Annotated in this window: 205 protein-coding genes and 3 tRNA genes (2 of these 208 only partly in view); 113 read left to right on the top strand and 95 right to left on the bottom strand. The window is 72.1% G+C overall.

The window, feature by feature from the left end; all coding sequences use genetic code 11:
* Positions 1-2,651: the 3' portion of a molecular chaperone Hsp90 gene (locus AB0E91_RS15685; protein ID WP_361780941.1), read on the top strand. The gene continues 490 nt to the left of window position 1, outside the view; the window shows 2,651 of its 3,141 coding nt (coding positions 491-3,141); the start codon falls outside the window, past its left edge; its stop codon occupies positions 2,649-2,651.
* Between the two features lie 77 nt (positions 2,652-2,728).
* Here the strand turns inward: AB0E91_RS15685 and AB0E91_RS15680 are convergent, their stop codons facing one another.
* On the bottom strand, positions 2,729-3,052 hold the full coding sequence (locus AB0E91_RS15680) for a hypothetical protein (protein ID WP_361780938.1): 324 nt from the start codon (positions 3,050-3,052) through the stop codon (positions 2,729-2,731).
* Positions 3,053-3,059: 7 nt separating this feature from the next.
* Entirely contained in the window at positions 3,060-6,635 is a 3,576-nt protein-coding gene (locus AB0E91_RS15675) for an ALF repeat-containing protein (protein ID WP_361780935.1), read from the bottom strand.
* Positions 6,636-7,167: 532 nt separating this feature from the next.
* Here AB0E91_RS15675 and AB0E91_RS15670 point away from each other — a divergent pair.
* Together AB0E91_RS15670 and AB0E91_RS15665 are read left to right on the top strand one after the other, a co-directional pair.
* Complete coding sequence (locus AB0E91_RS15670) at positions 7,168-7,602, top strand: hypothetical protein (RefSeq protein ID WP_361780932.1); 435 nt, start codon at positions 7,168-7,170, stop codon at positions 7,600-7,602.
* A 204-nt stretch (positions 7,603-7,806) separates the two neighbouring features.
* Positions 7,807-8,643: a hypothetical protein gene (locus AB0E91_RS15665; RefSeq protein WP_361780929.1), complete on the top strand. Its 837-nt coding sequence runs from the start codon at positions 7,807-7,809 to the stop codon at positions 8,641-8,643.
* A gap of 3 nt (positions 8,644-8,646) precedes the next feature.
* Here the strand turns inward: AB0E91_RS15665 and AB0E91_RS15660 are convergent, their stop codons facing one another.
* From AB0E91_RS15660 to AB0E91_RS15650, 3 genes are all read right to left on the bottom strand, one after another.
* On the bottom strand, positions 8,647-11,043 hold the full coding sequence (locus AB0E91_RS15660) for an HAD-IC family P-type ATPase (protein ID WP_361780926.1): 2,397 nt from the start codon (positions 11,041-11,043) through the stop codon (positions 8,647-8,649).
* A gap of 235 nt (positions 11,044-11,278) precedes the next feature.
* Positions 11,279-13,600 carry a GH92 family glycosyl hydrolase gene (locus AB0E91_RS15655; protein WP_361780923.1) on the bottom strand — a complete coding sequence of 774 codons (2,322 nt, stop codon included), beginning with the start codon at positions 13,598-13,600 and terminating at the stop codon, positions 11,279-11,281.
* Between the two features lie 212 nt (positions 13,601-13,812).
* Positions 13,813-14,082, bottom strand: a complete 270-nt coding sequence (locus AB0E91_RS15650) for a DUF2530 domain-containing protein (RefSeq protein WP_361780920.1) — start codon at positions 14,080-14,082, stop codon at positions 13,813-13,815.
* A 193-nt stretch (positions 14,083-14,275) separates the two neighbouring features.
* Here AB0E91_RS15650 and AB0E91_RS15645 point away from each other — a divergent pair, with 193 nt between their 5' ends.
* Positions 14,276-15,730 (top strand): NCS2 family permease, encoded by a 1,455-nt coding sequence (locus AB0E91_RS15645; protein WP_361780917.1) that lies wholly within the window; start codon positions 14,276-14,278, stop codon positions 15,728-15,730.
* Between the two features lie 66 nt (positions 15,731-15,796).
* Here AB0E91_RS15645 and AB0E91_RS15640 read toward each other — a convergent pair whose 3' ends face one another.
* Positions 15,797-16,018 (bottom strand): ribbon-helix-helix protein, CopG family, encoded by a 222-nt coding sequence (locus tag AB0E91_RS15640; protein ID WP_361780914.1) that lies wholly within the window; start codon positions 16,016-16,018, stop codon positions 15,797-15,799.
* A gap of 154 nt (positions 16,019-16,172) precedes the next feature.
* Between AB0E91_RS15640 and AB0E91_RS15635 the strand changes: the two genes are divergently transcribed.
* Positions 16,173-16,610, top strand: a complete 438-nt coding sequence (locus tag AB0E91_RS15635; RefSeq protein ID WP_361780911.1) for a MarR family transcriptional regulator — start codon at positions 16,173-16,175, stop codon at positions 16,608-16,610.
* 102 nt (positions 16,611-16,712) lie between these two features.
* Positions 16,713-17,984, top strand: a complete 1,272-nt coding sequence (locus AB0E91_RS15630; protein ID WP_361781339.1) for an MFS transporter — start codon at positions 16,713-16,715, stop codon at positions 17,982-17,984.
* A 27-nt stretch (positions 17,985-18,011) separates the two neighbouring features.
* Here AB0E91_RS15630 and AB0E91_RS15625 read toward each other — a convergent pair whose 3' ends face one another.
* Positions 18,012-18,134: a hypothetical protein gene (locus tag AB0E91_RS15625; RefSeq protein ID WP_361780908.1), complete on the bottom strand. Its 123-nt coding sequence runs from the start codon at positions 18,132-18,134 to the stop codon at positions 18,012-18,014.
* A 9-nt stretch (positions 18,135-18,143) separates the two neighbouring features.
* Here AB0E91_RS15625 and thpR point away from each other — a divergent pair, with 9 nt between their 5' ends.
* A complete protein-coding gene (thpR, locus tag AB0E91_RS15620; protein WP_361780905.1) occupies positions 18,144-18,716 on the top strand; it encodes an RNA 2',3'-cyclic phosphodiesterase in 573 nt (190 codons plus the stop codon).
* A gap of 161 nt (positions 18,717-18,877) precedes the next feature.
* Here the strand turns inward: thpR and AB0E91_RS15615 are convergent, their stop codons facing one another.
* From AB0E91_RS15615 to AB0E91_RS15605, 3 genes are all read right to left on the bottom strand, one after another.
* Positions 18,878-19,870 (bottom strand): aldo/keto reductase, encoded by a 993-nt coding sequence (locus AB0E91_RS15615; protein WP_361780902.1) that lies wholly within the window; start codon positions 19,868-19,870, stop codon positions 18,878-18,880.
* 48 nt (positions 19,871-19,918) lie between these two features.
* Positions 19,919-20,479: a Uma2 family endonuclease gene (locus AB0E91_RS15610; protein WP_361780899.1), complete on the bottom strand. Its 561-nt coding sequence runs from the start codon at positions 20,477-20,479 to the stop codon at positions 19,919-19,921.
* An 83-nt stretch (positions 20,480-20,562) separates the two neighbouring features.
* Positions 20,563-21,237 carry a GDSL-type esterase/lipase family protein gene (locus AB0E91_RS15605; protein ID WP_361780896.1) on the bottom strand — a complete coding sequence of 225 codons (675 nt, stop codon included), beginning with the start codon at positions 21,235-21,237 and terminating at the stop codon, positions 20,563-20,565.
* A 118-nt stretch (positions 21,238-21,355) separates the two neighbouring features.
* Between AB0E91_RS15605 and AB0E91_RS15600 the strand changes: the two genes are divergently transcribed.
* A complete protein-coding gene (locus AB0E91_RS15600; protein WP_361780893.1) occupies positions 21,356-22,348 on the top strand; it encodes a WD40 repeat domain-containing protein in 993 nt (330 codons plus the stop codon).
* Positions 22,349-22,426: 78 nt separating this feature from the next.
* Here the strand turns inward: AB0E91_RS15600 and serC are convergent, their stop codons facing one another.
* Positions 22,427-23,545 (bottom strand): phosphoserine transaminase, encoded by a 1,119-nt coding sequence (serC, locus tag AB0E91_RS15595; protein ID WP_361111471.1) that lies wholly within the window; start codon positions 23,543-23,545, stop codon positions 22,427-22,429.
* A 233-nt stretch (positions 23,546-23,778) separates the two neighbouring features.
* On the opposite strand from serC, the gene AB0E91_RS15590 reads away from it, so the two are divergent.
* The 3 genes from AB0E91_RS15590 to AB0E91_RS15580 all read left to right on the top strand — a co-directional run bounded on the left by AB0E91_RS15590 (position 23,779) and on the right by AB0E91_RS15580 (position 29,124).
* Complete coding sequence (locus AB0E91_RS15590) at positions 23,779-26,748, top strand: FAD-binding and (Fe-S)-binding domain-containing protein (RefSeq protein ID WP_361780889.1); 2,970 nt, start codon at positions 23,779-23,781, stop codon at positions 26,746-26,748.
* 157 nt (positions 26,749-26,905) lie between these two features.
* Positions 26,906-28,027 carry a peptidoglycan bridge formation glycyltransferase FemA/FemB family protein gene (locus AB0E91_RS15585; RefSeq protein WP_361780886.1) on the top strand — a complete coding sequence of 374 codons (1,122 nt, stop codon included), beginning with the start codon at positions 26,906-26,908 and terminating at the stop codon, positions 28,025-28,027.
* 155 nt (positions 28,028-28,182) lie between these two features.
* On the top strand, positions 28,183-29,124 hold the full coding sequence (locus AB0E91_RS15580; RefSeq protein WP_361780883.1) for an EamA family transporter: 942 nt from the start codon (positions 28,183-28,185) through the stop codon (positions 29,122-29,124).
* A 32-nt stretch (positions 29,125-29,156) separates the two neighbouring features.
* Here AB0E91_RS15580 and AB0E91_RS15575 read toward each other — a convergent pair whose 3' ends face one another.
* Positions 29,157-30,158 (bottom strand): phosphotransferase, encoded by a 1,002-nt coding sequence (locus AB0E91_RS15575; protein WP_361780880.1) that lies wholly within the window; start codon positions 30,156-30,158, stop codon positions 29,157-29,159.
* A gap of 97 nt (positions 30,159-30,255) precedes the next feature.
* Here AB0E91_RS15575 and AB0E91_RS15570 point away from each other — a divergent pair, with 97 nt between their 5' ends.
* From AB0E91_RS15570 to AB0E91_RS15525, 10 genes are all read left to right on the top strand, one after another.
* Entirely contained in the window at positions 30,256-31,050 is a 795-nt protein-coding gene (locus AB0E91_RS15570; RefSeq protein ID WP_361780871.1) for a TIGR03084 family metal-binding protein, read from the top strand.
* Positions 31,047-32,783, top strand: coding sequence for an acyclic terpene utilization AtuA family protein (locus tag AB0E91_RS15565; protein WP_361780868.1), 1,737 nt, complete (start codon positions 31,047-31,049; stop codon positions 32,781-32,783). Before AB0E91_RS15570 ends, AB0E91_RS15565 begins: the two co-directional genes overlap by 4 nt.
* 223 nt (positions 32,784-33,006) lie before the next feature.
* A complete protein-coding gene (locus AB0E91_RS15560) occupies positions 33,007-34,605 on the top strand; it encodes a carboxyl transferase domain-containing protein (protein ID WP_361780865.1) in 1,599 nt (532 codons plus the stop codon).
* A 5-nt stretch (positions 34,606-34,610) separates the two neighbouring features.
* Complete coding sequence (locus tag AB0E91_RS15555; RefSeq protein WP_361780861.1) at positions 34,611-36,461, top strand: biotin carboxylase N-terminal domain-containing protein; 1,851 nt, start codon at positions 34,611-34,613, stop codon at positions 36,459-36,461.
* Between the two features lie 55 nt (positions 36,462-36,516).
* Entirely contained in the window at positions 36,517-37,677 is a 1,161-nt protein-coding gene (locus tag AB0E91_RS15550) for an acyl-CoA dehydrogenase family protein (protein WP_361780858.1), read from the top strand.
* Between the two features lie 23 nt (positions 37,678-37,700).
* On the top strand, positions 37,701-39,269 hold the full coding sequence (locus AB0E91_RS15545; protein ID WP_361780855.1) for a 4-coumarate--CoA ligase family protein: 1,569 nt from the start codon (positions 37,701-37,703) through the stop codon (positions 39,267-39,269).
* Positions 39,266-40,000, top strand: a complete 735-nt coding sequence (locus AB0E91_RS15540; protein ID WP_361780852.1) for an enoyl-CoA hydratase family protein — start codon at positions 39,266-39,268, stop codon at positions 39,998-40,000. The genes AB0E91_RS15545 and AB0E91_RS15540 overlap by 4 nt, the downstream gene beginning before the upstream one ends.
* Positions 39,988-40,596 carry a TetR/AcrR family transcriptional regulator gene (locus AB0E91_RS15535; RefSeq protein ID WP_361780850.1) on the top strand — a complete coding sequence of 203 codons (609 nt, stop codon included), beginning with the start codon at positions 39,988-39,990 and terminating at the stop codon, positions 40,594-40,596. Before AB0E91_RS15540 ends, AB0E91_RS15535 begins: the two co-directional genes overlap by 13 nt.
* A 55-nt stretch (positions 40,597-40,651) precedes the next feature.
* A complete protein-coding gene (locus AB0E91_RS15530) occupies positions 40,652-41,236 on the top strand; it encodes a hypothetical protein (RefSeq protein ID WP_361780847.1) in 585 nt (194 codons plus the stop codon).
* A gap of 243 nt (positions 41,237-41,479) precedes the next feature.
* Entirely contained in the window at positions 41,480-42,508 is a 1,029-nt protein-coding gene (locus AB0E91_RS15525) for a 2-oxoglutarate and iron-dependent oxygenase domain-containing protein (RefSeq protein ID WP_361780844.1), read from the top strand.
* Between the two features lie 108 nt (positions 42,509-42,616).
* On the opposite strand, the gene AB0E91_RS15520 is transcribed toward AB0E91_RS15525, so the two are convergent.
* Positions 42,617-43,717 carry a citrate synthase 2 gene (locus AB0E91_RS15520; RefSeq protein WP_361780841.1) on the bottom strand — a complete coding sequence of 367 codons (1,101 nt, stop codon included), beginning with the start codon at positions 43,715-43,717 and terminating at the stop codon, positions 42,617-42,619.
* A gap of 253 nt (positions 43,718-43,970) precedes the next feature.
* On the opposite strand from AB0E91_RS15520, the gene pdxH reads away from it, so the two are divergent.
* Together pdxH and AB0E91_RS15510 are read left to right on the top strand one after the other, a co-directional pair.
* Positions 43,971-44,657, top strand: coding sequence for a pyridoxamine 5'-phosphate oxidase (pdxH, locus tag AB0E91_RS15515; RefSeq protein WP_161183697.1), 687 nt, complete (start codon positions 43,971-43,973; stop codon positions 44,655-44,657).
* 413 nt (positions 44,658-45,070) lie between these two features.
* On the top strand, positions 45,071-46,450 hold the full coding sequence (locus AB0E91_RS15510; protein ID WP_361780838.1) for a PAS domain-containing protein: 1,380 nt from the start codon (positions 45,071-45,073) through the stop codon (positions 46,448-46,450).
* A gap of 9 nt (positions 46,451-46,459) precedes the next feature.
* On the opposite strand, the gene AB0E91_RS15505 is transcribed toward AB0E91_RS15510, so the two are convergent.
* A complete protein-coding gene (locus AB0E91_RS15505; protein ID WP_361780835.1) occupies positions 46,460-47,215 on the bottom strand; it encodes an SIS domain-containing protein in 756 nt (251 codons plus the stop codon).
* Positions 47,216-47,732: 517 nt separating this feature from the next.
* Between AB0E91_RS15505 and AB0E91_RS15500 the strand changes: the two genes are divergently transcribed.
* The gene (locus tag AB0E91_RS15500; RefSeq protein WP_161179097.1) at positions 47,733-48,425 is read left to right on the top strand and encodes a metal-dependent transcriptional regulator; all 693 of its coding nucleotides are present in this window, start codon (positions 47,733-47,735) and stop codon (positions 48,423-48,425) included.
* A 328-nt stretch (positions 48,426-48,753) separates the two neighbouring features.
* Complete coding sequence (locus AB0E91_RS15495; RefSeq protein WP_361780832.1) at positions 48,754-49,608, top strand: alpha/beta hydrolase; 855 nt, start codon at positions 48,754-48,756, stop codon at positions 49,606-49,608.
* 200 nt (positions 49,609-49,808) lie between these two features.
* Here AB0E91_RS15495 and AB0E91_RS15490 read toward each other — a convergent pair whose 3' ends face one another.
* The 3 genes from AB0E91_RS15490 to AB0E91_RS15480 form a co-directional block, all read right to left on the bottom strand.
* A complete protein-coding gene (locus AB0E91_RS15490) occupies positions 49,809-51,401 on the bottom strand; it encodes a transporter (protein WP_361780829.1) in 1,593 nt (530 codons plus the stop codon).
* The gene (locus AB0E91_RS15485) at positions 51,398-52,174 is read right to left on the bottom strand and encodes an ABC transporter ATP-binding protein (protein ID WP_361780826.1); all 777 of its coding nucleotides are present in this window, start codon (positions 52,172-52,174) and stop codon (positions 51,398-51,400) included. Before AB0E91_RS15485 ends, AB0E91_RS15490 begins: the two co-directional genes overlap by 4 nt.
* 69 nt (positions 52,175-52,243) lie before the next feature.
* Positions 52,244-52,897 carry a bifunctional DNA primase/polymerase gene (locus AB0E91_RS15480; protein ID WP_361780823.1) on the bottom strand — a complete coding sequence of 218 codons (654 nt, stop codon included), beginning with the start codon at positions 52,895-52,897 and terminating at the stop codon, positions 52,244-52,246.
* A gap of 322 nt (positions 52,898-53,219) precedes the next feature.
* Here AB0E91_RS15480 and AB0E91_RS15475 point away from each other — a divergent pair, with 322 nt between their 5' ends.
* Together AB0E91_RS15475 and AB0E91_RS15470 are read left to right on the top strand one after the other, a co-directional pair.
* Positions 53,220-54,605: a transcriptional regulator gene (locus tag AB0E91_RS15475; protein WP_361780820.1), complete on the top strand. Its 1,386-nt coding sequence runs from the start codon at positions 53,220-53,222 to the stop codon at positions 54,603-54,605.
* Between the two features lie 200 nt (positions 54,606-54,805).
* The gene (locus AB0E91_RS15470) at positions 54,806-56,275 is read left to right on the top strand and encodes a hypothetical protein (RefSeq protein WP_361780817.1); all 1,470 of its coding nucleotides are present in this window, start codon (positions 54,806-54,808) and stop codon (positions 56,273-56,275) included.
* Between the two features lie 70 nt (positions 56,276-56,345).
* On the opposite strand, the gene AB0E91_RS15465 is transcribed toward AB0E91_RS15470, so the two are convergent.
* The gene (locus AB0E91_RS15465) at positions 56,346-57,671 is read right to left on the bottom strand and encodes an ABC transporter substrate-binding protein (protein WP_361780814.1); all 1,326 of its coding nucleotides are present in this window, start codon (positions 57,669-57,671) and stop codon (positions 56,346-56,348) included.
* 117 nt (positions 57,672-57,788) lie between these two features.
* Between AB0E91_RS15465 and AB0E91_RS15460 the strand changes: the two genes are divergently transcribed.
* Positions 57,789-58,289: a hypothetical protein gene (locus AB0E91_RS15460; protein WP_361780812.1), complete on the top strand. Its 501-nt coding sequence runs from the start codon at positions 57,789-57,791 to the stop codon at positions 58,287-58,289.
* Positions 58,290-58,384: 95 nt separating this feature from the next.
* Entirely contained in the window at positions 58,385-59,269 is an 885-nt protein-coding gene (gene purU / locus AB0E91_RS15455) for a formyltetrahydrofolate deformylase (protein ID WP_199587489.1), read from the top strand.
* 107 nt (positions 59,270-59,376) lie between these two features.
* Here purU and AB0E91_RS15450 read toward each other — a convergent pair whose 3' ends face one another.
* Both AB0E91_RS15450 and AB0E91_RS15445 read right to left on the bottom strand, forming a co-directional pair.
* On the bottom strand, positions 59,377-60,744 hold the full coding sequence (locus AB0E91_RS15450; RefSeq protein ID WP_361780808.1) for a zf-HC2 domain-containing protein: 1,368 nt from the start codon (positions 60,742-60,744) through the stop codon (positions 59,377-59,379).
* Positions 60,741-61,304 carry a sigma-70 family RNA polymerase sigma factor gene (locus tag AB0E91_RS15445; protein WP_361780805.1) on the bottom strand — a complete coding sequence of 188 codons (564 nt, stop codon included), beginning with the start codon at positions 61,302-61,304 and terminating at the stop codon, positions 60,741-60,743. The genes AB0E91_RS15450 and AB0E91_RS15445 overlap by 4 nt, the downstream gene beginning before the upstream one ends.
* 337 nt (positions 61,305-61,641) lie before the next feature.
* Between AB0E91_RS15445 and AB0E91_RS15440 the strand changes: the two genes are divergently transcribed.
* Positions 61,642-62,022: an STAS domain-containing protein gene (locus AB0E91_RS15440; RefSeq protein WP_361780802.1), complete on the top strand. Its 381-nt coding sequence runs from the start codon at positions 61,642-61,644 to the stop codon at positions 62,020-62,022.
* A 578-nt stretch (positions 62,023-62,600) separates the two neighbouring features.
* The gene (locus AB0E91_RS15435; protein WP_361781336.1) at positions 62,601-63,245 is read left to right on the top strand and encodes an ATP-binding protein; all 645 of its coding nucleotides are present in this window, start codon (positions 62,601-62,603) and stop codon (positions 63,243-63,245) included.
* A gap of 348 nt (positions 63,246-63,593) precedes the next feature.
* Here AB0E91_RS15435 and AB0E91_RS15430 read toward each other — a convergent pair whose 3' ends face one another.
* Positions 63,594-64,589: a helix-turn-helix domain-containing protein gene (locus AB0E91_RS15430; RefSeq protein WP_361780799.1), complete on the bottom strand. Its 996-nt coding sequence runs from the start codon at positions 64,587-64,589 to the stop codon at positions 63,594-63,596.
* Positions 64,590-64,659: 70 nt separating this feature from the next.
* Here AB0E91_RS15430 and AB0E91_RS15425 point away from each other — a divergent pair, with 70 nt between their 5' ends.
* Positions 64,660-65,964 (top strand): MFS transporter, encoded by a 1,305-nt coding sequence (locus AB0E91_RS15425; RefSeq protein WP_361780796.1) that lies wholly within the window; start codon positions 64,660-64,662, stop codon positions 65,962-65,964.
* Here the strand turns inward: AB0E91_RS15425 and AB0E91_RS15420 are convergent.
* The 3 genes from AB0E91_RS15420 to AB0E91_RS15410 form a co-directional block, all read right to left on the bottom strand.
* Entirely contained in the window at positions 65,948-67,147 is a 1,200-nt protein-coding gene (locus tag AB0E91_RS15420; RefSeq protein WP_361780793.1) for an NAD(P)/FAD-dependent oxidoreductase, read from the bottom strand. The genes AB0E91_RS15425 and AB0E91_RS15420 overlap by 17 nt on opposite strands.
* Before the next feature lie 108 nt (positions 67,148-67,255).
* On the bottom strand, positions 67,256-67,942 hold the full coding sequence (locus AB0E91_RS15415; protein ID WP_361780790.1) for a pyridoxal 5'-phosphate synthase: 687 nt from the start codon (positions 67,940-67,942) through the stop codon (positions 67,256-67,258).
* A gap of 102 nt (positions 67,943-68,044) precedes the next feature.
* Positions 68,045-68,680, bottom strand: a complete 636-nt coding sequence (locus tag AB0E91_RS15410) for a TetR family transcriptional regulator (protein WP_361781333.1) — start codon at positions 68,678-68,680, stop codon at positions 68,045-68,047.
* A gap of 133 nt (positions 68,681-68,813) precedes the next feature.
* On the opposite strand from AB0E91_RS15410, the gene AB0E91_RS15405 reads away from it, so the two are divergent.
* Together AB0E91_RS15405 and AB0E91_RS15400 are read left to right on the top strand one after the other, a co-directional pair.
* A complete protein-coding gene (locus AB0E91_RS15405) occupies positions 68,814-69,554 on the top strand; it encodes a VOC family protein (protein ID WP_361780787.1) in 741 nt (246 codons plus the stop codon).
* A gap of 191 nt (positions 69,555-69,745) precedes the next feature.
* On the top strand, positions 69,746-72,091 hold the full coding sequence (locus tag AB0E91_RS15400) for a serine/threonine-protein kinase (protein ID WP_361780784.1): 2,346 nt from the start codon (positions 69,746-69,748) through the stop codon (positions 72,089-72,091).
* A gap of 159 nt (positions 72,092-72,250) precedes the next feature.
* Here the strand turns inward: AB0E91_RS15400 and AB0E91_RS15395 are convergent, their stop codons facing one another.
* Positions 72,251-72,472, bottom strand: a complete 222-nt coding sequence (locus AB0E91_RS15395) for a hypothetical protein (RefSeq protein ID WP_361780781.1) — start codon at positions 72,470-72,472, stop codon at positions 72,251-72,253.
* Position 72,473: 1 nt separating this feature from the next.
* On the opposite strand from AB0E91_RS15395, the gene AB0E91_RS15390 reads away from it, so the two are divergent.
* A complete protein-coding gene (locus AB0E91_RS15390) occupies positions 72,474-72,731 on the top strand; it encodes a hypothetical protein (protein ID WP_361780778.1) in 258 nt (85 codons plus the stop codon).
* An 11-nt stretch (positions 72,732-72,742) separates the two neighbouring features.
* On the opposite strand, the gene AB0E91_RS15385 is transcribed toward AB0E91_RS15390, so the two are convergent.
* A complete protein-coding gene (locus tag AB0E91_RS15385; RefSeq protein WP_361780775.1) occupies positions 72,743-73,843 on the bottom strand; it encodes a HAMP domain-containing sensor histidine kinase in 1,101 nt (366 codons plus the stop codon).
* A complete protein-coding gene (locus AB0E91_RS15380) occupies positions 73,836-74,513 on the bottom strand; it encodes a response regulator transcription factor (RefSeq protein ID WP_361780772.1) in 678 nt (225 codons plus the stop codon). Before AB0E91_RS15380 ends, AB0E91_RS15385 begins: the two co-directional genes overlap by 8 nt.
* 87 nt (positions 74,514-74,600) lie before the next feature.
* Here AB0E91_RS15380 and AB0E91_RS15375 point away from each other — a divergent pair, with 87 nt between their 5' ends.
* Positions 74,601-75,644, top strand: coding sequence for an endonuclease/exonuclease/phosphatase family protein (locus tag AB0E91_RS15375; RefSeq protein ID WP_361780769.1), 1,044 nt, complete (start codon positions 74,601-74,603; stop codon positions 75,642-75,644).
* 82 nt (positions 75,645-75,726) lie between these two features.
* Here the strand turns inward: AB0E91_RS15375 and AB0E91_RS15370 are convergent, their stop codons facing one another.
* Both AB0E91_RS15370 and AB0E91_RS15365 read right to left on the bottom strand, forming a co-directional pair.
* Complete coding sequence (locus tag AB0E91_RS15370; protein WP_361780766.1) at positions 75,727-75,909, bottom strand: hypothetical protein; 183 nt, start codon at positions 75,907-75,909, stop codon at positions 75,727-75,729.
* Positions 75,910-76,095: 186 nt separating this feature from the next.
* Positions 76,096-79,044: a BTAD domain-containing putative transcriptional regulator gene (locus AB0E91_RS15365; RefSeq protein WP_361780763.1), complete on the bottom strand. Its 2,949-nt coding sequence runs from the start codon at positions 79,042-79,044 to the stop codon at positions 76,096-76,098.
* Positions 79,045-79,251: 207 nt separating this feature from the next.
* Between AB0E91_RS15365 and AB0E91_RS15360 the strand changes: the two genes are divergently transcribed.
* The 6 genes from AB0E91_RS15360 to AB0E91_RS15335 all read left to right on the top strand — a co-directional run bounded on the left by AB0E91_RS15360 (position 79,252) and on the right by AB0E91_RS15335 (position 85,612).
* Positions 79,252-79,734 carry a hypothetical protein gene (locus AB0E91_RS15360; protein ID WP_361780760.1) on the top strand — a complete coding sequence of 161 codons (483 nt, stop codon included), beginning with the start codon at positions 79,252-79,254 and terminating at the stop codon, positions 79,732-79,734.
* An 11-nt stretch (positions 79,735-79,745) separates the two neighbouring features.
* A complete protein-coding gene (locus AB0E91_RS15355; RefSeq protein WP_361780757.1) occupies positions 79,746-81,326 on the top strand; it encodes a peptidoglycan-binding protein in 1,581 nt (526 codons plus the stop codon).
* Between the two features lie 5 nt (positions 81,327-81,331).
* Positions 81,332-81,844 carry a protease inhibitor I42 family protein gene (locus AB0E91_RS15350; protein ID WP_361780754.1) on the top strand — a complete coding sequence of 171 codons (513 nt, stop codon included), beginning with the start codon at positions 81,332-81,334 and terminating at the stop codon, positions 81,842-81,844.
* 26 nt (positions 81,845-81,870) lie between these two features.
* Complete coding sequence (locus tag AB0E91_RS15345; RefSeq protein WP_361780751.1) at positions 81,871-82,281, top strand: hypothetical protein; 411 nt, start codon at positions 81,871-81,873, stop codon at positions 82,279-82,281.
* 113 nt (positions 82,282-82,394) lie between these two features.
* The gene (locus AB0E91_RS15340) at positions 82,395-84,980 is read left to right on the top strand and encodes a bifunctional FO biosynthesis protein CofGH (RefSeq protein ID WP_361780749.1); all 2,586 of its coding nucleotides are present in this window, start codon (positions 82,395-82,397) and stop codon (positions 84,978-84,980) included.
* Between the two features lie 59 nt (positions 84,981-85,039).
* A complete protein-coding gene (locus tag AB0E91_RS15335; protein WP_361780746.1) occupies positions 85,040-85,612 on the top strand; it encodes a hypothetical protein in 573 nt (190 codons plus the stop codon).
* Here AB0E91_RS15335 and AB0E91_RS15330 read toward each other — a convergent pair.
* Complete coding sequence (locus tag AB0E91_RS15330; protein ID WP_361781330.1) at positions 85,605-86,021, bottom strand: ATP-binding protein; 417 nt, start codon at positions 86,019-86,021, stop codon at positions 85,605-85,607. The genes AB0E91_RS15335 and AB0E91_RS15330 overlap by 8 nt on opposite strands.
* A gap of 105 nt (positions 86,022-86,126) precedes the next feature.
* On the opposite strand from AB0E91_RS15330, the gene AB0E91_RS15325 reads away from it, so the two are divergent.
* The 6 genes from AB0E91_RS15325 (at position 86,127) to AB0E91_RS15300 (ending at position 89,408) form a co-directional block, all read left to right on the top strand.
* Complete coding sequence (locus AB0E91_RS15325; RefSeq protein WP_361780743.1) at positions 86,127-86,951, top strand: helix-turn-helix transcriptional regulator; 825 nt, start codon at positions 86,127-86,129, stop codon at positions 86,949-86,951.
* Positions 86,936-87,121 carry a DUF397 domain-containing protein gene (locus AB0E91_RS15320; RefSeq protein WP_361780740.1) on the top strand — a complete coding sequence of 62 codons (186 nt, stop codon included), beginning with the start codon at positions 86,936-86,938 and terminating at the stop codon, positions 87,119-87,121. Before AB0E91_RS15325 ends, AB0E91_RS15320 begins: the two co-directional genes overlap by 16 nt.
* A gap of 11 nt (positions 87,122-87,132) precedes the next feature.
* Positions 87,133-87,555, top strand: a complete 423-nt coding sequence (locus AB0E91_RS15315) for a nuclear transport factor 2 family protein (RefSeq protein WP_361780737.1) — start codon at positions 87,133-87,135, stop codon at positions 87,553-87,555.
* A 1-nt stretch (position 87,556) separates the two neighbouring features.
* Positions 87,557-87,751 carry a DUF397 domain-containing protein gene (locus tag AB0E91_RS15310; RefSeq protein ID WP_361780734.1) on the top strand — a complete coding sequence of 65 codons (195 nt, stop codon included), beginning with the start codon at positions 87,557-87,559 and terminating at the stop codon, positions 87,749-87,751.
* Positions 87,752-87,767: 16 nt separating this feature from the next.
* The gene (locus tag AB0E91_RS15305; RefSeq protein ID WP_361781327.1) at positions 87,768-88,412 is read left to right on the top strand and encodes a LysE family translocator; all 645 of its coding nucleotides are present in this window, start codon (positions 87,768-87,770) and stop codon (positions 88,410-88,412) included.
* A gap of 276 nt (positions 88,413-88,688) precedes the next feature.
* Positions 88,689-89,408, top strand: a complete 720-nt coding sequence (locus tag AB0E91_RS15300; protein ID WP_361780731.1) for a coenzyme F420-0:L-glutamate ligase — start codon at positions 88,689-88,691, stop codon at positions 89,406-89,408.
* Positions 89,409-89,431: 23 nt separating this feature from the next.
* On the opposite strand, the gene AB0E91_RS15295 is transcribed toward AB0E91_RS15300, so the two are convergent.
* Positions 89,432-89,785: a hypothetical protein gene (locus AB0E91_RS15295; protein WP_361780728.1), complete on the bottom strand. Its 354-nt coding sequence runs from the start codon at positions 89,783-89,785 to the stop codon at positions 89,432-89,434.
* Positions 89,786-89,921: 136 nt separating this feature from the next.
* Positions 89,922-90,146 (bottom strand): hypothetical protein, encoded by a 225-nt coding sequence (locus AB0E91_RS15290; RefSeq protein ID WP_361781324.1) that lies wholly within the window; start codon positions 90,144-90,146, stop codon positions 89,922-89,924.
* A gap of 155 nt (positions 90,147-90,301) precedes the next feature.
* On the opposite strand from AB0E91_RS15290, the gene AB0E91_RS15285 reads away from it, so the two are divergent.
* Positions 90,302-90,574, top strand: a complete 273-nt coding sequence (locus AB0E91_RS15285; protein ID WP_361780725.1) for a MerR family transcriptional regulator — start codon at positions 90,302-90,304, stop codon at positions 90,572-90,574.
* Positions 90,559-91,092, top strand: coding sequence for a hypothetical protein (locus tag AB0E91_RS15280; protein ID WP_361780722.1), 534 nt, complete (start codon positions 90,559-90,561; stop codon positions 91,090-91,092). The genes AB0E91_RS15285 and AB0E91_RS15280 overlap by 16 nt, the downstream gene beginning before the upstream one ends.
* A 69-nt stretch (positions 91,093-91,161) precedes the next feature.
* Here the strand turns inward: AB0E91_RS15280 and AB0E91_RS15275 are convergent, their stop codons facing one another.
* The gene (locus AB0E91_RS15275) at positions 91,162-91,860 is read right to left on the bottom strand and encodes a tectonin domain-containing protein (protein ID WP_361780719.1); all 699 of its coding nucleotides are present in this window, start codon (positions 91,858-91,860) and stop codon (positions 91,162-91,164) included.
* A 356-nt stretch (positions 91,861-92,216) separates the two neighbouring features.
* Between AB0E91_RS15275 and AB0E91_RS15270 the strand changes: the two genes are divergently transcribed.
* On the top strand, positions 92,217-92,750 hold the full coding sequence (locus AB0E91_RS15270; protein WP_361780716.1) for a DUF2165 domain-containing protein: 534 nt from the start codon (positions 92,217-92,219) through the stop codon (positions 92,748-92,750).
* Between the two features lie 31 nt (positions 92,751-92,781).
* Here AB0E91_RS15270 and AB0E91_RS15265 read toward each other — a convergent pair whose 3' ends face one another.
* The 4 genes from AB0E91_RS15265 to AB0E91_RS15250 form a co-directional block, all read right to left on the bottom strand.
* Positions 92,782-93,372, bottom strand: a complete 591-nt coding sequence (locus AB0E91_RS15265; protein WP_361780713.1) for a hypothetical protein — start codon at positions 93,370-93,372, stop codon at positions 92,782-92,784.
* Between the two features lie 4 nt (positions 93,373-93,376).
* Positions 93,377-94,693 (bottom strand): hypothetical protein, encoded by a 1,317-nt coding sequence (locus AB0E91_RS15260; protein ID WP_361780710.1) that lies wholly within the window; start codon positions 94,691-94,693, stop codon positions 93,377-93,379.
* Entirely contained in the window at positions 94,684-95,433 is a 750-nt protein-coding gene (locus AB0E91_RS15255) for an ATP-binding cassette domain-containing protein (RefSeq protein ID WP_361780707.1), read from the bottom strand. Before AB0E91_RS15255 ends, AB0E91_RS15260 begins: the two co-directional genes overlap by 10 nt.
* Positions 95,434-95,673: 240 nt before the next feature.
* Positions 95,674-96,915 carry an MFS transporter gene (locus AB0E91_RS15250; protein ID WP_361780704.1) on the bottom strand — a complete coding sequence of 414 codons (1,242 nt, stop codon included), beginning with the start codon at positions 96,913-96,915 and terminating at the stop codon, positions 95,674-95,676.
* A gap of 124 nt (positions 96,916-97,039) precedes the next feature.
* Here AB0E91_RS15250 and AB0E91_RS15245 point away from each other — a divergent pair, with 124 nt between their 5' ends.
* Positions 97,040-97,975, top strand: a complete 936-nt coding sequence (locus AB0E91_RS15245) for a LysR family transcriptional regulator (RefSeq protein ID WP_361780701.1) — start codon at positions 97,040-97,042, stop codon at positions 97,973-97,975.
* A 156-nt stretch (positions 97,976-98,131) separates the two neighbouring features.
* Complete coding sequence (locus AB0E91_RS15240) at positions 98,132-99,673, top strand: sodium:solute symporter family protein (RefSeq protein WP_361780699.1); 1,542 nt, start codon at positions 98,132-98,134, stop codon at positions 99,671-99,673.
* Here the strand turns inward: AB0E91_RS15240 and AB0E91_RS15235 are convergent.
* The 3 genes from AB0E91_RS15235 to AB0E91_RS15225 all read right to left on the bottom strand — a co-directional run bounded on the left by AB0E91_RS15235 (position 99,658) and on the right by AB0E91_RS15225 (position 106,732).
* Positions 99,658-100,773 carry an ADP-ribosylglycohydrolase family protein gene (locus AB0E91_RS15235; RefSeq protein WP_361780696.1) on the bottom strand — a complete coding sequence of 372 codons (1,116 nt, stop codon included), beginning with the start codon at positions 100,771-100,773 and terminating at the stop codon, positions 99,658-99,660. The two genes, AB0E91_RS15240 and AB0E91_RS15235, sit on opposite strands and share 16 nt — an antisense overlap.
* A gap of 175 nt (positions 100,774-100,948) precedes the next feature.
* Positions 100,949-102,988, bottom strand: coding sequence for an MFS transporter (locus AB0E91_RS15230; RefSeq protein ID WP_361780693.1), 2,040 nt, complete (start codon positions 102,986-102,988; stop codon positions 100,949-100,951).
* Positions 102,989-103,237: 249 nt separating this feature from the next.
* Positions 103,238-106,732, bottom strand: a complete 3,495-nt coding sequence (locus AB0E91_RS15225; protein ID WP_361780690.1) for a D-alanyl-D-alanine carboxypeptidase — start codon at positions 106,730-106,732, stop codon at positions 103,238-103,240.
* Between the two features lie 180 nt (positions 106,733-106,912).
* On the opposite strand from AB0E91_RS15225, the gene AB0E91_RS15220 reads away from it, so the two are divergent.
* The 3 genes from AB0E91_RS15220 to AB0E91_RS15210 all read left to right on the top strand — a co-directional run bounded on the left by AB0E91_RS15220 (position 106,913) and on the right by AB0E91_RS15210 (position 109,098).
* Complete coding sequence (locus tag AB0E91_RS15220) at positions 106,913-107,659, top strand: GPP34 family phosphoprotein (protein WP_361111612.1); 747 nt, start codon at positions 106,913-106,915, stop codon at positions 107,657-107,659.
* 201 nt (positions 107,660-107,860) lie between these two features.
* Positions 107,861-108,718: a helix-turn-helix transcriptional regulator gene (locus AB0E91_RS15215; protein WP_361780685.1), complete on the top strand. Its 858-nt coding sequence runs from the start codon at positions 107,861-107,863 to the stop codon at positions 108,716-108,718.
* A gap of 188 nt (positions 108,719-108,906) precedes the next feature.
* Positions 108,907-109,098: a DUF397 domain-containing protein gene (locus AB0E91_RS15210; RefSeq protein WP_161182085.1), complete on the top strand. Its 192-nt coding sequence runs from the start codon at positions 108,907-108,909 to the stop codon at positions 109,096-109,098.
* Positions 109,099-109,255: 157 nt separating this feature from the next.
* Here the strand turns inward: AB0E91_RS15210 and AB0E91_RS15205 are convergent, their stop codons facing one another.
* From AB0E91_RS15205 to AB0E91_RS15195, 3 genes are all read right to left on the bottom strand, one after another.
* Positions 109,256-110,170, bottom strand: coding sequence for a helix-turn-helix domain-containing protein (locus tag AB0E91_RS15205; protein WP_361780682.1), 915 nt, complete (start codon positions 110,168-110,170; stop codon positions 109,256-109,258).
* A gap of 80 nt (positions 110,171-110,250) precedes the next feature.
* The gene (locus AB0E91_RS15200) at positions 110,251-110,757 is read right to left on the bottom strand and encodes a glutathione peroxidase (protein ID WP_361780679.1); all 507 of its coding nucleotides are present in this window, start codon (positions 110,755-110,757) and stop codon (positions 110,251-110,253) included.
* A gap of 9 nt (positions 110,758-110,766) precedes the next feature.
* A complete protein-coding gene (locus AB0E91_RS15195; RefSeq protein ID WP_361781321.1) occupies positions 110,767-111,783 on the bottom strand; it encodes a winged helix-turn-helix domain-containing protein in 1,017 nt (338 codons plus the stop codon).
* A gap of 93 nt (positions 111,784-111,876) precedes the next feature.
* Here AB0E91_RS15195 and AB0E91_RS15190 point away from each other — a divergent pair, with 93 nt between their 5' ends.
* Entirely contained in the window at positions 111,877-113,061 is a 1,185-nt protein-coding gene (locus tag AB0E91_RS15190) for an MFS transporter (RefSeq protein ID WP_361780676.1), read from the top strand.
* Here the strand turns inward: AB0E91_RS15190 and AB0E91_RS15185 are convergent.
* On the bottom strand, positions 113,012-113,935 hold the full coding sequence (locus AB0E91_RS15185) for a slipin family protein (protein WP_361780673.1): 924 nt from the start codon (positions 113,933-113,935) through the stop codon (positions 113,012-113,014). The two genes, AB0E91_RS15190 and AB0E91_RS15185, sit on opposite strands and share 50 nt — an antisense overlap.
* Positions 113,936-114,121: 186 nt before the next feature.
* Here AB0E91_RS15185 and AB0E91_RS15180 point away from each other — a divergent pair, with 186 nt between their 5' ends.
* A complete protein-coding gene (locus tag AB0E91_RS15180; RefSeq protein ID WP_361780670.1) occupies positions 114,122-114,484 on the top strand; it encodes a TraR/DksA C4-type zinc finger protein in 363 nt (120 codons plus the stop codon).
* Positions 114,485-114,693: 209 nt separating this feature from the next.
* Here AB0E91_RS15180 and AB0E91_RS15175 read toward each other — a convergent pair whose 3' ends face one another.
* Positions 114,694-115,293, bottom strand: a complete 600-nt coding sequence (locus AB0E91_RS15175) for a TetR/AcrR family transcriptional regulator (protein ID WP_361780667.1) — start codon at positions 115,291-115,293, stop codon at positions 114,694-114,696.
* Positions 115,294-115,417: 124 nt separating this feature from the next.
* On the opposite strand from AB0E91_RS15175, the gene AB0E91_RS15170 reads away from it, so the two are divergent.
* Positions 115,418-116,068, top strand: a complete 651-nt coding sequence (locus AB0E91_RS15170) for a peroxiredoxin-like family protein (RefSeq protein WP_361780664.1) — start codon at positions 115,418-115,420, stop codon at positions 116,066-116,068.
* Positions 116,069-116,070: 2 nt separating this feature from the next.
* Here AB0E91_RS15170 and AB0E91_RS15165 read toward each other — a convergent pair whose 3' ends face one another.
* Complete coding sequence (locus AB0E91_RS15165) at positions 116,071-117,579, bottom strand: SulP family inorganic anion transporter (protein ID WP_361780661.1); 1,509 nt, start codon at positions 117,577-117,579, stop codon at positions 116,071-116,073.
* 190 nt (positions 117,580-117,769) lie between these two features.
* Here AB0E91_RS15165 and AB0E91_RS15160 point away from each other — a divergent pair, with 190 nt between their 5' ends.
* Both AB0E91_RS15160 and AB0E91_RS15155 read left to right on the top strand, forming a co-directional pair.
* Entirely contained in the window at positions 117,770-119,368 is a 1,599-nt protein-coding gene (locus AB0E91_RS15160) for a molybdopterin-dependent oxidoreductase (protein WP_361780658.1), read from the top strand.
* Between the two features lie 92 nt (positions 119,369-119,460).
* The gene (locus AB0E91_RS15155; protein ID WP_361780655.1) at positions 119,461-120,123 is read left to right on the top strand and encodes a fasciclin domain-containing protein; all 663 of its coding nucleotides are present in this window, start codon (positions 119,461-119,463) and stop codon (positions 120,121-120,123) included.
* A gap of 100 nt (positions 120,124-120,223) precedes the next feature.
* On the opposite strand, the gene AB0E91_RS15150 is transcribed toward AB0E91_RS15155, so the two are convergent.
* The 5 genes from AB0E91_RS15150 to AB0E91_RS15130 form a co-directional block, all read right to left on the bottom strand.
* Positions 120,224-120,973: an anti-sigma factor gene (locus AB0E91_RS15150; RefSeq protein ID WP_361780652.1), complete on the bottom strand. Its 750-nt coding sequence runs from the start codon at positions 120,971-120,973 to the stop codon at positions 120,224-120,226.
* Complete coding sequence (locus tag AB0E91_RS15145; protein WP_361780649.1) at positions 120,970-121,554, bottom strand: sigma-70 family RNA polymerase sigma factor; 585 nt, start codon at positions 121,552-121,554, stop codon at positions 120,970-120,972. Before AB0E91_RS15145 ends, AB0E91_RS15150 begins: the two co-directional genes overlap by 4 nt.
* A gap of 167 nt (positions 121,555-121,721) precedes the next feature.
* Positions 121,722-122,339, bottom strand: coding sequence for a hypothetical protein (locus AB0E91_RS15140; protein WP_361780646.1), 618 nt, complete (start codon positions 122,337-122,339; stop codon positions 121,722-121,724).
* A gap of 115 nt (positions 122,340-122,454) precedes the next feature.
* Positions 122,455-122,530, bottom strand: a tRNA-Arg gene (locus tag AB0E91_RS15135).
* Positions 122,531-122,718: 188 nt separating this feature from the next.
* On the bottom strand, positions 122,719-124,056 hold the full coding sequence (locus AB0E91_RS15130) for a M6 family metalloprotease domain-containing protein (RefSeq protein ID WP_361780643.1): 1,338 nt from the start codon (positions 124,054-124,056) through the stop codon (positions 122,719-122,721).
* A gap of 305 nt (positions 124,057-124,361) precedes the next feature.
* Between AB0E91_RS15130 and AB0E91_RS15125 the strand changes: the two genes are divergently transcribed.
* Positions 124,362-125,003 (top strand): helix-turn-helix domain-containing protein, encoded by a 642-nt coding sequence (locus AB0E91_RS15125; protein ID WP_361780640.1) that lies wholly within the window; start codon positions 124,362-124,364, stop codon positions 125,001-125,003.
* 244 nt (positions 125,004-125,247) lie between these two features.
* The gene (locus tag AB0E91_RS15120; protein WP_361780637.1) at positions 125,248-126,789 is read left to right on the top strand and encodes an MFS transporter; all 1,542 of its coding nucleotides are present in this window, start codon (positions 125,248-125,250) and stop codon (positions 126,787-126,789) included.
* A 49-nt stretch (positions 126,790-126,838) separates the two neighbouring features.
* Here the strand turns inward: AB0E91_RS15120 and AB0E91_RS15115 are convergent, their stop codons facing one another.
* Entirely contained in the window at positions 126,839-127,348 is a 510-nt protein-coding gene (locus AB0E91_RS15115) for a MarR family transcriptional regulator (protein WP_361780634.1), read from the bottom strand.
* Between the two features lie 134 nt (positions 127,349-127,482).
* On the opposite strand from AB0E91_RS15115, the gene AB0E91_RS15110 reads away from it, so the two are divergent.
* Positions 127,483-128,292 (top strand): class III extradiol ring-cleavage dioxygenase, encoded by an 810-nt coding sequence (locus tag AB0E91_RS15110; RefSeq protein WP_361780631.1) that lies wholly within the window; start codon positions 127,483-127,485, stop codon positions 128,290-128,292.
* 22 nt (positions 128,293-128,314) lie between these two features.
* Here the strand turns inward: AB0E91_RS15110 and AB0E91_RS15105 are convergent, their stop codons facing one another.
* A complete protein-coding gene (locus AB0E91_RS15105) occupies positions 128,315-128,896 on the bottom strand; it encodes an N-acetyltransferase family protein (protein WP_361780628.1) in 582 nt (193 codons plus the stop codon).
* 194 nt (positions 128,897-129,090) lie between these two features.
* Between AB0E91_RS15105 and AB0E91_RS15100 the strand changes: the two genes are divergently transcribed.
* Together AB0E91_RS15100 and AB0E91_RS15095 are read left to right on the top strand one after the other, a co-directional pair.
* Complete coding sequence (locus AB0E91_RS15100; protein ID WP_361780625.1) at positions 129,091-130,092, top strand: sigma-70 family RNA polymerase sigma factor; 1,002 nt, start codon at positions 129,091-129,093, stop codon at positions 130,090-130,092.
* A 389-nt stretch (positions 130,093-130,481) separates the two neighbouring features.
* On the top strand, positions 130,482-131,318 hold the full coding sequence (locus tag AB0E91_RS15095; RefSeq protein ID WP_361780622.1) for a TetR family transcriptional regulator: 837 nt from the start codon (positions 130,482-130,484) through the stop codon (positions 131,316-131,318).
* A 13-nt stretch (positions 131,319-131,331) separates the two neighbouring features.
* On the opposite strand, the gene AB0E91_RS15090 is transcribed toward AB0E91_RS15095, so the two are convergent.
* Positions 131,332-132,306, bottom strand: a complete 975-nt coding sequence (locus tag AB0E91_RS15090) for a YafY family protein (protein WP_361780619.1) — start codon at positions 132,304-132,306, stop codon at positions 131,332-131,334.
* Positions 132,307-132,559: 253 nt separating this feature from the next.
* On the opposite strand from AB0E91_RS15090, the gene AB0E91_RS15085 reads away from it, so the two are divergent.
* The 3 genes from AB0E91_RS15085 (at position 132,560) to AB0E91_RS15075 (ending at position 136,596) form a co-directional block, all read left to right on the top strand.
* Positions 132,560-133,321 (top strand): DeoR/GlpR family DNA-binding transcription regulator, encoded by a 762-nt coding sequence (locus tag AB0E91_RS15085; protein WP_161180569.1) that lies wholly within the window; start codon positions 132,560-132,562, stop codon positions 133,319-133,321.
* Complete coding sequence (gene pfkB / locus AB0E91_RS15080) at positions 133,318-134,265, top strand: 1-phosphofructokinase (protein ID WP_361780616.1); 948 nt, start codon at positions 133,318-133,320, stop codon at positions 134,263-134,265. Before AB0E91_RS15085 ends, pfkB begins: the two co-directional genes overlap by 4 nt.
* A gap of 180 nt (positions 134,266-134,445) precedes the next feature.
* Positions 134,446-136,596, top strand: a complete 2,151-nt coding sequence (locus AB0E91_RS15075; protein WP_361780613.1) for a fructose-specific PTS transporter subunit EIIC — start codon at positions 134,446-134,448, stop codon at positions 136,594-136,596.
* Positions 136,597-136,749: 153 nt separating this feature from the next.
* Here the strand turns inward: AB0E91_RS15075 and AB0E91_RS15070 are convergent, their stop codons facing one another.
* From AB0E91_RS15070 to AB0E91_RS15060, 3 genes are all read right to left on the bottom strand, one after another.
* Positions 136,750-137,490: a DUF6227 family protein gene (locus AB0E91_RS15070; protein WP_361780610.1), complete on the bottom strand. Its 741-nt coding sequence runs from the start codon at positions 137,488-137,490 to the stop codon at positions 136,750-136,752.
* Between the two features lie 202 nt (positions 137,491-137,692).
* On the bottom strand, positions 137,693-138,754 hold the full coding sequence (locus tag AB0E91_RS15065) for a P1 family peptidase (RefSeq protein WP_361780607.1): 1,062 nt from the start codon (positions 138,752-138,754) through the stop codon (positions 137,693-137,695).
* Positions 138,755-138,784: 30 nt separating this feature from the next.
* Positions 138,785-139,429, bottom strand: a complete 645-nt coding sequence (locus AB0E91_RS15060; protein ID WP_361780604.1) for a flavin reductase family protein — start codon at positions 139,427-139,429, stop codon at positions 138,785-138,787.
* Positions 139,430-139,503: 74 nt separating this feature from the next.
* Between AB0E91_RS15060 and AB0E91_RS15055 the strand changes: the two genes are divergently transcribed.
* Positions 139,504-139,683 carry a hypothetical protein gene (locus AB0E91_RS15055; protein ID WP_361780601.1) on the top strand — a complete coding sequence of 60 codons (180 nt, stop codon included), beginning with the start codon at positions 139,504-139,506 and terminating at the stop codon, positions 139,681-139,683.
* A gap of 19 nt (positions 139,684-139,702) precedes the next feature.
* Here AB0E91_RS15055 and mscL read toward each other — a convergent pair whose 3' ends face one another.
* The 6 genes from mscL to AB0E91_RS15025 all read right to left on the bottom strand — a co-directional run bounded on the left by mscL (position 139,703) and on the right by AB0E91_RS15025 (position 145,564).
* Positions 139,703-140,227 carry a large conductance mechanosensitive channel protein MscL gene (mscL, locus tag AB0E91_RS15050; RefSeq protein ID WP_361780598.1) on the bottom strand — a complete coding sequence of 175 codons (525 nt, stop codon included), beginning with the start codon at positions 140,225-140,227 and terminating at the stop codon, positions 139,703-139,705.
* A gap of 141 nt (positions 140,228-140,368) precedes the next feature.
* The gene (locus AB0E91_RS15045; RefSeq protein ID WP_361780595.1) at positions 140,369-140,989 is read right to left on the bottom strand and encodes a hypothetical protein; all 621 of its coding nucleotides are present in this window, start codon (positions 140,987-140,989) and stop codon (positions 140,369-140,371) included.
* Positions 140,990-141,126: 137 nt separating this feature from the next.
* Positions 141,127-141,969: an S-methyl-5'-thioadenosine phosphorylase gene (locus AB0E91_RS15040; protein WP_361781317.1), complete on the bottom strand. Its 843-nt coding sequence runs from the start codon at positions 141,967-141,969 to the stop codon at positions 141,127-141,129.
* 151 nt (positions 141,970-142,120) lie between these two features.
* The gene (locus AB0E91_RS15035) at positions 142,121-142,429 is read right to left on the bottom strand and encodes an FmdB family zinc ribbon protein (RefSeq protein WP_361780592.1); all 309 of its coding nucleotides are present in this window, start codon (positions 142,427-142,429) and stop codon (positions 142,121-142,123) included.
* Positions 142,430-142,496: 67 nt separating this feature from the next.
* Positions 142,497-143,801 carry an MFS transporter gene (locus AB0E91_RS15030; RefSeq protein ID WP_361780589.1) on the bottom strand — a complete coding sequence of 435 codons (1,305 nt, stop codon included), beginning with the start codon at positions 143,799-143,801 and terminating at the stop codon, positions 142,497-142,499.
* Between the two features lie 248 nt (positions 143,802-144,049).
* Complete coding sequence (locus tag AB0E91_RS15025) at positions 144,050-145,564, bottom strand: potassium/proton antiporter (RefSeq protein ID WP_361781314.1); 1,515 nt, start codon at positions 145,562-145,564, stop codon at positions 144,050-144,052.
* Positions 145,565-145,832: 268 nt separating this feature from the next.
* On the opposite strand from AB0E91_RS15025, the gene AB0E91_RS15020 reads away from it, so the two are divergent.
* Positions 145,833-148,634: a penicillin acylase family protein gene (locus AB0E91_RS15020; protein WP_361780586.1), complete on the top strand. Its 2,802-nt coding sequence runs from the start codon at positions 145,833-145,835 to the stop codon at positions 148,632-148,634.
* 85 nt (positions 148,635-148,719) lie between these two features.
* On the opposite strand, the gene AB0E91_RS15015 is transcribed toward AB0E91_RS15020, so the two are convergent.
* Complete coding sequence (locus AB0E91_RS15015) at positions 148,720-149,340, bottom strand: 5-formyltetrahydrofolate cyclo-ligase (RefSeq protein WP_361780584.1); 621 nt, start codon at positions 149,338-149,340, stop codon at positions 148,720-148,722.
* A 101-nt stretch (positions 149,341-149,441) separates the two neighbouring features.
* Between AB0E91_RS15015 and galU the strand changes: the two genes are divergently transcribed.
* The 8 genes from galU (at position 149,442) to AB0E91_RS14975 (ending at position 156,033) form a co-directional block, all read left to right on the top strand.
* Positions 149,442-150,344 carry a UTP--glucose-1-phosphate uridylyltransferase GalU gene (gene galU / locus AB0E91_RS15010; RefSeq protein WP_361780581.1) on the top strand — a complete coding sequence of 301 codons (903 nt, stop codon included), beginning with the start codon at positions 149,442-149,444 and terminating at the stop codon, positions 150,342-150,344.
* Between the two features lie 5 nt (positions 150,345-150,349).
* Positions 150,350-151,669 carry a gephyrin-like molybdotransferase Glp gene (glp, locus tag AB0E91_RS15005; protein WP_361780578.1) on the top strand — a complete coding sequence of 440 codons (1,320 nt, stop codon included), beginning with the start codon at positions 150,350-150,352 and terminating at the stop codon, positions 151,667-151,669.
* 142 nt (positions 151,670-151,811) lie between these two features.
* Positions 151,812-152,291: a cyclic pyranopterin monophosphate synthase MoaC gene (gene moaC, locus AB0E91_RS15000; protein ID WP_199585528.1), complete on the top strand. Its 480-nt coding sequence runs from the start codon at positions 151,812-151,814 to the stop codon at positions 152,289-152,291.
* Positions 152,288-152,845, top strand: a complete 558-nt coding sequence (locus AB0E91_RS14995; RefSeq protein ID WP_361780574.1) for a MogA/MoaB family molybdenum cofactor biosynthesis protein — start codon at positions 152,288-152,290, stop codon at positions 152,843-152,845. The genes moaC and AB0E91_RS14995 overlap by 4 nt, the downstream gene beginning before the upstream one ends.
* Positions 152,842-153,489 carry a GNAT family protein gene (locus AB0E91_RS14990; RefSeq protein ID WP_361781311.1) on the top strand — a complete coding sequence of 216 codons (648 nt, stop codon included), beginning with the start codon at positions 152,842-152,844 and terminating at the stop codon, positions 153,487-153,489. Before AB0E91_RS14995 ends, AB0E91_RS14990 begins: the two co-directional genes overlap by 4 nt.
* A 173-nt stretch (positions 153,490-153,662) precedes the next feature.
* On the top strand, positions 153,663-154,928 hold the full coding sequence (gene glpR / locus AB0E91_RS14985) for a gephyrin-like molybdotransferase receptor GlpR (RefSeq protein ID WP_361780571.1): 1,266 nt from the start codon (positions 153,663-153,665) through the stop codon (positions 154,926-154,928).
* A 73-nt stretch (positions 154,929-155,001) separates the two neighbouring features.
* Positions 155,002-155,075 (top strand) — tRNA-Ala (locus tag AB0E91_RS14980).
* A gap of 103 nt (positions 155,076-155,178) precedes the next feature.
* Positions 155,179-156,033, top strand: a complete 855-nt coding sequence (locus tag AB0E91_RS14975) for a DUF1963 domain-containing protein (RefSeq protein ID WP_361780568.1) — start codon at positions 155,179-155,181, stop codon at positions 156,031-156,033.
* A gap of 25 nt (positions 156,034-156,058) precedes the next feature.
* On the opposite strand, the gene AB0E91_RS14970 is transcribed toward AB0E91_RS14975, so the two are convergent.
* A complete protein-coding gene (locus AB0E91_RS14970) occupies positions 156,059-156,535 on the bottom strand; it encodes a GNAT family N-acetyltransferase (RefSeq protein ID WP_361780565.1) in 477 nt (158 codons plus the stop codon).
* Positions 156,536-156,602: 67 nt separating this feature from the next.
* Here AB0E91_RS14970 and AB0E91_RS14965 point away from each other — a divergent pair, with 67 nt between their 5' ends.
* Positions 156,603-157,409, top strand: coding sequence for an exodeoxyribonuclease III (locus AB0E91_RS14965; protein WP_361780562.1), 807 nt, complete (start codon positions 156,603-156,605; stop codon positions 157,407-157,409).
* A gap of 16 nt (positions 157,410-157,425) precedes the next feature.
* On the opposite strand, the gene AB0E91_RS14960 is transcribed toward AB0E91_RS14965, so the two are convergent.
* Positions 157,426-158,046, bottom strand: coding sequence for a MerR family transcriptional regulator (locus AB0E91_RS14960; RefSeq protein ID WP_361781308.1), 621 nt, complete (start codon positions 158,044-158,046; stop codon positions 157,426-157,428).
* A gap of 188 nt (positions 158,047-158,234) precedes the next feature.
* Here AB0E91_RS14960 and AB0E91_RS14955 point away from each other — a divergent pair, with 188 nt between their 5' ends.
* The 4 genes from AB0E91_RS14955 (at position 158,235) to AB0E91_RS14940 (ending at position 161,979) form a co-directional block, all read left to right on the top strand.
* On the top strand, positions 158,235-159,821 hold the full coding sequence (locus tag AB0E91_RS14955; protein WP_361780559.1) for an NAD(P)/FAD-dependent oxidoreductase: 1,587 nt from the start codon (positions 158,235-158,237) through the stop codon (positions 159,819-159,821).
* Positions 159,818-160,753, top strand: coding sequence for an alpha/beta hydrolase (locus tag AB0E91_RS14950; protein ID WP_361780556.1), 936 nt, complete (start codon positions 159,818-159,820; stop codon positions 160,751-160,753). The genes AB0E91_RS14955 and AB0E91_RS14950 overlap by 4 nt, the downstream gene beginning before the upstream one ends.
* Positions 160,750-161,634: an SDR family oxidoreductase gene (locus AB0E91_RS14945; RefSeq protein ID WP_361780553.1), complete on the top strand. Its 885-nt coding sequence runs from the start codon at positions 160,750-160,752 to the stop codon at positions 161,632-161,634. Before AB0E91_RS14950 ends, AB0E91_RS14945 begins: the two co-directional genes overlap by 4 nt.
* A gap of 90 nt (positions 161,635-161,724) precedes the next feature.
* The gene (locus tag AB0E91_RS14940; RefSeq protein ID WP_161178647.1) at positions 161,725-161,979 is read left to right on the top strand and encodes a hypothetical protein; all 255 of its coding nucleotides are present in this window, start codon (positions 161,725-161,727) and stop codon (positions 161,977-161,979) included.
* Positions 161,980-162,051: 72 nt separating this feature from the next.
* Here the strand turns inward: AB0E91_RS14940 and helR are convergent, their stop codons facing one another.
* Together helR and AB0E91_RS14930 are read right to left on the bottom strand one after the other, a co-directional pair.
* A complete protein-coding gene (helR, locus tag AB0E91_RS14935; RefSeq protein WP_361780549.1) occupies positions 162,052-164,223 on the bottom strand; it encodes an RNA polymerase recycling motor ATPase HelR in 2,172 nt (723 codons plus the stop codon).
* Between the two features lie 173 nt (positions 164,224-164,396).
* Positions 164,397-167,753: a S41 family peptidase gene (locus AB0E91_RS14930; RefSeq protein ID WP_361780546.1), complete on the bottom strand. Its 3,357-nt coding sequence runs from the start codon at positions 167,751-167,753 to the stop codon at positions 164,397-164,399.
* A gap of 261 nt (positions 167,754-168,014) precedes the next feature.
* Between AB0E91_RS14930 and AB0E91_RS14925 the strand changes: the two genes are divergently transcribed.
* From AB0E91_RS14925 to AB0E91_RS14915, 3 genes are all read left to right on the top strand, one after another.
* Positions 168,015-168,614 carry a TetR/AcrR family transcriptional regulator gene (locus AB0E91_RS14925; RefSeq protein ID WP_361780543.1) on the top strand — a complete coding sequence of 200 codons (600 nt, stop codon included), beginning with the start codon at positions 168,015-168,017 and terminating at the stop codon, positions 168,612-168,614.
* 115 nt (positions 168,615-168,729) lie between these two features.
* Positions 168,730-170,934, top strand: coding sequence for an MMPL family transporter (locus AB0E91_RS14920; RefSeq protein WP_361780540.1), 2,205 nt, complete (start codon positions 168,730-168,732; stop codon positions 170,932-170,934).
* Between the two features lie 189 nt (positions 170,935-171,123).
* Positions 171,124-171,969 carry an EamA family transporter gene (locus AB0E91_RS14915; protein ID WP_361780537.1) on the top strand — a complete coding sequence of 282 codons (846 nt, stop codon included), beginning with the start codon at positions 171,124-171,126 and terminating at the stop codon, positions 171,967-171,969.
* Between the two features lie 35 nt (positions 171,970-172,004).
* Here AB0E91_RS14915 and AB0E91_RS14910 read toward each other — a convergent pair whose 3' ends face one another.
* Together AB0E91_RS14910 and AB0E91_RS14905 are read right to left on the bottom strand one after the other, a co-directional pair.
* Positions 172,005-172,370 (bottom strand): hypothetical protein, encoded by a 366-nt coding sequence (locus tag AB0E91_RS14910; RefSeq protein WP_361780534.1) that lies wholly within the window; start codon positions 172,368-172,370, stop codon positions 172,005-172,007.
* Positions 172,371-172,372: 2 nt separating this feature from the next.
* The gene (locus AB0E91_RS14905) at positions 172,373-173,638 is read right to left on the bottom strand and encodes a helix-turn-helix transcriptional regulator (protein ID WP_361780531.1); all 1,266 of its coding nucleotides are present in this window, start codon (positions 173,636-173,638) and stop codon (positions 172,373-172,375) included.
* Between the two features lie 399 nt (positions 173,639-174,037).
* Here AB0E91_RS14905 and AB0E91_RS14900 point away from each other — a divergent pair, with 399 nt between their 5' ends.
* The 4 genes from AB0E91_RS14900 (at position 174,038) to AB0E91_RS14885 (ending at position 177,024) form a co-directional block, all read left to right on the top strand.
* Positions 174,038-174,376, top strand: coding sequence for a hypothetical protein (locus AB0E91_RS14900; RefSeq protein ID WP_361780528.1), 339 nt, complete (start codon positions 174,038-174,040; stop codon positions 174,374-174,376).
* Between the two features lie 129 nt (positions 174,377-174,505).
* Positions 174,506-175,627: an NAD(P)/FAD-dependent oxidoreductase gene (locus AB0E91_RS14895; RefSeq protein ID WP_361780525.1), complete on the top strand. Its 1,122-nt coding sequence runs from the start codon at positions 174,506-174,508 to the stop codon at positions 175,625-175,627.
* A gap of 119 nt (positions 175,628-175,746) precedes the next feature.
* The gene (locus AB0E91_RS14890) at positions 175,747-176,664 is read left to right on the top strand and encodes an NAD(P)-dependent oxidoreductase (RefSeq protein ID WP_361781305.1); all 918 of its coding nucleotides are present in this window, start codon (positions 175,747-175,749) and stop codon (positions 176,662-176,664) included.
* A gap of 84 nt (positions 176,665-176,748) precedes the next feature.
* Complete coding sequence (locus AB0E91_RS14885) at positions 176,749-177,024, top strand: DUF1876 domain-containing protein (protein ID WP_161178637.1); 276 nt, start codon at positions 176,749-176,751, stop codon at positions 177,022-177,024.
* Between the two features lie 370 nt (positions 177,025-177,394).
* Here the strand turns inward: AB0E91_RS14885 and AB0E91_RS14880 are convergent, their stop codons facing one another.
* The 5 genes from AB0E91_RS14880 to AB0E91_RS14860 all read right to left on the bottom strand — a co-directional run bounded on the left by AB0E91_RS14880 (position 177,395) and on the right by AB0E91_RS14860 (position 181,791).
* A complete protein-coding gene (locus AB0E91_RS14880; protein ID WP_361780521.1) occupies positions 177,395-178,558 on the bottom strand; it encodes a serine hydrolase domain-containing protein in 1,164 nt (387 codons plus the stop codon).
* A 97-nt stretch (positions 178,559-178,655) separates the two neighbouring features.
* Complete coding sequence (locus AB0E91_RS14875; protein ID WP_361780518.1) at positions 178,656-179,102, bottom strand: organic hydroperoxide resistance protein; 447 nt, start codon at positions 179,100-179,102, stop codon at positions 178,656-178,658.
* 122 nt (positions 179,103-179,224) lie between these two features.
* On the bottom strand, positions 179,225-179,986 hold the full coding sequence (locus tag AB0E91_RS14870; RefSeq protein ID WP_361780515.1) for an ABC transporter ATP-binding protein: 762 nt from the start codon (positions 179,984-179,986) through the stop codon (positions 179,225-179,227).
* Positions 179,987-179,999: 13 nt separating this feature from the next.
* Entirely contained in the window at positions 180,000-180,761 is a 762-nt protein-coding gene (gene cbiQ, locus AB0E91_RS14865) for a cobalt ECF transporter T component CbiQ (protein ID WP_361780512.1), read from the bottom strand.
* Position 180,762: 1 nt separating this feature from the next.
* On the bottom strand, positions 180,763-181,791 hold the full coding sequence (locus tag AB0E91_RS14860; RefSeq protein ID WP_361780509.1) for an energy-coupling factor ABC transporter permease: 1,029 nt from the start codon (positions 181,789-181,791) through the stop codon (positions 180,763-180,765).
* A 164-nt stretch (positions 181,792-181,955) separates the two neighbouring features.
* Here AB0E91_RS14860 and AB0E91_RS14855 point away from each other — a divergent pair, with 164 nt between their 5' ends.
* The gene (locus AB0E91_RS14855; RefSeq protein ID WP_361780506.1) at positions 181,956-182,309 is read left to right on the top strand and encodes an SsgA family sporulation/cell division regulator; all 354 of its coding nucleotides are present in this window, start codon (positions 181,956-181,958) and stop codon (positions 182,307-182,309) included.
* Between the two features lie 38 nt (positions 182,310-182,347).
* On the opposite strand, the gene AB0E91_RS14850 is transcribed toward AB0E91_RS14855, so the two are convergent.
* From AB0E91_RS14850 to hchA, 3 genes are all read right to left on the bottom strand, one after another.
* Positions 182,348-184,009 (bottom strand): penicillin-binding transpeptidase domain-containing protein, encoded by a 1,662-nt coding sequence (locus AB0E91_RS14850; RefSeq protein WP_361780503.1) that lies wholly within the window; start codon positions 184,007-184,009, stop codon positions 182,348-182,350.
* 97 nt (positions 184,010-184,106) lie between these two features.
* Positions 184,107-185,747: a penicillin-binding transpeptidase domain-containing protein gene (locus AB0E91_RS14845; protein ID WP_361780500.1), complete on the bottom strand. Its 1,641-nt coding sequence runs from the start codon at positions 185,745-185,747 to the stop codon at positions 184,107-184,109.
* A 595-nt stretch (positions 185,748-186,342) separates the two neighbouring features.
* The gene (gene hchA / locus AB0E91_RS14840; protein ID WP_361780497.1) at positions 186,343-187,224 is read right to left on the bottom strand and encodes a glyoxalase III HchA; all 882 of its coding nucleotides are present in this window, start codon (positions 187,222-187,224) and stop codon (positions 186,343-186,345) included.
* A gap of 337 nt (positions 187,225-187,561) precedes the next feature.
* Between hchA and AB0E91_RS14835 the strand changes: the two genes are divergently transcribed.
* On the top strand, positions 187,562-189,280 hold the full coding sequence (locus tag AB0E91_RS14835; protein WP_361780494.1) for a GMC oxidoreductase: 1,719 nt from the start codon (positions 187,562-187,564) through the stop codon (positions 189,278-189,280).
* A gap of 43 nt (positions 189,281-189,323) precedes the next feature.
* Here AB0E91_RS14835 and AB0E91_RS14830 read toward each other — a convergent pair whose 3' ends face one another.
* The gene (locus AB0E91_RS14830) at positions 189,324-191,078 is read right to left on the bottom strand and encodes a phospholipid carrier-dependent glycosyltransferase (RefSeq protein WP_361780491.1); all 1,755 of its coding nucleotides are present in this window, start codon (positions 191,076-191,078) and stop codon (positions 189,324-189,326) included.
* A 105-nt stretch (positions 191,079-191,183) separates the two neighbouring features.
* Here AB0E91_RS14830 and rsmI point away from each other — a divergent pair, with 105 nt between their 5' ends.
* The 6 genes from rsmI (at position 191,184) to AB0E91_RS14800 (ending at position 196,960) form a co-directional block, all read left to right on the top strand.
* Positions 191,184-192,032 carry a 16S rRNA (cytidine(1402)-2'-O)-methyltransferase gene (gene rsmI / locus AB0E91_RS14825; protein WP_361780488.1) on the top strand — a complete coding sequence of 283 codons (849 nt, stop codon included), beginning with the start codon at positions 191,184-191,186 and terminating at the stop codon, positions 192,030-192,032.
* Between the two features lie 244 nt (positions 192,033-192,276).
* Positions 192,277-192,669, top strand: coding sequence for a hypothetical protein (locus AB0E91_RS14820; RefSeq protein ID WP_361780485.1), 393 nt, complete (start codon positions 192,277-192,279; stop codon positions 192,667-192,669).
* 26 nt (positions 192,670-192,695) lie between these two features.
* A complete protein-coding gene (locus AB0E91_RS14815; RefSeq protein ID WP_361780482.1) occupies positions 192,696-193,589 on the top strand; it encodes a TatD family hydrolase in 894 nt (297 codons plus the stop codon).
* 116 nt (positions 193,590-193,705) lie between these two features.
* Positions 193,706-195,118: a ubiquitin-like domain-containing protein gene (locus tag AB0E91_RS14810; RefSeq protein WP_361780478.1), complete on the top strand. Its 1,413-nt coding sequence runs from the start codon at positions 193,706-193,708 to the stop codon at positions 195,116-195,118.
* 82 nt (positions 195,119-195,200) lie between these two features.
* A complete protein-coding gene (gene rsmA, locus AB0E91_RS14805; RefSeq protein WP_361780475.1) occupies positions 195,201-196,070 on the top strand; it encodes a 16S rRNA (adenine(1518)-N(6)/adenine(1519)-N(6))-dimethyltransferase RsmA in 870 nt (289 codons plus the stop codon).
* Positions 196,067-196,960, top strand: coding sequence for a 4-(cytidine 5'-diphospho)-2-C-methyl-D-erythritol kinase (locus tag AB0E91_RS14800; RefSeq protein WP_361780472.1), 894 nt, complete (start codon positions 196,067-196,069; stop codon positions 196,958-196,960). Before rsmA ends, AB0E91_RS14800 begins: the two co-directional genes overlap by 4 nt.
* Positions 196,961-196,963: 3 nt before the next feature.
* On the opposite strand, the gene AB0E91_RS14795 is transcribed toward AB0E91_RS14800, so the two are convergent.
* A complete protein-coding gene (locus AB0E91_RS14795) occupies positions 196,964-197,581 on the bottom strand; it encodes a Uma2 family endonuclease (RefSeq protein ID WP_361780469.1) in 618 nt (205 codons plus the stop codon).
* Positions 197,582-197,740: 159 nt separating this feature from the next.
* Here AB0E91_RS14795 and AB0E91_RS14790 point away from each other — a divergent pair, with 159 nt between their 5' ends.
* From AB0E91_RS14790 to AB0E91_RS14775, 4 genes are all read left to right on the top strand, one after another.
* A complete protein-coding gene (locus AB0E91_RS14790; RefSeq protein WP_361780466.1) occupies positions 197,741-199,546 on the top strand; it encodes an ABC-F family ATP-binding cassette domain-containing protein in 1,806 nt (601 codons plus the stop codon).
* 184 nt (positions 199,547-199,730) lie between these two features.
* Positions 199,731-201,551, top strand: coding sequence for a PQQ-binding-like beta-propeller repeat protein (locus AB0E91_RS14785; protein ID WP_361780463.1), 1,821 nt, complete (start codon positions 199,731-199,733; stop codon positions 201,549-201,551).
* A 37-nt stretch (positions 201,552-201,588) separates the two neighbouring features.
* Complete coding sequence (locus tag AB0E91_RS14780; RefSeq protein WP_361780460.1) at positions 201,589-204,030, top strand: PQQ-binding-like beta-propeller repeat protein; 2,442 nt, start codon at positions 201,589-201,591, stop codon at positions 204,028-204,030.
* A 193-nt stretch (positions 204,031-204,223) separates the two neighbouring features.
* Positions 204,224-204,919, top strand: coding sequence for a response regulator transcription factor (locus AB0E91_RS14775; protein WP_018548168.1), 696 nt, complete (start codon positions 204,224-204,226; stop codon positions 204,917-204,919).
* 34 nt (positions 204,920-204,953) lie between these two features.
* Here AB0E91_RS14775 and AB0E91_RS14770 read toward each other — a convergent pair whose 3' ends face one another.
* Positions 204,954-205,304, bottom strand: a complete 351-nt coding sequence (locus AB0E91_RS14770; RefSeq protein ID WP_361780456.1) for a hypothetical protein — start codon at positions 205,302-205,304, stop codon at positions 204,954-204,956.
* A gap of 21 nt (positions 205,305-205,325) precedes the next feature.
* The gene (locus AB0E91_RS14765) at positions 205,326-207,038 is read right to left on the bottom strand and encodes a sodium:solute symporter family protein (protein WP_361780453.1); all 1,713 of its coding nucleotides are present in this window, start codon (positions 207,036-207,038) and stop codon (positions 205,326-205,328) included.
* A 194-nt stretch (positions 207,039-207,232) separates the two neighbouring features.
* Here AB0E91_RS14765 and galT point away from each other — a divergent pair, with 194 nt between their 5' ends.
* Genes galT through galK form a run of 3 tightly spaced genes read left to right on the top strand, consistent with a single transcriptional unit; the run spans position 207,233 to position 210,449 of the window.
* Positions 207,233-208,336 (top strand): galactose-1-phosphate uridylyltransferase, encoded by a 1,104-nt coding sequence (gene galT / locus AB0E91_RS14760; RefSeq protein WP_361780450.1) that lies wholly within the window; start codon positions 207,233-207,235, stop codon positions 208,334-208,336.
* Positions 208,333-209,295 (top strand): UDP-glucose 4-epimerase GalE, encoded by a 963-nt coding sequence (galE, locus tag AB0E91_RS14755; RefSeq protein WP_361780447.1) that lies wholly within the window; start codon positions 208,333-208,335, stop codon positions 209,293-209,295. The genes galT and galE overlap by 4 nt, the downstream gene beginning before the upstream one ends.
* Positions 209,295-210,449, top strand: coding sequence for a galactokinase (gene galK, locus AB0E91_RS14750; protein ID WP_361780444.1), 1,155 nt, complete (start codon positions 209,295-209,297; stop codon positions 210,447-210,449). The genes galE and galK overlap by 1 nt, the downstream gene beginning before the upstream one ends.
* 9 nt (positions 210,450-210,458) lie before the next feature.
* On the opposite strand, the gene AB0E91_RS14745 is transcribed toward galK, so the two are convergent.
* Positions 210,459-210,914: a GNAT family N-acetyltransferase gene (locus AB0E91_RS14745; protein ID WP_361780441.1), complete on the bottom strand. Its 456-nt coding sequence runs from the start codon at positions 210,912-210,914 to the stop codon at positions 210,459-210,461.
* A gap of 268 nt (positions 210,915-211,182) precedes the next feature.
* Between AB0E91_RS14745 and AB0E91_RS14740 the strand changes: the two genes are divergently transcribed.
* Positions 211,183-211,950, top strand: a complete 768-nt coding sequence (locus tag AB0E91_RS14740; protein ID WP_161179563.1) for a response regulator transcription factor — start codon at positions 211,183-211,185, stop codon at positions 211,948-211,950.
* On the opposite strand, the gene tamR is transcribed toward AB0E91_RS14740, so the two are convergent.
* Complete coding sequence (tamR, locus tag AB0E91_RS14735) at positions 211,909-212,406, bottom strand: MarR family transcriptional regulator TamR (protein WP_361780438.1); 498 nt, start codon at positions 212,404-212,406, stop codon at positions 211,909-211,911. The genes AB0E91_RS14740 and tamR overlap by 42 nt on opposite strands.
* 89 nt (positions 212,407-212,495) lie before the next feature.
* Here tamR and AB0E91_RS14730 point away from each other — a divergent pair, with 89 nt between their 5' ends.
* Together AB0E91_RS14730 and AB0E91_RS14725 are read left to right on the top strand one after the other, a co-directional pair.
* Positions 212,496-213,308: a trans-aconitate 2-methyltransferase gene (locus AB0E91_RS14730; RefSeq protein ID WP_361780435.1), complete on the top strand. Its 813-nt coding sequence runs from the start codon at positions 212,496-212,498 to the stop codon at positions 213,306-213,308.
* Between the two features lie 3 nt (positions 213,309-213,311).
* Positions 213,312-213,686: a VOC family protein gene (locus AB0E91_RS14725; protein ID WP_361780432.1), complete on the top strand. Its 375-nt coding sequence runs from the start codon at positions 213,312-213,314 to the stop codon at positions 213,684-213,686.
* Positions 213,687-213,709: 23 nt separating this feature from the next.
* On the opposite strand, the gene AB0E91_RS14720 is transcribed toward AB0E91_RS14725, so the two are convergent.
* A complete protein-coding gene (locus AB0E91_RS14720; protein WP_161179559.1) occupies positions 213,710-214,387 on the bottom strand; it encodes a TetR/AcrR family transcriptional regulator in 678 nt (225 codons plus the stop codon).
* Positions 214,384-215,379: an acyl-CoA desaturase gene (locus AB0E91_RS14715; RefSeq protein WP_361780428.1), complete on the bottom strand. Its 996-nt coding sequence runs from the start codon at positions 215,377-215,379 to the stop codon at positions 214,384-214,386. Before AB0E91_RS14715 ends, AB0E91_RS14720 begins: the two co-directional genes overlap by 4 nt.
* A gap of 309 nt (positions 215,380-215,688) precedes the next feature.
* Between AB0E91_RS14715 and ppc the strand changes: the two genes are divergently transcribed.
* Positions 215,689-218,421 carry a phosphoenolpyruvate carboxylase gene (ppc, locus tag AB0E91_RS14710; protein WP_361780425.1) on the top strand — a complete coding sequence of 911 codons (2,733 nt, stop codon included), beginning with the start codon at positions 215,689-215,691 and terminating at the stop codon, positions 218,419-218,421.
* A 102-nt stretch (positions 218,422-218,523) separates the two neighbouring features.
* Here the strand turns inward: ppc and AB0E91_RS14705 are convergent, their stop codons facing one another.
* The 7 genes from AB0E91_RS14705 to AB0E91_RS14675 all read right to left on the bottom strand — a co-directional run bounded on the left by AB0E91_RS14705 (position 218,524) and on the right by AB0E91_RS14675 (position 224,290).
* Entirely contained in the window at positions 218,524-219,018 is a 495-nt protein-coding gene (locus AB0E91_RS14705) for a hypothetical protein (RefSeq protein ID WP_361780422.1), read from the bottom strand.
* A 63-nt stretch (positions 219,019-219,081) separates the two neighbouring features.
* Positions 219,082-219,678, bottom strand: a complete 597-nt coding sequence (gene pth / locus AB0E91_RS14700) for an aminoacyl-tRNA hydrolase (protein ID WP_361780419.1) — start codon at positions 219,676-219,678, stop codon at positions 219,082-219,084.
* A 117-nt stretch (positions 219,679-219,795) separates the two neighbouring features.
* The gene (locus AB0E91_RS14695; RefSeq protein ID WP_361780416.1) at positions 219,796-220,392 is read right to left on the bottom strand and encodes a 50S ribosomal protein L25/general stress protein Ctc; all 597 of its coding nucleotides are present in this window, start codon (positions 220,390-220,392) and stop codon (positions 219,796-219,798) included.
* Positions 220,393-220,597: 205 nt separating this feature from the next.
* Positions 220,598-221,578 carry a ribose-phosphate diphosphokinase gene (locus AB0E91_RS14690; RefSeq protein WP_361111875.1) on the bottom strand — a complete coding sequence of 327 codons (981 nt, stop codon included), beginning with the start codon at positions 221,576-221,578 and terminating at the stop codon, positions 220,598-220,600.
* A gap of 171 nt (positions 221,579-221,749) precedes the next feature.
* Positions 221,750-223,198 (bottom strand): bifunctional UDP-N-acetylglucosamine diphosphorylase/glucosamine-1-phosphate N-acetyltransferase GlmU, encoded by a 1,449-nt coding sequence (glmU, locus tag AB0E91_RS14685; protein ID WP_361780412.1) that lies wholly within the window; start codon positions 223,196-223,198, stop codon positions 221,750-221,752.
* Between the two features lie 132 nt (positions 223,199-223,330).
* Positions 223,331-223,406 (bottom strand) — tRNA-Gln (locus AB0E91_RS14680).
* Between the two features lie 14 nt (positions 223,407-223,420).
* On the bottom strand, positions 223,421-224,290 hold the full coding sequence (locus tag AB0E91_RS14675; protein ID WP_361780409.1) for a hypothetical protein: 870 nt from the start codon (positions 224,288-224,290) through the stop codon (positions 223,421-223,423).
* Positions 224,291-224,455: 165 nt separating this feature from the next.
* Here AB0E91_RS14675 and AB0E91_RS14670 point away from each other — a divergent pair, with 165 nt between their 5' ends.
* On the top strand, positions 224,456-225,766 hold the full coding sequence (locus AB0E91_RS14670; RefSeq protein ID WP_361780406.1) for a histidine kinase: 1,311 nt from the start codon (positions 224,456-224,458) through the stop codon (positions 225,764-225,766).
* A gap of 55 nt (positions 225,767-225,821) precedes the next feature.
* Here the strand turns inward: AB0E91_RS14670 and AB0E91_RS14665 are convergent, their stop codons facing one another.
* Together AB0E91_RS14665 and AB0E91_RS14660 are read right to left on the bottom strand one after the other, a co-directional pair.
* Complete coding sequence (locus AB0E91_RS14665) at positions 225,822-226,346, bottom strand: SUKH-3 domain-containing protein (protein ID WP_361780403.1); 525 nt, start codon at positions 226,344-226,346, stop codon at positions 225,822-225,824.
* A 70-nt stretch (positions 226,347-226,416) separates the two neighbouring features.
* Positions 226,417-226,932 (bottom strand): YwqJ-related putative deaminase, encoded by a 516-nt coding sequence (locus AB0E91_RS14660; protein ID WP_361780400.1) that lies wholly within the window; start codon positions 226,930-226,932, stop codon positions 226,417-226,419.
* 324 nt (positions 226,933-227,256) lie between these two features.
* Between AB0E91_RS14660 and AB0E91_RS14655 the strand changes: the two genes are divergently transcribed.
* Positions 227,257-228,249, top strand: coding sequence for an SMI1/KNR4 family protein (locus tag AB0E91_RS14655; protein ID WP_361780397.1), 993 nt, complete (start codon positions 227,257-227,259; stop codon positions 228,247-228,249).
* A gap of 10 nt (positions 228,250-228,259) precedes the next feature.
* On the top strand, positions 228,260-228,618 hold the 5' portion of the coding sequence (locus AB0E91_RS14650; RefSeq protein ID WP_361780394.1) for an SUKH-4 family immunity protein. It continues 2,440 nt past the right edge of the window; the window shows 359 of its 2,799 coding nt (coding positions 1-359); its start codon is at positions 228,260-228,262; its stop codon lies off the right edge, out of view.

Genomic DNA, 228,618 nt, shown 5'->3' with positions numbered 1-228,618 from the left:
GGCACAGCCCCGGGCTCGGCGACGAGGTGCGCCGCCGCGACGGCCACGTACCCCTGCTGCGCCTGCCGTTCGCCGCCGAGGGCACCGCCCCGGACCCGTACGACACCGCCGTGATCCTCCCGCTGCGCGACGCGGCCGCCGCCGGTCTGGCCGAGCGGCTGCTCGACGCCGTGGACGACGCCCTGCTGCTGGCCCTGCCGGGTCTTGAGGAGGTCGTGGTCGAGATCGAGGGGGAGACGCCCCGCACCCTGCGCCGGAGCACCGACGGCGCCGTCACCGTCGTGGAGGACTCCCGCGAGGGCCGCACCCGCTGGCGCACCGCCACCGCGCACGGCCCCCTCACCGCCGACCTGCTCGCGGACCGCCCCGTCGAGGAACGGCTGCGCCCGCACTGGTCGGTGACCTGGGCCGTTCCCGAGGATGCCGAGGGCCGCCCGTTCCGCCCCCGCACCAGCCCCGTGCTGCACGCGCCCACTCCCAGCGACGAACCCCTCGGCATCCCCGCCCTGCTCATCGCGTCGTTCCCGCTGGACACCACCCGTCGGCACACGGCCCCCGGCCCGCTCACCGACTTCCTGGTCCAGCGCGCCGCCGACGCCTACGCCGAACTCCTCGCCGCCTGGCGCCCGGTGACCGAGGGCGCCATCGACCTCGTGCCCGGCCCGCTCGGCAAGGGCGAGCTGGACGGCGCGCTGCGGCAGGCCGTGCTCGACCGGCTGCCGCGCACCGCGTTCCTGCCCCCGGCGCTCGCGCCGGGAGAGGACGACGCCCTGCCCGAGGCGCTGCGCCCGAGGGACGCCGAGATCGTGGAGGGCGCGGGCGCCGGGACGGTACGGGTCCTCGCCGAGGTGCTGCCCACCCTGCTCCCCGCGGGACTTGAGCGGCGCCCCGAACTGCGCGCGCTCGGTGTCGCCCGGCTGCCGCTCGCGGACGCCGTCGACCGGCTCGCCGGGCTGGAGAAGGACCCCGAGTGGTGGTGGCGGCTCTACGACAGCCTCGCCGGGATCGACCCCGACCGGCTCTCCGGGCTGCCGGTGCCGCTCGCCGGGACCGGCCGGACCACCATCGGCCCCCGCCAGGTGCTGCTGCCCACCCCGGACACCGCCGCCGTCGATCCCGACGTGCTCGGCCGCCTCGGTCTCAAGGTCGCCCACGCGGACGCCGCCCACCCGCTCCTGGAGAAGCTGGGCGCGCTGCCCGCGACCCCGCGCGCCGTGCTCACCACCCCGCAGGTGCGGGCCGCCGTGGCCGCCTCGCTGGACGACGACGGCGGTGCGCTGTGGGAGGAGGACGCGCCCGACGCGGAGGAACTGGCCGACACCGTCCTGGCGTTGGTGCGCGACGCGGGCCTGGAGCCCGGCGACGAGCCCTGGCTCGGCGCGCTCGCCCTGCCCGACGAGGACGGCGAACTCGCCCCGGCCGGTGAACTTGTCCTGCCCGGCAGCCCGTTCGCCCGCGTCATCCGTGACGGCGAACTCGCTTCCGTGGACGCGGATTTGGCGGACCGGTGGGGCGAACAGCCGCTCACCGCCTGCGGGGTGCTGGCGGACTTCGCCCTCGTCCGCGCCACCGACGTCGTCCTCGACCCGGACGAACTGGAGCCCCGCGAAGGCGACTTCGCCGAGCCCGACGACGCCGGACTTCTCGACGCGGTGGACGTGTGGTGCGAGGACATCCTCGACCGCTTCCCGGACAGCCCCGTACCGCCCGTCGCCACCGAACTCGCCGCCGTGCGCGACCTGGACCTCGTGGACGACGACCACTGGCCCGAGGCCCTCGCCCTGCTCGCCCAGCCGCCGCTGCGCGACGCCCTCACCCAGCCGGTCCGCGTCCTGCTGCCCGACGGCACCCACGAGGTCGTACGGCCGTACACCGCCTGGTGGCTGCGCGGGCACCCGGTGCTCGACGGCCGCCGTCCGGCCGGACTGCTCGCGGCGGGCGGCGACCCGCTGCTGCGCGGGCTGTACGACGAGGCGGACGCCACCGGCTTCGAGGACGAGCAGGTCCTGCGCGCCCTCGGCGTACGCACCTCGGTCGCCGCCCTCCTGGACGAACCCGGCGGCGCCGCCGAACTCCTCGACCGCCTGGCCGACCCCGACCGCCCGGTCACCCCGGCCCAACTGCACGGCCTCTACAGCGCCTTGGCCGACCTCGACCCGGAGCAGGTGACCCTCCCGGACGAGGTGCGCGCGGTGACCGACGGCCGCGTGACCGTCGTGGACGCCCGGGACGCCGTGGTCGTAGACTCGCCCGACCTGCTGCCCTTCACCTCCGGCGTACCGCTCCTGCCGGTCCGCCCCGCCCGCGCGGCGGAGCTGGCCGAGCTGTTCCAGGTACGGCGCCTGAGCGAGTCCGTCACGGGCGCGGTCGACTCCGAGGGCGCCGAGCACGACGTACCGGAATCGGTGCGGGTGCTGCTCGGGTCGCGCACCCCGGCTCGGTACCTCGAGCACGACGAACTCGTGGTCGACGGCGTGGAGATCGACTGGCGCCTCACCGACGACGCCGTCCTGCACGCGGCCACCCTGGAGGGCGTCGCCGCCGGCCTCGCCTGGGCGTCGGGCCAGTGGCCCCGGCGCTTCGAGGTGGCGGCGCTGCTGGAGGACCCGTCGCGGACGGAGGAGCTGGCGCGGGACCGCTGGTTCGACTGAGGGACGCCCGTCCTGTGCGGGCACTCGGGACATGAGAACGGCCCCACCGGTGTCACACCGGTGGGGCCGCTCTCTTGCTACGCGTCGTCGCGCTCGGCCAGGAAGGCGGTCAGCAGAGCGAAGAGGCGATCGACCGCCACCGACTGCTGGCTGTCCGACAGCTGTCTCCAGTGCCGGATGCCCGTGCCGGGGAAGGCGTCCTCGAGGACGAGGATCAGCCACATGAAGCTGCTGTCCTCACCCTTGCGCGCGAGCAGCCACTCGCGGAACCCGTCCAGCAGCCGCCCCGACCTGCCGATGTCCACACCCGTGATGAGCATCGCCGTCGGGTGGTAGGTCCCGTCCAGCCCGTACATCCCGGGCCGGTCACGGATGCTCTCGATCAGCTCTCTGTCGGTCACGTGCGCCTCAGAATCCGAAGTCGATGACGTCGTTGTAGAGCCACTTGGCCTTGTAGTCGGCGATGGCCTCACCGCCCTTCGCGGTGAAGCCGTCATAGACACGGCCGTTGTACACCAGCACTACATGCTCGCCCCAGAAGGTGTCCTGGTCCCTGTACTTCCCCAGAGAATTGCCCATCTTGGGTCTGATCACCTTGATCTCACCGCCGCCGAGACTCTCGCGGATGCGTTCCGCGCAGGCACGACAGTCCGAGCTGTCGGGGATCTTGGTCACCGCGCGGGGCAGACCGGGGACCTTGTGATCCGCGCAGGGGATGCCCCCGGCCGCGGCCATCGTCCGCACCGGCGTCGCCGAGCGCAGCGACGCCTTGCCCAGGATCTTGCAGCCGCGCTTCAGCAGCCGCAGGTCGTCGTAGACCCTGTCCAGGACCCTCAGCTTGCTTCCCAGCAGGGCGTCCACGGCCAGGCCCTTGCAGGAGTCGAAGTCCTTCTCCCGCATGCAGGCTTCGAGGTTGCCGAGTCCCAGCAGCTCCTTCTCGACGTTCCACACCATCTCCGCCGCGTCGCTCAGCTCCTTGGAGTGGGCGAGGACGTCGCAGTAGACCTCCTTGTGCTGGCACCAGCGGGCGAAGTTCTGCGGGTCACAGGGGATCAGACCCTGCTGGCAGCGGTACATCTCACGCGCGCGTGCGCCCGGGTCGTTCTTGGCCTTCTCCTTGGCCGCCACGGCGGCCTTGCGCCGGGCCTCGTCCTCCTCCCGGTACTTGGTCAGCGCGGCGGAGAACGCGTCGGTGGCGGCCTTCAACGCGGCATCGGAGTCCTTGCCCGCCTCGACGGCGGACTTCCATGCCTGGTCGGCGTAGTACGACGCCTCGGAGGCGGCGGCCTGGGCGGTTTCGGAGGACAGCGTCGCGTCCGCCGCCGACCGTGCCGCGTCCGCCGCGGCGGTGTCGGCACGGTTCGCCGCGTCACGCGCCGTCTTCGCCGACGCCGCGGCCTGCGCGGCCGAGGTCTCGGCGTCCTTGGCGTACTGGTCGGCCTGCCTGGCGTAGCCCTCCGCCTGGGTCGCCGCGTCGCTCGCCTTCCGCTTCCACTCGTCGGCCTCGGCGGCCGCCTTGCGGGCGGTCGCGGCCACCTTCTGGGCCGTGGCGGCGTCCTTGCGGGCATTGGCGGCGATCTTCGCCGCGTCCGCGATCAGCTTCTGCACCTGCGCCACGTGGGTGGCCGTCAGGCCGTCCTTGCGCAGTGCCATGTACTGGCCGGAGACGATGAACGCGTGCAGTGCGTCCGGCGAGCCCTCCAGGGCGACCCGCGCGGCGCTCTTCACCTCGGGCGTCCCACTGTCCACCAGCTGTGCCGCGCGGACCCGTTCGTCCTGCGTCCGCGCGGTGTGCTGCGTGGTCACCAGGAACTCGCTGTACTTCTTCGGGTCGCTCGTCGCGAGCGCCGCGCGTCCCTTCTCGGTGACGACGGGACCGGCTCCGTCGAGTACCTGGGCGATGGCGACGCGCATGCTCTCCGCGCCGATCCGGTACTGGCCGGCGTCCACGAACTCGCTGATCGCCGCCGCGTCACCGGTCAGCGCGGCTTCTGCCGCCTCCCGGACCGTCTGGTCCTCGCTCTCCTCGGCGAGGCGTGCCACATAGGACCGCTGGTCCTGCTGCTCGGCGGTCCGCCAGCCCTCGCGCAGGTAATCGATCACGACGTCGTCGGCTCCGCCGAGCGCGGCCTCCGCCCCGGCGCGGCCCCACGCCGTACCCGCCTTCATCACCCGCACGGCCAGCTTCCGGCCCTGCGCCGCGACGGCGCCGATGTCCGCACCGGGCTTCGCCGCCTCGGTCACCAGCCGGTCGCGTTCGGCCCGCTGGCCCTCGGTCTCCTGGTCCAGTGCGGCCTGAGCCGCGAGCCGGGTGTCCGCCCGCTCCTTGTCGTCACGGGCGCGCTCGATGCCCTCGTTCGTGCGGGTCAGCAGCTCGGCCGACTCGACCTCACGCGCGAGGGTGTAGATCTCCTGGGCCTTGGCCACCGCCGCGGTCGCGACGTCGGCGGCATCGCTCGCCGCGTTGGCGTGCTCCGTGGACTTCGCCGCCGCCGTGGCCGCGTCGCCCGCGTGTTCGGCCGCTTCCCTCGCGGCCTTGGCTGCGTTCCTGGCGTGCGTGGCCGAGGACGTCGCGGCATCCCGTGCCTCACGGGCGGCCTTCGCGGCCTTCCGCGCGAGAGCCTCGGCGCTGGCCGCCGCCCGGTCGGCCTCGGCGGCGTGCCGCCGGGCCGTGGCCGCGGCGGCACGCGCCTCGGCCGCGGCACTGCTCGACTGGCCCGCGTAGCTGCCGGCAGCCTCGGCGGCACCGGCCGCGACCCGGGCGTTGGCACTCGCGCTGGTGGCCGAGTGGGCGGCGTCACCGGCCGCCTCGGCCGCCTTCGAGGCCTGGTCGGCGGCGTCGGCGGCCAGGTCTGCGCCCTGGGCGGCCTTGTCCGCGGATTCGGCGGCCTGGCGTGCGGCGTCCGCGTTCGCGGCGTCCACCGCCGCGTCGGCGGCGGCGTTGCGCGCACGGGAGGCGGCCTGGGACGCCGACGCCGCCGCGGCGGCCGCGCGTGTGGCGGCGTTCGCGGCCACACGGGCCGCGTTGTTGGCCGCGTTGGCCGCCTGGATCGCCCGCTGGGCGGACGCGGCGGCCTGGGACGCCGCATCGGCGGCACGCTTGGCGGCCCGTGCCGCCCGGTTCGTGTCGTCCTTGGCGGCCTGCGCCTCGGCCTGGGCCTCCAGCGCGGCTTCCTTGGCCAGCTCCGCGGCCTTGACCGCCTTGGCCGACTCCGACTTCGCGGCCGCCGTCTCCTTGGCCGCGAGCCTGCCCGCCTCCTTCGCCTGCGCGGCGAGTTCGGCGATCGAGGCGTGCTCCTCGTCCTTGTCCTGGGCCACGAACTGGCCGACTTCGAGGAACTCGCGGATGTCCGCGGCACTGCCGCTCAGCGCGATGCGTCCGGCGGCCCGGACGTTGGGACCTCCCACGCTCATGATCTGGACGAGCCGCACCCGCTCGTCCTGTTCCTGCTGGGCGTACTGGCCCTCGGTGAGGAACTTCTGTACGTCGTCGGCGGTACCCGCGAGAGCCGCGCGTCCCGCGTCCTGCACGTTGGGACCGCCGGTGTCGATGATCTGGGCGACCCGGACGCGGTTGTCCTGCTCCAGGGGGGCTTCCCAGCCCCAGCCGACGAATGCGCCCAGGTCCTCGGGCGTCCCGCTCAGTGCCTGGCGGGCGGCGTCGATGAGCTCGGTGCCCCCGACAGAGGCGATCTGGGCCGCGGCGACCCGCTCGTCCTGGACGGAGAGGCCGTCCGCGGCGGTGAGGAACGCCTGGACATCGGCGTCGCTGCCCGTGAGGGCCGCCTCGGCGGCCGCCCTGATGCCGGGTCCGCCCTCCCGCCAGTAGTCGACGACCAGCCCGCGCTGTTCAGCGGTGGTCGCGGCGGCTGCGATGGTCGCGGCGGCCGTCGTCGGGCGGGCGCCGGCCCCGGACGCGGCGGCCGCCGTCGCGGGGGCCGCGCCGAGCAGACCGGCGGTGAGGGCGAGAGGCAGCAGACCCAATGCCGTACGGCGTATCAGATGCCTTGTCGCGCCGGCCCTGTCGAGCCCGTCAGTTCTTCGATTCACTGAATACCCGTCTCGGTTCTCGGCGGCTTCCCCGAGTGCGCCGCCGAATAGGGAACGGGCAGCTTAACGTGATTGATCTTTGTATCTAAGTTGGTTTTCGGCCGCGAGATACCGGTGCCGGCGCATGGGCGGAGGCTGCCCGTTACCTCCGCTTTGAAGGTCAAAACCCGCTGTTTTCCTGGCAGTTGACGGGTGCGGATCGCGCAGATCCGATGTTGACGCGCGAACATGCTTTGGCTAGCCTATGGATCGCCTTTACTGCTGCTTGACTGGTGGATTCCTGCTGACGAGGGGTGCTGCCGGCCGCTTATTTCGTTTCTGAAGCGGCCTGTTCCAGGCTTCTCCGGATTTGCTGGGCGGGGAATTTCGGGCGGTGGTACTTCCTGAAAGGAACCTTCAGTTGCCTTTTTCTGGCCGAAGGCTCGTAGCGGCCGCGGTGCTGGCCGGCGGAGCCACGCTGGCGGGTGTGTCCGTGGCGTCCGCCGACGACCCGCCTCCGTCCTCCCCCCAGCCGCCCTTCGCGGTCGAGGACTTCGGATACCCGGGCGCCGACCGTGTCCTGGCCGAGAAGGGGATCAAGCTCCTGAGGGGCGACGGCCACATCGTGCTGGCCGACTGCGACCAGGCCGCCCCGCAGATCCGCGTGTACACGGTCGCGGACGCTTCGTCCGGCCGCCAGGGCACCTATTGCTTCAAGGGCACGGCCAAGACCGGCCTGCTCACCCTCGAACTCCCCCGCGTCTTCGCCGTGGAGGCGGCCGACCACCCGGTGAGCGCGGACCTGACCGCCAACGGCCAGACCACGACGGTCGACGTCCCCAAGGACGGATTCGAGCCGGTCGGAGAGGGCACCGTGGGCGGCGCCCGCTCGGTACTGGTGGAGCTCCGGGTGACCGGCTGAGCGGCCCCCCCTTGTCATGGGAAGCGGCGGTCGGCCCCTCACGGACGCGTTCCGGGGCGACCGCCGCCATCGCTCCCGCCAGGCAATGACTGGGCAAATTCCGTCAAGGAGCGCCCCGCCCCTACAACCTGCGGTACCCCTCGCGGATCTGATCACCCGAGTCGACCGACTCCCAGATCACTTCTCCCCCAGAGGGAACCGCACATGCGCATACGTGCCACCGTGGCAGCCGTCACCGGCGCCCTGGCTCTCTCCGCGTTCGCCGTCCCCGCCGCGCACGCCGCTCCGGGTGACGGTACGCCGTACACCATGAACGTCAGCTTCTCGAACCTGAAGATCGCCTCGTCGGTCAAGATCGGTACGAGCAGCAAGGTCAGCATGGCCTACTCGTACACGCTGACCCACGGCACGGACGTCAAGGCCACCGCGGCCGACTTCTACACCGACGCCTACCTGTACCGGGGCTCGCTGGACGACCCGTCCGACACGGTCGGGGACGACGACGACGCCGCGGCCGCCACCTGCAAGGTCGCCACGAGCACCACCCTGACCTGCACCGGCACCATCGACGTCTACCCGACCCACGCCGACATCACCGACGGCGACGCCGGCAAGTGGACCCTGGCCGCCGAGGCGATCGCCTTCAACGGGCAGAACCCCGACAACCCCGACTTCGACAAGGTCGGCTTCAAGGACCAGAGCGGTCCGGCCACCAACCTGCTCCGCTACTCCTCGCTGACCACCGACGCCGCCCCGGAGCCGGTCAAGAAGGGCAAGACCATCACGGTCACCGGCGCCCTGACCCGCGCGAGCTGGACCTACAACAAGTACTACGCCTACTCGGGCCAGTCGGTGCAGCTCCAGTTCGCCAAGAAGGGCTCCACCACCTACACGACGCTGAAGACCATCAAGACGGACACCAGCGGCAAGCTGAAGACCACCGTCACCGCCACGGTCGACGGCTCCTACCGCTACGTCTACGCGGGCCTCTTCCCCACGGCCGCCGTCACCTCCGCGGCCGACGCCGTCGACGTGCAGTAACCCTCACGCCGGGAAGCGGCGGTCGACCCACCTCCACACGAGTTCCAGGGCGGCCGCCGCCACCGCCGCGATCCCCACCGCGGCCCACGGCATCGTGTTCCCCACCAGGCGCAGCGCGAAGAAGTCCTGCAGCGAGGGCACGATCAGCACGAACAGGAACGCGACCCCCATCGCCGCCACCAGCGCGATCCGCCACCAGGTGTAGGGGCGCGCGATGATGGCGAGCACCCACATGGAGACCAGGAACAGGGTCAGCGTCGCCGCACTGGTTTCGGCGGACAGCGCCCCCGCACCCGTGTAGTGGTGCCGGGCGAGCAGATACGTCGCGAACGTCGCGAGCCCCGCCACCAGGCCGCCCGGTATCGAGTACCGCATGACCCGGCGCACGAAGTGCGGCCGCGCCCGCTCCGTGTTCGGCGCGAGGGCCAGGAAGAAGGCCGGGACGCCGATGGTGAGCGTCGACAGCAGGGTCAGATGCCGGGGCAGGAACGGATACTCCACCTGCCAGCACACCACCAGCAGCGCGAGCAGCACCGAGTACACGGTCTTCACCAGGAACAGCGTCGCCACGCGGGTGATGTTGCCGATGACCCGGCGGCCCTCCGCGACCACCGAGGGCAGTGTCGCGAAGCTGTTGTTCAGCAGCACGATCTGCGCCACCGCGCGCGTCGCCTCCGAGCCGGAGCCCATCGAGACGCCGATGTCGGCGTCCTTCAGCGCCAGGACGTCGTTCACCCCGTCGCCGGTCATCGCGACCGTGTGCCCCTCCGACTGGAGCGCGCCGACCATCTCCCGCTTCTGACGCGGGGTGACCCGCCCGAACACCGTCGCCCGGTCCATCGCCCTGGCCATCCCCGGCAGCTCGGCGGGCAGGTGCCGCGCGTCCACCGCCGCGCCCTCCAGGCCCAGCTTCTGGGCGACCGCGCCCACCGACACCGCGTTGTCCCCGGAGATGATCTTGGCGTGCACGTGCTGGTCGGCGAAGTAGCGCAGGGTCTCGGCCGCGTCCGGACGCAGCCGCTGCTCCAGCACCACCAGGGCGACGGGACGGGCGTCCTCGGCGGGCTCGGGCGCGTCCAGACCCCGGGCGGCGCGGGCCAGCAGCAGCACCCTGAGCCCCTGCTCGTTCAGCCGTGAGGTCTCCGCGAGTGCCGGGTCGTCCGCACCGAGCAGCACATCGGGGGCGCCCAGCAGCCAGCTGCTCACCTGGCCGTCGCCCTCGCTGAACGCGGCCCCGCTGTACTTGCGCGCGGACGAGAACGGCAGCGACTCCACGCACCGCCACTCCTCGCTGTCCGGATAGGCGTCGATGATCGCCTGGAGCGAGGCGTTGGGGTGCGGGTCGGACTCCCCGAGGGCGCCGAGCACCTTGCGCGCGTGCTCCTCGTCGGCGCCGTTCAGCATCCTGAGCGCGGACACGTCCATGCCGCCCTCGGTGAGCGTGCCGGTCTTGTCCAGGCACACCGTGTCCACCCGGGCCAGACCCTCGATGGCGGGCAGCTCCTGCACCAGGCACTGCTTGCGGCCCAGCCGGATGACCCCGATGGCGAAGGCCACCGAGGTCAGCAGCACCAGCCCCTCCGGCACCATGGGGATGATCCCGCCGATGGTGCGCGCGATCGAGCCCTTGAAGTCGTTGCTCTTCACCACCAGCTGGGTGACGATCAGGCCGAGCGCGGCCGGGATCATCATCCACGTCACGTACTTGAGGATCGTGGAGATGCCGGTGCGCAGCTCGGAGTGGACCAGGGTGAACCGGGACGCCTCCTCCGCGAGCTGCGCCGCGTACGCCTCGCGGCCGACCTTGGTCGCGGTGAAGGCGCCGCCGCCCGCGACCACGAAGCTGCCGGAGAGCAGCCGGTCGCCGGTGCGCTTGAGGACCGGGTCCGCCTCGCCGGTGAGCAGCGACTCGTCGATCTCCAGGCCGTCGGCCTCGGCGCACACCCCGTCCACCACGATCTTGTCGCCCGGCCCGATCTCCACCAGGTCGTCCAGCACGATCGCGCTGGTCGGCACCTCGACGGAGCTGCCGTCCCGGCGCACGGTCGGCCGGGCCTCCCCGATCACCGCGAGCGAGTCCAGCGTCTTCTTCGCCCGCCACTCCTGCACGATGCCGATGCCGGTGTTGGCGAGGATCACGAAGCCGAACAGGCTGTCCTGGATGGGCGCGACGAACAGCGTGACGATCCACAGCACGCCGATGATCGCGTTGAACCGGGTGAACACGTTCGCCCGCACGATCTCGGAGAGTGAGCGGCTGCTGCGCACCGGCACGTCGTTGACCTGACCGCGTGCCACCCGCTCCGCGACCTGCGCCCGGGTCAGCCCCGTCGGGGGCGTGCCGGGCGGCGCGACCGGGTGCACGGGGTCCAGTCCGGCGCCCGCGTCGATATGCGTCATGCCTCGACGTTACGTGCGGACGGGCCGGATCACCTGCCGAGTGGCCGGAAATCGGGGACGGCTCAGGGGCGCCCCCGGCGTGAACCGGGGGTGCCCCTGAACCCGTCCCGGGGCGAGTCGCGGCGGCCCGCACGCACGGCGCGCGGCCACCGGCACCGTCGGCACGCTGCCGCAGCGCCCGCCCAGGCACCGTCGGCACGCCGCCGCGGCGCCCCGCAGCACCCGCCCCGTCGGCTCAGCGCAGCGCGGGCGGCGCCGCCGCCGTGTCCGTCCCCCAGGCAGAGGGCGCCGAGCCCACCGTGAAGGCCAGCGAGCGGTGTGCCCGCAGGTCGGCGGTGGTCAGATACGTCCGCCCGTAGGCGGCGCCGTCGAGCCGGGCCGACCGGATGTAGCGGGCGTCGGCCGAGGTGCCGGGCGCGCTGATCGTGAGCCGGCCGTGCGGGAACCAGCGGCGGTCCAGGGTGAGGTCCACGCGGTCGAAGACCGGGGTGGACAGGCCCCAGGTGTCGTAGCCCGGCTGGACCGGGAAGACGCCGATGGACGACAGCACGTTCCATGCGGACATCGTGCCGAGGTCGTCGTTGCCGGTCATGCCGGTCGGACCGTCCGTGAACAGGGTCAGCGCCGCGTGCACCACGTCGGTGGTCTTCCACGGCTGGCCGGTGGAGAGGTAGGTGTAGGGGGCGATGAGGTCGGGCTCGTTCTGCGGGTTGTACTTGTCCGCGTTGTAGTAGGCGTACGGCCCGTTCACCCAGGTCTCCCGCGCGGTCTTCGCCGGGTCCTTCAGCAGGTCGGCGTAGGCGAAGAAGGAGTCGAGGCGGTCGTTGGCGGCCTGCTTGCCGCCGATCAGGTCCACCATGCCGGGCAGGTCCTGCGGGACGAGCCACTGGTACTGCCACGAGGTGCCCTCGTGGAAGCCCTCGCTCTGCGCCGGGTCGGCCGGACCGGTGAAGGCGCCCGAGGCGTCCCGGGCCCGGAAGAAGCCGGTCGAGGCGTCGAAGACACGGCGGTAGTTCTGGGCGCGGGCGGCGTAGCGGGTGGCGTCGGCGCGGTGCCCGAGGTCACGGGCCATCTGGGCGAGCATCGCGTCGGAGAGGGCGTACTCCAGGGTGGCCGAGGCGCCGTGGTCGTAGTCCGAGTCGCCGGGTTTGGCGTGCGGGCGGCCCTTGACGTAGGGGGCGAAGCCGTCGGCGATGTACTCCTCGTTCGCCTCGCGGCCCACGGCGGGGGAGCCGGCCGGGGGCACGCCGTCGGCGTTCTTCCTCAGCGCCTTGTACGCCCGCTCCTCGTAGCCCTTGAGCAGGCCCTGCTGGTAGGCGTTGGTGAGGAACGGGGTCACCGGGTCGCCGGTCATGATGTTGGTCTCGACCGTGCCGTAGCCCCACTTGGGCAGCCAGCCGCTCTCCTCGTCGATGTGGACGACGGAGATCGCCATGTCCCGTGCCTCGCGCGGCGCGAGCAGCGACAGCAGCTGGGACTGGGTGCGGTAGGTGTCCCACAGGGACCAGTTCTGGTAGTAGGTGAAGCCCTGGGCGCGGTGGATCTTCTGGTCCCAGCCGGTGTAGCGGCCGTCCGTGTCGCTGCCGACGTTCGGCGCGAGGAACGAGCGGTACAGCGAGGAGTAGAAGGTGCGGCGCAGGGTGTCGTCGCCGCCCTGGACCCGTACGTCGTCCAGCCGGTCCTCCCAGGCCCGCCGAGCGGCCGCGTGCACCGCGTCGAAGGAACGACCGCCTTCCGCGCCCAGGTTGAGGGCCGCCCCGCGCGCGTCCACGTAGGAGAGGGCGGTGGTCGCCTCGACGGTGCGGTCCTCGGTGGTGTCGAAGCGGACGTACGCCCCGTCCGCGCCGGTCTTCGCGCCTTCGGTGACCGTGGAGCCGGTCCAGGTGCCGTGGGCGGTGAAGGGGCGGTCGAAGTGCGTGATCGTGTACAGGGTGTAGGGGAGGGTGTCCTGGCAGAAGCCGCGCCCGGTGAGCGTGGTGCGCACGGTGTGGTCGTCCAGGATCTCGACCTTGGTGGCGACCTTGCTGTGCAGCGACTGGGCCGCGTTCACCAGCACGTTGGCCTTGGTGGTGGCGGGGAAGGTGTAGCGCTGCACACCGGTGCGGGCGGTCGCGGTCAGCTCGGCCTCGATGCCGCTGTCCAGCCCGACGCGGTAGTAGCCGGGGCTCGCGCTCTCGTCGGCGTGGCTGAACTTCGCGGCATAGCGCGCGTAGTCGGTGGTGGTGACGTCACCGGTGGTGGGCAGGACGGGCAGATCGCCGCCCAGGCCGCAGCCCACGCCCGAGAGATGGACCAGGGAGAAGCCGCGGATGTGGTCCTGGGCGTAGTCGTAGCCGGTGTTGTGGCCGGTGTCGGGGGAGAGTTGCACCATGCCGAAGGGCACCGCGGCGCCCGGGTAGGTGTTGCCCTCGTTCTGGGTGCCGATGAACGGGTTGACGAGATCGGTCAGACGGGTGCCTGCGGGCGGGCCGGTCTGTGCGGTGGCGGGGGCGGTCAGCAGCGTGGTCGCCGCCAGCGCCCCGGCCAGGCACAGACCGATTTGCCGTGTCCATGTCATTTAGACCTCTGGGGAAGCGGGCCGAATTGCTCAGGGAGAGGTGCACGGCAACGTTGTCAGGAGCGCGGAACAACGTTGTCATCGGACAGCAGTGGGCATGACAACACGGAATCCGCATTCCGTCCAGGGGTCTCGCACGAGGGTCCTTCGCGGCGCAGGGGTGCCCTTCGGGCCGCCACGGCCGCGCGGTCACTCCACCGGCAGGGGCCCGGTCACTCGACCGGCACGGTCTCCCGTGCCGCCGCGTCCCGCTTGATCGCCGCGTCCCGCTTGCGCACGTACCAGATGCCGATCAGGCCGAGACCGGCACCGGCCAGGCAGGTCCATACCCACCACAGGTGGCCGTGGTCCTCGAACCAGCCGTAGAAGGGGAGCTGGACCAGGAAGAGGACGAACCACAGGATCGTGCCGCCGGTGATGGTGCCGACCACGGGCCCCTCCAGGGGCTCCGGCGCTTCGTGCCTGGGTGTCCACTTCGTCATGGCAGACAGCTTACGAGGTGGCCCGGGTCACTCGGCAGGCGCTGTTCCGCTCGGATGTTCCGCCGAAATCTACGCGTGGAGTTAGCGATCCGGGGTTCATACGTTCATACTGAAACCGTTTGTCTGTGACCGCTTCTGATCGTAGGAAACTCCAACGGGGCTCGGGGGAACCCCAATGGTGATGAGGAACCGAATGCCCACGTCGGCACCCACCAAGGCCGCCCCCGCCCCTGAGCAGCCGGGCGGTACGCCCGCCTACGGCGCCATCGACCGCTACTTCAAGATCTCCGAGCGCGGCAGCACCGTCGCCCGCGAGATCCGTGGCGGTTTCGCGACCTTCTTCGCGATGGCGTACATCATCGTGCTCAACCCGATCATCCTGAGCAGCGCCAAGGACATGTACGGGCACCACCTGAACAGTGGCCAGCTCGTCACGGCCACCGCGGTCACCGCCGCGTTCACCACGCTGCTCATGGGTGTGATCGGCAACGTCCCGATCGCGCTCGCCGCCGGTCTCGGCGTCAACACCGTGGTCGCCCTCCAGCTCGCCCCGCGCATGTCCTGGCCGGACGCGATGGGCATGGTCGTCCTCGCCGGCTTCGTCGTGATGCTGCTGGTGGCGACGGGTCTGCGCGAGCGCGTCATGAACGCCGTGCCCTACGGCCTGCGCAAGGCGATCTCCATCGGTATCGGTCTGTTCATCATGCTCATCGGCCTGGTGGACTCCGGCTTCGTCAGCCGTATCCCGGACATCGCCCAGACCACCGTCCCGCTCCAGCTCGGCGCCGACGGTCACCTCAACGGCTGGCCGGTCCTGGTCTTCATCCTGGGCGTGCTGCTCACCCTCGCGCTGATCGTCCGCAAGGTCCCCGGCGCGATCCTGATCTCCATCGTGGCGATGACCGTCCTCGCGGTGATCATCAACCTGGTCGCGAAGGTGCCCTCCTGGGGTCTGACCACCCCGAAGTGGCCCGGCAACCCCGTCTCCACCCCGGACTTCGGCCTGATCGGCCAGGTCAGCCTGTTCGGCGGCTTCGCCAAGGTCGGCATCCTGACGGGCATCCTCTTCGTCTTCACCGTCCTGCTGTCCTGCTTCTTCGACGCCATGGGCACGATCATGGGCGTCAGCGACGAGGCCAAGCTGACCGACGCCCAGGGCCAGATGCCCGGCATCAACAAGGTCCTCCTGGTCGACGGCCTCGCCGTCGCGGCGGGCGGCGCCAGCTCCTCCTCGGCCACCACCTGCTTCGTGGAATCCACCGCGGGCGTCGGCGAGGGTGCCCGCACGGGTCTGGCGAACGTGGTCACCGGCGCCCTGTTCGGTGTCGCGCTGTTCCTCACGCCGATCGCCACCATGGTTCCGTCGCAGGCCGCCACGCCCGCGCTGATCGCGGTCGGCTTCCTCATCCTGGCGGGCTCGGTCCGGGAGATCGACTGGTCCGACTTCACGATCGCCATCCCGGCCTTCGTGACCATGGTGATGATGCCGTTCACCTACTCGATCACCAACGGCATCGGCATGGGCTTCATCACCTTCGTGCTGCTGCGCCTGGCGGCCGGACGCGCCCGGGAGGTCCCGGCGGCGATGTACGTCGTCGCGGCGGTCTTCGGCTTCTACTACCTGATGCCGGCGCTGGGCCTGACCTGACGGGCGGCCCGCCAGGGAGTGTCTCGGGGGGACACTTCCTGGGGCCGCCCCCGGCCACCGGCCCGGTCAGGGCACCACGGGGTCACACGAGGCGTCACGAGCCTCAGGTGTGGCCCCGTAGTGCTTTTCCGTCTCCTCCACCGCGCTCTGGAAGCGCTCGTCGAAGTCGTCGCGGACGAGCGTGCGGATCACATAGTCCTGCACGCTCATTCCCCGCTTGGCCGCACGGTCCCGGAGCCTCTCTAGCAGCTCCTCGTCCATCCGAAGGCTGAGCACACTGGTCCCCATGCGTACGAGGGTCGCCATATCCGGCCACCCGATGGGTCACTTTTCGCAACCGACTCACTCTTATGGGTGATCTATGGGTTCAGTGGCACGCATCACGGGCACTGCGGTGCGTCCCCGTTGTTCTTTAGTCAGGGTAATGAGTTACGCTAAAGACATGCCGGACCTCACCCATGGCGACGACTCGGCCGCCGTGAACTCCCTCCGCTCCGCAGTGATGCGGCTGTCCCGTCGGCTCAAGCACCAGCGTGTCGACGAGTCGCTGAGCCCCACCGAGATGTCGGTGCTCGGCACCCTGTCCCTGTGCGGCCAGGCCACACCGGGCGAGCTGGCCCGCAAGGAGCACGTCCAGCCGCCGTCGATGACCCGCATCGTCGCGCTGCTGGAGGCCAAGGGGCTGGTCCGGCTCGAGCCGCACCCCGATGACCGCCGCCAGAAGGTCGTCACCAGGACCGAGCAGGCCGAGACGATGCTCGAGGAGAGCCGTCGCAAGCGCAACGCGTTCCTGGCCGGCCTGGTCGAGGGCCTGGACGAGGACGAGTGGGCCGCCCTGCGCGCCGCCGCCCCCGTGCTGGAGAAACTCGCGCATCTGTAAGCCAGGACACCGCAAGGAGGCGACCTTTTGAGTACGGGCCCCGGAGCAGCTTCCGTCCCCGCACCGATGACCCCTACGAACCCCGTTCCCGCCAAGTCCTCGATGTTCAGTTCGCTGAAGGTCCGGAACTACCGGCTGTTCTTCATCGGCCAGGTCGTCTCCAACACCGGCACCTGGATGCAGCGCATCGCCCAGGACTGGCTCGTACTCAGCCTCACCGGCTCCTCCGCCGCCGTCGGCATCACCACCGCCCTGCAGTTCCTGCCGATGCTCCTGTTCGGCCTCTACGGCGGTGTCCTCGTGGACCGGCTGCCCAAGCGGCCCACGCTGCTGGTCACCCAGTCCGCCATGGCGCTCACCGGCCTCGCGCTCGCCCTGCTCACCCTCTCCGGGCACGTCCAGGTCTGGCACGTCTACGTCGCCGCGTTCGCGGTCGGTCTCGCCACGGTCGTGGACAACCCGGCCCGGCAGTCCTTCGTCTCCGAGATGGTCGGCCCCGACCAGCTCCAGAACGCGGTCAGCCTGAACTCCGCGAACTTCCAGTCCGCCCGGCTCGTCGGACCCGCCGTCGCCGGTCTGATGATCACCGGCGTGGGTACCGGGTGGGCGTTCCTCTTCAACGGCCTGTCCTTCGTCGCGCCCATCGCGGGCCTGATGCTGATGCGCGCCCGTGAACTGCACCCCGGCCGCCGTGCGCCGCGCGGCAAGGGCCAGCTGCGCGAGGGGCTGCGCTATGTCGCCGGGCGCCCCGACCTGATCTGGCCGGTCGTCCTGGTCGGGTTCGTCGGCACCTTCGGCTACAACTTCCCGGTCTGGCTCTCCGCCTTCGCGGACAACGTCTTCCACGCGGGCGCGGGCGCCTACAGCCTCTTCAACACCCTCATGGCCGTCGGCTCCCTCGGCGGCGCCCTGCTCGCCGCACGACGCGGCACGGCCCGGCTGAGGGTGCTGATCGCCGCCGCGATCGGCTTCGGCGCGCTGGAGACGGTGGCCGCAGTGACCCCGGAGTACTGGCTGTTCGCGGCGCTCATGGTGCCCATCGGCGTCTTCGGCCTCACGGTCAACGTCACCGCGAACACCGCCGTGCAGATGGGCACCGACCCGGCCATGCGCGGCCGGGTGATGGCCCTGTTCATGATGGTCTTCATGGGCGGCACCCCGCTGGGTGCCCCGCTCGTCGGCTGGATCACCGACGCCTACGGCGCCCGCGTGGGCTTCGCGGCCGGCGGCCTCGTCTCGGTCGTCGCGGCCACCGCGATCGGCCTGGTCCTGGCCCGGGTCGGCAACCTCCGCCTCGCCGTCGGCTGGCACCGGGGCCACCCGAGCCTGCGCTTCGTCCCGCGTGAGCGCGAGCAGCTGGCGGCGGCCGCCTGAGGTCCGCTGCTTCTGCCGGGAAGAGCCCTAGACCCGGCGGGTCAGCGCCAGCCCCGGCCACTCCTTCTCCCCGACGGAGAGGGACTCGGCCTCCCGCATCGTGATCGTCATGTCCTCATCATGCAGGTGGGGGGCGGTCCGGTCTGCCAAGGTGAGGTCATGAGACTCTTCGCCGCCGTCCTGCCCCCGGAGGAGGTCGCCGCCGACCTGGCGGGGGAGGTCGAGCTGCTGCGGCGGCTGCCCGGCGCGGACGGGCTGCGCTGGACCGGCCGCCCCGGCTGGCACTTCACCCTCGCCTTCTACGGCGAGGTCCCGGACGAGCTCGTCCCCGCCCTCTCGGACCGGCTGGCCCGCGCCGCCCACCGCACCGCGCCCTTCCCGCTCGCGCTCGCGGGCGGCGGCCGCTTCGGGCGCGGCAAGGCACTGTGGGCGGGCGCGCGCGGCGACGTGGCCGCGCTGCGGCTGCTGGCCGAGCGCGCGCGGTCGGCGGGGCGCAAGGCGGGCGTCGGCCATGAGGAGCACCGGCGCTACCAGCCCCACCTGACCCTGGCGCGCGGCCGGGACACCGTGGACCTCGGCCCGTACGCCGACGCCCTCAAGGACTTCACCGGCCGCACCTGGACCGTCGACGCCCTCACCCTGGTCCGCAGCAACCTGCCGAGGTCCGGTGTGCCCGGCGAGCAGCCCCGGTACGAGGCGGTCGCCCGCTGGGCACTGGGCGCGTCCGGTTAGGCTCGTTGTCGTGGAACCGAAATCCCGGAACCGGATCATGGCCGGTGCGCTTGTACTCATGCTGGTGGTCGTCGCCGTGGCGGCCTTCCGCTAGCGGGGCCGCTCCGCGGTGCGCCCAGGAGCGGCCCTCACTGCCGTACTGCTCTCAGCGCCCGCCGCCGCTACCAGGCGAAGGCCTCCGGGGACGGCCCCGGGCCCGGGAAGATCTCGTCCAGGCTCGTCAGCAGTTCCTCGCTCAGCTCCAGCTCCACCGCGCGCAGCGCGGACTCCAGCTGGGACGCCGTGCGCGGTCCGACGATCGGACCGGTGACGCCGGGCCGGGTCAGCAGCCAGGCCAGCGCGACCTCGCCGGGCTCCAGGCCGTGCTTGGCGAGCAGCTCCTCGTACGCCTCCAGGCGCGTGCGGACGGCCGCGTTCGCGAGCGCGTCGGCGGCGCGGCCCGAGGTGCGGCGGCCGCCCTCGGCCTCCTTGCGGATGATCCCGCCGAGCAGTCCGCCGTGCAGCGGGGACCAGGGGATGACACCGAGCCCGTACTCCTGGGCGGCCGGGATCACCTCCATCTCGGCGCGTCGCTCCTCCAGGTTGTACAGGCACTGCTCGCTGACCAGGCCGATGGTGTTGCCGCGCCGCAGCGCGGTCTCGTTCGCCTGGGCGATCTTGTAGCCGGGGAAGTTGGAGGAGCCCGCGTAGAGGATCTTGCCCTGGGTGACCAGGACATCGATGGCCTGCCAGATCTCCTCGAACGGGGTGTTCCGGTCGACGTGGTGGAACTGGTAGAGGTCGATGTAGTCCGTCTTCAGCCGCTTCAGGCTGGCGTCCACCGCGCGGCGGATGTTCAGCGCGGAGAGCTTGTCGTAGTTGGGCCACGCGTCGCCTTCAGCGCCCATGTTCGCGTAAACCTTGGTGGCCAGTACGACTTTCTCGCGCCGCTCGCCGCCCTTGGCGAACCAGCTGCCGATGATCTCCTCGGTACGGCCCTTGTTCTCGCCCCAGCCGTACACGTTCGCCGTGTCGAAGAAGTTGATCCCCGCGTCCAGCGCCGCGTCCATGATCGCGTGACTGTCCGCCTCGTCGGTCTGCGGCCCGAAGTTCATGGTCCCCAGCACGAGCCGGCTGACCTTCAGTCCCGTACGTCCAAGCTGCGTGTACCTCATGCCTCCCTAGCCAACGGCTTGGAGTGGGCTCCAGGCAAGCGGGTGGGGTCAGTCGCGGGGGAAGTCGTCGGTTTCGAGGATGAGGCCCAGCGGGGTGCCGGTGAGGTTCATGTCAGCTCCGAAGGTGACCGTCAGCCGGACCGCGTACGTGTCTTTTCCCGGCTTGCTGTAGGCGTGTGACTTGCCGTGGCGGGGGTCCACGACGAGGTACACGGGGACTCCCGCCAGGGCGTACGCGGCCACTTTGGGGTTATCGCCGGGGTCCTCCGTGTCCTGGGGCGTGACCTCGGCCGCGAACTCGATGTCCTCGCAGCGCCAGAGTCCGTCGGCCGTCCTCTCGGCACCCTCGGCGACGAGCATCAGGTCGGGGGCGAAGCTGTTGAGCGGCCCGGGCAGGTCCAGCCGGACATCGGACTTCAGCCGCTTCCGCGGGTACTTCGCCCGCAGCTGGTCGTACAGGTCGGCGGTGATGTCCCACCGGGTGTCTCGTCGCCAGGACAACTGGACGGTCCCCTCGATGATCTCGGCCCTGTACCCCTGGGGCACCGGCATCGCTTCGAGGAGCGCGAACCAGTCGTCCAGCGTGATCGGCGTGCCGTTCGCGGCCACGTGGCTTCCCTCCCCACCATTCTCTGACGAGTTGTCCAACGAAACGCACGGCACCCCGGCAACACCGGATCACGCCGATGTGATCAGGCCACGTACGGCGCCCCCACCCCCCACGCCTCGTACATCGCCCCCGCGAACGCCCCCGCGACCCGGTGCTCCCCGCTCGCGTTGGGATGCGTGCCGTCATAGGTGTCCGTGCGGATGTCCCAGCCGCTCGGCGCGGAGGCCAGCAGCAGCGGGGAGCGGGGCTCGTCCAGGTCGGCGACCGTTTTGGCGAGGAAGGTGTTGAAGAGGGCGACCTGGTCGGCGAAGGGGGCGTCCTCGGCGGCACGGACGTTGGGGATGACCGGCAGCAGGACCATGCGGACGCGGGGGCGCGCCGCACGGGCCGCCTCGATGAACGCCCGCACGTTGTCCGCCGTCTGCTCGGCGTTCGTGTAGAAGCCGAGGTCGATCAGGCCGAGGGAGACGAGGAGGACGTCCGCGCGGTGGGCGCCGACCGCGTCGCCGATCAGCGGGGCCATGTGCAGCCAGCCCTCGCCCCAGCCGGCGAGGTGGCCGCGGGGGAAGTCCGGGTCGGCGTACTCGTAGGAGTCGGCCGCCCCCGTCGCCTGGTCGTACAGCGACTCGCGGGGGCCGACGATCTGGAAGGGGCCGCCGTACGTCGTGCGCAGGTGCTGCCACATCCGGTAGCGCCACGTGTGTTCGCCCGCGCTCCCGATCGTCATGGAGTCACCTACGGGCATGAACCTGAGCATTCGCTCATCATGGACGATCACAGGGCCGACCGGGGAACCGGGCGGTGTGTGAGGCCCGCCACGGGGAGGCCGGACGACTCGCCCGGTGAACGCCCGCGCGGAGTGGCACGCTTGGCTCATGCGCCGACCGTTCGCCCTGCTCGCCGGGGCCCTGCTCGCGGGGGCCTGCGCGCTGCCCGCGTCCGCCGCCGACGGGGACCAGGGGTTCACCATCAAGGACCCCAGGATCACCGAGTCCAGCGGCCTGGCCGCCTCCCGGCAGCACCCCGGGATCTACTGGACCCACAACGACAGCGACGACGGCCCGTATCTGTACGCCGTCGACAGCGCGACCGGGAAGACCGTCGCCACGGTGACGCTGCGCGGCATCGGTTCCCCGCGCGACGTGGAGGCCATCTCCATGGGCCCCGACAACCAGCTCTACGTCGGCGACATCGGCGACAACTTCCACGGCCGCTGGCCCTACGTGTGGATCTACCGCCTGCCCGAGCCCAAGGAGCTCAAGGACCAGACGGTCACGGCGACGCAGTACGTCGTCAAGTACTCCGACGGCCCGCGCGACGCCGAGTCGCTGGTCGTGGACCCGAAGACCGGGCGCGCGTACATCATCGACAAGAACGAGGACGGCGGCCACCTCTACGAGGGCCCCGCCCAGCTGTCCTCCTCGGGCACGAACGTCTTCCGCCCGATCGCCACGGTCGACCTGTGGGCCACCGACGCGGCGATCTCGCCGAACGGCAGACAACTCGCCGTACGCGGCTACCTCGGCGGCATCTACTACGACTGGAACGGCGGAAAGATCGAACGGAAGGGCCAGCTCGACGTGCCCCTCCAGGGGCAGGGGGAGTCCGTCTCCTACTCCGCCGACGGCACGAAGCTGCTCTACGGCAGCGAGGGTGCGGAGAGTTCCGTGCGCGCCCTGGACGCACCGAAGGGGGCGACGGACGCCTCCGCGTCCAAGTCGCCGTCGGGAGGCGGGGTTTCGGCCTCCGGTGACGGGGCGGACTCCGGTTCCGGCGGGAACGTGGGCCTGGGCGCCGTCGTCGTGGCCCTCGGCGCGGCCGCGCTGTTCGGGGTGCGTCGGATGCGACGCAAGAGCGACGGCGCGTAGGAGCGTGCGGGAGGCGTGCATGCGGCAGGGGGCGCCCGGTGTGACACCGGGCGCCCCCTGCCGTCGTTCAACCGGCGGTCAGAGCCGCTCGATCACGTAGTCCACGCACTTCGTGAGCGCCTCGACGTCCGCCGGGTCGATGGCCGGGAACATCGCGACGCGCAGCTGGTTGCGGCCGAGCTTGCGGTACGGCTCGGTGTCCACGATGCCGTTGGCGCGCAGCGCCTTGGCGACGGCGGCGGCGTCGACCTCGTCCGAGAAGTCGATCGTGCCGATGACCTGCGAGCGCTTGGCCGGGTCGGTGACGAACGGGGTGGCGTACTTGGACTCCTCCGCCCAGGTGTACAGGCGGGTCGAGGAGTCCTTGGTGCGGCCGGTGGCGAAGTCCAGGCCGCCCTGGCCGTTCAGCCACTTGAGCTGCTCGTTGAGCAGGAAGAGGGTGGCCAGCGCCGGGGTGTTGTACGTCTGGTTCTTGCGGGAGTTGTCGATCGCGGTGGGGAGCGAGAAGAACTCCGGGATGTGGCGGCCGGAGGCATGCACGCGCTCGGCGCGCTCGATCGCGGCCGGGGAGAAGACGCCGATCCACAGGCCGCCGTCGGAGGCGAAGGACTTCTGCGGGGCGAAGTAGTAGACGTCCGTCTGCGCGATGTCGACCGGGAGGCCGCCCGCGCCGGAGGTGGCGTCCACCAGGACCAGCGCGCCCTCGTCGGCACCGGCCACGCGCTCGATCGGCATGGCGACACCGGTAGAGGTCTCGTTGTGCGTGAAGGCGTACACGTCCACGCCCGCCTCGGCGCGCGCCTCGGGGTGGGTGCCCGGCTCGGAGGCGATCACGGTGGGCTCGGCCAGCCAGGGGGCGAGCTTGGCCGCCTTGGCGAACTTGGAGGAGAACTCACCGAAGTTGAGGTGCTGCGACTTGTTCTCGATCAGCCCGTGGGTGGCGACGTCCCAGAAGGCGGTGGAGCCGCCGTTGCCGAGGACGACCTCGTAGCCGTCGGGGAGGGAGAACAGGGAGCTGATGCCTTCGCGGACCTGGCCCACCAGGTTCTTGACCGGGGCCTGGCGGTGCGAGGTGCCCAGCAGGGAGCTGCCGGTGGCGGCGAGCGCCGCCAGTGCCTCCGTCCGCACCTTGGAGGGGCCCGCGCCGAAGCGTCCGTCGGCGGGCTTGATGTCAGCGGGGATCTCGATGTCGGCCACGAGTCGGAGCGTATCGGGTACGCGAAACGGTACGAAGCCCTGTCCGTCGGATGAGACGAGATCACCAGGTCGTGGACTTGTGGGCTCGTACGACGATGTTTCGTACGGCGATCCGATGACCCGGTCGGGGCTGTGGACAACTTCCGATGCCCGTGAGTGATCGGATGCATGCTGGAGCCACGACCGGTCCACGACCGATGTGCGGGGACCACGAGCGATCCACGGGGGCTGGGATGAGTATCGACGGAGGGCTGGAAGCGGCGCTGCGGCGGGCCGTGCGGGGCGAGGTCGGCTTCGGGATCACCGACCGCGCGCTCGTGACGATGGACGCGTCCAACTACCGCCGCGTCCCGCTGGGCGTGGTGGCGCCCCGGGACGCGGAGGACGTGGCGGCGGTGCTGGAGGTGTGCCGGGCGCACGAGGTGCCGGTGGTGGCGCGCGGCGGGGGCACGTCCATCGCCGGACAGGCGACGGGCACGGGCGTGGTCCTCGACTTCACCCGGCACATGAACGCCCTGCTGGAACTGGACCCGGGCGCGGGCACCGCCGTGGTCCAGCCCGGCCTGGTCCTCGACCGCCTCCAGGAGGCCGCCGCCCCGCACGGCCTGCGCTTCGGCCCCGACCCGTCCACGCACGGCCGCTGCACCCTCGGCGGAATGATCGGCAACAACTCCTGCGGCTCGCACTCGGTCGCCTGGGGCACGACGGCCGACAGCGTGCGCGAGCTGTCCGTGCTCACCGCGCGCGGCGACCGGTTGCGCCTCGGGCGGAACTGGGCCGGGGCCCCACCCGGCCTGCGCGACCTGGCCGAGGGCGAACTCGCCCGCCTGCGCACCGGCTTCCCGGACCTGCCGCGCCGCATCTCCGGGTACGCGCTGGACGCCCTGCTGCCCGAGAACGGCGCCGACGTCGCCCGCTCCTTCTGCGGCTCCGAAGGCACCCTCGGCATCCTCACCGAGGCGGTCGTGAGCCTGGTCCCGGAACCCCGCGCGCGTGCCCTGGCCGTGCTGGGCTACGCCGACGAGAGCGCCGCCGCCGAGGCCGCCCCCGGCCTGCTGCCGCTCGCCCCGCTGACCGTGGAGGGCATGGCCGCCGACCTGATCCGCGCACCAGCCGGACTGCCCGAGGGAGGCGCCTGGCTGTTCGTGGAGACGGGCGGCGATACGCCCGGGGAGGCACGCGCGCGGGCCGGGACGGTGGTCCGCGCGGCCGACGCGGTGGACGCGCGCGTGGTCACCGACCCGGCCGAACGGCGCACCCTGTGGCGGCTGCGCGAGGACGCGGCCGGCACCGCGACCCGGATGCCCGACGACACGGAGGCCTGGCCCGGCTGGGAGGACTGCGCGGTGCCCCCCGCCCGGCTCGGCGCCTACCTGCTCGACTTCCGCGCCCTGCTCGCCGTCCACGGACTGCGCGGCACGCCGTACGGCCACTTCGGGGACGGCTGTGTGCACGTCCGCATCGACTTCGACCTGCTCACCGAGGCGGGCGTCGGCCGCTTCCGCCGCTTCTCCGAGGACCTGGCCGACCTGGTCGTCTCCCACGGCGGCTCGCTCTCCGGGGAGCACGGAGACGGGCAGGCCCGCGCGGAGCTGCTGCCGCGCATGTACGGCGCCGCGACGGTCGAGCTGTTCGAGCGGGCCAAGGCGCTCTGGGACCCGGACGACCTGCTCAACCCCGGGATACTGGTCCGCCCGGCCCCGCTGGACGCCAACCTGCGCTTCGCCGCCCAGCCCCGCCGCCCGGTGGACGTGACCTTCGGCTACCCGGCCGACGGCGGCGACTTCCGCGCGGCCGTCCGCCGCTGCGTCGGTGTCGCCAAGTGCCGTACGGCCGGCGTGTCCGGGCCCGCCGTGATGTGCCCCTCCTTCCGGGCCACCGGCGAGGAGTCCCACTCCACGCGTGGGCGGGCCCGGCTGCTGCACGAGATGCTCGCGGGCGAGCTGATCACCGACGGCTGGCGCTCCACCGAGGTCAGGGACGCGCTCGACCTGTGTCTGTCCTGCAAGGGCTGTCGCTCGGACTGCCCGGTCGGCGTCGACATGGCCACCTACAAGGCCGAGTTCCTGCACCACCACTACGCCGGACGCCTGCGCCCCGCCGCGCACTACAGCATGGGCTCGCTCCCGGTGTGGCTGCGCTGGATCGCCCGCACCCGCACCGCGCCCCTGTTCAACGCCCTCGCGTCGGTGCGCCCACTGGCCCGGGCCGCGCGGTGGGCGGCGGGGATCGCGGCCGAACGGGAGATTCCCCGGGTGGCGGAGCGGACGTTCGGGCAGTGGTGGCGGGGGCGGGAGAGCAGCTCGTGGTGGCGGGGGCGGGCGGGTCCTCGCGCCTCGGACGACGGTCTCGACGCCTTGGACGACGGCGAGCGCCCGGGCCGTACCGCACCGGGCGGCACCGGGGACCTGGTGGTCCTGTGGCCGGACACCTTCACCGAGCATCTCTCCCCGTCCGTCGGCCGGGCGGCGGTGCGGGTGCTGGAGGCGGCCGGGCTGCGGGTCGCCCTGCCGCCGACGCTGCGGCTGCGCGGCCGCCCGGTCGGGGACGGCCGCTCCCACGCGGCGACCGCGTTGCTCCGGGCCCGCCGGGACCGTGTCTGCTGCGGCCTCACCTATATCTCCACCGGCCGCCTCGACGCCGCCCGCGCGGTGCTGCGCCGCACCCTGGACCTGATGGAACCGGTGCTGGAGGCGGGCGCGCCGGTCGTCGTCCTGGAACCGAGCTGTGCGGCGGCGCTCCGCTCCGACCTGCCCGAGCTGCTGCCCGAGGACCCGCGCGCGGCCCGGCTGGCCGCCTCCGTCCTCACCTTCGCGGAGGCGCTGGAGCGGCACGCGCCCCTGTGGACACCGCCCGCCGTCGACCGCCCGGTGACCGGCCAGACCCACTGCCACCAGCACGCGGTGCTCGGCGACGGCGCCGACCGCAGACTCCGCGAGGCGGCGGGGCTGACCGGCGACCTCAGTGGCGGCTGCTGCGGGCTCGCGGGCAACTTCGGCTTCGAGAAAGGACACTTCGAGGTCTCCCGCGCCTGCGCCGAGGACCAGCTCCTGCCCTCGGTCCGGCGGGCGCCCCCGGACACCGTGATCCTGGCCGACGGCTACTCCTGCCGCACCCAACTGGCCCAACTGTCCGGCATACGCGGCCGCCACCTCGCGGAGGTGCTCGCGGACGCGCTGGACCGGGCGGAAGGGGGGCCGTGAGCGGGAGGAACGGCCGGACGGCGGCCTCGTGCGCCCTCGCGGCACCGCGCTCCGGGGCGTGCGGGACCGGGGTGCGGGGCGGGCGGTGCCAGGGCCGGGGGCGGTCCCCGCTCGTAGGGTGAGCGCACAGCGACCGTGTCGTGAAGGAGTCCCGCGCATGACTCTCACCCTGCGTTCCGTCACCCGGGCCGAGCACCTGTCCTTCGTCGCGTCCCTCCCCTCCGTCAGCCACATGCAGCTGCCGTCCTGGGGGGACGTGAAGCCGGACTGGACGGCGGAGAGCCTCGGCTGGTTCGAGGAGGACGGGCGGCTGGTCGGGGTGGGCCTGGTGCTGCTGCGGCCGCTGCCCAAGGTCAGGCGGTATCTGGCCTACCTCCCCGAGGGCCCGGTCATCGACTGGCACGCCCCCGACCTGGAGCGCTGGCTCGCCCCGCTGCTGACGTACCTGAAGTCGCGCGGCGCCTTCTCGGTGAAGATGGGTCCGCCGGTGGCCGTCCGGCGCTGGAGCCCCGAGGCGGTCAAGGCCGCGATCGCGGACCCGGACGCGCACCGGCTGCGCGACGCCGAGCCCACCTCGGAGGACCCGCGCGCCCGCGAACTGGCCGACCGGCTGCGCCGCATGGGCTGGCGGCAGGCCGAGCCGGGTGCCGAGGAGGGCTTCGCGGCGGGCCAGCCCCGGTACGTGTGCCAGGTGCCGTTCGCCGGGCGCTCGCTCGACGACATCCACGGCGGGCTCAACCAGCAGTGGCGGCGCAACATCAAGAAGGCCGAGAAGGCGGGCGTCAAGGTCGTGCGCGGCGGCCACGAGGACCTGCCGGCCTTCTACGAGCTGTACACCGAGACCGCCGAGCGCGACCGGTTCGTCCCGCGCCCGCTGCCCTACTTCCAGCGCATGTGGACCGTGCTCACCGCCGAGGACCCCGACCGGATGCGCCTGTACCTCGCGCACCACGACGGGGAGGTGCTGGCGGCGGCGACGATGCTGACCGTCGGCGGGCACGTCTGGTACTCCTACGGCGCCTCCACCGCCCGCAGACGCGAGGTCCAGCCCAGCAACGCCATGCAGTGGCGCATGATGACCGACGCCCATGAACGCGGCGCGCACGTCTACGACTTCCGGGGCATCACCGACACCCTGGAGGAGTCCGACCACCTGCTCGGCCTGCTGCGCTTCAAGGTGGGGGCGGGCGGCGAGGCGGTGGAGTACCTGGGCGAGTGGGACTTCCCGCTGAACCGGCTGCTGCACAAGGCGCTGGAGACGTATATGCGCCGCCGCTGAAACTCCTGGTCGGAGGGGTCGTTTCTCAGCATCCGGGACGGTCGGTCGTACAGCCGCAAAAACGCTTCACACGCCTGACGGTGGTCCACTATCGTGGACCGGGCAGTACACCGAGATGCACATGATCCGTTCCGAGCCCGACCTCAGGACCGCCCGTGACTCCCGTCAGCACCTCCAGCACGACCACCCCGGCCACCGGTGAGCGGCAGTCGCCGCCGGGCGGGGGCAGGCTCGGCTCGCTCGGGCCGGTCGGCCTGGTGCTGGCCGGCGGAGTGTCGGTCCAGTTCGGCGGCGCGCTCGCGGTGACGCTGATGCCCCGCACGGGCGCGCTCGGTGTGGTCACCCTGCGACTGCTCGCCGCGGCCGTGGTGCTGCTCGTGTTCTGCCGCCCCCGGCTGCGCGGACACTCCCGCGCCGACTGGATCACGGTGATCGTCTTCGGCATCACCATGGGCGGGATGAACGGGCTGTTCTACCAGGCGGTCGCCCGTATCCCGCTCGGTCCCGCCGTGACCCTCGAGGTCCTGGGCCCGCTGGCCCTCTCCGTCATCGCCTCCCGTCGCGCGATCAACGCGCTGTGGGCCGGGCTCGCCCTCGGAGGTGTCTTCCTGCTGGGCGGGGGAGGCTTCGACACGCTCGACCCCATCGGTGTGGCCTTCGCCCTGGGGGCGGGCGCCATGTGGGCGGCCTACATCGTTTTCAGCGCCCGTACGGGCCGCCGCTTTCCGCAGGCCGACGGGCTGGCCCTCGCCATGGCGGTGGCCGCGCTGCTCTTCCTGCCGCTGGGCATCGCCGGGGCGGGCACCCGGCTGCTGAACCCGACCACCATCGCGCTCGGTTCGGCGGTCGCCCTGCTCTCCTCGGTGCTGCCCTACACCCTCGAACTCCTCGCCCTGCGCCGTCTGCCCGCCCACACCTTCGCCATCCTCATGAGCCTCGAACCGGCCCTCGCGGCCACGGCGGGCTTCCTCGTCCTCCACCAGACCCTGTCCGCCATGCAGGCGGCGGCCATCGCCCTGGTGATCGCGGCGAGCATCGGCGCGGTCCGCACCCAGACGCGCCGCGCCTCGGTCCCGACGCGCGCACCCGAAGCCTGAGCGGACGCGTCCGACCGCGGCCCGTTCGCGGGTCACTCCAGCGTGGTCAGGGCCGCCCGTGCGTTGTGGGCCGCGATGCCGAGCATGGCCTCGCGGTCGGGGAAGTCGCCGTCGAGGAGGCGGAGAGGGCCCGCGACCAGGGAGAGGTGCTGGGCCAGGGCGTAGAGCGCGAGCCGGTCGGGGTCGAGACCGGGGCGGGCGAGGTGGGCGTAGTGCTCGCCGAAGCGGAGGCGCAGGAAGGTGTGCTCCCACTCCACGTCGAAGTGGAGCAGGCCCTCGATGTCGATGAGGACGGGGTGACCGTCGGCGTCGAGGAGGACGTGGTCGGGGCCCAGTTCACCGTGGACCAGGCCGTACGCGGTGCGGGGGCGCACGCGGGAGCGCAGGTCGTGGAGTCGGGCCGCGAGGCGGTCGTGCGCCGGGTGGATCGTGGCGTCGCGGGCGGCGGCCTCGGTGAGGTCGCGCAGGGCGCGGTCGAGGACGAGCTGTTCGGCGGGGGCCGCGCTGAAGGGATAGGGGTGGCCCACACTGCCGTAGCGCGGAGCCTGGGCGTGTCGCATGTGGTCGAGGGCGCGAGCGAGTTCGGCCAGGGGTGTGGCGGCGCGGGCCGGGTCGTTGAGCAGCAGGGACTCCAGAGTGCCGCCGGGGATGTCCTCGACCACGGCGAGGTCGGCGGTGCGGGGGCCGGTGCCGGTGGGGGTGCCGGTCGCGTCGGGCTCGGTCGCGTACAGCAGGTCCGGGGTGCGGACCCCCGCCTCCCGGAGTGCGTGGTGTGCGGCCAGGTAGGGGGTGAGGCCGGCGGTGGGGGCGAGGGGGCCCGTCGGCGGTTCGTCGTCGGCGTCCGGCCAGAAGTTCTCCTCCGGCGCCCACCGGTACACGATCACGGCGGCGGGTCGGGCCCCGTCGAGCCGCACCCGGTAGACCCCCTTCTTGCTGCCCCCGCGCAGTCGCTCGACGCCCACGATCCCGGCGCGGGTGCCCAGTGCTTCACGCAACAGTTCCGGGAGGCCGACGGTCGTCGTCAGTTCGCGCATCGGGTGAAGGTACCGGGACGGCGGGGCGCTCCGGTGGCGAATGCTTTTCATGCAAGCACGCTTGATTGTTTCCGGGGCCGCTGCCATGCTCCCCTGCATGGCCGATCCGACGCCCGTCATTGACGACTTGCGTGCCGAGAGTGATGAACTCGATCTGTTGGTAGGGGAGTTGAGTGCGGAGCAGTGGGCGTCGCCCACTCCGGCGCCCGGCTGGACCGTGGCCCATCAGATCGCGCATCTCGCCTGGACCGACCGGTCCGCGCTGACCGCGGTCACCGATCCCGAGGGTTTCCGGGTGCTGGTGGAGAAGGCGTTCGCCGCGCCCGGGTCCTTCGTGGACGAGGGAGCGGAGGAGGGCGCCCGGCTCACGCCCGCCGAGTTGTTGGCGGGGTGGCGTACGGACCGGGCCGCGCTGGAGCGGGCGCTGCGGGACGCGCCGAGCGGGGCGAGGTTCCCCTGGTATGGGCCGCACATGTCCGCCGCCTCCATGGCGACGGCCCGGCTTATGGAGACCTGGGCCCATGGGCTGGATGTCGCCGCCGCCCTGGGTGTGGTGCGGACACCTACGGACCGGCTCCGGCATGTGGTGCGGCTCGGGGTGCGTACGCGGGACTTCGCCCACGGGGTGCACGGACTGACCCCACCGGGCGAGGAGTTCCGGGTGGAACTCGTCGGCCCCTCCGGTGAGGTGTGGTCCTACGGTCCGCCCGATGCCCCGCAGCGCGTCACCGGTCCCGCCCTCGACTTCTGCCTCCTGGTCACGCAGCGCGCCCACCGCGCCGACCTGGCCCTGGCCGCCGTCGGGCCGGACGCCGACCGGTGGCTGGACATCGCCCAGGCGTTCGCGGGTCCGCCCGGACAGGGGCGCGCGCCCGGGGAGGCGGGCCGGTGACGCCGGCCGAGAGGGCGACCGGTGAGGGAGCGCCCGCCCAGGCGACGCCCGTCGCGCCCCTCCGCATCGGCAACTTCTCCGGCTTCTACGGCGACCGCGCCGACGCCCTGCGCGAGATGCTCACCGGCGGCGAAGTGGACGTCCTCACCGGCGACTACCTCGCCGAACTCACCATGCTCATCCTCGCCCGCGACCGGCTGAAGGACCCGTCCGCCGGGTACGCCCGCACGTTTCCACGCCAGTTGGAGGACTGCCTCGGGCTCGCGCACGAGCGCGGGGTGCGGATCGTCACCAACGCGGGTGGGCTCAATCCGGCGGGACTCGCTGACGCGGTACGGGAGCTGGCGGAACGGCTCGGGATACCTGTGCGTGTCGCACATGTGGAGGGGGACGACCTCACCGCCGCTCACCCCGGTGTGCTCGCCGCACATGCTTACCTCGGTGGCTTCGGCATCGCGGAGTGTCTGCGCGCGGGGGCCGACATCGTGATCACCGGGCGGGTGACGGACGCGGCCCTCGTCACCGGGGCCGCCGCCGCACACTTCGGATGGGGGCCGGGGGAGTACGACCGGCTCGCGGGGGCCGTGGTCGCCGGACATGTGCTGGAGTGCGGGACGCAGGCCACGGGCGGGAACTACGCGTTCTTCGGGGACGGTGACGTACGCCGTCCCGGGTTTCCGCTGGCCGAGATCCACGCCGACGGCAGCAGCGTCATCGCCAAACACCCCGGCACCGGCGGCTTCGTGGACACCGGGACGGTCACCGCGCAGCTGCTGTACGAGACGGGGGGCGCGCGGTACGCGGGGCCCGATGTCACCGCCCGGCTGGACACGGTACGGCTCCGCCAGGACGGGCCCGACCGGGTGCGGATCAGCGGTGTGAGGGGAGAAGCACCCCCGCCCACGCTCAAGGTCGGGCTCAACCGGCTCGGCGGGTTCCGCAACGAGGTCGCCTTCGTGCTGACCGGGCTCGACATCGAGGCCAAGGCGGCGCTGGTGCGCGAGCAGATGAGTGATGCGCTGGCGAAGTCGCCTCCGGCGGAGACCCGTTGGGAGCTGGTGCGCACCGACCGGTCCGACGCCGACACCGAGGAGACGGCGTCCGCTCTGCTACGGCTCGTCGTCCGGGACAGCGACCCGCAGGTCGTGGGGCGCGCGCTGAGCGGGGCCGCGATCGAGCTGGCCCTCGCCAGTTACCCCGGCTTCCATGTGCTGGCACCACCCGGGAAGGGCGATCCCTATGGGGTTTTCGAGGGTGTGTACGTGCCCCATGGTGCCGTCGACCATAGGGCCGTCCTCCATGACGGACGTCGTGTCCGTGTGGCGCCGCCCCAGGGGACGCGTCCCTTCGAAGACGTACCGGACCCGGCTCTTCCCGAATCCCTCCCGACCGGTGGCGGTCCCACCCGTCGCGCGCCCCTCGGGCTGCTCGCCGGGGCCCGTAGCGGGGACAAGGGCGGGGACGCCAATGTCGGGGTGTGGGCCCGTTCCGACGACGCCTGGCGCTGGCTCGCGCACGAGCTGACCGTCGACCGGTTCCGCGAGTTGATCCCCGAGGCCCGCGACCTGACCGTCACCCGGCACGTACTGCCCCACCTGCGCGCTCTCAACTTCGTCGTCACCGGCATCCTCGGCACCGGAGTCGCCGCCCGCCACCGCTTCGACCCCCAGGCCAAGGCCCTCGGTGAATGGCTCCGCTCCCGCCAGGTGGACATCCCGGAGGAGCTGTTGTGACACCTCCCAAGCCCCCTCGGCCCCCCAAGCCCCCGCAGCCACGGCAACCGCGAAAGCCACGGAAGCCACGACGCGCACCCAAGCCACGCGGGGCGGCCTGCGGCCGACCCCGGCTGCCCCGAGGGCTGGTGTCGAACCCCTCTCGGTCGCCTCGCCCGGCGTCCTGCGAAGGCCGACCGTCCACACCCTCCGGCACCCCCACCCCCCGATCCGGAGGCACCCCATGACCGTCCTCCCCTCCTCCCTGGACCCCACCGCCCCCGACTTCCAGGCCAACCGCGAGGCCATGCTCGGCAAGCTGGCCGAGCTGGAGGCCGAACACGGGAAGGCGCTCGCGGGTGGTGGGGAGAAATATGTGGCCCGGCACCGTAAGCGCGGCAAGCTGCTCGCGCGGGAGCGGATCGAGTTGCTGGTCGATCCCGATACGCCGTTCCTGGAGCTGTCGCCGCTGGCCGGGTGGGGCAGTGAGTACACGGTCGGGGCGTCGCTCGTCACGGGGATCGGTGTGGTGGAGGGCGTGGAGTGCCTGATCACCGCCAACGATCCGACCGTGCGCGGCGGTGCCAGTAACCCGTGGAGCCTGAAGAAGGCGCTGCGCGCGAACGAGATCGCCCACGTCAACCGGCTGCCCTGCATCAGCCTCGTCGAGTCCGGGGGCGCCGATCTGCCCTCGCAGAAGGAGATCTTCATCCCCGGCGGGGCGATCTTCCGGGACCTGACCCGGCTGTCGGCGGCCGGTATTCCGACTATCGCCGTCGTGTTCGGCAACTCCACGGCGGGCGGCGCGTACATCCCCGGGATGTCGGACCACGTGATCATGGTCAAGGAGCGGGCGAAGGTGTTCCTCGGCGGGCCGCCGCTGGTGAAGATGGCGACCGGGGAGGAGAGCGACGACGAGTCGCTGGGCGGTGCCGAGATGCACGCCCGTACCTCAGGGCTCGCCGACCACTTCGCGGTGGACGAGCGGGACGCGATCCGGCAGGCCCGCCGGGTGGTCGCGCGGCTCAACCACCGCAAGGCGCACGGCGATCCGGGCCCCGCCGAGCCGCCGAAGTACGACTCGGAGGAGCTGCTCGGGATCGTGCCCGGCGATCTGCGCACTCCCTTCGACCCGCGCGAGGTGATCGCCCGCATCACCGACGCGTCCGACTTCGACGAGTTCAAGCCGCTGTACGGCACGAGCCTGGTCACCGGCTGGGCCGAGCTGCACGGTTACCCGGTCGGCATCCTGGCCAACGCGCGCGGGGTGTTGTTCAGCGAGGAGTCGCAGAAGGCCGCCCAGTTCATCCAGCTCGCCAACCAGCGCGACGTCCCGCTGCTGTTCCTGCACAACACCACCGGCTACATGGTGGGCAAGGAGTACGAACAGGGCGGGATCATCAAGCACGGCGCCATGATGATCAACGCGGTGTCCAACTCGAAGGTGCCCCACCTCTCCGTCCTCATGGGCGCGTCCTACGGCGCCGGGCACTACGGCATGTGCGGCCGCGCCTACGACCCCCGCTTCCTCTTCGCCTGGCCCGGCGCCAAGTCCGCCGTCATGGGCCCGCAGCAGCTCGCCGGAGTGCTGTCGATCGTGGCCCGGCAGTCGGCGGCGGCGAAGGGACAGCCCTACGACGAGGAGGCCGACGCCGCGCTGCGCGCCATGGTGGAGCGGCAGATCGAGTCCGAGTCGCTGCCCATGTTCCTGTCCGGACGCCTCTACGACGACGGCGTCATAGATCCCCGCGACACCCGAACCGTCCTCGGCATATGTCTGTCCGCCATACACACGGCCCCCTATCAGGGCGCCCGTGGCGGCTTCGGCGTCTTCCGGATGTGAGGCCCATGATTTCCACCCTGCTCGTGGCCAACCGGGGCGAGATCGCCTGCCGGATCTTCCGCACCTGCGCCGACCTGGGCATACGTACAGTCGCCCTACACTCCGACGCGGACGGGGGTGCGCTGCACACACGTGTGGCCGACACCTCGGTACGACTGCCGGGCGCGGCTCCCGCCGAGACGTATCTGCGCGGCGACCTCATCGTGAAGGCCGCCCTCGCGGCGGGCGCGGACGCCGTGCACCCCGGCTACGGCTTCCTCTCCGAGAACGCCGACTTCGCCCGCGCCGTCCTCGACGCCGGACTGGTCTGGATCGGACCGCCGCCCGAGGCCATCGAGGCCATGGCGTCCAAGACCCGCGCCAAGGAACTGATGGGCATCGCCCCGCTCGACGCGGCCGCGCTCACGAAGACAGACCTCCCCGTCCTGGTCAAGGCCGCGGCGGGCGGCGGCGGACGCGGGATGCGCGTCGTACGCCGGCTCGACGAGCTGCCCGGCGCGCTGGAGGCCGCCCGCGCCGAGGCCACGAGCGCCTTCGGGGACGGGGAGGTGTTCGTCGAGCCGTACATCGAGCGCGGACGCCATGTCGAGGTGCAGATCCTCGCCGACACCCACGGCACCGTCTGGACCCTCGGCACCCGCGACTGCTCCCTCCAGCGCCGCCACCAGAAGGTGATCGAGGAGGCCCCGGCGCCGGGCCTGCCGGCCGCGCTCACCGAGAAGCTGTACGCGATGGCCGTACGGGCCGCGCGCGCCGTGTCCTACGAGGGCGCGGGCACCGTCGAGTTCCTCGTGGCCGACGGCCGGGCGCACTTCCTGGAGATGAACACCCGGCTCCAGGTCGAACACCCCGTCACCGAGGCGGTGTTCGGTCTCGACCTGGTCGCCGAGCAGATCCGGATCGCCGAGGGGCATGCCCTCCCACTCGACCCGCCGACCGCGCGCGGCCACGCCGTCGAGGCCCGCCTCTACGCCGAGGACCCGGCACGCGGCTTCGCCCCGCAGACCGGCACCCTGCACCGGCTCGCCGTACCGGGCGTACGCCTGGACGCCGGGTACGGCGACGGCGACACGGTCGGCGTGCACTACGACCCGATGCTCGCCAAGGCCGTCGCCCACGCGCCGACCCGCGCCGAGGCCGTCCGCGCCCTCGCCGGTGCCCTGGAACGGGCCGCCGTCCACGGCCCGGTCACCAACCGCGACCTGCTCGTCCGCTCGCTGCGGCACCCGGAGTTCACCACCGCCCGCATGGACACCGGCTTCTACGACCGCCACCTCACCACCCTCACCGAGCCCGCCCCCGACCCGTACGCCCCCCTGGCCGCCGCCCTCGCGGACGCCTCGGGCCGCTCACGGTTCGGCGGCTGGCGCAATGTGCCGTCGGCTCCGCAGATGAAGCGGTACGAGAGGGAGGGCGAGGAGGTCGAGGCGGCCTACCGGCACACCAGGACGGGCCTCGCGGCGGACGGCGTACGCGTGGTGCGCGCCGAACCCACCCTCGTCGTGCTCGAAATCGACGGCGTGGAACGGAAGTTCGAGATCGCCCGCTACGGCACCCGGGTCCACGTCAACACCACCGCCCTCACCATCCTGCCCCGCTTCCCCGACCCCCGCCCCGACCACGCCCCCGGCTCCCTCCTCGCCCCGATGCCCGGCACCGTCGTCCGTGTCGCGGAGGCCCTGACCGAGGGCACCGAGGTCAAGGCGGGCCAGCCCCTGATCTGGCTGGAGGCGATGAAGATGCAACACCTGATCACGGCCCCGACGGACGGCACCCTGACGACCCTGCCGGTGGCGGTGGGACAGCAGATGGAGATGGGCGCCCTTTTGGCGGTGGTCGAGAGCAACTCCCCTTAAGGGGCGCGGGGAACTGCGCGACCAGCCACAGACAAGCCGCACCCGGAGGAAACGAATGACGACCCTCATCGAGTCCGAAGAACACCAGTCACTCCGCAAGGCCGTCTCCGCCCTGGGCAAGCGTTACGGCCGCGACTACATCACGCGCGCCATCACCGAGGGACGACACCCCACCGAACTCTGGCTGGAGGCAGGAAAACTTGGCTACCTCGGCGTCAACCTCCCCGAGGAATACGGAGGCGGAGGCGGCGGCATAGCCGAACTCTCCATCGTGCTGGAGGAATTGGGAACCGCAGGCGCCCCCCTCCTCATGCTGATCGTCTCCCCGGCCATCTGCGGAACGGTCATCGCCCGCTTCGGCACGGAAGACCAGAAGCGCACCTGGCTCCCCGGAATCGCCGACGGCACCCGCACGATGGCCTTCGGCATCACCGAACCGGACGCGGGCTCCAACTCCCACCGCATCACCACGACCGCCCGCCGCGACGGCGACGACTGGCTCCTCACCGGCCGCAAGGTCTTCGTCTCCGGAGTCGACCAGGCGGACGCCACGCTGATCGTCGGCCGCACCGAGGACGCCCGCACGGGCAGGCTCAAGCCCTGCCTCTTCATCGTCCCGCGCGACGCGGACGGCTTCACGCGCAACAAGATCGACATGGAGGTCAACGCCGCCGAGAAGCAGTTCGAGCTGGTCCTGGACGACGTACGGCTCCCTGCCGACGCACTCGTCGGTGACGAGGACACCGGGCTGCTCCAGCTCTTCGCCGGGCTGAACCCCGAGCGGATCATGACGGCCGCGTTCGCGATCGGCATGGGGCGTTACGCGCTCGGCCGGGCCGTGGAGTACGCCCGCGAGCGCACCGTGTGGAACGTCCCCATCGGCGCCCACCAGGCCATCGCGCACCCCCTCGCGCAGGCCCACATCGACCTGGAACTGGCCAAGTTGATGATGCTGAAGGCCGCCCTGCTCTACGACGCCGGGGACGACATCGGCGCGGGCGAGGCCGCCAACATGGCCAAGTACGCGGCCGGGGAAGCCTGTGTGAAGGCGGTCGACCAGGCCGTGCACACGCTCGGCGGCAACGGCCTCACCCGCGAGTTCGGGCTCGCCTCGCTGATCACCGGTGCCCGGGTGGCCCGGATCGCCCCGGTCAGCCGGGAGATGATCCTCAACTACATCTCCCACCAGACCCTCGGCCTCCCCAAGTCCTACTAGGAAACAGCCCCGTTGGAGGAACCGTGTTCCACAGCGCGTACGACGACGTACCGCCCGTAGAACTCCCCGTCCACGACGCGGTGCTGGGCGGTGCCGCCGCCTTCGGTGACCGGCCCGCGCTCATCGACGGCACCGACGGCACGACCCTGACCTACGAGCAACTGGACCGGTTCCACCGCAGGCTGGCGGCCGCGTTCGCGGAGGCGGGGGTGCGCAAGGGGGAGGTGCTCGCCCTGCACAGCCCCAACACCCTCGCGTTTCCACTGGCGTTCTACGCGGCCACCCGGGCGGGCGCCACCGTCACCACCGCCCACCCGCTCGCCACGCCCGAGGAGTTCGCGCGGCAGCTGGAGGACAGCGGGGCCCGCTGGATCGTCACCGTCTCCCCGCTGCTCCCGGCCGCCCGCCGCGCCGCCGAACTCGCGGGCGGGGTGCGGGAGATCATCGTGTGCGACAGCGCACCCGAACACCGCTCCCTGGTCGACATGCTGGCGAGCGACGGGCCCGAGCCGGAGATCGCGCTCGACCCGGCCGAGGACATCGCCGTACTGCCGTACTCCTCCGGCACCACCGGCGTGCCCAAGGGCGTGATGCTCACCCACCGGCAGATCGTCACCAACCTCGCCCAACTGGAGCCCGCCGTACGGTCGGAGCCGGGGGACCGTATCCTCGCCGTCCTCCCGCTCTTCCACATCTACGGCCTCACTGCCCTGATGAACGCGCCCCTGCGGCAGGGCGCCACCGTCGTCGTGCTGCCCCGCTTCGAGCTGGACACCTTCCTCGCGGCCATCGAGACCCACCGCATCACCGGCCTCTACGTCGCCCCGCCGATCGTCCTCGCCCTCGCCAAGCACCCCTCGGTCGCGCGCTACGACCTCTCCTCGCTGAAGTACGTGATCAGCGCCGCCGCCCCACTGGACGCCTCCCTCGCCGCGGCCTGCGCCGAACGGCTCGGGCTGCCGCCGCTCGGGCAGGCGTACGGGATGACCGAGCTGTCGCCCGGCACCCATGTCGTCCCGCTCGACCTGCTGCGGGAGGCGCCGCCCGGTACGGCGGGCAGGCTGATCGCGGGTACCGAGATGCGGATCGTGTCCCTGGACGACCCCGGCAAGGACCTCGGCACCGGAGAGGCCGGCGAGATCCTGATCCGGGGCCCGCAGGTGATGAAGGGCTACCTCAACCGGCCCGACGCCACCGCCGAGACGATCGACCGCGACGGCTGGCTGCACACCGGCGATGTGGGGCAAGTCGACGCTGACGGCTGGCTGTTCGTGGTGGACCGGGTGAAGGAACTCATCAAGTACAAGGGCTTCCAGGTGGCCCCCGCCGAACTGGAGGCGCTGCTGCTCACCCACCCGGCCGTCGCGGACGCGGCGGTCGTCGGCACCCTGAACGACGAGGGCAACGAGATCCCGCACGCCTTTGTCGTCCGCCGCCCGACCGCGCCCGAACTCGGCGAGAACGAGGTGATGTTGTACGTCGCCGAGCACGTCGCGCCGTACAAACGGGTCCGGCGGGTGACCTTCGTCGACTCCGTGCCGCGCGCGGCCTCGGGGAAGATCCTGCGCCGTGAACTCCGGGAGCGCGCATGACACTTGTCGGACGCTCCCGCGAACGGGCCGTGGAGACCGTCAGCCTGGACTCCCCGGACACCCGTAACGCCCTCTCCGCACCCCTCGTCGCCGCGCTCGCCGACGCCCTGGCCGACTGCGTGAAGGACCCCGGCGTCCGGGCGGTCGTCCTCACCCACACCGGGGGCACGTTCTGCGCGGGCGCCGACCTGCGCGACCCGCCTCAACCGGACGCGCTGGTGGGGCTGTTGCGGCAGATCGTGGAGCTGCCCAAGCCCGTGGTGGCCCGGGTCACCGGGCACGTCCGCGCGGGCGGGCTCGGGCTGCTCGCCGCCTGTGACATCACGGCCGCCTCCGCCGGGGCCACGTTCGCCTTCACCGAGGTGCGGATCGGGGTCGCCCCGGCGGTGATCTCCCTGCCGGTGCTGCCCCGCGCCGACCCGCGCGCGCTCGCCCGCTACTACCTCACCGGTGAGCGCTTCGGCCCCGCCGAGGCCGTACGGCTCGGACTGCTCACCGCGTCCGGGGACGACGTGGACGACGTGCTCACGCCCGTCCTGGACGGCCTGCGCCGCTCCTCGCCCGAGGCCCTGGCCGCGACGAAACGGCTGCTCACGGCTAGGGTGCTGGAGACATTCGACCGGGACGCGGCGGACCTGACCGCCCTCTCGGCCCGGCTGTTCTCCGCCCCGGAGGCCCGGGAGGGGATGACGGCCTTCCTGGAAAGACGGGATGCGGCATGGGTGGTGTGAGTACGGCGGAACGCGACCGCGTACCCAAGCAGGACCGCAGTCGGGCCACCCGGCAGCGCCTCCTGGAGGCCGCCGTGGCCTGCCTCGCCGAGTACGGCTGGGCGGGCTCCACGGTCGCGGTCGTCGCGGAGCGCGCGGGCGTCTCCCGGGGCGCCGCGCAGCACCACTTCCCCACCCGCGAGGACCTGTTCACCGCCGCCGTCGAGTACGTGGCGGAGAGCCGCTCCGTCGCGCTCCGCGAGCTGTTCCCCGACGGCCCCGGGGACCGGCGTGCCGTGATCTCCGCCCTGATCGGCCTCTTCACCGGCCCGCTCTTCCGGGCCGCCCTGCACCTGTGGGTGGCCGCCTCCAACGAGGACCAACTGCGCGGCCGGGTGACCGAGTTGGAGGGGCGCGTCGGCCGTGAGTGCCACCGCATCGCCGTCGAACTCCTCGACGCCGACGAGTCCCGCCCCGGCGTCCGCGAGACCGTACAGGGCCTGCTCGACATGGCCCGCGGCCTGGGCCTCGCCACCCTCCTCACCGACGACACCGCACGCCGCGAGCGGGTCGTCGCGCAGTGGGCGGTGCTGCTCGACGAGGCGCTGGGGGAGTAGCGCCCCAGGGGTTCGTGCGATCCCGTTGTCAGTGGCCGGTGCCAGCATGTACGGCATGGGGGATCACTTCCAGATCATCGTCGACCTCGACGCCACCGAAGCCGACGCGCCCGGCCTCGCCGCGCGCGTGGTCGACCGGCTGGTCGGCGAGGGCATCGTGCGCGCCGAGCGGACCGAGTGTCTGCTCGGACCGGGGCTCGGGCATCCGCCGGGCCCGCGGTGGGACCGGGCGGTGGCCCCGGCGGACGCCCGGTGGGCGCCCACCGACGGGCTCGCCGTCCACACCGGCCGCACCTTCTTCCACAGCGGCCAGGGCGACCCCGAGTGGGTCCGCTGCCCCCGCTGCGCCGCCACGACCCGGCTGTACGTCTACGAGGACTGGACCCCGGTCGAGGGGGCGAGCGACCCCTTCGACCGGGCCATCGGCCTCTGGCGGGCGACCGGCGACGCCGACGTGGAGTGCGCCTCCTGCACGGCCCGCGTCCCGCTGCCGGAGTGGAAGTGGGCGTACGACTCGTTCGCCTTCGGGTATCTCGGGTTCGAGTTCTGGAACTGGCCGGAGTTCACGGACGAGTTCCGGGACCTGGTGGCCGACGCGCTCGGCGGACACCGTACGGCGCATCCGGCGGGCAAGTTCTGAGGCGCGAGAGGCTGCCGGGCAGGTGGCGCCCGTCACATCCGTATTCCGGGCATCGCAGTACTCTTGGCCCATGCTTCCGATGCTCGTTCGCCGCCGCCACGTGGACTACGTGCGCGTCACGAGCATGGGCTGTCGGCGTTCCGCCTGATCCAGCCCCCTTTTTCCTCGTCTCTTCCTTTCCGGCACCCGGGGGCCGCCCACCCCTCGCGGCTGCCCGTGCCCCGTAACCACGCGGACGCACCCATGACGAATCCCGCGACGAACCCGTCGTACGCCCAGCTCCCGATCATCGACCTCTCGGCCGCCGACCGCGGTCCCGAGGAGCGCGCCCTTCTCCACGACCGGCTGCACTCCGCCGCCCATGACGTGGGCTTCTTCCAGCTCGTCGGGCACGGGGTGACCCAGGAGGAGACCGACGCCCTGCTCACCGCGATGCGGGCCTTCTTCGCGCTGCCCGAGGCCGACCGGCTGGCCCTCGACAACGTCAACTCCCCGCACTTCCGCGGCTACACCCGCACCGGCGACGAACGCACCGGCGGCTCCCGCGACTGGCGCGACCAGCTCGACATCGGCGCCGAGCGCCTCGCCCGCGTCCCCGGCCCGGACGAGTCGCCGTACTGGTGGCTCCAGGGCCCCAACCAGTGGCCCACCGCCCTGCCCGAGCTGCGCACCGCCGCCCTCGCCTGGATCGACAAGCTCAGCGCGGTCGCCCAGCGGCTGCTGCACGAGCTGCTCACCGCCATCGGTGCCCCCGCCGACTTCTACGACCCCGCCTTCGGTGCCCACGCCCACCCGCACCTCAAGCTCGTCCGCTACCCCGGCAGCGCGGGCGACGGCACCGACCAGGGCGTCGGCGCCCACAAGGACTACGGCTTCCTCACCCTGCTCCTCCAGGACTCCGTGGGTGGCCTCCAGGTCCAGCGCGAGGACGGCCGCTTCCACGAAGTCCCGCCGCTGGAGGGCGCGTTCGTGGTGAACCTCGGCGAACTCCTGGAGGTCGCCACCAACGGCTACCTCCTCGCCACCAACCACCGCGTGGTCAGCCCGCCCGGAGCCACGGAACGCTTCTCGGTCCCGTTCTTCTACAACCCTCGCCTGGACGCGAGGATCGCCCCGCTGCCCTTCCCGCACGCGGATGCCGCGCCCGGCGTGACGACGGACCCGACGAACCCGCTGTACGCGGAGTACGGCTTCAACGAGCTGAAGGGCAAGCTGAGGGCCCACCCGCTGGTGGCGGAGCGCCATCACGCGAGCCTGCTGACACCGGCCTAGAGGTTCTGCTTTTGTTTTTTGCTTTTAGGGGCGCGGGGAACTGCGCGATCAACCACAACGATCCCGCAGCCGCCCACGCGCCCCAACACCCCTTCTCGGTGGGCGAATTCAGTGAGCGATCCCCGCAAACCCCGGGATGTCCTCAGGCCGACGCTCACTCGGACCGACGTACTCCGCTGAAGGCCGCACCAAGCGACCGGTCCTCTTCTGCTCAAGAATGTGCGCCGACCACCCGGCGGTCCGCGCACACGTGAACATCGACGTGAACATGTGCGCCGGCACCTCCGCGAAGTCGAGCAGAATCGCCGCCCAGAACTCCACATTGGTGGCCAGCACACGATCCGGCCGCCGATTGTGCAACTCCTCCAGCGCCGCCTTCTCCAGCGCCTCCGCGATCTCGTACCGAGGCGCCCCCAACTCCCGCGCGGTGCGCCGCAGTACCCGCGCCCGGGGGTCCTCGGCCCGGTAGACGCGATGCCCGAACCCCATGAGCCGCTCACCCCGGTCGAGGGCCTGCCGGACCCACCCCTCCGCGTCCCCGGTCTGCTCGATCTCCTCGATCATGCCGAGCACACGGGAGGGCGCCCCGCCATGGAGGGGACCGGACATCGCCCCCACGGCGCCGGAGAGCGCGGCGGCGACATCCGCCCCGGTGGAGGCGATGACCCGCGCGGTGAAGGTGGACGCGTTCATGCCGTGCTCGGCGGCCGAGGTCCAGTAGGCGTCGACGGCGGCGACGTGCTTCGGGTCCGGCTCGCCGCGCCAGCGGATCATGAACCGCTCGACCACCGACCGCGCCTTGTCGATCTCGCTCTGCGGCACCATCGGCAGGCCCTGCCCGCGCGCGGACTGGGCGACGTACGACAGCGCCATGACGGCGGCGCGGGCGAGGTCGTCGCGGGCCTGCTCGGCGTCGATGTCCAGCAGCGGTTTCAGGCCCCACACGGGGGCCAGCATGGCCAGCGCGGACTGCACGTCCACCCGGATGTCCCCGGAGTGCACCGGGATCGGGAACGGCTCGGCGGGCGGCAGACCGGGGTCGAAGGCGCCGTCGACCAGCAGCCCCCACACGTTCCCGAAGGACACGTGCCCGACCAGGTCCTCGATGTCGACGCCCCGGTAGCGCAGGGCACCGCCCTCCTTGTCCGGCTCGGCGATCTCCGTCTCGAAGGCGACGACTCCCTCTAGCCCGGGTACGAACTCGGACATAAGGCGGCTCCTCATGCTGGGTCGGCGGCGGTCACACCGGTGATGCCCCGTACGGCCGGGGGTCACCCGGACACGAGGCGGGAACCAGCACGATAGCCCTGAGTGCCAGGTTTGGGGAGTCCTTGCGGCACTGAGTGCCACGTTAGGGGGAGGCAGTGGTGGCGAGCCGCCGCGCGATGCGCGCGGGAGCGCGCCGGAAGTGCGCCGGGAGTGGACCCGCGGCCCGTACGCCCCCATGCGGCAGGATGGCCGCGTGACCGATCGCGACACCATGCCCGACCCCGCCACCGACCCCGCGTTCATGCGCAAGCAGTACCGCGCCCGGGGCCTTGAGACGACGGAACTCGCGGTCCACCCGATGGACCAGTTCGCGCGCTGGTTCGCCGACGCCGCCCGCGCGGCCGTCCACGGCACGCTGTACGAGCCCAACGCGATGGTCGTCTCCACCGTGGACCCGGCAGGGCGCCCCGGCTCGCGCACGGTCCTGATGAAGGGCTACGACACCGACGGCTTCGTCTTCTACACCAACTACGACTCCCGCAAGGCCCGTGACCTGGCCGGGAACCCGTACGTCTCGCTGCTCTTCCCCTGGCACCCGATCGCCCGCCAGGTCATCGTCTCGGGCGTGGCCCGCCGCACCAGCCGCGAGGAGACCGCCGCCTACTTCCACAGCCGCCCGCACGGCTCCCAGCTGGGCGCCTGGGCCAGCGCGCAGTCCACGGTGGTCGGCTCCCGCGCCGAACTGGACGAGGCGTACGCCGCGCTCGGCGCCCGCTACCCCGAGGGCGAGGAGGTCCCCGTCCCGCCCCACTGGGGAGGCTTCCGCGTCGCCCCCGAGACCGTCGAGTTCTGGCAGGGCCGCGAGAACCGCCTCCACGACCGCCTCCGCTACACCGCCCTCCCGGACGGCACCTGGACGGTCGACCGCCTCAGCCCCTGACCCCGTAAGGCGCGTAAACGCAGACGACCCGCGAGCTCGGGTCCTCCGCCGGGGCGGAGAGCCGGCCGGACGTACCGGCGAGCTCACGGGTCGGGCGACTGCGATGGATTGGCCGGCTGCGCGTGACGCGCACGCGCTGGTCCGGCACCCTCGACGAGGCGTGGTGTCGGGCCGCTAGCCCGCAGCCACCTCACGCGTCCGGTTTCCGTACATCTGCCGAACCACCTCCCTTCGTGTGTGCTCCACAGCCTAGGAAGTCGTCGCACACGCTTCAAACGATTTTCGGCGCCGCAATCTCGCGGAACTCCGTGTGGGCTGTGTCACCGTCGAGTTGAATGACATTGAACGACGCAGGCCAGTGAGCGGAACGGGTGCCGAGGGGTGTGCCCGACGCAGCCTCCAGGGGGTCGAGGGTGAGTGCTTCCCGGCGTGGTGGGGCCACCGATGAGCTGGGGCCGGGGGAGCCGGGTGGGGAGGATCTGCTCGCCGCGCTGCTGGACGGCATGGACGCGGCCCTGTGCGCCTTCGACGCCGAGGGGGTCGTGACCCACTGGAACCGTGAGGCGGAGCGGATTCTGGGGTGGAGTGCCGCAGAGGCGGTCGGGCGGCCGGGCTTCGCCGGGTGGGCGGTGCGCAGTGCGGACGCCGAGGAGGTGCAGCGGCGGCTGATGTCCGCGATGCGGGCGCCGGGGCGGCAGGTGCACGAGTTCGCGCTGGTCACCAAGGACGGGGGACGGGTGCTCGTCAGGACCCAGTCCGCCGCCGTGCGGGGGCCGGACGGCAGCCCTGCCGGGTTGTACTGCGCCTTCAGCGAGGTGCACGCGCAGATCGACCTGGAGCGGTCGATCGCGCTCAGCGAGGCGTTGTTCGAGGACGCGTCCTGGGGCGTCGTGCTGGTGGACGCCGATCTGCGGCCCGCCGTCGTCAACGCGCACGCGGCCCGCGCGCTCGGGGTGGGCCGTACGTCCGCGCTCGGGCGGCCGCTCGGTGAGCTGCTCGCACAGGGTGTGGAGGAACTGGAGAGCGCGCTGACCCATGTGCTGGCCGAGGGCACCCCGCCCGGGCCCGCCGAGATGTGGGTGACCGTGCGGACGGCCGAGGGGGAGCGGCGGCGCTGCTGGCGCAGCGGCTTCGTGCGGCTGGCCTCGCCGCTGGCCGAGGAGCCCGTACCGCTCGGGGTCGGCTGGCTCTTCCAGGACGTCACCGAGGCCCGGCAGGGCGAGCAGGAGGCGTCCCGGCTGCGCTTCCGCTCCAACCAGCTGCACCGCGCGGCCCGTGCCGCCGCCGAGTGCGAGGACCCGGCGGAGGCGGCCGTGGTCCACCTGGAGTTCGCCCTCGCGGGCTTCGCCGACCACGCCCTGCTCGACCGGGCGGTGCCGGTGCCGCCCGGGCCGGAGAACGAGGGCGCCCTGCGGCTCGTACGGCTCGCCGCCACCCCCGCCGGTGCGCCGGGCCCGGACGCGCCGCCCGCCACCTCCGGGCTGCCCGTGCGGTACGGCGCCGGGCACCCCGCGCTCCAGTGCTGCGAGCGGAACGGAACCGTGCGCGTGGACGCCGGGTCGGGCCCCGCCGAGCGGCCGCGCGAGTGGGCGCGGGCCCGGCTGTGGCCCGCCGACACCGCGCACGCGCTGTGCGCCGTACTGCGCAGCCGGGGCCGCACGCTGGGCGTCGTCACCTTCCTGCGCGGGCCGGGGCGGGGGCGTTTCGACCGGTCCGACGTGGCGTACGCGGAGGAGGTGGCGGCGCGGATCGGGGCGGCGCTGGATCTGGCGGAGGTTCTGCGGGGGCGGTGACGTCTGTGGCTAGTGCCGGTAGAAGATCCGGTCGCCGTACTTCTCCATGATCCGCGTGTTCCAGTCGTGGCCGCCGTCGACGTTGCCGGAGCGCAGCAGTGGGGGCTCGATGCCGCGTCCGGCCAGTTCGGCGGCGGCGGTGGCCATCACGGCCTGCATCAGGGCCGAGGTCACGACCGTGGAGGCGGGGGCGAAGGGGGCGGGTACGGAGTCCAGGCTCAGCTCCGCGTCGCCGACCGCGATCTTCGAGTCGAGCACGACGTCGCAGTGGTCCTTGAGGAAGGTGCCGGAGGCGTGCCGGGAGGCGGTCTCGGTGGCGTACGCGACGGAGGTGACGCCGATGACCTTGAGGCCGCGTTCCCGGGCGCCGCGCGCCATCTCGACGGGCAGGGAGTTGCGGCCCGACAGGGAGATGATCACCAGGGCGTCCCCGGCGCGGGCCGGTGAGCTGTCCAGTACGGCGCTCGCGAGGCCGTCGACCCGCTCCAGGGCGGAGCCGAGGGTGGCCGGGGTGACGTCGACGCCGACGACTCCGGGCACGGCGAGCAGGTTCATCAGGGCGAGGCCGCCGGCGCGGTAGACCACGTCCTGCGCGGCCAGTGAGGAGTGTCCGGCCCCGAACGCGAACAGCCGCCCCCCGTCCGTCACCGTGTCCGCCAGCAGGACCCCCGCCTCCGCGATGGCCCCACCCTCTTCCTCCCGCACCCGCCGCAACAGCTCCGCGGCGGCGTCGAAGAACAGATCGGCAGGCGTGCCGTCACTCATCCGGTGCCCCTTCGCGCTCGGTGTCGCGGATCACGGTGCGGTCTGGACCATCTCGGTGTCAATACGGGGTGCCTCCGGCGGTTCGGCGGCTGTCCGGCGCGGGAGTTGGGTGCGGGGCGAGCGGGGATCGGCGCAGGACCTGGCAGCGACCCCGGACCAGCCTTCCTGTCCGGCTGTCCGGCCTTTCGGGCGGCCCGGTCCCGGGGCTCGGCGCCCCGGCCCGGTGGCGTTCGGGTCGGGCTCGGCCGTTCGGTCGGTCCTTCGGGGCTCCGGCGGTCGTCTCGGTGGCTTTTCGGGCGGACCTGTCGGGGCGGGGCGGCCGAGTCGGCGTCGGATATGGCTCGCGTCGGCGTCGGAGACGGATCGCGTCGGCGTCGTTGCCCCGATTCGCCCCCCGCCGCACGCCGGTTTCGCCGGGGCGGCACGGTTGTCGGTGGTATCCGGCAGAATTGAGGTCTGGGCCAGCGCACGCGCCGGGGAGCGGTGAGCCTCCGGCAGAGGTAATCGAGGGGCACGTATGTCCGGTCTGATCGACACCACGGAGATGTATCTCCGCACCATCCTCGAACTGGAAGAGGAAGGCGTCGTCCCCATGCGCGCCCGCATCGCGGAGCGGCTCGACCAGAGCGGGCCGACCGTGAGTCAGACGGTGGCGCGCATGGAGCGGGACGGGCTCGTGTCCGTGGCCAGCGACCGTCATCTGGAACTGACCGACGAGGGCCGCCGGCTGGCCACCCGGGTGATGCGCAAGCACCGCCTCGCGGAGTGCCTGCTGGTGGACGTCATCGGCCTGGAGTGGGAGCAGGTGCACGCCGAGGCGTGTCGCTGGGAGCACGTGATGAGCGAGGCGGTCGAGCGCCGTGTGCTCGAACTGCTGCGCCACCCCACCGAGTCGCCGTACGGCAACCCGATCCCGGGGCTTGAGGAGCTGGGCGAGAAGGACGGCGCCGACCCGTTCCTGGACGAGGGCATGGTCTCGCTGGCCGACCTCGACCCGGGCCAGGACGGCAAGACGGTCGTCGTCCGCCGGATCGGGGAGCCGATCCAGACGGACGCGCAGCTGATGTACACGCTGCGGCGGGCGGGCGTGCAGCCCGGCTCCGTGGTGAGCGTGACCGAGTCGGCGGGCGGTGTCCTGGTCGGCAGTGGCGGCGAGGCCGCCGAGCTGGCCTCGGAGGTCGCCTCGCACGTCTTCGTCGCCAAGCGCTGAGACGAACACCGGACGAAAGAGAACCCCGGCGCCGCCGCGGCGCCGGGGTCTCACCTCCCCGGACGCTGACCCGGAGCCCCGAGCTCCCAGGGTCAGCCTTCGGACCGTTTTTCCCCGAGCGGTCCGCCCCCCTCGCCAGAGAAGATCCCCTCGGCGGTGGCGATCATTCCTCTTCTGGTGTCACTCGAACGAGGGGTGTTTCTCGCACATACCCGATGTTCGAATAGCAGTTCGATAGTCTGCGAGAGCAGGACGACGGACCACGGCATACGACAACGGCAGGGCAGTACACCGGTACGAGGCAGGCAAGGCTGGGGGGTGCCAGGCGATGGCACGGCGTATCGACGTGACAGGAGCGGGCGGCGTACGGCTGGCCGCCTGGGAGTTCGCGGACCCGCCCAAGGAGGGGGCCGACTCCGCCATGCCCGGCGTGCTGCTGCTCCACGGGCTGATGGGCCGCGCCTCGCACTGGGCGGCCACCGCCCGCTGGCTCGCGGAGCGGTACCGGGCCGTGGCGCTCGACCAGCGCGGCCACGGCCGCAGCGAACACCCTCCGGCGGCCGCCTGCACCCGCGAGGACTACGTGGCGGACGCCGAGGCCGCCCTCGAACAGCTCGGTCTCGCCCCCGCCGTCCTCATCGGCCACGCCATGGGCGCCCTGACGGCCTGGCAGCTCGCCGCCCGCCGCCCCGACCTCGTGCGCGGGCTCGTCATCTGCGACATGCGCGCCTCCGCGCTCGGCGCCGCCTCGCAGCGCGAGTGGGACGAGTGGTTCCGCTCCTGGCCGGTCCCCTTCGCCACGCTCGCGGACGTCCGCAGATGGTTCGGCGAGGACGACCCCCGCCTGGAGCGCCCGAGCCCCACCCGCGGCGAGTTCTACGCCGAGGTCATGCACGAGTGCGCGGACGGCTGGCGCCCCGTCTTCGAGCCCGAACGCATGCTCCGCACCCGCGAGACCTGGGTCCACGACGCCCACTGGGAGGAACTGGCCCAGGTCACCTGCCCCACCCTCGTCGTCCGCGGCCTCGACGGCGAACTCGGCCGCGCCGAGGCCCAGGAGATGGTCCGCGTCCTCCCCCGGGGCGAGTACGCGGAAATCACCGACGCGGGCCACCTCATCCACTACGACCAGCCGGCGGCCTGGAGAAGAGCGGTGGAGCCGTTCTTGAGCGGTTTGGCCTGAACGACTTTCAGGGGCGGGGGGACTGTTGTTCTTTAGCGATGCGGGAACTGGTGTCTTTGAGGGACACGGGGACTGGCTGTTTTCAGGGGCGCGCGGGACCGGTGCCTTTCAGGGGCGCGAGGACCGGTTTTTTAGGGGCGCGGGGAACTGCGCGACCAGCCCAAACGGCGCCGCACCCGAACACCCCCCAGAACCACCCCTCAGCCCCGACTGACCGCCACCAAAATCTCCGGCAACCTCCCCACCGTCTGCGGCGCGGCCAACCGCAACCCCGCCACAGTCACCCCCGCCCCATAAACCGCCCCCAGCGGCAGCAGCACCCACGTCCACCCCGCACCCCCCTCCGACACGTTCAACCAGATCACCGCGGCAATAACCGGCGCACACAGCAGCGCCGCCGAGATCATCCCCCCGAAGATCGCCGCGAAGGCCAGCCCCGCCTGCCCCGGGGCGACATTCCGGTGCCCCTCCTGCGGGATCGAGTACGGGAACCGCGCCGACGTCCACGCCCCGGTCGCCAGCATCGCGCCGAGCAGCGCCAGGGACAGTCCCAGCACCTCCGGCAGCCGGTCCCAGTCGCCGAGGAGCGCGGTCGTCACCCCGGTCACCAGCAGCGCGTAGGGCAGGGTGATCAGCAATAGGGCCAGCGCGCGGGCTCGCAGCTCGGCGTAGGCGTCGCGGGGCGAGGAGATGGTCATGGCGACCATCCAGAAGGCGGAGGAGTCCTGCCCGAACTGGTTGTACATCTGCATCCCGAGCATCCCCGAGGCGAAGCACGCGAAGTAGACGGACCCGGTGCCCTGCACGGCGTTGAACACCGGCACGATCAGCCCGATCGCCAGTGAGGTGACCCAGGCGGCCTTGGTCTTGGGGTCGCGCCAGATGTAGCGCAGGGTGCGTTCCATGACGGCGCCGGTGCGGCCGCCCGGCAGCAGCCGGCCGAGGAGGCCCGCCGAGGCACGGTCGGGCGCGTCCGTGTCGGCGCCCTGGAGCGTGGAGCCGTCCGGGGAGGTCATCAGCCGGGTCAGACTGCGGGACCACGCCGCGATCAGCAGCACCAACGCGGCGGCGGACAGTGCGAGTTGGGCCAGCGCGACGCCGTACGCCCCCGTGCTCGCCGTGTGCACCGCGGCCAGCGCCGAGGCGGGCGGCACCCAGGACAGCACATCGGCCACCGGGCCGAGCTGTTCGAGCCCGGACGACGAACCCAGCCGTTGCAGCCCGAAGTTGAGCAGCTGCGCCCCGACGGCGATGACGAGCCCGCTCAGCACCGCGAGGTCCCGGCCCCGGCGGCTGGTCAGCAGCCGTACGTTGGCCGCCGCGACCGTACGGGCCAGCGCCACGCACACCAGCAGCGCGAGCGGCAGGGCGAGGACGGCGGCCGCCCAGCCGGCGGGGCCGTGCGCGAGCGCCACCGCGCAGCCGGTCAGCACCAGCAGGGAGTACAGCGGGCCGATGCCGACCAGCGAGGCGGCGAGCAGGGCGCGTACCAGCGGCCGGGGCCGCAGCGGGAGCATCACCAGCCGGGTCGGGTCCATCGTCTCGTCGCCGCTCGGGAAGAACAGCGGCATCACGGTCCAGCCGAGCGCGAGCACGGCCGCGCCGATCACCACGACGTTCTCGACGTGCGCGAACCCGCCGAGCGCGATCAGGCCCGTCATCTGGAGCAGGCCGATCAGCACCGCGGCGACCGTCGAGCAGACGAACGCGGCCCGGCGGGCCGCCGACTGGCGCAGCCCGCCGCGCAGCAGCGACAGCTTGAGGCGGACGAGGGTGGGGGTCAGTGCGGTCATCGCGGGGCACCGCCGCCCAGCCAGTCGAGGTCGGACCCGGTGGCGCGGTCGTGCGCGCCGACGAGTTCGAGGAAGGCGGCCTGGAGCGTGGGGTGTCCGCCGCGCACCTCGGCCAGCGGGCCGGTGGCGCGGATGCGTCCGGCGGCCATCACGGCCACCCAGTCGCACAGCGACTCCACCAGCTCCATCACGTGCGAGGAGAAGACGACGGTGGCGCCGGAGGCGGTGTAGCGCTCCAGGACGCCCCGGATGATCTGCGCGGAGACCGGGTCCACGCCCTCGAACGGCTCGTCCAGGAAGAGCACTTCGGGGTTGTGCAGCAGGGCGGCGGCGAGTCCGATCTTCTTGCGCATGCCGGTCGAGTAGTCGACGACCAGCTTGTGCTGGGCCCCGGCCAGGTCGAGCACGTCGAGCAGCTGGGTCGCCCGCTTGTCCACCTCGGCGCCGGGCAGCCCGCGCATCCGCCCGGAGTAGCCGAGCAGTTCCCGCCCGGACAGCCGCTCGAAGAGCCGCAGCCCCTCCGGGAGCACCCCGATCCGGGCCTTGACGGCCACCGGGTCGCGCCAGACGTCCTGTCCGGCGATCTCCACGCTGCCCTGGTCGGGCCGGAGCAGCCCGGTCACCATGGACAGGGTGGTGGTCTTGCCCGCTCCGTTGGGACCGACCAGTCCGATGAACTTTCCGGCGGGCAGTTCGAGGTCGATCCCCCCGACCGCGACATGCTGCCCGAACTGCTTCCAGAGTCCCCGTATCCGCACTGCTGCCTCGGTCATGCCGAAACCCTAAGGGGACTTGGGCGTTCCTGGTGAGGGGCCCGGCCCACTCGTCGAACAGCTCGTCGATCAGCGATCCCGTCCGCACGCGTACGCGAGCGCCGGGATCACCTCCTCCGCGTCCGGCAGCCAGCGATTGGCCAGGGTCGGCGGGGCGGCCCACTGGGCGGCGCCCCGGGTGCCGACACGGGTCGGCGGGGCGGTGACGTAGCGGCCCTCGCCGAGAGAGCTCAGATCCAGGGACGCGGGGTACCAGCCGAGCCGGCGCAGGAGGTCGGGCGCCTTCGCGGCGCCGCCGGGCAGCACGAAGAACTGGGCCCGGCGGTCGGTCGTGCGGATCACCGGGCCGGGGATCAGGCCCATGCGCTGTATGCGCGCCAGCGCGAGCAGGCCCGCGCCCTCCGGGACGGACAGCGCGTCGAAGGTGCGGCCGGCCGGCAGCAGGATCGACGCCGTCGGCCGCCGCTGCCACATCCCGCGCACCGCCCGCACGCTGCGGGTGGCCAGGGTCGCCCAGTCGGGCCGGGTGGGATGCGCCCCCGGCGCGGGGCAGGAGCCGTCCCCGCACGAGCAGAACAGCAGCCCGCCGATCGTCTCCAGCCAGCTGCCCGCCACCACGTCCCAGCGCCGCTCGTCGGCGTAGCGCACGGCGGTCTCCAGCAGGGACTCCGTGCGCTGGTGCGGAATCTGGGCGGCCCCGGGGCCCGCGCTCGTGTCGGTCACGATCCACTCAACTCCCCCGCCGGACGGTGGTTACGGCCCGCCCGCGCGCCGGGGAGGAGCATTGGCCCGGCATTTGGGGCGCATGGGGGCATGTTCGGGGGCGCGCGGGAGGGTCGGGGGCGTGGCGCGGGTAGCCAGGTCCGAGGGGCCGGAAGCAGGCGCGGTGGGTGCCGCCGGACCCGTCCCGGGGGAGAGGCCGCCGCCTTTACCCCGGCAAACCGCACATGTCGCGCATTGACGTTATGTCGACTGGGCAGTGATCTGAATCGACCGGATCGTCCGGCCGGATCTTCACGCTCCAGGGTTTCGCAGGGGGTAGCGGATGGCCGCGAGGCCGCTAGTGGCGAGGCAGCCGAACGAAAGGCTGCAAGCACTGATCCAGGAAGCGGGGTGCTCGAACGCGGGGCTGGCCCGGCGCGTCAACATGTGCGGCGCCGAGCACGGTCTCGACCTGCGCTACGACAAGACGTCCGTGGCCCGCTGGCTGCGCGGCCAGCAGCCGCGCGGGCGCGCCCCGGCCGTCATCGCCGAGGCACTCGGCCGCAAGCTCGGCCGTACGGTCACGATCGACGAGATCGGCATGGCCAACGGCAAGAACCTCGCCTCGGGCGTGGGTCTCCAGTTCTCGCCGACCGTACTGGGGGCCATCGAGCAGGTCTGCGAGCTGTGGCGCAGCGACGTGGGCAGGCGGGACTTCCTGTCCGGCTCCTCCGTCGCCGCCTCCGCGCTCGTCGAGCCCAGCCGTGACTGGCTGATCTCCGCGCCGGACGCGGCGGTGGCCCGGCAGGCGGGCCCGCGCGTGGGCCGCTCCGACGTGGCGGCCGTGCGCTCCATGACCGAGGCGCTGGTGGGCCTGGACCACACCTACGGCAGCGGGCATGTGCGCCCGGTCGTCGTGCACTACCTGAACAGCGTGGTCTCGGGCCTGCTCGCGGGCTCGTACCGGGAGGCGGTCGGGCGTGAACTCTTCTCCGCCGTCGCCCGGTTGACCGAGCTGGCCGGGTACATGGCGGTGGACACCGGCCAACCGGGCCTGGCCCAGCGGTACTACATCCAGTCGCTGCGCCTGGCGCAGGCGGCCGGTGACCGCGGTTACGGCGGCTATGTGCTCGCCGCCTCCATGAGCCATCTCGCCGCACAGCTCGGAAACCCGCGCGAGATCGCCCAGTTGGCGCGGGCCGCGCAGGAGGGTGCCCGGGGCCGGGTGACCCCGCGCGCGGAGTCGATGTTCCACGCGGCCGAGGCGCGCGGGCACGCGCTGCTCGGTGACGTACGCTCGGCCGAGACCGCCTCGGGGAGGGCGATCGCGGCGCTGGAGCGCGCGGAGACGGCCGACGGCGACGACCCGGCGTGGATCGCGCACTTCGACGAGGCCTATCTGGCCGACGAGTTGGCGCACTGCCACCGCGACCTCGGCCGCCCTGAGGTGTCGGCCCGCTATGCCGAGCAGTCGCTCGCCGGACACCCGGAGTCGCGGGCCCGGCGCCGCGCCATCGGCTATGTCCTGCTCGCCACGGCTCAGGTGCAGCGGCGCGAGATCGAGCAGGCGTGCGGCACCGGTATGAAGGCGGTGGAACTGCTCGAGACCCTGCGTTCCGACCGGGGCGCCGAATATCTGACGGACCTTCAGCAGCGCCTCGAACCGTTCCGGGAGGAGGCGGTGGTAAGGGAGTTCGGCGCGCGGCTCGACGTGCGCCAGGCGGCCTGAACACGTGGCCGTCCGGGTGTGAAGGGACGGTGAACGGCACCCGCTTCGCTCGCGGGTGCCGAATACAGCGTGGTGGGGGCAGGTTTTGTTACGGCGGTCACAGGGAAGCCGCTGTGGCCCTGAGCTGCGTGGCATCGGGCTCGACAGACCCGGTAGCGTGAGCCGACGATTCCGAAGGTCCCCCATTCACAGGAGTCCCGGTGACGCAGAGTGGACAGGGCGAGGAGCCCTCGGCGCGAGCCGCGCACGAAGGCATCGTGCTGCCCTCCGACGGAGGCGAGCCCGTGCTGCCGGGCACGACGGGCGCACCCGCGCCCTCCGCGCCGCCCGGCGGCCAGACCTGGGGCGGTGAGTGGGGCCCCGGCCAGGGTGCCGCGCAGCAGGGCCAGGGCTGGTCCCACGAGGCCACCCAGCACTGGCCCGTCCCCGAACAGCCGGGCGGTCCCGGCCCGATGCCGCCCGAGGGCGCCCCGGCGCCGTCGTACGGCGGCGAGGCGTACCCGCAGTACGGCGACGCGAACGGCGCACAGGGCTACCCGGCGGCCGGTGACGCGACCGGCGCACAGGGCTACCCGGGGGCCGGGGCGCCGATGCCCCCGATGCACGAGGCCGCCACCCAATACATGGCCCCGGTGCCCGGCGCGGGCCCCGAGGGCGCGACGCAGTACATACCCCCGGTCCCCGGCGGCGGCGCCGCCGAGGCGGCCACCCAGTACATACCCCCCGTGCCCGGCGGCGCGCTGCCGCCCGAGATGGGCGGCCCGGCGCAGCAGCCCGCACACGCGCACGCCGAGGCGGCCACCCAGTACATCCCGCCCTACCCGGGCGACGACGGCGAGCGGCAGCCGCCCGCCGAGTTCGACAACCTCTTCCGCGGCCCGCAGGCCGGTGAGGGCGCCACCCAGCAGATGCCGCGCGTCCCCTCGGCGCCCGTCGGCCAGGCCCCGGTGATCTCCGGGCAGCCCGCCTACCGGCCGCCGATCCAGTCCGCCTACCGGCCGCCGCTGGACGAGGACGAGGACGGCCGCCGGGGCGGCGGCCGCACCGGCTCACGGGTGCCGGTGATCGCCGCCGTGGGCGTCGGCATCGTCGTCCTCGGCATCGGCGCGGGCGCGCTGCTCAGCAGCGGCGGCGACGACAAGAAGCCGGACCCCGCGCCGGCCGCCGCCTCGGCCCCGGCCGGCACCCAGTCGTCCGCCCCGGCGGGCGCCGACCCGGCCAAGGAGCAGGCGGCCGCGCTCGACCAGGTGCTCGCCGACAGCGGCAACAGCCGCGCCCAGGTGATCCGCTCGGTGGAGAACATCAAGGCCTGCCGCGACCTCGGCCAGGCCGCCACCGACCTGCGCGACGCCGCCCGGCAGCGCACCGACCTGGTCGGCCGGCTCGGCAAACTGTCCCTGGACAAGCTGCCGGACAACGCCGCGCTGAAGGAGTCGCTGACCAAGGCCTGGCAGGCATCAGCCTCCGCCGACAACCACTACGCGGCCTGGGCCGGTCAGGCGGCCGGGAAGCGGGGCTGCCCCAAGGGCCGGGCCCGCACCACCAACCAGACGCAGGCCGGCGACCGGGCGAGCGGCACCGCCAGCTCCCAGAAGGCCAGTGCCGCCCAGCTGTGGAACACCATCGCGAGCAAGTACGGCCTCACCACGCGCCAGCCGACCCAGCTGTGACGAAAGGGCCCGGCGCCCGGGGTGATCCCCGGGCGCCGGGCCCTTTCGCAGCCGCCGGACGCGGCTCGGGTCACAGCCGGCCCTCGTCCAGCTTCTCCAGGGTGCTGGTCGTGTCGGTGACCGTGGAGGACCCCGCCGCGTCCTGCTTCGCCGCGACCAGCCTGCCGCCCCGTACTACCTGGACGGTCACGTCCGCGTTGGCCAGACGGGGGAAGCCGACCGCCGCCAGCGGGGTCTCGTCCGGCCAGTGCAGGGTCGGGGTCAGACCGCCGGTGCCCACCCGCAGACCGTGGTCGAGGGTGTGCTGCACGGTGTCCGCGCTCACCTCGCCGGTCCCGATCCGCTCCAGGGCGGCCTTGAGCACGGTGTAGGCGAGGTACGTGGTCTGCACCCCGGCGTCCGCCGGGTCGATGCGGTTGTCCCCGAACGCCTCCGTGTCGATGATCTTCTTCATCGAGCCCCAGCGCGGATCGGACGCCACCGGGTACCAGCTGGTCACGTACGCCCCCTCGTACGGCCCGTCCGCGCCGCCCGTCGCGTTGATCAGCGACTGGTCGACGCTGCCCAGCACGGTCGCCGTGCGCACCCCGGGGAAGTCGGTGCGGGCGCGCCGGAAGGAGTCCATGAAATTGTCGGTGCGGTCGCCGAGCGCGGGCACCACGCACCCCTTGTTCCCCGGCTCCGCGGTCGCCCCGCGCAGCGCCCGGTCGGACGCGGAGCTGTACTCGGTGGCGTCGTCGGCGGCGAGCTGGTCGGTCGCCGCCGGATGGCCGCCCGCCTTCAGGCCCGCGTCGAACAGCGGGGGCATCTCGTCCCCGGCGATGCTGTCGGGCCGGACCAGCGTGACGGGGCCGCAGTCGGCCGCCAGCGCCCGGCCGAGCCCGGCGAGCAGGGCGGGCTGACCGCCGTTGACCGGGTACGACACCGGGCTGGTCAGCTCGTCGCTGGTCACGCCGTAGCCGCCGATGTAGGGGATGCCCGCCCCCTCCAGCGGGGCGAGGTAGGAGTCGCCGTACTGGCTGTACGAGCCGACGACCGCGACCACGCCCTCGTCCGCCGCGCGCCGGGCGCAGCGGGCCACGGCCACGCTGTTGTTGCGCTCGTTGCAGGTGAGCACCTGGAGCTTGCGGCCGCCGATGCCGCCGCGCGAGTTGATCCACTTCGCGTACGCGGCGGCCATGGCGGGCATGCCGGGCTTGTTGGTGGCCCGGGTGTTCTCCGGCGCCCAGGTCATGACCTTCACCGTGTCGTCCCCGGAGTCCGAGCCGCTCATCACCCCGCACCCGGCGAGGAGGGACGCGCACACGGCCAGTGACCCGGCGTACCGGGCCGCGGTGCGGGTGCGCGGAGGGAGGGGGGAGCGGAAGAAGCTGCGGGGGAGTCGCCTGCCGGTCATGGACACGCACGATTCCCTCACGCTCCCAACCCGAAGGTGACCCTCGGTCGACGGCAGGTGACAGTGAGGTGAACAGCGGGGGCGAATGGGGCGCGCGGGACACGGAACGTACGATCGTTGACCGTGCAAGGTTCGGAGAACACTTCCCGTCGCGGCCGCCGCTCCACCACCATGGGCGTCATGCCACTCAACGACATGCCGTGGTGGCGCTGGCGCTGCACTGTGCGCTCCGCGCTGCACATGCTCTCCGACCCGGTGTTCCAGCGCGACGTCTGGCTGGCCGGCGTACCCGGGTACGGCGACGTCACCGACGCCGTCTACCGGCTGGTGGAGGACACCTGGCTCGACAACTGGTCGGCCGAGAAATACGTCGGCACGATATTCCGGGACTCGCAGGAGGCGGCGCTCGTCGACACCGCCGTACTGCGGGTCCTGCGGATCATGCACCAGGTCGGCCCGGACGCCCCCGTCTCCGCCTACCTCGACCACCCCGGCTGGCCGGAGGCGGTACGGGCCGCGCGCGACGCCCATCTGCGGCTCGCGACGAGCGACGCGGACGACCCGGAGGCGCCGCCGCGCAGCCTCGAAGTGCTGCAGATCATAACCAGGTCCGCGTAGGGCCCAAGCCGGTCGGCGCCGTCGTGGATCCGCCGTGGGTCCGACTGCCGGACACCCCGCCCGCCGGGGCGGTCCGGCGTGAGATCGTGTGACGCATGAACGAGCAGCCCAGCCGCGTCGCCGCCGGTGCGGCGGACCAGTACGTCCTGACTCTCTCGTGCCCCGACAAAAAGGGCATCGTGCACGCCGTGTCGAGCTATCTCTTCATGACCGGCTGCAACATCGAGGACAGCCAGCAGTTCGGCGACCACGACACGGGTCTGTTCTTCATGCGCGTCCACTTCACGGCCGAGGAGCCGGTGACGGTGGACAAGCTGCGCGCCAGCTTCACGGCCATCGGTGACGCCTTCCACATGGACTGGCAGATCCATCGGGCCGACCAGAAGATGCGCATCGTCCTCATGGTCAGCAAGTTCGGGCACTGCCTGAACGACCTGCTGTTCCGGGCCCGGACCGGGGCGCTCCCCGTGGAGATCGCGGCCGTGGTGTCCAACCACACCGAGTTCGAGGAACTGGTGGGGTCGTACAACATCCCCTTCCACCACATCCCCGTGACCAGGGACACCAAGGCCGAGGCGGAGGCGCGGCTGCTGGAGCTGGTGCGGGAGGAGAAGGTCGAACTGGTCGTGCTCGCCCGCTACATGCAGGTCCTCTCGGACGACCTGTGCAAGGCGCTGAGCGGGCGGATCATCAACATCCACCACTCGTTCCTGCCGAGCTTCAAGGGTGCGAAGCCGTATCACCAGGCGCACGAGCGCGGGGTGAAGCTCATCGGCGCGACCGCGCATTACGTCACCGCGGATCTCGACGAGGGGCCGATCATCGAGCAGGAGGTCGAGCGGGTGGGGCATGAGGTGACCCCCGACCAGCTTGTCGCCGTGGGGCGGGATGTGGAGTGCCAGGCGCTGGCGCGGGCCGTCAAGTGGCACGCGGAGCGGAGGATTCTTTTGAACGGGCGCCGGACTGTGGTGTTTGCCTGAGGTTTCGTCGGCGGGTGCGGGTCGTCTTTGGCTGGTCGCGCCCGCGCGGCGGTAGCCGCACATCGACACAGCCCCGCGCCCCTTCAGGTTGGACAGCCCGCCGTTTCCTACATCCGGCTCAGACTCGCTGTTGCTGTCAATACTGTCCTGATCGCCTCTCTGTCCCCCTTCTGGCCCGCCGCCGCTTCCTCCGGGGAGACGTGGCCCGCTGCCAGGCGGCAGAACTCCACGCCGTCCAGGGCCACTTGGGCCACCTGGTCGGCGTCGGGAGTGCGGGGGTCCAGGGGGATCGGGTACGTGCCGCCGTACGGGCTGCCCTCGATCTCCAGGAGGACGGTACCGGCCGGCGCCTGGGGGCGGGCGGCCAGGACGGACGGGAGCGTGCGGATCGCCAGGTCGATCAGTTTGCCCAGGTGGCGGGGTGCGGGCGGGTCGTAGGGGTAGGCCACCGCCCGCGCGATGTCCTCGGCGTGGACCCAGCACTCGAAGGCGCGGTCCAGCATCGCGTCGTGCAGCGGGAGCGCGAAGTCGCCGTACGACACCTCGAAGCCGCGGGCGCGGCCGCCGGTGAAGGACGCGGTGCGTACGAGGCGGTGGCTCTGGTCGCGCCAGGGTTCGCGGACGTGGCGCGTGGGCGGGAAGTGCGAGGCCCGCCAGTACGCCTCGGTCCGCTCGGCCGGGCCGCCGGCGCCGCGGGCCTGTTCGGCCAGGGCCTCGGCCAGCGGGTCCTCCAGGCCCAGCGCGGTGGCCACCAGGCCGTCCACCGAGAGCAGATGCGCGATGACCCCGGCGACGGTCGTACGGCGGCTGGTCTCGCCCTCGGCCCCGAACCACCGCAGCCGGACCGGCGCGTGCCACTCGGCGTCGCCGAAGTCCTGCAGCAGGGCGTCAAGGCGGGCGGTCTCGGCGTCGTAGGCGTCGGCCCAGTCGGGCACCGGGATGCGCGGCGGGCGGCGGCTCAGACAGGTCTCCAGGACACGGGTGCGCAGCGTGGGGTCGACGTCCAGCGGCTCGGGCCGGTGCAACAGCCCGACCGCCTCACGCAGTCGCCGCGCCTCGTCGGCACACGCCCCGCAGTCGCCCAAGTGCTCCTCGACGGCCTCCGTCTCCGCCGCCGAACAGGCCGCCAGCGCCCAGGCCCCGAGCAGGGACCGCAGCACCTCGTGCGACAGCGCCGCGCTGACTTCCGCACCCTCTTCGCCCTCTCGAGGAAGCGGCCCGCGCTCGGCCCGCGCCCTGAAGCCGTCCGCTGCGACGCGTTCACCGTCGGGCCGGGCTCCGGCGCCCTCCGTGCCGGGGTGTTCGCTGCCTGTTCGGCTCTGGGGACCGACTCTGTCGGGCCGTGCTCGGGTGTTCTCCTGGCCTGGCCGTGCCGCCGGGCTCTCCCCGGTGACGGACCCGTTGCGGCGCTGCTGCCGGGGCAGGCGCTCCTCGGTGCCGTCGGTGCGGGGCTCGCGGGGGTCGTGGGGTGTCATCGGGTTCCCCCGTCGGGCGGTGGGGTGTCGTGGGCCGTGGAGAGGAGTTGGAGGCCGAGGCGGAGACGGCGGCGGGCCTCGTCCTCGGTGACGTCGAGATCCACGGCGGTGCGGCGGTAGTCACGGCGTTGGAAGTAGGCCAATTCCAGGGCGGCGCGCAGAGGTTGGGGCATCGAGTGGACGATGTAGTCGGCGCGGGCGGCCACCGCCGCGCGCTGGACCTTGTGCTCGACCTCCTCCGGCGAGCCGCCGTCCCCGTCCAGCGCGGCCGTCTCGTCGTCCCGCAGCCGCCGCACGGCGAGGCGGCGCGTGACCGAGGCGATCCAGGTGCGCAGCGGTTCCTGGCGGGGGTCGTAGGTCTCGGGGTGCTGCCACAGGTGGGCGAAGACCTCGCGGGTCAGGGCGTCGGCGGCGGTCTCCTCGCCGAGGACGCGGTGGGCGAGGCCGTGCACCAGCGAGGCGTACCGGTCGTACAGCTCACCGAGCGCCGCCGCCTCCCCGCGCGCCAGCCGCTGCTGCATCACGCGGTCCCAGCGGGGCGGTACGTCCTGCTGCGCCATGCCGTTCCTCCCCTCGCCCGGTGCTCGCCCGGGCCGGTGTCCCGGTGACCTTCTCTCGAATGTAGTCGGCACGTCTGACAGCGCACGCCCCTTTGTGTCAATGTGCGCCCCCTGCTGCGTCGCAGGTGATAGGGCCTCCTTCACACGGTCTTCACTCTTGCATGGTCCAACTCCGATCGAACAGGATTGATAGTGACCGAAACAAGACCTTTGCCGATCCTCCGCGGTTTGCCAATTCGTGTTTCAGGGAAACGCCCGCTGGGCAGCCGCGCGGAAAGAAACGTAGGGACTGCTTCCATTTCCGGGCGGTTCCGCGAGATCCGCCGAGCGGAGGGGTGTGGCCGTGGCATTCGAAGTGACCGGCGCCGAGCGGGGCGCGTGGGCCGTGCTCCGAGTCTGCGGTGAACTGGATCTGGTGACCTCACCGGTGCTGCGCCAGCGGGTGCACGACGTGGTGGCCGAGGGGCATCACCGCCTTGTCCTCGACCTTTCCGACGTCTTCTTCTGCGATTCCAGCGGGGTCGGCGTGCTCATCGCATCCCGCCGTCTCATCCGCTCCTGCCAGGGCCGGCTGCGGCTGATCCTGCCCGACCGGGGCGCGGAGGACGGCTCGCACGTGAACCGGGTCCTGGGCGCCCTCGGCGTGCGGCGCCTCTTCGACGTGCGCGCGGACGTGGCCTCCGCCACCGCCGACGAGCCGGACTCGCTCACGGCCTGAGCGGAGCCGGGAGTTGTTCCGGAAGACGATCTTCCGTTAATTCGGCGTAGGGACGCGGAAATTCATGGCCACGGATGTCGCGGATCGTGGCAAAGTCGCATCACTGAGCGTCGATATCGGGTTGTGTCCGTTCCGCGACTCGTCACGGCCCGGAGTCGGCGCTCCGCTCGGGTACCTTGGGTGAGATGCGAGTGGCCGCGAGCACCAGTGGTGCCGGTGATGCCCCTGGGGCGTTCCCGGACGCGGTGTCGCGCGCCGCTGTTCATGGGGTGACGGTGGAATACCGGCCCGATTGTTCGACTCCTCGACATGCGCGTCGCACAGTATGCCGCACGGGTACTCCTTCGCGCGGGAATATGCCTGAAGCGCTTGTTGGGGTGACTGTACGTCAACCATGCTGTCTCGTAAGGGAATCACGTTCCGTGACCCTTGCTCTGGCCGTTGTTCTGGCCATGCAGAAAATGGCTACGATCGTGGCCCTCGCCGTACCGGTCGTCGCGGATCGTGCCGCGAACGACGGGTGGCGCGGGGTCATGTGTCCGCCGGTTCGGATGGTGTGAGCGGTGCAGGTGCTTCAAGTGCAGCTGGAGATCCGGCCCGACCCCGAGGAGGTGAGACGGGCACGCAAGTGGGCCCGCTCCCGGCTCGCCGGGCTCGGGATAGCGGCCGACGAACCGTTGGCCGAGACCCTGATCCTGCTCGTCTCCGAGCTGGTGACCAACGCGGTGGTGCACACGGGCCGTCCGGCCCTGCTGCGGCTCTCCCTGCCGGGCGGCGCGGCCGGCGGACCGGAGCCCGAGCGGGACGCGGAGACCGGAGCGACCGGGGACGCCAGAGCTGCCGTGGACACCAGAGGCGCCGGGGCGACCGGAGCCGCCGGAGCCGCCGGAGTGACCGGCGCGGCCGGGGACGGCGCGGCGCCGGAGGCCGCTCGGGACGCGGAGGAGACGGGCGTGACCGTCGTCTCCGCCACCGTGCGCCTGGAGGTGGCCGACGCCAGCTCCCGTGCCCCCGTGCCGCGTTGCGCGGGCGACGACGCCACCGGCGGCCGGGGTCTGGCCCTCGTGGACTGTCTCGCCGACCGCTGGGGCTGGCAGGCCGAGGGCGCGGGCAAGAGCATCTGGTGCGAACTGGACCGCTGTTCGCCGCCCCGGGAGGGCGTGGCGATGGCGTACGGGGGCGGCATGGCCGCGTACGAGGACTTCACCTTCGAGGCCGTGTGATTCCTGTCCCGGCGATGCGCCGGGCGTGCTCCCGTGCGCGGTCCCCGCGAAGTGCGCCGAAGTACCGGGCGCCCGTACGGTGTTGACGCGTCGAGTGTGTGTGAACACGTCGGCGTGCGTCGATTCGCCGCGAGGGGACGGCGAGGGCCGGGGTGACGGAGTCCTCGCCGGGTGTGGGTCGCACCGGCCGGCGGCGCCGGGTGTGCACAGGGGGACACGCCCGGGGGATGTGCCGCCGACCGGTCCGCGCGGGGCGGGAGCGCTTGCCGAGAACGGCGAAGCTCCCGCCCCGTCCAGCAAGCCCGTCCAGCAAGCCTGTTCGGCCGGGCCCTCCGGCCCGTGAGCCCCCTACGTACGTACGGCCGCCCGGAACGTCCGCCGATAGGCCGTAGGCGTCACCCCCAGGTTCTGCTGGAGATGCGACCGCATCGACTGGGCCGTGCCGAAGCCGCAGTCGCGGGCCACGCGGTCGATGGGGAGGTCGGTGGACTCCAGGAGGCGGCGGGCGAGTTCGACGCGTTGCTGGGTGAGCCACTGGCCGGGGCTGACGCCGACCTCCTCGCGGAAGCGGCGGGTGAAGGTGCGCACCGACATCGCCTCCCGGGCGGCCAGGTCGCGCAGCTGGATCGGCTCGTGGAGGCGCGCGAGGGCCCAGGTGCGGGCGGCGGTGGTGGTGGCGAGCTGGGGGTCGGGGACCGGGCGGTGGATGTACTGGGCCTGGCCGCCGTCGCGGTGCGGGGGGACGACCGTGCGCCGGGCCACCTCGTTGGCGACGGCCGCGCCGTGGTCGCGGCGCACGATGTGCAGGCACAGGTCGAGCCCGGCGGCGACCCCCGCCGAGGTGAGGACGTCGCCGTCGTCGATGAACAGCACGTCCGGGTCCACGCGGATCGCCGGGAACATCCGCTGGAAACGGTCCGCGTCGGACCAGTGCGTGGTCGCCGGGCGGCCGTCGAGGTATCCGGCGGCGGCGAGGACGTAGACGCCGGTGCAGATGGAGGCCATGCGGGTGCCGGGGCGGACGTGGGCGAGGGCGGCGGCCAGTTCGGGGGTGAGCCTGCCGTCGTCGTAGAGCGGGCCGAGTTCGTACGACGCCGGGACGATCACCGTGTCGGCCGTGGCCAGGGCCTCGGGGCCGTGGGGCACGTGGATGGTGAAGTCGGCGTCGGTCACGACCGGGCCGGGCGGGCGCACCGAGCAGGTCAGCACCTCGTAGAGCGCCCGGCCGTGCTCGTCCCGGGCGCGGGTGAAGATGCGGTGCGGGATGCCCAGTTCGAAGGGGAGCAGGCCGTCCAGGGCCAGGACGACGACGCGGTGCGGACGGGATTCTCCGGACGAGGCCATGGCCCGATCCTAACGAACACTGTCCTGCGGGCCACTCGATGCGCGCGCAAGCGGCCCCGACCCTTGAGCTGTGACTCAGACAAGCGAAGCCACCGCCGCCCCCCGGACTCCGGCCGGGCGACGCCGGGTGCACCGCGCCTGGTTCGTCGCCGCCGTCACCTTCGTCACGATCGTCGGCGCGGCGGCCTTCCGCTCCCTGCCCGGGCTGCTGATCGACCCGCTGCACGAGGAGTTCGGCTGGTCGCGCGGCACGATCGGCGCGGCCGTCTCCGTGAACCTCGCGCTCTACGGCCTGACCGCGCCGTTCGCGGCCGCGCTGATGGACCGCTTCGGCATCCGCCGCGTGGTCGCCGTCGCGCTGACCGTGGTCGCGCTGGGCTCCGGGCTCACCGTGTGGATGACCGAGCCGTGGCAACTCATCCTGTGCTGGGGCCTGTTGGTGGGTCTCGGGTCCGGCTCGATGGCGCTGGCCTTCGCCGCGACCGTCACCGGGCGCTGGTTCACCGCGCGGCGCGGTCTGGTCAGCGGCATTCTGACCGCGGCCTCGGCCTCCGGTCAGCTGGTCTTCCTGCCGCTGCTGTCCTGGATGATCGAGACCGGCCGCGACTGGCGCCCGGCCGCCGTCACGGTCGCCGCCGCCGCCCTCGCGGTGGTCCCCTTCGTCTGGCTGCTGCTGCGCGACCACCCGGCCGACGTGGGCCTCGCGCCGTACGGGGCAAAGGAGTTCGTGCCGAAGCCGCCGCCGGTGACCGGCGCCGCCCGCCGGGCGCTCGGGGTGCTCGCCAGGGCCGCGCGCACCGGGCCGTTCTGGCTGCTCGCGGGCAGCTTCGCGATCTGCGGGGCCTCCACCAACGGGCTGATCCAGACCCACTTCGTGCCCGCCGCCCACGACCACGGGATGCCGGTCACGGCGGCGGCCTCGCTGCTCGCGGTCATCGGCGTCTTCGACGTGGCGGGCACGATCGCGTCGGGCTGGTTCACCGACCGCTTCGAGCCGCGCCGCCTGCTCGCCGTGTACTACGCGCTGCGCGGGACCTCGCTGCTCTTCCTGCCGATGCTGCTGAACCTCGGCCCCGAGGTGCACCCGCCGATGGTGTTCTTCATCGTCTTCTACGGCCTGGACTGGGTCGCCACCGTCCCGCCCACCCTGGCCCTGTGCCGGGACCGGTACGGCGACGACTCCGCGATCGTGTTCGGCTGGGTGCTCGCCTCGCACCAGATCGGCGCGGCCCTGGTGGCCTGGCTCGGCGGGGTCGCCCGCGACGTGTTCGGCACCTACGACATGGTCTGGTACGCCTCCGGCGCCCTGTGCGCGGCGGCGACACTGATGGTCCTGGTGATCCGGCGCCGCCCGGCGCTCACCGTTCCCGCGTAGCCTCGCGGGCCGTCCGTCTGACGACCGACTTGGCGATCTTCTCGGCGTCCAGGGCGAGTTCGCGGAACATGCCGCTGATCGGGTTGGTGTACCCGGTGAAGTACAGCCCCGGCGCCTCCTTCGGGGTGCGGGCGCCGTGCACCACCGGGCGCCCCCGGCCGTCCAGCACCCCGAGATGGCCGACCAGGGAGTCCAGGCCGCGCAGATACCCGGTGGCCGCGATCACCGCGTCCGGGGCCACGCGGGTGCCGTCGGCGAGGGACACCTTGCCGTCCTCGAACCCCTCGACGGCGGCCACGATCTCGACCTTGCCCTTGCGCACCGCGTCGATCAGGCCCACGTCCTGGACCGGGATCGCGCCCTCGCGCACCCGGCTGTAGAGGCCGGACTCCGGCCGGGGCAGGCCGTGTTCGGCGAGGTCGGGGGTGCTGATGCGGGCCATCGGCCGGGCGAGCCGGTCCACGAGCCGCACCGGCAGCCGCCGTACCAGGATGCCGGTGTACTGGGCGGACCAGCCCGCCGTCGAGCGGCGCACGATGTGCGGGGCGGTGCGCACGGCCAGGCGGACGCGCGCGGCCCCGCCCTCGACCAGGTCCACGGCGATCTCGGCGCCGGTGTTGCCCACGCCGACCACGAGCACGTCCCGGTCGGCGAACGGGCGGGCGTTCCGGTAGGCGCTCGCGTGCAGGAACTCCCCGTCCCAGTCCTCGAGTCCGGGCCAGTCGGGCAGGCGCGGGGTGTGGTTGAAGCCGGTGGCGACGACCACGGCGCTGCCGGTCAGCTCCCGGCCGCCGGAGGCGTGCAGCAGCCAGCCCGCGCCGTCCGGGGCGGGCTCCACCCGGAACACCTCGACCCCGGTGACGATCTCCAGCTCGTGGTGCTCGGCGTACTTCTCCAGGTAGCGCACCACGTCGTCGCGGGACACCCAGCGGCCGAACGCGCGGGGTATCGCGAGGCCCGGCAGCGCGGAGAGCCGGCGGGTGGTGTGCAGCCGGAGCCGGTCGTAGTGGCGGCGCCAGGACGCGCCGACCCGGTCGGCCTTCTCCAGGATCACCGCCCGCACCCCGCGCGCCCTGAGGGCGTGCGCGACGGCGAGTCCGCCGGGACCGGCGCCGATGACATAGACGGGACGGTCGGCGGGGGTCGCGGTCAGGTGCGCGAACGAGGGACGCGAGTCGGCCATGAGCGCGAGCGTAATCACACCCCCGGTTGATGGGTATCGGTCAAGACCGGAATTGGTTGCGGATCGACAACGATGATGTGTGCGTCGTGCGAAAGGTGTGAAAACGCTTCACGGCCACAGCAGTTGGCGCTCCCAGCCGAACTCGGTGCGCCGGTACTCCAGACGCACGTGACGGCGGTCCGCGTCGCCCTGGAAGAACTCCACGACCTCGGGGCGCAGGTGGTAGAGGGTCCACCCGGGAACCGGCTCGGCGGGGTTCTCGCGCGCCTGCCGCCACGCCTCCTCGGACGCCTCGCGCAGCACCTCCGGGGAGGCCAGCTCCGCGCTCTGGCGGCCGGTGAGCGCCGCCGCGAGGGCGCCGGTGGAGCGGGCGTGCAGATCGGCCTGGCCCTCCTCGGCCGGGGCGGTGGTGACCGGGCCGCGCACCCGCACCTGGCGGCCGAGGACGGGCCAGTAGAAGGCGAGGGCCGCGTAGGGGTGGGCATCCAGGGCGCGGCCCTTGCGGCTCGTGGCGTGGGAGGCGAAGGACCAGCCCGCGGCGTCGGCGCCGTGCAGCATCACGATCCGTACGTCCGCATGCCCGTCCTCGTCGGTCGTCGCCAGCGACATGGTGTGCGGCTCCGGCTGCCCCGCCCTGACGGCGTCCGCGAACCACGCGGTGAACAGGGGCAGCGGGGAGGGCGGCGCGGTGGCCGGGTCGAAGGGGCGCAGCTCGGTCGCCCCGGGCGGCCACACCGCGAGCGTGCGCAGCAGGGCGTGCAGATCCGGGTGGGCCGGGGTCTCCTCGTGTGCCATGGACCGAGTATCGCCCGCGGCCGCGCGCCCGCTCCGGACGCGGGACGGGCGGTGGTCCACCCGAGTGGACCACCGCCCGCCAGACAGGACTTGGGGTGCGCGCTACTTGGCGGGTTTCTTCCCGGTCACGCCGAGATAGGTCAACAGCGAGAGCGTCGGCTTGAGTTCGGCCTGCTTCACGCCCCAGGCGGAGAAGCCCTTCTGGTGCGCGGCGACCGAGGAGAGCATGGTGACCAGGGAACCGGCGATCGCCGACGGGTTGATGTCCTTGTCCACCCGCCCCTTGGCCTGGAGTTCGGCCACGGCCTCGGTGAGCGGGCCGTTGACCGCGTTCAGGATCTTCATGCGGAGCTTGTTGAAGCGCTTGTCGCCCTCGGCCGCGGCGAGGTCGACCACGCGCAGGATCGCGTCATTGCGGCGCCAGAAGTCCATGAAGCCGTCCACGAGTTCCTGCGCGGTCTGCCAGCCCGCCTTGCCCGCCCAGCTGCGACCGGCGAGCAGTTCGGCCAACTCGGCGCTTTCCGAGGCGGTTTGGTCCGCGATCTCCAGGACGGCCCCCTCGACGTCCGGGAAGTACTGGTAGAAGGTCGCGGGCGACGTGCCCGCCTTCCGGGCGACATCGATGACCTTGACGTCCCGGTAGGGGGAGGAGCTGAGCATCTCGCTGAGGCAGTCGAGCAGCTTCTGCCGGGTCGCCTGCCCACGCCGGCCGGCCACGCGGCCGTCGACGGTACGCACTTGTCCTGTCATGCCGTCAGCTTACCGACGGGGAGCAGGAGCGCTATTCGGCCGACTGCAAATGGGGTGCCCGGCCATCTCGGGGCGATTTCCCTGGTCTGCGGGGTGCGCGCGTCGCGGTTACTTTGACGATATGGCCGAAAACAGTGCACCGGCGTACGGCGAGGGCGTGCCCTGCTGGGTCGACGCGCAACTGCCCGACGTCGAGGCGGGCAAGCGGTTCTACGGTGAACTTTTCGGGTGGACCTTCGAGCCCGCCGAGGAGGCCCACACCGCCCCCGGCGGCTCGGTGTGGGCCCGCCTGGACGGCGAACCCGTCGCCGCGCTCGCCCCGAAGACGGACGGGCGGATGCCCACCGTCTGGACGGTCTACTTCGCCACCCCGGACGCCCGCGCGCTGGGCCGCCGGATCACCGAAGCCGGGGGAACCCTGATCTCCGGGCCCTTCCCCGTGGACGGCCTCGGCGCCGCCGCCCTCGCCGCCGACCCCGAGGGCGCCGTCTTCGGGCTGTGGCAGCCCGGCTCGCTCCCCGGATTCGGGCGCCGCCGGGAGCCGGACACGTTCGTCTGGGCCGAGCTGTACACCCGCGACACCGCCGCCGCGAACGCCTTCTACGGCGCCCTCTTCCACGAGGCGCTGTTCGGCTCGGGCATCGAGCCCGACTTCGGCCGCGCGGACGTGGCCGACGTGTTCCCGGCCGAGATGCCCCCGCATTTCGTCGTCCACTTCCGGGTGGACGACCTGGACGCCGCCCTCGCGACCGTACGGCGGCTCGGCGGACGGGTCCAGGTGCCGCCCTTCGACGCCTCGTACGGACGTGTGGCCGTCGTCACCGACAATCAGGGGGCGTCGTTCGCGCTGCTGCACCGGTGACGGAGCACCGCGCGGCGGCGAAATGACGGGATTGGGCACGACACACCCCGATTGGTGGCCGGGTTCGCAACCGGCCGCCCGGCCAGGAAGAATCGGGGTGCGTGCCGCCAGGGCGGTGCGGTGGTGAGACGCTGCACTACGGCCGCGTCCGCAGGTGGGCGACGCGGCTCGTACGGGGAGGTGGCAGGCAAGTGGTGGATCAGCTGACGCAGCACGACCCGCGGCGGATCGGGCCGTTCGAGGTGCTGGGCCGGCTGGGGGCCGGCGGCATGGGGCTGGTCTATCTGGCGCGCTCGGCGTCCGGCCGGCGAGTGGCGATCAAGACCGTCCGCACGGAGCTCGCGGAGGACCAGCTCTTCCGCGTCCGCTTCACCCGCGAGGTGGAGGCGGCCCGCGCGGTCTCCGGCTTCTACACGGCCGCCGTCGTCGACGCCGACCCGCGCGCGGCGGTGCCCTGGCTGGCGACCGCCTACGTCCCGGCGCCCTCGCTCGAAGAGATAGTGAACGACTGCGGCCCGCTCCCGGCGCAGGCGGTGCGCTGGCTCGCGGCGGGCGTCGCCGAGGCCCTCCAGTCGATCCACGGCGCGGGCCTGGTCCACCGCGACCTCAAGCCGTCCAACGTGCTCGTGGTCGAGGACGGCCCCCGGGTCATCGACTTCGGCATCGCCTCCGGGGTGTCCAACACCCGGCTGACGATGACGAACGTCGCCGTCGGCACCCCCGCCTACATGTCGCCCGAGCAGGCGAAGGACTCCCGCAGCGTCACCGGCGCCAGCGACGTGTTCTCGCTCGGCTCCACCCTGGTCTTCGCCGCCACCGGGCACCCGCCCTTCCACGGGGCCAACCCGGTCGAGACGGTGTTCATGCTGCTGCGCGAGGGCCCGGACGTCACCGGCCTCCCGGACGAGCTGCGCCCGCTGATCGACGCCTGCATGCAGATGGAGGCCCCGGGACGCCCCAGCCCCGCCGACCTCCAGGCACAGCTCGCCCCGCATCTGTTCGGCTCCGGCTCCGACGACTCCGGCACCGCCTCCGCGTGGCTGCCCGAGAAGGCCGTCGCGCTCATCGAGGCCCGCCGGGGCGGCCGCCCGCCCGCCAAGCCCGCCCCGCTGCCGCCGGGCCCCCGCAGCGCCGGCCGCGCCGCCGTGCCCCCGCCGCCGTCGTACGATCCCGTCGTGCCGTCCCCGGCGCCGGTCCCGCTGGGCGGGCCCGACACCGGGCCGGTCCGGCTCGCCGGGGTCGAGGTGCCCATCGGGCCCGGACCGCGCGTCGCCGACGCCCGTGCCGCCGCCGTCAAGGCGCCGCCGCCGGAGGCCGGGCTCGTCGCCAGCTGGTCCCGGCCGCGCCCCGGCGTCCTCGGCGCCGACCCCGCCGTACCGCCCGTACCGGCGCAGGAGCCGGAGACGATCGGCTGGCGGCCCTGGCGGTTCCGCATGTCCAACGACGTGTGGGGCACCCCCTCGGTCGACGGCGACCTCGTCTACGTCACCTCCTTCGAGGTGCACGCCCTCGACGTGGCCACCGGCCGCCGCCGCTTCAAGACGCGCGACGTGGCCTGGTCCATGACCATCGCCGACGGCCGTATCCACGCCTCCGACGGGCCCACCCTGTTCGCCCTGGACGCCCGCGAGGGCACCGACCTGTGGCGGCTGTCCACGGACGCCTGGGTGTACTCCCTCAAGGCCGACCGGGGCACCGTCGTCACCGGCACCCGGGGCGGCGGCGCCCAGGCGTGGGAGGCGGCCGGCGGCCAGAAGCTGTGGGAGATCAGCGGCTGCCAGACGGACTTCGAGTCCCCGGAGGCCGGACCCGTCGTCCACGACGGCACGGTCTACGTCTGGCAGGACGCCCGGCTGCGCGCCCTGGAGGCCCGCACCGGCGAGGAGCGCTGGTCCTACCCGGTCGGCGACGCGGCCTCCTGCGGCGGAGTCCCGGTCCGGCTCACTCCCGCCGACGACGGCCACGTCTACCTCTGTGCGGGCAGCCGCGTCCTCGCCATCGAGGCGGCCACCGGGCGCGTCCGCTGGCACTTCGAGGCCCCGGCGGTCTTCCTCGCCCCGCCCGCCTTCGTCCCCGGCGCCGCGGTCACCGGCGGCGGCGTCTACCTCGCCGACTACCTCGGCACCGTCTACGCCCTCGACGCCGCCGACGGCCGCGACCGCTGGCGCATCGCCACGGAGTCCCGCGCCTCGGTGGAACCGGTGCTGGTGGCGGGCGGCCACGTCCACGTAGGCAGCGGCAAGGGCCTGTACACGTTGGACGCGGTCACGGGCACCCCCAAGTGGCGCTTCCAGGCGGGCGGCGACGTCGTCGGCGCCCCCTCCGTCGCCGAGGGCCGCATCCACTTCGGCTCCACCGACGCCCTCATCTACACCCTCAAGGCCGACGACGGCCGCCTCCGCTGGAAACTCGCCACCGGCGGCGAGATCACCGGCTCCCTGGTCGTCAAGGACGGCGTGGTCTACGCCTGCAGCAAGGACCGCTGCGTGTACGCGCTGGACGCGGAGAAGGGGACGGGGACGGCGCGGACGGTGTGAGGCCATTAGGGTGAACCGCATGAGACTACGGGGGCGCGGACTCAGGTTTACGGGTGTGCTGGCACTGACGGTGCTGGCGCTTACGGGGTTTTCCCGGGGGCACGGGCACAGTGGGCACGGCTCTGGTGGGGGCGGGGGGTGCAGCAGCTCCCGGCAGGATCACGACAGCACGAGTTCGTCCGGGGGGTCGTCGGGCGACTCGTCCGGGGGCTCGTCCGACGACTCCGTCACCGGGTTCGTCCCGACGTACGACCCGGACGATTCGTACGGCAGCACCGACGACGACTCCTCGGGGAGCGGCTCGGGCGGGTATCGCAGCCCGCGTACGCACCGGCCGACCTCGTCCGCCAGCGGTGGCGGAAGCTCGGTCGAGGACGGCACGGTGCGGGTGCTGAGCTGTGCGACGACCTCGGTTCCGTACGCGACCGTGGAGGTGACCAACCCGAACAAGCGCGAGGTGCGGTACGCCGCCTACGTCCACTTCCTGGACAGCTCGGGGGACGAACTCACGGTCGGGCGGGCCGAGGTGGACGTGCCCGCGCGGGACAGCGCGCAGACGCGGGTGCCGGTGCCGGCCGGAGCCGTGAACGTGGATCTGGACTACTGCGAGGCGGAGCCGGACGCCGAGCGGGCGGAGTGACGCCCGGGGCATCAACTCGCGGGCAGTTCCACGGAGATGCGCAGCCCGCCCGCAGGACGCGGGGTCAGGGTCAGCGTGCCGTCGTGGGCCTCGGTGATGGTCCTGACGATGGCCAGGCCGAGGCCGACGCCCGCGTGGTCGGTGTGGACGCGCTCGGTGCCGCGCCGGAAGGGGGCGGTGAGCGTCGAGACCAGTTCCGGGGTGAGCGGCTCGCCGGTGTTCTCCACCGTGAGTACGGCGATTCCGGGACCGGTGTCGGTGGTTACCCACACCGTGCCCCCGCCCGGCAGGTTGTGGACGATCGCGTTGTGCACCAGATTCGTCGCCAGCTGGAGCAGCAGCGCCGGTGAGCCGAGCGTGGGCGTGATGTCGCCGGAGGTCTCCAGGGTGACCCCGTGCCGCTCCGCGAGGGGGAGCAGGGTCTCCGTCGCCTCCTCCGCGAGGAGGGACAGGTCGACGGGTTCCCGGGTGAAGGTCCGCTGTTCCGCACGGCTGACCAGGAGCAGCGCCTCGGTGAGGTCGATCGCCCGGGTGTTGACGGCGCTGAGCCGGGCGAGGAGCGCGTCGGTGTCGCGGTCCGGATCGGTGCGGGCGACATCGAGGAGCGCCTTCGTGATCGCCAGCGGGGTGCGCAGCTCGTGCGAGGCGTCGGCGGCGAACCTGCGCTGCTCGGCCATGTGCGCGTCGAGCCGCGCGAGCATCGTGTCGAAGGCGTCGGCCAGCTCGCGGAACTCGTCCCGGCGGCCCGGGAGTTCGACCCGATGGGAGAGCGAGCCGCCCGCGACCCTGCGGGTGGCCTCCGTGATGCGGGCCAGGGGCGCGAGCATCCGCCCCGCGAGGAACCACCCGCCCACCAGCCCGAACACCAGCAGGAACGCCAGCACCGCGAACGCCCTCGGCGCGAACACACGCAGGAGGTTGGAGCGGACCGGGAAGACGTCGCCGACCGTCGGGTTCTCCGTGGACCCCGGGACGATGAGCGCCCGCTCCGGGACGTACCGCAGCAGGAACCACCACACGGCCGCGAGCAGCAGCGCACCCGCGAGCATGAGGAACCCCGCGTAGCTGAGGGTGAGTTTGAGGCGGACGCTCACCCCGGGCGGCCTAGGCATGCGCGTCCCCATCGGTGTCGATGCGGTAGCCGACCCCCGGCACCGTCGCGATGACCCACGGCTCCCCCAGCCGCTTCCGCAGCGCCGAGACCGTGATGCGTACGGCGTTGGTGAACGGGTCCGCGTTCGCGTCCCACGCCCGCTCCAGCAACTCCTCCGCGCCGACCACCCCGCCCTCGGCCGCGACCAGGACCTCCAGCACCGCGAACTGCTTCCGGGTGAGGGCGACATGGCGCCCGTCCCGGTGCACCTCCCTGCGGAAGGGGTCGAGCCGCAGCCCGGCGATCTCCCGTACGGGCGGCCGGTGATGGGCGCGTCGTCGGTCCAACGCCCTGATCCGCAGCACCAGTTCCCGGAGTTCGAAGGGCTTCGTGAGGTAGTCGTCGGCGCCGAGCCCGAACCCGGAGGCCTTGTCGTCGAGCCGGTCGGCGGCGGTGAGCATGAGGATCGGCACCCCGCTGCCGGAGGCGACGATGTGCCGGGCGACCTCGTCGCCGGAGGGCCCCGGGATGTCGCGGTCGAGGACGGCGATGTCGTAGGCGTTGACGCCCAGCAGCTCCAGGGCGGTGTCGCCGTCCCCGGCGATGTCGGCCGCGATCGCCTCCAGGCGCAGGCCGTCACGGATGGCCTCGGCCAGATAGGGCTCGTCCTCGACGATCAGCACACGCATGGGAGAAAGGCTACGAGTAGGCACATATCGGCGGCGTATCGAAAAGCGCATACGCCCCGGCAACATCACCCTCCCTTGACTGGCGGCATGACACGAAACACCCCCGGACCGAGCCCTGCCGCCCGATGGCGCGCGGGCCTCCACCGGGCGATCCACGCCGTCTCCCGGCCTGAGCCCTGGAAGCGCGGCCCGGTCCTCGCCGCCCTCGCCCTGCTGCTCGGCCTGCTCATGCTGCTGCACGCGAGCGTCCCGGACGTCGGCGGTCTCGGCAGTCTGCTGGAGAACGTCCTGCCGTGGTGCGGTCTGCTCGTCCCGGTGCTGCTGGCGGGCGCGCTGTGGCGCCGGTCCGCCTCGGCGGTGGCCGCGCTGCTGCTGCCGGTCACCGTGTGGCTGAGCCTCTTCGGCGGGCTGCTCGGCGACAAGTCCCACCCGGGCGGCGATCTCACCCTGGTCAGCCACAACGTCGGCGCCGGCAACCCCGACCCGGCCGCCACCGCCCGCGACCTGGCCGCCTCGGGCGCGGACGTGCTGGCCCTGGAGGAACTGACCCCGCAGGCGACACCGGCGTACGAGAAGGGGCTCGCGAAGGCGTACCCGTACCACGTGGTGCGGGGCACGGTCGGGCTGTGGAGCACGCTGCCGCTCTCGGGCACGCGGATGATCGACATCATGAACTACGGCCCGCTGGCGGCCACCAAAACGGACGCCGACAAGCTGCCCGGAAACCGGGCGCTGCGCACCACCGTGACCACGGACCACGGGCCGCTGACGGTGTACGTGGCCCACCTGGGGTCCGTACGGCTCATGCCCAGGAAGGGCTTCTGGACGGACAGCCGGGACATCGGCGCGCGGGCGCTCGGCAAGGAGCTGGCCGCCGACACGAGCGGGCGGGTGGTGCTGCTCGGGGACTTCAACGGCACCACGGACGACCGGGCGTTCGCGGGGATCACCGCGCGGCTCCACTCGGCCCAGGACGCGGCCGGGAACGGCTTCGGCTTCACCTGGCCCGCCGCGTTCCCCATGGTGCGGATCGACCAGATCCTGGTCAGGGGGGTGCGGCCGGACCGCTCATGGACGCTGCCGGACACCGGAAGCGATCACCTGCCGGTGGCGGCCCGTATCGGCTGGTGAACACACGAAGGCCGCGACGGCTCCCCCAATCCGCGCCGCCGCGGCCTCACGTCCCCCGTGCTCCCCCCCCTGTGGAGCAGTCTCAGCGCGGGTCGCCGCCGGTGATGTGGCTCTCCAGGGTGGTGACGTCGGCCAGGTCCTCGGCGTTCTCGCCGCCGGTGATGTGGCTCTCCTGCGGGGTCGCCTCGGCGGCGTCCGCCGTCTCCCCACCCGTGATGTGGCTCTCCTGCGGAGTGACCGTGTCGGACTTCTTGGCGTCGCTCATCGTCTGAACTCCGTTGCTGTGAAGGTGTGCTGGGACGGTGGGCCCGTCCGGCCGCTCCCCCGAGGACTTCCGGACGGGCCGGGGCCCAGCCGGCCTGTGCGTCCCCCGTGACGACGAGCCGACTGCCTAGAGAGTGCTCGGGCACGATAAACGAATGATGAACGCGGCGCTCCGGGGCCCCCGTTGTCAGCCCGTCGCCGCCGGAGCGAGGAGTTTTCGCAGCTCGGCGGCCTCGGGGGAGTCCAGCCGCTCGAAGACGGCCAGCGCGTCCGTCCAGCAGGCCCGCGCCCGGTCCGACTCCCCGAGCGCGTCCAGCGCCTTGCCGAGCACGGTCAGCACACCCGCCCGACGCCAGTCCCCGCCGACGTGCAGCAGCACCGAAAGGGACTGCTCGGCCTGCGCGGCGGCGGCAGCGGGCCACCCGGCGGCGAGCCGCACCCCGGCGAGCCGGAAGAGCGTCATGCCCTCCCACAGCCGCTGTCGGCTGTCCCGGAATATGGTCAGCGCCTCCGTCAGCCGTGACTCCGCCTCGTCCTGCCGTCCCGACTCGGCGAGCGCGAGCCCGAGGGCGTAACTGCCGTTCGCCAGACGGACGGAGAGGCCCAGGTCACGGTAGATGGCGACGCCCGCCCCCGCCAGCTCCACCGCACTGTCCACCCGGCCCATCGCGAGCCGCACCCGGGACAGATTGCACAGGGCGCTGGCCTCGCCGGGCAGGTTGCCGTCGGCGCGGTAGGCGTCCAGGGTGCGCTGGAGGTAGGTCTCCGCCTCCTCGTTGCGCTGATGGTAGGCGGCGACGATCCCGCGCTCGCTGGGGGCGTTGCAGTCGATCCACGGGTCGGCCGCGTCCGCCGCCAGCTCCACCGCCCGCTGCGCCTCCGCCTCCGCCTCGCCGAACCGCCCCGCCGCCATGTGCACTTGGGCCAGGGTGGTGCGTGCCCGGCCCTCCGTGCGGGCGTCCCCGGCGGCGTGGGCCGCGTCCCGCACGACGGTCGCGGCCGTCCCGAACTGGTGGGCGTTGGCGCCCGATTCGGCGAGGTCCTTGCAGGCGAGGAGCAGGTCCACCGCCCGCCGCAGGGTCGTCCCGGACGCCGACTGGCGTACGCAGGCGAGCAGCGGATCCGCCTCCGCGTACAGCCAGTCCAGCGCGTCGCGGTGCCCGGCGAAGGCCAGCCCCTCGTGCGCGGCCGGGTCGAGGTGCTCCACCGTGCGGTCGCCGGGGCGCTCGATGGCGTACACCCGGGCGGCCGTGGCGAGGTAGAAGTCCAGCAGCCGGGAGAGCGCGGCCGCGCACTCGCCGGGGGCCGCCTCGTCGCGCTCGGCGCAGGAGCGGGCGTAGAGGCGGACCAGGTCGTGGAAGCGGTAGCGGCCGGGCGCGGCGGACTCCAGCAGGGAGGTGTCCACCAGGGACTCCAGCACGTCCTCGGTGTCCTCCTGCGGGCGGTCCAGTACGGCAGCGGCGGCGGCCAGGGAGAGGTCGGGGCCGTCGGCGAGGCCGAGCAGCCGGAACGCGCGCGCCTGGGCGGGCTCCAGCTGGCCGTAGCCCAGCTCGAAGGTGGCCTTCACCGCGAGGTCCCCGGCCTGGAGCTCGTCGAGCCTGCGCCGCTCGTCGGCCAGCTTGGCGGCGAGCACCGAGACGGTCCAGGTGCGGCGGGCCGCGAGCCGGGAGGCGGCGATCCGGATCGCCAGCGGCAGGAAGCCGCACGCGGCGACCACGTCGAGGGCGGCCTCGCGCTCGGCGGCGACCCGCTCGGCGCCCACGATCCGCGTGAACAGCGCGAGGGCCTCCTCCGGGGACATCACGTCCAGGTCCACCAGATGGGCCCCGGCGAGCCCGGTCATCCGCACCCGCGCGGTCACCAGCGCCGCGCAGCCCGCGGTGCCCGGCAGCAGGGGGCGTACCTGGGCGGCGTCCTTGGCGTTGTCCAGGAGCACCAGGACCCGGCGGCCGTCGAGCACCGAGCGGTACAGGGCGGCGCGCTCCTCCGGGGACTCCGGGATCGAGCGGTCCGGGGTGCCGAGGGCGCGCAGGAAGGCGCCGAGCACGGTCTCCGGCTCGGCGGGGCGGGGGCCGGCGCCCTGGAGGTCGACGTACAGCTGGCCGTCGGGGAAGGCGGCCCGGGCCCGGTGGGCGACGTGCACCGCGAGGGTGGTCTTGCCGACGCCGCCGATCCCGGCCAGCGCGGACACCGCCATCACCCGGCCCTCCGCGTCCGAGGCCGAGGCGAGCACCTCGCTCAGCTCGGCCACGAACGCGTCGCGGCCGGTGAAGTCCGGTACGGAAGCGGGCAGTTGCGCGGGCCTGACCGCCACCACCGTGGGCTCGGCGGGCGGCGGCGTGGGTCCGGCGAGGGCGGGGTCGGCGCGCAGGATGCGCTGCTGGAGTTCGCTGAGTCCGGGGCGCGGGTCCACGCCCAGCTCCTCGGCGAGCAGCCGCCGGGTGTCGGCGTAGACGGCCAGCGCCTCGGCCTGGCGGCCGCTGCGGTAGAGGGAGAGCATCAGCAGCTCGCGGAACCGCTCGCGCAGCGGATGTGCCGCCGTGAGCGCGGTCAACTCCGAGACGGTCTCGGCGTGGTCGCCCCGTTCCAGATCCATGTCGAGCCGGGACTCCAGGAGTTGGAGCCGCCATTCCTCCAGGCGCACCCGCTGGGTCTCGGCGTACGGCCCCGGCACGCCCGCCAGCGGCTCCCCTTCCCACAGCGCGAGCGCGAGGCGCAGCGCCTTGCACGCCTCGGCCAAGTTCCCTGCCCCACGCGCCTTTTCGGCGCGCGCTGCCAGTTCCTGCGCGGTGGTGAGGTCGAGCGCGCCGTCACCGAGCCCTCGTACGGCGTAGCCGCCGGACTCGCTCACCAGCACCCCGGGGTCCAGCACCTTCCGCAGCCGCGAGGCGTACGTCCGCACCGCGGCCAGTGCCCGGGGCGGGGGCTCGGTGCCCCACAGCGCGTCGATCAGCTCGGCGGCCGTGGCCATGCGCCCCTCGCGCAGCAACAGGGCTGCCAGCAAGGCGCGTTGCTGCGGCGACCCGGTCGGCACCGGCTCCGCGCCCCGCCACGCCCGCACCGGCCCGAGCACCCCGAACCGCAACCCGGCGAAGCCGCTGACCCGCTGCTCAGGCACTCGCGGCCCACCGTCCATGCGCTCGCCCCCCAGGGCCTGTCGTCCCTATACCTAGGCCAGTTTGCCTTCTTGAGCCCGCTTCCGTCAGCCGTGCGAGACGCCGATCACAAGGCGGCGCGGTTGGCTCCACAAACCCTCCACATGCCGTGCGGAGGAGGGAACGTCCGTGCGTGCGAACCGTGTTAGCGTGCCCGGCGGTCGGGCGGTGTCGAACGGGGGAGCGGTATGGGCACGTCTTCGGGTGGTTACACGGTCAGGTCCGGTCTGACCGGGCAGGCGAAGGAACTGGACGGCGCGGGCGACGACGCGGGCGCGATCCGTACGGCCGTCGCCCCGGCGCTGTGCTACCCGGACGACACCCTCGGCGGCACCGACGCGGCCGCCGCCTTCAACGCGTACGCCGCCGCCTGGGAGTCCGAGGCCCGCACCCTTGAGGACGCGCTGCACGAACTCGCCGACAAGGTACGGCTGTCCAAGGGCGCGTACGACGGCAGCGACGCCCTCGTGGACACCAGTGTGCGCAGCGTCCACGCCGGGCCCGCCGGACTGACCACGATGCCCACCCCGGCAGGCCCCGGTCACGTGTCCACCGTGCCCACTCCGGCGGGCCCGGACCACGTCACGACCATGCCCACCCCGGCAGGCCCCGACCATGTGACCACCATGCCCACCCGCGCCGAGCGCCCCTCGGCGCTGTCCGGTTACTGAGGGGCCGCGCGATGACGACCGAGGACACCACGGACCGCCGCAAGCGGCTCGACGGCCTGCGCGGCACCATCGCCGGGGCCGGCAGCAAGAACGACCTCATCGACGCGATCGACGCCGCCCTGGCGGTCTCCGCCCCGGTGGGCGACCAGTCGACCCTGGACACGCTGGCCAAGCGCTACCGGGACCAGGCGGACGACGCCGCCCGGCTGCACGACCGCGCCGACCGGATCTCCCGCAGTGGCCTGCCCCAGGTGTGGGTCGGCGAGACCAGCGTGCTCGCCTCCGGTGTGGTGGCCGCCGCCGCACGGGACGCCCAGCGCATGTCCGAGGCGTTCGAAGGCGGCGGCAAGGCGCTCCTGAAGCTCGCCGACGCGCTCAAGGCGGCGAAGAGCACCGACGGCGACGGCCGCGCCAAGCTGAGCGAGGCGCGCGGGATGCTGGGCGGCAAGGACGGCTTCTTCGACGACTGGTGGGAGGACGACGGCGAGGAGGCCGCCCGCACCAAGGCCCGCTCGCTGGCCTCCACCGGTGTGGACCTGCGCCACGACGCGGCGGTGGCCGCCGACGACGCGGCCCGCGCGGCCGCCCGCGACCTCAACAAGTGGGCCACGGAAGCCCGAGCGGGCGCGATGCACACCGGCGAACTGACCGCGGCCGACCGCCTGATGCTGGCCGACACCAGCAACCCCGGCGGTGACCCCGAGCTGAACGAGATCCTCACCGCCAACGACCTCGAACGCTCCGGCCGCGCCATGGACGCCCTCTCCCCGGCCGACCGCGCCCGGATGGACCAGCTCCTCGCCGGGGCCACCACGCCGCAGGAGAAGGCGTACCTGATGAAGAGCCTCGCCGCGGGCTACTCCGTCGACGAGGTCGAGACCTTCGACAAGAAGATCCACGGCAAGGACCCGGTGTGGCTGCGTGAGCACCTCTCGCCGGTGACCACGGGCAACGCCCCCTCGGCCACGGGCCAGGAGGACCAGGACTTCAACGGCAAGCTGTGGGACCAGGACGGCGAGACCTGCGTGCCCTCGTCCACGGTCACCGCGCGCGCCCTCGTGGACCCGGTGTACGCCCTGGAGCTGACCGGCGGCCCCGACGGCACGGACGACGACCCCGAGCACTTCCGCAAGCGCCTGACCGACGAACAGCTGCGGCTGCACGAGGAGGGCGACGGCGCCAACTCCGGCTGGTGGTGGGACCGCGAGCCGGCCGGCATGGACTCCGACGGCCAGGTGGACATCTCCAACAAGGAGCTGAGCCCGCACACCGGCGACTCCTACGAGAGCCATGACATGGGCAGTGCCGACGACCGCCGGGGCGTGCTGCCGGACATCGAGAAGTCGGTCGCCGAGGGCAAGCCCGTGCCCATCAACATCGAGCGGACCGACGAGAACGGCGACTGGCACGGCCACAGCATGATGATCATCGGCCAGGAGGGGGACAAGCTCCAGATCTACAACCCCTGGGGCACCACCACCTGGGTCAGCGAGGAGGACTTCGTCAAGGGCGACCTCAGCGCGGCCGCCGACGACCGCTACTCGGCCGCCCACGAGGGCAACGTCAACCGCGTCTACATCGAGCAGGACTGAGCACAGTGACCCAGCGCAGCGCATCGTTCCCCCTCGCGGCGAAGGCGGCGGCGGCCGCGGCCGCCGCCCTCCTCCTGCTGACCGGCTGCGGTTCCTCCGGCGGAGCCGACGAGTACGGCACCGAGAAGCGCGCCCTCACCGTGCACACGGGCGACAAGTTCACGCTGAAGGTGCCCGCCAACCCGGAGCTGGGCCAGAACTGGTACCTGGCCGAGCCGGAGCCGGACGCCCGGCTGGTGAAGTACCGGGGCAAGCGCGAGGAGGAGAAGGGCGGCGGCGGCCTGATCGGCGGCGGCGACGGCACCCAGTACTTCGACTTCACCGCCCTGGAGAAGGGCAGCGCCACCGTGCGGCTGCTGCACTGCCCCATGGCCCGCTGCCACAGCGGCACCGAGTCGGGCGCGCCGCTCCCGAGCGCGTCCGTCACCGGCACGGCCTCGGTGAGCCCCTTCCCGACGGCGTCGGGCACCCCGGACGACCGCCCGGCGTTCTTCGTCTACACGATCACGATCCGCTGATCCGCCCGCGACCGGAAGCCCCGACCATGCCCTCCGCACCCCGCACCGACGACCAGGTCCTCGCCGACACCGACGTACCCGCCCTGCTGCGCTACGGACTGACCCAGGACGCCCTGCGCACCGCCCTGTTCGGGGACGGCGCCGTCGCGGCGGCCGTGCGCCTGGACCGGCTCGGCGTGGTGCCGCGCGCGGTGGCCTTCGTCGCCGACATCGCCCGCGCGGGCGGCCTGCGGTACGCGGCGGACCTGCCCGAGCCGCTGCCCTCCCCGGCGGCCTCCGCGCAGCTGCGCGAGTGGCTGGAGACGGCCGCCCAGGTCGCCACCGGACCCGAGGCCGAGGAACGTGCCGTCCGCTGGCTGGACGCTGTGGCCGAGATCATGGGGATGCGCCGGGACGTCCGGGAGGGGCGCGGGGACCGGCCGCACGACGGGGCGTAGGCAGGCAGGGGCACTTGGGGCCGCCCACCGGCCGCCCCCGCGCACCTCGCAGCCCGTCCCACCGTCCGAGGACGCCCCCTGGCACCCCGTGCCGCCGAACGTATGCTCATGCAATGACGACTTCCGCGACCCCCGGAACCGGCCCCACCGAGAACTCCATGCGTCGCGCCCTCAAACGAGCCCGGGACGGCGTCGCGCTCGACGTCACCGAGGCGGCGGTACTGCTCCAGGCGCGCGGGGAGCAGCTGAAGGACCTCGCCGCGTCGGCCGCGCGGGTGCGGGACGCGGGCCTGGAACAGGCGGGCAGGCCCGGCGTCATCACGTACTCCAAGAGCGTGTTCATCCCGCTGACCCGGCTGTGCCGCGACAAGTGCCACTACTGCACCTTCGTCACCGTCCCCGGCAAGCTGCGCCGCGCCGGACACGGGATGTTCATGTCCCCGGACGAGGTCCTGGACGTCGCCCGCAAGGGCGCCGCGCTCGGCTGCAAGGAAGCCCTCATCACCCTCGGCGACAAGCCGGAGGACCGCTGGCCCGAGGCGCGCGAGTGGCTGGACGCGCACGGGTACGACGACACGATCGCGTACGTCCGCGCCATCTCCATCCGCATCCTGGAGGAGACCGGCCTGCTGCCCCACCTCAACCCGGGCGTCATGAGTTGGACGGACTTCCAGCGGCTCAAGCCGGTCGCGCCGAGCATGGGCATGATGCTGGAGACGACCGCGACCCGCCTGTGGTCCGAGCCCGGCGGCCCGCACCACGGCTCCCCGGACAAGGAACCGGCCGTACGCCTGCGGGTGTTGGAGGACGCGGGCCGCTCCTCGGTCCCCTTCACCTCCGGTCTGCTGATCGGCATCGGGGAGACGTACGAGGAGCGCGCCGAGTCCCTGTTCGCGCTGCGCAAGGTCTCCCGCGCCTACCACGGCATCCAGGAGCTGATCATCCAGAACTTCCGCGCCAAGCCGGACACGGCCATGCGCGGGATGCCGGACGCCGAACTGGACGAGCTGATCGCCACGGTCGCCGTCGCCCGGCACATCATGGGCCCCGCCGCCTGCCTCCAGGCCCCGCCGAACCTGGTCGACGGCGAGTACGAGCGCCTGATCGGCGCCGGGATCGACGACTGGGGCGGGGTCTCCCCGCTCACCATCGACCACGTCAACCCCGAACGCCCCTGGCCCCAGATCGAGCAGCTCACCGAGCGCTCCCGCAAGGCGGGCTTCGAGCTGCGCGAACGCCTCTGTGTGTACCCGGAGTTCGTCCGCAGGGGCGAGCCCTGGCTGGACCCGAGGCTGCGCCCGCACGTGGACGCGCTCGCCGACCCGGAGACCGGCCTCGCCCGCCCGGACGCGACCCTCAAGGGCCTGCCCTGGCAGGAGCCCGAGGAGGTCTTCACCGCGACCGGCCGCACCGACCTGCACTCCACCATCGACACCGACGGCCGCACCTCCGACCGCCGCGACGACTTCGACGAGGTCTACGGCGACTGGGCCGAGCTGCGCGAGGCGGCCGCCCCCGGCATGGCGCCCGAGCGCATCGACACGGACGTCCGCGCGGCCCTGCGCACGGCGGCCGACGACCCGACCAAGCTGACCGACGACGAGGCCCTGGCCCTCCTCCACGCCGACGGCCCGGCGCTGGACGCGCTGTGCCGGATCGCCGACGACGTGCGCAAGTCGGTGGTCGGCGACGACGTGACGTACATCGTCACCCGCAACATCAACTTCACCAACGTCTGCTACACCGGCTGCCGCTTCTGCGCCTTCGCCCAGCGCCGCACCGACGCCGACGCCTACACCCTCTCCCTGAGCCAGGTCGCCGACCGCGCCCAACAGGCTTGGGACGTGGGCGCGGTGGAGGTCTGCATGCAGGGCGGCATCCACCCCGACCTGCCCGGCACGGCGTACTTCGACATCGCGAAGGCGGTCAAGGAGCGCGTCCCCGGGATGCACGTCCACGCCTTCTCCCCGATGGAGGTCGTCAACGGCGCGACCAGGACGGGCATGTCGATCCGCGAGTGGTTGACGGCGGCGAAGGAAGCGGGACTCGACTCCGTACCGGGGACGGCGGCGGAGATCCTGGACGATGAGGTCCGCTGGGTGCTGACCAAGGGCAAGCTGCCGACGGCGACGTGGATCGAGGTGATCACCACGGCACACGAGCTGGGCATCCGCTCGTCCTCGACGATGATGTACGGCCACGTGGACCAGCCCCGCCACTGGCTCGGCCATCTGCGCACGCTGGCCGGAATCCAGCAACGCACGGGCGGATTCACGGAGTTCGTGACGCTGCCGTTCATCCACACCAACGCGCCGGTCTACCTCGCGGGCATCGCGCGCCCGGGGCCGACCATGCGGGACAACCGCGCGGTGACGGCGATGGCCAGGCTGCTTCTGCATGGGCTGATCCCCAACATCCAGACGAGCTGGGTGAAGCTCGGCACCGAGGGCGCGGCCGAGATGCTGCGCTCCGGCGCGAACGACCTGGGCGGCACGCTGATGGAGGAGACGATCTCCCGCATGGCGGGTTCGTCGTACGGCTCGTACAAGTCCGTACGGGACCTGGAGGCGGTCGCGGAGGCGGCCGGGCGCCCGGCGAAGCCGCGTACGACCCTCTACGGCGAGGTCTCCGAGGAGCGGCAAAAGGCGGCCCGCAGCTCGGACGGGCACCTGCCGGAGCTACTGCCGGTCCTGGACTGAGTACGATGATCCGACCCCGGATGTAGACGGGGGACTCACAGCGGAGGAGATGCGTACCCGTGGCTGCCCGACTGCCCTCGTGGGCCTGGGTCTCCGGACTGACGGTGGGCGCGACCGCCGCCGTCATCGCCCTCGCGATCCAGGCCGAGCACGGCCCGCATCCCACGGCGGCGGTGGTGAAACCGCGCCCCTCGGCGACGGCCTCCGCCGCCGCGACCCCGACCACCGCCGCCCCGGAACCCTCCGGCCCGCCCGCACTCCCGGACGCCTCCGGGCAGGGCCGCCGGATCGTCTACGCGCTCGGCGAGAAGCGGGTGTGGCTGGTGGACGCCACGGGCAAGGCCATTCGCACGTTCACGGTGTGGCCGGGCACGGTGAGCCCGCAGCCCGGCCGGTACTCCGTCCTCGGCCGCACGCCCGCCGGCACCGGCTCCGACGGGGTCGGTATCGAGCACATCCTGTACTTCACCCACACCCCGGCCGGTGACGCCGCCTTCTCCAACGCCATCGACGGCTCCTCCCCGCCCCCCGCCAACGGCAAGCAGACCACCGGCATCCGCCTCCACAAGGAGGACGGCGTCGCGCTGTGGGCCTTCGGCGATCCGGGGACGCGGGTGGCGGTCGTCAAGTAACCCTCGCCTCCGGCGCCAGCTCGGCCCAGACGGTCTTGGCTCCCGCCGGGGCCTCGGCCACGCCCCAGCGGTGCGCGTACGCCGCGACGATATGCAGTCCCCGCCCGCTCTCGGCCGGCTCGGCCGAGGGGTCCGGCAGATGCGGGGACTGCTCCCCGCGGGCGTCCGTGACCTCGATGCGCAGCGTGCCGTCGTCGTACCGCCGCAACTCCAGCCGGAAGTCCCGTCCCCTGACCCGGCCGTGCAGCACGGCATTGGCAGCGAGTTCGGCCACGATCTGCGTGGCCGCCTCGAACGGCAGCCCCCACTCGTCCAGTTGACGCTCGGCGAGCAGCCGTGCGAGGCGTGCGCCTCTGCGGGTGGCGGACAGCTGGATCCGCAACTCAGATTTCTGATTCACATCACCCAGCGTGGCCGCCTGTCCCTACCCTGAACAGCAACGACCACGGTACGCAGCGTGACTGTACGGGTGGTTGGGGTGACGGTACGGCTGGTACGCGGAGAGGGGTGACGGGTGGAGGACGAGGAGGCGGCGGCCGTACTCAGGGCGGTCGGGCGGCAGATCAGGAAGTGGCGGGAAGCGGCGGGGATGACTCAGCCGGAGCTTGGGGCTGTCATCGGGTACAGCGGGGAGATGGTCGCCTCGGTGGAGCGGGGTAGGCGTGTTCCCAAGCCGGATTTCCTGGACAAGTCCGATGAAGCGCTGGACGCCGGGGGCAAGTTGTCGGCGATGAAGGAGGATGTGGAGAAGGCGCGGTATCCGAAGAACGTACGGGACCTGAAGAAGCTGGAGGACGAGTCGGTGGAGTTGGGGGCCTACACCGCCCTGCATATCGACGGCCTCTTGCAGACGCCCGCGTATGCGAAGGCCCTTTACGAGATGCGTCGCCCCGCGTACACCGAGGTAGAGGTTGACCGCTTCGTAGCCGCACGCATGGCGCGAAAGTCGGTCTTCGAACGGGTGCCGCGTCCTCTGCTCACTTTCGTGCAGGAGGAGGTGACGCTGCGACGTCCGGTCGGAGGCAGGGCGGTCCTGCGAGGACAGCTCGAATATCTGCTGGAGATGGGCCAGTTGCGGCACGTGTCAATCCAGGTAATGCCCACGGACCGCGAGGATCACGCGGGCATGAGCGGCCAGTTCCGGGTGTTGAAGCTTCGTAGCGGCAAGACGCTGGGGCAGAGCACGGGCCAGCTGTACGACCGAGTGGTCAGCGGCCCCCAGGACGTCCAGACCTTGGAGATGCGCTATGGCATGATCCGGGCCCAGGCTCTCGCGCCCCCAGAGTCACTGGCCTTCATCGCAAAGGTGCTGAAAGAAGAGACATGGATTCAACCCTGAAGTGGTTCAAGAGCAGTTACAGCGGCAACGACGACTCCGCCTGCGTGGAAGTCGCCCTCACCCCCGCCACGATCCACATCCGCGACTCGAAGAACAGGGACGGCGCCCGACTGTCCGTCCCCGCCACCACCTGGACGGAGTTCGTCCGCTTCGCCACCCACACCGCCTAGGAGCCCACATCGTGTCCACGCGTGCCGTCGTGGAAGAGCTGTTGCGCCGGATCGGAGAGGGCGACCCGGACCGTATCGCCGAGATGTACGCGGAGCAGGGCGACTGGAAGCTGGACTGGCCGGAGGCTGAGCACGGTCGGAAGGCCACTCCCTGGATCCGCCACCGCCGTACCCGCGAGGACGCCGCCGCCCACTTCCGCGAGCTGGCGGAGCACCACGTGCCGGGGGAAGCGGCGACGGAGATCGAGCGAGTCCTGATCGACGGCAACGAGGCGGTCGTACTAGGCGAGATCCGCCAGACGGCCCGCGCCACGGGCCGTGCCTACCGAGCGAGGTTCGCTCTGCACTTGACGGTCGAGGGCGGCCTCGTCACCCGGCACCATGTCTACGAGGACAGCCTTGCCGTTGCGCAGGCGTTCGAGGAGGAGGGCTGAGATGCGAGAGCCGACCGCCATGAAGTGGTTCAAGAGCAGCTACAGCGGCAACGACGGACCGGAGTGCGTGGAAGTAGCCCTGACCCCCGCCACCATCCACATCCGTGACTCCAAGTACGGGGACGGCGCCCGACTGTTCGTCCCCGCCACCACCTGGACGGAGTTCCTGCACTTCGCAGCTCACCGTCGCGTCTGACAGGGTGGCGCGCGTGATGATCTCAGCGGCGGCAGCCGGCGGAATGGCCCTGGTGGAACTGGGAATGGCGCTCACGCCGGGCCCGAACATGGTGTACCTGGTGTCCCGGAGCGTGAGCCAGGGCCGCGCGGCCGGGCTCGTCTCGCTGGTCGGCACGGCGGTCGGCTTCCTGGTGTACATGACCTTGGCCAACGTGGGGCTGGCGGTGGTCTTCGTAGCCGTCCCGTGGCTGTACATCGGCTTCAAGGCCATCGGCGCGGCCTACCTCGCCTACCTGGCCTGGCAGACGCTCAGGCAGGGCGGCCGCGGACTGTTCGAGCCACGCGACCTCCCGCGCGACTCGCACTGGAAGCTGCTGCGCATGGGGCTAATCACGAACCTGCTGAACCCGAAGGTCGCCGTCCTCTACCTCGCCCTGATCCCCCAGTTCATTGACCCGGCCCGAGGCCACACCACGGCCCAGGGCTTCGCCCTCGGCACCATCCAGATCGTCGTGGGCATCACCGTCAACGCCCTGATCATCCTCGCGGCCGGCTCCGTCGCCCACCTCCTCAAGCGCCGCCCGACCTGGGCCACATGGCAACGCCGGATCACAGGGAGCCTCCTCGGCACCGCCGCGCTCGTCCTCGCCCGCGAGGTACCGGCCCGCGCGAGGGCCTGATCCGGGAAGCGCTCTCGCGGCGTCCCGGCCGGCCGGTCACCGCCCGTGAAGCCGGTTCGCCGCAGCCCCTGACCTGTCAGCCGATCCGGCGAATACGGTGACAGGGGGTACTCAGCCGCACGCCAGGCCGGGGAGCCGCTGCCCGCACTGGAGCTGGACGTCGCGTGTCCGCCATGGACGCTGCGCGGTGTGCGGCAGGCCGCGGCGGTACTCAGCCGGGCGAATGCGGCCGCTTAGCGAGCACCGCCGTCGTCCCCACCCGCGTAGGAGCCCCCGATGACCACCTCCGGATTCTCCGCCTTCGCCCTGGAGCCCTTCCCCGAAGTCCGGCCCGGCGACGACCTGTCGGGCGCGATCGGTGACGTGCTCACCCGCACCGGTACGGAGCTGCGCGACGGGGACATCGTCGTCGTCGCCAGCAAGGCCGTGTCCGTCGCGGAGAAGCGCTACGTCGACCTCGCCGGTGTCACGCCCGGCCCGGAGGCGCTGGACCTCGCGGCCCGCACGGGCAAGCCCGCGCCGATCGTGCAGCTGATCCTCGACCACTCCACCGAGCACTTCCTGGCGACCGAGCGCGGCCCGGTCATCGCCCGCCACACGCTCGGGTACCAGCTCACCTCCGCCGGGATCGACCGCGCGGGCAGCGACGGCGCGTGGCTGCTGCCCGAGGACCCCGACGCCTCCGCCCGCGCCCTGCGCGACGCGCTCACCCACGTCACCGGCGCCAGGGTCGCGGTGGTCATCGCCGACTCCGACGGCCGTGCCGACCGCCGCGGGGCGACCGTCGTCTCCATCGGCGCCGCAGGCATCGCCCCGCTCCGCGTCACCGAGCACGACGGCAAGCGACAGGAGGAGACCCTGACCGACCTCGTCGCCGCGGCGGCCGGAATCATCCTCGGCCAGCGCGGCCGTGGCGCACCGGTCGCCGTCCTGCGCGGCCTCGCCTACGAGCCCGGCGACCAGGGCGTGACCTCGATGCTCCACCACCGGCCGTGACGCCTCCCCGGTGAACACCCGGCTCAGCGGAACTCGTGGACCACCTGGATCGCGCCGACGATGTGGGCGTTGAAGTCGTCCAGCTCCTCGGCCGGAACCCACAGCTCCAGGATCGTCTCCCCGCCCGCCCGCTGGACGGGATACCGGCTCACGAAGTCCGACTCGACCTCGAAACGCGTGACGAAACCGGCGCCGTCGTGCTTCACGTTCCAGTCCCGCGCGATCCTCACCGCGTAGTCCTCGTTGAGGACCGGGTAGAAGATCGGCTGCTCCGGCAACCGGGGCGGCCAGGCACGCCAGTTCAGCTCGCGAACCAGCTCCAGCTCCTTGGGACCGGTGGGGCGCCACAGGGTCGTCGTCGCTCGAAGACTGGTCATCGGTCATCGCTCTCTGTGGCAGGCCGCCGGTACGGCGGGTGTCGGGAGCCGGACGATACCGACACCGCGAACCCGGCAGCCACGAGGTTTCCGCACCTCCCCCGCATCCGACCCTGTTCTCCCGCCCACCCCGCCGCTAGTCCCGCTGACCGGCGAACAGTTCCAGGTGTGCGCAGACGGGGCAGCGATAGGCGTCGATCTGCCAGTGCGGTCGGCCCATCCTCTTGGCGTTGCCGAGCGGGCCTCGCTGAAGGGCGCCCTGGATCCACCGCGCGAACCCGCGAGCGCCTTGTCCGGAGTCCTCGACGAAGCCCGGTTCCAGCCCCACCGCACCGCATTGGGTGCACCGTATGTTGTTCATCGGGATGTTGTTCACCGGGGGAGTGTAGTGAGCAGCCGCGGGCGTTGATCACGGGGACCGGTTCCCGTCGGACCGCTCGGACCACTCGGACCGCTCGGACCGCCATGACGGCCGCCCTTGAACCTGCCGTAGTGAGAGGTTCTAGCGTGGCGGGCGTGATCGGGAAAGACGCGGCCGAGCGCCGTTGGAGCATCGGTGAGCTGGCGCAGGCGAGCGGGGTGTCCGTACGCGCGCTGCGCCACTACGACGGGATCGGCCTGCTGCGGGCGAGTGGACGGACGGCCTCGGGCCACCGCCGCTACACCGAGCAGGATCTGCGGCGGCTGTACCGCGTGCTGACGTCCGGGCTCTGGGGATCCCGCTGGAGCAGGTCAAGGGCGCCCTCGACGCCTCGTCCGAGGACTTGGCGGGGATGCGCCGCCTGCTGACGGCGCAGCTGGACGAGCTGACCGCGCGGGCGGACCGTACCCGGCAGCTCATCCAGGAGGTCCGAGGACTCCTGTGGCGCCTCGACGCGGGGGCGATGCCCGATCCGGATCAGTTCATGACGGCCTTGGAGATGATCTCGATGCTGAACAACTACTTCACCGACGAGCAGCGCGCGCAGATGGCCCAGGGCATCGCGGCGGCGGGCCCGGAGGCGGCCGAGGAGACCAAGACCCGCTGGGCCCGGCTGGTCGAGCAGCTGCTGGGTCATGTGGAGGACGACACCCCGGTCGACGACCCGCAGGTCCAGGAACTCCTGTGCCGCTACGACCAGTTGGGCGCCCCGTTCCAGCCCGAGGGCTTCACCGCCGAGCAGCGCGAGCAACTGCAGGCCGCGATTCAGCGGCTGTGGCAGGACCACAGCGCCGACATCGCCCAGAAGCTGCCCTGGCCGGCCGAGAAGATGACCGCGCTGTACGCCTACTTGGACCGCGCCCGCGTGGCCCGGGACGGCGACTGACAGGGCCGGTCACGCCCGGAGGGCGCGACCGGCCTGACTCGCGGTGGCGGGATGCCTGGTGGTGGGTGGTCAGCCGGGCAGATCACCGGTGTAGCGGTAGATGTTCCCGGCCGAGTTCACGCCCCAGACGGTGCCGTCGACTCCCGCGCCGATGTCGGTGAGGGCGCCGGGGATCTGGAGCCAGGGGTTGGCGTCGTTGTTGGTGTAGTGGTAGATGTTCCCGCCGGCGTTCGTCCCCCAGACGGAGGTGCGGGAGCCTGCCGAGATCGCCTTGAGTCCGCCGCTGATCTGCTTCCAGTGGCCGCTTTCCTGGTCGCCGGTGTAGCGGTAGATGTTTCCGGCGGAGTTGACGCCCCAGACGGTGCCGTCGGCGGCTGCGCCGATGTCGGTGAGGGCGCCGGGGATCTGCAGCCAGGGGTTGGCGTCGTTGTTGGTGTAGCGGTAGATGTTCCCGGCGGAGTTGACGCCCCAGACGTTGGTCCGGGACCCGGCCGAGATCCGGGCGAGTCCGCCGCTGATCTGCTTCCAGTGGCCGCTTTCCTGGTCGCCGGTGTAGCGGTAGATGTTGCCTGCGGAGTTGACGCCCCAGACGGTGCCGTCGGCGGCTGCGCCGATGTCGGTGAGTGTGCCGGGGATCTGGAGCCAGGGGTTGGCGTCGTTGTTGGTGTAGCGGTAGATGTTCCCGGCGGAGTTGACGCCCCAGACGTTGGTCCGGGACCCGGCCGAGATCCGGACGAGTCCGCCGCTGATCTGCTTCCAGTGGGCCATGTGACTGGCTCCTCTTCCGTGGGGGGATCGCTGCGTAAAGACGCTCCCGCGACGGAACGATTCGCCATTCAAGCGCATTTGAGGCGGAAACTTTATTTTTGTCTGAAAAGACGCGTTTATTGGATGGCGTGCGTAGGCGGGATGGGCCGGTACGGCTCAGCGGGCCGCTGAAGGGTGACCGGAACAGAAGTCCTGACTGTGGGTTGTTCACGGTCGGCGCGTTGACGCCGACAAGCCCGTGAGTGGTGATGCCGACTCCAGCGATCGGCCCCGGTGCATGGTCGGCACCGAAGCAGCCACGGATTCTGGCGCGATGCGTACGGCACAACTCCCGTCGTCCCAGGGAGAATTCGACCATGACCACCACTCCCACCGACACCAGCACCCCCACCACGACCACCCCCCGCACCGGCCTCCCCCTCGCGGCGGGCGTGTTCACAGGTGTCCTCGCGCTGTACATCGCCCTCGTCGCCCTCGGGAACATCACCGACTTCGGGTCCAACCAGCAGTACGTCCGGCACGTACTGGCGATGGACACGACGCTCAAGGACGACGCCCTGATGTGGCGGGCGATCACCAGCACCGCGCTTCAGGACACCGCGTACGTGGCGATCATCGTGTGGGAGACGGTCGCGGCCGTCGTACTGGTCTGGGGCACCTGGCTGTGGGCCCGGCGGGACCACGACCGCGCCCGCCGCATCTCCACCTACGGCCTGCTGATGCTGATACTCCTCTTCGGCGCCGGGTTCATCGCCATCGGCGGGGAGTGGTTCGCCATGTGGCAGTCCAAGTCCTGGAACGGCCTGGACGCGGCCACCCGGATCGTCCTGGTGAGCGGGGTCGCGCTGGTCGTGAACCAGTTGCCGGAGCGGCGTACGGCGCAGGCCTGAGCGTGTTCCTTGTGTTCCGGCCCGGCGCGTCTCAGGTCGCGTCGCGGAGCAGCGGAGCGGCCGGAGCCGCGACTGTGCCGAGGGCCAGCATCGCGGTGGCCGCGAGTGCGGCGGGTACGTGGTCCGGGGGCATGAGGATGACGGTCCACGGGTGGGGCTGACCGTTGCCGCCGGTGTTCCCGATGAGCATCATCGTGATCACCCACGCGATGGGAGCGATGGCCGCCACCTGATGGCCCGCTGCCCGGCGGGTGCAGAGCATCAGCCCGACGAGGAACGCGGTGTTGCGCCCGACGGTGTTCGCGGTCGGGGCGTCGAGGAGTACCGCGACGGCATACGCCACGACAACGCTGAGCAGGACGGCGGCCAGAACCAGTGCTTGGTCGAAGCGGGTCACTGGACGGCTGCCCGATGCCTCGGCGGCGGGCAGCCTGCTGCTGAGGGAGAACGCGAGCCCCATACAGACGAGAAGCGGGGCGAAGAGCACCAAGGGCCGGGCGGCGTCACTGCCCAGGGAGGGAAGGTCGACCAGCGTGTCACCGGCTGCCGCGGTCAGCGCGGCACAGGCGGCCAGAGCGGCGGCGAGGACGGGAATCCGTCGCGTTCTCAGCCACAAGCCCATCGGATCACGCTCCCGTCTCGGTGACGGCCGGCAGGGTCTCCGGGGCGGGCTCGCACCGCTGAAGCAACGTCACATTTCGTGTGAACCAGGCCAGTTGCTCGCCGGGAGACAGCTTCACCTCCCTGTTCACCACGGACATCACCCGGGGGTCCGCAGCCAGCTTCTGGCCACGCTGGGTCTGAATCTCGTCCACCCCCATGCCCGCCTTGACCATGAGCCAGGCCGCGAGCGTGCCCGCGTGACCGGTCCGTACGTCGGAGGTGTCGGGGCACGACGGGATCGAGGGCAGCGCGGACGCCGCGATGCTCGCCTTCATGTCCGCCGCGCCCATGTCCCGGTAGAGGAACAGTCGCCACGTCCGCGCGTCGACTGGCGCCGCTTCGGAGACGAACGCGAGTTCCTTCGGCGGCTTCAAGCCCGCGTCGACGAGGCGGGGCACGACCTCCTGGGCAGTGGCGGACAGCGGTTCCAGACTGTCGGACGCCTCCACGGGGACGCAGATCCTGGGAGCCTCACCTGCGCACACGGGCGGGTCGGTACGGGCCTGCGGCGGCGGGTCACCCTTCCAGTCGCGGACGGGCAGCACAGCCGCGACCGTGAACACGCTCAGGCAGACCAGGGACGCGGCGGCCGCGGCGCCGACGCGTACGGCCCGGGGGCGATGCCGGCGGGCGATCTCGGCACTGGCCAGGACCGCGGCCAGAACGCCGGTGGCCAGCACCATCGGTACGGCGAGCGCCACCGGGTTCACGGTGGTGGTGAGGTCCCCGTAAGGGGCGTCGAGCCACCCGGTGAGTTCCCGCAGCCACATGGGGTGGACGACCGTGACGGGCATGACGAGACACAGATAGTCGACGACGAGGATCAGCGGGGTGGCCAGGACGCGGGGCAGCACCATGCCGAGCCCGTAGCCCAGGACGGTGTGGACGATGATCAGGTACCCGGCCATGGCCAGCACACCCGGGTGCGGCCAGTCGTGCGCCGCGCCGGTCGCCAGTCGTACGGTCAGCAGGCACACCACGACCGCCGTCACGCCGAGGAGGACGACGGGCCACAGCACGTCGACCGCGATGGCGTATCTGCCGCGCACCGGCGCCAGCCGATGGACTCCGGCCCGCCTCAGCCGTCCGGCTTCCCACGCCGCGAAGGCCGCGCAGGCGGGGGCGTAGAAGGGGAGAGTGTGCCCGACCAGGGCGGTGTTGCCTGCCCAGTAGGCCGGTTCGTTCGCGGCCTCGTGACTACTGACGAGCCACACCCATGCGAGGACCAGAGGCGCGATCCACACGACGCCGGTGGTGCGCAGCGCTGTCGCTATGCGCATGCGGTCTCCTCCTCCTGGACCGTGGCGTAGTAGGCGGCTTCCGCAAGACGCCCCGAAGCGGTGCCGGGTGGAGCCAGAGCGTGGAACTCGCGTACCGGACCGGCGAAGCGGACGGTCCCGCCGTTGAGCACGACGACGTTGTCGTAGGTGTCCTCCAGGTCGGCGACGTCGTGGGTGGAGAGCAGGACGTGCTGGTCGAGCCCGGCGAGGATCTCGTGGAAGACGCGGCGCTGGCGCGGGTCCATCCCGGCGGTCGGCTCGTCGAGCAGGAGGACTTCGGCCTCGTGCACCAGTGACTGCGCGATGCCGACGCGGCGTTGCTGGCCGCCGGACAGCTGGTGGACCTTCCGGTCGGCGAAGTCGGCCAGTTCGACCCGCCGGAGAGCGCCGAGCGAGGCGTCCCAGGCGACGCGGCGGTTCATGCCCTTCAGCCAGCCGACGTAGGCGACCTGTTCGCGGGCGGTGAGCCGGGGGACCGACTCGATCTGCTGGGGCAGCCACGCGATGCGCCGACGGTATGCGGCGAGGTCGCCGCGCCGGTCGGTCCGCAGCCCGTCGTGGGTGACCGTTCCTGACCGCGGGCGCAGTACCGAGGCGCCCAGGGAGAGGACCGTCGACTTGCCCGCGCCATTGGGGCCGAGGAACACAGTCCGGCCGGGTGGGAAGGAGAAGGTGAAGTCCTGGATGACCGGACTGCGGCGGCGGTAGCCGAACGCGGCCGCCTGGAAGCCGATGGGCATGGGTGTGTGCTCTCTGGCAGTGGGGGAAAGGCCCGCACCAACTTGGTGCGGGCCCTGAGATGCCTCAAATCACCACATGCGGGAGTGCGGCCCGGAAGGGACCCCAGCTTCACTCGCTGTGAAGATCGCATGGAAGCGACTTCTTACAGCTGTGATCCAGTTGTGATCAAGTTCAGGTAAAAATCTCGTATCTATTGGGGCAAGTGGAAAGCGCCTGACCAGCGAGAACTCGGCACCTTCTCAAGCCACGCTCGGCTCGGGCTCGGCCGGCACTCCCGTCGCCCTGCGAGGCAGCAGCAGCGGTGTCGCCAGCAGAAGCAGCCCCGCCAGTCCGATCGCCGTGCACGGGCCGAGCAGTGTGCCCAGGGTGCCCCACACGGCCGTCAGCAAGGCTGTCGTCGCCTTCGTCGTCACCGTCCAGGCCGACAGCACGCGGGTGACCCGGTCGGTGGGGGTCCGCTCCAGGCGGTAGGTCGAGCTCACCGGGTTGAAGACCCCGCAGCAGAGGATGAGGCCCAGCTCGACGCCCATGACCAGGAGCAGCCCGCCCGTGCCCGGGCCCAGGAAGGCGAGGCCGATCGGCCAGAGGGCTCGTAGCCTTCCGGAAACCGTCAGCACCCGGTGCTGTCCGTACCTCGCCACCAGTGGGCGGGCCAGTCGTGAGCCCAGCAGGCCGCCCAGCGACGGCGCGGCGAAGGCCAGGCCGTACTGCCACGGCGCGAACCCGAGGCGTCCGAGCATCAGGACCGCGAGGAGGGGCTCGGTGGCCATCAACAGGCCGTTGAAGAAAGCCGCGTTGAGGAACAGGGGGCGCAGGGTGAGGTCGGCGAGGATGTGCCGCCAGCCGGCCACCAGATCAGCCGGGTGCAGCCGCGCAGCCGATCCGCGCCCGCCGGGTCGCTCCTCCCCGCCCCCGATCGCCCGCAGGCCCAGCGCCGACAGCAGATAACTCACCGCGTCCGCCACCACCGTCACCACCGGCCCGAGCAGCCCGATCGCCGCCCCGCCCAGTGGCGGCCCGACGATCGTGGTCGTCCAGGCCGTCGACTCGAAGCGGGCGTTGGCGAGGAGGAGGTCCCCGGGTGGCAGCAGGGTCTTGAGGTACGCCCCGGAGGCCGCGCGGAAGGTGATGTCCGCCGCCGCGACCACCACCGAGACCAGCAGGAGCTGGACGAAGGTGAGCGCGCCGAGCGCGTACGCGGCCGGGATCGTCAGCAGCGCCGCGCACCGCAGCAGGTCCATCGCGATCAGCACCGGCCGCTTGCGCCGGAACTCCACCCAGGGCCCGAGCGGCAGCGCCACCGCCGCGCCCACCGCCGCCCCGGCCGAGGACAGCGCCGCCACCTCCGCCGGTCCCGCGTGCAGCACCCGGACAGCGATCAGTGGGAAGGCGCCGAAGGCGAGCCAGGTACCGAGCGCGCTCGTCCCGTACGCCCCCCAGAGCCACCTGAAGGCCCGCCCCAGCCCGCGCCCGCTCCTCATACCCGTAACCCGCTTCCACAACCGATCCGCGACCCCAAGCATCAAAGCGGCCCAGCCGACCAGGGATCAAACAACCGCGCAGCCGTCGGGCGACAACCAACAGTTGTCGCCCTACCCTGGCTCCATGGACCTCGACACCGTGCGCACCTTCCTCGCCGTCGCCGACGCCGGGCGGTTCCGGGAGGCCGCCGACGAGCTGGCGGTCACCCAGCAGGCCGTGTCCAAACGGATCGCCGCGCTGGAACGCGTCCTGGGGGTAAGGCTGTTCACCCGCACCCCGCGCGGCGCCGAGTTGACCATCGACGGGCAGGCGTTCCTGCCACACGCGCGGGAGCTGGTGCGCGTGGCCGAGCGGGCCGTCGCCTCCGTGCACCGGGGGAGCCGTCCGCTGCGCGTCGACGTGCTCGCCTCGCGCAGCGCGCAGTCGGGCCTGATGCGCGGTTTCCACCGCGCACATCCCGAGGTCGACCTCGACGTGATGATGCTGTTCGACATCGAGACGGCCGTCACCGCCATCCGCTCCGGCGCGATCGACGCGTCCTTCCGCGCCGTCGCCGCGCCCGGCCGGCCCCTGCCGGAGGACATCGCGTCCGTCCGGGTGCTCGACGAGCCGCTCCAGCTCCTCACCGGCCCCGCCCACGCACTGGCGGGCGCCCGGTCCGTGACCCTCGCCCGGCTCGCCGGGCACCGGATCTGGATGCCCGGTATCGCCCCCGGTACCGAGTGGGCCGCCTACTACGACGACCTCGCCGCCGAGTTCGGCCTCACCATCGAAGTGACCGGTCCCAACTTCGGCTCCGACGCACTCCTCGACACCATCGCCGACACCCCGGCCCTGGCCACCTTCATGGGCGAGCCCACCCGTCTCGTCTGGCCCGCCGGCCACGGCCTCCGCCGCATCCCGGTCACCGACCCGACCCCCGTCTACCCGCACTCGCTCCTGTGGCACCGGGACAACCCCCACCCGGCGCTGGCCACCCTGCGTACGTATCTCGCCGCCGCGGCTCCCCGACACGACGCGCCCGGGACCTGGGTGCCGGACTGGGCGCGGCCCCGCTGACCATCGTGACCCGTTCACAGACCTGAACGTCGGTCATCCCGACGAACGATTTTACCTCCCCGTGACTCGACGCCCCCGCACCCCAACCCCCATGGTCTAAGCCGGAGTTCACATCCCTGACCGCCGAACCCGGCTGCGGACGCTGGAGGGTGAGACATGAACGGTCTCGACTGGGCAGTGCTGATCGGCTACTTCGGCGTGATGGTGGCCATCGGCGTCTGGTCGCACCGGCGCGTGGACGACGTCGGCGACTTCTTCACCGCCGGCGGCCGGATGCCCTGGTGGTTGTCCGGCATCTCGCACCACATGTCGGGCTACAGCGCGGTGATGTTCACCGGCTACGCGGGCATCGCCTACGTCTACGGCGTCACCTCCTACGTCACCTGGGCGCTGCCCATCGCGATCGGCATCGCCATCGGCTCCCGGCTCTTCGCGCCCCGGATCAACCGCCTGCGCTCCCGGCTGGGCGTGTCCTCCCCGCTGGAGTATCTGAAGAACCGCTACGACCTGCGCACCCAACAGGCCCTGGCCTGGTCCGGGATGCTGCTCAAGATCGTGGACGTGGGTGCCAAGTGGGCCGCCATCGCCACCCTGCTCTCGGTGTTCACCGGACTCTCCCTCAACCAGGGCATCCTCATCACGGGCGCGATCACCGCCGTGTACTGCACGATCGGCGGCCTGTGGGCGGACGCGCTCACCGAACTCGGCCAGTTCGTCATCCAGTTGCTCGCCGGGATCGCGATGCTCGTCGCCGTCGCGGTGAAGCTGAGCGACCGGCACATCGGCCTGCTCGACGCCTGGGACCAACCCGCCCTGCACGACCACGACCAGCCGCTCGCGGGCCCCTACGGCACCGTCTTCCTGCTGGCGTTCCTGTTCATCAAGCTCTTCGAGTACAACGGCGGCATGCTCAACCAGGCCCAGCGCTACATGGCCACCGCCTCCGCCCGCGAGGCCGAGCGCTCCGCCCGGCTCTCCGCGCTGCTGTGGCTGGTGTGGCCCGTGGTGCTGTTCCTGCCGATGTGGCTCGCCCCGCTCCTGGTGACGGCACAGAAGCCCGACGGCTCCGACTCCTACGCGCTGATGACCGAACAGCTCCTCCCGCACGGCCTGTTGGGGCTCGTGGTCGTCGGCTTCTTCTCGCACACCATGGCCATGTGTTCCTCCGACGCCAACGCCGTCGCGGCCGTGTTCACCCGGGACGTGGTCCCCGTGCTGTGGCGGCGGGCGCGGGTGTGGGGCGAGCGGGTGGGGCTGCTCGCGGCCCGGGTGACCACCGTGGTCTTCCTCGGCCTGTCGATGGCGGTCGCGACCCAGGTCGACTCGCCCGCCCTGAAGGACATCATCACGGTCGTCATCAAGTGGGTCGCCGGGCTGATGGGCCCCATCGCCATCCCCATGATGCTGGGCCTGCTGCGCCCGTTCCGCCGCTCCGGACCCACGGCCGCGCTCACCAGCTGGGCCGCCGGACTGCTCGCCTTCTGGCTGGTCAACTACCCGATCAGCTGGCACGTCCAGGGCGGAGTCCCGCTCCAGTACCAGGTCTCCGTGCCGCTCGCCGTCTCCCTGGTCCTCTACATCGTCATCGGCCTGATCAAGCCCGAGGACACCCCCGAACGGCTGGCGGTCATCGAGCGGATCAACACGGATGGTGACGCGGCGGCCGCCGTACCCGCCCCGGCTCAGGCACGCGGATAGCGCGCCAGCCACCCCGGCGCCGAACCCGCCGGGCTGTGCAGGGCCGGACCCTGGGTCATCTCCATGGCGAAGTCGTCGGCCAGCTCCAGGATCGTGGGACGGCCCTCCAACTCGGCGAGCCACGCCGGGGGCAGGGCCGTCTCGCCGTGCAGGGCGCCGAGGAGGCCCCCGGTGAGGGCTCCGGCGGCGGCGGAGGGACCGGACTGGTTCACCGCCAGGCACAGGCCGAGGCGTACGTCGTCGGCGGCCAGCGCGCAGTAGACGGCCGCCGCGAGCAGCCCGTCCGCCGTGCCGTCCCCGGCCAGCTCCTCCACCCGCACCGGGTTCGGCGGGCCAAGGCGTACCGCGTTCACCGCGTGCTGGAGCGCCTCCACGACCGGCTCGTGGCCCGGCCGCGCCGACAGCAGCGCCACCGCGCTCCACACGGCCGCGTCCAGGTCCTCGCCGCGCGCGAGGGCGTGCACGATCACGGCGTACGCCCCGGCCGCCAGGCACGCGACGGGATGGCCGTGGGTCTGCGCCGCGCACTCGACGGACAACTGCGCCACCAGCTGCGGCTCCCAGCCCACCAGAAGGCCGAAGGGGCCCGAGCGCGCCACCGCCTCGGGGCCCAGCTCGCCGGGGTTCTTCGGCCGCTCCAGCGTGCCCATCACCTCGTCGCCGAGGCCGCTCAGCAGCGACCTCGGGGGCTCCCTGCGGGCGTACAGCCACTCCTCGCGGGCCAGCCAGCCGTCCTCCTTGCGCCGCTCGTCGGGGCCCCAGTCCCGCTGGGTCGCCCGCCAGCGCAGATACGCCCGGTGCAGATCGGTCGGCGGATGCCAGGCACCGGTGTCCCGGCGGACCTGTGCGCGGATCAGGCCGTCCACCGTGAACAGGGTGAGCTGGGTGTGGTGGGTGACCGCGCCGCGCCGCCCGTGGGCGAAGCCCAGGTCGAGCACGCCCTCCGCGCCGTACGCGGACCGGATCTCGTCAAGACCGAGCACGTCCACAGGGGCACCCAGCGTGTCCCCGAGCGCGATGCCGAGCAGGGTGCCGCGCACCCGGCTGCGGAAGTCCTGCTGTTCGGTGCGACCCCAGACGGCGCCGCTCGTCGCACCCATGCAGACCCCCTCACGGCACCTCGCGTCCGGCCGACGGGCAGCACTGTAATGGACCACGAACGGTCCGATCAGCCGCGCAAACCGGCCTCGCCAGGCCATTACCGGTCAGGTGTGAACGCTTTGTTTTCGCGTTCACACCTGTGAGCCGGTGTGAACCGGTGCGAGGGTCAGGGCCTCACCCCTTGGCGGCCTTCAGCTCCTCCGGACACGGCGTCCCGCGCGGCAGCTGGTACGGCGCCGCCAGGTGGTACGTCCCCGCCCGCGGTGCGAGCAGCACCGTCCAGGCGTCGCCCTGCGCGTCCTGCGGGGTCTCCGCCAGACAGCCGCTGACGTTGACGTACGTCTTCGGCACGCCGTCCGCCCGCTCCTTGGACGCCTCGGTCTCCTGCGGCGGCTTCAGCGGCTTGCCCCGCTCGTCCACCACGCTCAGCCAGGGCGAGTACGGAATCCGGATCAGGACCCGGCCCGCCCTGCTCACCTTCAGGGTCATCTCGCCCTGCTCGGCCCGCAGGACCACCGCGTTCGGCGCGGCCAGCGGCACCGGGTCCGTCACCCGGTACAGCTGCCAGTTCGCGTTCCCCCACACCTGCTTCAGATACGGCATCCCGCGCAGCACCAGCTCCCGCTCGCGCTGCCCGCCGTCGCCGTCCGGGTCGTCGGCCTTCGGCAGCACCACGTAGTGCACCGCCCAGCGCTGGAGCCACTCGTGATAGTTGGCCGAGTTCAGGGTGTCGTCGTAGAAGAGCGGGTTGCGCTCCATGTCGGCCTGGCGGTTCCAGCCGCGCGCCAGGTTCACGTACGGCGCGAGCGCGGACGCCTCGCGGTGCGAGCGGGCCGGTACGACCTCCACCCGGCCCTTCTCCGCGCCCACCTGCTGGAGCTCGTTCACCAGCGGGGCCAGCTCATGCGCCCAGGACGCGGCCGGGGTCGTGTGGATCACGTCCTCCGCCGACTTGAAGCCGATCCAGCCCACGAACCCGGCGACGGCCAGCACCAGCGCGTACCACTTGTGCGTGCGCGGCACCGCGAACGGCAGCGCGGCCACCAGCGTCGCCCCCGCGAACAGCATCGGCAGCCGCGAGATGTTCGTGCCGATCTGCGAGCTGATCAGCCACACCAGCACCACGGCCACGCTGTAGACCCCGGCCGTCAGCCGGACCGTCACCCACTCGCGCGGCACCAGCACCACGCACAGCAGCCCGTACAGCAGCGGCATGACCACCGAGCCGAACGTCATCGGCTGGGTGCCGGAGAACGGGAACAGCCACGCCGACAGGGCCACCACCGCCGCGGGCGCCAGCCCCAGCGCCCACGCGCCCGGCCGCCGCTTCTGGAGGAACAGCGCGACCGCGACCAGGCCCACGAACAGCCCCGCCACCGGCGAGGACATCGTCGCGAGCGCGGCCAGCGGCGCGGCGGCCAGCGCCTTCGCCCAGCGCTTGTAGCGGCCCTCGTAGGGCCAGTACAGCAGCACCGCGACCGCGCCGATCCCGAACAGCGCGGCCAGGCCGTACGCCACCCAGCCGGACACCGCACCGGCAAGGAGCGCGAACACTCCGGCGAGCAGCGCCAGCGGGGCCGCCGCCAGCGCCTTCGCCCAGCTCGCGTACCGGCCCTGGTACGGCCAGCAGAACACCGCCGCGACCGCGCCGAGCGCGAACATCGTGCCGAGCCCGAACGTCACCCGGCCCGAGGCCGCGTTGCCCATCAGCGCGAACACCCCGGCCAGCGCGGGCCACAGCGGCCTGCGCACCGCCCGGCCGCGCACCAGGATCAGGGTGAGCAGCCCGGCCGAGAACGTGCCCGCGATCATCATCGTGGTCCGCACACCGAGCACGGACATCAGATACGGCGACACGACGCTGTACGACACCGGGTGCATCCCGCCGTACCAGGCCAGGTTGTACGCCGAGTCCGGGTGCCGGCCGACGAACTCCGCCCAGGCGTCCTGCGCCGCGAGGTCGCCGCCGCTGTTGGCCGACGTGAAGAACCAGATCACGTGCAGCACGGCGGCGAGGGCGGTGATGAAGAGGACGGGGTGCTCGTGGGGCCAACGGCGCCAGGCCGGAAGGCCCTCGGCGGGCGGGTCGGCGGGTCCGGGGGTCCGCGTGGCGGTGTCCGTACCGGCGTTGTCCGTACCGGCGTTGTCCGTACGGGGGCTGTCGGTACGGGTGCTGTCGGTCCCGGCGTGGTTCGTGCGGGGCTCAGGGCTCATGCGAACACCGCCCCCGGTGTCGTCGGCGCGTGTCGGCTCGGCTGTGGCCACCTGAAGGCACTCCCCGTGTCCCGTCTGCTGTTCCCGGCCACCTGTTTCCGGTGCTCCCGCCGGGAGTCGTCCCGTTGCGCGGCCTTGTCCCGTGACCGGTGACCTGCCCCGTTTCGTGACGCTAGCACGCACCCCGCCGCACGGCTCCCGGGCGGGAACACATGCGGCGGGGTGCGGGGTGCCGGGTGGTGCGGGCGCTCAGCCCAGGCGGGTCAGTTTGCTCCCGAGGCCGGGCTCGGCCAGGTCGTCGCGGAGCGCGACCGGCACCTGGACGGCACCGGCGGAACCGTCACCGACGGTGAGCGTGCCGACCTTCGTGCCCGCCTTCGCGGTGTGCGGGACGGTGCCGCCGGCGAAGGACAGCTTCACCTTCAGACCCGCCCAGCCGATCGCCTTCACGTCCTCGGTCACCTCGACCGGGGTACGGCCGCCGAGCCCGTCGTCCACGTACCCGACGACCGTGCCCTTCTTCAGGACCGTCGCCGACTTCAGGGCGCCCTGCGCGGCCCGGATCAGCGCGTCGCCCGCGTTCAGGACGCCGGTGAGGATCGAGTTGTCGGACTTGGCGGGGGGCTGGCGCATCGCGGCACCGATGATCAGCCGGGTCTGGCCGTCCACGTCCTTCTTCGCGGCGAAGACCAGGTTGCCGAGGGCGGAGGTGGTGGTGCCGGTCTTGATGCCGACGACGTTGTTGTGCCCGACGAGCTGGTTCCAGTTGGAGTGGTACGTGCCCTTGTAGTCGGTGTACGACATCATCGCCGCGACCTCGCGGAACGCCGGGTACGCCATGGCGGCCTTCGCCAGCTTCACCTGGTCCCGGGCGGTGCTGACCGTCGAGTCGGTCAGGCCGGAGGGGTCGGTGTACTTGGTGTTCGACATGCCCAGGCCCTTGGCCGTGGTGTTCATCTTGGCCACGAACGCGTCCACGGACCCGGCGTCCCAGCGGGCGACCAGGCGGGCGATGTTGTTCGCGGACGCGAGCAGGATGTCCTCCAGCGCCTCGCGCTGGGTGATCTCGTCATCCGCGGTGACGTTCACCGTCGACTCCTGGCCCGCGTTCGACTGCGACTCGGCCGTCTTGTCGATCTTGATCTTCGGGCCGTCCTCGCCGCTCTTCAGCGGGTGGTCGTGCAGGATCAGATACGCGGTCATCACCTTCGCGACACTCGCGGTCGGCACGGGTTTGTCCGAGCCGGAGGAGCCGAAGGTGCCGATGCCCTGCACGTCCAGCGCGGCCTGGCCCTCGGCGGGCCACGGGATGTCCGCCTTCCCGCCCTCGAAGGTGTACGTGTCCTTCGCGGTCAGGTCGAGCGTGGGCCGGGGCAGCGGCCGCACGGCCTGTACGACTCCGAGGATCACGATCAGCAGCAGGACCAGCGGGGTCCAGATCTTGACCCTGCGCACCAGCGTCCGCACCGGGGTCTCCGGCGGGGGCGGTGTGTTCGTCAGCTCGGCGAGCAGATCCAGCGGCGGCTTCGGCGGCAACGGCTGCTGCGTCGTCCGCTCCGGCCCGACCACCGGCACGGTCCGCGTCTCTTCTGCCGGGGCGGCGGTCCTTATGTCCCCCTTGAGCGCGACGAACCTACTCGTCCGCTCGGCCTCGGCCTCGGCCTCCGGCTCCTTGGTCTTCCCGCCGATCTTCAGCATGGTGGTCGGCTGATCGACGTCCCGCTTCTTGGCGGGAGAGGGCGCGCGAAGCGTGGTGGTCGGCTGGTCGCCGCCGCCCTTGGGGGACTTGGGCGACTTGGGCGCGCGGAGGGTGGTGGTGGGCTGGTCGGTGGGGGCCGGCTTGGTGGCGGGCTTGTCGTCGTCGGGGGCGGGCTGGGGGGTGGGGATGAGCTTGTCGGCTGCGCCGGGCTTGTCAGTAGGGGTCGACTTGTCGTCGGCCTTGTCGGCGGGGCCGGGCTTGCTGTCCGGCTGACCGGCGGGGCTCGACTTGCCGTCGGGCTTGGCGGTGGGGGTGGCCTTGTCGGCAGGGGTCGACTTGCTGTCCGCCTTGTCGGCGGGGCCGGGCTTGGAGCTGGGGATCGGCTCGTCCCCGGACTTCGTGTTGTCGGGCTTGTCGGCAGGCTTCGGCTCGGAGGCGGGGGCGGTCTTGCCCTCGGGTGTCCTGGCGGAGGCCGACTTGTCGCCGGGGGCAGCCTGGTTGGACCTGTCGGCCGGGGCCGACTCGGAGGCGGGAGTGGCCTTGCGGTCGGTGTCGTCCGCGGGGCTGGACTTGCCGTCGATGCCGGGCTTCCCGGTCGGGGCCGACTTGTCCTCGGGCTTGTCGGCGGTGCCGGAAGTGGCGCCAGCGGCGGGCTTGTCCGAGAGTTCCGGCTTGGAGGCGCGGGCAGCGTTGCCGTCGGAGACCGATGCGGAGCCAGGCGTGGCCTTGCTGTCGGCCTGGGCGGCGGGCGTCCCGGCCAGGGTCGGCTTGTCTGCGGGCTCGGCGGCAGAAGTCGGTTCGTCCTCGGCCTTCCGCGCGGCGGAGCGGGGTTCGGTGTCGGCGGCGGACTCGTCAGTCGGCCCAACCTTGGAGGCGCCGGCGGGGCTGGTGCCCCGGGTCGCCTGGTCCTGCGGCTCCTGCTCGGCGAGGCCGGACTTGCTGTCGGCCTTGTCGGCGCGGTTGGTGGCCTTGGCGGCGGAGGCGGACTGGGCGTCGGCCTTTCGCTCGGCGGCACCGGAGGCGGTCTTGCCGGTGGAGCCGGGCTTGCCGTCGTCTTCCCGCTCGGCAGAGCCGGAGTCAACGCCGGAGGCGCCCTTGTCGGAGGACTTGCTGTCGGCCTCGGCGGCGGAGCCGGACTTGGCGTCGGAGGTCGGCTCGTCCTCGGCCTTCCGCTCGGCGGAGCTGGACGCGGCGTCGGCCTTCCGCTCGGCAGAGCCGGAGCCGGGCGCGGCAGCGGCGGCGGACTTGCCCTCGGGCTTTCCGGCGGGGACCGACCTGTTTGCGGACCGGTCGGCAGACCCCGACTCGGGGGCAGTGGCGTCACCGGCGTCCAGGGCGGAGTCCTCGGCACCGCCGCTCATGGCCGCCCCGGTGGAATCCTCGTCGGCACCCAAGGCCGAACCACCCTTGGCGGCAGCCTCGTTGGCGTCGTCCTCGGAGGCATCGGCGGCGCGCGAGGCGGAAGCCTTCCTGGTCGCGTCGGCGGCCCCGGGGGCAGAGCCGCTGCTCTTGGCCGCGCCAGCGGAATCGTTGCCGCTCGCGGCAGAGCCCTCGGCGGACGGCTTGCCGTCGCTCTCGGGGGCGTCATCGGCGCGCGCAGCGGAAGCACCCTTGGCCGCGCCGGAGACGGAGTCGCCGTCCTCGGCCGCGTCGCGCGAGCCCCCGGCGTCCCGCCCGGAACCCCCGGCGGAGCCGTTACCGGCGTCCTCGGAGGCGCTTGCGGAAACGTTGTCGCCGGCGCTTTCGGAGCGGCCGGAGCCCAAGGCGCCCGCAGCCCCCTCCGGAGCCTTGGCGGCAGCCTCGCCGGTCCCCCGAGGAGCCTCGTCGTCCCCGCCCTCAACGGAGTTGGTATCGGCGGCCCCCCGCGAGTCCTTGTCCCCGGCCGCGCCGGAGGCGAACCCCTCGTCACCCGCACCCGCACCCGCACCGGAGGCGCCCGCGGACCTCTCCTCGGACCCGGCCGAATCCACCCCCTCCGCCGAACCGACGGAGTTTCCCTGCTTCGACCTGTCGGGGGACTCGCCCGCCACCGATGCCTCCTCCATGCGCCGCACGCTCGCCGCGCGCCCTGTCCGAACCATGTACCAGTGTCCTGTGTGGGGGCTTGCCCAAGGTGGTAGACGAGAACGACATACCTACCGGTTCCCCCATGAACCGGGCACGCACCCTCGACAGATGAATGTGAGAGGCGTCACCCTGTCATTCATCCACGCGGGGAGGCATGGATGGGCAGGAGCCGCAGAACAATTCCGGAAGAGCTTCTGCTGCTCGCACTGGACCCGGCCACGGGTACCACTGCGCAGCCGCAGTCGCTCGACCTCGGTCTGGCCGGTGCACAGCTAGTGGAGCTGGCGCTGGCCGGACGGATAGCCCCAGACGGGGATCGTATCGCCGTGGTGGTGCCACGGCCGACAGGAGATCCAACTCTGGACAGCGCGTTGGAGCTGCTGCGCAGGCGCGGCGCTCCGGTACGGGCGGTCCACTGGATCGGCGGCCCACGACTGGGCCTGCGCCAGACCTACCTTTCACACCTCGAACGGTGCGGAATGGTCGCCGCGGTGGCAGGCCAGATGTGCGGGGTGCTGCCGACGACGCGGTACCAGGCGACGGACACGGCGATCAGCCGCGAGATCCGCGCCCGCCTGGACGCCGCGATCCGCACCGGCGTACCGCCGGACCCACGGACCGCCGCGCTCGCCGCGCTGGCGCACGCCGTCGGTCTCGGCAAGCACCTCTACCCGGGCAACGAGGGCCGCTCGTCCCGTTCCCGGCTGCGCGACCTCATACGGCACGACCCGATGGGCGGGCTCGTGGCCCATGCCGTCATGGACGTGCAGAACGGCGTCGCGGTGCAGCCGCGCCGGGGGCAGGCCGGGCCGCCCCGGCCGAGCGGTCCCGCGCGGGCCGAACCGGCGCACGGGGTGCCGATGCAGCCGCATCGCGGCCCCATGGCGCGGGCGGCCGCACACTGATCCACTCGCACGGTCGATGGCATGGCGGTGGGGCGAACGTCGCCCCACCGCCATGCCGTTCACCCCAATCATGTCCGAACTGGCGCGTACGCGCCGCATATCCGATGTTTTCCAGCGGTAGAAAGCACCTTGGTGGCAGTCTGCTCAACAGCAGATACACAAAGTGTCAGGAACAGGCAGGCAGCCGGAGGTGCGCTAACCGTGGCGTCCAATGTCAATCCCACTGTCAGGCGGCGCCGTCTCGGCCAGGAGCTGCGCAGACTCCGTGAAGCGAAGGGCATGACCGCCGAAGAGGTGGCGGACCGCCTGCTCGTGTCGCAGTCGAAGATCAGCCGGCTGGAGAACGGCCGCCGCAGCATCAGCCAGCGCGACGTGCGCGACCTGTGCGGGGTCTACGAGGTCGAGGATCAGCGGGTCGTCGACTCGCTGATGGAGATGGCCCGAGACTCCCGCCAGCAGGGCTGGTGGCACACCTTCGGCGACATCCCGTACAGCGTGTACATCGGCCTGGAGACGGACGCGCAGTCGCTCAGGGTGTACGAACCCCAGCTGGTGACAGGCCTGTTGCAGACCCGTGCGTACGCCGAGGCGCTGGTGCGCGGGGCGTTGCCGGAGACCTCGACCGCCGAGATCGACAAGCGGGTCAACGTCCGTATGCGCAGGCAGGAACGGGTCACCGCGGAGGGCACCCCGCTGCGGCTGTGGGTCGTCCTGGACGAGGCCGCGCTGCACCGGGTGGTGGGCAGCAGGCTGGTGATGCGCGAGCAGCTGGAGCACCTCATCGAGATGTGCCAGCTGCCTCATGTCACCGTGCAGGTCCTGCCGTTCGAGGCGGGCGCCCACCCGGGGCTCAACGGCCAGTACGCCATCCTCGAGTTCGCCGACGCGGCCGACTCCAGCGTGGTCTACCTGGAGGGCGTCACCAGCGACCTGTATCTGGAGAAGGCGCCCGACGTGCAGAAGTACGCCGTGATGTACGAGCATTTGCGGGCACAGTCCCTCAGTGTGGAACTTTCCCGGGAGTTCATCGCGAAGGCGGCCAAAAACTTCGCGGACTGACGCCGCCGGACACGCGGCGAGGGATCGTACACCGTCGGGCCATCCGGGCGGAGGCGCGTTTGGAATATGCCATCCGCTCGGGTGAACGGCCCATCCATGAACGGCTGTTGCCGGGTAGCGTCGATCACGCCAATCGATCGACAGGGTTGGCGTGAACCGCACCACCGCAACTCGCAACAGGAGTGGACATGGCACTGATTCAGGGCGCTTCGGAGACGTGGATGAAGTCCTCCTATTCCGCGGGCAACGGCGCCTGCGTCGAGGTCAAGTCGCCGACCGCCGCCGAACTCGCCGTTCGCGACTCCAAGGTCACCGAGGGGCCCGTGCTGGCCTTCCCGGCCGCGGCCTGGAACACCTTCGTGGCCTCGGTCAAGGCGTAAGGACCCCTCCCGGGTCCTTCTCCGCCTCCGTGGAAGCGCGACCGATGCTTCGACGGCCACGCGCGAAACAGCACCCCGCGGAGCCCTCTCGGCCAGACGCCGTCCTTGCCGAGGGGCTCCGCGCACTGATACCGACCGAGGGCGTACCGGGCCGACTTCAGCGCACCGGGTACGCCACCTCGCACGCCGGGTCCTGCGGTCCGGCGGTCACCCGCTCCGGAAAGAAGACCTCACGGCCCGGCCCGGTGATCTCCAGACCGGCCGCTTCCACCCACCGCTCCACCGCCTCGAACGCGGCCACGAACAGCGGAAGGGTGACCTGATCCCTGACGATCCGGGTACGCGCCAGCCTCCCCGTCGGCTCCACCTGTACCCGGACGGTCCCCGGGCCGTCGTAGTGCCGTGCGGCCCACTCACGTGCCGCCGCCCCGTCCGCCACCGGCACACACGCCTCGACGGGCCCGTCACTCTCCGTCGGCCCGCTCTCCGGCGGCACCTCGGCGTGGTACACGACGAACGGATCGCCCGCCACGCCCCCGCACTCCCTGGCCACCGCCTCCAGACGGTCCAGCGACTCCGTGACCCAGGTCGGCAGCTCCTCCACCAACGGTCGCCGCGACTCGATGAGCACCGCCCGCTCCGGTATGTCCACCGTCTCGACCGTGAACCTCGCGTCCATCTCCGCAGTCCCTCCGCACAGCCGGTCACGGAGTTCGGCGACAAGGACCCGCTGCTCGGCGATCCGGGCCTCCACGTGCGCCCAGTACCAGTCCAGCCGGTCGGCGGCCTCCAGCCCCTCGGCCTTCAGCACCCCCGCGACCCGGGCCAGCGGCATGTCCAACTGCCGCAGCAGACCCACCAGGCGGGCACGCTCGACCTGCGCCGCACGGTAGTAGCGGTAGCCCGTGGCGTCGTCCACGTGGGCCGGGGCGAGCAGGCCCCGCCGGTCGTACAGCCGGAGCGCCTTGGGCGACAGCCGGGACCGCGCGGCGAACGCGCCGATGGTCAGCAACTCGTCGTCCGCGGTGGCCGGCGGTTCGTCGTCCGCGCTGGTCAGCGGCTCCTCGTCCACAATGCCTTCCTCCGTCGCCGGGCGGCTCCTCCGCCCGGCGACAGCGACATTCGGCCCTGCCCCAGGGGCAAGGTCAACCGTCAGCCGAGCTGGGTCTCGATCGCGGCCACGATCTCCGCCGACTCAGGCTCGGTCTGCGGCGAGAAGCGGGCGACGACGCCGCCGTCGCGGCCGATCAGGAACTTCTCGAAGTTCCAGCGGATGTCGCCGGTGTGCCCCTCGGCGTCCGCGAAGCCCACCAGGCGCTCGTAGAGCGGGTGCCGGTCGGCGCCGTTCACCTCGACCTTCTCGGTCAGCGGGAAGGTCACGCCGTACGTCGCCGAGCAGAACTCCGCGATCTCCTCGGCGGAGCCGGGCTCCTGCCCCATGAACTGGTTGCAGGGCACCCCGACCACGGTGAAGCCGCGGTCGCGGTAGCGCTCCTGGAGCCGCTCCAGGCCCGTGTACTGCGGGGTCAGCCCGCACTTGGAGGCCACGTTCACGATGAGGACGGGGCCGCCCGCGTAGCGCGCGAGGCCGGCTTCGCCGCCCTGGAGGGCGCCGATGGGGGTGTCCAGTACGGGGGTGTTGTCATCGGTTGTCGTCATGGGCGGATGCTAACCGGGGGGATGCGGGCCCGTGCCGCCCGGCTCGCCCCTGTCACTGGTGAGCCGTCCCGCCGCCACCAGCCCGTCCCCGGCCGCCGTGCGCTCGTACAGCACCGAGCGGCCCGCCCGGCGGCGTACCACCAGACCCGCCTCCCGCAGCACCTTCAGATGGCGGCCGACCGAGCCGAGGGTCTGGCCGGTCACCGCCGTGAGCTGGGTGGTGCTCATGGGGGAGTCCAGCAGCAGGAGGACGCCCGCGCGGGCCGGGCCGAGCAGGGCGCCCAGGCCCGCGGGGAGCGGGCGCTCGCGGTGCCAGGCGAGGGAGCCGGAGCACGGGTAGACCATGGCGTACCGCTGCCCGTCCTCCCAGGCCACCCAGCCGCCGCGCTGCGGGGTCACCGGGACGAGGGCCAGCGCGGCGCCCGAGATGTCGCGCGGGGGATACGCGTACAGGTTGACCTGGAGGCGGCTGTCCCCGAGCCACCGCGTCCGCCCGGGCCGGAGCGAGTCGAGCACCCCGGCCCAGCCGTCCCGGCTCACCCGTGCCGTGCGCGCCAGCACATCCGCCTCCAGCACCTTCCGGCGCCGCTCCCAGGTGGGCCGTACCGTCTCCGCCCACACCCACTCAAGGAGCGCGGCCGCCCGCTCGGGCAGGTCGTCCCGCTCCAGTACGGCGGGGAGCGGGCCCTCGACCGACAGCAGCAGCTGGGCGCGGGCGTCGGCCGGACGGGCGGCCCGTACCCGCGCGACCTCGGTGGCGAAGTCCTCGCCGGGGCGGGGCGTGGGGGTCAGGAAGTCGGCGGTCCAGTTCCGGCCCAGCCCGGCCCGCACGAGGCGTGCGGTAACCGGTTCTTCGGCCAGCAGGGCTTGATAGCGCGGGAGATGGGCGCGCAGCCACTCCCGCTCCCCGGGATGCGAACCGCTCCCCGTGTGCAGCAGCCACAGCGCGGCGAAGGTCTCGGCGAGCGGCGAGATGACGAACCGCCCGCGCGCGAGCGTGTCGGCGTCGAGCTGCCACCACCCCAAGTCGGCCACCACCTCAAGTCGGCTCCTCCGCACGACCTTTCGCGCACCGGCGAAACAATATCGGCGCGGGCCAGGGACTTTGAAACTCCCCGCATGTCCAGTTACCGATCCCTGTTCCGTACACCGGAGTTCACCCCGCTGTTCCTCGGCTCGGCCGCCCAGACCGCGGCCCAGACCCTCGGCGGACTCGCCCTCGGCACCCTCGTCTACCGGGCCACCGGCTCCCCGCTGCTCGCGGCGGTCAGCATGTTCGGCCCGTCCCTCGCCCAGGTCCTCGGCGCGACCGTGCTGCTCTCCGGCGCCGACCGGCTGCCCCCGCGCACGGCCCTGTCCGCCATCGCCCTGACGTTCGCGGCGGGTACGGCGCTCCAGGCGCTGCCCGGCCTGCCCGCGGGCGTACTCCTGCTGATCGTCCTGCTGCTGGGCCTCGTCGCCTCCCTCGGTGGCGGTGTCCGCTGGGGCCTGCTGAACGAGATCCTGAGCAAGGACGGCTATCTGCCCGGGCGTTCGCTGTTCAACATGACGAGCGGCCTGACGCAGATCACCGGTTACGCCACCGGCGGCGCCCTGCTGACCGCCCTCTCCCCCCGCGTCTGCCTGCTCCTGGCGGCGGCCCTGTATCTGACGGCCGCGCTGCTGCTGCGCCTCGGCCTCTCCCCGCGCCCGCCCCGGATCGGCGGCCGCCCGTCCCCGGCGGCGACCTGGCGCACCAACGCCCGTCTGTGGTCGGCCCGTTCGCGCCGCCTGACCTATCTGGGGCTGTGGGTGCCCAACGGCCTGGTCGTCGGCTGCGAATCGCTCTACGTGTCGTACGCCCCCCACGCGGCGGGCGCGCTGTTCGCCTGCGCGGCGCTCGGCATGTTCGCCGGGGACGTGACGGTGGGCCGCCTGCTCCCGCCCGGGGTGCGCGCCCGCCTCGCGACCCCGTTGCTGCTCCTGCTGGCCGTCCCGTACCTGCTCTTCGCCGCGCACCCGCCGCTGCCGGTGGCCGCGGTGTGCGTGACGCTCGCCTCCGTCGGCTTCGGCGCGAGCCTGGTCCAGCAGGAGCGGCTGATGAGCCTGATCCCGGACGAACTCGCCGGTCACGCCCTGGGGTTGCACTCGGCGGGCATGCTGACCCTCCAGGGCGTGAGCGCGACACTGGCCGGTACGGTCGCCCAACTCACCTCTCCGGCAACGGCGATGACCGTGATGGCGGCGGCGTCGGCGACCGTGACGCTGGCCCTCGCTACGGCCGGCCGGAGTCTTCCTGCGGCCGCGGCTCGGGAAGCTGCTTAGCCTCGGGGGCGGTCAGCTCGGGAGCGGCGGGGGCGGGGGCGACTTCGGGGGCTGCCTGTGGTGCGGGGGCGGCCTGAGGCGCGGCGGCCCCGGAGTTGCCGTCCGACCCGCCGCCGAACTGCTGCGCCGCCTTGTCGAAGTACCGCAGCAGCTCCACCGGGAACGGCATGACCAGCGTCGAGTTCTTCTCCGCGGCCACCTCGACGACCGTCTGGAGCAGCCGGAGCTGCATCGCCTCCGGCGTGTCCGACATGATCCGCGAGGCGTTGGCGAGCTGCTGCGCGGCCTGGAACTCGCCGTCGGCCGTGATGACCCGCGCCCGCCGCTCCCGCTCGGCCTCGGCCTGACGGGACATGGACCGCTTCAGCGACTCGGGCAGCTGGACGTCCTTGATCTCGACCCGGTCGATGTGGACGCCCCAGCCCGCGGCCGGGCTGTCGATCATCAGGGCCAGCCCCTCGTGCAGCCGCTCACGGTCGCTGAGCAGGTCGTCCAGGTCGCTCTTGCCGATGATGGAGCGCAGCGAGGACTGGGCGACCTGGCCGACGGCGAACATGTAGTCCTGCACCTCGATGGCGGCCCGCACCGGGTCGACCACCCGGAAGTACACGACGGCGTCGACCTTCACCGAGACGTTGTCCTTGGTGATGCCCTCCTGCGTCGGCACGGGCATCGTCACGACCTGCACGTTCACCTTGCGCATCCGGTCCGCGAACGGCACCAGGAAGGTGATCCCCGGCTGCCGGGCCCCCGGCAGCGCCCTCCCCAGCCGGAACACCACCCCGCGCTCCACCTGGTTGACCACCCGCATCCCGCTTTTCAGCACGAGCAGCAGGAACACGGCCACGACCACTGCGACGACGGCGCCGTCCATGGCACTCCATTCTCCGACGCGACTCTTGCCCGGCAGGCCCGGACAAGGAGAAGGACTCGAAGGGGGGCCGCGTGGATGCGAGCCCGCCGGTCATGACCGCGCAAAGAATGGCGCAAGGAATGAGCGACGGAACCCGCCGCGAAGGCGCGACGGAATACGCCCGCGAAAGGGAGCGTTTGCGGTGAAATGACCGACTGGACGACGGAGGTCCGCGACCGCCTCGCGGCGGAACGCGAGTCCACGAACGCCCGGATCAAGGCGCTGAGCAGGGACTTCCAGGCGATCGTCGAGGCGAACGCCCTGGTGGCGGTGGACGACGAACACGACCCCGAGGGCTCCAGCACCGCCTTCGAGCGAGCCCACGTCGCCTCGCTCCTCAAGCAGGCGGAGGCCCACCTGGAGACCCTGGACGACGCCCTGACCCGCCTCGCCGAGGGCACCTACGGCCACTGCGAAGCGTGCGGCCGCCCGATCCCGCCGGAACGCCTGGCGATACGGCCCGCGGCCACGATGTGCGTGGGGTGCGCGGAGGGGGCGCGGCGGCGCTAGGGGGTGTCTCGTCGATCAAGCCGGGCTCGCGGCGTCTGGCACCGCACCTCGCCGCGTTGTCGTCGGTCGCCGATGCTCCGCATCGACTCCCTCCTCCGCCTTGCGATGCACGGCACCAGACGCCGCTCCCTGATCCGGCCTGATCGACAAGACACCCCCTAGGCCGTGTCCGCAGAGTCCTGTCTGCGGACACGACCTGGCAGGGGTTTCTACGTCTCGGCGCCGCCCCTGATCGAGTCGAGGGCGACGGTGACGGTCCGCCGCAGGGCCTCGGGTTCGGCACCGGCGCGGGAGCGGAGGTTGACGCCGTAGGCGAGGAGGGCGAGCAGTTCGGCGGAGGCGCCGAGGTCCGTCCCGGACGCGAGCTGCCCCTGGCGCCCGGCGGCCGCGAGGGCGGCGTGGATGGCGTCGCGCAGCTCCTGATGGTGCCGCTCCAGCAGGGCGCGCACCTCGGGATCGTCGTTCTCGGCACCGGCGTGCGCGTTGGCGATCATGCAGCCCCAGCGGGCGTACTCGCCCGAGCAGCGGATCTCGACGAGGGCGCCGAAGAACTCGGCGACGGCCGGCAGCCCCCGCCCGTCCTCGGCCAGGCGCCGGAACGCGGGCCACGACCACTGCTCCACGTAGCGGCGCAGGGCGGCGCGGTACAGCTCCTGCTTGCCGCCGTATGTGGCGTACAGGCTGGACCGGTTGAGCCCGGTGGCGGTCACCACGTCCTGGATGCCGGTCGGGGCCACGCCCCGCTGCCAGAACAGCCGCACCACCGTGTCCAGGGTGGCGTCCGGGTCGAAGTGCTTGATGTCCGGCATGGTCCGTCCTCGCCATCTTGAAATGCCGATTCCAAGATACGTGCCCCGAATCGACGGGCGGCGGCTATCTTGGAGCCATCTTGGAACGAACGTTTCAAGATGAGCTCCGGGAGGGACGAGGGCCATGACCACGCTGAACACCGAACTGCGCGCCTTCCACACCGCGCGCCAGAAGGACATCCCCGCCGAGATCCGCGAGGTCATGCGGCGCGCGGACCAGGAACTCGCCGACTCCGGTCAGGCCGCCCGTGCCCTGACCACCGGCGACAAGGCACCGGACTTCACGCTCGCCACGGCCACCGGCGGCACGCTCTCACTGGACGCGCTGCGCGCGCGGGGACCCGTCGTCCTGACCTTCTACCGCGGGGCCTGGTGCCCGTACTGCAATCTCGCGCTCCGCGCCCTCCAGCGGCACCACGAGGAGATCGGTGCGCACGGTGCCCGGCTGGTGGCGGTCTCCCCGCAGGTCCCGGACGAGTCCCTCACCCTGTCCGAGAAGCACGCGCTCGCCTTCGACGTGCTGAGCGATCCGGGCTCCGCCGTGGCGCGGCAGTACGGCCTCGCCTTCGACCTCCCCGACGACCTGGCCGCCGTCTACGCGCGGCTCGGCATCGACCTCCACCGCTCCAACGGGGGCCACTCCCGCACGCTCCCGATCCCGGCGACGTACGTCATCGACGGGGCCGGGGTGATCCGCTGGGCGTTCGTCGACACGGACTACACGAAGCGGGCCGAGCCGGGGGACGTGGTCAGGGCCCTGGACTCCCTCCGCTGACGTCAGTCCTTCGCGGCGAGTTCTCCGCTGAGCGTCCCGTGGATGCGGGCGCTGCGTTCGTTCAGGCCCGTGATCTCGACCGTCTTGCCGCGCTGGGCGTACTTGGCCTCCACGGCGTCCAGCGCGGCGACGGAGGAGGCGTCCCAGATGTGGGCGGCGGAGAGGTCGATGATCACCTTGCCGGGGTCGCCCGTGTAGTCGAACCGGCCGGCCAGGTCGTTGGCCGAGGCGAAGAAGAGGGCGCCGCTCACCCGGTAGACGACCGTGCCGCCGTCGGGGTCGGTGACGGCGGTGACCTCGGCGAGGCGGGCCACCCGCCGGGCGAAGACCGCCATGGCGGTGATCGAGCCGACGACGACGCCGACGGCGAGGTTGTGGGTGGCGACCACGCACACGACGGTGAGCACCATGACGGCGATCTCCCCGGCGGGCATCCGCCTGAGGGTCTTCGGCGCGACGGAGTGCCAGTCGAAGGTCGCGAAGCACACCATGACCATCACCGCGACCAGCGCGGCCATGGGGATGCGGGACACGACCGGCCCGAAGACGACGCACAGCGTCAGCAGGAAGGCCCCCGCCAGGAAGGTGGACAGCCGCGTACGGGCCCCGGAGACCCGCACGTTGATCATCGTCTGGCCGATCACCGCACAGCCGCCCATGCCGCCGAGGAACCCGGTGACGATGTTGGCGATGCCCTGCCCGACGGACTCGCGCGTCTTGGAGGAGCGGGTGTCGGTGATGTCGTCGACGAGCCGGGCGGTCATCAGCGACTCCATCAGCCCGACCAGCGCCATCGCGAGCGCGTACGGGGCGATGGTCGTGAGCGTGTCCAGGGTGAACGGCACGTCGGGCAGCCCCGGCACCGGCAGCGACGACGGCAGCTTCCCCTTGTCGCCCACGGTCGGCACCGCGATCCCCGCGGCGACCGTCACCACGGTGAGGACGGCGATGGAGACGAGCGGCGCCGGGATCACCCTGCTGACCCTCGGGAGGAACACCATCATCGCCAGCCCGGCGGCGAGCAGCGGATACACCGGCCACGGCACGCCGGTCAGCTCCGGCACCTGCGCCATGAAGACGAGGATCGCCAGGGCGTTGACGAAGCCGACCATCACACTGCGCGGCACGAACCGCATCAGCCTGGCGACACCGACCGCGCCGAGGACGATCTGGAGGACACCGGCCAGGATGACGGTGGCGATCAGATAGCCGAAGCCGTGCTCCCGGTTGACCGGTGCGATGACCAGCGCGACGGCACCGGTGGCCGCCGAGATCATGGCAGGGCGCCCGCCGACGACGGCCGTGACCACGGCCATCGTGAACGACGCGAACAACCCGATGGCCGGATCGACCCCCGCGATCACGGAGAACGAGATCGCCTCCGGAATCAGCGCCAGGGCGACCACGAGCCCGGCCAGCACCTCGGTGCGCAGCACCCTCGGGTCGGACAGCCAGGACGGACGGCGGAAACCACGCGACCACGCGGCCGGGGACGGTGCGGAGGAGGGCAAGAGAAAACGAACCTGTCGTGCTCGGGAAAGAGGCAATTTTACCCGCGGTGACGTGTGCGGGGGGCCGCGCCCGCGGAGCCCCGAACGGGTAATACGTACCTGCGCACCCTCCCGGATGGGTCGCGGAACGGATTTCACCTGATCCGGGGAATCCACCCATCCGCCCAGGCCACAGCCCCGGATTCCCGTCGTGAGGGACGAGGAGAAAGATCAGACAGGGCCTCCGGGGCCGGCGCGCAGGGCGCTCGGCGCGCTCAGCGGCCTGCTCGCCGGTTTCGGCGCCCTGGCGACGGCCGAGCTGGCGTCCGCCGCCGTCCGTCCGGAGTCCGGCCCCGTCGTCGCCGTGGGCGGCGCCGCCATCGACCGCACGCCCGCCGCGGTGAAGGACTGGGCGATCCGTGAGTTCGGCACCGCCGACAAGCTCGTGCTCCAGACGGGCATCGTGGTCGTGCTGGCCGTCCTGGCGGCCGGGCTGGGGGTGCGGGCCGTCCGGTTCCGGCGGGCGGGAGCCGCCGGGGTTCTCCTCTTCGGGGCCGTCGGCGCGTTGGCCGCGACCGGCCGCCCCGACTCCACGGGCCTCGCCGACGCACTGCCGTCCGTGGTCGGCGCCGTAGCGGGGGCGCTGCTCCTGTACGTCCTCGTGGGCCGCCTCCAGGAGGGCAGGGGGGAGCCCGGCCCCGCCGCCGGGGCAATCGGCGCCTTCGACCGCCGGGGCTTCGTCCTCACGGCGGCGGCCACCGCGGCCGCGTCGGCCGCCGCCGGGGCGACCGGCAGGTACCTGAACGGAGCGAGCGGCAAGGGCGCGGCCGCCTCGCGCGCGGGTGTGGTCCTGCCCCGCCCCGGGTCACCCGCCCGGCCCGTTCCCGCCCGCGCCGGGCTCCGCATCCCCGGGATCAGCCCGTTCGTCACCGAGAACACGGACTTCTACCGTGTCGACACCGCCCTGGTCGTGCCCAAGGTCGACGCGAGCACCTGGCGGCTGCGCGTGCACGGCCGGGGCGTACGACGGCCCGCCGTCTTCACCTACGACAGCCTGCTGCGCAGGGAGCTGATCGAGCGGGACATCACCCTCACCTGTGTCTCCAACGAGGTCGGCGGCCCCTACACGGGCACCGCCCGCTGGCTCGGCGTCCGGCTCGCGGACCTGCTCGCCGAGTGCGGGGTGCGCCCGCCGTCCCAGGGCGGCCCGGCCGACCAACTGGTCGCGCGTTCCGTCGACGGCATGACGCTCGGCACACCGGTCGAGGACGTGCTGGACGGCCGCGACGCGATGCTCGTCCTCGGCATGAACGGCGAACCGCTGCCCTTCGCGCACGGCTTCCCCGTCCGCATGGTGGTGCCGGGCCTTTACGGCTACGTCTCCGCCTGCAAGTGGATCGAGGACCTCGAACTCACCACCTTCGACGCCTACGACCCCTACTGGGTGAAGCGGGGCTGGGCGCGCCGGGCCCCGGTCAAGACCCAGTCGCGGATCGACACCCCGAAGCCGTTCGCCCGCCCGAAGGCCGGTCCGGTGATGGTCGCGGGTGTGGCCTGGGCCCAGCACCGGGGCATCGACAAGGTCGAGGTGCGCGTCGACGACGGCCCGTGGCAGGAGGCCCGGCTGGCTGAGGAGGCCGGCCGGGACACCTGGCGGCAGTGGTCCTTCCCGTGGCAGGCCACCCAGGGCGGACACACCCTCACCGTGCGCGCGACCGACCGTACGGGCGCCGTCCAGACCGCACGCCGTACGCGCACGGTCCCCGACGGCGCCGACGGGTGGCACTCGGTGGTGGTCACCGTCGAGTGAAACCCGGGGCGTTCACGCCCCCTCCGGACCAACTCCCTTTCCTTTCAGCCCTGAACGCGGCAGTCCGCCGCACTCTCAAGAGGAGATCTCTGATGAACACTCGTGCCCGCCGTATCGCCGTCACCCTCGCCGCGACCGCGGTGCTGCCGCTGGCGCTGAGCGCCTGCTCCGGCGACAAGGACGCCGACTCCGGCAAGCCGAACGCGTCGGGCAAGTCGGCGGCGTCCGCCTCCGCCTCCGCCTCGCAGAGCAGTGGCGACATGGGCGGTTCCGCCATGGACCAGCCCTTCGGCTCCGCCTGCTCCGCCGTGCCGAAGAACGGCGCGGGCTCCTTCGACGGCATGGCCAAGGACCCGGTGGCCACCGCCGCCTCGAACAACCCCGCCCTGTCCACGCTCGTGTCCGCGGTGAAGAAGGCCGGTCTGGTCGACACGCTCAACAACGCCCAGAACATCACGGTGTTCGCGCCGACCAACGATGCCTTCAACAAGATCCCGAAGGCGACCCTGGACAAGGTCCTCAACGACAAGGCCGAGCTGACGAAGATCCTCACCTACCACGTCGTCGGCAAGAAGCTCATGCCCGCCGACCTGGCGAACGGCTCCTTCGACACGCTGGAGAAGTCGAAGCTGACGACCTCCGGCTCGGGCGAGTCGTACACCGTCAACGGCTCCGCGAAGGTCGTCTGCGGCAACGTCAGCACCGCCAACGCCCGTGTCTACATCATCGATTCGGTCCTGATGCCGAAGAGCTGACGCTCTCGGGGCACACGGGAACGCGCCGTACGGTCTCCTTCGCGGAGGGGACCGTACGGCGCGTTCGCCGTCGTGCCGTCGTGGCGTGCTGTCGGCATGGTCAGGACGGCATGGTCAGCAGACCGACGGGAGTGCTGGTCGGCCGGGGCGAGCCACCGGCGGGCTCTACGGTGACGCCGACGGCGGAGGCGCCGTCCACCCGTCCCCGCATCAGCACGGTCTGCGCGGCGCGGCCGGGGCTCATCAGGCCCGCCGGGCGCATGGTGCCGCCGTCCGCGAACCAGAGCTGGTACACCTTGCCCTTCGGCGGCGCGGGCATGTCCGAGGCCACGAACACGGCCCGGTCCCGGCCGGCGGACACCACCAGGGTGCCGGTGCCGCCCGCGACCCGCGCCGACCGCGTCCGCGCGTCCGGCGCGCTCAGCACCCCGGCCACCTCGTCGGCCTGCCGCTCGGCGAGCGCCGCCCGCTGCCGGGCGTCCTGGGCGCGCTCGTACTGCCACACCGCCGTACCGCCGAAGCCCACCGCTGCCGCGAGGCAGGCGGCGAGCGCCCACCGGGCCGGTCCGCGCCCGCGCGGCAGACGGCGCCGTACCTCGTGCGCAGGCGCGGTGGCCGGAGGCACCTGCCGCACGGTGGTGACCCGGTGCAGCACCTCCCGGCGCATCCCGTCGCGCACGGGCACGGCGGACGCCGACGCGAGCCGGGCGGCCGTGGCGGTGAACTCCGCCACCTCCTGGGCGCAGGACGCGCAGCCGGACACATGGCGTTCGAAGGCGGCGCGCTCCTCGTCGGGCAGCGCGTGCAGGGCGTAGGCACCCGTCAGCAGATGCGGATCGGCGGTCGTCACGCGGTCACCCCCAGGCAGTCGCGCAGCCGGACGAGTCCGTCGCGCAGCCGTGTCTTCACCGTGCCGAGCGGCAGCGCGAGCGACTCGGCGACCTGGCGGTAGGTCAGGCCCCGGTAGTAGGCCAGGGTGACCGCCTGCCGCTGCAGATCGGTCAACGTGCGCAGACAGCGCCGTACCTGCTCCTGCTCCAGCCGGGTCTCGACCTGCTCGGTCACCTGGTCGTACGCGGGCGTCCGGTCCAGCAGCGCGGCCTTGGTGTCGCGGGCGGCCGCGGCCTCCACCGACCGGACCCGGTCCACCGCGCGCCGATGCGCCAGGGTCAGGATCCAGTTGACGGCGGTCCCGCGCTCGGGCCGGTAGCGGGGCGCGGTGCGCCACACCTCCACCAGGACCTCCTGCGCGACCTCCTCCGACTGCGCCTGGTCCCGCAGCACCGCCCGGACGACCCCCAGCACGGACCCGGCCACCGCGTCGTAGAGCGCCGTGAACGCCTCCTGGTCCCCGAGGGCCACCTCGTGCACCAGTTGCTGCAGGTCAGGTTTGGACGACGGACTTGGGCCGATGTGGACGGCTTCCCTCACTGCGGAACTCCCTGGGCGCGACGAACCGGAACATCTCCGGGTAATCCGAGGCCGCGGGGGTGGCGGATTGGTCCGTGAGCCTGGACGGTCCGACGCCTCATGTGAACGGCCCCGGACGAGGGCGTCCGGGGCCGTTCACATGTGCTGCGTCAGATGGATCAGATGGCTCAGATGGAGACGTGCGGGGCGACGGACGCGCCGTTTCCGAGAACCAGCTGGAGCAGGGCCGCGTCGTGGGGGCGCAGCCAGTACGACGCGTTGTCGAGGTCCACGGCCGCGGTGAACTTCATGCGGGCCTGCGCGGCGTTCTGCTGCTGCCGCTCCGGATGTACGGCCGGCGGCCACTCAAGGCTGATCGGCTCGTCGACGGCGCCCTTCCCGCGCCTGCGCCAGGCCAGCCGGACCGTGCCGTCCGCAGCCTGGTCGAGAAGCAGGTTCCCCAGGGTCTGACTCCCGTCGCGCAGCCCGTACGCGAACATGCTGAGCCGCACACCCGTCCGCAGCCGCACGGCGTCAGCCTGCACCGTGCGGGAGGGGCCCATCCCCAGCCGGAGGGCCAGCTTCGCCCCCCACCCCCGGTACAGCGCACAGGTCGCCTGCGCCCCACGCGGAGCCGGGAAGAAGGACGGGGGAAGCAGCGCCCGGACCAGCGGATCGAGCACGAAGAAGAAGAACACCAGGCCCAGCAGCCCGAGCATCATCCCGCCCTCCGCCAGACCGGCGAAGAACAGGCCGAGGGCTATGGCCATCATGACCACGAACTGCATGACAAGACGGACGTTCACGTTGTTACCGGCACGCTTTCTGATCCCGACGGACGACGCGGCAGGTTATCCGGCGGCAGAACGCGTTGACCATGGAATAAAGGCCCCGCGCGATGATCCATGCGGAGCCTTTACCTGGTGCCCCCGGCAGGATTCGAACCTGCGACACCCGCTTTAGGAGAGCGGTGCTCTATCCCCTGAGCTACGAAGGCGGGGCCTTGGGGAGCGGTGTCGCTCCGGCAAGGGTGTGGGCGGCCACGTTGTGGCTGCCCATGACAGGGTAGCGGATCGGAGGCGGAGGGTGTGGGGGACGCCGGGCGGCGTCGCGGGGGTGGAGTAACTCGGGTCCCTCGCGCGTCGGTTGATCTCGGGGCGAGTCCCTTCGGGAGACCGGCCGGAATCACCTGCGCCCCAGCGTCTCCGGCACCGCCCCCGCCGCCCCCGTCCCCTCCGGCACCCCCCGCGTCCGCGTCACCCGCACCCGGTACTTCCCCGAGGAGTCCGCGCTCATGACCCGCACGGTGATGCCGTGCTCGGTGTCCTTGAAGGTCTGGCCGGGGGTGTAGGGGGCGTCGGAGAGTTCGGCCTGGACGTTGGGGCTGCGGGTGCAGCCGCCGCTGTCGGGGTGGGCGTCGGTGACGGTCACCGGTCCCCGGCCGGTGTCGACGTCGGCGTCCACCTTGTAGACGAGGATGCCCGGGCGGCACACGTCCTCGTCGTTGCCGCCCTCGGTGCGCAGCTCGAGCGCGTACGCGGTGCGCCCGTCGACCGGGACCAGGATCAGCTTGCCGCCGCCCTTCTCGTGCAGCGGGGTCAGCGTGTACTCCGTGCTGCCCTTGGCCGTCGCGCAGGCGACCTGGGAGGTGTCGAGCCAGCCGAGCTTCCACTTGTGCCAGCCGAGCAGGTCGTTGTTGGCGCCCCAGTCCTCGCTCATGATGTCCCAGTGGCCGACCGAGCTGCCGCCGTCCTGGGTGTAGAGGTCGGGCAGCCCGAAGGTGTGGCCGTTCTCGTGCGGGAGGACCCGGTAGCCGGTCCTGTCGTAGGTGCCGGAGCCGTCGTCCTGGCGGGAGTAGACGAAGGACGCGTTGGCTATGGGCGCGCCGTCGGCGACCGGGGCGTCGCCGTTGCCCGCGAAGGTCACGGAGAGCACCGTGTCCAGGGCGGAGGGCCCGGCGTTCGGGGTGACCAGGACGTTGAGCAGGTCGTACGAGCGGAAGTCCACCCCGGGGTCGGCGGCGTCCACGATGTCGTGGACCAGGTCCCGGTAGCCGGGGTCGAAGGGGGCGCCGCGTTCTATGCCGTAGTCCTTGAACGGTTTCGGCATCCGCAGCCAGTGGGTGACGGGGGTCTCGGGCCGGTAGTCGAGGCGGCCGTACGACGCCTTGCGGAACCACTCCTGGGTCTGCGGGAAGAACTCGTGGAAGCGGTCGAGCGCGCTGCCCCGGCCCTTGGCGTCGGGGAAGTCGATCATCAGGGTCAGCGCGTGGACGGTGCCGGTGGAGCGGGAGTAGCCGCCCGAGGTGGGCACGCCCTCCGTCATCTGGACGTCGGTGCCGCCGTGGATCATGCAGGGCGCCAGGGCGGCGCCGGCGCGGGTGAGGCCCGTGGGGCCGGTGGGGCTGTGCGCCGTGAGCAGACCGGGCCCGGCCGAGGTGCTGACCGCGAAGGTCAGGACGGTCACGGAGGCCAGGGCGGCCGCGCGGCGCGCGCGTATGCGGCGGGGCGACTGCGGCTGCATGCAGGGACCTCTCGCTCCACGGCAGCCGCCCGTCTCCGACTGCACCCTTGCGCTCACCCTGTGTCGGCGGTGCGGGGGTCGCGCGCTGGAAGAGACCGATCGTGGGATTTCCGTACGAGCAGGTGTGAATCACATAGGCTGGGGGTGAATCGCGGCAAGTGGGACAGGGGTCGAGGGGCGCGTGACTCAGGTCACATCCGGAAAATTCCGCGAGGGGAAATAACCGGGGAACCTTTCCCCGTTTAACCAGGTGTCCACCGCTTGACCCTGTGTCCACCGCCCGACCTTTCGAAGTGGAGTTCGCCGTGCAGACCGCAGCCCCCGCCCGCAAGGCGTCCCGGCCCCGTGCCGACGCGCTGCGCAACCGGGAGCGGATCGTCACCGCCGCCCGCGAGATGTTCGTCGAACACGGCCTGCATGTGCCGCTCGACGAGATCGCCCGCCGGGCCGGCGTCGGCAACGCCACGCTGTACCGCAACTTCCCGGACCGCGACGCCCTGGCGCGCGAGGTCGTCTGCTCCGTCATGGACCGCACGGCCCACGCGGCCGAGCGGGCCCTCGCGGAGACCGGCGACGCCTTCGCCGCGCTGGAGCGCTTCGTGCACGCCGCCGCCGAGGAGCGGATCAGCGCACTGTGTCCGATGGTCTCCAGCGCGTTCGACCACGACCACCCCGACCTGGAGGCCGCGCGCCGGCGGATCGAGGGGCTGGTCGCGGAGATCATGGACCGCGCCAAGGCCGCCGGGCAGTTGCGGACCGATGTCGGCGTCGGTGACCTGCTGGTCGCCGCGGCGCAGCTCAGCCGGCCCCCGGCCGGTACGGCCTGCTTCAGCGTCGACCGCTTCGTCCACCGTCATCTCCAGCTATTCCTGGACGGTCTGCGGGCCCCGGCCCGCTCCGTCCTGCCGGGTACGGCCGTGACCATGGAGGACCTGCGCCGGCCCTGACCGAACCGATCTGACCGCCTGACCGACCGGTCCGGCCGGGCCCGCGCCCCGGCTCCGCGACCCCACACGCTTCCGGCCGCCCCGAGGGCGCGCCGCCGATACCGCACGCCTCCGCGCACGCGTCCGTCCGTACAACGCCGTACGGAATCGCCCGCGAGGCGCCTCATTCATCCTCACGAGATTCATCCTCACGAGTTCGCCCTCGTGGGTTTCATCCTCACGAAGTACCGGAGTGGGTACCCCCATGTCTCAGACAGCCGACAAGGCTCCCGTCGCCGCGTCCGGCGGCGACAGCAACCGCTGGAAGGCGCTCGTCTTCATCGCGCTCGCCCAGCTGATGGTCGTCCTCGACGCCACCATCGTGAACATCGCCCTGCCGTCCGCCCAGCGCGACCTCGGCATCTCCGACGGCAACCGGCAGTGGGTCGTCACCGCCTACGCCCTCGCCTTCGGCGGCCTGCTGCTCTTCGGCGGCCGCATCGCCGACAAGTGGGGCCGCAAGCGCGCCTTCCTGATCGGTCTCATCGGCTTCGCCGCCGCCTCCACGCTGGGCGGCATCGCCACCAGCGGCGTCATGATGTTCGGCGCCCGCGCCCTCCAGGGTGTCTTCGGCGCCCTGCTGGCCCCGGCCGCGCTCTCCCTGCTCGCCGTGATGTTCACGGACGCCAAGGAGCGCGCCAAGGCGTTCGGCATCTACGGCGCCATCGCGGGCGGCGGCGGTGCCGTCGGCCTGATCCTCGGCGGCTTCCTCACCGAGTACCTGGACTGGCGCTGGACCTTCTTCGTCAACGTGCCGTTCGCCGTCGTCGCCGCGCTCGGCGCCTGGTACGTCATCCGTGAGCCCGAGGGCGGCCGCAACCGCTCCCCGCTGGACATCCCCGGCGTCATCCTGTCGACCCTGGGCCTGGTCGCCCTGGTCTACGGCTTCACCCGCGCCGAGTCCGACGGCTGGGGCGACGGCCTGACGATCGGCATGTTCGTCGCCTCCGGCGTGCTGCTGCTGGCGTTCGTGGTCGTCGAGGCCCGCGTCAAGGCCCCGCTGCTCCCGCTGCGCGTCGTCTCCGACCGCAACCGCGGCGGCATCTACCTCTCGCTCGGCCTCGCCATCATCGGCATGTTCGGCCTGTTCCTCTTCCTGACCTACTACCTCCAGATCGTGAAGGGCTACACCCCGGTCAAGACCGGCTTCGCGTTCCTGCCCATGGTCGCGGGCATGATCACCGGCTCGACCCAGATCGGCGCCCGTCTGATGACCCGCGTCCCGGCGCGCCTGCTGATGGGCCCCGGCTTCTTCGTCGCCGGTGTCGGCATGCTGCTGCTGACCCAGCTGAAGGTCGACACCTCCTACGCCGCGACCCTGCTGCCCGCCATGGTGCTGCTCGGCCTCGGCATGGGTACGGCGTTCATGCCCGCGATGTCGCTGGCGACCATGGGCGTCGAGCCCCGCGACGCCGGTGTGGCCTCCGCGATGGTCAACACCTCGCAGCAGGTGGGCGGCGCGATCGGCACCGCCCTGCTGAACACCATCGCCGCGTCCGCGACCACGTCGTACATCAAGGACCACATCGCCGGCGCCGCCTCCAAGCCGCAGGCCCAGCTGGTCCAGCTCCAGGGCATGGTGCACGGCTACAGCACGGCGATCTGGTTCGCCGTCGGCATCCTGGCGGCGGCCTCGCTGATCGCGTTCACCTTCGTCAACGCCGGCCGTCCGGGCTCCACCAAGGTCGCCTCCGGTGACGGTGCGGGCGCGGAGGACGAGGTGCAGATCCCGGTGGTCGCGCACTGAGCCACTGAACCGTTGACCCCGTGAGGAGGGCCTGCCCCGACTGTGCGACTCAGCGCAGCCAGGGCAGGTCGGCACCCGCTTCGCTCGGCTGAAGACCCTCGGCGACGATCTGCATGATCTCGCCGAGGGTCTTCTGCTGTTCCGGGGTCAGCCGGTCGAACAGCGCCTGCCGTACGGCGGTCACATGGCCGGGGGCGGTCCGGCGCAGCACCTCGGCGCCCTCGTCGGTGAGCACCGCGAACTGGCCGCGCTTGTCGGAGGGGCAGTCCTCGCGGCGCACCCAGCCGTTCTTCTCCAGGCGGGCGACGGCGTGCGAGAGGCGGGAGCGGGTGATCTTCGACTTCCGGGCCAGCTCGGTCATCCGCAGCCTGCGGCGCGGTGCCTCGCCGAGGCCGACGAGCAGGCCGTAGTACATGTGGGGCATTCCGGCGTCGCGCTGGAGCTGCCGGTCGAGATGGTCGTCCAGGAGGGTCGTGGCGTGCAGGTAGGAGCGCCAGACGCGCTGTTCCTCGTCGGTGAGCCAGCGGTGCCCGTCGGCGGAGTCCGATGCCGTGTTCATGCGTCCCACTGTACGAGGCGTGTTCTTGAAAGTTGAACAACTGGGGCGTACGCTGTTTCTGTAAAGCTTGAGAGTTAAAGCATTTCTCTCAGGCGACGCCCTCGCAGGGTGACCGACCACCGGGAGCCGCCGCCATGTCCGACGCCGTGTCCGCCGCCGTCCAGCAGGAGTCCGCCCGCCCGGACCGTATGCCCGCGCTCTACCTCAGCCACGGCGCCCCGCCGCTCGCCGACGACCCCGTCTGGCCCGGCCAGCTCGCCGCCTGGTCCGCGGACCTGCCCCGGCCCCGCGCGATCCTCGTCGTCTCCGCCCACTGGGAGGAGGCCCCGCTCGCGCTCGGCGCCACGACTGCCGTCCCGCTGGTCTACGACTTCTGGGGCTTCCCCGAGCACTACTACCGCGTCCGCTACGACGCCCCCGGCGCCCCCGAGCTGGCCGAATCCGTCCGCAAGCTGCTCCGCGCCCCCGGTGTGCCCGTCCAGGACATCCCCGACCGGGGCCTGGACCACGGCGCCTACGTCCCGCTCGTCGAGATGTTCCCGGACGCCGACATCCCCGTCCTCCAGGTCTCGCTGCCCACCCTCGACCCGGCCCGCCTCATGGACCTCGGGCGCAAGCTCGCCCCGCTGCGCGACGAGGGCGTGCTGATCGTCGGCTCCGGCTTCTTCACCCACAACCTGGCCGCCCTGCGCCACGCGGGCGTGCCGAGCTGGTCCACCGAGTTCGACGACTGGGGCAGGCGGGCGCTGGAGGCCCGCGACTGGGACGCGCTGCTGGACTTCCTCGACAAGTCCCCGGCCGGGCGCTACGCCCACCCCCGCACCGAACACTTCGCCCCGCTCTTCGTCACCATGGGCGCGGCCGACGGCGACCTGGACGGGCCGCGCTCGGTGATCGACGGCTTCTGGATGGGGCTCGCCAAGCGCTCGCTGCAGTTCGGGTGACCGCTCAGTGTGCCGGGCGGCCTCAGCGGTCCGGCAGTTCCTTCTCGTACCAGGCCACGTCCCAGTAGCGGCCGAACTTGCGGCCCACCTCGCCGAACGTGCCCAAGTGCCGGAAACCGAACCGGGTGTGCAGCCGCGTGGACGCCTCGTTGGGCAGCGCGATCCCGGCGTAGGCGCGGTGCACGTCCTCCTTCGCCAGCGCGGCGAAGAGGGCGGTGTAGAGCAGGGTGCCGACGCCGCGCCCGGTCGCGTCCGGGGCGAGATACACCGAGGTCTCCACCGAGGTCGCGTACGCCGCCTTCGGGCGGTGCGGGCTGGACGTGGCGTACCCCAGAATCCGCCCACCCGTCTCCCGGCCGCCACCCCTCAACGAGGCGCTGCGCGCCGCTGTGTCTGATTCACAGTCCGGTCCGATGGCAACCTTCAGGCGGTACGGGCCGTCTTCCGGGTGGGAGAGCAGCCAGGGCCGGCGGTCCGCACGGGTGAATTCCGCCGTGTCGAATGTGACGGCCGTCTCACGTACGTAGTGGTTGTAGAGGTCCGTGAGGGCGCCGAGATCGGCCTCCGTGCCGGGTCTGACCTGCACCTCTGTACGTCCGGACACCGTCGCTCCTCCCTGTGTGGCCCCGCAGGGTACTGCATGATCAGGAAATTCGGGGGGCTGGTGGGGAATTCTGTCCGGATTCCAGTCGTTGTTTCCCACAGATGCAGGGCACTCGAGGAGAGTCCCGAGAGAGAGTCCCGGGAGTGCTCAGCGTTCGTTTCAGGACCCACCCGCCCAATCGCAAGGGAGCACGCATGGCAACCCGTGCCGTCGCCCGTCGTAGGTCGGTCACCGGCGAGACGGCCGACAAGGCCCGCAGCAGCGTCCGCGTCCACAGCGGCGAGATAGCCGACCGGGACCTGGTCGGCATGTACCTCGACGAGATCGCGCGCACGCCGCTCCTCGATGCCGCCAAGGAGGTCGAGCTGTCCCAGGCCATCGAAGCGGGTGTGTTCGCGCGGCAGGTGCTCGACGGGGTGGAGGAGACCGCCGCCGCGGCGACCCGCGAAGAGCTGGAGACGCTGTTCGAGGAGAGCGAGCGGGCCAAGGACGTCTTCATCCGCTCCAACCTCCGCCTGGTCGTGGCCGTGGCCCGGCGCTACCCGCGCAGCGGCCTGCCCCTGCTCGACCTCATCCAGGAGGGCAACGCCGGCCTGGTGCGCGCGGTCGAGAAGTTCGACTACCGCAAGGGCTTCAAGTTCTCGACGTACGCCACCTGGTGGATCCGTCAGGCCATCACCCGTTCCATAGCCGACCAGTCCCGCACCATCCGGCTCCCCGTCCACCTGGTGGAGGAGCTGGGCCGCATCCGCCGGGTGCAGCGCGAGTTCAACCGGGAGAACGGCCGCGAGCCGGAGCCCGCGGAGATCGCCGCCGAGCTGGGCTCGACGCCGGAGCGCGTGACGGACGTGCTCGACTGGTCCCGCGACCCGGTCTCGCTGAACATGTCGGTGGACGACGAGGGCGAGACCCAGTTCGGCGACCTGCTGGAGGACACCTCGGCGGTCTCCCCGGAGCAGTCGGTGCTGAGCCTGCTGCGCCGCGAGGAACTGGACGACCTGATCGGCCGCCTTGACGAGCGCACCGCCTCCATCATCAAGATGCGGTACGGCATCGAGGACGGCCGCGAGCGCACCCTCACCGAGGTCGGCAAGGAGCACGGTCTGACCCGCGAGCGCATCCGGCAGATCGAGAAGCACGCACTGCTCGAACTGAAGAAGCTGGCCCGCGACACCGGTTTCGACGCGGCCGCCTGATCGTTGAAGGAGTGTGCCGGGTGGCGGAGTGCCGCGCCAACATGGCGCGGTACCGCCGCTTCAACGCCCGGCACCGGGGGAACAACCCTTCCGAGCCCAGGAGTTCGAGTGCTCCCGGGGCCGCACTCCCCACCTGAACCTGGCCGCGCTCCCCACGCGCACCAGCCATGAGCCAGTTCCGGCGCCATCCCCCCCGGCGCCGGGACTTCCCAGCCGGGCCCGGCGCCTACCCCCCCCCAGGCGCCGGGCCCGGCTTTTGCGTGGGGTGGGACGGGGCGAAACTCTTGTGGAGAGGCGGGAAGCCCGTGGCGAGGCGGGCCACCCCGCACCTGAACCGCGGGGTGGCCCACCGAATGGCAGATTCTGCCACATGGGCATAGCCTGCCGACGTGAGCACCACCCGTACCACCGGCACCACCGGCACCACAGCACACCGGCAGCGTTTTCCGGCCTCGCCCTCGGCGTCCCTGACCGAGCGCCGCAAGGCCGAGACCCGCATGGAGATCGCCCGCGCGGCAGCCACCCTCTTCGTACGGCAGGGCCTCAAGGCCACCCGCGCCGAGGACATCGCGGCGGCGGCAGGCATCGCCCCGCGCACCTTCTACCGCTACTTCGCCTCCAAGGAAGAGGCGGTCGCCCCGCTCTACGCGGCCGGCGCCGAATGCTGGACCCAGGCCGTCCGCGCCGCCCCGGCCCACCTCACCGTCCCCGAGGCGCTGCGCCACGCGGTCGAGCACACCCTCGCCCCCGGCAGCGGCGTCTCCGCCTCGACCTGGGAGTGGGCCCGCACCCTCATCCGCATGGCCCACACCGGGCCCGCGCTGCGGAAGGTGTGGGCGGAGGTCTGCCAGGAGACGGAGGAGCAGCTGGCCCGGGTGCTGGCGGGGCGGCGGACGGGCGCGGAGGCGCCGGGCGGGCCGAGGGCCGGGGCGGTGGACGGCTCCGACAACGATGCCGGGTTCGGGGCGCGTGCCGGGGCGGCGCGGGGTGCCGGGGCCGTGGCGGATGCCGGGTCCGCGACGGCCGCTGAGGCGGAGCCCGTCCCCGTCACCCCCCGCCTCCGCTTCGCCGCCGCCGTCGCGGGCGCGGCCGTCCGGGTCGCCGTCGAGTCCTGGGCCCACACCACCGCCCCGCACACCGGCGCCACGGGCCCGGCCGCCCTGGCCCTGCGCAACCTGGAGACGCTGACGGGGTTCGACTGGGAGGAAGAGCCGGACACGGCCTAGAAGTTGGCGCGGACTACGGGTCGGGCGGGTCCGTGGCCCGGCTCAGGCGCCCGCCCAACTCCCGTACGCACGACACCAGTTCCTCCGGCTCCAGGACCGTGAACTCGCACCCGGTGAGCCCGAGCCGTACCGCCAGCCACTCCATGGGCTCGCTGTTCGTACCCGTGAGCGTCGAGCCGCCGTCCCCGCAAGTCTCAAGCCGCCCAAGCCGCTTGGGCAGCCGGGCGGCGACCGTCTCGGGCGCGTCGGCGAAGCGGACGGTGAAGGTGTAGCTGCCCTGGTGGAGCCAGATCGAACGGCGCAGATACTCCTCGACACCGCCCTCGGGGAGTTCCCGGGGTGTGAAGCGCGCCCCCGTGGCGAACGGTTCGCTCAGCCGGTCCACCCGGAAGGTCCGCCAGTCCTCGCGCTCCAGGTCGTAGGCGACGAGGTACCAACGCGTGCCGGTGGACACCAGGCGGTACGGCTCGGTCAGCCGGTGGGACTCGCCGCCGTCCCCGGCGCGGTAGGCGAACCGCAGCCGTTCGCGTCCGGTGACCGCCGAGGCCAGCGCGGTCAGGGTCTCCGGCGCGATGCTCGGGCCGTCGCCGCCGGTCAGCGGAGTGGTCGCGGCCTGGAGAGTGGTCACGCGGTGGCGCAGCCGGGCGGGCAGTACCTGCTCCAGCTTCGCCAGGGCCCGTACCGACGCCTCGTCCACGCCCGCCACCGCGTGCCCCGCCCCGGCCCGCAGTCCGACCGCGATGGCCACGGCCTCCTCGTCGTCGAGCAGCAGCGGGGGCATCGCCTTGCCCGCGACCAGCCGGTAGCCGCCCACGGCACCCAGGGTGGCCTGCACCGGGTAGCCCAGCTCGCGCAGCCGCTCGATGTCCCGGCGCACGGTACGGCGGGAGACCCCGAGCCGGTCCGCCAGCTCGCCGCCGGGCCACTCGCGCGGAGTCTGGAGGAGGGAGAGGAGGCGGAGGAGCCGGGCCGGGGTGTCCGTCGTCATGAGGTCGAGGATGACGGAGAAAGGGGACAGGAGCTGGCCGCTTTCCCCGGGACGGTTCCGTTCCTGTCTGCCCGGAAGCCCGTTCATGCCCGAATAAAGTCCGAACCCGTTTACTTTCCGGAAATCCCGGCGTAGCCTCCGAGTGAAACCACACGTTCGGGCATCAACGGCGATGGCCGGACGGTGGTCTCGGACAGTGGACCGTACGACGACCGGACAACGGGCCGGGGACGACGACGCGGAGGCGGCGGAGATGTACGCACCGGAGCGGCAGCAGGCGATCCTCCGGCTCGCCCGTGAGGGCGGCCGGGTGGACGTGCTGTCGCTGGCCGAGGAGTTCCAGGTCACGGCCGAGACGATCCGCCGCGACCTGAAGGCCCTCGACCGCGCGGGCCTGGTCCGCCGGGTGCACGGCGGGGCCATCCCGTCCGGCCGGCTCGACTTCGAGCCCGACCTCACCGAGCGCGAGTCCACCGCCGCCGACGAGAAGGACCGCATCGCCAAGGCGGCCCTCGCGGAACTGCCCGTCGACGGCACGGTGATCCTCGACGCCGGTACGACTGTCGCCCGCATGGCCGCCGCGATCCCGCTGGAGTCCTCGCTCACCGTCGTCACCCACAGCCTGCCCATCGCCGCCCGCCTCGCGGACCACCCGGGCATCCAGCTCCATCTGATCGGCGGCCGGGTCCGGCACCGTACCCGCGCGGCCGTGGACGCCTGGGCGCTGCGCGCGTACGGCGAGATCCGCGCCGACGTGGCCTTCGTCGCCGCCAACGGCTTCTCCGCCGAGCACGGTCTGACCACCCCCGACCTCGCCGAGTCCGCCGTCAAGCGCGCGGCCGTCGCCGCCGCGCGCCGGGTCGTGCTCCTCGCGGACTCCGCCAAGTACGGCCAGGAGCACTTCGCCCGCTTCGCCGGACTGGACGACGTGGACCTGCTGATCACCGACAGCGGGCTCAGCCCCGACGACGCGGCCGCCGTCGAGCGCGGCGGCACGGAAGTAGTACGCGCATGATCCTCACCGTCACCCCGAACCCGTCCCTGGACCGCACCTACGAGGTCCCCGCCCTGGAACGCGGCGAGGTCATCCGCGCCTCCGGCGAGCGCATGGACCCGGGCGGCAAGGGCGTGAACGTCTCGCGGGCGGTCGCGGCCGCCGGGCGGCGCACGGTCGCCGTACTGCCCCTGGGCGGCGCCCCCGGCGCGCTCATCTCCGAACTGCTCGACGCGCAGGGCATCGAGGTCGCCCCGGTGCCGATCGCCGGGGCCACCCGGTCCAACATCGCGCTCGCGGAGGCCGACGGCGTCCTCACGAAGATCAACGCGCCGGGGCCCGAACTGTCCGCCGCCGAGCAGGAGTCGCTCCTCGACACCGTCCGCGCGCACTCCGCCGACGCCGACTGGATCGCCTGCTGCGGCAGCCTGCCCCGGGGCCTGGCCCCGGCCTGGTACGCCGACCTCGTGACCCGCGCGCACGCCGCGGGCAAGCGCATCGCCCTGGACACCTCGGGGCCCGCGCTGTCCGAGGCCCTGCGCGCCCGGCCCGACGTGGTGAAGCCCAACGCCGAGGAACTGTCCGAGGCGGTCGGGCGCCCCCTGCTCACCGTGGGCGACGCGGTCAAGGCCGCCGAGGAACTGCGTGAGATGGGCGCCCGCGCCGTGCTCGCCAGCCTCGGCGCCGACGGCCAGCTGCTCGTGGACGGCGACGGCGCCTGGTTCGCGACCGCGCCCGTCGACGCCGTACGCAGCAACGTCGGCGCGGGTGACTCCTCGCTCGCCGGGTTCCTGATCGCGGGCGGCAGCGGCCCGGAGGCCCTGGCCTCCGCCGTCGCGCACGGCGCGGCCGCCGTGCAGCTGCCCGGCAGTGTGATGCCGACGCCCGCCGATCTGGACCCGGCGGGCGTGACGGTCACGGCGGACATCCCGTCCGACCGGCCGCTCACGGAGCCGGTGTCATGAGCGCCGCCGCACCGAAGGGGCCAGTGCCATGAGCGCCGCGTCCCCCGTACGTCGGTCCAACCGGGCGGCCGGTGTCGTGCCCGCCCTGTTCCACCTCTCCCACTTCCCCCACAGCAACACCCCCGTCCCCCGTCACGCCCACCCCACGCCCCGGGCGATACGCGAGCAAAGGAGCCCGCGATGAGCGAGATGATCACCGCGGACCTGGTCGACCTCGACCTGTCCGCCGAGAGCAAGGAAGCGGCGGCGCGCGCCCTCGCCGAACGCATGGTGGCCCTGGGCCGGGTGACCGACCTGGAGGGCTTCCTCGCCGACGTGGCCGCCCGCGAGGCGCAGATGCCGACCGGCCTCGACGGCGGCATCGGCATCCCGCACTGCCGCAGCGAACACGTCACCGAGCCGACGCTCGCCTTCGGGCGCAGCGCGGCCGGGATCGACTTCGGCGCGGCGGACGGGCCGGCCGACCTGATCTTCCTGATCGCGGCCCCGGCGGGGGCCGACGACGCCCACCTCACGATCCTCTCCTCGCTGGCGCGCCAGCTGATGAACACCGAGTTCACCGACGCGCTGCGGGCGGTCTCCGACCCGGGTACGGCGGCGGCGCTGATCCGGGGCGAGGAGCCTGCGGCGGCCGAGGCGAAGGGCGCCGGGGAGGCTCCCGAGGGTGAGGGTGCGGGCGCGGAGGGCGCCCCCAAGGACACCGCCACGGCGTCGGCGGCGGCCTCCGCCGACGCCGCGGCGGGCAGTACGCCCCCGGCGGAGACGGTCATGGCGGAGACGCCCCTGGCGGAGACGGTCGCGGAGGACGCGGCCCCGCAGGCGCGGCCGTTCCGGATCGTCGCCGTCACCTCCTGCCCCACCGGCATCGCCCACACCTACATGGCCGCCGAGTCGCTGGAGAACGCGGGCCGCGAGGCGGGCGTCGAGCTGGTCGTGGAGACCCAGGGCTCGGCGGGCTTCACCCGGCTCGACCCGGCCGTGATCGCGGCGGCGGACGCCGTGATCTTCGCCCACGACGTGCCGGTGCGCGAGAAGGACCGCTTCGCGGGCAAGCCCACCGTGGACGTCGGTGTGAAGGCGGGCATCAACCGCCCCGCCGAGCTCATCACCGAGGTCCGCGCCAAGGCGGAGCGCGGCGAGAAGACCGCCCCCGCGGGCGCGGCGGCCGGAGGAACCCCCGTGGAACGCGCGGGCGACTCCACCGAGGGCTACGGCACCAAGCTCCGCAAGTGGCTGATGTCCGGCGTGAGTTACATGGTCCCGTTCGTCGCCGCGGGCGGTCTGCTCATCGCCCTCGGCTTCGCGATCGGCGGCTGGACGGTCAACAAGGCCCCCTCCGTCATGGACCACTTCGTGTGGACCCAGGCCGACAGCTGGGGCGCGCTGCTGTTCCAGATCGGCGGCATGGCCTTCAACTTCCTGGTCCCGGTCCTCGCCGGTTACATCGCCTACGGCATGGCCGACCGCCCCGGTCTCGTCCCCGGCTTCGTCGGCGGCGCGATCTCGCTCAGCATCAACGCGGGCTTCCTCGGCGGCCTCGCGGCCGGTCTGATCGCCGGTGGCGTGGTGATGGCGATCCAGCGGGTGAACATCCCGGCGGCGCTGCGCGGCATCATGCCGGTGGTGGTGATCCCGCTGATCTCCTCGGCGATCGTCGGCTTCCTGATGTTCGTGGTGATCGGCAAGCCCATCGCCGCCGCCCAGAAGGGCATGACCGACTGGCTGAACGGCCTCACCGGCACCAACGCCGTCCTGCTCGGCGCCCTCCTCGGCCTGATGATGTGCTTCGACCTCGGCGGCCCGGTCAACAAGGTGGCCTACACCTTCGCCACCGCCGGTATCGCCGTCGCCAGCCCCAGCGACTCCGCGATGAAGATCATGGCCGCGGTCATGGCGGCCGGCATGGTCCCGCCGCTGGCGATGGCCCTGGCCACCACCGTGCGCGGCAAGCTCTTCACCCCGACCGAGCGCGAGAACGGCAAGGCCGCCTGGGTGCTCGGCGCCTCCTTCATCTCCGAGGGCGCGATCCCGTTCGCGGCGGCCGACCCGCTGCGGGTCATCCCGTCCGCGATGGTCGGCGGCGCGGTCACCGGCTCGCTGTCGATGATGTTCGGCGCGACCCTGCGCGCCCCGCACGGCGGCATCTTCGTGGTCCCGCTGATCGGCAACGCGTTCCTCTACCTGCTCGCCATCGCCGCGGGCGTCTGCGTCAGCACCGCCCTGGTGATCGTCCTCAAGGGCACCCGCAAGCAGCCCGGGGACGCGGCCTCCGGAACCTCCGCGACCCCGGCGGAGGACAAGCAGGACGCGAAGCAGCCGATAGCCGCCTGACGGCTGCCGCCACCGAAGCGAGGCGTCACGGCCTGGACTTCCGAGTCCCGGGCCGTGACGCCTTTCCGATGCCCGGGGCCTTCGGGGCTCTGAGGGTTTTCGGCGTTCTCAGGGTTCTCAGCGTTCTCAGGGTTTTCCGGCGGAGCCGGACCGTCAGCCGTGCGTCGCCGCGCGCCGCTCCATGGCGTCCCGGGCCGCGTCCTGGCTCGTGTACACCTCGCACATGTGCCGCCCGTCGGGCGTCGCCGTGTGCTCGACCTCCCACAGGGACACCTCCCGGCCGTCCCGCAGCAGGAACGCGTGCTCGTACAGCGCGAAGCTCAGCCCGGCCCGCGCGGTCCGGCGCCCGGGGCGGCCGAAGGCCTGGGTGATCTGGTGGGCGGCGGTCGTCGCGAGCAGCGCCGCCGTCGCCGCGTCCGGCCGGTCCGGGTTCTCCGCGCGGCGCAGCAGCCGCCGGGCGTGGTCCGCCGAGTTGTCCGCGACATACACATGACGCGGCTCGGGGACCGCCGACAGCTCGGCCGGCAGCGGCAGTTCGAAGTCGGGCGTCTCCTGGGGGAGCGCGAGGCGCGTGGTGGCCGTCTGGAGTTCCTCCTCGTCGATGTACACCTCGTGGTGGGTGTCGCCGCCCGGGGCGGTGTTGTGGACCAGCTCCCACAGGGTGACCGCCGAACCGTCCGCCAGCAGCCAGGTGTGGCGGTACGTCTCGCGGTGCAGCCCCGCGCTGTGGTGCGCGGAGTGCAGCGAACTGTCGTGCGCCAGCGCGCAGTCGAGTCGGCGTATCACCTCGTCGGGCAGCTCGAAGGAGTTCAGGGTGCGGCCGAGGAGCCGCTCGAGGTGCTCCTCGGGAGACTCGGCGGATTCGTACTCCGCCGTCTCGTACGGAACGCTCAAGGTTTCTCCCGGCGTCGCTGCATGTCACCTGGTGGGTGCATACCGTAGCCCCTCGGTCGGACATCGTGCCCGGGAACCGAGAAACGTACTTGAGGTAAACGCCGGTGGCACCCGGATGGTTCCCGCGAGCTGGGCCTCCGTGAAAAAAATCCGCCCGTTTCTTCTGTCACCGCAGCCCCAACCACCTTGGAAAAAGCGGACGTTACCGGTTCACTCCGCTCGTGCCCCGCTCCCCGTACAGCTCCTCGTACGACGGCCACGCCCCGCCCGGAGCGGTCACCGGGCGCGCAGCGCGCACGGCGCGCACGATCGCGCGCGTCACCAGATCCGCGCCCGCCGCGAGGACCGCGTCTAGGGCCGCGTCGAGGGGCAGGGGCCGTTCGGGATCGAGCGGGCTGGCCCCGGTCGCCAGCGCGAACGCGGTGTCGCCGTTGTGCAGCAGATGCACCGGGCGTACGGCCCGGGCGATGCCGTCGTGGGCGGTACCCGCCAGCTTCTGCGCCTGTGCCTTGGTCAGATCCGCGTCGGTCGCCACCACCGCGAGCGTCGTGTGGAGCGGCGGCTCCGGGTTCCGCGCGGCCACCTCGGCCGTCCGCCGCAGCGCGGCCTCGTGCGTCCGCCGCTCCGGATACGTCACCCTCCCCTCGAACAACTCCCCGTACAACACGCCCGTTTCGGGCTCCAGCACGGACCCGGCCGCGTTCACCACCACGAGCGCGCCCACCGTGACCCCCGACTCCAGCACCGTGCTCGCACTGCCGACCCCGCCCTTGAGCACCCCGGCGACGGCACCGGTCCCCGCGCCCACACAGCCCTGCGGCACCTCGGCGCCCGGTCCGCTCGCCGCGGCGGCCTCGACCGCCGCGCGTCCCAGCGCCGCGTCCGGACGGGCCCGGAAGTCCCCGCCGCGCCCCAGGTCGAAGAGGCAGGCCGCGGGCACCACCGGCACGACATGCGCCGGGTCCGGCCCGACCCGCACCCCGCGCCCCCGCTCCTCCAGCCAGGCCATCACCCCGGACGCGGCGTCGAGCCCGTAGGCACTGCCGCCGGTGAGCACGAGGGCGTCCACCTTCCGCACCACGTTGCGCGGGTCCAGCGCGTCGGTCTCCTTCGTACCCGGCCCGCCCCCGCGCACGTCCACGGCGGCGACCGCACCGCCCTCCGGCGCCAGCACGACGGTGACCCCGGTGAGCCAGCCGTCCCCGACCCGCGTGGCGTGTCCGACCCGCACGCCCCCGACATCGGTCACCGCGTCAGCCGTCATGCACCTCAGTCTGACCCGGCGCCTCCGGGCTCACACCGTCTCCGCGCCCACGACGCCCCGGGGCGTCTGCGTGCGGTACGAGTGGCCCAGCTCCGGGCCCAGGCCGAAGTAGTGGCGGAAGTTGTAGATCAGGGGACTCCAGGCGGCGGGGTCGATGTGCCGGCCGCCCGGGGTGAGAAGACGGGGGGCCGCGTGGACCTTGTGGACCCGGGTCTCGACGATGAGGTGGTCGCCCGAGACGTCCGGGCGGACGCGCTCGGCGCGGGCCTCCAGCTGGAGGGGGCATTCCGCCACGCGGGGCGGGCGGACGAGGTGGGAGGGCTCCGGACGCAGGCCGGCGGCGGTGAACTTGTCCGGCTCGTACCGGCAGCCCTTCGCCTTCGCCGGCGGGACCGGGTGGCGGCCGGTCAGTGGGGCCAGGCGCTCCACCGCCTGCCACTGCTCCGGGCCGGGGAGGCTGATCACCAGGTCCGGGCGGCTGCTCAGGTTGCGCGCGGTCTGGCCCTCGCGGCCGAGCCCCAGGACGACCGTCCGTCCGAGCGCCCAGGCGGAGGACATCGGGGCGAGGTTGACCGAGCCGTCCTCGTTCTCCGTGGTCAGGAGCACCACCGGTGTCCCGAAGTAGAGGATGCTCGGCTCGATGGTCACATGGCCGGAAGGTGTCGTCGTGTTCATGGCCGGAGCCTAGGAACCGGGCGGTTCGGTGGCGGCCGAACCGTGCCGGGGCGGGGCGGCCGTACCCTGGTGGCATGAGCACCGCCCCCGCACCCGAGCCGCGCGACCCCAAGGCCGCGCTCGTCTTCGACGACCCGCTGAACCAGCAGTCCTCCGACGACACCGACCGGGGGTGGGGCGAGCGCCCGGACGGCGGCGACAGCGCCGCCGACCTGAAGCGCTTCCTCGACGAGAAGCCGCCCCACCACTTCTGAGCGGTACGGAAAAGCTCCGTCAGCGCCCGTCGGGCCCGGCGGTGCGCTGCTGCGTGACCGCGCCGTCCGCGCTGCCGTTGCGCTGCGCGACCAGCAGGTCGCGGATGTCCTGGAGCACGTCCACCTCGGTCACCGGGGTCGGCTCCGTGGCCGCCTGACCCTCGCGGGCCTTCTTGCGGGCCTCCTGACGCGCCAGGTACTTGGCCATCGGCAGCACCATCAGGAAGTAGACGACCGCCGCGGTGATCAGGAACTGCAGCGCGGCGCCCGCGACCGAGCCCCACAGGATCAGCACGCCCTGCTCGGCCTTGCCGTCCGAGGCCGGCACGCACGGGGACTGGATGCACAGGCTGTAGTGGTCCAGGTTCTGCGTGCCGATCGCGCCGACCAGCGGGTTGATGACGCCCTTCACCACCGAGTTGACGATGTTCGTGAAGGCGGCACCGATGACCACCGCGACCGCCAGGTCGATGACGTTGCCGCGCATCAGGAAGGCCTTGAAGCCGTCCAGAATGCTCGCCGCTTCCTTTTTCGCCTTGCTCACCGCGGTGACTCTCCTCGTCGTGTGCACAGGTTGTGGAACAAAACGCTCCGCAACTTACGGCACCGCGCGGCCATCGTGTCCAATCCCGTCGCTCGATCGAGCGACTTGACAGCGCGCCTGCGAGCAGAAGGCGCGGGCCGTTCACCATAGCGTCACCGCCAGCCGCGCCGAGGGGTTCGCGCCCACCAGCCGGACCGCCGTCGCACGTGGCACGGCCAGCACCACCAGCGCACCACCCGCGCCCACCCCGTCCTCGGGGGCACCCAGCGGCTCCGGCAGCCGCGTCACCCGCGCGCCGCGCGCCAGTACCCGGGCGCCCCCACCGGTCGGCCGTTCCTCGGCGGCGATCACATCGACCCGGTCGCCGGGCCGCAGCAGCCGGACGGTCGCCGCGTCCGCGATCCGCACCGGTGCCCGCACCAGCTCCGCCGGGCCGTGCCGAGGTGCCGGTTCCGCCACCGGACGACCGCGTGGGCGCTCGGCGCCCTGCGGTCCGGACACCGCCCGTGGACCCGCCGCGACCAGCGCCGCCGCCGTCACGGCCAGGCCGGCCGCGACCGCCCGCCTGCGGCTCCGCATCAGCTGCCGCGCCGCGTACCCGCCGCCCCGTACACACACCGGCGCGAAGCCGGGGACCTCACGGGTCGCGGGGACGTCGGTGCCCGGCGGGCGGGGGACACGGAACACCGGGGGAGAGGGGCGCGGCAGGCGCGGGGGAGAAGGGCGCGAGGAAGCCAGGTTGGCCGAAGACATCGGGATCACCGCCTGCTACGAGGGAATCGGCTGCTTGCGATGCCCACGATGACGGCTTTCGCCGAGGCCCGTCGGGACCTGTGAACGGCCGGATGCCTGTGGAAAACTCCGTCACCCGAACGAGGAGATCCCCGCCTCGCGACCCCCTACGGCAGCACGAACCCCGGCTCCACCCCGCCCAGCGCCCCCAGGCACAGACAGTCCCGCTCCTCCGTCGCCGGCAGCGCCGCCACCGCGTCGAACAGCACCCCGCGCAGTCGCTCCACGTTGGACGCGAACACCCGCAGCACCTCCTCGTGGGAGACGCCCTCGCCGGTCTCGGCGCCCGCGTCGAGGTCGGTGACCAGGGTGAGCGAGGTGTAGCAGAGCTCCAGCTCACGGGCGAGGGCCGCCTCCGGATGCCCGGTCATGCCCACCACCGACCAGCCCTGCGCCTGGTGCCACAGCGACTCGGCGCGGGTGGAGAAGCGCGGGCCCTCGACCACGACCAGCGTGCCGCCGTCCACCGCCTCCCAGTCCCGGCCGTGTGCCGCCTTCAGCGCGGCGGCCCGTCCGGTGGGGCAGTAGGGGTCGGCCAGCGACACGTGCACCACGTTCGGCACCGTGCCGTCGGGCAGCGGCAGCCCGTCGAAGTAGGTCTGCTCCCGCGACTTGGTGCGGTCCACCAACTGGTCCGGTACCAGCAGCGTGCCGGGGCCGTACTCCGGGCGCAGACCGCCCACCGCGCACGGGCCGAGGACCTGGCGGACCCCGACGGAGCGCAGCGCCCACAGATTGGCGCGGTAGTTGATGCGGTGCGGGGGGACGCGGTGGTCCCGGCCGTGCCGGGGCAGGAAGGCGACCCGCCGGCCGGCGATCTCGCCGAGGAAGAGGGAGTCGCTGGGTGCCCCGTAGGGGGTGTCCACCAGGACCTCGGTCACGTCCTCCAGGAAGGAGTAGAAACCCGAGCCGCCGATTACGCCGATCTCTGCGTTCGCCATGCCGAGCACCCTAGCCGGAGCCGGAAACCCGCCCCAGGGGCAGTCCGGAACCATTCGGGAACGTCACCACGGTCCCCGGGAACGCCACCACGTCCCCGGGAACGCCGAAGACCCCACCGTCACGGACAGCCGGACGGCAGGGTCGACAAAGGCGTGGTTCTCAGGCGGCGGAGCCGGAAGAGGACGACGAGGACGACGACGTGGACGACGAAGACGAGGACGCCTTCGAGTCGGACGACGACGAAGAAGAAGAGGACGGCGTCTTCGTGGCCGGGCTGCTGCTCGACGTCGCGCCACGCGAGTCGTTGCGGTAGAAACCGGAGCCCTTGAAGACAATGCCGACCGCGGAGAACACCTTCTTCAGGGGGCCACCGCAGCTGGGGCACTCGGTCAGGGCGTCGTCGGTGAACTTCTGCACCGCTTCAAGGCCCTCGCCGCAGTCCTTGCACTGGTACTGGTAGGTCGGCACTGTCTTCCTCCTGGCACTCTCACTCAATGAGTGCTAACGACGGTCCATCTTGACGCATTCCCGGGGATCAGTCCACCGCGACCGGCGCGCGGTGACCCACGCCACGTGCCACCGTACGGTTCAGCGGCCGGGGCACGAGCCGGGAACGCAGCAGCAACAACGTCGCCAGCGCGGGCACCGTACCGGCCATCGGCACCAGGAAACCGGCCCCGCCCCACAGCCGGTCCTCCAGTTGCCCGGCGACGGTGACGGCGGCCGCCTGGCCGAGCGCGACCGCGCCGGTCAGCCAGGTGAACGCCTCGGTGCGGGCCCCGGCCGGTACCAGCGCCTCGACCAGTGTGTAGCCGGTGATCAGCGCGGGCGCGATGCAGACACCGACCAGCAGGCCGAGCCCGGCAAGGAGCGGCAGCGAGTGCGCCGTCCACAGCGCGGACGCGGTCAGCGCGAGCCCCGCGTATCCCACCGCGAGCCGCCGCCGGGGCGAGGCCCGCCAGGCGATCGCGCCGCACACGAAGCCGGAGAGCATGTTGCCCGCCGCGAAGACGCCGTACAGGACGCCGTTCAGGCCGGGCTCGCCGATCGACTCGGTGAACGCGGCCAGCGAGACCTGCATCCCGCCGAAGACCGCCCCGATGCCCAGGAAGGTCACGATCAGCACGCGCACGCCGGGCACGCGCAGGGCGGACGTGTGCGGCACGCGCGCGTGATCGTCGTCGGTGGGGTGACCGCCGACAGAAGGCTGCGTCCCCCGCTGTGCCGCGAAGAGCAGGCCGCCCACCAGCGTCAGCAGCGCCTCGGTGACCAGACCGGCGGAGGGGGTGACGGTGGTGCACAGGGCGGTCGCGAGCAGGGGGCCGACCACGAAGGTCAGCTCGTCCGTCACGGACTCGAAGGCCGCCGCCGTGCTCATGAGCGGCGACCCCTGGAGCTTCACGCCCCAGCGGGCGCGCACCATGGGGCCGACCTGCGGCACCGAGGCGCCGGTGGGCACGGCCGCCGCGAACAGCGCCCACAGGGGCGCGTGCGACAGGGCGAGCGCGGTCAGGCCGAGCGCGGCCACCGTGTGCACGACGACACCGGGGACCAGGACGGCCCGCTGTCCGTAGCGGTCCGCGAGACGGCCGCCGTAGGGCGCGCAGAGCGCCATGGAGACGCCGGTGACGGCGGCCGCGGCACCGGCGGCGCCGTACGAGCCGGTGGTGTGCCGTACCAGGAGCACGATGGAGATGGTGAGCATCGCGAACGGCTGGCGCGCGGCGAAGCCCGGGACCAGGAAGGTCCAGGCACCCCGGGTGCGCAGCAGTTGTCCGTAGCCGGGACGAGGCGGAGCCTGCCGCTTCCCGGCCGGCTCGGTGGTGACCGTGGACTCCACGGCCCGTGCCTTCCTTCCACCTGGTAGCGCGCCCGTGCGGGGGGCACCGAGAGCTGTCCTCTTGCGCGGGACTGCGGTAGATACCGGTGCTGCACTACGAAAGGCGTTCCGGCCGCCATACGGTCGCGCCAGCTCTGCGTCAGACGGATCAGACAGAGTTGGTTCGATCAGATGCCTTGATCGTACAGGGGGCACCGCGGGCGCGACCTGTGACAACGAGCACCCGGTGCGGGTCCGGGGGAGCGCCCTCAGTGCCCCGCCCGGCCCGACTGTGTCCCGCCCGTCCCCAGCCAGTCCGCCAGCTTGCCGCCCTTGGTGACCGCGCGCAGCCGCCGCTCGGCCTGGTCGCGCACCGGGTCGGTGGCGACCACCAGCAGCTCGTCCCCGTGCCGCAGCACGGTCGTCGGCGAGGGCACGAACGACTTGCCGTCGCGCACGACCAGGGTGACGGCGGCGCCGGGCGGCAGCCGCAGCTCGCCCACCTCCACGCCGTGCATCTTGGAGTCCTCCGGGATCGCGACCGAGAGCAGATGGCCGCGCAGCCGCTCCAGGGGCGCCGACTCGATCCCGAGGTCGGACGCCTCGCCCTCCTCACCGAGCCGCAGTTTGCGGGCGAGCCAGGGCAGGGTCGGGCCCTGGACGAGGGTGTAGACGACGACCAGCACGAAGACGATGTTGAAGATGCGGCGGCTGCCCGCGATGCCGCTCACCATGGGGATCGTCGCCAGGATGATGGGGACCGCGCCGCGCAGTCCCGCCCAGGACATCAGCGCCTGCTCCTGCCAGGGCACCCGGAACGGCGTCAGGCTCAGCACCACGCTCAGCGGACGGGCCGCCATGGTCAGCACGAGGCCGATCACCAGCGCGGGCACGATGTCGTCGCCCAGCTCGTGCGGGGTCACCAGCAGACCGAGCAGGACGAACATGCCGATCTGCGCGATCCAGCCGAGCCCGTCCGCGAAGCCCCGGGTGGCCGGCCAGTGCGGCAGCTTGGCGTTGCCGAGCACCATGGCGGCCAGATAGACGGCGAGGAAGCCGCTGCCGTGGGCCAGGGCGCCCGCCGCGTACGCCGTCACGGCGATGGCCATGACGGCGATCGGGTAGAGGCCGGAGGCGGGCAGCGCGACGTGCTTGAGCCCCCAGGAGCCGAGGAAGCCCACCGCGAGACCGAGGGCGGCGCCGATGGCCAGCTCCAGCAGGATCTCGCCGAGCAGCACGTACCAGTGGTCGATCGGGCCCTTCTGGGAGAAGGCGACGACCAGGATGACGACGGGTGCGTCGTTGAAGCCGGACTCGGCCTCCAGCGTGCCCGTCACGCGCGCGGGCAGCGGGATGCGCCGCAGGACGGAGAAGACGGCCGCCGCGTCCGTCGAGGAGACCACCGCGCCGATGATCAGCGCCTGCCGCCATTCCAGCCCGACCAGATAGTGCGCGCCCGCGGCCGTGGCCCCGACGCTGACCGCGACGCCGACGGTCGCCAGCACGGAGGCGGACGGCAGCGCGGGCCCGATCTCCTTCCACTTCGTGCCCAGACCGCCCTCGGCGAGGATCACGACCAGGGCCGCGTACCCGATGACCTGGACCATCTCGGCGTTGTCGAAGTGGATGTGCGCGATGCCGTCGGAGCCCATGAGGACGCCGATCCCCAGGTACACGAGCAGGCTGGGGAGCCCGCTGCGCGAGGAGATCCGCACGGCCGCGACCGCGACCAGGAGCACGAGCGAGCAGGCGAGCAGGAGCTGGTTGAGGTGGTGGACAGTCAGCGGCGCTTCCCTTCCTTGGCCCGCGTCCGACGCGGGGCGGACTCAGTACACAGGACCCGGGGCTGCGGCGCACCGCACCCAAGTACTTCGTTACCTTACCTAACTCTTGACGTTTCCTTGACGCTCGGCTTGGCAAGATCGAACGCCCGTGCGCGCCAGTTCCCGACTCCGCGTCAAGTGGCTCGGGGCCCTGCGCCTATGGTTGCTCCAGCGCTCATTCAAAGTCATGGCCCGACCTGCCGCTCGCGTTAGGACAGCAAGGACAGCGATGCCCCCCAATACCACCGCCACAACGGGTGACAAGCCCGCCAAGTCCGGCAGGAAGAAGGGGCGCAAAGCCCGACTTATCGTGCTGGTTCTGGTCCTCGCCGTCATCGGCGGCATCGCCTTCGGCGCGTACTGGACGGTCAGCACCGTGCGCGCCTCCTTCCCGCGCACGAGCGGCACACTCACGCTCAAGGGCCTGTCGGGGCCGGTGGACGTGAAGCGCGACGGCTACGGCATCCCGCAGATCTACGCCTCCTCCGACGCGGACCTGTTCATGGCGCAGGGCTACGTCCAGGCGCAGGACCGCTTCTACGAGATGGACGTGCGCCGGCACATGACCTCCGGGCGCCTGTCGGAGATGTTCGGCAAGGGTCAGGTCAAGAACGACGCCTTCCTGCGCACGCTCGGCTGGGACCGGGTGGCCAAGGAGGAGTACGACACGAAGCTGTCGGCCTCCACCAAGCAGTACCTCGACGCCTACTCCAAGGGCGTCAACGCCTATCTCCAGGGCAAGGACGGCAAGGACATCTCCCTGGAGTACGCCGCCCTGAACCTCACCAACGACTACGAGCCCTCGGCGTGGACGCCGGTGGACTCGCTGTCGTGGCTGAAGGCGATGGCCTGGGACCTGCGCGGCAACATGCGCGACGAGGCCGACCGCGCCCTGATGACGAGCCGCCTCGGCCCGCAGCAGATCCGCGACCTCTACCCGGACTACCCGTACAACCGGAACAAGCCGATCGTGCAGAACGGTCAGTACGACGAGCTGAACCGGACCTTCGAGCAGGGCGGCACCTCGGGCTCCTCGAGTGCCACGGGCGCCACCGGCGCGACGGGCACCCCCGGCACCACCGGTTCCACGGACACCGGCACCGCCTCCGGCACCGACGCGAACTCCGGCTCGGCCGTCACCAGCCAGCTCCTGGGCCTCTCCAAGGTCCTGGACGACCTCCCCACCGCCGTCGGTGTGAACGGCCAGGGCATCGGCTCCAACTCCTGGGTCGTCTCCGGCGCCAACACGATCACCGGCAAGCCGCTGCTCGCCAACGACCCGCACCTGTCCGCCACGCTGCCCTCGGTCTGGTACCAGATGGGCCTGCACTGCCGGACCGTCGACAGCAAGTGCCAGTACGACGTCACGGGTTACACCTTTGCCGGGATGCCCGGTGTGATCATCGGGCACAACGGCAGGATCGCTTGGGGCATGACCAACTCCGGGGTGGACGTCACCGACCTCTACCTGGAGAAGATCACCGGCGACGGCTACCTCTACGACGGCAAGGTCCGCCCCTTCCGCACCCGCGAGGAGACCATCAAGGTCGCGGGCGGCCCGTCCCGGAAGATCGTGGTCCGCGAGACCCAGGACGGCATGCCGCTGCTGTCGGACCGGGACGGCGAACTGGTCGACGTGGGCCGCACGGCCGGAGTCGACACCGCCGCCCCCGACCGGGGCGACGGCTACGGCGTCGCCCTGAAGTGGACCGCGCTGCAGCCGGGCACCTCCATGGACGCCGTGTTCGCCATGGACAAGGCCGCCGACTGGAAGAGCTTCCGCTCCGCCGCCGCCCTGTTCGACGTGCCGTCGCAGAATCTGGTCTACGCCGACTCGGAGAACATCGGCTACACCCTGCCCGGCAGGATCCCCACGCGCTCCGCCTCCGACGACGGCTCGCTCCCGGCCCCCGGCTGGGACTCCAAGTACCGCTGGACCGGCTACATCCCGCAGGACGCGCTGCCGTACGAGTACAACCCCAAGCGGGGTTACATCGTCACCGCCAACCAGGCCGTGATCGACAAGGACAAGTACCCCTACACCCTGACCACCGACTGGGGTTACGGCACCCGCAGCCAGCGCATCACCGACCTGATCGAGTCCAAGATCAAGGACGGCGGCAAGATCTCGACCGACGACATGCGCCAGATGCAGACGGACAACAGCAGCGAGATCGCCCGGCTGCTGGTGCCCAGGCTCCTGAAGCTCAACCTGGACGACCCGGACGTCCGCCAGGCGCAGAAGCTCCTGGAGGGCTGGGACTACACCCAGGACGCCGACTCGGCGGCCGCCGCGTACTTCAACGCGGTCTGGCGCAACATCCTCAAGCTGGGCTTCGGCGACAAGCTCCCCAAGGAGCTGCGGGTCAAGGGCCAGTGCCTGTGGGTCGAGCGGGCCGACTCCACCGGTCCGGTGGACGACGACACCAAGGTGCGCGAGTGCGGTCAGCGTGACGCGGACCAGGCGCAGCCGGACGGCGGCGACCGCTGGTTCGAGGTCGTGCGCACGCTGATGGACAAGCCCGACAGCGACTGGTGGAAGGCCCCGAAGTCGGGCAACCGCCCGGCCGCCGAGAACCGCGACCAGCTGTTCACCCGCGCCATGATCGACGCGCGCTGGGAGCTGACCGCCAAGCTCGGCAAGGACATCGACACCTGGAGCTGGGGCCGCCTGCACCGGCTGTTCCTGAAGAACCAGACGCTCGGCACCAACGGCCCGGAGATCCTCCAGTACGCGCTCAACCGCGGCCCCTGGAAGCTCAGCGGCGGCGAGGCCACCGTGGACGCCACCGGCTGGAACGCGGCGGGCGGTTACGGCGTGGTCTGGGTGCCGTCCATGCGGATGGTGGTCAACCTGGCCGACCTGGACAAGTCCAAGTGGATCAACGTCTCCGGCGCCTCCGGGCACGCCTTCAGCTCCCACTACACCGACCAGACCGACAAGTGGGCCAAGGGCGAGCTGCTGCCCTGGTCGTTCACCGGCAAGGCGGTCGACGGAAGCACGAAGGACACCCTGGTCCTCAAGCCGTGAGCCGCTGACGGCGACCGGCACCGCAACGGCCCTCCACGCGCGCGTGGAGGGCCGTTGCGCATATCCCGGGGTTTGCCCGTCCTGGTCAGGGGCGCGTGAAGCGGCGCACGCCCGTCGGGGTCACCACGGCGTGCACCGGGCGGTCGTGGGGCTCCGCCGGTACCCGGGCGACGACCTCCGTGTCGTACAGCAGCACCACGAGCGCCGGGCGCGCGCCCGCGCTCTCCAGTCGCGCGAGCACCCGGTCGTACGACCCGCCGCCGCGCCCCAGGCGCATCCCGCGCGCGTCCACCGCGAGGCCGGGCAGCAGGACCGCGTCGGCCGAGGCGACGGCGTCGGGTCCGAGCCGGGGCCCGGACGGTTCGAGCAGCTCCATGCGGCCGCCGTGACGTACCGGGGCGAGCGAGCCGGGGCCGGTGTACTCGGCCCAGTCCAGGTCGTTGTCGGGCAGCAGGGCGGGCAGCAGGACGCGGACGCCCCGCGCGCGCAGCGTGTCCAGCAGCGCGCGGGTGCCGGGTTCGCCGCCCACGGAGACGTACGCCGCCACCGTGCGGGCGGCGGCCAGTTCCGGCAGGAGGAGCGCCTGCCCCGCGAGCGCGCCGGCCGACGACCGGATGTCATCCTCCGGCAGCCCGTTCCTCACCCGGAGGAGTTCCTGTCGCCACGCGCGTTTGTCAGGCTCGTCCGCGCGTCCGTGCTGTCTCAAGAGTTCCCGCCTTTTCCGGCAAACCGGTCTATCCGTTCATACGACGGTATGTCGATCGGGGTAGCGGATTGCCTGCTTAGACACCGGATAGGGTTGCCGCCATGACTGAGTCGTACCCCAAGATCAGCAAAGCCGTCATCCCGGCGGCGGGCCTCGGCACCCGGTTCCTGCCGGCCACCAAAGCCACCCCCAAGGAGATGCTGCCGGTGGTGGACAAGCCGGCCATCCAGTATGTGGTGGAGGAGGCGGTGTCGGCGGGTCTCGACGACGTCCTCATGGTCACCGGACGCAACAAGCGTCCCCTCGAAGACCATTTCGACCGCAACTACGAGCTGGAGTCCGCCCTCGAGAAGAAGGGCGACGAGGACCGGCTCGCCCGGGTCCGCGAGTCCAGCGACCTCGCCACCATGCACTACGTGCGCCAGGGCGACCCCAAGGGCCTCGGCCACGCCGTGCTGTGCGCCGCCCCGCACGTCGGCCACGAGCCCTTCGCCGTCCTCCTCGGCGACGACCTGATCGACCCCCGCGACCCCCTTCTCCAGCGCATGATCGACATCCAGGAGCAGCACGGCGGCAGCGTCGTCGCGCTCATGGAGGTCGCCCCCGAGCAGATCCACCTCTACGGCTGCGCCGCGATCGAGGCCACCGCCGAGGGCGATGTCGTCCGGGTGACCGGCCTGGTCGAGAAGCCCGACCCGGCGGACGCCCCCTCCCACTACGCGATCATCGGCCGCTACGTCCTCGACCCGCGCATCTTCGAGGTCCTGCGCCGCACCGAGCCCGGCCGCGGCGGCGAGATCCAGCTCACCGACGCCCTCCAGCAGCTCGCCCAGGACGAGAAGGTGGGCGGCCCCGTGCACGGCGTCGTCTTCACCGGCCGCCGCTATGACACCGGCGACCGCGGTGACTATCTGCGTGCCATTGTCAGGCTCGCGTGCGAACGTGAAGACCTGGGCCCGGACTTCCGGACCTGGCTTCACACGTACGTCGCCGAGGAGATGTAGGACCGTTGAGCGCCGCCCCGAACCGTCCCGTCGGACCGGACCACGTGTGGTCGGTGGACGAGCACCTGGAGGACATCCTCAGCACCATCCGCCCGCTCGACCCCATTGAGCTGCCCGTCCTGGAGGCCCAGGGCTGCGTCCTCGTGGACGACGTGGTGGTGCCGATGTCCCTGCCCCCGTTCGACAACAGCTCCATGGACGGGTACGCGGTCCGGGTCGCGGACGTGGCCGGGGCGAGCGAGGAGTACCCGGCCGTCCTGGAGGTCGTCGGCGATGTGGCGGCCGGTGCCGCCGACCTCGTACGGGTCGGCCCGGGCCAGGCCGCCCGGATCATGACCGGCGCCCCGGTGCCGCCCGGCGCCGAGGCCGTCGTCCCCGTCGAGCAGACCGACGCCGGGCTCGGCGAGGGCCCGGCGAGCGGGATGCGCGCCCGCGCCCTCGCCCCCGAGGGCGCCGAGGGCCAGGTGCGTGTCTACGAGGCCGTCGAGTCCGGCGCGCACGTGCGCCCCAGCGGCAGCGACGTGCGGGCCGGCGACCTCGCCCTCGCCGCCGGTACGGTCCTCGGGCCGCCGCAGATCGCGCTGCTCGCCGCGATCGGCCGGGGCAGCGTCCGGGTGCGCCCGCGCCCGCGCGTGGTCGTGATGTCCACGGGCAGCGAACTCGTCCAGCCCGGTGAGGCGTTGGGCCCCGGGCAGATCCACGACTCCAACAGCTTCGCGCTGGCCGCCGCCGCCCGGGACGCGGGCGCCATCGCCTACCGGGTCGGCGCCGTCGAGGACGACGCCGACGTGCTGCGCTCCACCATCGAGGACCAGCTCGTCCGCGCCGACCTGCTGGTCACCACGGGCGGGGTGAGCGTCGGCGCGTACGACGTGGTCAAGGAGGCGCTCTCCGGCGCCGGTGACGAGGACGAGACCGGCGGCGTCGACTTCCGCAAGCTCGCCATGCAGCCCGGCAAGCCGCAGGGCTTCGGCTCCGTCGGCCCCGACCACACCCCGCTGCTGGCGCTGCCCGGCAACCCGGTGTCGTCGTACGTCTCCTTCGAGCTGTTCGTCCGCCCCGCGATCCGCGCCCTGATGGGTCTGCCGGACGTGCACCGGCCGCACACCCGGGCGGTCCTCAGGACCGACAAGCCGCTGCGCTCGCCCAAGGGCCGCCGCCAGTTCCTGCGCGGCACGCACACCGACGGCGAGGTGTCCCCGGTGGGCGGTGCGGGGTCCCATCTGGTCGCCGCGCTGGCCCACGCCGACTGCCTCATCGTCCTTCCCGAGGACGTGGATTCGGCCGAGCCCGGCGCCGAGGTGGAGGTCGTCCTGCTCGGCTGACCGGGCGCCTTCCGCGCGGTCCGGGCAGGGTCCGCGCGGGGTCTCGACCCGGTGCGCGGGCCGACTTGGAGGTACCGTGTCGCGCACACAGGCCCGTACAACCAGCATCGGCGACGGGCCGGGACCGGGAGCACGGCACACCATGAGTACGCAGGACCGACTGACGCACATCGACGAGGCGGGCGCGGCCCGCATGGTCGACGTATCCGGCAAGGACGTGACGGCGCGCACCGCGCGCGCCACCGGCCGGGTGCTCGTCTCACCCCGCGTGATCGAGCTGCTGCGCGGCGAGGGAGTGCCCAAGGGCGACGCCCTCGCCACCGCGCGCATCGCCGGGATCATGGGAGCCAAGCGCACCCCCGACCTGATCCCGCTCTGCCACCCGCTGTCGGTCTCCGGCGTGAAGCTGGACCTCGCGGTCGCGGACGACGCCGTGGAGATCGCCGCCACGGTGAAGACCACCGACCGCACGGGCGTCGAGATGGAGGCCCTCACCGCCGTGTCGGTCGCCGCGCTCACCGTGATCGACATGATCAAGGCCGTGGACAAGGGCGCCGTCATCACCGACGTCCGGGTCGAGACGAAGACGGGCGGCAAGTCGGGCGACTGGAGCCGGGCGTGAGTGCGGAATCCCCCCTGGGCGGCGCCCTGACCGCGCCGTACAGCGCACTGGTCGTCACCGCCTCCAACCGGGCCGCCGCCGGGGTCTACGCCGACAAGGGCGGACCCGCGGTCGCCGAGGGCCTGCGCGGCTTCGGCTTCGCCGTGGACGGCCCCCGGGTGGTGCCCGACGGCGAGCCGGTGAAGGCGGCCCTGCGCGAGGCCGTGGCGGCCGGGTACGACGTGGTCGTCACCACCGGCGGCACCGGCATCTCGCCCACCGACCGCACCCCCGAGGCGACCCGCGAGGTGCTCGACTACGAGGTGCCGGGCATCGCGGAGGCGATCCGGGCGTACGGCCGGGAGAAGATCCCCACCGCCGTCCTCTCGCGTGGCCTCGCCGGAGTCGCGGGCCGCACGGTGATCGTGAACCTGCCCGGCTCGACCGGGGGAGTGCGCGACGGCCTCGCCGTCCTGGAGCCGCTGCTGATCCACGCCGTGGACCAGATCCGCGGCGGCGACCACCCCCGCCCCGCCGGGGCGGAGCACGCCGCCGGTTCCGGGGGTGCGAGCTGACCGGCCGGTCGTGGCCCGTCGCGCTGGCGGACGCGGATGTCGTCCTCCGGCCGATAAGACTGCGCGACCAGCGGGCCTGGCGCGAGGTGAACCGGCGCAACCGGGACTGGCTGCGCCCCTGGGAGGCGACCATCCCGCCGCCCACCCCGAACGGCCCGATCACGCACCGGCCGACCTACCGCCAGATGGTCCGCCATCTGCGCTCGGAGGCGCACGCGGGGCGGATGCTGCCGTTCGTCATCGAGTACCAGGGCCGTCTGGTCGGCCAGCTCACGGTCGCCGGAATCACCTGGGGCTCCATGTGTTCCGGGCACATCGGCTACTGGGTGGACGAGTCGGTCGCCGGGCGCGGGGTCATGCCGACCGCCGTCGCGCTGGTGGTGGACCACTGTTTCCGCTCGGTCGGGCTGCACCGGCTCGAGGTGTGCATTCGCCCCGAGAACCGGCCCAGCCGCCGGGTCGTGGAGAAACTCGGATTCCGCGAGGAGGGGCTGCGGCCGCGCTATCTGCACATCGACGGCGCCTGGCGCGACCACCTCGTCTACGCCCTCACGGCGGAGGAGGTCCCCGACGGACTGCTCTCCCGCTGGCGGCGCACGCGCGCGCAGAACGCGTCCGGAAATCAGCCGACCACCGGAAATTGAATAAGTGTTCGAATTCAATCGGTCACCGACCGTTCCGAGGCATATCAATTCATGACTTCGGCGGTCGGCTGATCGCATCGATCGCAAAAAAAGCTCGGAATATCAGCCAGATCGTGCGACACACCGGCTCAATTGGCGGATGGCCCCGTACAAACCCCTCTACCGTGTGAGGCGTGAGCAGCAGCGGCCTCATTTACGCAGTCATCGTCGGGGCCTGGGCCGCCTACTTGGTGCCGATGTGGCTCCGTAGGCAGGACGAGCTGAACGAGGCCCGTCCGACGGAACGCTTCAGCACCGCCATCCGGCTGCTGTCCGGACGGGCGGGGATGGAGCGCCGGTACGCCAAGGACCTGCGGGCGCGCTCCGCCGAGGAGGGGGAGCCGGACGCCGGTGACCCGGACGCCGCCACCGATTCGGTGGACGTCCGGGCCTTCGCCATGCCTCCGACCCGCCGTCAGGCGCGCGCGGACGCCCCGGCGGAGGAGCCCGGACGCCCCGAGCCGACCCCCAAGTCCCCTCCGGCGCAGGCGCATCACTCCGGCTCGCATCCGGCGGCGCAGGGACACAGATCCGGTGCGCACCCGGTGCGGGCGCACCGGCCGGAGGCCGACCCGGCGCCCGCGCCCGCGCGGCAGCGCGGCGAAACCCCCGTCTCCGCCCCGGCCCAGGCCGCGCGCCGCGCCCCGGCACCGCAGACGGCCGCCGCCCGCGCCCAGCGCTCCAAGGTGCTCGCGCGGCGCAGGCGTACCACCGTCCTGCTCTTCCTCGGCTTCACCTGCGGCGCGATCGTCGCCGCCGTCGGCGGGCTCGCCTTCCTGTGGGTGCCCGCCGTGCCCGCCCTCCTGCTCAGTGGCTACATCGGCTACCTGCGCACCCAGGAACGGCGCCGCTTCGCCTACCAGATGGACCGCCGCCGCGCCGAGGACGCCGCCCGCAGGCTGCGCGAGAGCGCGCCCCGTCCGCGCCGCCGCGCCGCGGCCGACGCGGGCGCCGTCGCCGACGAACCGGAGGAGGGATCAGAACCGAAGACCGATCCCGCCCTGTCCGCCGCGCTCGCCGCCGACCGCCGCGCCCTCGTCGAGCAGACCGACCACGCCGAATGGGTCGACCAGCAGCGCGAGCGCACGCGGCCGCCCGGCCACGGCGACAGCTGGGAGCCGGTCCCGGTCCCGCTGCCCACCTATGTCACCGCCCCGGTCGCCCCGCGCGCCACCCCCGACGTCGACCTCGGCGCCCCGGACACCTGGAGCTCCGCCCGCTCCGGACCGGTCGTGTCGGAGCACGAGGCGGAACCGGGGGAGGCCCCGGAGCCCCGCGCCGAGGACACCCGCGACGCCGCCCGCCGCGCCGCCTCCGCCCGCCGCTCCCGCGAGCGCGGTCGCACCCCCCTCTTCGACCAGTACGAGACCGACGACCGCCCCCGCGCCGCCAACGAGTGACCCCCGCCCTGACCAGTCCGGGAGCGGATTTCCGGGCACCTGGATCGGGATGCTAGAGTTTCACTCGTTGCAAGGGCCTGTGGCGCAGTCCGGTAGCGCACCTCGTTCGCATCGAGGGGGCCAGGGGTTCGAATCCCCTCAGGTCCACGCAGCGCCGCCTTCGAGGCGGTCACGAGATCCCCATCCGATTCATCGGATGGGGATCTCGGCGTTTCCGGGATCTGTCAGACCCTCCCTCTACGGTTCCCCCATGACTCCTGAACTGCGGGACCGGTTAAGTCCCTTTCGTGGCAAGGCGATCGCCCGTGGGATACCCGGCGAGGACGTGGAGCGGTGGCTCGGGCTCGCGCGGCCCTGTGCGACGTTGGGGCAGGGCGGGGACGGGGACGTGGTGGGGCGGTTCGGGGGGCCGTTGGCGCTGCCGGGCGGGGTCGCGGAGCCCGTGCATCCCTTCGTCGGGAGCATCGATCTCGCGGCGCTGCCCGACGGGGTGACCGATCTTCCGCTGCCGTCCGACGGCCAACTGCTGCTGTTCGCCGTGCCCGAGGACGACGGGGACGGCGCGAACATGGGGAGCGTGGTGTACGTCCCGGCGGGGGCGGCCGTGGAGGAGCGGGACCGGTACGGCTGGGCGCTGGCCGATGTCGAGGAGTACCGGGAGCTGTTCGGGAGATTCCCGCAGGGACCGATGCGGGTGACGGCCGACGTCTCGTTGCCGTACCACTGCGCGGTCGACCTCCCCGAGGCTTCCTGGAGCGAGCCGCTGCCCGGGCATCCACGCGCCGAGGAGCTGGTGGAGGTCTGGGGCGACGTCGAGGGGGAGATCGTCCACCGGGGGCCGCTCCGGCTCGGCGGGTACGCCTCGGAGGAGGCCGTCTACACCGATCCGCTCGCCGGTGCCGTCTCCTGCGCCCGGCAGCAGGCGGAGGCGGGCCGGTGGGACGGTCCGGTGTCCGACGACGTCTCCGACTGGGTGCTGCTCGCCGACTGGAGTCCCGGGCTCGAGGGGCGGGAGGGTGCCACCGTGCACTGGGCGATCCAGCGTGCGGATCTGGTCGCCCGGCGCTTCGAGCGGGTGTTCACGACGGTCTACTGGAACCCCTGAGCCCGCGCCCCGCGCTCACAGGCCCTCACAGCCCCTTCGCGAAGCAGCGGCTGCTCTCGTACTCCCGGTAGAAGCCGAACTTGGCGCACGGGGTGTAGCCGCTGGAGGTGTAGAGGCCGATGGCCTCCGGCTGGCGGGTGCCGGTCTCCAGGACCATGCGGAGGCGGCCGGCGGTGCGGGCGTCGTCCTCCAGGGCCGCGAGCATCAGGCGGGCCACGCCCCGGCCGCGCATCTCCTCGACGACGAACATGCGCTTCAGCTCGGCGTCGCCGTCCTCGTTGCCCTCGCCGTTGGTGTCCTGGGCGCGCCAGCCGCCGGTGGCGACCGGGCGGTCGCGCTCGTCGTAGGCGATCAGGTAGACGCCCCGGGGCGGGTCGAAGTCGGTGACGTCCAGCACAGTGGCGTCGCCGCCGTCGCCGTAGCGCACGTGGTACTCGGCCTGGACCTCGTCGTTGAGCTTCACGGCGTCGGGGTGGTCGAAGCGGACGCGGCGTATGTTCATGCTGGTGACCGTACTTCCATGCGGGCTGTGGAGCGCCGGGTTTTCCGGGGTGTGCCGGTATCGTGCCATGGTGCTGACTGTTACCTCCGTGAACGTGAACGGGCTCCGTGCCGCCGCCAAGAAGGGCTTCGTGGAGTGGCTGGCGCAGACCCCGGCCGACGTGGTCTGCCTCCAGGAGGTGCGCGCCGAGCCGCATCAGCTGCCCGAGGAGGTGCGGGAGCCCGAGGGCTGGCACGTCGTGCACGCCCCGGCCGCCGCCAAGGGCCGCGCCGGTGTCTCCCTGTACACGCGCCGTGAGCCCGACCGGGTCCGGGTCGGCTTCGGCTCCGCCGAGTTCGACGGCTCCGGGCGCTATGTCGAGGCCGAGCTGCCCGGCGTCACCGTCGCCTCCCTCTATCTGCCCTCCGGCGAGGTCGGCACCGAGCGGCAGGACGAGAAGGTCCGCTTCATGGGCGAGTTCCTGGCCCACCTGAAGAAGCTGCGCGAGCGGTCCGCCGCCGACGGCCGCGAGGTCCTGGTCTGCGGCGACTGGAACATCGCCCACCAGCAGGCCGACCTCAAGAACTGGCGCGCCAACACCAGGAACTCCGGCTTCCTGCCCGAGGAGCGGGAGTGGCTGAGCCGGGTGCTCGCCCCCGGGGACGGCGGCTACGTCGACGTCATGCGCGCCCTGCACCCCGGCGTGGACGGCCCCTACAGCTGGTGGTCCTACCGCGGCCGCGCCTTCGACAACGACTCCGGCTGGCGCATCGACTACCACCTGGCCACCGCCGGGCTCGCCGCCAAGGCCGTCAAGGGCTCCGTGGAGCGCGCGGCCACCCACGCCGAGCGCTGGTCGGACCACGCGCCGGTGACCGTCGTCTACGAGCGCTGACGCCCCCTTCCGGGCCTCACTCCCGCTTCCGCAGCCGCCGGTCCAGCGCCAGCGACAGTTCCGCCTCCACCACGCTCCGCGCCAGCGGCCGCAGCCGGTGCAGGTCCTCCTCGGGGCCGTGGCGGAGGACCAGGGAGGCGAAGAGGTCGGCCAGGGCGTCGACGTGTTCGCGGACCCGGGCGCCCGCCGCCAGGACCTCGGCGAGCGGGATGCCCTCGCGGACCAGGGCGGAGGAGACGTCCAGCAGACGGCCGCTGATGTGCACGATCTCGTCGCCGTCGGTGCCGACGTAGCCCAGCTCCAGGGCGGCGGCCAGGTTCTCCGGGGTGTCCTGCCCCGCGAAGCGGGCCGCCAGCTCCTCCGGGGTGAGCCGTACCGGCTCCTCCTCGCTGGGCGGACCGACCCCGAGCAGGTCGGCGACGTCGCGGCCGTTCTCCAGGGCCTCGGCCAGCTCCGCTATGCCGTTCAGCGTGTGGCCGCGCTCCAGCAGGGCCGAGATCGTGCGCAGCCGGGCCAGATGGTGGTCGTCGTACCAGGCGATACGGCCCTCGCGGCGGGGCGGCGGGATCAGCTTGCGTTCGCGGTAGAAGCGCAGGGTGCGCACGGTGATGCCGGCCAGCCGGGCCAGCTCCTCCATGCGGTACTCCCGTACGCCGCCGGTCTGCTCCGCGCTGGGTCCGCCCTCTTCCGTCACGCCCGCAGCCTATGGCGTACCGCCGGTAACTTTCCTTTCGCGCCCCCTACCGCTCGGTACGGAGCTGCTCTACAGTCCCATTGCGCCAGTGTTCACTGGCAGAGTCCAAGCTGATGCGTGGAGGCTTCGGGATGGCCCAGCACGAGCATGTACGGGTGGCGGTGATCGGGTCCGGCTTCGGCGGCCTTGGAGCGGCCGTGCGGCTGCGCCGCGAGGGGATCACCGACTTCGTCGTCCTGGAGCGGGCGAGCGGGGTGGGCGGCACCTGGCGGGACAACAGTTACCCCGGCTGTGCCTGCGACGTGCCGTCGCACCTGTACTCCTTCTCCTTCGCCCCCAACCCCGACTGGCCGCGCACCTTCTCCGGGCAGGAGCACATCCGCGCCTACCTGGAGCACGTCGCGGACACCTTCGGGCTGCGTCCGCACCTGCGCTTCGACTCCGAGGTCAGGCTGATGACCTGGGACGCGGAGCGGCTGCGCTGGAACATCGAGACGACGAGCGGTTCGCTCTCCGCCGACGTGGTGGTCTCCGCCACCGGGCCGCTGTCCGACCCGAGGATCCCCGCGATCCCGGGCCTGGACTCCTTCCCCGGCAAGGTGTTCCACTCCGCCCGCTGGGACCACGACTACGACCTGCGCGGCAAGCGCGTCGCCATGGTCGGCACCGGCGCCTCCGCCATCCAGATCGTCCCCGAGATCCAGCCGGAGGTCGGCCGCCTCACCCTCTTCCAGCGCACCCCGCCCTGGGTGATGCCCCGCGTGGACCGCGCCATCAGCGGCGCCGAGCGGCGGCTGCACCAGGCGCTGCCCTTCACCACCCGGCTGCGGCGCGGGCTGCTGTGGGGCATCCGGGAGCTCCAGGTGCAGGCCTTCACCAAGCACCCCGACGAACTCGGCCTGGTCGAGCGGCTCGCCCGGCGGAACATGGCCCGCGCGATCAAGGACCCGGCCCTGCGCGCCAAGCTCACCCCGGACTACCGCATCGGCTGCAAGCGCATCCTGCTGTCCAACGCCTACTATCCGGCGATCGCCCGGTCCAACGTGGACGTGGTCGCGAGCGGGCTCAGCGAGGTCCGCGGCTCGACCGTGGTCGCCGCCGACGGCACGGAGACCGAGGTCGACGCGATCATCTTCGGTACGGGCTTCCACGTCACGGACATGCCCATCGCCGAGCGCGTGGTCGGCACCGGCGGCATCACGCTCGCGGACGCCTGGAAGGGCGGGATGCAGGCGCTGCGTGGTGGCGCCGCCGCCGGGTTCCCGAACTGGCTGAGCATCATCGGGCCCAACACCGGCCTGGGGAACTCCTCCATGATCCTCATGATCGAGTCCCAGCTGAACTACCTCGCCGACTATCTGCGCCAGCTGGACGTGCTCGGCGGCCGGGTCGCCCTCGACGCCCGTCCGGCCGCCGTCGACGCCTGGAACGACCGGGTGCAGGAGCGGATGCGGCGCACGGTGTGGAACAACGGCGGCTGCACCAGCTGGTACCTGGACGCGAGCGGCCGCAACACCACCCTCTGGCCGGGCACGACCGCCGAGTTCCGCCGCGCGGTCCGGCGGGTGGACCTCGGGGAGTACGAGGTGATCCGCGCGGGGAAGGCGACACCAGAGGTGCCTGAGGCGTCCGAGGCGTCCGAGGCTCCGGAGGCCGCGAAGCCCGCCGCCAAGTCGTCCGCCGGGAAGAAGCCCGCCCGCACCGAGGCCGGCGCGTGAGCCGCCCCGAGCCGGTCGCCACCGGCCCCTACGCCCCGCCGGTCCCCGCCCGCACCGTGGACGTCATCTCCGCCGACGGCGCCCGGCTGCACGTCGAGGTGCACGGCCCCGACGGCGCCCCGCCCGTCGTCCTCGCCCACGGCTGGACCTGCTCCACCGCCTTCTGGGCCGCGCAGATACGGGACCTGGCGCGCGACCACCGGGTGATCGCCTACGACCAGCGCGGCCACGGCCGCAGCCCGCTCAGCCCGGCCTGCTCCACGAGCGCGCTCGCCGACGACCTCGAAGCCGTCCTCGCGCACACCCTCGTGCCCGGCGAACAGGCCCTGATCGCCGGGCACTCCATGGGCGGCATGACCGTCATGGCCGCCGCGAACCGCCCCCGCTTCCGCGAGCACGCGGCCGCCGTCCTGCTGTGCAGCACCGGCAGTTCGCGGCTCACCGCCCAGGCCAGGGTGGTGCCGCTGCCCGCCGGGCGGCTGCGCACCCGGCTGAGCGGGCACATCCTCGGCTCGCGCGCCCCGCTGGGCCCGGTCACGCCGGTGGCGAAGGCGGTCCTCAAGTACGCGACCATGGGCGCCGGTTCGGCCCCGCACATGGTGGAGGCCTGCGCCCGTATCGTGCACGCCTGCCCGCGCGCCGCCCGGCACGCCTGGGGCAAGGTCCTGGCCGGGCTCGATCTCGACCACGGCGTAAGGCAGTTGACCGTGCCCACCGAGGTGCTGCACGGCACCGCCGACCGGCTCACCCCCTCGGCGCACGCGCACGCGCTGGTCGCCGCGCTGCCGCGCTGCGTCGGCCTGACCGAGCTGACCGGCGCGGGCCACATGACCCCGGTGGAGGCACCGGAGGCTGTGACGGCGCGGATACGGGAACTCGTCACCACGTACGTCGCGGGGAACACCCCCGCATCGCTGGAGGAGGGCGCATGAGCAGGGTGGGTCTCGAAGGACAGGTCGCGGTCGTCACCGGGGCGGCGCGCGGCGTCGGGGAGCTGCTGGCCCGCAAGCTCTCCGCGCGCGGAGCGACCGTGGCGCTGGTCGGCCTGGAGGAGGAGGAGCTGAAGGCCGCCTCCGAGCGGCTGCACGGCGAGGGCGGCTACTGGTACGCCGACGTCACCGACCACGAGGCGATGAGCCGGGTGGCCCGGGAGGTCAAGGAGCGCTTCGGCAAGGTGGACATCGTGGTCGCCAACGCCGGTGTGGCGAACGGGGGTCCGTTCGCCGACTCCGACCCGGTGGCCTGGCGCCGGGTGATTGAGGTGAACCTGATCGGCTCGGCCGTCACCGCCCGCGCCTTCCTGCCGGTGCTGACCGAGAGCCGGGGCTATCTCCTCCAGGTCGCCTCGCTCGCCGCGATGACCCCGGCGCCGATGATGACGGCGTACTGCGCCTCCAAGGCGGGCGTGGAGGCGTACGCGCACAGCCTGCGCGCCGAAGTCGGCCACCAGGGCGTGCGGGTGGGCGTCGCGTACCTCTCCTGGACCGACACCGACATGGTGCGCGGCGCCGATCAGGACGACGTGATGCGGGAGTTGAGGCAGCGACTGCCCTGGCCGGCGAACAAGACCTATCCGCTGGGCCCGGCCGTGGACCGTATCGCGGACGGCATCGAGCGGCGCTCGGCGCATGTGTACGGGCAGTGGTGGCTGCGCGGGATGCAGGGGGTGCGCGGGTATCTCCCGGCGCTGATCGGCACGGTCGGGCAGCGCGAGATGCGCAGGTACGCCTCCCGGCTCCAGGGGATGCGCTCGGGTCTGGTGGGCGCGGGCGGTGCGGCGGACGAGGCGGAGAGGGCTACGGAACGTAACTGATCGACATGCGCTCCGTGTTCGGGCGTGTGAATCTGGTCGAGGCCCAGCAAGGGCCGATTTCCCCTCACCCCACCAGGGATGTGAACCCACATGGGTATGAAGGACCAGATCCAGGAGAAGTCCCGCCAGGCGCAGGACCAGGCCAAGGAGAAGATGGGCCAGGCCCGCGAGAAGGCGGGGCAGACCCGTGACAAGGCGGCCCAGGGCCGTGACAAGGCCGGTGCCGGTCAGCGTGGCCAGCAGCAGCGTGACGGCCGTCCGGAGCGCGACGCCCGCCAGGCCGGTGCTCACGAGGCGAACCGCGACCACCGCGCGGACCGCTTCGACCCGGACCACAGCGCCTGAGCGTCGCGTCCGGCGTCAGCCGTGAAGGCGGGGTGCCCGGTAGGCCACCGGGCACCCCGCCCCGGCCGTGCTCTACTCGCCCGTGAGGACGACGAGCCGCTGGGTCGCCCGGGTCATCGCCACATAGCGGTCCACCGCGCCCTCGATCCCCGTGCCGAACGCCTCCGGCTCCACCAGCACGACCAGGTCGAATTCGAGCCCCTTCGCCAACTCCGGTGTCAGCGACCGGACTCGGGGCCGCTCCGTGAACGCGGGATCGCCGATGACACAGGCGGTCCCTTCAGCGTGCTCGGCCAGCCAGTCGTCCAGGACCTTGTCCAGCTCGGACACCGCGCCGTACGTGACCGGAATTCCGTTGGACCGCACGGACGTCGGCACGTTGGCGTCCGGCAGCGCGGCGCGGATCACCGGCTCCGCCTCCGTCATCACCTCTTCCGGCGTGCGGTAGTTGATGCTCAGCGAGGCCACCTCCGCCCGGTCGAGGCCGACCCGCGCGAGCCGCTCCCGCCACGACTCGGTGAAGCCGTGCCGGGCCTGGGCGCGGTCGCCGACGATGGTGAAGCTGCGGGACGGGCAGCGCAGCAGCAGCATCTGCCACTCGGCGTCGGTCAGTTCCTGGGCCTCGTCCACGACGATGTGCGCGAACGGACCGGCCAGCTCGTCGGTGTCGAGGGCGGGCAGCGCGTCCTCGTCGACCAGGCTGTCCTTGAGGTCCTGCCCGTGCAGCATGGTCACCGCGCCCTCGCCGTCGGGGTCGGCGGCGATCACGCTGTCGATGACGGCGGCCATGCGCTCGCGCTCGGCGGCCACCGTGGCGGCCTTGTGGCGCTTCTTCCGGGCGGTCTCCGGGTCGCCGAGCCGCTGCCGGGCCGCGTCGAGCAGGGGCAGGTCGGACACCGTCCACGCCTGCGGGTCCGCGCGGCGCAGCAGGCGTACCTCGTCGGGGGTGAGCCAGGGGGCGCACATCCGCAGGTAGGCGGGGACCGTCCACAGGTCACCGACCAGGTCGGCCGCCTCCAGCAGGGGCCATGCCTGGCGCAGGGTGCCGGTCAGCTCGGCGTCGGCGGCCAGCGCCCGGCGGAACAGCTTCGGCGGGACCTCCACGTCGAGCTTGTCCAGGAGGATCGTGATCAGGGCCTCCCAGATCAGCTCCCGGGCCTCGTTGTGCGGGACGCCCGCCTCCGCGGCCTCGAACGCCTCGGCCCAGTCGGCGGCGGTCAGCCGCAGCTCGGCCCAGGGGGTGGAGACGGTGAGCGCCTCGGTGGGCGGGGTCTCGTAGAAGCGCACCGCCTTCTCGATCGCCTTCACCAGCTGAGCCGAGGACTTCAGCCGGGCCACCTCCGGGTCGGCCTCGGCGCCGGCGGTGGCGCCCTCGGCGACCAGGTCCCGCACGGTGCAGGTGCGTACGCCCTCCTCGCCGAGGCTCGGCAGCACGTCCGCGACGTAGTTCAGGTACGGCTGGTGCGGGCCGACGAACAGCACACCGCCCCTGCGGTGTCCGAGGCGCGGGTCGGAGTGGAGCAGATAGGCGGAGCGGTGCAGGGCTACGACGGTCTTGCCGGTGCCGGGTCCGCCGTCCACCACGAGGGCGCCGCGCGAGGAGGCGCGGATGATGGCGTCCTGGTCGGCCTGGATGGTGGCGAGCACGTCCCGCATCCGCTCCGAGCGGTTGGTGCCCAGGGTGGCGATGAACGCGGACTGGTCGTCGAGGGCCGCGTGGTGCTCCAGGCCCTCGGTGGTGAACACCTCGTCCCAGTAGTCGCTGATCCGGCCGCGCGTCCAGCGGTAGCGGCGGCGGCTGGTCAGGCCCATCGGCTGGGCATGGGTGGCCGCGAAGAACGGTTCGGCGGCGGGGGAGCGCCAGTCGATCAGCAGACGGCGGCCGTCGCTGTCGGTGAGGCCGAGCCGTCCGATGTAGACCGGCTCGGGGTCGTCGGCGCGGACGATGCGGCCGAGGCACAGGTCGAGGCCGAAGCGGCGCAGGGCGCGCAGCCGGGCGGTCAGCCGGTGGATCTCCAGGTCACGCTCCAGCACCTCCCGGCCGACCCCGCCGGGCGCCCGGCGCAGCGCGTCGATGCTCGCGGACAACTCGGCGACGTTCTGCTCCAGGCTCTCGGCGATGGCCGCGAAGTGCCGCTCGTCGTCGGCGATCAGTGCCGGGTCGGCCTTGGCGGCGAGCCGGTCGGGCAGGTCGAACGCGCGGGACTCGGGCGCGGGCTCGCGCACGGACAGCAGCGCACACATGGCGTGGATCACTCATTTCCGCAGGTTCTGGGCTCGGCCAGCGATTGTGCGGCATGAGGGGGGCCTTGCCGCAAGGCCCCCCTTGCGCTATAGCTTGTAAGTGGCGGGGAGTGTGTACTCCTCCCGTCGCCTCCTCTCCGCGCCCCTCGTCCGGGGTCACTCTCGCGGCTCTCTCAACTCTCCTCGCGCGGCGGCAGCTTGGGCCGCGAACGGTTCGGTACGTCGCTGTAGTCGGGCGGCACCGAGGCCGGGGTCGTCTCCAGCATGTCGAGCGCGAGCCGCACCGCGTCGTCCAGCTGGGCGTAGCGGCCCTCGGCCCAGTCCAGCGGGGTACGCAGCGCCTCCAGGTCGGGGGCGACGCCCCGGTTCTCCACGGACCAGCCGTACTCGTCGAACCAGGCCGCGTTCATCGGCACCGTGATGACCGTGCCGTCCCCGAGCCGGTGCCGTCCGGTCATGCCGACGACTCCGCCCCAGGTGCGCTGCCCGACCACCGGTCCGAGCCCGAGCAGCTTGAACGCGGCGGTGATCATGTCGCCGTCGGAGGAGGTCGCCTCGTCCGCGAGCGCCACGACCGGTCCCCGGGGCGCGTTGGAGGTGTACGACACCGGCTGCGCGTCCCGGGTGAGGTCCCAGCCGAGGATCGTCCGGGTCAGCTTCTCGATGACCAGCTCGCTGATGTGGCCGCCCGCGTTGCCCCGCACGTCCACGAGCAGCGCGGGCCGCGAGACCTCCAGACGCAGATCCCGGTTGAACTGCGCCCAGCCGGAGCCGCCCATGTCGGGGATGTGCAGATAGCCGCACTTGCCGCCGCTCAGCTCCCGCACCACCTGGCGCCGCTTGGCCACCCAGTCCTGGTAGCGCAGCGGGCGCTCGTCGATCAGCGGCACGACCGCGACCCGGCGCGGCGGTCCCGGCTCGCCCTGCGGCGGGGTGAAGGTCAGGTCCACGGTGGTGCCGCCCGAGCCCGCCAACAGCGGGTACGGACCGGTCACCGGGTCGACCGGGCGGCCGTTGACGTGGGTCAGCACCGCGCCCTCGCGGATGCCGGTGCCCGCCAGCGGGGAGCGCGCCCGGGAGTCGGAGGAGTCGCCGTGCAGGATGCGCCGGACCACCCACGAGCCGTCCCGGCGTACGAAGTTGGCGCCGAGCAACCCCTGTCTGCGCTGGTAGTGCGGCGGGCCCTCGCTGCGCCGGGCCGGGGTGACATAGGCGTGCGAGGTGCCGAGTTCGCCGAGGACCTCGCGGAGCAGGTCGGCGAACTCGTCGGGGGAGGTGACCCGTTCGACCAGCGGGCGGTACTGCTCCAGGACCGCGTCCCAGTCGACGCCGCACATGTTGGGCGCCCAGAAGTAGTCCCGGATCAGGCGCCCCGCCTCGCCGTACGCCCCCCGCCACTCGGCGCCGGGGTCCACCTCGTGCAGGATGCGGCGCAGGTCCATCCAGACGGTGCTGTCGCTGTCGCCGGGCTCGGTCGCGGGCACCGCGCGCAGCTCGCCCTCGTCCACCACCACGAGCCGGGTGCCGTCGCCGCTCACCTCGAACCAGTCGAGATGGCCCACGAGTTCGGACTTCTTCGCCTTGCTGAGGTTGAAGTGCTCAAGGGTCGGGCGGCCGGAGATGTCGGCCGGGTTCACGAAGGTCTCGCCGAGCGCGCCGGAGATCGGCCAGCGCAGCCAGACCAGGCCACCGCCCGCGACCGGACGCAGCGCCGAGTACTTGGAGGCGATCACCGGGAACGGCGTGACCCGGTTCTCCAGGCCCTCCAGCTCCACCATGACCGTGCCGCCCTCGCCGCTCTCGCTCTCCAGCGGGTCGAGCCCGCCCGCCGCCGGGCGCCCCTCGGGGTTCAGCGCGAAGGGCGAGGGCGTCGCGGAGGACAGCGGGACGAGGTACGGGCGCGAGCCCAGCGGGAAGGACAGGTCGCCGGTGTGCACGTCGTAGACCGGGTCGAAGCCGCGCCAGGAGAGGAAGGCGAGATAGCGGCCGTCGCTGGTGAAGACCGGGTTCTCGTCCTCGAAGCGGCCGTTGGTGACGTCCACGACCATCCGGTCCTTGATCCGGGCCAGCTTGATCTGCCGCAGCGAGCGGCCGATGCCCGGGTGGGACCAGGTGAGCCAGGCGCCGTCGGGGGAAAAGGCGAGGTCGCGGACGGGGCCGTTGACGGAGTGGATCAGCTCGGTGACGGTGCCGGGCGCGGCGGTCTCGGCGCCCTCCCCGCTCCCCTCTCCACTCTCGCCGTCCCCGGCGCTCCCGGTGTCCTCGGCGCTCCCGGTGTCCCCGGCGTTCTCGGTGTCCCCGGCGTTCTCGGCCACGTCGATCAGCAGCAGCCGCCCGTCGTTCGAGGCGACGGCGATCCGCTCGCCCTCCGGGTCCGAGACCATCTCCAGAACCCGCCCGAGCTTTCCCCGGGCCAGCAGCCGGGGCTCGCGGTCGCCGCTCGCGCGGGGCAGCTGGGCGATGCCGATCGCGTCGTCGCCCTCGGCGTCGGTGACGTAGGCGATCTGGCCGGTCGAGCCCAGCATCTCCGGCAGCCGGACCCGGACGCCGGGGGTGTCGGAGATGGTGCGGGCGGGGCCGTCGCGGTGGGTGAGCCAGTACAGGCTGCCGCGCACCACGACCGCGCTGGCCCGGCCGGTCTCGTCCACGGACAGGCCGTCCACGTTGTGTGCGGCGGGCACCTGGTAGGGGCGGCGGCCGGGGCTGGGCCCGCTGAGCCGGACATCGAGCTTGCGCGAGGTGCCGGTGGGGGAGAAGTCGTCCACGATCCACAGATCGCCCGCGCACTGGTAGACCACCCGGTCGCCGTCGGTGGAGGCGTGGCGGGCGTAGAAGGCGTCGTGGTCGGTGTGACGGCGCAGGTCGGAGCCGTCCATGGCGACGGAGTAGAGGTTGCCGATGCCCTCGTGGTCGGAGAGGAAGGCGATCCGCCCGGCGACGAACATCGGGGAGCCCAGCTGGCCGTCGATGTCCTCCAGGAGCCGCTTGCCCTGGAGCCAGAGCCTGCCCATGGCGCCGCCCCGGTAGCGCTTCCAGGAGGCCATCTCGTGCGGCGGGGTGCCGGTGAGCAGCAACGTCATGTGCTCGCCATCGACGTCGGCGACCTGGATGTCGCCGACCGGGCCCCAGGGCAGCCGGCCGCCCGGGTCGCCGTCGGTGGGGACCTTGTGGGCCCAGCTGAAGTACGAGAACGGCTGGCCGTGCGAGGCGACGGCCAGGATGTCGCTGCGGCCGCTCTGGTCCGGTGGCGTCCAGCCGCAGACCTGGGTGTCGGCGGTGCCCCAGTGCGTCAACTGCCGCGCGGGTCCGCCGTCGGTGCCGACCAGATGGATCTCGGGCATCAGACTGCGCCAGCTCGTGAACGCGATCCTGCTGCCGTCCGGCGAGAAGCGCGGGTGACCGGCCTTGGTGCGGTCCGCCGTGAGCCGCCAGGGGCGTCCCGGCGCGTCGAGGGGCGCCAGCCAGAGGTCGTCCTCGGCCACGAAGCACAGCTGATCGCCGTTGATGTGGGGAAGGCGCAGATAGCTCACCTACCCATGCTTTTCCGGCGGCGGAGGTGGGGCAACTCGGGCTTGTCCGGCGCGGCGGAACGGGACTCTCCGGGGGACGCCGGATGGGCCGTTCCGGTTGACGCGGGAGCTCGTGACGCAGGACACGTACGAAACGGTTTCGTTTCGCGGAAGGCTGCGCTACCTTCGTCCCGTACGAGGTCTCCTACGCTGTGTCGTAGAAGGCTTTCGTGCGAAGTCCCCCACGGGACCGTGTCGTTGAACAGTGGGAGGGTGAGACCGATGACCGATGCCGCCACCGCGCGGCGCAGCAGGCTCACGCCCGAGCGTGCGGCCGAGCTGTACGAGGCCGTGCTCGACCTGCTGCGCGAGGTCGGTTACGACGCCCTCACCATGGACGCCGTCGCCGCCCGCACCCGCTCCAGCAAGGCCACGCTCTACCGCCAGTGGGGCGGCAAGGCCGAGCTGGTCGCCCGCGCCATACGGCACGGCAAACCGGGCCGGACCTCCGACGTGGACACCGGCTCGTTGCGCGGCGACTTCCACGCGGTCGTCGGGCACGAGGACGACTGCGCCATGGAGCAGAACAGCGCCCTGATGCGGGGCCTGGCCATGGCCGTCCACAACAACCCCGACCTGCTCACGGCCTTCCGGGAGCATCTCATCGAGCCCGAGATGAGCGCGCTGCGCGCGATGGTCGCACGGGCCGTGGAACGGGGTGAGGTCGCGCCGGACAACCCGGCGCTGCCGTTCGTGACGCACATGATGATCGGCGCGTTCGCGACGCGCGCGCTCATCGACGAACAGCCGCCGACGCAGGCGTTCCTGCGCTCGTACATCGACGCCGTGGTCCTCCCCTCCCTCGGCGTCCCCGTTTCCTGAACCCCGACTTCTCGGATCTCCCCAGCAAGCCCACCACCTGACGTCACCGCTCACGTCGCCGGGCTGATCACCCCTGCCCAGATGCCCGTCACGACCTGACCGGGAGTACGCCCTCGTGGCCACGTATCTCTACAAACTAGGCCGGTTCGCCTTCCGGCGACGGCACTTCGTCGCCCTGCTGTGGATCGCGCTGCTCACCCTCGCCGGGGTGGGCGCCGCCTCCGCGCCGCCCGCCGGAAACTCCTCCTTCTCCATCCCGGGAACCGAGGCGCAGCGCGCCTTCGACCTGCTGGAACAGCGCTTCCCCGGCATGAGCGCCGACGGCGCCACCGCCCGTGTCGTCTTCAAGGCGCCCGCCGGGCACAAGATGACCGACGCAAGCGAGAAGGCGGCCGTCCAGAAGACGGTCAAGGAGCTGTCCTCCGGCTCCGAGGTCGCCTCCGTCGCCGACCCGTACGCCGGACACGCCGTCAGCCGGGACGGCACGATCGCCTACGCCTCGGTGAAGTACAAGGTCTCCGGCATGGAGCTGAAGGACGACTCCCGGGACGCCCTCAAGGAGGCCGCCGGGCACGCCCGCGAGGCCGGGCTCACCGTCGAGGTCGGCGGCGACGCGCTCAACGCCACGCCCGAGACCGGCTCCAGCGAGATCATCGGCGTCGGCATCGCCGCTGTCATCCTCGTCATCACCTTCGGCTCGCTCATCGCCGCCGGGCTGCCGCTGCTCACCGCGATCGTCGGCGTCGGCATCGGTGTCTCCACGATCGCCGCGCTGGCCAAGCCGCTCGACCTCGGCTCCACCACCTCCACTCTGGCGTCGATGATCGGCCTCGCGGTCGGCATCGACTACGCCCTGTTCATCGTCTCCCGCTACCGCGCCGAACTGGCCGAGGGCCGCGAGCGCGAGGAGGCGGCGGGACGGGCCGTCGGTACGGCGGGCTCGGCGGTGGTCTTCGCGGGCCTCACGGTCGTCATCGCCCTGGTCGGCCTCTCGGTCGTCAACATCCCGATGCTGACCAAGATGGGCGTGGCCGCGGCGGGCACGGTCGCCATCGCCGTCCTCATCGCGCTCACCATGATCCCGGCGCTGCTCGGCTACGCGGGCCGCACGGTCAAGCCGGCGGGCGAGAAGAGCAAGCTGCTGGGTGGCGGGCGTTCGTCCGCGAAGTCCGACCGCCCCAACATGGGCACCCGGTGGGCGAGTTTCGTCGTCCGCCGCCCGGTCGCCGTCCTGCTGCTCGGCGTCATCGGCCTCGGCGCCGCCGCCGTACCGGCCGCCTCTTTGGAGCTCGGCCTGCCGGACGACGGCGCCCAGCCCGTCTCCACCACCCAGCGCCGCGCCTACGACCTGCTCTCCGAGGGCTTCGGGCCCGGCTTCAACGGCCCGCTGATGGTCGTGGTCGACGCGAAGAAGAGCGACGACCCGAAGGCCGCGTTCACCAAGGTCGGCGACGAGATCAAGGGCCTCAAGGACGTCGTCACGGTCACCCCGCCCACGCCCAACAAGGCGGGCGACACCGCGATCATCACGGTCGTACCGAAGTCCAAGCCGTCCTCGGCCGTCACCGAGGACCTGGTGCACGCGATCCGCGGCAAGGGCGGCGCGATCACCACCGCGACGCACGCGACACTGCTGGTCACGGGTGCTACGGCGATGAACATCGACGTCTCCCAGAAGCTGAACGACGCGCTGCTGCCGTACCTGGCGCTGGTGGTCGGCATGGCCTTCCTGCTGTTGATCGTGGTCTTCCGCTCGATCCTGGTCCCGCTGAAGGCCGCCCTCGGCTTCCTGCTCAGCGTGCTCGCCGCCCTCGGCGCGGTCGTCGCGGTCTTCCAGTGGGGCTGGCTGTCCGGCCTGATGAACGTCGAGCAGACCGGCCCCGTCATGTCGATGATGCCGATCTTCATGGTGGGCGTGGTCTTCGGACTCGCCATGGACTACGAGGTCTTCCTCGTGACCCGGATGCGTGAGGCGTACGTCCACGGGGAGAACCCCGGCCAGGCCGTCGTCACCGGCTTCCGTTACAGCGCCCGGGTCGTCACCGCCGCCGCCGTCATCATGATCGCCGTCTTCTCCGGCTTCATCGGCTCCAGCGAGTCGATGATCAAGATGATCGGCTTCGGTCTCGCGATCGCCGTCTTCTTCGACGCGTTCATCGTCCGCATGGCCATCGTCCCGGCCGTCCTGGCCCTCCTCGGCCGCCGCGCCTGGTGGCTCCCGGCCTGGCTGGACCGGGCGCTGCCGAACGTGGACGTGGAGGGAGAGGGGCTGCGGACGGAGCGGGACGACGACCCGAAGCGGGAACTGGTCCATGCCTGAGTGCGGTTGACGCCTGAGCGTGCGTGACGCCTGTGCGCAGGTGACACGGAAGGCCGGTGAGGGGACCCCTCACCGGCCTTCCGCCGTCCCCGCCGGTCACCCCATCGGCACCTCGACGACACCCAAACCCCGTGTACACGCCACGCAGTGATCCGTTAGCGTGCCGGGTATGACGACTGGTCCTCACCGGTGACGCCGCTCGTCACCAGCGCCGTCCTGCTCGCCGCGTTCACCCACGCCGGGTGGAACGCCATCGCGCACCGGATCACCGACAAGCTGACCGGGTTCACGCTCATCGCCGGGGGCGGGCTGATCATCGGCCTGCTGATGGCCCTCTTCACACCATTGCCCGCCGGGCCCTCGTGGCCGTATCTCCTCATCTCGGCCGGAGTGCACGTCGCCTACTACGCGCTGCTGATGACCTCCTTCCGGCTCGGGGACTTCGGGCAGGCGTACCCCATCGCACGCGGCACCGCCCCGCTCGTCGTCACCGTCTTCGCCGCGCTGTTCGCGCACGAGGTGCCGAGCGGCTGGGCGGCGGCCGGGGTCGCGGTGTCGTGCGTGGGGCTGACCGGCGTCAGCCTCTGGGGACTGCGCGGACGGCGCCCCGACTGGAAGGCCATCGGCGCCGCCGTCGCCACCGGCCTCACCATCGCCGCGTACACCGTCCTCGACGGCCTCGGCGTCCGCCAGGCGCACACCCCGCTCGGCTACATCGCCTGGCTGATGGCGCTCCAGGGCGTGGTCATCCCGGCGTACATGTATGTGCGGGTGCGGGGCGGCATGCTGCGCCAACTCCGCCCGTACGCCCGCCTCGGCCTCCTCGGCGCCGCCCTCTCCGTCGCCGCCTACGCCCTCGTCCTGTGGGCCCAGACCCGCGCCCCGCTGGCCCCCGTCGCAGCCCTGCGCGAGTCCTCGATCATCGTCGGCGCGGCCATCGGGGCGGTGTTCTTCAAGGAACGGTTCGGAGCGCCTCGGATCGCGGCGGCGGGGTTGTTGGTGGTGGGGATCGGGTTGATGTTGCACGCGGGGTGAAGCCTTGCTTTGTTCGGCGGTGCCCTACGGCTGGCTCAACCCAGCGACTTCTCGATCGCCTCGAAGATGTCCGCGTCCGTCTCCTGCTGCCAGGCGGGGAGTTCGGACCAGTCGGCCACGTAGGCGGGCTTGGGGTCGACGAAGTGCCGGTACATCTGGGCGGTCCAGCAGACGGCCACGAAACGGCCCTTCTGCTCGCGGGTCAGTCGCGCGGCGGCACTCTCGCTGAGACCGATCAGCTGATACACCTGCGCGGCGACCGCCCCCGCCGCCTCCCGCTCCCACTGCGGGGTGTCCTCCCACGGGGCGACATAGCCGGGCTTGGGCTCACCGGGGAAGTGGCGGTGGACACCGGCGATCCAGGCTTCCCGGAACAGTCGTGCGCCCTCGGTCTCCGACATGGTTACCCCTCTCGTGACGACGTGCTCAGCGCGACGATCTCTGCCCCCAGCTCTGCCACGCGGCGATCCTGGCGCAGGGGGCCGAATTCGTCGTACAGACCCCGGAGTCTACGGGTGACGTATCCCGAGGACGAGGTGCGAGCCAGCTCGACGGCCTCGCTGCCGTAGGCGACGACCTGCTCCGGATCTCCGCGTCTCGCGCCGATGGCCGCGAGGTTCGTCAGCACTGCGCCCCGCCGCCGGTACGACAGGCCGGACGCCAAAGTTCCTTGCCCCATAGCCCTCTTCAGAGCGTTCTCGGCCAAATCCAGGCGTCCGAGCTGTACATAGCGGGCGCCGCGTTCCTCGGCCAGTCGTGATCCGTCGAACCTGAGCCACCCGCCGTTGCTGCCGTCCGGGCTCAGGTTCCGCACCTCTTCGGCCCGGTCCAACGCCCTTTCGCACGCGTTCAGTTCGCCCAGACCGGCGTAAGCCTCGGCCCGTACCGAGGCGACCCAGTAGCGAGTCGACAGCCCATCCTCACCCCGCCCGGCCAACGCTTCGGCGGCGCCGAGCATCTCGGCGGCTTGCGCGTAACGGTGCTCCGCCATCTCCACGTAAGCGTGCCGTACGAGAGCGCAGGCCCACAGGTCGTACGCTCCCGCGTCCTTGCCGAGCGTCGCGGCGAGCACGTACGAGGCGACGGCGTCGGAGTACCGGTCGGCGTCGAAGGCCACCTCACCGGCCAGCTGGAAGAGGTCGGCCGCCGCGGTCATCAGGGGGGAGGTACTGCCTCGATTCCCGGCCAGTGCCTCGGTGAGGGTGGTCAACTGGTCGCGGACCACGGGGTACACGGAGCGCTTGGAGCGGGCCAGTTGGTAGACCTGCCAGAGGTGGCCGTTCATACGGGCGAAGTCGGCGGGAGTCCCCCTCCGGACCCCCTCGGCGAGAGCTTCGGCCTCCTCGGCGGGAAGCGCGGCAAGGGCCCCGCTGACGGTGAGCAGGCGGAGGAATTCGCGGCGGATCATCTCGTCGGGGTCTCCCGCGTCCGGAGGGCCGCCGGATCGCCTCTCCCGCTCCTCTGCGTCGACCGGTCGCGGCGGTGTCAGGAGGGCGTCCAACTCGGCCAGGCTGATCTCGAGCACGGCGGCCAGCGCTCGTCGCTGGGTCGGGTGCGGAGCGATTCTGCCGCTTTCCCAGCGCCCGACCGTGGTGCGGTCCACGCCGACCAACTGGGCCAGTTTTTCCTGACTGTAGCCCAGGGTCTTGCGACGACGTGCCAGCCCCATGACCGTTCCTTCCCCGGTCCCACCTGGTTACGGTGCGTGCCCGGATCTGCGACAAGAGTGCCGCATGAACGCCGTGGCCACCTCCGACTTCAGCCGATTTCCTGGATGCCACCCCGGAACGACGGTTATTCCAAGGAGGAGTTCGGTCATGAGTACCAGAGGTGATGCGCGGGGGCGTCCGGCGGAGAGCGGGTTGGCGGAGGACTCCGCTACTCGGCAGCGCGTCCTCATGACGCTCAGGGTCTCTCGCGACTCCGGCCGGACCTGGGGCCCGGTCCTTGAGGTGCGGGAGCAGAAGGAGCGGATGCTTCCTGACAACCCCATGGGCTTTCCGCCCTGTTGCTGCCCGCGTTGCACGAACCGGGAACCGCGCTCGGCGGCCGTCCTCGGGACGGCGTCATGACGCGCTGTACGCATTGGCGGCGCGTTCCGCTGGACATCCTGCGGGAGGCCAGGGACCGGTCGCACTCCGGATGCGTCGACCGCGCCGTGCAGTGCCAGCTGTCCGAGCACCGGATCGGCGATCACTACGGCTTCCTCGATGACGCCGCGTACGCGACCGCGTCGTGGCTGCGCTGGGCCGGTAGTGAGGCCACGCAGGCTGTACTGGCCGACTGCCCGGTGCGGAGCGCCGGTGGCCATGAGGAGAGCTGCTGCCTCTTCGCGGGGCACGGTGGACGGCACACCTGGGAGGAGGGCCGGTCCGGGACGGAATCCGTTGGGCAGGCCACGGAGTGAGCCGTGTTGTCGGCCCCGTGTCGGGGCTGTCAGGGCGGTGTCGGTGGGTTGTCGGGTGGGGTTGGGACGTTGGGTGGGAGCCGGGCGGGCGGTCGTCCGGCGGGACCGCGATCAGCGAGGAGACCACTCATGACCACACCTGTCACGATCATCGGAGCCGGACTCGGCGGGCTGACTCTGGCCCGGGTTCTGCACGTTCATGGCATAGCGTCCGTCGTCTACGAGGCGGAGTCGTCCCCGGCGGCGCGGCTGCAGGGCGGGATGCTCGACATCCATGATTACAACGGGCAACTGGCGCTTAAGGCTGCCGACTTGATGGAGGAGTTCCGGGCCATCGTCCTGGAGGGGCGGCAGGCGCTGCGGTTCGTCCAGCGGGACGGGACGGTGCTGCTGGAGAAGGGGGACGACGGGACGGGCGGGCGGCCCGAGGCGCAGCGCGGGGAGTTGCGGCGGATGTTGCTCGACGCGCTGCCGGACGGCACCGTGCGCTGGGGGCACAAGGTCACCGGGGTGCGTGCGCTCGGCGGCGGACGTCATGAGGTGAGCTTCGAGGGCGGGACCTCCGTCACGACGGACCTCCTCGTCGGAGCGGACGGCGCCTGGTCGCGCGTACGGCCGCTGCTGTCCGACGCCACACCCGCGTACGTCGGCGAAGCCTTCGTCGAGACCTACCTGTACGACGTCGAGACCCGGCACCCCGCCGTCGCGAAGACGGTCGGCGGCGGCTCGTTCGGCGTGTTCGACCCGGAGCGGGACGGGCAAGGCATCATGGCGCACCGGGAGAGCGGCGAGACCGTTCACACCTACGTGACGCTCACCAGGTCGCTGGACTGGTTCGCCGGCATCGACTTCGGCGACGGCGCCTCGGCCACCGCGCGGATCGCGGCCGAGTTCGACGGCTGGGCACCGGAGCACACCGCCCTCATCACCGAGTCCGACACCGCCCCCGTCCTGCGCCCCCACTACGCGCTGCCCGGGGGACACCGCTGGGACCGCGTCCCCGGTGTGACCCTCGTCGGTGACGCCGCCCACCTCACCGCCCCCAACGGCGAGGGCGCCAACCTCGCCATGCAGGACGGCGCCGATCTCGGCGAGGCCATCGCCGCGCACCCCGGCGACCCCGAGGCTGCGCTCGCCGCGTACGAGCGGGTGCTGTTCCCGCGCAGCGCCGAGGCCGCCGCCGCTGCCGCCCACAAGCCCACCGCCGAGGAACTGGTCGCCTTCTTCGACCAGGAGCGGCAGACCGGCTGAGGGCACGGGGGTTCAGTCGCGGGCGGTTCGGTCGCGGCCGGTTGAGTCGTGGTCGGCTGCGCGGTGGCTGCGGGCAGGATGGGCATCGGGGCATGATCGATGAGACCCCTATGACCTCGATGAACAAGGAGAGCCGTCGTATGTCCGCGACCGCGCAGCCCACCGTCGCCGTCCTCGGCACCGGCATCATGGGCGCCGCCATGGCCCGCAACCTCGCCCGCGCCGGGCTCGGCGTCCGCGCCTGGAACCGCACGCGGGCCAAGGCCGAGCCGCTCGCCGCGGACGGGGTACGGGTCACCGGCGCGCCCGCCGAGGCCGTCGACGGCGCCGATGTGGTCCTGACCATGCTGTACGACGGCGGGACCGTCCTGGACGTCATGCGCGAGGCCGTACCCGCGCTGCGCCCCGGCACCGTGTGGGCGCAGTGCACCACCGCCGGGACCGAACTCGCCGGTGAACTCGCCGCGTTCGCCCGCGAACACGGGCTGCTTTTTTACGACGCCCCCGTCCTCGGCACCCGCGAACCCGCCGAGGCCGGGGCGCTCACCGTCCTCGCGGCCGGGCCCGAGGAGGGCCGGGCCACGCTCGCGCCGGTCTTCGACGCGGTCGGCTCCAGGACCGTGTGGACCGGCGAGGACGGCGCGGAGGCGAGCGCCAGCCGGCTCAAGCTCGTCGCCAACGACTGGGTCCTCGCCGTCACCGCCGCCACCGGCGAGGTGCTGGCGCTCGCGCAGGCCCTCGGCGTCGACCCGCAGTCCTTCTTCTCGCTGATCGAGGGCGGGCCGCTGGACATGGGCTACCTGCGGGCCAAGAGCGCGCTCGTGCTCGACGGCAGGCTGACCCCGGCCTCCTTCGCCGTCACCACCGCCGAGAAGGACGCCCGGCTGATCCTGGCGGCGGCCGAGCGTGGGGGTGTACGGCTCGATCTCGCCGAGGCGACCGCCGAGCGTTTCGCCCGGGCCGCCGCGCAGGGGCATGGGGCCGAGGACATGGCCGCCGCTTACTTCGCCAGCTTCAAGGAGAAGGCGGGGGAGTGAGCGGGGACGCCCTGCGGCCTCCGACATGAGATTCGCCGCGCGCTGTCGCACCCTGGAAGCAGAGATTTTCCGGAGGTGGTCGTCATGATGCACACCACTGTGGGCTGGCACGTCGAGCTGGAGTTCATGGAGGACGAACAGCACACGCGCGCGGTGGCCATGGTGCGCCTGCCCGACGGCAGTGAGCTGCGCGCCCACGGGCACGCGACCCGGCACCAGGTCGACAACAATCAGCCGAGGGTCGGCGAGGAGATAGCGGGCGCCCGAGCCCTCAACGAACTCGCCATGCGCCTGCTGACCAAGGCGCACGAGGAGATCGACGAGGATTCCGGGCGCATCTCGCATCCGATCCACGTGTGAGGGCGGCCGGCGGCGGGGGCGTTGTTCCGTCCTTCGGCCGGTGGTCGCTTCCGTCGCGCCCTCGTGCGTCGTGGTGCGGGGCCGCGGCGGGGGGTGTCCGTCCTCGGTCCGGCGCGCTGTGTCCTGAAGAGGTCCCACGTGTTTTCGCCGGCCGCTGCGGGCGGACACCCCCCGCCACGTCCCCTCCCCGCCGTCTGCGGCCATCCGGTGCGTCGGGGCCGACGTCTGCTCGGTCCTCGCCGTCGGCAGCTCCGGGCCGTGTCGTACGGCTCGGTCACCGTGTCCTACGGCCCGGTCGGCGGCGGTACATCAAGCTGCCGCGGGGCGTGCGGGTGCGGCGTCCCCGGGGCTCGGCGCGCAGTGCCCCGCCTCAGGCGCGCAGCGCTCCCCGTACCGCCCGTACCAGCGCCTGTGCCCTCGGGTCCGCCGTCACGCCCGGCTGGAAGCCGTTGGTGACGTAGCCGAAGGCGATGCCCGACTCCGGGTCGGCGAAGCCGAGGGCGCCGCCTCGGCCGGGGTGGCCGAAGGAGCCGGGGGAGAGGAGGGGGGAGGCGGGGCCGTGGAGCATGGGGCCCAGGCCGAAGCGGGTGTTCACCATGAGGACCCGGTCCGGGCCGGACGAGTGTTCCGTGCGGGCCAGTTCCATGGTGGACGGGGTGAACAGGCGTACTCCGCCGTCCACTTCGCCGATCAGTGAGGCGTACACCCGGGCCAGGCCGTCCGCCGTCGCGATGCCGTTGGAGGCGGGCAGGGTGGCGGCGCGGTAGGCGGGGGCGTTCTCGTCCGGGAGCGGGGTGATCGCGGCGAAGGCGCGGCGGGTGAGGGAGTCCGGGTCGGCGTAGGCGTCGGCTACGGCCTTCTTGGGGCGGGTGCGCAGGGCGCCCTCGATGTGTGGCGGCTCCACCGGGCCGACTCGGCCTACCCGTGACTGTTCCCGCTCGGGCAGGCCCAGCCACAGGCCCGCGCCGACCGGTCCGGTGATCTCGTCCGCGATCCACTCGCCCGCAGGGCGCCCGGTGATCCGCCGGATCAGCTCGCCGGTGAGCCAGCTGAAGGTCTGCGCGTGGTAGCCGTGCGCGGTGCCCGGCTCCCATGCCGGGGCCTGTGCGGCCACGGCCGCCGCGCCCAGGTCCGGGTCTGCGGCCTGTTCGGGGGTGAGCGGGCGGTCGAGTACGGGCACGCCCGCGCGGTGCGCCAGCAGGTGCCGTACGAGGGTGTGCTCCTTGCCGTTCGCCTTGTACTCGGGCCAGTACGTGCCCACCGGCGCGTCCAGGTCCAGTTCGCCGCGCTGGTGCAGCAGCAGGAGCGCGGCGGATACGACACCCTTGGTCGCGGAGCGGACGACCTGCGCCGTCTCCTCCTGCCAGGGTTCCGTCCCGTCCACGTCCCGGGTGCCCGCCCACAGCTGGACGACCCGCCGGCCGTGCCGGTAGACGGTGACGGCCGCGCCGCGCTCCCCGAGCCGCGCGAAGTTCGCCGCGAACGCCTCCTCGACCGCTTCGAAACCCTCGGCCACCGTGCCGTTCACGTTCACTTCCCCACCGGATCCCTTCACTGGCTTGCGCTCATGAGTGAAACACGGCGGCGCCGCCTTGGATTCCTCGGTGGGCGACGGATTCGGGAGGCGAAGGTCAGCCCAGCACGATCGACACGTCTACGTTCCCGCGCGTCGCGTTCGAGTACGGGCACACCTCGTGCGCCGCGTCCACCAGCCGGGCCGCGACCTCCTGGTCGAGGATCGGCAGGGAGACGCTGAGAGCGACCGCGAGGCCGTAGCCGCGCCGCTGGTTGGGGCCGATGCCGACCTTGGCGGCGACCGTGGAGCCGGTGAGGTCGTAGCCCGCACGGTTGCCGACCATGATCAGGGCGTTGTGGAAGCAGGAGCTGTAGCCCGCCGCGAACAGCTGCTCCGGGTTGGTTCCGTCGCCGGTGCCACCGAGCGCGGGCGGCATCGCGACCTTCAGTTGGATCTGGCCGTCCTGGCTGGTCACATAGCCGTCGCGGCCACCATGGGCGGTGGCCTCGGCCACGTACATGATCTTCGTCGGACGGTTCTCGACAGCGCTGGTGTCGGTCATGGCCTGCCTCCCCCGGAACCAGTGGCACACAAGTGCATTGTGCACAAGGTACTGCCCGGTACGACACCGGACACCACCCAGGGTCCGTGACCGTGGGTAACGGTGCCGGGGGCCCCGCCCGCTCACGCTCCCGTCGGCACCGCCCCCGGGTCGAACCCGAACGGCAGCTCCAGTCGATGTGCCCGCATCAGTGTGTCGTCGCCGAGCAGGGTGGCGGTCGGGCCGTCCGCCGCGATCACGCCGGCGCTGAGGATCAGGGAGCGGGGGCACAGCTCCAGGGCGTAGGGCAGGTCGTGGGTGACCATGAGGACGGTGACGTCCAACGAGCGGAGGATGTCGGCGAGTTCGCGCCGGGAGGCCGGGTCCAGGTTGGAGGACGGCTCGTCCAGGACGAGGATCTCCGGCTCCATCGCGAGTACGGTCGCGACCGCCACCCGGCGCCGCTGGCCGAACGAGAGGTGGTGCGGGGGGCGGTCCGCGAAGTCCGCCATGCCGACCCGGTCCAGCGCGCCGCGCACCCGTTCTTCCAGCGCGGCGCCCTTGAGTCCGGCCGCCGCCGGTCCGAAGGCCACGTCCTCCCGTACGGTCGGCATGAACAGCTGGTCGTCGGGGTCCTGGAAGACGATGCCGACCCGCTGCCGGATCTCGCCCATGTGCCGCTTGCCGACCGGCAGCCCGGCCACGGTCACCGTGCCGGTGCCGCCGCCCAGGATGCCGTTCAGATGCAGCACGAGCGTCGTCTTGCCCGCGCCGTTCGGGCCGAGCAGCGCGACCCGCTCACCGCGCGCGATCGAGAAGTCGACCCCGAACAGTGCCTGATGGCCGTCGGGATAGGCGAAGGCGAGGCCGGAGACCTCGAGCGAAGCAGTACTCACACCGTTCATCCCAGCACACCCCTCACAGCGCCCACCCCACCAGGCAGACCACCAGCGCGGTCGCCGGGAGGGTCAGGGCGTACGACCACTGGGTGCGGGACGCGGTGATCTCGTCGATGACCGGCATGGTGCCGGAGTAGCCGCGGCTCATCATGGCGAGGTGGACGCGTTCGCCGCGTTCGTAGGAGCGGATGAACAGGGCGCCCGCCGACTTGGCGAGTACGCCCCAGTGCCGTACGCCCCGCGCCTCGAAGCCGCGTGACTCGCGGGCGATGCGCATGCGGCGCATCTCGTCGGTGACGACGTCGCCGTAGCGGATCATGAAGGAGGCGATCTGGACGAGCAGCGGGGGCAGCTTGAGCCGCTGGAGGCCGAGCAGCAGCTCGCGCAGGTCGGTGGTGGCCGCGAGGAGGACGGAGGCGGCGACGCCGAGGGTGCCCTTGGCGAGCACGTTCCAGGCGCCCCACAGGCCGTCCACGCTCAGCGAGAGGCCGAGCCAGTGCACCCGCGCGCCCTCGGCCACGAACGGCATGAGCACCGCGAACGCCACGAACGGCACCTCGATGAGCAGCCGCCGCAGCAGGAACCCGGCGGGCACGCGCGCGCGGTGTGCGACGCAGGCCAGCAGCGCGGCGTACACCCCGAACGCCCACATCGCCTCGCGCGGGGTGGCGACCACCACGACGACGAAGGCGAGCGTGGCGGCGAGCTTGGTGTGCGGGGGCAGGGCGTGCACGGGGGAGTGGCCGTGCCGGTAGAGGCGGTGGGCGTGTCCGGCGCCCATGTCAGGCCTCCGCCGGGACGGAGCGGCGCCTGCGCACCGCCCAGAAGACCGCGCTGCCCGCCACGACCGTGACGCCGACGCCGATCACGCCCGCGAGTCCGCCGGACAGCCGCGCGTCGGACACGTCCTTGACGCCGTAGTCCGCGAGCGGGGAGTCGGCGGAGGCGTGCCGCTCGGCCTTCTGGTCGATGCCCTGGTCGTGCGCGACCTTCTCCAGGCCGTCGGGGTTGGCGGAGGCGTAGAAGCTGACGAAACCGGCGAGGACCAGGGAGGTGGCCAGGCCGGTGATCCACAGGGTGCGCCGGGAGGTTCGCGCGGCCACCGGAGTGGGAGCGGGCGCGTCCACCAGCTCGCCGTTGACCCGCAGCTGGAGCCGCTGCCGCAGTCCGCGCGCGCCGTAGACCAGGTCGGGGCGTACGGCGACGACGGCGCCCACGGTGAGCGCGGTGATCACGGCCTCGCCGATGCCGATCAGCACATGGACGCCGATCATCGCGGTGGCGACCTTGCCGAGGGAGACGTTCGTGGTGCCGCCGATCGCGTAGATCAGCGTGAAGACCACGGCGGCGGCCGGTACGGAGACCAGCGCGGCGACGAAGGACGCGGCGGTGACCGAGCGCCGGGTGCGCGGCAGCAGCGCGAGCAGCCCGCGGAAGACGGCGTACGACACGACGGTGGTCGTGATCGCCATGTCGGTGATGTTCACGCCGAGCGCGGTCAGCCCGCCGTCCGCGAACAGCACGCCCTGCATGAGCAGCACGACCGACACACAGAGCACGGCCGTATAGGGGCCGACGAGTATCGCGGCGAGCGCGCCGCCGAGGAGGTGGCCGCTTGTTCCGGCCGCGACGGGGAAGTTGAGCATCTGTACGGCGAAGATGAACGCCGCGACCAGCCCGGCCAGCGGTGCGGCGCGCTCCTCGCCCAGTTCGCGGCGGGCACCGCGCAGGCTCACCGCGAGGGCGCCTGCGGCGACCACTCCGGTGACGGCGGAGGTCGGGGCGTCGATGAATCCGTCAGGTACATGCACAGGACGATTTTAGAGGCTTGTTGCGAACGCTTTGCAAGAGAGAGGGGGTCTCAGGTTTCCCGCCCCAGGCTTCCCGGGAGCGTAAATCGGAAAATATGGGACATTAGAGACGAGGCGGATGGACAGAGCCCCGGCGATGTCACCCCACGTGAGAGGGCGATCCGATGTCTGTAGTCGAGCAGTACGCACGCGCCCACATCGTGACGGACGAGACGGACGAGGACGAGCCGGCGGCCGTACCCGTCATGCTGACCTACGACCCCGACACCGACCCCTGGTCGATCAGCGTGGGCCTGCCCGGACCGCAGGAGTGGACCTTCTCTCGCGCGCTCCTGGAGGAAGGGCTCCGGGCCCCCGCCGAGAGCGGTGACGGGGACGTACGGGTCTGGCCGTGCGGGCGGGTCCAGGCGGTCGTGGAGTTCCACTCGCCGGAGGGCGTGGAGGTCGTGCAGTTCGACGTCAAGGCGCTCATGCGCTTCCTGCGCCGCACCTACACGGCCGAGCCCGTCCGCAGCTGATCTGCGAACGGGCCCGTTCCCTAGGTGAGTTGTGCGGGTCAGCTGCCGAGCTTCAGCAGGGTCGCGACGATCGGCCCGGCCGTGTCGCCGCCGTGGCCGCCCGCCTGGACCACGCCCGCCGAGGCGAGGTCGCCCCGGTAGGCGGAGAACCAGCCGTTGGGCTTGTCCTGGTTGTCCACCTCGGCCGAGCCCGTCTTCGCGCCGAAGTCCGGACCGAGCCCGGCCATCGCCTCGGCGGCGGTGCCGGAGGACGCGGTGAACTGCATCAGCTCACGCAGATCGGCCAGCGTCTTCGCGGACAGGGTGCGCGAGGCGGTGGCCAGCTTGCGGTTGTCCACCGAGGGCGCGACCAGGTACGGCTGGTGGAAGGTGCCCGTCTTCACGGTCGCCGCCACCGAGGCCATGTTCAGCGGGTTCATCCGCACCCCGCCCTGACCGATCAGCGAGGCCGCCATCGGGGCCGCCGACTGCACCGGCACCGAGCCGTCCAGCGTCGGCACACCGATCTGCCAGTTGTCCATGGAGAGACCGAAGACCTGCTGTGCCTGCTTGGTCAGGTCGTCGTTCTTCAGCTTGGGCGCCTGACTGATGAAGGCGGTGTTGCAGGAGCGGCCGAAGCTCGCCTTGAAGGTGCCGTCCTTGATCTCGAAGTCGTCGTCGTTGTGGAACGTCCAGCCGCCGTACGAGAACGTCTTCGGGCACGGGTGCTTCTTGTCCGGCGACGCCAGGCCCTTCTCGATCAGCAGCGAGGAGGTGATGATCTTCATGGTGGAGCCGGGCGCCAGCGAGCCCTGGAACGCGGTGTTGAAGCCGTGCCCGCTGTTGGCGACCGCGAGGATCTCACCGGTCGAGGCGCGCAGGGCGACCACCGAGGCCTTCTCCTGCTTGTCCACCTGCTTCTCGGCCGCCGCCTGGAGGGCGGGGCTCAGCGTGGTCTTCACCGTGCCCGGCGTGCCCTCGCTGAGCGCCACCAGCGTCTTGTCGGACAGCCCGGCCTTCCCGGACGCCGCGCCGCGCACCACGCGCAGCTCCACGCCCGCCTTGCCGCCCGCCTGCTTGCCGTACTTCTCGCGCAGACCGTCCAGCACCGTGCCCAGCGAGGGGTACTTGGCGGTCGTCAGCTCGCCGCCGGCGCGGTCCAGCGCCTTGATCGGCGGGGTGCCGGCCGTGCCGGTGACGAGCTTGTCGCCGTCCTTCAGGTCCGGATGGACGATGGACGGCTGCCAGTCCACCAGCGCCACGCCGTCGGACGCGCGGCGCACCACGGTCAGCGAACTGTCGTACGCCAGCGGCTTGTCGACGCCCTCGAAGGAGACGGTCGCCTTCACGGAGAACGGCACCTTCGTGCCCGCGCGCGGTCCCGCGGTGAGCGTGACGTCCTTCAGATGGGCGTCCGCGGCGTAGCCGGTGAGCAGGGCGGTGGCGGCGGGGGCGTCGTCGGTGACGGCCGCGGCCGCGCTCGGCGTCCCCTGCTGCCATGCCGTCAGGAAGCGGGTGGCGGCCGTCTGCACCTCCAGGGCGCTCGGCGGGCCCGTCTTCACGGCCTTGTGGTCCGACAGCGTCCGGTTGTCGGCCGACGCACCGCCCCCGAACAGCGCGTAGAGGCCGAAGCCCGCGCCGCCGACGACGACGGCGATCATCCCGCCGAGTACGGCGGGTCTGGTCTTCGGCCGCTCGGCGGCACGCCTTCTCTTGCCCACAGTCCCAAGTCCTCCGCGCTCTCCCCAGGGTCCCCGCAGCCCTCACACGTCCCCGACGTCGGCAACCACACTAGAGTCCCCGCGCGTGAGGCTGCGCTCAGCCCATGCTCCGTAGCACTCTTGCGACAATCGGACCGGAGGCGTCGATGCCATGGCCGCCGTCCTCGGTGACCGCCGCGGCGGCCACGTCATTGCGGTAGCCGGTGAACCAGCTGTTGGACTTCGTCTGGCTGTCCACCTCGGCGGAGCCGGTCTTGGCGCCGATGACGCCGGTCAGCCCGGCCATCACGCCCTGCGCGGTGCCGGAGCGGGCGGTGCGGTTCATCATCTCGCGCAACTGCCGGGACGTGGCGGCGGACAGGCCCCGGGCGGTGGCCGGCGTGCGGCCGTCCAGGCTCAGCGGCACGATCACCGGCTGGCGGAAGACACCGGTCATCGCGGTCGCGGTCACCGAGGCCATGTTCAGCGGGCTCATCTGCACCTGGCCCTGGCCGATCAGCCCGGCCGCCGTGTCGGGGCCGCTCGGCGCGGGCACCCGGCCGTCGAAGGACGGGACGCCGATCTTCCAGTCGTCGCGCCCGATCCCGAACCGCTGGGCGGCCTCGTTGGTCAGCCAGTCCGGCTCCACGGCCTTCGCGAACTTCACGAAGGCCGTGTTGCAGGAACGGGCGAAGCTCTCGGAGAGGGTGGCGTGCTCATTGGGCGTCATATGAGCGAGGTTGGTGAAGGTCTGGCTCTGCCAGACGGCGCTGGGCGGGCAGGGTGCCGGGCCGTTCGCCGTGGTCAGACCATGGTCGATGAGGGTCGCGGCGCTGACGATCTTCATGGTGGAGCCGGGCGCCAGTTCCCCGAGGAAGGCCGCGTTGAAGCCGTCGTCGCGGTGGTTGGCGACCGCCAGGATCTCGCCCGTGCTCGGCTTGATGGCCACCACCGAGGAGTTGGCGTAGTTGCCGACCGCCGACTCGGCTGCCGCCTGCGCGGTCGCGCTGAGGGTGGTCCTGAGCTTGCCGGTCCGGCCCTTCACCAGCGTCATCAGCGTGGTGTCGGCGGCCGCGTCCCCGCCCGTCGGGTCCTGGTGACGGATCACCAGTTCCACACCGCCCTGCCCCCCGGCCTTGTCCCCGTACCGTTGGCGCAGTTCGTCGAGGATCGGCCCGAGCGAGGGGTACTTCTCCCGGGTCAGCACCTTGCCGTTGCGGTCCACGGCCTCGACCTGCGGGGTGGCGGCCGCCTCGATGGTCAGCGTGTCCCCCTTCTCCAGCCGGGGGTAGACCACCGAGGGGTCCCAGTCGACCAGCGGCCGGTGCGAGGTCACCCCGCGCACCACGGTCAACTTGCTGGTGTACCCGATCGGTTCGGACTTCTCGCCGTACGACACCTTCGCCGTCACCTTGAACGGCACGGTGGTGCCCTCGGCCTTGCCGGGGGTGATGCGGACGTCGGTGATGTGTGCGTCGTCGCCGTACGCCGTCAGCAACTGCTGGGCTTCCTCGGGGAAGTTGGTGTACGTGGCCGCCTGCGCGGGCTGGTTCTGCGTCCAGGCGGCGAAGAACGCCTTGGTGGTCTCGGCCACTTCGTCCCGGTCGGGCGGGCCGGTCTTCACCTCGGGGGCGCTGCTGCCGCCCGCGCCGCCCACCCCGCCGAGCGCGGAGGCGACGTTGTACATCCCGTAGCCTGCGCCGCCCAGCATCGCGGCGCAGACCCCGCTGACGACGGCGATCTTGACCTTCCTGCCCATGACGTGTCCCTCCCCAGCCCCGTGTCCCCGTGGTTGCGACCGTTGCGCCCCATGTGCTGAACGCGTTCAAAAATCGGTGCGGGGGAACTGTATGCGCTTGTGAGCTTCCGGTGACGGGAGTTGTCGATTGTTGACCGAATGGAGATGTTGCGCGACTGCCTGCCGTGGCGCGTGGGTGTTCGTCGTGACGCAAGGGCGTCCCCGCCGGGTCACGCGGGGTGAGTCCGGCCCGGACGCGCGGGGTGAGTCCGGCCGAGGTCGGACCGGCCGGACCCACCGGGGCCCCCGGCCGCCGGCCCGGCTCCGGGGTGCGTTCCGGAGCCGGGCCTCAAGGCGCGGGGGCCGTGCGGGAGGCTCTCCCCCTGGGGCCTCCGAGGAGAGAGACAACCCCAACCGGCCCCCCTCGCTCAAGCGTCCGGCGCCCGGGCCGACGGGGGGTTCGTCCTGGTTTGCCGGTGGCGGGCGCCGGGGTGTTCGACTGGCGCGTTCGGATGGCGAATGGAGAAACCGCAGGCGGGAGACGTGTGGGGGTGGCGAAACCTGGCGTATGGGCGGGTACCGCCGGTCTTCCCGGGCTCCGTCCCGCGCCGCTCTCTCAGCCCTCGTCGCGTGTCGCCTCCACCAGCGCGTCCGCCGCGAGCAGGCCGAGGGCGTTGGAGGCGAGCGGGCTGTCGCCGGTGAGGAGTCTGCGGTCCTGGTGGACCTGGCCGGTCATCCTGTCGTTGATGACGTTCAGGCCCTGCTCCCGCAGCAGTCCGGCGACCAGCCAGTTCAGCCGTCCGGGCAGATAGCCGATCTCCAGGTTGGGTCCTTCGTCGAGCGCGTCCGGGAAGACGCACACCGAGTAGCCCTTGAACGGCGACTCCGTCTTGCCCAGGGAGGCCGCCAACAGGGCCGCGGGGCCATGGCACAGGGTGATGACGTGCTTGTCGTTCGCCAGGGCCCAGTCCAGCGTCCGCGTCACGTCCTCGCTCCTCGGCAGCCCCACCACGGCCCCGTGGCCGCCGGGGATGAAGACCGCGATGTACGGCGAGTCCTCACCCAGATCGTTCGCGACGACGTCCGCGAGGTCCAGCGGGTTCTTGAGCTTCGGCTTGAGCGCCTCGTAGGTGGACATGACGGCCGCGTCCTCTTCCGGCAGCGCCCACAGTTCCAGCTTCGCCGGGTAACCGCCCACGGTGGCCACGTCGATGTCGAAACCGGCCTCCATCAGATGGTGCGCGGGCAGCAGCATCTCCACGGGATGGTTTCCCGTGGAGAACATCTTGCCGTTCTGCAGCAGAACGTAGCGTTCCGCCGAGGCGATCATCAGGACCTTTTTGTCACCGGAATAGGCGTCCTTGTGCTTCACACCGTCGAAGTCGGTCTTCTTCGAGGTGTATTGACTCAGTGAATACGGGGACGGGAAATAGGCGTTGTCCTCGGCCCGGTCCGGAGTCGGTTCCTTGCTCAGCTCGCCGGAAGCCGTTGCCATCATGGTCACAACCTTTGTGTCGGTGATGGTTCGAGGTACTCCTCGCCCAGGCTAACGCGCGCGAACAGGCTTGTCAGAGGCGACGCGAGGCAGTGGGTGGCGAGCTTCTTCCCGCAGGTGCACAGTGGTCGGGAGGAGGAGTCGTATGTCTCGGCAACCGCTTGAAACTTCCCAGGAATTCGACTTCGTCGTGGTCGGCTCGGGCGCCGGAGGCGGTCCGTTGGCCGCCGAGCTGGCCCTGGCAGGGCATCGCGTTCTGGTACTCGAAGCAGGTGACGACCACGCGTGTCCGTACTATTCCATTCCGATCATGCAGGCTTTCGCCAGTGAAGATCCGGACATGGCGTGGAGCTTTTTCGTACGGCACTGGGACGACACGGAGGAGCAGCGCGAGGACCGGAAATTCGTCGACGCGGAGAACGGCGTTCTCTATCCGCGGGGCAGTTCCCTCGGCGGCAGCACGACGGTGAACGCGCTCATCACCCTCTTCCCGCAGGGCAAGGAGTGGGAGCGGCTGGTGGAACTGACCGGCGACACCGGCTGGTCCACCGAGGCCATGCGCGAGCGGTTCCGGCGCCTGGAGCACTGGCAGGGCCAGGACGCCGAGCCGCTCCCCGGTGAGACGCCCGCCGAGCGGGACGCCAAGGCCCGCCACGGCACGGACGGTTGGCTCGGCACGACCCGGGCCGCACCGAGCCTGGCGGGACGGGAGCCGAAGTTCCTCGACATCATCGGCGCCGTGGAGCAGACCGCCCGCGACCGCTTCCACATCCCCGACGACGTCCCGCTGCCCCGCGACCCGAACGCCGCCGACACCCCGCTCGACTTCCAGGGCATGGGGTTCGTCCCGACCGCCGTGGACGACGGCGTCCGCAACGGCTCCCGCGAACGGCTGCTCGACGTGCGACGGCGGGTCGGGGACCGGCTGACGATCAGAACGAACGCGCTGGTGACCCGGGTGCTCTTCGACGGCGACCGGGCCGTGGGCGTCGCCTACCGGGAGCAGCACCGGGCGTACGGCGCCTCGTCGCACGAGACCTGCCGTCTCGACCCCGACCCCGTCGACCTGACCGAGGACGAGAGCACCGAGGGGATCGCGTACGCCACCAAGGAGGTCGTCCTCGCGGGCGGCACCTACAACACCCCGCAGCTGCTCATGCTGTCCGGCATCGGCCCCGGCGAGCAACTGGAACGCCTCGGCATCCCGGTGCGCGTCGACGCCCCCGGCGTGGGACGCAACCTCCACGACCGCTACGAGGCATCCGTGGTCGCCGAACTCGATCACGACTACGCCCTGTTCGACGGCGTTTCGCTGAACGTCCCCACCGCCGGCGAGCCCCGCGACGCCCTGATCGGCGAGTGGGACGACGACCACGGCGGGCCCTACTCGACCAACGGGCTGCTGGCGACGATCATCGCCGAGTCCAGCGTCGCCGACGGCGAGTCCGACCTCATGCTGCTGGTGCTGCCCGTCGACTTCCACGGCTACTACCCCGGATACGCGGAGGACGGTTCGCACGCGCGCGACCGGCTGGCCGTGGTCGTGCTCAAGGGCCACACCAAGAACCGGGGCGGAGTGGTGAGCCTGCGCTCCGCCGACCCCGCCGAGCCGCCGGACATCCGGTTCCACTACTTCTCCGAGGGCACCCCCGGCTGGCAGGAGGACCTGCGCGGCATGGTCGACGGGATCGAGATCGCCCGCGACGTGATCGCCCACGCGGCCGACGTCGGTGTCGCCCGCGAGCTGGTCCCGGGGCCGGAGGTCCGCACCACCGATCAGCTGGAGAAGTGGATCCGCACCCAGTCCTGGGGCCACCACGCCTGCGGCACCGCGAAGATCGGTGCCGACGGCGACCCCTTCGCGGTGCTCGACGGCGACTTCCGGGTGCGCGGCGTTCGGGGACTGCGGGTCGTCGACGCCTCCGTCTTCCCCGACATCCCGGGCCTGTTCATCGCCGTCGCCGTGTACCTGATCAGCGAGAAGGCCGCCGAGACGCTGCTCGTGGAATACCCGGCCCAGGAAACGGTCACGGCCCGGCGGGGGTCCGCCGGGCCGTGAACGAGAGGCCGTGAACGAGAGGCCGTGACCGAGGACGGCCGGGCTACACCCAGGTGTCCAGCCACATCCGCGACCGCCACTCGTCCAGCGGGATCGCGGTCCCCGTGAACAGCGGCCAGAAGTAGATGAAGTTCCAGGCGATCAGCAGCACCAGGACGCCCGCGCCCGTCGCGCCCACCACGCGGCGGGTGTCGGTGGAGTTCGCCGGGCCGATGATCGCGCCGATCATCATCGCCACCGCGAGACACAGGAACGGCACGAAGACGACCGCGTAGAAGAGGAAGATCGTCCGCTCCTGGTACATGAACCAGGGCAGATACCCGGCCGCGATGCCGCAGGCGATGGCACCGGCGCGCCAGTCGCGGCGGAAGATCCACCGCCACAGGACGTAGAGGATCGCCGCGCAGCCCGCCCACCAGAGTGCCGGGGTGCCGATGGCCAGCACCTCGCGGGCGCACTTGCCGGCCGTGTCCGCCGGGCAGCCGTCGACGCCGGGGGCGGGGGACTCGTAGAAGTACGACACCGGGCGGCCCAGCACGATCCAGCTCCACGGGTTGGACTGGTAGGTGTGCGGGGACGACAGGTGGACGTGGAACTCGTAGACCTCGTGCTCGTAGTGCCACAGGCTGCGCAGCCAGTCCGGCAGGAAGGTCCAGGAGCCGCCCTTGCCCGAGGTCGCGGCCCAGTCGCGGAAGTAGCCGCCGGTGCCGTCCGTGGGGGAGAGGATCCAGCCGATCCAGGACGCCAGGTAGACGGCGATCGCCACCGGGACCGTCGCGAGGAACGTGATACCGGTGTCGTACCGCAGCACCGCCTCGTACGGGTGCCGGGCGCCCGCGACCTTGCGCGCGCCCACGTCCCACAGCAGCGCCAGCACGCAGAACGCGGCCAGGATGTACAGGCCGTTCCACTTGGTGCCGAAGGCCAGGCCCAGCATCAGACCCGCCCCCCAGCGCCAGGGGCGCCAGCCGAAGCGGAAGCGGTCCGCGACCTCGGCGTCCGGGCGGGCGAGGCCGTCCGGGCCCACCGGGAGCGCGGCCGCGAGTTTCGCCCGTGAGCGGTCCCGGTCGAGGATCAGACAGCCGAACGCCGCCAGCACGAAGAACATCAGCACGCCGTCGAGCAGCGAGGTCCGGCTCATCACGAAGTGCAGGCCGTCCAGCGCCATCAGCAGGCCCGCCAGACAGCCCAGGAACGTCGAGCGGAAGATCCGCCGCCCGATCCGGCACAGCATCAGCACGCTCAGGGTGCCGAGCACCGCGGTCATGAAACGCCAGCCGAACGGGTCGAACCCGAAGAGCAGCTCGCCGAGACCGATCACGTACTTGCCGACCGGCGGATGCACGACGTACGCCGCGTCCAGCGGGATGCCGAGATGGCCGTGCGTCTGGAGGACCGCGTCGTTGGCGTTCTTGTCCCAGTTGACCTCGAAGCCCCGGTGGACGAGGGCCCACGCGTCCTTCGCGTAGTACGTCTCGTCGAATATCACCGCCCGCGGCCGGCCCAGGTTCCAGAAGCGCAGCACGCCCGCGAGGAGCGTCACGAGCAGCGGGCCGCCCCACGCCGACCAGCGGGTGATCCGGTCCGCGAGCAGCGGGGGCGCGCCCAGCACCTGCCACAGGCGCGGCGAGGGCTCGGCGTACGGCGGCACCAGCCGGTCCCGTACGTCGTCTCCTCCCGGCGTGCCTCCCGCGGGTGCGTAGCCGAATCGGCGCAGCCGCTGCTGCCAGGAGGGCCGCTCGTCGTCGGGCGGCGCCTGGCCCTGCCGGAGGTCCGTGGAGGACGCGGTACTGGTCACCGCGCCATGGTAGGGAAACGCGCTGTGGGAGTCCCGTGCATGTGCGGTACCGATTGGGACGCGATCGTTTTCCGTCCGCCCCCGGGGCCCTGGGAGGATGGGGGCGTGACTGGAACCCTTGTCCTCGCAGGTACCCCCATCGGCGACGTCGCGGACGCCCCGCCCCGGCTGGCCGAGGAGCTGGCGGGCGCCGACGTGATCGCCGCCGAGGACACGCGCCGGATGCGCCGCCTCACCCAGGCCCTGGGGGTGACACCGCGCGGGCGCGTCGTGTCGTACTTCGAGGGCAACGAGTCCGCGCGCACCCCCGAGCTGGTCGAGGAGCTGCTCGGCGGGGCCCGGGTGCTGCTCGTCACGGACGCCGGGATGCCCTCGGTCTCCGACCCCGGCTACCGGCTGGTCGCGGCGGCCGTCGAGAAGGACGTCAAGGTCACCGCGGTGCCCGGCCCGTCCGCCGTCCTCACCGCGCTCGCCCTCTCCGGCCTGCCCGTCGACCGCTTCTGCTTCGAGGGCTTCCTGCCCCGCAAGGCGGGCGAACGGCTCTCCCGACTCCGCGAGGTCGAGAGCGAGCGCCGCACCCTCGTCTACTTCGAGGCCCCCCACCGCCTCGACGACACCCTCGCCGCGATGTCCGAGGTCTTCGGCCCCGACCGCCGCGCCGCCGTGTGCCGCGAGCTGACCAAGACCTACGAGGAGGTCAAGCGCGGGGGCCTGGCCGACCTCGCCGCCTGGGCCGCCGACGGCGTCCGCGGCGAGATCACCGTGGTCGTCGAGGGCGCCCCCGAACCCGGCCCCGAGGAACTCGACGCCACCGAACTCGTCCGCCGCGTCCGCGTCCGCGAGGAGGCCGGGGAACGCCGCAAGGAGGCGATCGCGGCCGTGGCCGCCGAGGCGGGCCTGCCGAAGCGCGTGGTGTTCGACGCGGTGGTGGCGTCGAAGAAGTCGGAGGGCTGAGGCGCACCCGTCCCTCTCCGGTGTGCCGGAGGTGCGCCCCATGGGCGGGCAAAAGGGGCGGGGCCCAGGCAAAGGGCTGACCCCTGTCGCGGGGGCGTTTCGGCAAGCGCGGGCCAAAACGGGTCCAACACTCGGCAGGACGGATGCGCTCGCCCACGGTCCGGCGTCCACTGGTCGCAGGGACCACCTCGTCCCTCGCCCCCGAAACCCGGGGGCGCTTGTCCGGCGGACAAGAGGAGCGGGCATGAGCGAGATCGCAGGACCGGTCGGCCTCCGGGCGACGACCACCGCCGTTGTTCACGAGTCGTATTCCTTCGCCTGCATGAGCTGCGGGCACGGCTGGGAGCAGTCGTACGAGATAGCCCACCACACCGACACCGAGGGCCACGAGTGCGTCCGTTACGTGGCGGACGGCCGTGTCGTGCCGTCCCCGCTGAGCCGCCCGGCCTGCCAGAACTGCGACGGACGCGTGGTGCGGATCATGCGCGCCGGGCAGGTGTCGTCGGTACGGGTCGCGGCCGGACCGCCCCGGCCGCAACACGCCGTACGACCCGTCGCCGCGCCGCCCCCGCAGGCCGAGCCGCACCACTGGCACCTCTCCGACCTGCTGCATCCCTTCCAGCGCCGGGCGAGCTGAGCGCGGGTTTTCCGTAGGATCGGCACATGCCTTCGAACGCCGGTCCCGCCCAGGACGACAAGCACGCGGCCCCGCCGCTCCCGGCACCCCTGGCGGTGCCCGTGGCCGACTCGCACACCCACCTCGACATGCAGTCCGGAACCGTCGAGGAGGGGCTGGCGAAGGCCGCGTCCGTGGGGGTGACGACCGTCGTCCAGGTCGGCTGCGACCTCGCGGGCTCCCGCTGGGCCGCCGAGACGGCCGCCGTGTACGACAACGTCCACGCGGCCGTCGCCCTTCACCCGAACGAGGCCCCGCGCATCGTCCACGGCGACCCCGACGGTTGGTCGAGGCAGGGCGCGCGCATCGCGGGCGGCGACGCCGCGCTGGACGACGCCCTCGCCGAGATCGACCGCCTCGCCGCGCTCCCGCAGGTCAAGGGCGTGGGCGAGACCGGCCTCGACTACTTCCGCACCGGTCCGGAGGGCAAGGAGGCCCAGGAGCGCTCCTTCCGCGCCCACATCGAGATCGCCAAGCGGCACGGCAAGGCCCTCGTCATCCACGACCGTGACGCCCACGCCGACGTCCTGCGCGTCCTCAAGGAGGAGGGCGCCCCCGAGCGCACCGTCTTCCACTGCTACTCCGGCGACGCGGACATGGCGGAGATCTGCGCCCGCGAGGGCTACTACATGTCCTTCGCGGGCAACGTCACCTTCAAGAACGCCCAGAACCTCCGGGACGCCCTCGCCGTGGCCCCACGGGAACTGGTCCTGGTCGAGACCGACGCGCCCTTCCTGACCCCGGCGCCGTACCGCGGCCGCCCCAACGCGCCGTACCTGATCCCGGTCACCGTGCGCGCCATGGCCGCCGTACGCGGCACCGACGAGGACACCCTCGCCACCGCGCTCGCCGCGAACACGGCGCGCGCCTTCGGGTACTGAGCGCCCGTTCGAGACGCGACGGACCGTAGTCGCGTCGCTTTGGAGAGTGACGCCCGCTCCGCTAGGTTCTGGGGGCCCGATCCGGACCCCCCTGGCCTCCTGGAGCGTGTGTCGGCGTGACCAAGTCGCAGTACGACGTGACCAAGTCGCCGTACGAGACGTACGGCCCCGTGGGTCCGCATGGCACCCACGGCCCCATCGCGCGCACCGTGCCCGACCCCGGCGGCCTGCACAGCGCGCGGACCCTGCCGTACGACCTGCCCGGCGGCCGGGACACCTACCGGCCCGCCTACGAGGCCGAGGCGTACCTCGCCACCGAGCCCGCGCTGCCGGTGCCGAGACCGGCGCCGGACGTGTACGACGTACCGGAGGGCGCGTCGGGCGGACGGGCCGCGCGGCGCCGGGCCCGGGGCCGTTCCCGGTCCGGCGAGCGCCCCGAGTCCGCCGTACGCAGACTCGTACCGCAGGCCCTCGTCGTCGCCTTCCTCGCGGGCGGGACCAGCGCGTTCGTCGCCGAGGACCGGTCCGTCGAGCTGACCGTGGACGGCGGCCACCGCACCCTGCACACCTTCGCCGACGACGTGACCGAGCTGCTGGAGGAGGAGGGCGTCCGACTCGGCCGGCACGACGTCGTCGCCCCCGCCCCCGGCACCCCGCTGACCGACGGCGACGAGATCACCGTCCGCCACGCCCGCCCCCTGAGGCTCACCATCGACGGCGAGCGGCGCACGGTGTGGACGACCGCCGGCACCGTGGAGGAGGCGCTCCGGCAGTTCGGGGTGCGCGCGGAGGGCGCGTACCTCTCCGTCTCCCGCTCCCAGCCCATCGGACGGGCCGGGCTCCGCTTCGACGTACGCACCGAGCGCACCCTCACCATCGTCGCGGACGGCCGCAGCCGCACCGTCCGCACCAACGCCGCCACCGTCGGGCAGGCGCTGGAGGAGGCCGGGGTCGCCCTGCACGGCGAGGACACCACCTCCGTACCCGCCGCGAGCTTCCCCCGCGACGGGCAGACGGTCACCGTGCTCCGCGTGACCGGCACCCGCGAGGTCCGCGAGGAACCCATCGCGTACACCGTGGAACGCACCGAGGACCCGAGCCTCTTCCAGGGCACCGAGATCGTCGACCGGCAGGGCAGCCCCGGTCTGCGCCGGATCACCTATCTGGTGCGCACCGTCAACGGCGTACGGCAGCGGCCCCGCCTGGAGGGCTCCGAGGTGGTGCGCGAGCCGCGCCGCGGGAAGGTCCGGTACGGCACCCGGCAGCGCCCCGCCTCCGTGGGCGGCGCGGACCACCTGAACTGGCACGCCCTCGCCGTCTGCGAGTCCGGCGGCCGCCCCGACGCCGTCGACCCCTCGGGCACCTACGGCGGCCTCTACCAGTTCGACGCCCCCACCTGGCACAGCCTCGGCGGCCACGGCCGCCCCCAGGACGCCCCGGCCGAGGAGCAGACGTACCGTGCGAAGAGGCTCTACCAGCGCAGCGGGGCCAGTCCCTGGCCGCACTGCGGGGGGCGGCTGCGGGGGTGAGCGGGTACTTTCGCGGGGCCCTGCCGCGCCGTCCTGCCGTCCGCCGGGCGGGAGGCGCCCCGTCGCCCCGTACCCTTGTTCCGTGAGTAGCCCCACCCCCGACGCCCTGCTCGGACCCGCCGACATCCGCGAACTGGCGGCAGTGCTCGGCGTGCGGCCCACCAAGCAGCGCGGCCAGAACTTCGTGATCGACGCCAACACGGTCCGCCGTATCGTCCGCACCGCCGGGGTACGCCCCGACGACGTGGTGGTCGAGGTGGGGCCGGGTCTCGGCTCCCTCACCCTCGCCCTGCTGGAGGCCGCCGACCGGGTCACCGCCGTCGAGATCGATGACGTGCTGGCCGCCGCGCTGCCCGCGACCATCGCCGCCCGGATGCCCGGGCGCGCCGACCGGTTCGCGCTGGTCCACTCCGACGCGATGCTCGTCGACGAGTTGCCGGGCCCGCCGCCCACCGCGCTCGTCGCCAACCTGCCCTACAACGTCGCCGTCCCCGTGCTGCTGCACATGCTCGCCACCTTCCCGAGCATCGAGCGCACCCTGGTGATGGTCCAGTCCGAGGTCGCCGACCGGCTCGCCGCCGCGCCCGGCTCCAAGGTGTACGGCGTGCCCTCGGTGAAGGCCAACTGGTACGCCGAGGTCAAGCGGGCCGGTGCCATTGGGCGCAACGTCTTCTGGCCCGCGCCGAACGTGGACAGCGGGCTCGTCTCGCTGGTCCGCCGCACCGAGCCGGTGAAGACCACCGCCACCAGGGAGCAGGTCTTCGCGGTCGTGGACGCGGCCTTCGCGCAGCGCCGCAAGACCCTGCGCGCCGCGCTGGCCGGCTGGGCCGGTTCGGCCGTCGCCGCCGAGGCCGCCCTCGTCGCGGCCGGGGTCTCCCCGCAGGCGCGCGGCGAGGCGCTGACGGTCGAGGAGTTCGCCCGGATCGCGGAGCACAAGGGGGCCGGCGCGTGAGCGTCACGGTACGGGTACCGGCCAAGGTGAACGTCCAGCTCGCGGTCGGCGCCGCCCGGCCCGACGGCTTCCACGACCTCGCCAACGTCTTCCTCGCGGTCGGCCTCTACGACGAGGTCACCGTGACCCCCGCCGACGAGCTCCGGATCACCTGCGAGGGCCCGGACGCCGCGTCGGTCCCGCTGGACCGCACCAACCTGGCCGCCCGCGCGGCCGTCGCCCTCGCCGAGCGCCGGGGCATCGAACCGGCCGTCCACATCCACATCGCCAAGGACATCCCGGTCGCGGGCGGCATGGCGGGCGGCAGCGCGGACGGCGCGGGTGCGCTGGTCGCCTGCGACGCGCTGTGGCGCACGGGGGCGTCCCTGCCGGAACTCCTGGACATCTGCGCCGAGCTGGGCAGCGACGTGCCCTTCAGCCTGGTCGGCGGCGCCGCCCTGGGCCTCGGCCGCGGCGAACGCCTCACCCCGCTCGACATCGGCGGCGGCTTCCACTGGGTCTTCGCGATGGCGGAGCGCGGCCTGTCCACCCCGGCGGTCTTCCGCGAGTTCGACCGCCTGGCCGAGGGCCGCGACATCCCCGAACCCGTCGCCTCCCCGGACCTCCTGGACGCCCTCGCCAAGGGCGACCCCGACGCCCTGGCGGCCACCCTCTCGAACGACCTCCAACCGGCGGCGCTCTCCCTCTACCCGGAACTCGCCGCCACCCTGGCAGCGGGCCACGCGGCCGGCGCCCTGGCCACGCTGGTCTCCGGCTCGGGCCCGACGACGGCCTTCCTGACGCGGGACGCGGAGTCGGCGGCGAAGGTCGCGGAGGCGCTGCTGACCTCCGGCACGTGCAGGACGGTACGGGTGGCGTCCGGTCCTGCGCCGGGGGCGTTGGTGGTCTGAGACTCAGCGCCGGCCGATGGCGGACAGGTCGATGCCGATCGGGTAGGGCTTGTCGACCTTGAGGTTGTCCCGATGCAGGCCCATGTGCACGTAGGACTTGGTGAGCGGGTCGATCTCGTACACGTGGACGAGGGGGGCGCCCGTGGGGCCGTCCTGCTCGACACGCCAGAAGGTCGGGATACCGGCGGCGGCGTACTTGTGCGGTTTGGTCGTACGATCGCGGGACCCGGACTCGGGGGAGACGACCTCTACGGCGAGCAGGACGTCCTGAGCCTGAAACCGGGTCTGGTCCAGCCCGGTCACTGCATCGGCGCGGACCACACACACATCGGGTTCAGGGACGTTGCGGTCGTCGAGGACGACGGCCATCTCCCGTTCGACGCTGACCTCCTGGGGGAGAACCGCGCGTAGTCCGTCGAACAGCAGGTTGATCGCAAGGTAATGAAAACGACGCTGCGGACTCACGAAAACCAGGCTCCCGTCGATCAGCTCGGTGTGCGGCGGGAGATTGGGCAGCGTGAACAGGTCGTCCACGGTGTAGCCGTCCTGCGGCGGCACCGGCCATCGCGGCGTCGGTTCGGCGACGGCCTCTGCGGCGTCGGAGATCGGCTCGGCAGTCATGGTTCCTCCCATAGGGCAAGATCCTGCAGCTGCCCTTCCACCGTAGCCGCCGAATCCCGATCACGTCATCACAAAGGGTGACCGACCCCTCGCGCCCCGTCCCCCTCCCTGCAGGCCCTACGCTTGAAGGCTGATCCGCCCCGCGCGCACAGGAGTGAAATGGCCGTCAACCTGGTCAATGTCGAGAACGTCAGCAAGGTCTACGGCACGCGTGCCCTGCTGGACGGTGTCTCGCTCGGTGTGTCGGAGGGGGACCGGATCGGGGTCGTCGGGCGGAACGGGGACGGGAAGACGACGCTGATCCGGATGCTCGCGCGGCTGGAGGAGGCCGACAGCGGGCGGGTGACGCATTCCGGGGGGCTGCGGCTCGGCGTGCTGACGCAGCACGACTCGCTCGATCCGGCGGCGACCGTCCGGCACGAGGTCATCGGGGACATGGCCGATCACGAGTGGGCGGGCAACGCCAAGGTCAGGGACGTGCTGACCGGGCTGTTCGGCGGGCTCGACCTGCCCGGGTTCCCCAAGGGGCTCGACACGGTCATCGGGCCGCTCTCCGGTGGTGAGCGGCGCCGTATCGCGCTGGCGAAGCTGCTCATCGAGGAGCAGGAGCTCATCGTCCTGGACGAGCCCACCAACCACCTCGACGTCGAGGGCATCTCCTGGCTCGCCCGGCATCTGCGCGAGCGCCGCTCGGCGCTGGTGTGCGTGACCCACGACCGGTGGTTCCTGGACCAGGTCTGCACCCGCATGTGGGACGTGCAGCGCGGTGACGTGTACGAGTACGAGGGCGGCTACTCCGACTACGTCTTCGCCCGCGCGGAGCGCGAGCGCATCGCCGCCACCGAGGAGGCCAAGCGGCAGAACCTGGTCAGGAAGGAGCTGGCCTGGCTGCGGCGCGGTGCCCCGGCCCGTACCTCCAAGCCGCGCTTCCGCGTCGAGGCCGCCAACGAGCTGATCAAGGACGTGCCGCCGCCGCGCGACTCCAGCGAATTGATGAAGTTCGCCTCCTCCCGGCTCGGCAAGACCGTCTTCGACCTGGAGAACGTCTCCATCGAGGCCGGTCCCAAGCTGCTGCTCCAGCACGTCACCTGGCAGCTCGGCCCCGGCGACCGCATCGGCCTGGTCGGCGTCAACGGCGCGGGCAAGACCTCCCTGCTGCGCGCCATGGCCGAGTCCGCCCGCACCGAGGGCGAGGCGCAGCCCGCCGCCGGACGCATCGCCGTCGGCAGGACGGTCAAGCTGGCCTACCTCTCCCAGGAGGTCGCCGAACTCGACCCCAACACGCGGGTGTTGGAGGCCGTGCAGCAGGTGCGCGAGCGTGTCGACCTCGGCAAGGGCCGCGAGATGACGGCGGGCCAGCTGTGCGAGACCTTCGGCTTCAGCAAGGAGAAGCAGTGGACGCCGGTCGGCGACCTCTCCGGTGGTGAGCGCCGCCGCCTGCAGCTGCTGCGCCTCCTCATGGACGAGCCCAACGTCCTCTTCCTGGACGAGCCCACCAACGACCTCGACATCGAGACCCTGAACCAGCTGGAGGACGTCCTCGACGGCTGGCCCGGCTCGATGATCGTCATCTCCCACGACCGCTTCTTCGTCGAGCGCACCACCGACAAGGTGTTCGCCCTCCTCGGCGACGGCACGCTGCGGATGCTGCCGCGCGGCATCGACGAGTACCTGGAGCGGCGGCAGCGGATGGAGGAGGCGGTGGCCTCTTCCGCCCCCGCCCCGAAGACCGCCGCCATTCCCGAGCGCAGCGCCGCCGACCAGCGCGCCGCGAAGAAGGAACTCCAGAAGATCGAGCGCCAGTTGGACAAGATCTCCGAGAAGGAGACCAAGCTCCACGCGGCCATCGCGGAGAACGCCACGGACTTCGGCAAGGTGGCCGAACTCGACGCCCAGCTCCGGGGACTCGCCGACGAGCGCGAGGAACTGGAGATGCGCTGGCTGGAGTTGGCCGAGGACGCGTAACGGAGGCATTACGGGCCGGTCCTCCCTTGGGAACGCTTGGGAGGACCGGCTCTCGCGCGCTCCTGCGCCGTCGGCGGCGGGTGATAGAAAAGAGGCGTTCGGGGGAACGCCGCGCCGGCCTGCGGTCGGCCGTCAACCTCGGATCACCTGGCTAAAAATCAGTGGACGAGGGGGAGCAGCGCTGATGACCCAGCCACCCGGTCAGTCGCCGCAGGGCGGATTCGGAGCACCGCAGGATCAGCCGCCGCAGGGGCAGCACCCTCAGGGGCAGCCGCCGCAGGCGCAACCCCCGCACCCCGGCTTCGGTGCCCCGCAGAACCCGCCCCAGCCCCCGCCCCAGCCCCCGGCCCAGCCGCCGAACACCCCGCCGCAGCAGCCCGGTTACGGCTTCCCGCAGCAGCCCGGCCCCTACGCCCAGCCCGGCCCGTACACCCAGCAGCCGGGCCCCTACGGGTACCCGCCCCAGCCCGGCGGCGGCGCCCCCTACGGCCCGCCCCCCGGTGGCCCCTACGCCCAGCAGCCCGGCCCCTACGGGTACCCGCAGGCGCCGTACCCCGGCGCTCCCGGAACCCCGCCCGGCCCCGGCGGCAACCGCAGGAAGACGGCCATCGTCGCGGGCGCTGTCGCCGCCGCCCTGCTCCTCGTCGGCGGCACGGTCTACGCCGTGACCTCCGGGGACTCCGGCGGCAAGAAGCCCGTCGCGCACAAGAGCGACGACTCCAAGCCGACCGTCACCGCCCCCGTCGACCCCGGTGACGGCAGCGGCGACGGACGCTCCGACACCGACGACCTCAACGCGGGCCGCAAGCCCGGCGAGGCGAAGGTCCTCTGGTACAAGACCGCCCCCGACGCCCCCGGTTCGGGCGCCGACGCCCCGGGGATGTGGATCACCGGCCGTACGGCGGTGAAGGCGGCGTACAAGCAGGTCTTCGCCTACCGCGTGGCCGACGGCACCCCCGCCTGGGCCCCGATCTCCTTCCCGCAGAAGGTCTGCGCGGTCACCCCGGACCCCGTCGGCGGCAAGATCGTCGTGGGGTACATGAACGGCGTCAGCGACCGCGCCAAGTGCGACCAGCTCCAGCAGATCGACCTCGACACCGGCAAGAAGGGCTGGCACGGGGAGATCCCCGAGGGCGGGCTGTTCGACAGCGCCATGAACGTGCAGCTCATCACCAGCGGCAACACCCTGCTCGTGGGGCGCTCGCAGTCGGGCATCGCGTTCGACATCCGCGACGGGCACAAGCTGTACGAGTCCAAGAAGTACGGCGAGGACTGTTTCCCGGCCGGCTTCACCGGTGGCGGCGGACGGCTGATCCAGGTGGCCTCCTGCGGCACGGGCGGCACCAACGAGCACGACGAGGTACGCGGGCTCGACGCGGCCACCGGCAAGGTGAAGTGGACGCAGAAGATCAAGAAGGGCTGGCGGGTCCAGCACGCGTACTCGGTGAACCCGCTGGTGATCTACCTCGTCAACGACGAGAAGAAGGCGTGGAACATCTCCACCCTCACCGACACGGGGAAGTTCCGCTCCGAGGTGAAGGTGGACGAGAAGTTCCTGACCAGCTGCGGGTGGGCGGTGCTCAACCGCGCGCTCCAGGGCTGCCAGGGGGCCGTCGTCGCCGACGACACGCTCTATCTGCCCACCAGCGCGACGACCGGGCCCAACGAGATCGTCGCCGTCAGCCTCGCCACCGGCAAGGAGAAGTGGCGCGTCAAGTCGCCCACGGACGAGTCGATGACGCCCGTCAAGGCGGAGGGCGGCAAGCTCGTCGCCTATGTGCACGCGTCGTACGACACGGGGGGCCGGGTCGTCGCGATCCCGGTTTCCGGGTCGGTGCACCGGCCGGGCACGCTGCTGCAGAACCCCTCCTCGACCGCGGAGATCGAGGACACCTTCTTCAGCAGCGCGATCGCCTGGGCCGACGGCCGGTTCTACCTCTCCTCGAACCGGCTGACCGGCAACGACGACGACAAGGAAAAGCTGATGATGGCGTTCGGCAAGTGACCCTGGCCCCGCGTCCCCACCCCGAGGTACCCACCCCATGAACCAGTCACCGCCCAACGACCCGCAGCCGGGCGACTCCGGCGCGGAGTCCGCGCCCGAGGACGCCCCGAAGGCGCCCCCGGCCGACCGCGTCGCCCCTCAGGACCCGCCGACGACACAGCTCGCGCCCGTCCCGCCGGTGGACGCCACCGAAGCGCCCCGGAGCGAGCCTCCGGCCGCGCGGGCGGACAACTCCGGTGCCACGCCCGGAGGTTCCAGGGCCTCCCTGAACAAGGAGCCCGAGGCCCAGGACCCGCCGACCACGCTGCTGAAGCCCGTTCCGCCGGTGGACGCGGCCGGAGCGCCCCAGGACGCGGCCCCGGCCGCCGGGCCGGTCAACTCCGTTGCGGGGACGGCCGGTTCCAGCGCGCCCGTCGCCCAGGACCCCCCGACCACGCAGCTCGCCCCCGTCCCGCAGGCCGGCGGATTCGGCCCGCCCCAGGCCCAGCCGCCCGCCGCACCCGCGCCCGCCGCGCCCGCCGCGCCCGCGCCCGCGCAACAGCCGCCCGCCGCCGCTCCGCAGCCGGGGTTCGGCGCGCCCCAGGGACAGCCGCCCGCCGCCGCCCAGCCGCCCGGCTTCGGGTCCGCGCCGCAGGCCCAGCCGCCCGCATCCGCCCCGCAGCCCGGCGGCTACGGCACGCCCCAGTCCCCGCAGCCCGGCGGATACGGCGTTCCGCAGCCGCCCGCTGCCGCCGCCCAGCCGGGATTCGGCGCACCCCAGCCCCCGCAGCCGGGCGGATACGGCGCACCCCAGCCCCCGCCGCCCGGTGGATTCGGCACGCCCCCCGGACAGCAGCCCGGCGGATTCGGCGCCGCCCCGCACGGCAACCCCACCCCCGGCTACGCGTACCCGCAGCCGTACCCCCACCCCACCCCGCAACCGCACCCCACCGCACCGCCCCAGCCCCACTACGGCTACCCCCAGGGCCCGCCCCCGCCCACCGGTTACGCCTACCCGGGGCAGCCGCAGCAGCCGTACACGCAGTACCCCACCGCCCCCTACCCCGCGCCGAAGGCGGCCGGGCAGCGGACCGTGGTGTACATCGTCGTGGCCGCCGTGCTCGCGATCGCGCTGATCGCCGGGGTCGGGTTCTGGTACGCCAACTCGGGCGGTGGCGGCGGGAAGCAGGACACCGCGCACTCCTCCGGCGGGACCGGCGGGAAGAACGGGTCCGGCGGGGCGACCGGGGGCAAGGAGAAGGCCCCCGCCGACCCCGGCTCGAAGATGCTGTTCCAGGTACCGCTGCCGCAGACCGCGAACACCGTCCGGACGGCGGGCTCCTGGCTGACGGACGACGTGTACGCCAAGTCGGGCGTCGCGGAGATCACCGGGTACGACCCCGCCGACGGCACCCGGCAGTGGACGCTCAAGCTCCCCGGCCCGGTCTGCGCGGCGAGCAGGCAGCTCACCGACGACGGCCGGACGGCGATCGTCTTCCAGCCGGAGATGAACGACACCAGGGCGGGCTGCAGCCGCCTCGCGGCCGTGGACCTCACCAAGGGCACGCTGCTGTGGACGAAGACGGTGGGGGAGGGCGACTTCCCCGTCACCTTCGACAACGTCACCGTCTCGGGCCGTACCGTCGCCGCGGGCAGCAACGACGGCGGCGCCGCGTTCGACATCGACTCCGGCAAGGCGCTGTGGCAGCCCAAGCGTTCCGACGGCTGCTACGACGTCGGTTACGGCGGCGGCCCCAGGCTCGTCGCGGTCCGCAAGTGCGGCGGCTACGACAACCCGCAGCTGCACATCCAGACCATCGACCCGAAGTCGGGCAAGGTGCTCTCCGAGTACAAGATGGCCCCCGGCATCGAGTACGCCTCCGTGGTCTCCACCGTCCCCCTGGTCGTCGCGGCCGACGTGGGCCACAGCGCGGGCGACGGCAGCGGCATCTCGGACTACTTCTCCATCGACGGCAGGACCGGCAAGCTGCTCACCCGCATCTCCGCCCCCGGCGACACCTACGGCGGCAAGTGCGACAGCATCACCAAGGTCGAGGACTGCCGGGGCGTCGTCGCGGGCAACGGCAGGCTGTACCTGGCCACCGAGGAGCACGACGGCACGAGCGACAAGTACAGCAAGACCAACGAGATCGTCGCCTTCGACCTGACCACCGGCAAGCAGACCGGCCAGCGCGCCCCGGCGGGCGACGGCTACACCCTCTACCCGCTGCGCATGGACGGCACCAGCCTGCTCGCCTACAACCACCCGCCCTACGACAAGGGCGGCCAGGTCCTCGGTATCGACGGCGCCTCCTTCAAGGCGGTCAAGCTGCTGGAGAACCCGGCCACCCAGGAGGTGCACCAGGCGGAGGCCACCATGCCCCCGGACTACGCGGAACTCCGGTTCGCGAACGGCCGTCTGTTCATGTCGGCGGTCTACGCGCACAAGGTGTCCTACGGCAAGGAGTACCTGGTGCTCGCCTTCGGCACGGACGGCTGACCGCGCCTCGCTCCGCCCCGAGTGCCCCGGATTTCATCGGTCCGGGGCACTTCTCCGCATAGTGGCGGCGCGACGTCGAACAAGCGTGTAACTTCCGGGACATGGGGGACGAGGCGCCGGGGGGCCCTCTGTCCCCGGGGACCGGTGGGCGTCCATAGTGGGGCATCCACCGGGGGACTGGGGGGTTTGCAGTATGGGAGTGCGGCTGATGGTCGTCGACGACCACCGCCTGCTCGCGGAGGCGCTGGCCTCCGCGCTCAAGCTGCGCGGGCACCGGGTGCTCGCGGCGGCGGCACCGGCGGCGGGCGCGGCCGAGCTGGTGATCACACGGGCACCGGAGGTGTGCCTGCTCGGTACGGCGGCACCCGCCGAGCCGGGCGTCTTCGACCCGGTGGTCCGGATCAAGCGGGAGCGTCCGCAGGTGGCCGTGGTGGTCCTCGGGCCCGTGCCGTCCCCGCGCGGTATCGCGGCGGCCTTCGCGGCCGGTGCCTCGGGGTACGTCCGTCACGACGAGCGCATCGAGGGGGTCGAGCGGGCCATCATGAAGGCACGGGCGGGCGAGGCGGCCGTGGCCCCGCAGCTCCTCCAGGGCGCCTTCGCGGAGCTGCTCAACCCCGCCGCCCAGCCCGACGACGAGGGCCAGCGGCTGCTGCGGCTGCTCACCCCGCGCGAGGTCGAGGTGCTGGTCCGGGTGGCGGACGGCGAGGACACGCGCCGTATCGCGGCGGGCATGGGCATAGCCCCCAGCACCGCCCGCACCCATGTGCAGCGCGTCCTCATGAAGCTCGGCGTCGGCTCCCGCCTGGAGGCCGCCGCCCTGGCCGCCCGCACCGGCCTCCTGGACAGAGCGGGCCCGCTGCCCCACACGACGACGGGGCCGGAGCTGTGACGCACAGCTCCGGCCCCGCCAGGTGCCCGCTCGGCTAGTGGGCCGGGTCCTCCTCGGTCACGCCCTCCGCAGGGAGCGGGGGCGGGGTCGGGCGGAGCTTGAGCCACGCCAGGAAGAAGACGCCGAGGATCAGCATGCCGATGCCGGTCCACAGGTTGATGTTGACGCCCTCGGCCTTGTCGATCGCGGCCTGGGAGTCGGTGATGCCGGCGATCGTGACGATGACGCCGTAGACGACGAACAGGCCGCCGATGATGCGCCGCAGGTCGAAGATGCGGGCCGCGGTCGCGGACTTGCCCTCCAGCTCGGTGACCTCGCGCTGGACGTCCTGCTCGGTCGCGCCGCGCTCGTGCTCGTGCTCGGGGCGGGGGGATTCTTCGGTCATGGTTTCCTCATCCTCCCGCGATCAGAACGAGAACGGGATGTAGCAGGCGGCGGCCAGGACGACGGCGCCCCAGCCGAGCAGGGCGGGCTTGCGGTACCAGGCGTCGTCGCCCTCGGCCGGTGCCTCGGACATGCCCGGCGAGGTGGTGCCGTAGACCAGGCCCTGGAGTTCGTCGGCCGGCTTGGCCTTGGTGAACAGCGACACCGCGACCATCACGACCGCGCCCGCGACGAAGCCCGCGATGGCGGAGACGAAGTTGGCGCCCTGGTCGGAGGGGATCGAGATGATGCCCTCCTTGTAGAAGACGAAGTAGTTGACCATCGCGGCGGTGGTGCCCGCGAGCAGGCCCCAGAAGCCGGACTTGGCCGAGGCGCGCTTCCAGAACATGCCGACGATGAAGACCACGAACATCGGGACGTTGAAGAAGGAGAACAGCGTCTGGAGGTAGCTCATGATGTTCGAGAACGAGGACGCCAGGAACGCCGTGCCGACGGAGGCGGCGACACCGATCACCGTGATCAGACGGCCGAAGCGGACGTAGTAGCCGTCCTCCTGGCCGGGCTTGACGTAGCGCGCCCAGATGTCAGTCGTGAACACGGTGTTGAAGGACGACACGTTGGCCGCCATGCCCGCCATGAACGCCGCGAGCAGACCGGTGACCGCGATGCCGAGCACGCCGTTGGGCAGCAGTTCCTGCATCAGGTAGGGGATCGCGTCGTTGTACTGGAGCCCGGAGCCGGCGGTGCCGATGTTCGGGACCAGGGCGGCGGCGACCAGGCCCGGGATCATCACCAGGAAGACGATGAAGATCTTCGGGTACGCGGCGATCAGCGGGGTGCGCTGTCCGGCCGACAGGTTCTTCGCGGACAGGGCGCGCTGCACCTCGGCGAAGTTGGTGGTCCAGTAGCCGAAGGACAGCACGAAGCCGAGGCCGAGGACGATGGTCAGCCAGTTGGCGCCGAGCGGGTTGACGGCGCCGATGCCGGTGCCGCCCCACGCGGTGGTGAAGTTCTCCCCGTGCTGCGCGGTCAGCTTGTGGGTCAGACCGTCCCAGCCGCCGACCTTCTTCAGGCCGAGGAAGGTGATCGGGATGAGGGCGGCCAGGATCACGAAGAACTGGAGCACCTCGTTGTAGATCGCCGAGGAGAGACCGCCGAGCGTGATGTAGGCGAGCACGAAGGCGCCCGCGACCACGATCGCCACCCACTGCGGCCAGCCGAGCAGCGCCTCGACCACGATCGCGAGGGCGTACAGGTTGACGCCCGCGATCAGGATCGCCGCGAACGCGAACAGGATCGAACTGAGCAGATGGGCGGCCTTGTCGAAGCGCAGCAGCAGGAACTCGGGGACCGAGCGGACCTTGCTGCCGTAGTAGAAGGGCATCATCACGAGGCCCAGGAAGACCATCGCCGGGATGGCGCCGATCCAGTACCAGTGCACCGTGTACGCGCCGTACTGCGCGCTGTTGGCCGCCATGCCCAGGATCTCGGTGGCCGCCAGGTTCGCCGAGATGAAGGCGAGGCCGGTGATCCAGGCGGGCAGCGAGCGTCCGGAGAGGAAGAAGTCGAGGCTGGTCTTCACCGAGCGGCGGGCCGCGAAGCCGATGCCGAGGACGACGACGAAGTAGATGGCCAGGATCGTGTAATCGAGCCAGTTGGTGGGGAGCCGTAGCTCCGCGGCCAGATAGGTGTGGCCCGCCGCCAGGGGCGCGGGGCCGGTCGGGGACGTCTGCATGAGAACTCGCTTCGTTGCGCGAACTGATCCAGAGCGGAACCTACGCCGCGGCCTTCAGTATTTGAACAGTTCTGTTGGTGTTCTTTGTTTGATTGTGATCGTGCGCCCCCTGTCGAGTTGTGGTTTGTTATGTTTGATTGTGTTGAGTGGTTGGGTGAGGACGCCCTGCGGGGATGTCGATCAAGGAGTCCGGCGTGAAGAAGACCCCGACGCGGCTGGCCGACGGGCGTGAGCTGATCTACTACGACCTGCGCGACGACACCGTGCGCGACGCGGCGGACCGCCGCCCGCTGGAGCCCACGGTCACCCGCTCCGAGATCCGCCGCGACCCGCTGCTCGGCGACTCCGTCGCCGTCGCCTCCCACCGCCAGGGCCGCACCTACCACCCCCCGGCCGAGGAGTGCCCGCTCTGCCCGAGCCGGGACGGGCGGCTGAGCGAGATCCCCGACTCCTCCTACGACGTGGTGGTCTTCGAGAACCGCTTCCCCTCGCTCGCCGGGGACTCCGGCCGCTGCGAGGTCGTCTGCTTCACCTCCGACCACGACGCGTCCTTCGCCGGCCTCACCGAGGAACAGGCCCGCCTGGTCCTCGACGCATGGACCGACCGCACCGCTGAGCTGTCTCAACTCCCCGCAGTGAAGCAGGTGTTCTGCTTCGAGAACCGGGGCGCCGAGATCGGTGTGACCCTCGGCCATCCCCATGGGCAGATCTACGCCTACCCGTTCACCACGCCCCGCACCGCGCTCATGCTCCGCTCCGTCGCCGCGCACAAGGAGGCGAGCGGCGGGGAGAACCTCTTCGACGCCGTCCTCGCGCGGGAACTCGCCGGAGAGCGGGTCGTCCTGGAGACCGAGCACTGGGCGGCCTTCGTGCCGTACGCCGCGCACTGGCCCTACGAGGTCCACCTCTACCCCAAGCGCCGGGTGCCCGATCTGCTCGCCCTCGACGAGGCCGCGCGCACAGAGTTCCCCCAGGTCTATCTGGAACTCTTGAGGCGCTTCGACCGGATCTTCGAGCGCGAGGGAGGGGAGGACACCGTGAGCGAGGCCGTGAGTGAGGCCGTGAGCGAGCCTCCGACGCCGTACATCGCGGCATGGCACCAGGCGCCCTTCGGGCCGACCGGTGTGCCGGGTGCGGAGCGCGAGGACTTCGCTCTTCACCTGGAGCTTTTCACCGTCCGACGCACTTCTGGCAAGCTGAAGTTTCTCGCGGGTTCCGAGTCCGGTATGAACGTCTTCATCAACGACGTGCCGCCGGAGCGCGCGGCAGACCGACTGCGAGAGGTTGCGAGTTCATGAAGTACCTGGTGACGGGTGGCGCGGGTTACGTCGGCAGCGTGGTGGCCCAGCATCTGCTGGAGGCGGGGCACGAGGTCACCGTCCTCGACAACCTCTCCACCGGTTTCCGTGCGGGCGTCCCCGACGGGGCCACCTTCGTCGAGGGTGACATCCGCGACGCCGCCAAGTGGCTCGACGCCTCCTACGACGGTGTGCTGCACTTCGCCGCGTTCTCGCAGGTCGGCGAGTCGGTCGTGAAGCCCGAGAAGTACTGGGAGAACAACGTCGGCGGCACCATGGCGCTGCTCGCCGCGATGCGCGAGGCGGGCGTGCGCCGCCTGGTCTTCTCCTCCACCGCCGCCACCTACGGCGAGCCCACCGAGGTGCCGATCCCCGAGTCCGCCGCGACGCTGCCCACCAACCCCTACGGCGCCTCCAAGCTCGCCGTCGACCACATGATCACCGGTGAGGCGGCCGCGCACGGCCTCGCCGCGGTCTCGCTGCGCTACTTCAACGTGGCCGGTGCGTACGGCAGTTACGGCGAGCGGCACGACCCCGAGTCGCACCTCATCCCGCTCGTCCTCCAGGTCGCCCAGGGCCGCCGCGACGCCATCTCGGTCTACGGCGACGACTACCCGACCCCGGACGGCACCTGCGTGCGCGACTACATCCACGTCGCCGACCTCGCCGAGGCCCACCTCCTCGCCGTCGCCGCCGCGAAGACCGGCGAGCACCTGATCTGCAACCTCGGCAACGGCAACGGCTTCTCCGTCCGCGAGGTCATCGAGGCCGTCCGCGAGGTCACCGGCCACCCGGTCCCCGAGATCGTGGCCCCGCGCCGCGCGGGCGACCCGGCGGTCCTGGTGGCGTCGGCGGAGACGGCACGCACCACACTGGGCTGGAACCCTTCCCGCGCGGACCTCGCCGGGATCATCGCGGACGCCTGGCAGTTCGCGCTTCGGACGCACAAGGAGCAGTAGTGGGCGCAGAGTCGGTCCGGGAACGCTTCGCCGAGCTGTACGGAGCCGAACCGGAGGGGGTGTGGGCGGCGCCGGGACGGGTCAACCTGATCGGCGAACACACCGACTACAACGACGGCTTCGTGATGCCGTTCGCACTTCCGCACCAGGTGACGGCGGCCGTCTCCCGCCGCACCGACGGGGTGCTGCGGCTGCACTCGGCGGACATCGGGGGCGAGCCCGTCGCACTCGCTCTCGACGCCCTGGAGCCGGACTCCGACGCGGACTGGACGGCGTACCCGGCGGGCGTCGTCTGGGCCCTGCGCGAGGCGGGCCACGCGCTGACCGGAGCGGACATCCACCTGTCCTCCACGGTGCCGACCGGCGCGGGCCTGTCCTCCTCGGCGGCCCTGGAGATCGTCGTCGCCCTCGCCCTGAACGACCTCCACGAACTCGGCCTGCCCCGCTGGCGGCTGGCCCGCCTGTGCCAGCGCGCCGAGAACGTCTACGTCGGCGCCCCCACCGGCATCATGGACCAGACCGCCTCCGCCTGCTGCGAGGAGGGCCACGCCCTCTTCCTCGACACCCGCGACCTCTCCCAGCGCCAGATCCCCTTCGACCTCGCCGCCGAGGGCCTGCGCCTGCTGGTCATCGACACCCAGGTCAAGCACGCCCACAGCAACGGCGAGTACGGCAAGCGCCGGGCGGGCTGCGAGAAGGGCGCGGCCGTGCTCGGTGTGGACGCGTTGCGCGACATCGCTCACGAGGACCTGGACACGTCCCTGTCGGCCCTCGGCGACGAGGACGAGGTCCGCCGCCTGGTCCGTCACATCGTCACCGAGAACCACCGCGTGGAGCGAGTGGTGGAGCTGCTCACGGCGGGCGGCGTCCGCGAGATCGGCCCCCTCCTCACCGAGGGCCACGCCTCCCTCCGCGACGACTTCCGCATCTCCTGCCCGGAACTGGACCTCGCGGTCGACACCTCCCTGTCGGCAGGCGCCCTGGGCGCCCGCATGACGGGCGGCGGGTTCGGGGGGTCGGCGATCGCGCTGGTGGAGGCGTCCTCGGTGGACACCGTCACCAAGGCGGTCGAGGAGGCGTTCGCGGCCGCCGGGTACACCGCCCCGCGGGTGTTCGAGGCGGTGCCGTCGCAGGGCGCCCGCCGCCTCGGCTGAGCGCCCCGGTCAGCCGAGACGTTTCGTCAGCGTGTACTCCGTGACCCCTGGCGGATAGTCGGGGATCTCGCAGACCACCTCGTAGCCCTGCTTGCGGTAGAAGCCGGGGGCCTGGAAGTCCCAGGTCTCCACGCGGGAGCGGGCGCAGTCGCGGGTGGTGCGGGCGAGGTGTTCGGCCTCGGTCAGGAGGCGGATGCCGAGGCCGGTGCCCCGATGCGGGGCGTCGACCCAGAGGTAGGCGATGTGGAGCCAGCCGGCCCAGGTGTGGGCCACCAGACCGCCGGCCAGGTCGCCCGATGCGTCCAACGCCCAGACGTGGAGCGGGGTTTCCCGTTCCGCGGGGGTGTCGCGCAGGGCGGCCAGGACGGGGGAGGCCGCCGTGTTGGTGTCCCGCAGCCGCGCCCGCAGCAGAGCACGTCGGTCCTTGTCGACTTCCGTCTCGATACGAAACATGCGGCACACCATAAACGCGCAGCCCGGTCAGTTCCGCCAATTTAGCCGCCCCCGACGGCCCCCGCCCGTACGCTGAGAAGCGGTACCGGTGGGGGCCGGTGCCGATTCAGGGGGCGAGACAGGCGGGTACGGCACCCGCGAGGGGGGTAGCACTGTCCGCGACGGTGAGGGCCGCGCGGTCGGGCGACTCCCTCGCGGGTGCCGTGACCGCGAGCCGTCGTCGTTCTCCCAGCCTGGGGTCTCCCCCGCTCCCGCGCGGAGCCTGGGGATAGGGGGTTACGTGGTTCGCATCCGAGTCCTGGTCGTCGACGACCACCGCATCTTCGCCGAGTCGCTCGCCGCGGCACTGGCCGCGGAGCCGGACGTCGACGTGTTCGCCGCCGGCAGCGGCCCGGCCGCGCTGCGCTGCCTGGAACGGGCCGCCGCCGAGGGCCGCCGCTACGACGTCCTGCTGGTCGACGCGGATCTGGGCAGGACCCTGCCGGGCGGCCGCGCGGCCATCCCCGTGCAGCTGGGCGATGCCGAGGGGCACGTCGACGGGATCTCCCTGGTCTCCGGGGTCCGCACCGCCCAGCCGGGCGTGCGCTGCGTGGTCCTCGCGGAGAAGGACGAGCCCCGGCGGGCCGCCCTCGCGCTCCAGGCGGGCGCCTGCGGCTGGGTCGCCAAGGACTGCTCGCTGTCCCGGCTGCTCACCGTCATCCGGGGTGTCCTGCGCGACGAGACGCACCTGCCGCCCGCCCTGCTCACCGGCGTCCTCAAGGAACTCACCGCCGCCCGCAAGCACCGCAGCGAGAGCGAGCGCCTGGTGGAGTCGCTGACCCCGCGCGAGCGGGAGGTGCTGCGCTGCATGGTCGCGGGGCTCGGCCGCAAGGCGGTCGCGGAGCGGCTGTTCCTCTCCCCGCACACCGTGCGCACCCATATGCAGAACGTGCTGGGCAAGCTCGGCGTCCACTCCACCCTGGCCGCCGTGGCGCTCGCCCGCAGGGCCGGGGTGGGCCCGGTGGACCTAGCCGGGGACGTTGTCGAACGGGGCGGTCAACTGGCGTAGCAGCCCCGCCAGTTCGGAGCGCTGTGCGGTGGAAAGCTCGCCCAGGATGGCCCGCTCCTGCGCCAGCAGCCCCGCCAGCGCCTCGTCCGCCCGGTCCCGCCCGGTGTCGGTGAGCCGCACCAGCACGCCGCGCCGGTCGCTCGGGTCGGGCAGCCGCTCGACCAGGCCCTTCTTGGTGAGCCGGTCGATCCGGTTGGTCATCGTGCCCGAGGTGACCAGCGTCTGGGTGAGCAGCTGGCCGGGGGAGAGCTGGTACGGCGTCCCGGCGCGCCTGAGCGCGGTCAGCACGTCGAACTCCCAGGGCTCCAGCTGATGCTCGGAGAAGGCGAGCCGGCGCGCGCGGTCCAGGTGCCGGGCCAGCCTGCTCACCCGGCTCAGTACTTCCAGCGGCTCCACGTCGAGGTCCGGGCGCTCCCGGCGCCACGCTGCGACCAGCCGATCGACCTCGTCCTCCATGGAGATCAGTGTAGTGGTTGTGTCGACGTGAAGTCTCTTGATGTCGAGTGTCTTGACATCAAGAAACCTGTCGCGCCAGGCTGGAGGACATGACGACGCCGCAGTGGAACCCCGCCCAGTACCTCCGTCACGCCGGTCACCGCCTGCGCCCCTTCACCGACCTCGTCGCCCGCGTCCCCGACCCGCCGGGCGCCCGCCCGTGTGTCGCCGACCTCGGCTGCGGCCCCGGCAACGCCACCGCCCTGCTCGCCGCCCGCTGGCCCACTGCGCACATCACCGGCTACGACAACTCGCCCGAGATGCTCGACCGCGCCCACACCGAGCACGAGGGCCCCACGGAGGGCGGCGGCCGTCTGGACTTCGCGCCCGCCGACGCCCGGACCTGGACCCCGGACGAGCCCTGCGACGTGATCGTCTCCAACGCCACCCTCCAGTGGGTGCCGGGCCACCTCGACCGCTTCGCCGACTGGACCGCCGCTCTGAAGCCCGGCGGCACCTTCGCCTTCCAGGTCCCCGACAACACCGACGCCCCGCTGCACGCCCTCATGCGCGACCTCGCGGCCACCTCGCGCTGGAAGTCCCGCCTCGCCGCTGTCCTGCGCCGCCCGGACTCCGTCCACACCCCCGGCGTCTACCTGGACCGTCTCGCCCGCCTCGGCCTCGCCGCCGACGTGTGGCAGACGACGTACCAGCACGTCCTCACCGGCGAGGACCCGGTGCTCGACTGGGTCAAGGGCACCGGACTGCGCCCCGCCCTGACCGCGCTCGCCGACGACCCCGAGGCGCGGGACGCCTTCGTCGCCGAGTACCGCGACCTGCTGCGCGCGGCCTATCCGAGCGCGTCCTACGGCACGGTGCTGCCGTTCCGCCGTCTCTTCGCCGTCGCCGTCCGGGAGGTCTGAGCCGTGCTCGTCGCCGTCGACCACGTCCAGCTCGCCGCCCCCGCCGGCAGCGAGGACGTGCTGCGCGCCTTCTACACCGGCGCCCTCGGCATGACCGAGATCCCCAAGCCCCCGGTGCTCGCCGCACGCGGCGGCTGCTGGTTCCGGGCGGCCGGGGTCCAGCTCCATCTGGGCGTCGAGGAGGACTTCCGCCCCGCCCGCAAGGCCCACCCCGGGCTCCGGGTCCGTGACATCGAGGCGTACGCCGACCGGCTCGCCGCCCACGGCGCCCCCGTGACCTGGGACGGCGACCTCCCCGGCCACCGCCGCTTCTACGCCGAGGACCCGGTCGGCAACCGCCTGGAGTTCCTGGAGCCGACCGGGCCCGTCGTGTCGTAGCAGGGGTGCCCTGAAAAGGGGCGCTAGTTCTTGCGGTGCCCTATCAGCCGCGGCTTCTGCTCAAGCCCGTCCAGGCCGTGCCACGCCAGGTTCACCAGATGCGCCGCGACCTCCGCCTTCTTCGGGCGGCGTACGTCCAGCCACCACTGCCCGGTCAGCGCGACCATCCCGACCAGGGCCTGCGCGTAGAGCGGGGCCAGCTTGGAGTCGAAGCCGCGGCTCTTGAACTCGCGGCCCAGGATGTCCTCCACCTGGGTCGCGATGTCCGAGATCAGCGAGGCGAAGGAGCCCGTGGACTGCGGGATGGGCGAGTCGCGCACGAGGATGCGGAACCCGTCCGTGTACTCCTCGATGTAGTCCAGGAGCGCGAAGGCCGCCTGCTCGCACAGCTCGCGGGGATGCCCCGCCGTCAGCGAGCCGGTCACCATGTCGAGGAGTCGCCGCATCTCGCGGTCGACCACCACCGCGTACAGCCCCTCCTTGCCGCCGAAGTGCTCGTACACCACCGGCTTGGACACCCCGGCCTTCGCCGCGATCTCCTCCACCGACGTGCCCTCGAAGCCCTTCGCCGCGAAGAGGGTGCGACCGATCTCCAGCAACTGCTGGCGGCGCTCGGCACCGGTCATACGGGTCCGGCGCGTCCGCCGCTGCTTGTCGTTGCCCTGGGTGCTGCTGGAGTCGGTCGCCACGCCGTCAATCATGCCGCCTCGGCGCCGGCCTTCCCGCTCGGGGAGGAGTCCGCACCGTCACTGCGGCGCGAATCGATACGCGAGCGTGACGGCCAGCGCACGTCGTACGCCCAGCCGAGCTGCTCGAACCAGCGGATGATCCGGGCCGAGGAGTCGATCTGGCCGCGCTCCACACCGTGCCGCGCCGCCGTCGGGTCGGCGTGGTGCAGGTTGTGCCAGGACTCGCCGCAGGACAGGACCGCCAGCCACCACACGTTGCCCGAGCGGTCGCGCGACTTGAACGGCCGCTTGCCCACCGCGTGACAGATCGAGTTGATCGACCAGGTCACGTGATGCAGCAACGCCACCCGGATGAGTGAACCCCAGAAGAAGCCGGTGAAGGCCCCCCACCAGGACATCGTCACCAGGCCGCCGATCAGCGGCGGCAGCGCCAGCGAGATCGTCGTCCACATCACGAACTGCCGGGAGATGGTCCGGATCGCCCGGTCCTTGATCAGGTCCGGCGCGAACTTGTCCTGCGGGGTCTGCTCCTCGTCGAACATCCAGGCGATGTGGGCCCACCACAGGCCCTTCATCAGCGCCGGGAGCGTCTCGCCGTACCGCCACGGCGAGTGGGGGTCGCCCTCGGCGTCGGAGAACTTGTGGTGCCTGCGGTGGTCGGCCACCCAGCGCACGATCGGGCCCTCGACCGCCATCGACCCCATGATCGCCAGCGCGATCCGCAGGGGGCGCTTGGCCTTGAACGAGCCATGGGTGAAGTACCGGTGGAAACCGATGGTGATGCCGTGGCAGCCGATGAAGTAGAAGAGCGCCAGCAGACCCAGATCGAGCCAGCTCACGCCCCAGCCCCAGGCCAGCGGCACGGCCGCCACCAGGGCCACGAACGGCACGACGATGAACACGAGCAGGGCGATCTGCTCGATCGAGCGCTTCTTCTCGCCGCCCAGCGTGGCGGAGGAGGCATCGGGTGAGGCTTCGTCGATCACATCGGAACTTGAGGTCATGCGCGTCCCCTGTGGGGTCGAGGGTCGGGGCAGGTGCCGGGCCGCCGGGACCGGACGGGAATGAAGGCAATACTTCCCTACGGTTCCGTAACCTACGGCGTCGTAAGTATGGCAGCGAGCAGGGTCGCGGCAAGGGCCCCAGACCCTGCGCGTCCCGGTGGACACCTATCCTTGGAAGCGGTCGGACAGCGCGGTCCGCTCTGTTTACTTCCCGGACGTTCCGGACCGTATGCGGCGTTTTGCGCCGCAATGGACGGATGTCCCGGATTCCTTCCCGGACGAGCTTCACCACTGCAAGGAGCCGCACCTGTGAGCAGTGCCGACGACCAGACCACCACGACCGGCAGTGAGCTGCGCGCCGACATCCGGCGCCTGGGCGACCTGCTGGGCGAGACCCTCGTACGGCAGGAGGGTCCCGAACTCCTCGAGCTGGTCGAGAAGGTCCGCCGCCTGACCCGCGAGGACGGGGAGGCCGCCGCCGAACTGCTGCGCGGCACCGAACTGGAGACCGCCGCCAAGCTCGTGCGCGCCTTCTCCACCTACTTCCACCTGGCCAACGTCACTGAGCAGGTGCACCGAGGCCGCGAACTGCGCGCCCGCCGCGCCGCCGAGGGCGGCCTGATCGCCCGCACCGCCGACCGCCTCAAGGACGCCGACCCCGAGCACGTCCGCGAGACCGTCCGCAACCTCAACGTCCGGCCCGTCTTCACCGCGCACCCCACCGAGGCCGCCCGGCGCTCCGTCCTCAACAAGCTCCGGCGCGTCGCCGAACTCCTGGACACCCCCGTCCTCGACTCCGACCGCCGCCGCCACGACGTCCGCCTCGCCGAGAACATCGACCTCGTCTGGCAGACCGACGAACTGCGCGTCGTACGCCCCGAGCCCACCGACGAGGCCCGCAACGCCATCTACTACCTGGACGAGCTGCACGCCCACGCCGTCGGCGACGTCCTGGAGGACCTCACCGCCGAACTGGAGCGCGTCGGCGTGGAACTGCCCGACGACACCCGGCCGCTCACCTTCGGCACCTGGATCGGCGGCGACCGCGACGGCAACCCCAACGTCACCCCCCAGGTCACCTGGGACGTCCTCATCCTCCAGCACGAGCACGGCATCAACGACGCCCTGGAGATGATCGACGAGCTGCGCGGACTGCTCTCCAACTCCATCCGCTACACCGGCGCCACCGAGGAACTCCTCACCTCCCTGCGGGAGGACCTCGACCGGCTCCCCGAGATCAGCCCCCGCTACAAGCGCCTCAACGCCGAGGAGCCCTACCGGCTCAAGGCCACCGCGATCCGCCAGAAGCTGGAGAACACCAAGCAGCGCCTGGCCCGCAACATCCCGCACGAGGACGGCCGCGACTACCTCGGCACCGCCGAACTCCTCGCCGACCTGCGGATCATCCAGACCTCCCTGCGCGCACACCGCGGCGCCCTCTTCGCCGACGGCCGCCTCGCCCGCGTCATCCGCACCCTGGCCGCCTTCGGCCTCCAGCTCGCCACCATGGACGTCCGCGAACACGCCGACGCCCACCACCACGCCCTCGGCCAGCTCTTCGACCGCCTCGGCGAGGAGTCCTGGCGCTACGCCGACATGCCCCGCGACTACCGCGCCAAGCTCCTCGCCAAGGAGCTGCGCTCGCGCCGCCCGCTCGCCCCGAGCCCGGCCCCCGTCGACGCGGCCGCCGCCAAGACCCTCGGCGTCTTCCAGACCGTCAAGCGCGCGCTTGAGGTCTTCGGACCCGAGGTCATCGAGTCCTACATCATCTCCATGTGCCAGGGCGCCGACGACGTCTTCGCCGCCACTGTCCTCGCCCGCGAGGCCGGACTGCTCGACCTGCACGCCGGCTGGGCCAAGATCGGCATCGTCCCCCTCCTGGAGACCACCGACGAGCTGAAGGCCGCCGACACCATCCTGGAGGACATGCTCTCCGACCCCTCCTACCGGCGCCTGGTCGCGCTGCGCGGAGACGTCCAGGAGGTCATGCTCGGCTACTCCGACTCCTCCAAGTTCGGCGGCATCACCACCAGCCAGTGGGAGATCCACCGCGCCCAGCGCCGACTGCGCGACGTCGCCCACCGCTACGGCGTCCGGCTGCGCCTCTTCCACGGCCGCGGCGGCACCGTCGGCCGCGGCGGCGGCCCCTCGCACGACGCGATCCTCGCCCAGCCCTGGGGCACCCTGGAGGGCGAGATCAAGGTCACCGAGCAGGGCGAGGTCATCTCCGACAAGTACCTCATCCCCTCCCTCGCCCGGGAGAACCTGGAACTCACGGTCGCCGCCACCCTCCAGGCGTCCGCCCTGCACACCGCCCCCCGCCAGTCCGACGAGGCCCTCGCCCGCTGGGACGCGGCCATGGACGTCGTCTCCGACGCCGCCCACTCCGCCTACCGCGAGCTCGTCGAGGACCCCGACCTGCCGACGTACTTCCTCGCCTCCACCCCGGTCGACCAGCTCGCCGACCTGCACCTGGGCTCGCGGCCCTCCCGCCGCCCCGGCTCGGGCGTCTCGCTCGACGGACTGCGCGCCATCCCGTGGGTGTTCGGCTGGACCCAGTCCCGGCAGATCGTCCCCGGCTGGTTCGGCGTCGGCTCCGGCCTCAAGGCGCTGCGCGAGGCGGGCCTCGACACCGTGCTCGACGAGATGCACGAGCAGTGGCACTTCTTCCGCAACTTCATCTCCAACGTCGAGATGACCCTCGCCAAGACCGACCTGCGCATCGCCCAGCACTACGTCGACACCCTCGTGCCCGACAACCTGCGGCACGTCTTCGACACCATCCGCGCCGAGCACGAGCTCACCGTCGCCGAGATCCTGCGCGTCACCGGCGAGAAGGAACTCCTCGACGCCCAGCCCGTGCTGCGGCAGACCGTCGCCATCCGCGACGCCTACCTCGACCCGATCTCCTACCTCCAGGTCGCCCTGCTCAAGCGCCAGCGCGACGCGGCCGCCGAGGGCGCCGAACCCGACCCCCTCCTCGCCCGCGCCCTGCTCCTGACCGTCAACGGCGTCGCGGCCGGCCTGCGCAACACCGGCTGACACCCCCGCCGTACACACGACGGTGCCCCCGGCGGCCGCAAGGCTCCGGGGGCACCGTCATGTCGGGATCAGGGCGCACGGGTCAGGGGGCGCCCTCGTACGTCACTGCGCCGTCACGAACGCTCCCGCCAGCAGCACCACGCCGAGCGTCCCCATCACCCAGCCGGTCCGTGTCAGCCGCATCCCGCCCGCCACCACCACCGAGGCCAGCACCAGCGCCCCGCCCAGCGGCAGCCACGCGAACAGCGTCCCCGAAAGTCCCGAGCGCACCACCACGTCCGTACCGGGCTCCACCGTCACGTCGTACGTCCGGCCCGTCCGCACCGCGACGGTCTTCGCGAGCACCACACGGTCACGCGGCACCGCGCCCTCGGACACCGGCGTGAACGGGCCCGTACAGCGGTCGCCGGAACAGTCCGTCACCCGCATCGTGCCGTGCTCACGGCCCTTGGGCAGCATCACGTGCTGCGCGGTGCCCCAGGAACCCCACGCCCCGGCGAAGAGGATCAGCGCGGCGCACATGCCCATCAGCACGGCCCGCCCCACCCCCAGCGCGGTCACGGAAGCCCGGCGGACGGAACTGGCTCTGGCAGGCATGGCCGGGATCATTGGCCATACCCCCATGGCCGGTCAACTCCGGTACGGAGGAGACCGGACAAGTCAGGAGTTGTACGCCGACTGCGCCCGCTCCAGGCCCTCCGTCACCAACGACTCCACCGCGTCCGCCGCCCGGTCCACGAACCAGTCCAGCTCCTTGCGCTCGGTGGACGAGAAGTCCTTCAGCACGAAGTCCGCCACCTGCATCCGCCCGGGCGGACGGCCGATCCCGCACCGCACCCGGTGATACTCCGCGCCCATCGCCTTCGTCATCGACTTCAGGCCGTTGTGCCCGTTGTCGCCGCCGCCCAGCTTCAGCCGCAGCGTCGCGTAGTCGATGTCCAGCTCGTCGTGCACGGCCACGATGTGGTCGACCGGCACCTTGTAGAAGTCCCGCAGCGCGTTCACCGGGCCGCCCGACAGATTCATGAACGACATCGGCTTCGCCAGGATCACCCGCCGGTTGGCCGGACCCACCGGACCGATCCGGCCCTCCAGCACCTGCGCCTGCGCCTTCGACGCCCGCTTGAACTTCCCGCCGATCCGCTCCGCGAGCAGATCCGCCACCATGAAACCGACGTTGTGCCGGTTCATCGCGTACTCAGGACCCGGATTGCCGAGCCCGACGACCAGCCAGGGGGCACTCTCGGACGTGCTCACGTCCCTGTCTCCTCACGTGCGACAGCCGCTGCTCCCCCAAGGGAACACCCCTAGGGAAGCAGCGGCTGGAGCGAATACGGGCTACCGCCACGGACGCGGCGGCAGAACCGGGCCGAATCAGGCCTCGGCGGCCTCGTCACCCTCGGCGGCCTCGGCGGCCGGGGCCTCCTCGGCCTGGGCGGCCAGGACCTGCAGGACGACGGCGTCGGCGTCGACGGCCAGCGAGACACCGGCGGGCAGCTTGATGTCCTTGGCGTGGATCGAGGCACCGGCCTCCAGGCCCTCGACGGAGACCGTCAGGGACTCGGGGATGTGCGTGGCCTCGGCCTCGACCGGCAGGGCGTTCAGCACGTGCTCGAGCAGGTTGCCACCCGGGGCCAGCTCGCCCTCGGCGACGACCGGAACCTCGACGGTGACCTTCTCGCCACGCTTGACCAGCAGCAGGTCGACGTGCTCGAGGAAGCCCTTGACGGCGTCGCGCTGGACGGCCTTCGGGATCGCCAGCTCGTTGGTCTTGCCGTCGATGTCCAGGGAGATCAGGACGTTCGGCGTACGCAGCGCGAGCAGCAGGGCGTGGCCCGGGAGGGTCAGGTGCAGCGGCTCGGAGCCGTGGCCGTAGAGGACACCGGGAACCTTGTTGTCACGGCGGATGCGGCGGGCCGCACCCTTGCCGAACTCGGTGCGGGTCTCGGCGGCGATCTTCACCTCGGACATGTGAATCACTCCTCGTAGAGGTAGTAGGAACGTGGTCACCCGGCCACGAACGGCCTGCTACGAAGAGCGCGTCGATAACGGACAGCCACCTCGTGAGAACACGAGTGCGGCCTCCCTCGCCGAGCAACTTCAGCAGTCTACTCGGCGGGGGAGGCCGCACCCAAAAGGATCTTCAACTAGCCCGCGAGACGGGCCTGCAGAAACCTCACTGCTCGTCGAAGAGGCTCGTCACCGAGCCGTCCTCGAACACCTCACGCACCGCGTTCGCGATCGTCGGCGCGATCGACAGCACCTTGATCTTCTCCAGGTCCGCCGCCAGCTCACCCGGCGTCGGCAGCGTGTCCGTGAACACGAACTCGCTCACCCGCGAGTTCTTCAGCCGGTCCACCGCCGGACCCGACAGCACACCGTGCGTCGCCGTCACGATGACGTCCTCGGCACCGTGCGCGAACAGCGCGTCCGCCGCCGCGCAGATCGTGCCACCCGTGTCGATCATGTCGTCGACCAGCACACACACCCGGCCCTTGACCTCGCCCACGACCTCGTGGACCGTCACCTGGTTCGCGACGTCCTTGTCCCGGCGCTTGTGCACGATCGCCAGCGGAGCGCCCAGCCGGTCGCACCACCGGTCCGCCACCCGCACCCGGCCCGCGTCCGGCGACACGACCGTCAGCTTGTCCCGGTCCACCTTGCTGCCCACGTAGTCCGCCAGCAGCGGCAGCGCGAACAGGTGGTCCACCGGACCGTCGAAGAAGCCCTGGATCTGGTCCGTGTGCAGATCCACCGTCAGGATGCGGTCCGCACCCGCCGTCTTCATCAGGTCCGCGATCAGCCGCGCCGAGATCGGCTCACGGCCGCGGTGCTTCTTGTCCTGACGGGCATAGCCGTAGAACGGCACGATCACCGTGATGGAGCGCGCCGACGCACGCTTCAGCGCGTCGATCATGATCAGCTGCTCCATGATCCACTTGTTGATCGGAGCCGTGTGGCTCTGGATCAGGAAGCAGTCCGCGCCACGCGCCGACTCCTGGTAGCGGACGTAGATCTCACCGTTGGCGAAGTCGAAGGCCTTCGTCGGGACGACCCCGACGCCGAGCTCGCGGGCGACCTCCTCGGCAAGCTCGGGGTGGGCGCGGCCGGAGAAGAACATCATCTTCTTCTCGCCGGTCGTCTTGATCCCGGTCACAGCACTGTCTCCTCAGAGGTGTGTCAGCCAGCCTCGGCCAAGCGGCCTCTCGGCTGGGCACGAGAGGGCCGAATCAGCTGGTAGGGGGTGCGGGTGTGCACTTATCACGGTACGCCGTGTTTGACGCACTCGTGTCCGGAAGGGGTCCGGACGAGACCTCCCCGGGTCCCGTCAGCCCTCTTCCCCGGCCGGACCGGACGCCTCACCGGCCGCCTTCGCCGCCGCGCTCCCGGGCCGCTTACGGCCCACCCAGCCCTCGATATTGCGCTGCTGGCCACGCGCCACGGCCAGCGAACCGGGCGGCACATCCTTGATGATCACGGACCCCGCGGCGGTGTAGGCGCCGTCCCCGACCGTGACGGGAGCCACAAACATGTTGTCCGCGCCGGTCCGGCAGTGCGACCCGATCACCGAGTGGTGCTTGTCCTGACCGTCGTAGTTCACGAACACGCTCGCGGCACCGATGTTCGTGAAATCACCGATCGTCGCATCCCCCACGTACGACAGATGCGGAACCTTCGTCCCCTCACCGATCGACGCGTTCTTCGTCTCCACGTACGTGCCCACCTTGGACTTCACACCAAGGCGCGTCCCCGGCCGCAGATACGCGTACGGACCCACCGACGCGCCCTCACCGACACGGGCACCGTCCGACACCGTGTTGTCCAGCCGCGCGCCCGCGCCCACGTGCGTGTCGTTCAGCCGGCTGTTCGGGCCGACCTCCGCGCCCTCGCCGACATGCGTCGCGCCCGTCAGCTGCGTCCCCGGGTGCACCAGGGCGTCCCGGCCGAAGGTGACCGTCACGTCCACCCACGTCGTCGCCGGGTCCACCACCGTCACGCCGTCCAGCATCGCGGCCGTCAGCAGACGGTCGTTCAGGGTGCGGCGGGCCTCCGCGAGCTGCACCCGGTTGTTGATCCCGGCGATCTCCCGGTGATCCCCGGCCACCGAGGCGCCCACCCGGTGCCCGGCCTCCCGCAGGATGCCGAGCACGTCCGTCAGGTACTCCTCGCCCTGGCTGTTGTCCGTACGCACCTGCTTCAGCGCGTCCGCGAGCAGCCGGCCGTCGAACGCGAACACACCGCTGTTGATCTCCCGGACCGCCCGCTGGGCCTCCGTCGCGTCCTTGTGCTCCACGATCGCCGTCACCGCGCCGGTCGCCGCGTCCCGCACGATCCGGCCGTACCCGGTCGCGTCCGGGACCTCGGCGGTCAGCACGGTCACCGCGTTGCCGTCGGCGTGGTGCGTACCGGCCAGGTCCCGCAGGGTGTCGGCCGTCAGCAGCGGGGTGTCACCGCACACGACGACGACGGTGCCCTCCAGGGGACCGCCCAGCTCCTCCAGCGCCATCCGCACCGCGTGGCCGGTGCCGTTCTGCGTCTCCTGCACGGCGGTGCGGACGCCGGGGTCGATCTCCGCCAGGTGCGCGGCGACCTGCTCGCGGGCGTGACCCACGACGACGACGAGGTGCTCCGGGTCCAGCTCACGGGAGGCGGCCAGCACGTGACCCACCAGCGAACGGCCGCAGATCTCGTGCAGCACCTTCGGTGTGGCGGACTTCATACGGGTGCCCTCACCCGCTGCGAGAACGACGACGGCTGCCGGGCGAATGGCGCTCACGGAGTTGCCTTTCGGCTCTGAAGGGTGTGGGGGGTGACGCCCGCAGGATACCGGGGTGAATTCTGGGGGACATGAGAGCGGGTCCTGCCGGTGAGATGCCGGTCAGGACCCGAACTGAGGTCTCGCGTGCTGTGGCTCCCCCGCAAGGATTCGAACCTTGTCCTACTAGATCCAAAATCTAGTGTGCTGCCAGTTACACCACGGGGGACAGCGCTTCAGACCTTACCCGAGGCGTGCCTGCGCCTGGGTCACGATTCCACCCCACCAGCCCTCAATGCGGTTGTACAGGTGGCCGCTTCGGGCGACGGTCACGACCAGGCAGCCGTGATAGCCCTCGCCCGTGTTCTTGCGGACCGTCCTCGGGTTGTGCTTCTTCAGGGTCGGCTTGGCGAAGACGGACACGTCGACACCGGCCACCTCGGCCCAGAACCGGTGGGCGGCCGGGATATCCGCCGACTCGTGGATGAGGATGCGGTAGCCCAGGCGCGCGCGGTCGACGTCGAGAAGATCCAGCCACGCGAGGTAGGTCTTGATCACCCCCGGGTCGCTGTTGACGAAGACCGCGCGCTCGCGCCGGTCGTACGGCTTGCTCTTCGCGCCCTCCGCCCAGTAGAGCGCCACTCCGGCCACGAACAGCTCGCGGTCCGTCAGGTCGGCCACGTCCCGTACCGCCGCTGATTTGGACTCCTCCCGCTTCGACCGTTCCACGGCCCGGGACCGCGCCAGGCCCTCCCGCATGAGCGCCTGCTGTTCCTCCGGCGTGTGGCGGGGACTCGGCCTCGGCAGGTCCCTGACCCACAGCGACACCGAGCTTCTGGAGCACCCCAGCTCCAGCTGGATCCGGTCGTACGTCCACCCCTGCAGCCGTAGCTCCCGCGCCCGTTCGCGCAGGTCGTCCTTCGCGTTCGGGCGTTTCGTCCACTCCGGGGGCGGTTCGCCGTGGACGAGGCGGTTGAGGAGGTCGTTGTTGAAGACCTTCAGTTCGTCGCGGATCTGGCGGAGGCTGAGCCCCGCGCGGCGGAGTGCCACCGCTCGCTCCCGCAACGCCTCGAAGTCCGCGTACCGCCCGCCGTTGCCCGGTGAATGTGCCATGTGCATACCGTCCGGGCGGAACGGGTAGGTCGGGGGGTGAAGGGCCGGGGTTCAGTAGTTCGAGCGATTTCGGCTGGTTTCGAGGACATTCGATTACGGTGTGTGATCCGGGCGGAGGGTGAAACTCGCCGGAAAAGCCGCCCTCCGCGCCCGTAGGCTGGAGGCATGACCACGACGGGGGAAGACCGCGCCAGGGCCCTGACCGGCCCATGGTGGTGGGAGAGGCGGCGCGGCGCGGCGCTGGACGGTGCGCTGGCCCTGGCGTCCGCGGTGGAGTGCGGCGCGGAGGGCGTTCCGTTCGCCCGGGACGCGGGTGTGCCGTTGTCGGTGGGGATCGTGTTCGGGCTGCTGGCCGGTGCGGTGCTGCTGGTGCGCAGGAAGTGGCCGGTGGCGGTCGTGCTCGTCGCGATCGCGATCACCCCGGCGCAGATGGGCTTCCTGATGGGCATCGTGGGGCTGTACACGCTGGCGGCGTGCGAGCTGCCGCGCCGGATCATCGTGGCCCTTGCGGGCATGTCGCTGGTGGGCACGATGATCGTGACGTTCGTGCGGGTGCGCCAGGACATGGCGCGGGGGGATCTGACGCTGGGCGACTGGTTCGTGCCGTTCGCCGCGGTGACCACCTCGCTGGGTCTGACGGCGCCGCCGTTGCTGCTGGGGTTGTACGTGGGGGCGCGGCGTCGGCTGATGGAGAGTCTGCGGGAGCGGGCGGACAGTCTGGAGCGGGAGCTTCAGCTACTCGCGGAGCGGGCGGAGGAGCGGGCGGAGTGGGCGCGGGGCGAGGAGCGGACGCGGATCGCCCGTGAGATGCACGACGTGGTGGCGCACCGGGTGAGTCTGATGGTGGTGCACGCGGCGGCGTTGCAGGCGGTGGCCCGTAAGGACCCGGAGAAGGCGGTGCGGAACGCGGCGCTGGTGGGGGACATGGGCCGGCAGGCGTTGACGGAGTTGCGGGAGATGCTGGGCGTGCTGCGGTCGGGGGACGCGGTGCGGCGGAGTGCCGAGCCGGTGCCGTTGGCGGCGGTGGGGGTGGCGGCCGCGGAGGCGGCGTCGCGGGCGGCGGCCGAGGAGGTGCTGGACGGCCCGAGTCTGGCGGAGCTGGAGGAGTTGGTGGGGCAGTCCGCGGCGGCGGGGATGGTGGTGGCTCTGTCGGTGGAGGGCGAGGTGCGTGCGTACGCGGCGGTGGTGGAGCAGACGGCGTACCGGGTGGTGCAGGAGGCGTTGACGAACGTGCACAAGCACGCGGCGGGTGCGCGGACCTTCGTGCGGCTGGCGCATCGGCGGGCGGAGATCGCGATGCAGGTGGAGAACGAGTCTCCGCCGGAGGTGGCGTCGGCGTCGGCGGCGGGGCTGCCGTCGGGCGGCAATGGTCTGCTGGGGATGCGGGAGCGGGTGCTGGCGCTGGGGGGCGTGTTCGTGTCGGGGCCGACGGAGAAGGGCGGCTTCCGGGTGTCGGCGGTGATTCCGGCGGTGTGAGGGGGCTCCCCGGCTCCCGGCTTCGCGGTGTGGTGCTGTCGGGGAGCGGTCGCGCTCAGCCTGCGGTCAGGCGTACCGGGTGGGTGCCCATGACGAGGGTGGTCAGGGCGTGGTCGATGTCGGGGCCGAGGTACCAGTCGCCGCTGTGGTCGAGGGCGTAGACGCGGCCTTCGGCGTCGATGGCGAGGAGGGCGGCGGTGGCGGTTTCCTCGCCGAGGGGGCTGACCTCGGTGCCCAGCGCGCGGCCGAGGTCGCCGAGGGTGCGGGCGAGGTGGAGGCCGTGCAGGGGGTCGAGGTGGAGGGTGGCGGGGGCGACCTGGCGGCCGGTGCCGGTGGGGTTGACGCGCAGTCCGCCGAATTCGGCCCAGGCTTCGACGGCGGCGGGGAAGACGGTGTGGCGGTGTCCGGCGGGGGAGAGGTGTTCGCGCAGGGTGTCGGCCCAGATCTCGGCCTGTTTTATGTTCCAGCGTCCGGGGTGCCAGCCGGCGGTGCGCAGGGCGTTGTCGGCGGCGCCGGGGAAGCGGGGGGCCGGTGGGTGGCTGATGGTGGTGCCGGGTGTGGTGGTGCGGTTGGGGTGCATGTGCCTTCGATCGTCGTGCGGTGCGGTCGTCGTGCGTGCGGTGGTTCCGGTGACCGGTCGGGCCGGGGTGTCAGTTGGCGCCGGTGGCCGGGTCGACGATGCGGACGCCGAAGTGGGCGCTGAGGGCGGTGCAGGCGCGGCAGGGGGCGGCGAAGTTGCCGTGCAGGGGGTCGCCGTCCTCGCGTATGCGGCGGGCGGTGAGTTTGGCCTGCTTGAGGGATTTGCGGGCCTCGCCGTTGGTGAGGGGTCTGCGGGCGGCGCGTTTGCTGCGGGCGGCCTCGAGGGTGTGGAGGTGCCGGGAGATGAGGATCGTCTCGGCGCAGCGGCCGGTGAAGCGGTCGCGCTGGTTGCTGGTGAGGGTGTCGAGGAAGTCCTGGACGAGGGGGTGCAGCGCGGGGGGCCGGTCGCCGCGTGCGGCGGTTCCGGTGAGGGTCTCGCCGCGTACGGAGAGGGCGGCGGCGATGGTGGGGAGGATGCCGTCGCGGCGGTGGAGGAGGGTGGGGGCGGGGGGCGCGTCGGTGGCGCTCCAGCCGATGCGGGGGTCGCCGGAGGGCGTGTCGGTGCTCTTGGTGGCCATCGTGCTCATGATCGTCTTTCCCTCCCCTGGGGCTCCCCCGAGGGACACAGAGTGCCAAATGCCGTGGCGGCTGCGGAAGCTGGGGCGGCGCGACACGCCAGAAGCGTGACGCTGTGTGACTGTATGTCGTGTGGACGGGGAGGGTCGGCGGGCCCTCGGGGCGGTGGTCCGGCGGCCCGGTGACCGGTGTGCGCGTACGGCATAGGCTGTCGGACACCGCGCCGGTCGCGGTCGGGGCGTCGGTGACGCCTGAGACAGTCGGATACGGGTCGGGGTGCGCCGGTCGAGGGCGCGGGCGCCGGCTCGTACAGAGTGCCGCAGGGGGCAACCGCCATGACGACAGGTCGGCTCGGGCAGGAGGCCGCGCCGCCGAACGCGGCCTATGCCGGGCAGGTCGTGCACTTCCCGGATCCGGTGCGGGCGGCGCGTCATCCGCGAGGGGTACGGGTCGACGGGCGTGGCTATCCCGATTTCGCGCCGTACGCGCGCGCGGCGGCGGAGATCGCGGATCCGCCGGAGGGTTTCGGGGTCGACGAGTTGCGGCTGACGGACTACGTGTCGGCGAACGCGGCGCTGGCGGCCTCGGGGCACGAGTTGTGGGACACGGTGCCGGAGGTGGCGACGCCGCACGGCTGGACGTGGCATCACGTGGCGGGTTCGCGCCGTCTGGAGCTGGTTCCGGTCGAGGTGAAGGCGCTGCTGCGGCATCACGGCGGCCTGGCGACGGCGGTGGTGGACCACGACAAGCGGGGGACGCGGCCGCTTCCGGAGACGCGTCCGGCGCACTTCGGGCTGCCCAAGTCGGGTGTGGCAGTGACGGAGTCGCAGGTGCAGGGGGTCGAGGAGGACCTCGGGTACCGGCTGCCGGGCGCGTACCGCTCGTTCCTGAAGGCGGCGGGCGGCTGTGCGCCGGTCGGTGCCGCGCTGGACGCGGAGCTGGGGCTGCTGGTGGACCAGCCGTTCTTCACGGTGCGGGACGAGGCGGCGGTCAACGACCTGCTGTACGTCAACAAGTGTCTGCGCGACCACCTGACGAAGGACTACCTGGGTGTCGGGTTCGTGCAGGGCGGTCTGCTCGCGGTGAAGGTCAGGGGCGAGCGGGCGGGTTCGGTGTGGTTCTGCGCGTACGACGACGTACGGGACGTGGATCCGGCGTGGTCTCCGGCGGAGCGGGTGGAGCGGCTGCTGCTGCCGTGCGGCGACGACTTCGACGCGTTCCTGTCGCGGCTCGCGGGCGATCCGCCGGAGCTGGAGACGGTGGCGGGTCTGATGGTGGACGGCGGCTTCGCGCGTGCGGTGCCGGTGTCCTCGGCTGCGGGGGAGTGAGCTTCCGGCGATGGTGACGTTCGCACAGGCGCAGGAGCGCGCCGAGGAGTGGATCAACGGGGACGTTCCCGCGTACCAGCATCGCGAGGTGCGGGTGCGGGAGTTCGAGCTGGGTTTCGTGGTCTGGGGCGAGGACCGTGCGGAGGGTCCGCGGGTGGACGCGGGCGCCCAGCGGCTGGTGATCGCCCGCGACAGCGGTGAGGCGACGCTGTGGCCCGCTCTTCCGGTGGGCGAGGTGATCCGCCGCTACGAGGAGACGTACGGGCGTCCCGACGAACCCGAGGATGCGGTGCCGGTGCCCGCCGCGGCGCGGGTGGATCTGAACCAGACGTCGTTCCTGCTGAGTCCGCCGGAGTGGTTGCAGGAGGC

It is taken from the genome of Streptomyces sp. NPDC026659 (assembly GCF_040638245.1).
Lineage (GTDB): Bacteria > Actinomycetota > Actinomycetes > Streptomycetales > Streptomycetaceae > Streptomyces.
Note: the sequence above shows the minus strand (reverse complement) of the source record. Positions and strands in the feature narration are given on the sequence as shown.

Coding starts and splice junctions, on each gene's coding strand:
- AB0E91_RS15665 (WP_361780929.1), top strand. CDS start 7,807: ATGCGCATACGTGCCACCGTGGCAGCCGTCACCGGCGCCCTGGCTCTC.
- AB0E91_RS15660 (WP_361780926.1), bottom strand. CDS start 11,043: ATGACGCATATCGACGCGGGCGCCGGACTGGACCCCGTGCACCCGGTC.
- AB0E91_RS15655 (WP_361780923.1), bottom strand. CDS start 13,600: ATGACATGGACACGGCAAATCGGTCTGTGCCTGGCCGGGGCGCTGGCG.
- AB0E91_RS15650 (WP_361780920.1), bottom strand. CDS start 14,082: ATGACGAAGTGGACACCCAGGCACGAAGCGCCGGAGCCCCTGGAGGGG.
- AB0E91_RS15645 (WP_361780917.1), top strand. CDS start 14,276: ATGCCCACGTCGGCACCCACCAAGGCCGCCCCCGCCCCTGAGCAGCCG.
- AB0E91_RS15640 (WP_361780914.1), bottom strand. CDS start 16,018: ATGGGGACCAGTGTGCTCAGCCTTCGGATGGACGAGGAGCTGCTAGAG.
- AB0E91_RS15635 (WP_361780911.1), top strand. CDS start 16,173: ATGCCGGACCTCACCCATGGCGACGACTCGGCCGCCGTGAACTCCCTC.
- AB0E91_RS15630 (WP_361781339.1), top strand. CDS start 16,713: ATGTTCAGTTCGCTGAAGGTCCGGAACTACCGGCTGTTCTTCATCGGC.
- thpR (WP_361780905.1), top strand. CDS start 18,144: ATGAGACTCTTCGCCGCCGTCCTGCCCCCGGAGGAGGTCGCCGCCGAC.
- AB0E91_RS15615 (WP_361780902.1), bottom strand. CDS start 19,870: ATGAGGTACACGCAGCTTGGACGTACGGGACTGAAGGTCAGCCGGCTC.
- AB0E91_RS15605 (WP_361780896.1), bottom strand. CDS start 21,237: ATGCTCAGGTTCATGCCCGTAGGTGACTCCATGACGATCGGGAGCGCG.
- AB0E91_RS15600 (WP_361780893.1), top strand. CDS start 21,356: ATGCGCCGACCGTTCGCCCTGCTCGCCGGGGCCCTGCTCGCGGGGGCC.
- AB0E91_RS15590 (WP_361780889.1), top strand. CDS start 23,779: ATGAGTATCGACGGAGGGCTGGAAGCGGCGCTGCGGCGGGCCGTGCGG.
- AB0E91_RS15585 (WP_361780886.1), top strand. CDS start 26,906: ATGACTCTCACCCTGCGTTCCGTCACCCGGGCCGAGCACCTGTCCTTC.
- AB0E91_RS15575 (WP_361780880.1), bottom strand. CDS start 30,158: ATGCGCGAACTGACGACGACCGTCGGCCTCCCGGAACTGTTGCGTGAA.
- AB0E91_RS15570 (WP_361780871.1), top strand. CDS start 30,256: ATGGCCGATCCGACGCCCGTCATTGACGACTTGCGTGCCGAGAGTGAT.
- AB0E91_RS15560 (WP_361780865.1), top strand. CDS start 33,007: ATGACCGTCCTCCCCTCCTCCCTGGACCCCACCGCCCCCGACTTCCAG.
- AB0E91_RS15555 (WP_361780861.1), top strand. CDS start 34,611: ATGATTTCCACCCTGCTCGTGGCCAACCGGGGCGAGATCGCCTGCCGG.
- AB0E91_RS15550 (WP_361780858.1), top strand. CDS start 36,517: ATGACGACCCTCATCGAGTCCGAAGAACACCAGTCACTCCGCAAGGCC.
- AB0E91_RS15540 (WP_361780852.1), top strand. CDS start 39,266: ATGACACTTGTCGGACGCTCCCGCGAACGGGCCGTGGAGACCGTCAGC.
- AB0E91_RS15535 (WP_361780850.1), top strand. CDS start 39,988: ATGGGTGGTGTGAGTACGGCGGAACGCGACCGCGTACCCAAGCAGGAC.
- AB0E91_RS15530 (WP_361780847.1), top strand. CDS start 40,652: ATGGGGGATCACTTCCAGATCATCGTCGACCTCGACGCCACCGAAGCC.
- AB0E91_RS15525 (WP_361780844.1), top strand. CDS start 41,480: ATGACGAATCCCGCGACGAACCCGTCGTACGCCCAGCTCCCGATCATC.
- AB0E91_RS15520 (WP_361780841.1), bottom strand. CDS start 43,717: ATGTCCGAGTTCGTACCCGGGCTAGAGGGAGTCGTCGCCTTCGAGACG.
- AB0E91_RS15505 (WP_361780835.1), bottom strand. CDS start 47,215: ATGAGTGACGGCACGCCTGCCGATCTGTTCTTCGACGCCGCCGCGGAG.
- AB0E91_RS15500 (WP_161179097.1), top strand. CDS start 47,733: ATGTCCGGTCTGATCGACACCACGGAGATGTATCTCCGCACCATCCTC.
- AB0E91_RS15495 (WP_361780832.1), top strand. CDS start 48,754: ATGGCACGGCGTATCGACGTGACAGGAGCGGGCGGCGTACGGCTGGCC.
- AB0E91_RS15490 (WP_361780829.1), bottom strand. CDS start 51,401: ATGACCGCACTGACCCCCACCCTCGTCCGCCTCAAGCTGTCGCTGCTG.
- AB0E91_RS15485 (WP_361780826.1), bottom strand. CDS start 52,174: ATGACCGAGGCAGCAGTGCGGATACGGGGACTCTGGAAGCAGTTCGGG.
- AB0E91_RS15475 (WP_361780820.1), top strand. CDS start 53,220: ATGGCCGCGAGGCCGCTAGTGGCGAGGCAGCCGAACGAAAGGCTGCAA.
- AB0E91_RS15465 (WP_361780814.1), bottom strand. CDS start 57,671: ATGACCGGCAGGCGACTCCCCCGCAGCTTCTTCCGCTCCCCCCTCCCT.
- purU (WP_199587489.1), top strand. CDS start 58,385: ATGAACGAGCAGCCCAGCCGCGTCGCCGCCGGTGCGGCGGACCAGTAC.
- AB0E91_RS15450 (WP_361780808.1), bottom strand. CDS start 60,744: ATGACACCCCACGACCCCCGCGAGCCCCGCACCGACGGCACCGAGGAG.
- AB0E91_RS15445 (WP_361780805.1), bottom strand. CDS start 61,304: ATGGCGCAGCAGGACGTACCGCCCCGCTGGGACCGCGTGATGCAGCAG.
- AB0E91_RS15430 (WP_361780799.1), bottom strand. CDS start 64,589: ATGGCCTCGTCCGGAGAATCCCGTCCGCACCGCGTCGTCGTCCTGGCC.
- AB0E91_RS15420 (WP_361780793.1), bottom strand. CDS start 67,147: ATGGCCGACTCGCGTCCCTCGTTCGCGCACCTGACCGCGACCCCCGCC.
- AB0E91_RS15415 (WP_361780790.1), bottom strand. CDS start 67,942: ATGGCACACGAGGAGACCCCGGCCCACCCGGATCTGCACGCCCTGCTG.
- AB0E91_RS15405 (WP_361780787.1), top strand. CDS start 68,814: ATGGCCGAAAACAGTGCACCGGCGTACGGCGAGGGCGTGCCCTGCTGG.
- AB0E91_RS15385 (WP_361780775.1), bottom strand. CDS start 73,843: ATGCCTAGGCCGCCCGGGGTGAGCGTCCGCCTCAAACTCACCCTCAGC.
- AB0E91_RS15380 (WP_361780772.1), bottom strand. CDS start 74,513: ATGCGTGTGCTGATCGTCGAGGACGAGCCCTATCTGGCCGAGGCCATC.
- AB0E91_RS15375 (WP_361780769.1), top strand. CDS start 74,601: ATGACACGAAACACCCCCGGACCGAGCCCTGCCGCCCGATGGCGCGCG.
- AB0E91_RS15370 (WP_361780766.1), bottom strand. CDS start 75,909: ATGAGCGACGCCAAGAAGTCCGACACGGTCACTCCGCAGGAGAGCCAC.
- AB0E91_RS15365 (WP_361780763.1), bottom strand. CDS start 79,044: ATGGACGGTGGGCCGCGAGTGCCTGAGCAGCGGGTCAGCGGCTTCGCC.
- AB0E91_RS15360 (WP_361780760.1), top strand. CDS start 79,252: ATGGGCACGTCTTCGGGTGGTTACACGGTCAGGTCCGGTCTGACCGGG.
- AB0E91_RS15355 (WP_361780757.1), top strand. CDS start 79,746: ATGACGACCGAGGACACCACGGACCGCCGCAAGCGGCTCGACGGCCTG.
- AB0E91_RS15345 (WP_361780751.1), top strand. CDS start 81,871: ATGCCCTCCGCACCCCGCACCGACGACCAGGTCCTCGCCGACACCGAC.
- AB0E91_RS15340 (WP_361780749.1), top strand. CDS start 82,395: ATGACGACTTCCGCGACCCCCGGAACCGGCCCCACCGAGAACTCCATG.
- AB0E91_RS15320 (WP_361780740.1), top strand. CDS start 86,936: ATGGATTCAACCCTGAAGTGGTTCAAGAGCAGTTACAGCGGCAACGAC.
- AB0E91_RS15310 (WP_361780734.1), top strand. CDS start 87,557: ATGCGAGAGCCGACCGCCATGAAGTGGTTCAAGAGCAGCTACAGCGGC.
- AB0E91_RS15305 (WP_361781327.1), top strand. CDS start 87,768: ATGATCTCAGCGGCGGCAGCCGGCGGAATGGCCCTGGTGGAACTGGGA.
- AB0E91_RS15300 (WP_361780731.1), top strand. CDS start 88,689: ATGACCACCTCCGGATTCTCCGCCTTCGCCCTGGAGCCCTTCCCCGAA.
- AB0E91_RS15295 (WP_361780728.1), bottom strand. CDS start 89,785: ATGACCAGTCTTCGAGCGACGACGACCCTGTGGCGCCCCACCGGTCCC.
- AB0E91_RS15290 (WP_361781324.1), bottom strand. CDS start 90,146: ATGAACAACATACGGTGCACCCAATGCGGTGCGGTGGGGCTGGAACCG.
- AB0E91_RS15280 (WP_361780722.1), top strand. CDS start 90,559: ATGCGCCGCCTGCTGACGGCGCAGCTGGACGAGCTGACCGCGCGGGCG.
- AB0E91_RS15275 (WP_361780719.1), bottom strand. CDS start 91,860: ATGGCCCACTGGAAGCAGATCAGCGGCGGACTCGTCCGGATCTCGGCC.
- AB0E91_RS15270 (WP_361780716.1), top strand. CDS start 92,217: ATGACCACCACTCCCACCGACACCAGCACCCCCACCACGACCACCCCC.
- AB0E91_RS15265 (WP_361780713.1), bottom strand. CDS start 93,372: ATGGGCTTGTGGCTGAGAACGCGACGGATTCCCGTCCTCGCCGCCGCT.
- AB0E91_RS15260 (WP_361780710.1), bottom strand. CDS start 94,693: ATGCGCATAGCGACAGCGCTGCGCACCACCGGCGTCGTGTGGATCGCG.
- AB0E91_RS15255 (WP_361780707.1), bottom strand. CDS start 95,433: ATGCCCATCGGCTTCCAGGCGGCCGCGTTCGGCTACCGCCGCCGCAGT.
- AB0E91_RS15250 (WP_361780704.1), bottom strand. CDS start 96,915: ATGAGGAGCGGGCGCGGGCTGGGGCGGGCCTTCAGGTGGCTCTGGGGG.
- AB0E91_RS15245 (WP_361780701.1), top strand. CDS start 97,040: ATGGACCTCGACACCGTGCGCACCTTCCTCGCCGTCGCCGACGCCGGG.
- AB0E91_RS15240 (WP_361780699.1), top strand. CDS start 98,132: ATGAACGGTCTCGACTGGGCAGTGCTGATCGGCTACTTCGGCGTGATG.
- AB0E91_RS15235 (WP_361780696.1), bottom strand. CDS start 100,773: ATGGGTGCGACGAGCGGCGCCGTCTGGGGTCGCACCGAACAGCAGGAC.
- AB0E91_RS15230 (WP_361780693.1), bottom strand. CDS start 102,988: ATGAGCCCTGAGCCCCGCACGAACCACGCCGGGACCGACAGCACCCGT.
- AB0E91_RS15225 (WP_361780690.1), bottom strand. CDS start 106,732: ATGGAGGAGGCATCGGTGGCGGGCGAGTCCCCCGACAGGTCGAAGCAG.
- AB0E91_RS15220 (WP_361111612.1), top strand. CDS start 106,913: ATGGGCAGGAGCCGCAGAACAATTCCGGAAGAGCTTCTGCTGCTCGCA.
- AB0E91_RS15210 (WP_161182085.1), top strand. CDS start 108,907: ATGGCACTGATTCAGGGCGCTTCGGAGACGTGGATGAAGTCCTCCTAT.
- AB0E91_RS15200 (WP_361780679.1), bottom strand. CDS start 110,757: ATGACGACAACCGATGACAACACCCCCGTACTGGACACCCCCATCGGC.
- AB0E91_RS15190 (WP_361780676.1), top strand. CDS start 111,877: ATGTCCAGTTACCGATCCCTGTTCCGTACACCGGAGTTCACCCCGCTG.
- AB0E91_RS15185 (WP_361780673.1), bottom strand. CDS start 113,935: ATGGACGGCGCCGTCGTCGCAGTGGTCGTGGCCGTGTTCCTGCTGCTC.
- AB0E91_RS15180 (WP_361780670.1), top strand. CDS start 114,122: ATGACCGACTGGACGACGGAGGTCCGCGACCGCCTCGCGGCGGAACGC.
- AB0E91_RS15175 (WP_361780667.1), bottom strand. CDS start 115,293: ATGCCGGACATCAAGCACTTCGACCCGGACGCCACCCTGGACACGGTG.
- AB0E91_RS15170 (WP_361780664.1), top strand. CDS start 115,418: ATGACCACGCTGAACACCGAACTGCGCGCCTTCCACACCGCGCGCCAG.
- AB0E91_RS15155 (WP_361780655.1), top strand. CDS start 119,461: ATGAACACTCGTGCCCGCCGTATCGCCGTCACCCTCGCCGCGACCGCG.
- AB0E91_RS15130 (WP_361780643.1), bottom strand. CDS start 124,056: ATGCAGCCGCAGTCGCCCCGCCGCATACGCGCGCGCCGCGCGGCCGCC.
- AB0E91_RS15120 (WP_361780637.1), top strand. CDS start 125,248: ATGTCTCAGACAGCCGACAAGGCTCCCGTCGCCGCGTCCGGCGGCGAC.
- AB0E91_RS15115 (WP_361780634.1), bottom strand. CDS start 127,348: ATGAACACGGCATCGGACTCCGCCGACGGGCACCGCTGGCTCACCGAC.
- AB0E91_RS15110 (WP_361780631.1), top strand. CDS start 127,483: ATGTCCGACGCCGTGTCCGCCGCCGTCCAGCAGGAGTCCGCCCGCCCG.
- AB0E91_RS15100 (WP_361780625.1), top strand. CDS start 129,091: ATGGCAACCCGTGCCGTCGCCCGTCGTAGGTCGGTCACCGGCGAGACG.
- AB0E91_RS15090 (WP_361780619.1), bottom strand. CDS start 132,306: ATGACGACGGACACCCCGGCCCGGCTCCTCCGCCTCCTCTCCCTCCTC.
- AB0E91_RS15085 (WP_161180569.1), top strand. CDS start 132,560: ATGTACGCACCGGAGCGGCAGCAGGCGATCCTCCGGCTCGCCCGTGAG.
- pfkB (WP_361780616.1), top strand. CDS start 133,318: ATGATCCTCACCGTCACCCCGAACCCGTCCCTGGACCGCACCTACGAG.
- AB0E91_RS15075 (WP_361780613.1), top strand. CDS start 134,446: ATGAGCGAGATGATCACCGCGGACCTGGTCGACCTCGACCTGTCCGCC.
- AB0E91_RS15065 (WP_361780607.1), bottom strand. CDS start 138,754: ATGACGGCTGACGCGGTGACCGATGTCGGGGGCGTGCGGGTCGGACAC.
- AB0E91_RS15060 (WP_361780604.1), bottom strand. CDS start 139,429: ATGAACACGACGACACCTTCCGGCCATGTGACCATCGAGCCGAGCATC.
- AB0E91_RS15055 (WP_361780601.1), top strand. CDS start 139,504: ATGAGCACCGCCCCCGCACCCGAGCCGCGCGACCCCAAGGCCGCGCTC.
- AB0E91_RS15020 (WP_361780586.1), top strand. CDS start 145,833: ATGCCCCCCAATACCACCGCCACAACGGGTGACAAGCCCGCCAAGTCC.
- galU (WP_361780581.1), top strand. CDS start 149,442: ATGACTGAGTCGTACCCCAAGATCAGCAAAGCCGTCATCCCGGCGGCG.
- moaC (WP_199585528.1), top strand. CDS start 151,812: ATGAGTACGCAGGACCGACTGACGCACATCGACGAGGCGGGCGCGGCC.
- AB0E91_RS14975 (WP_361780568.1), top strand. CDS start 155,179: ATGACTCCTGAACTGCGGGACCGGTTAAGTCCCTTTCGTGGCAAGGCG.
- AB0E91_RS14970 (WP_361780565.1), bottom strand. CDS start 156,535: ATGAACATACGCCGCGTCCGCTTCGACCACCCCGACGCCGTGAAGCTC.
- AB0E91_RS14965 (WP_361780562.1), top strand. CDS start 156,603: ATGGTGCTGACTGTTACCTCCGTGAACGTGAACGGGCTCCGTGCCGCC.
- AB0E91_RS14960 (WP_361781308.1), bottom strand. CDS start 158,046: ATGGAGGAGCTGGCCCGGCTGGCCGGCATCACCGTGCGCACCCTGCGC.
- AB0E91_RS14955 (WP_361780559.1), top strand. CDS start 158,235: ATGGCCCAGCACGAGCATGTACGGGTGGCGGTGATCGGGTCCGGCTTC.
- AB0E91_RS14945 (WP_361780553.1), top strand. CDS start 160,750: ATGAGCAGGGTGGGTCTCGAAGGACAGGTCGCGGTCGTCACCGGGGCG.
- AB0E91_RS14940 (WP_161178647.1), top strand. CDS start 161,725: ATGGGTATGAAGGACCAGATCCAGGAGAAGTCCCGCCAGGCGCAGGAC.
- helR (WP_361780549.1), bottom strand. CDS start 164,223: ATGTGTGCGCTGCTGTCCGTGCGCGAGCCCGCGCCCGAGTCCCGCGCG.
- AB0E91_RS14925 (WP_361780543.1), top strand. CDS start 168,015: ATGACCGATGCCGCCACCGCGCGGCGCAGCAGGCTCACGCCCGAGCGT.
- AB0E91_RS14910 (WP_361780534.1), bottom strand. CDS start 172,370: ATGTCGGAGACCGAGGGCGCACGACTGTTCCGGGAAGCCTGGATCGCC.
- AB0E91_RS14905 (WP_361780531.1), bottom strand. CDS start 173,638: ATGGGGCTGGCACGTCGTCGCAAGACCCTGGGCTACAGTCAGGAAAAA.
- AB0E91_RS14900 (WP_361780528.1), top strand. CDS start 174,038: ATGACGCGCTGTACGCATTGGCGGCGCGTTCCGCTGGACATCCTGCGG.
- AB0E91_RS14895 (WP_361780525.1), top strand. CDS start 174,506: ATGACCACACCTGTCACGATCATCGGAGCCGGACTCGGCGGGCTGACT.
- AB0E91_RS14890 (WP_361781305.1), top strand. CDS start 175,747: ATGAACAAGGAGAGCCGTCGTATGTCCGCGACCGCGCAGCCCACCGTC.
- AB0E91_RS14885 (WP_161178637.1), top strand. CDS start 176,749: ATGATGCACACCACTGTGGGCTGGCACGTCGAGCTGGAGTTCATGGAG.
- AB0E91_RS14875 (WP_361780518.1), bottom strand. CDS start 179,102: ATGACCGACACCAGCGCTGTCGAGAACCGTCCGACGAAGATCATGTAC.
- AB0E91_RS14870 (WP_361780515.1), bottom strand. CDS start 179,986: ATGAACGGTGTGAGTACTGCTTCGCTCGAGGTCTCCGGCCTCGCCTTC.
- cbiQ (WP_361780512.1), bottom strand. CDS start 180,761: ATGGGCGCCGGACACGCCCACCGCCTCTACCGGCACGGCCACTCCCCC.
- AB0E91_RS14855 (WP_361780506.1), top strand. CDS start 181,956: ATGTCTGTAGTCGAGCAGTACGCACGCGCCCACATCGTGACGGACGAG.
- AB0E91_RS14845 (WP_361780500.1), bottom strand. CDS start 185,747: ATGGGCAGGAAGGTCAAGATCGCCGTCGTCAGCGGGGTCTGCGCCGCG.
- hchA (WP_361780497.1), bottom strand. CDS start 187,224: ATGATGGCAACGGCTTCCGGCGAGCTGAGCAAGGAACCGACTCCGGAC.
- AB0E91_RS14835 (WP_361780494.1), top strand. CDS start 187,562: ATGGCGTGGAGCTTTTTCGTACGGCACTGGGACGACACGGAGGAGCAG.
- AB0E91_RS14820 (WP_361780485.1), top strand. CDS start 192,277: ATGAGCGAGATCGCAGGACCGGTCGGCCTCCGGGCGACGACCACCGCC.
- AB0E91_RS14815 (WP_361780482.1), top strand. CDS start 192,696: ATGCCTTCGAACGCCGGTCCCGCCCAGGACGACAAGCACGCGGCCCCG.
- AB0E91_RS14795 (WP_361780469.1), bottom strand. CDS start 197,581: ATGACTGCCGAGCCGATCTCCGACGCCGCAGAGGCCGTCGCCGAACCG.
- AB0E91_RS14790 (WP_361780466.1), top strand. CDS start 197,741: ATGGCCGTCAACCTGGTCAATGTCGAGAACGTCAGCAAGGTCTACGGC.
- AB0E91_RS14785 (WP_361780463.1), top strand. CDS start 199,731: ATGACCCAGCCACCCGGTCAGTCGCCGCAGGGCGGATTCGGAGCACCG.
- AB0E91_RS14780 (WP_361780460.1), top strand. CDS start 201,589: ATGAACCAGTCACCGCCCAACGACCCGCAGCCGGGCGACTCCGGCGCG.
- AB0E91_RS14775 (WP_018548168.1), top strand. CDS start 204,224: ATGGGAGTGCGGCTGATGGTCGTCGACGACCACCGCCTGCTCGCGGAG.
- AB0E91_RS14770 (WP_361780456.1), bottom strand. CDS start 205,304: ATGACCGAAGAATCCCCCCGCCCCGAGCACGAGCACGAGCGCGGCGCG.
- AB0E91_RS14765 (WP_361780453.1), bottom strand. CDS start 207,038: ATGCAGACGTCCCCGACCGGCCCCGCGCCCCTGGCGGCGGGCCACACC.
- galE (WP_361780447.1), top strand. CDS start 208,333: ATGAAGTACCTGGTGACGGGTGGCGCGGGTTACGTCGGCAGCGTGGTG.
- AB0E91_RS14745 (WP_361780441.1), bottom strand. CDS start 210,914: ATGGTGTGCCGCATGTTTCGTATCGAGACGGAAGTCGACAAGGACCGA.
- tamR (WP_361780438.1), bottom strand. CDS start 212,406: ATGGAGGACGAGGTCGATCGGCTGGTCGCAGCGTGGCGCCGGGAGCGC.
- AB0E91_RS14730 (WP_361780435.1), top strand. CDS start 212,496: ATGACGACGCCGCAGTGGAACCCCGCCCAGTACCTCCGTCACGCCGGT.
- AB0E91_RS14720 (WP_161179559.1), bottom strand. CDS start 214,387: ATGATTGACGGCGTGGCGACCGACTCCAGCAGCACCCAGGGCAACGAC.
- AB0E91_RS14715 (WP_361780428.1), bottom strand. CDS start 215,379: ATGACCTCAAGTTCCGATGTGATCGACGAAGCCTCACCCGATGCCTCC.
- AB0E91_RS14705 (WP_361780422.1), bottom strand. CDS start 219,018: ATGCCTGCCAGAGCCAGTTCCGTCCGCCGGGCTTCCGTGACCGCGCTG.
- AB0E91_RS14695 (WP_361780416.1), bottom strand. CDS start 220,392: ATGTCCGAGGTGAAGATCGCCGCCGAGACCCGCACCGAGTTCGGCAAG.
- AB0E91_RS14675 (WP_361780409.1), bottom strand. CDS start 224,290: ATGGCACATTCACCGGGCAACGGCGGGCGGTACGCGGACTTCGAGGCG.
- AB0E91_RS14670 (WP_361780406.1), top strand. CDS start 224,456: ATGACCACGACGGGGGAAGACCGCGCCAGGGCCCTGACCGGCCCATGG.
- AB0E91_RS14665 (WP_361780403.1), bottom strand. CDS start 226,346: ATGCACCCCAACCGCACCACCACACCCGGCACCACCATCAGCCACCCA.
- AB0E91_RS14660 (WP_361780400.1), bottom strand. CDS start 226,932: ATGAGCACGATGGCCACCAAGAGCACCGACACGCCCTCCGGCGACCCC.
- AB0E91_RS14655 (WP_361780397.1), top strand. CDS start 227,257: ATGACGACAGGTCGGCTCGGGCAGGAGGCCGCGCCGCCGAACGCGGCC.